The sequence below is a fragment of the Paenibacillus sp. GM1FR genome (assembly GCF_002803315.1).
In the GTDB taxonomy this organism is placed as follows: domain Bacteria; phylum Bacillota; class Bacilli; order Paenibacillales; family Paenibacillaceae; genus Paenibacillus; species Paenibacillus amylolyticus.
Genome location: NZ_MKZL01000059.1, coordinates 1 through 230,686, shown reverse-complemented (window position 1 = coordinate 230,686; position 230,686 = coordinate 1). Strand labels below are relative to the sequence as shown.

Below are 230,686 nucleotides of genomic sequence, written 5' to 3'. Positions count from 1 at the left end.
ATTGTGTCTAGTTTATTGTATTTGGTGAACAAAGGAAATTATTTTTTCTCGATTCCGATCAGAAAAGGAGAAGTTTCTCGCTGCAATTGGCGATAGATCACAACCTGTGCCTGTTCCACCGGAAGGGCAGAGGACCAGTCCAATACAGCTTCTGCTTCCTGTGCCCCTCCGTCATGACCGGGGTAGAGGACAACCGTAATGATGCCGCGAGGACGTAATAAAGCGAGTGCAGCCTCGAGTGCAGCGATCGTGCTGTCAGTCTCGGTGATGATGGAGGAATCTGCACTTTCTGAAGGCAGGTACCCCAGATTGAACATAACTGCACCAACCGTACCAAGCCATGACTCAGGAACTGCTTCTGCCATTCGATCATGGCTTAGTTGAAGCATGGAGATGGAGCCAAGCTTGGCTTCATCATTTTGTTTTCGAATCCGGGCCTGTGCCAGCGTGAGGGCTTCACTTTGAATATCGAATCCAATGACTTGACCACGCCTGCCTACTTGTTGTGCCAAAAATAGTGTGTCTGCTCCTGTACCCACCGTTGCATCTATCGCCAGATCACCTGGCTGCAGACGGGAAGCAATCCACTGATGCGCACAGCTGAGAACCGAAAGAAAGCCCATCTATGCTCGCCTCCAATACTTACCTTGCCATGAATCCCGCTCTCGCAGCTCACGATCAATGGAGTTTAACACTTCCCATTTGTTCATGGACCACATCGGTCCAATCAACAGATCACGTGGTGCGTCGCCTGTAAGACGGTGTACGATCATTTCCGGTGGAAGCATCTCCAGTGTATCTACGATCAGCTTGATATACTCGTCCTGATCCAGAAAACGTAAAAGACCAGCTTCGTATTGCTTCACCATTGGTGTTTTGCGCATCAGATGCAGCAGGTGAATCTTGATTCCCTGTACATCCATATTGGCAACTGCCCGTCCAGTGTCCAGCATCATCTCATGTGTCTCTTGAGGCAGACCATATATGATATGTGTGCACACACGTATATTCCGTTTACGCAGTTTCTCAACCGCTTCTTCATAACACTTCGTGTCGTGCGCGCGATTAATCAATGTTGATGTGGAATCATGGATCGTTTGAAGGCCCATCTCAACCCACAGATAGGTGCGTTCGTTCAGTTCAGCCAAATAATCAACAACGTCATCTGGCAAACAATCCGGGCGAGTGGCGATGGACAAGCCAACAACACCGGGTTGCTCAAGAATTTCTTCAAAATATTCGCGCAGCTCCTCAACCGGAGCATACGTATTCGTATAGGCTTGGAAGTAGCCAATATAATGGGCTTTAGGCCACTTGAGGTGCTGTTTATCTCGAATTGTATTGAACTGAGTGACCAGATCTTCACGTCTGCTGCCAGCAAAATCGCCTGATCCACGCGCACTGCAGAAGGTGCAACCACCTTTGGCAATGGAACCGTCGCGGTTGGGACAGGTGAATCCAGCATCCAGCATCACTTTGAAAACCTTATTGTTAAATTGATCGCGCATCTCATAATTCCAGGTATGGAATCGTTTATCTCCCCACAGGAGAGGGGACTGTAATGCAGGTGCATTCATCTTCAGGGTACTCCTTTGGCTGTCGAATTACCGTAATCATACGTGAACAAAAGAAGAAGCGCTATGCGATTTCCGTCATAGACGATGGATAGCGATTATAGGTGTCTTCATGAACTTTAGCATTTTGCATTATTCGATTTCAATCGCTCACGGGTACAAGATATGGACAGGAAAAAGCATCCTGATCCATATCTTGCTGATTGGAAGACGCTTATGGGATTTATGCAAAATGCTCACTTTATCATTGTATCAAAAAACTAAAAAAAAAGGGAATCGAAACGCAAAAATAGGCCGTAAAATCAAGGGTTTCCCCTTGCTATAGTTTACACCTTATGTTATATTTAAATCAGCGTCAGACACCATCTAATGGGTATTATTCATCATAGCATTGGAATCAACGTTGACGTCATGGACCATACTATACCGTGAGGTGATATGAATGAATTCCCAAGTTAAAAACAATGAATTGAATCATGTGTCTGTTGAATTGACGGCAGAAGAAGCACTGGCTTTAACAGGTGTTCGTTTTAATGGAAATCCGAAAGTGAAAGCGGCTGCAAGACAAAAAGTTCGCGATGCTTTCGAAAAGACATTTGATTTTTCACACCAAGATAAGGTAGACTATGAACTACTAAAGTAGTTGGACCCCAATTCCAAATAAATCGAAGAGGGAATCTTTGAAATTTGCCCAAAGTGGCAGATCCGAAGATTCCCTTTTCATTGCTCTTTACAATTTGCCAGTTCTTCGGCAAAATAAGTCTGAGACAAGTATGGGACAAACGGAGGAATAAAATGCGTTTACGTGGCAGAAAAGGGATAAGAGAAAATTTGGAGCAACAAGTTGATCTTGTTGTACTGGACCCGAAGCAACATAAAGGAAAATGGTCTGAACTGTATGGCAATGACCATCCGATCTTCGTGGAATTTGGTATGGGTAAAGGTCAATTTATCAGCCAAATGAGTTATAAATATCCGGAATTTAATTTCATCGGTATTGATATGTATGATGAACTGGTGCGTCGTGCCAGTGAGAAAGCTCGTAATGCGTGGAGTCAGGCTGATGTGGAGACACCTCCGAACCTGAAGCTTGCGCTGGCGAATATTGAACAGATCGAAGAAGTTTTTGAACCGGAAGAACTGGAACGCATTTATTTGAACTTCAGTGATCCTTGGCCAAAAGCAAAGCATGCACGTCGTCGTTTGACGCACCCGCGCTTCCTGAAGAAATACACGGAATTGCTTAATCCCAAAGGTCAGATTCATTTCAAAACCGATTCGGAGACGCTGTTTGATTTCTCACTCAACGCCATTGCCGACTTCGGCCTGCAAATGACCAATATTTCTTTGAATCTGCATCGTGATGGTTTGAATGAAGAACATGTGATGACGGAGTACGAGCAGAAATTCATGGGTAAAGGTATGAACATTCATCGGGTTGAAGTGATTGTGGGTGAAGAGGCCTTGCGTGAGTATCAGCAGACACGTCTGGACAAGTATAAAGTTCGTGAAGCTTCGGATGAGTCTGGCGAAGATCAGGAACAGGAATAAATCGAAATCTAACTTAAACTCATTAAAGAAGAGCGACACATGAGGTGAATGATTCATTCTCATAGGTCGCTCTTTTTTTGCATTAACAATCCATGTGCAATGCTCCATAAACTCAAGTCTGGTATGGTATGATTTCAAAAGTTCTCTGAATGAAATTCTTTGCGGCGATAATCGTTTGGTGTAACCCCGTTAAACTTTTTGAACATGCGATAGAAGTATGAACTGTTGGTGAATCCGGTTCTCTCGGCAATGTCGGCAACGGAGTTCTCCGTCTCCACCAGCAGATGCTGGGCCTTGGCTATTCGGGTCTCGTTAATCACGTCCGTGAGCCCTTTCAGGGTGAGCTGTTTGTAGAGCCTGCTTACATAGATGGGCGACATGCCCAACTCATCTGCGATAGAAGTTAGACATAGATTGGGGTCCGCATAGTCCCGCTCAATAATGCCATTGATTTTACGAATCAATTCTTCGTGCTTCAGCGTACGTTTCTCCTCGACTTTGGAACCAAGCTCATCAAACATCCGATAGAAGTGTTCATGTACTTCACTGATGTCTTCCGCGTCTTTGACAGGCAGCATTAGACCATCCGAGACTGAATCAAGCGTGAGTTGATTATTCTTCTTGAGGGTATTTCGTACATGGTTCAGTGTCATCGTCAGATGGGATAAAGCTAGCTGGAAGACGGTAAATGGATATGCGGCTGTCTCGCCGACGATGTCTGCATAGACTTGTTTTGCTTCTCGCGTCTTACCTGTCATTAGATGATCAACAAGCTGTCTTTCCTTACCTGCTGGGAATGCGTACTCCTTGGTGTGATAAGCCATGATGTCAGAGGTATAGATCAGACAGCCCGGTCCCATGAACAAACGATGCAGTGAGGCTTCGGCTGATCTGGTGTAGGATGCAATACTGTCTTCCAATGAATCTTCTTCCGTGCCGATCGTACAGGAGATGGAGCATTTCAAATGGGTCATTACAGCTGCCTGCATCATACGTAGCAGCTCTTCGATCCGGTTATGAGCAGGTTGCTCAAGTTCATGGCTTTCCGCTTTTTCATTGAAGATGAGTGTGATCAGATCACCGCCCATGTCCACAGCTTCCGCATTGTAGTGGAGATCGGCTGTCTCGGTGCAGATGTTCATCATCGCGTATTTTACAAGCTGGGTCTCATCACGATACGTTTCGCTGAATTCGGTAAAATGGTCAATACGCAGTAATACCAGTCTGGATGCACGCTGAACATCAATGGAGGAACCATAGAACTTCATCCGTTCTTCCAGCATACCTCCAGTTACTGTTTCGCGGCCCTGTAGGGCCCCTCGTAGAAAATCCTGCCGTAACAAATGAAGACTGCCACGTCGCTCTGCTTCCATCACACGTAAACGAACAAGCACCTTATCAATAGGGTGATATAGTTTTCGGGACACAAGGTAAGAGAGCAGCAAGCCTGCGAAGAGAAGTCCAACACAAAACAGAACGGTATGTGTGCGCATACTCCGTATATCTGAGGTAATCAGATCATAAGGTGTTATTCTTACATAACGCCAACCCAGGTCATCGGGAGCGGTATAGGTGATGAGCGACTTTTCTCCGTCGACTTTCTCGGTAAAGTAAGCTGATTGCCCCGTATCCTGGATAATTGGCTTCATAAAAGCTTCGCTGGAGAGATTTTTCATCAATGCACGGTCGCCAAAGTCAGATAAAAGGTCTCCATTCTCATTTACGATAAAGGTCTTGCCTGGTTGATCCACAGCATTCATATTGGGACTGAGCCAATCATCCTTGATATTAACGATGACAGCGTAGTTTAGTTTGGCATTGTCATTGATCGTGTCATAACAGAGATAGGTGTAGCTGTTAACCTCTGTCGCTTCAGTAGAACCGACCTGATATGTACGCGGGATGGGAACAAAAGGTTTATAGTCATGGAAGTTCTGGAGGATACTTTTAATCCCCTGATCGTCGATCTCCGAGATGGACTGCTGCCCATTGCGCACGTCGGAACTGATAAAGAATTCATTACTTTTGGAGTTATATACATAGATGGATTCGATAAAGGGAAGGGACATACGGTAGTTGTCTAGCTGCTCCATCGCGGATGTGATTTCATAGATATTTGGTTTGGAATAGAGCAGTAATGAAGAGATAGTGTAGTCCTGATAAATCTGATATGACAATGATTTTGCAGTCTCGGTCATTTTGGCCACTTCACGGCTGGTTTGAGTAAGACTGTTCATATCTGTACGATACACCTGACGAAGAGCAATTCGATTATAGTTGACGTACAAAATAGAAGAAGCCACAAGTAAGGTAGCGACGGTACTGATAATAATGCCGATCAGAATCCGTGTGAAGACCTTCTGACTGTCCTCTGAACGTTTACGCATTCTGTTTCCCCCTCAGACCTCCTATTTTGGGTGAACAACATAGAATTTCATATACATATGTGAGGCTTCATATATCGATGTACAGAAGAGCAAGAGTAACTTGAATTATATATTATGTATGCGTTTACATCAATGCTGGACAGGCCATTTTGCCTGTTTTCTCTACATAAAGTTCAACTTTCGCTGGATTGTTCACTAGGTGTAGCCTATGCACGATATCAACATTTGTGAACGGATGTGTGTGAATGTCTGTTCATTTCATGGTTCGTTCATTTTGTTCATAGTTCATTTCGCAGAATCGTTCATTTTCTGAAGGGAAGCTTCAGTATCCGTGAGTGAAGAGAGCATCTACAATAAAAAGAGAGCTCCACCACGCAGCACCGCAAGAAATTCGGGAGGGATCGAGCCATGCTCAAAGAATTGAACAAAAACAAAATCATGTTTCTGATGCTGTTGCCCACGCTGATCTTTTTTCTGATTAACTCGTATTTTCCGATGGTCGGCATCTATTATGCATTCACCCGGTATGATTTTGAAGGCGGATTATTTGGTAGTCCATTTGTCGGTCTGGAGAACTTTAAGTTCCTATGGCAATCCGGAATGTTGCTGAAGCTCACAACCAATACCGTGGGTTACAATCTCGCCTTCATTATATTAGGAAACGGTCTGGCGATCTTCTGTGCGATCATGCTTAGCGAGATCCGGGGCAGGTTATTCAAAAAAATCACGCAATCCGTCATGTTCTTGCCGTATTTCATCTCGTTTGTACTATTAAGTGTAATCGCTTACAACATGTTTAACTACGAGTCGGGTTTTGTGAACACGGTGCTCAAACGTTTTGAGGCCGGCCCGGTCGACATTTATAACACACCCTGGATCTGGGTGTTCCTGATCATCATCTTTTATCTGTGGAAAAATCTTGGATACAGCATGGTCATCTATCTGGCCGCCATAACGGGTATCAGTGACGAGTATTATGAGGCTGCCCGAATCGACGGGGCCAATATATTTCAGCGGATCTGGTACATTACAGTACCGATGCTGAAGCCAACCTTTGTCATCCTGCTGTTGTTCTCGCTTGGCAGCATTATGAAGGGGCAGTTTGACCTGTTCTATCAACTGATCGGCAACAACGGGGTGCTGTACAACGCTACAGATATTATTGATACGTATGTGTATCGTTCACTGAAAGTCACGTTTGATATCGGGATGGCAACGGCTGCTGGTCTGTATCAGTCCTTGTTTGGATTCATTTTGATCATGACCGTCAACTATATTATCCGCAAAGTAAATGAGGACTACGCCTTGTTCTAGAACGCCCGCAGGGCAGGAGGGAGAACAATCATGAACACGCCAATGAATACTCACACTCGTACGAATACCCGTCTCAGAGATTCGGAATTCACTTTCATGTTTCAACTGATTTCCTACAGCTTCATCATCATTTTATCAATCATGTGCTTGCTACCGTTCCTGCTGATTTTATCCGGTTCATTCAGCAGCAACGAGTCCATTGTGAGGGATGGTTATCACCTCTTTCCAACGGACTTTTCCCTGGAAGGTTACAAAATGGTGTTCAAATTCCCGACTCAGGTACTCAAGGCTTATGGGGTAACGGTCTTTACAACGGTGGTGGGGACTACGCTAGGGCTGTTCCTCATCACGATGGCTGGATTTGTGCTCCAGCGTAAGGATTTTAAATATCGGAACACGTTCTCGTTTTTTATCTACTTCACAACCCTGTTTGGTGGGGGACTTGTGCCTTGGTACATTATGCTGGCGAACTACTTCAATCTCACAGATACGTACACCGTACTTATTTTCCCGGGGTTGATGACGCCATTCCTCATTATCCTGATGAAAAACTTCATTCGCTCGGCAGTGCCGGATGAATTGATTGAGTCCGCCAAAATTGATGGAGCGAATGACTTCCGCATCTATTTCAGCATTGTGTTGAAACTGGCGATGCCTGGTATCGCCACCGTAGGTCTGTTCTTGGCACTCGGTTACTGGAATGACTGGTTTACCTCATCCCTCTTCATTAACAACCCGGATATGTACCAACTGCAATTTTATCTCTACAACACGATGAACACGATCACATTCATTGACCAGATGGCGATTGGCACAGGGATCACACTCAGTCAGGATGTGCCTACCGAATCAACCAAGATGGCAATGGCTATCGTTGTAACGGGACCGATTTTGTTCCTGTATCCGTTTGTACAACGTTATTTTGTCAAAGGACTCACCATTGGTGCAGTGAAAGGTTAGAACGTGAACACGCTGTGGGTGTCAGGCCATTGACATCATTTCTGGTCTGAAGCATGGCGAGTCTGCGCTAACATATAAAGGTTCACCACAAAAAGGGAGGATGCGTATGCGTAAAAAAACAATTCGGCACCTGTCTCTGGTACTTGCCCTGATGTTGTTCGCCGGGGTACTTGCCGCATGTAATAACGGTTCGGGGGGATCGACGCAAGGAAGCGAGCAGGGAGGAACATCCGGGAACAAAGGCGAGAAAGTCACACTTCAATTTTATATGCTTGGGGATGCTCCGAAAGATCTGCCTGTTATTGAATCCGAGATCAATAAGTTGGCGGAGGCTGATCTGAACGTCAATGTGAAATTCAACTACACCTCCTGGACCGACTGGGATCAAAAATATAAACTGCTGCTGTCTTCCGGACAGCCGATCGATCTGATCTTCACAGCAGATTGGACATTCTACCAGTCCTATGCCAAGAAGGGTGCGTTCCTGCCACTGGATGAAATGTTGCCTACAGCAGCGCCAGCGCTGAAAGCTCATGTACCTGATGACATGTGGAATGCTGTCAAAATCAATGACAAAATCTATACAGTTCCATCCACTTGGATTGAGTATGTAACCGAGGGAATTGCGTACCGTGAGGACTTGCGCGAGAAGTACAATCTTCCGAAACCGGAATCCTTGGAGACGCTCGAAGCGTATCTGGAGGGCATCAAAGCCAACGAACCCAATATGATTCCGATTGCGGATAGCAATGCCAACCATACCCATGGTATTCGTCAATTGACATCCAAGCTGGTTAATACAGCAGGTCAACTTCCATATGGACTGGATATTATGTATGATACACCAACAACTGTGACGTCCTACTGGGGATCGGCGCAACACCTGGAAGACCTGAAAACATACAAACGTTGGATGGACAAAGGATTTTTCCCGAAAAACGTACTGAATGTAAAGGATACTTCCAACTCATTGCTGCAAAATGGAAAAGCGGCTGTTGTTCTTTCCGGGGAGAACCCGAACAAATTTAATGCAGATGTCATCAAGGTGCAGTCTACTCATCCAGATTGGAAACTGGCTTATTTCCCGTACCCGAATGCGAAAGGGTTTGCACAACCGGTTCACCCGATCCACAATGGTTTTGCGATTCCGCGTAGCAGTAAAAACCCGGAAAAAGCATTGGCATTTTATGAGAAACTGGTGACAGACAAACGATATAACTGGTTGACTGAATACGGCGTTGAAGGCAAAAACTTCGAGGTAGATAATGGATACTACAAAATGGTAGGCGATGCACAAACAAACGGCTTCCCGCGTGAGGGCATGAATGGTTGGGCATGGCGTAACCCGGAATTCATGCTCTATGACAAAACCTTTGATGACGTGCTGACCATGTTTGAAGATCTCGACAAAATCAAAAAGCCGGATATTTATACCGGATTTGCTGAAGACTGGACACCGTACCAAGCCGAGAAGGCTGCATTGGAACAAGTGGAAAAACAATATCTGTATCCGCTTAATGTAGGTTTGGTGGCAGACGTAGAGGCTGGATTGAACACATTTATGGAGAAGGCTAAACAAGCAGGTTTGGAAAAAATTCAGGCAGAATACACCAAGCAGTGGCAGGAGTATTTGAAGTCAGCAGGCACTCAATAGTTTGTACTTTCCTTCATAAAGAAAAGGTGCCTTCAAATTCGAAGGCACCTTTTCAATGTGGTTGCAGGCTTGTTTGAAGCCGTTGGTTAGAGGCGTGATTGGACGAAGAATACAGGAAGCGACATCCTAATGGGATAAATTCATAAACGGGCCTCTTCTGCGGATGAAGGACGAACGTCCTCCAGCAGATCGATAATACTTTGAGCGCTCTGCATTGGATGAACCTTGGCGATTTCCGCCAGATGACGTTTGCGTTTACGTACAACATCCGGGTAGTGATGCAACAGCTTGTTCATCCATTTAACCACTACGTCGGGCGAAGTTATGGGTTCTCCCAAACCTCTTTCTGTAAAATAATGGACGTTTTCTTCTTCCTGACCAGGTATAGGGTTGTGGAACAACATGGGAATTCCTTTCGCCAAGCCTTCACTGCATGTCATTCCCCCAGGTTTGGTGATCAGAAGGTCGGATACTTCCATTAATTTGTCCACTTCGTTGGTGTACCCCATAATGTGAATATTTTCTTTGCGATACATCGGGTTCTGTTCCATGCTGATCCGTGTTTTATCATTGCGACCCAGACAAAAAATGATCTGAATATCTTCATGCCAGCGTGTCAGCAACGGATGGACCAGCTTGTCGCTGAGCATTCCCCAACCGCCGCCCATCACCAGTACAGTAGGCATGTTCTTGAGGTTAAATCTGCTTCGGATCTCTTCTCGCCCGGGATGCTCCCAAAAATTTGGATGCACCGGAATGCCCGTGACTCGAATGTTGTCTGCAGGTACGCCTCGTAGCATTAGTTTGGACTTAACCTCATCTGAAGAAACCAGATAAAGGTCTACTTCACGGTTAATCCACGTCCCATGTGCATCATAGTCGGTGATGACTGTGCATAGGGGAACCTGTACACCCAGACGTTTCAGTCTGGATATGACAGCACTTGGAATCGGATGTGTACAGACAATCGCATCGGGACGTAACTGGCGCACAACGCTGCGTGTGTGTGTATAGAACAGTTTATGCAACGCCAGTGTGGTCAGCCTGTTCAATGATTTTTTATATTGGTGTCTGTATACGTATCCGAAAAGTTTGGGTTGGTTGGTAACCGTTTTTTTGTATGCTGTTATAATCAGAGGTGCAACCTTTGGATTTAAGAAACTTCCCAGTTCAAGCACTTTTGTCTGCACGTCTGGCGAGAGCTTTCGCAAATTGCTGGACAGTGCATAGGCGGCTTGAGTATGACCCGTACCAAAGCCTTCAGATAATAGTAATACTCTTTTTTTCTCCACGCTTACTTCACCTGTTCCTGCTAGGTTTTTCTGAGTCTAACATATCGGCTTTAAGACCAGAATGCAACTGTTGCAAGTGCGACTAAAGTACCTATTGTGGCACCCGCCAGAACATCGGAAGGATAGTGTAACCCCAGATAAATTCGAGAGAATCCGACAATAAGGGCCACAGGCAACAATATTAGCAATAAGATCGGATCAGTGGTCATAAAGGGAACTGTGACCGAAAAAATGGCAGTTGTGTGCCCTGAAGGAAACGAGTGATCCGTCAGGGGATTACGGAACGTAATTGTATCCGGCAAGGCCAGATAAGGTCGAATGCGGGGATACAATTTTTTCGCGATGGCTACAGGGATGTGGCTGACCGCAAGGGCGATACATGCCTGGAGTCCTGTTGTGCTCCATGGAGCTGGAGCAAGCAGCCAGATTAACAACGATATTGCAATAGATGAAGTTGCTCCACCCAGATGGGTGAAATAATACAGCCAAAAATTCATAAAACGATTATGAAGTCGGCCGTTGATCCACATAAAAACATTTCGATCATAATCTTGAAACTTTAAGAATAAACGGCTCATATTGGCCTCCTGCCAGTCAGGCCGCCCGTAATGGCGGCATTATTTCCGGTGATTTTCTGCATCCGGTTTCGTCCTGATTAGTATATAACCGTTTTTCATGAACTTGAGGTTATTTCAGGTATATGTTTATCATATTTTTAAATGTTGTCCTTTTCAAGAAGAACCCATGTAAAGAACGTGAAATTCATGTTAAAGAGTGGATATATACCCATCTTAACTTTTTGACTTGGGTCAGCCAAAAAAGATACAATGATTCAACATGGCTGAAATGAGGTAAAAAAAATGTGAGTTCTGTTTCAAACTTTTTGAGGTCTGTTTGCGTTATTTGTTATAGAGCCTCTGACGAAGAATAACATGCTGATGAAAAAAGCAGGGACTTTAGAAATAAAAATCAAGTAAACGGCTGAAAATAAGATATAACAGGCATGAATGCGAGGTTGTGGTATCACGAAGTGTCTATTCAGCGTTTAAAGATCACATTTCTGCTTCAAAAAGTGAAATTGGGGTTTTGACAAATGACTGAAAAGGATACAGAATCGATAAAGCAGCCAACTGATAGCAACCAAGCTTTGAAACATTGCCTGATATATTCACGTAGTACACAAAAGAACAGGGTCATATTCTGCAGATCAAAAAAAAATAAATTGCAGAATCAGGAAGAGAAATGCTTGAGTAAACTGGGTTTTGAAAAAAAGGGGGTAACAGAGAACGATGTTGGACGCTATATTCGTCACGATGCAGGTCATTCTGGCACTGCTAGCCGTGTACCAATTCACGTTTTCGCTGTTCGGTCTGATTAAGAAAAAGAAAAAGAAACATTATCCGGCGACAAAATCATTCGCTGTACTCGTCGCAGCACACAATGAGGAACAAGTCATTGGTGCCTTGATGGAGAACTTGAAACAACTTGATTATCCGGAAGATCTGTACGATGTGTTTGTCATCTGTGACAACTGTACGGATGGAACGGCTCAAATTGTCAGAGAGCATGGATTAAACGCCTGTGTACGTACCAATGCCGATTTAAGAGGTAAAGGGTACGCCATCGAATGGATGCTTAAGTACCTGTGGAAATTGCCACGTCAGTATGACGCAGTTGTTATGTTTGACGCGGATAACCTGGTTGACCGTAACTTCTTGCTTGAGATGAATGATGACTTGAACAATGGTTCACGTGTTATCCAAGGATACATTGATACGAAAAATCCGGAGGATTCCTGGATTACTGCAGCTTACGGTGTTTCTTACTGGTACATCAACCGTCTGTGGCAGTTGTCTCGTCATAACTTGAATATGGCGAATTTCCTCGGAGGAACCGGAATGTGCTTTGAGACCAACCTGTTGAAGGAAATTGGTTGGGGTGCAACAAGTCTGGTTGAGGATCTGGAGTTTACGATGCGCAGTGTGCAACGTAATGTGTATCCTGTTTTCAACTATGACGCCAAAGTATTTGATGAGAAGCCATTAACATTCAAAGCTTCAGCGAGACAACGTCTGCGCTGGATGCAAGGTCACTTTACAGTTGCGCGTAGATACTTCTTCCCGCTGCTCTGGCAGTCCATTAAGGAAAGAAGCCTGGTGAAATTTGACCTTGCTATCTATGGAGCCAATGTCTATGTGGTGTTGCTTACGTTCCTGATGACGGCTGTGATGTGGGTAGACATGGCTATATTCAGTGGTCCGCACATTGCTAATATTTATGGATACTTCCCGTTATGGGTTGGGTTCGTGGCTATTGGTTTGAACATTCTGACGTTCCTGTTGTCCATGGCGCTGGAGAAGGTTACCTTTGCCAAAGTTTATCTATATCTGATTTTGTTCCCGATCTACCTGCTGTCTTGGTACCCGATTACGTTCTACGCTTTCTTTACGCAGAACAACAAACAGTGGAGCCACACTCAACATACACGTGTTGTACGGTTGGATGAGGTGCAAAGCAAACAAGGGTAAGGAACATGCATGCGATATTTTGTTGACATCTGATATCACAAATGTGTAATTCACGAAAAAAAGTTGTGAAGAATGTTGACAATGTATTTCATGGGTGATATAGTATTCAAGTGCCTTAAAGCGAATAGCAATGGAATCACAAGCAGAAGTCCGACTTCTCACCTGATCAACAAACATGTTGGCTGGTCAACGATCCCAATAATTTATGAAGTGTATACTCATGAAGAATTGTGTTGATTACAGGGATGTCGGTAGCTTGACCGGCATCCCTTTTATTTTTGTTTAACTGGATATTCAAAATGACCTGGAGGTGGACGATTATTAGTAAAGATCACATGATTAATGATGAGATTCGGGCGAAGGAAGTACGCCTTGTCGGAGCTGAAGGAGAACAAATTGGGATTACGCCCATTCGCGAAGCACTGCAAATGGCGATTGACCTGAATTTGGATCTGGTCAATGTGGCACCACAGGCTAAACCGCCGGTGTGTCGTATTATGGACTATGGCAAATTCCGCTATGAGCAACAAAAGAAAGATAAAGAAGCCCGTAAGAACCAGAAAATTGTTGATATTAAAGAAGTATGGTTCCGTTCCAATATTGAGGAGCACGATTATCAAACGAAGCTTCGTAATGTAGTTAAGTTTTTGAACGAAGGCGACAAAGTGAAATGTTCTGTTCGTTATCGCGGACGTGAAATTGCACATGCCGCGATTGGTCAACGGATTTTGGAGCGCGTTAAGGTAGAAGTTGCAGAACTTTGTACTGTTGAACGTCAACCGAAATTGGAAGGCCGCAGTATGATCATGATCTTGGCTCCTAAAGCCTGATAACATTGGAGGAGGAAACACAAAATGCCTAAAATGAAAACACACAGCAGTTTGAAAGGACGCTTCAAAATTACCGGTTCCGGTAAGGTCCTTCGTTACAAAGCTCACAAAAACCACTTGCTTTCCCACAAATCCAAACGTGCTAAGCGCGTTCTGAACGGTAACCCAGTTATGGCTGCCGGGGATGTTAGACGTTTGAAACAAGGCTTGGCTAACTTGAAAGGCTAATTCTAATTAGTACATTCCGTATGGGGGATCGGCTACGGCCGTACACATACCACGGATACATTTATATTTATTTGGGAGGTTCTTTAATATGGCAAGAGTAAAAGGCGGTTTTGTAGTACGTCGTCGTCATAAAAAGGTTTTGAAACTGGCAAGAGGTTATTTCGGTTCCAAACACCGTATTTTTAAAACAGCTAACGAGCAAGTAATGAAATCCCTGGTATACGCATACCGTGACCGTCGCAACACGAAACGTAACTTCCGCAGACTGTGGATCGTTCGTATCAATGCTGCAGCACGTATGAATGGTTTGTCTTACAACAAACTGATCCATGGTTTGAAACTTGCTGGAGTAGACATGAACCGCAAAATGTTGGCTGATCTGGCCGTTAACGACATCAATGCGTTCAACTCTTTGGCTACTGTAGCTAAAGGCAAAATCAACGCTTAAATTGTATGATACAAGCCGCCGTACCTATATGGCGGCTTTTTTACGGCTTGTAAGAAATTCGAAGAGGAATCTCTGGATGAGTAGAGCGAATAGGCTGCAGTCTGGAAGGGAACAATGAAACCAGATAACTGGTGAATAACGGTCCATGGGAATACATAAAATACGAACGGTGAAATAATACAAATAAAAACAGGTAAAACCCACTCATCACTAAAGTTCGCGATATGTTTTTGTTATATAACATCACATCGTTGTAACGTTAGTGTGTTAAAACGCTAAATTATTAAGCGTTTTCAATAAAAAAAGAACAAAAATATGTGATATTTGGTGATGAAACATCTGGATTTTAACACTGGTTGATTGTATAATCACCTCTAGTAGGCTAGTCCTAGATTTTTCTCTCCATGTCATATTGTTCGGTTTTTCGACAGATGATAGGATGCTTCAAGGGTGAGAATGCGCTTTTAATGTCGAAGAAACCATACATTCTGCATAAAAGTCATTCCTGCTATCTGTTAACCGTTCAATTGTAGGCTGGATTGGAATGAGGGATATATCATTAAGGGGGAAAAAGAGAAATGAAAAAGATGCTCAGCTTGTCTTTGGTAATGTTGCTGGCGGTATCGGTTATGCTCGCAGGTTGCGGTAGCAAACCGAAAGAAGAAACAAATGCCGGAGGAGATACAGGTGGCACATCTACTGAAGCGAAATCCGATCTCAAAATCGGTATGGTTACTGACGTAGGTGGAGTTAATGACAAATCCTTTAACCAATCCGCTTGGGAAGCTTTGCAAGCGACTGAAACAGAAACAGGTACTGCTGTTAAATACCTGCAAAGTAAATCCGATGAAGAGTACATTCCTAACCTGAACGAATTCGTTAAAGGCGGATATGATCTGACTTGGGGTATCGGTTTCCAATTGGCTGATGCAATCAAAACTGTAGCTGAGCAAAACCCTGATGCTAAACTCGCGATCATCGACAGTGTTGTTGATGCTCCTAACGTTAAATCCGTAACATTTGCTGAAGAAGAAGGATCTTATCTGGTTGGTGTTGTGGCTGGTCTGACAACTAAATCCAACAAAATTGGTTTTGTAGGCGGTATGGAAAGCCCACTGATCAAAAAGTTTGAAGTAGGATTCAGAGAAGGCGTTAAAGCAGTTAACCCTGATGCTCAATTCATTTCTAACTACACAGGTGCATTTGATAAACCTGACTTGGGTAAAGCAGCAGCAGCAACACTTTACAATGAAGGCGTAGATATTATCTTCCACGCTTCTGGCGCAACAGGTAATGGTGTGTTTAACGAAGCAAGTGCTCGTAAGAAGCAAGGTCAAGATGTATGGGTTATCGGTGTAGACAAAGACCAATCTCTTGAGTTTGGTGATGAGATCACTTTGACTTCCATGATCAAAAAAGTTGACGAAGCAGTTAAGCGCGTTAACAAAGAAGTAGTTGATGGTACATTCGCTGGCGGTTCCGAGAACCTGACTTTGAAAGAAAACGGCGTAGGTATTGCTGATACCTCTACTGCCAATGTATCTGCTGATACACTTGCTAAAGTAGAAGAGTACAAAGAAAAAATCATCAGCGGCGAAATCAAAGTTCCTACAGAGTAATTTTGATCTAAGTTGCAAATGAATAATCATTGGGGCCGGTCTTGACCGGCCTTATGATTGCAAGAACAGGAACATTTGATCAAGTCATCATAACAATTGTACAAGGTCACTGTGCACCAACGCTCCGGTAGGAGCTTTTCTTAAGATAATGGAATTGAGTTGTTCTTAATGAGCTGAACCATTCGATTATCGCAAGAAAAACTTCAGCTAAGCGCGGTCTGTCTTCTTTGAAAGTACGTCGATAGACGTTTTTTTTTACGTTTGCGGAACCACACTATATCAGTTATAAGGGTGATTACATGGGTGCAGCAACCCCCGTCGTTGAGTTAAAACAAATTACGAAGCGTTTCCCAGGCATTGTTGCCAACGACGCCATCAGCCTTCAGCTTCGTAAGGGCGAGATCCATGCGCTACTGGGCGAAAACGGCGCTGGTAAGTCAACGTTGATGAATATTGTATTTGGTCTCTATCAGCCAGATGAAGGTTCCATTGAAGTGAATGGCAAGCCTGTCATCATCGACAGCCCTAACCGAGCGATCGATCTTGGCATAGGCATGGTGCATCAGCATTTTAAACTTGTACAGCCGTTCACGGTAACAGAGAACATTATTTTGGGATCTGAACCAACGAAGGGTCTCAATATTAACTATAAAAAAGCAGCCGCTGAAGTTCAGCGTCTTTCCGAACAGTATGGACTGAAGGTGAATCCTCATGCCAAAATTCATGATATTTCTGTCGGAATGCAGCAACGTGTAGAGATTGTTAAAACGTTGTATCGCGGTGCAGACATTCTGATATTTGACGAGCCTACAGCCGTATTGACTCCTCAAGAGATCAAAGAACTGATGATTATCATGAAGAAGCTTGTAGCTGAAGGAAAGTCCATTATTTTGATCACGCACAAACTGAAAGAAATCATGGAAATCTCCGATACGGTAACGATTATCCGTCGGGGTAAAGTAATTGATTCGGTTAAAACATCGGAAACCAATCCGAATGAGCTGGCAGAGAAAATGGTGGGGCGGAATGTCACATTCAAAGTGGACAAAAAACCGGCTACACCTGGAGCCAATGTGCTCGAAGTCAGTAAATTAACGGCCAAGAATAAAGAAGGTATTTCGGTTCTGAACCAACTTAACCTGAACGTACGTGCAGGAGAGATTGTTGGAATCGCAGGCGTGGATGGTAACGGCCAAAGTGAACTGATTGAAGCTCTTACCGGACTTCGTAAAGTAGAGAGCGGTTCGATTCTTTTGGAAGGCAAGGAGCTGTCCAATCATTCTCCGCGCCATATCTCGGAGTCGGGTGTAGCCCACATTCCGGAAGATCGCCATAAACACGGACTTGTACTTGATTTTTCAGTGAGCGAAAATATCGTTCTGGAATCGTATTATAAAGCACCATACACCCGTAAAGGGTTCCTTAACTTCGATGCCATCAAACAGCAGGCGAAGCGGCTTGTTGAGGCATTTGACGTGCGTACACCAAGCATCGAGACCAAAGCTCGGTCCTTGTCCGGAGGAAACCAGCAAAAGGCCATTATCGCCCGTGAGGTAGATAAAAACCCTGAACTGCTTATCGCTGCGCAACCAACACGTGGTTTGGATGTAGGGGCTATTGAGTTCGTGCAAAAGCAACTGATTGCACAGCGCGACCAAGGGAAGGCTGTTCTGCTGATTTCATTTGAGCTTGATGAGATTATCAATGTATCTGACCGAATTGCAGTTATTTATGAAGGACAGATCGTTGGCGAGGTGCTGCCGGAAGAAACCAATGACAGGGAGCTCGGCTTGATGATGGCGGGCAGCACCCAAAAGAGAGGTACTGCGCATGAATAACGTATTGAAATGGTTTACCCGAGATTCATTTATTTTGCCTGTAGTAGCTATTATTATGGGTCTTATTCTCGGTGGAGTTGTCATGCTGATTGGTGGTTACAATCCAATTGAAGCCTATGGTGCATTGTTCACCAAGGTATTTGGCGACATGTACAACTTTGGTGAAGCAGTACGGGAAATGACGCCACTAATTATGACTGGACTAGCATTTGCATTTGCATCACGTGCAGGGTTGTTTAATATCGGGGGAGAAGGTCAATTTCTCGTTGGTATGACCGCTGCAACATTTGTTGGTGTTAAGTTTGCAGGTTTGCCGATCTACCTTCATGCGCCACTGGCTTTGATTGCCGGTGCATTGTTTGGTGGTCTGTGGGCCGCTATTGCTGGTTATCTGAAGGCGGCACGTGGGGTCAATGAAGTTATCAGTAGTATCATGTTGAACTGGATTGGTCTGTATCTGGCCAACCTTATCGTTCGCCAATTCTTGCTGTTGAAGGGCGAGAATCGTTCCGTGGATATCAGCGAATCGGCTTCGATTAGTTTGACATGGCTCTCTGAACTGATGGGCAATTCGCGTGTACACATGGGGACGTTGATTGCCATTGTGATGGCTGTGCTCTTTTATATCTATATGTGGAAAACAAAACAAGGTTATGAAATCCGCGCGGTAGGTTACAACCCTAATGCGGCTGAATATGCAGGTATGCATGTTAACCGGAATATCGTAAAAGCGATGTTTATCAGTGGTATGCTTGCCGGTCTTGGTGGTGCATTCCAGGTTCTTGGTGTGTTCCAATACCAAACCGTAATGTCGGGTTCACCGGGAACAGGCTTTGACGGAATTGCGGTTGCCCTGATTGGTTTGAATCATCCGTTTGGGGTGTTATTGGGGGCAGTGTTGTTTGGTACCCTCACGTACGGATCTGCAGGTATGAGTTTTGCTGCGGATGTTCCGCCTGAGATTATTCGGATTGTGATCGGTTCGATTATCTTCTTCATTGCGGCACAAGGCATCGTGCGCTGGATACTTAAACCGTTCTATTCGAAGCGTAAGAAAGAGAAGGTGTTGTAGATGGACTTGTTGACAATTGGGCAAATTATCAATACGACGCTTGTCTTTGCTACGGCATTGATTTTTGCATCACTCGGCGGAATTTTTTCGGAAAAATCAGGTGTAACCAACCTTGGACTTGAAGGTTTTATGGTCTTTGGTGCCTTTGCAGCTGGAATCGGGGCGCATTATGCTCAAGAATCGGGCATGGGCGGAACGACATCGGCCTGGATGGGAGTTTTGCTAGCGATTGTATTGGGCGTACTGGTATCTCTGATTCATGCCGTTGCGTCTATCACATTTAAGGCAGACCAGATTATCAGTGGTATCGTCATTAACTTTTTGGCAGCAGGAAGTACGTTGTACTTGGTTAAACTGTTGTTTGAAGGTTCTGGTGATTCACCGTTGGTTCAAGGCTTCAGCAAGTTTGATGTGCCATTGTTGAAAGACATTCCTTTGCTTGGAGAAGCCTTCTTTAAGAACGTATATCCAACAACATATTTGGCCATTCTGTTCGTATTCCTGACGTATTACATCATGTTCAAAACGCCATTTGGTCTGCGCCTTCGTTCTGTAGGTGAACATCCAAGTGCGGCTGATACGGTTGGTGTTAAAGTGCTTCGTTATCGCTATATTGGCGTTATGATCAGTGGTGCGCTTGCGGCTATTGGTGGAGCTGCGATTACGTTGACGACTACGGGTACATTCTCACACAATACGGTTTCCGGCCAAGGTTATATTGCCATTGCAGCTATGATTTTTGGTAAGTGGAATCCGATTGGTGCCTTTGGTGCGGCTGTCTTCTTTGGATTCTCACAAGCGATCCGAAACTATGTACAGTTGTTTGAATGGTCACAAAGTATTCCCCAGGAAATTATTTTCATGTTGCCTTATCTGCTTACCATCATCGTTCTCGTTGCAGCGGTTGGACGTTCTTCGGCTCCGTCTGCACTCGGTGAAGCATATGATCCGGGGAAAAGGTAACAACCTTTTCTATATCAGTTTAGCTATTCAGAGTTTTGATAAAGGGTCCGCCTTGTGCGGGCCTTTTTTGTTTTTTTGAGCGTCACCAAGCCACTTTTTCACGTTTAACTTGGTTCTCGTGCAGATACCCATATTTTCAGGTAGGGACAAAGAAACAGGCGAATTCAGTGATGGACGAATACACTGTTTTGAACGATCCGAGGAGGAGGGGAAAGTATGAAACAACAAGTTACGCGTGATGAAGCGATGAAATTAATAGGCAAAAATATTGTTGCAATCAAAAAAGACGGCACTCGGGTTACGGGAAAGCTGTTGAAAGTATCGGGCAACAAACTGGTACTCAAGCGTTTGAATGGCAAAAAAGTACGTACAAAAGCGATTCTGCCACTGGTATTGTTTGATCTGCTCGCTATTGCTACACTGCCTTATGCTTATGGAGGTGGTCCCGGCTTCGGTCCCGGATATGGACCTGGACCAAAACCAGGCCCTGGATATGGTCCAGGCTACGGACCGGGATATGGACCTGGAGGACCTGGTGGCGGATATGGACCTGGTCCTGGATTCGGCCCTTATGGTCCAGGTCCACGCCCACCAGGATTTTTCTAGGACATTCTATAATGTTTTTTCCAATTCGTAGCAGCGGCTTATCATGATATATCGAATCGCGCTGTATCCATTTTTTTGATAAAACTGAAGCCCTTTGGTATTGCCCTCATCCACCATCACTTTAGATCTTCGACAACCCCGAGATACCGCAAAGCTCTCTGCTTTGAGCAACAAAGTTTGCCCGTAACGTTTGCGTTGTTCTTTCGGACTAACGGCCATCATATCGACATAGAGCAATTCCCCATGCATGAGAAAATGGATGAATGCCACAGCAGCTTTATCTGGCTCCGGCGAGACAACAAAGGTCATGCCCCTGTTCATTCGCAGGGGTATTTCTTTGCGGATTTTATTAATTTCCTTTTCGCTCATATGGGATAAAGGAACAAGTTGAGTGTCAATCAGCTTCATGATGGCGCCATCATCCAGCTTGGATGTGCGTTGCCGAATCACCATGCGGAGCCTCCTTTCAGGACCAGTCGTGCTGCTCGTATATCCTATGCCCGAAGCAAGATAAAAGGTGACTGAATGAAGCGCTGGGATTAGGGCAACCTTATAGGCTGAAGAGGGAGGAAGGAAGGTTCTCTGAATTTTTATGCAAAACAGGTATTGACTTATCGGTTGGAGGAATCATATAATGTTCCTAACATTTAACGAGAATATTTCATCGGCTATGAAGAGGACGAAGTTTTAAGGGCTCTTTTGCTCAGAGAGTGGCTGGAATTGCTGAAACCACCACCATTATCCCTTATATACGAGCTCACCTCGGAGCTGTTTTCCTGAAAAGCACTGGATGTCACTCCTTTCGCGTATTAGGGAAAATCGTATGTCTGCGTTACAGACAACAGGTATGGGAAACGACTACGTTCGTTTGAGCTATTCGTTTTGTTGTACCTGGTAAGGTCCGTTATTGCGAAATTTCGGGCAAAGTTGGGTGGTACCACGGAAGCGATAACCTTTCGTCCCTCGCAAGCATGAACTGTTTGCAGGGGATGGAAGGTTTTTTTTGTAACTTTAAATGTCAGAATGGTGTAAATTCCGAGAGGAGGATGACTAATGGGAGCTCAAATTCCAGAAGTACGATCGACAGATGAATTACGTGAAAAATGGATGAAGCCGGAGGTCATTAGCGGTTCCGAAATTCTGCTGAGAAGCTTGTTGCTTGAAGGTGTGGATTGCGTATTTGGTTACCCGGGTGGCGCAGTGTTGTACATTTACGATGCAATGTATGGTTTCGAGGATTTCAAACACGTCTTAACCCGTCACGAACAAGGTGCAATTCATGCAGCTGACGGATATGCACGTGCAAGCGGCAAAGTTGGTGTTTGTATCGCTACCTCCGGGCCGGGAGCAACCAATCTGGTTACTGGAATAGCCACGGCATATATGGATTCTGTGCCGCTGGTTGTCATTACGGGAAATGTTAATTCCAGCCTGATCGGCTCGGATGCTTTCCAGGAAGCGGATATTACCGGGATTACAATGCCGATCACCAAACACAGCTATCTGGTAAAAGATGTTAAGGATTTGTCGAGTATCATTCATGAGGCATTCCATATTGCCAACACCGGCCGTAAAGGTCCTGTACTGATCGACATTCCGAAAGATGTCTCAGCCAACAAAACCTTGTTTGAACCGAGTACTGAACCTGTTACATTAAGAGGGTACAATCCACGGACAGTACCAAACAAACTGCAGGTTGACCGTTTGGCTCAGGCCATTCAGGAAGCAGAACGTCCAATGATTCTGGCCGGTGGCGGTGTGGTATACTCGGGAGGACATGAAGAACTGTTCGAGTTTGTTGAGAAGACAGGCATTCCGATTACGACAACCCTTCTGGGGCTTGGTGCATTCCCAAGTGGGCATGAACTATGGACAGGGATGCCAGGAATGCACGGAACATACACATCCAACCTGGCCATCCAACAGTCGGATCTGCTGATTAATATCGGCGCACGATTCGATGATCGGGTAACAGGTAAGTTGGACGGATTCGCTCCACATGCCAAAATCGTTCATATCGATATTGATCCGGCTGAGATTGGTAAAAACATTGCAACCGATATTCCAATCGTTGGTGATGTGAAGACCGTACTTGAAATAGCCAACAAAGAAGTTGGACGTGCAGAGCGTGCAGATGCATGGAGAGACCAGATCAAACAGTGGAAACAAGAGAAGCCATACAGCTATACGGATTCAGACGAAGTGCTGAAACCGCAGTGGGTTGTTGAAATGTTGAATGATACAACCAAAGGTGAAGCGATTGTGACTACGGATGTGGGACAACATCAGATGTGGGCGGCACAATATTACAAGTTTAATCAACCACGTTCATGGGTAACTTCGGGTGGTCTCGGAACGATGGGCTTTGGATTCCCTTCTGCAATTGGTGCTCAGATGGCCAATCCGGACAGACTCGTTATCTCCATTAACGGTGACGGCGGAATGCAGATGTGTTCCCAAGAACTCGCAATCTGTGCTATTAACAATATACCGGTAAAAATTGTGATCATTAACAATCAGGTACTTGGAATGGTTCGCCAATGGCAGGAACTCATCTATGAGAACCGTTACAGCCACATTGATCTGGCAGGAAGCCCGGATTTTGTAAAACTGGCTGAAGCATATGGCGTGAAAGGATTGCGTGCAACGAATAAAGAAGAAGCAGCGCGTGCTTGGCAGGAAGCTTTGGATACACCAGGACCAGTCGTTGTAGAATTCGTAGTACGCAAGGATGAAAATGTGTATCCAATGGTTCCGCAGGGAGCAACAATTGATCAAATGCTGATGGGGGATGCTGACGAATGATTAGACATACGATTTCAATATTGGTAAACGATCAGCCAGGCGTCCTTCAGCGTGTGTCAGGGTTGTTCGGTCGACGGGGATTTAACATTGAGAGTATTACCGTAGGTCAATCGGAAGAACCTGGACTCTCCCGGATGGTTATTGTCACCATTGGTGACGATAAAACGCTGGAGCAGATTGAGAAACAATTGTACAAAATCATCGATGTTATTAAAGTGGTTGATTTCAGCCTGAAACCGATGGTAGCCCGTGAACTTGCTTTGATTAAAGTGAAAGCAGAGCCTTCCGAGCGTCCTGAAATTCTGGGTGTGGTAGAAACATTCCGCGCATCCGTTGTAGATGTTGGTCCAGGCAGCCTGATTGTGCAGGTAGTCGGAGATACGGACAAAATTGATGCTATGATTGAATTGCTCAAGCCATATGGCATTCGCGAATTGTCCCGTACAGGCATAACTGCATTGGTACGCGGCAACGTATAAAGTTATAATGAATGAAAAGGGACGACGGTTAGCTAACATATACAGTTGATCTTATGTGAGTGTCAGTCCCTTAACAGTTGTAATTTAACATTTTAGTGATGTAACGCTTGAAAATATAGCTACATTCCCGCATTAATGGGCGGGTGTCTGAACGGATCGGATCAGACCAGAGATGCTTTTGACACTCCAAGCGAGGCGGTCCCTTGAGACACCCGCTCATTAATGAAGGGTTCTTTACAATACAAAGGAGGACTTATAAACATGCCAGTAACTACTTATTATGAACAGGATGCAGAGCTTAACGTATTGAAAGGAAAAACGATCGCGGTAATCGGTTATGGTAGCCAGGGCCACGCCCAAGCTCAAAACCTTCGTGATAGTGGATTGAACGTAGTCATCGGACTTCGTGAAGGTAAATCCTTCGACACTGCAAAAAATGACGGATTTGAAGTTCTGTCCCCGGCTGAAGCAACAAGCCGCGCAGATGTAGTTCAAATCTTGCTGCCAGACGAAACTCAAGCTTCTGTATACAAAAACGAAATCGAACCAAACCTGAAAGAAGGCGCTGCATTGCTCTTCTCACACGGTTTCAACGTTCATTTCGGTCAAATCGTTGCTCCAAAAAACAGCGATGTATTGCTGGTAGCTCCTAAGTCCCCTGGTCACATGGTACGTCGTACTTATGTGGAAGGTTTTGGTGTACCGGGCCTGATCGCGATTGAGCAAGATGCAACGGGTAAAGCTAAAGAAATCGGTTTGGCTTATGCTAAAGGTATCGGTTGTACACGCGCAGGGGTTATCGAAACTTCCTTCCGTGAAGAAACAGAAACAGATCTGTTCGGTGAGCAAGCTGTTCTGTGTGGTGGTGTGAGTGCATTGGTAAAAGCTGGGTTCGAAACGTTGACAGAAGCGGGTTACGCTCCTGAAATGGCATACTTCGAATGTCTGCACGAACTGAAGCTGATCGTTGACATGATGTATGAAGGCGGACTTTCAAGCATGCGTGATTCCATCAGTAACACAGCTGAGTACGGTGACTATGTAACTGGACCTCGCGTTGTAACTGAAGATACGAAGAAAGCAATGAAAGAAGTCCTGACGGATATCCAACAAGGTAAATTCGCACGCGACTTCATTCTGGAAAACCAATCCGGACGTGCATTCTTGACAGCAACTCGTCGTAACGAAGCTGAACACCCAATCGAAGTGGTTGGCGGACAATTGCGTGAGATGATGCACTGGATCAAGAAGTAAGCATTAACTTCTAGAGCATGCACTTTAAGGTAATCAAGTAAACTTAGAGCTTTAACTGGGAATAGCGGCCGTGCTTATGCGTGAGCCGCTATTGCTGGTTCAGAGAAACATATAATAACAAGTACAGGAGGTGCGAAGCGTGCGTAAAATCTATGTATTTGACACAACGCTGCGTGATGGAGAGCAATCCCCGGGAGTCAATCTGAACACTCGTGAAAAGGTGGAAATTGCCCATCAGCTCGAGCGGCTTGGCATTGACCGGATGGAAGCGGGTTTCCCGGCGGCATCTCCAGGTGACCTGGCAGCTGTCAATGCAGTAGCAAATGCGGTCAAAAATGTGACTGTAATTGGCTTGTCCCGTTCCAGAGAGCAAGACATTGATGCAGTTAAGGAAGCACTTAAAGGTGCACAGGACCCGTGCATTCACGTTTTCCTGGCAACTTCACCTATTCACCGCCAACATAAATTGCGTATGGACAAAGCGCAGGTACTGGATACAGCTCGTTCCGCGATTCGTTATGCAAAGAAAACATTCTCGAAGATTGAATTCTCCCTTGAGGATGCAGGTCGTACCGAGTATGATTTCCTCGTGGAAATGGTGAATATGGCTGTTGAAGAAGGTGCAGCTGTCGTGAATATTCCGGATACGGTTGGTTACCTGAGCCCATATGAATACGGAAACATTTTCAAACATCTCAAGGAGAATGTACACGGTATTGAAAAGGTACAGCTGAGTGCCCACTGCCATAATGACTTGGGTATGGCGACGGCCAATACACTTGCAGCCATTCTCAACGGAGCCGATCAGATCGAAGGTACGATTAATGGCATTGGTGAACGTGCCGGAAACACGGCGATCGAGGAAATTGCTATGGCGCTGGAGACACGTCAGGAATTTTTCCAAGCGAAAACATCGCTGCAGTTGTCTGAGATTGCACGGACCAGTCGTTTGGTTAGCCGTTTGACAGGTATGGTTGTGCCTGGAAACAAAGCTATTGTTGGGGCAAATGCCTTTGCACATGAATCCGGCATTCACCAGGATGGCATGTTGAAGGAAAAAACAACGTACGAGATTATGACTCCAGAGTCCATCGGTCTGAAGGAAAGTAAACTTGTACTGGGTAAACATTCTGGTCGTCATGCCTTCCGTGAACGGTTGATTGATCTGGGGTATGAGTTGGAAGAAGAAGCATTGAATCGGGCTTTCGCCCAGTTCAAAGATCTGGCTGACAAGAAAAAAGAAGTGACTGACGAAGATCTGCTTGCCGTAATTGAAGAGAAATTGCAGGATGCACCTGAGGTGTATAAACTGGAATCCATCTTCGTAACGTACGGAGATGAATCGGTACCAACGGCCAAAGTCCGCATTGCAACGCTTGACGGGGATACGCTTGAGAAGCAAGCAGAGGGTAACGGATCGGTAGATGCAATCTACAATGCGATTGACCAAGTGAGTGGGGAAGACGTAACGTTGTCTGACTATTCCATCAAATCGGTAACGCATGGTAAAGATGCATTGGGTGAAGTACATGTTGTGCTGACTCAGAATCAGGTTTCGGTACAAGGACGTGGCGTAAGCACAGATATATTGGGTGCAAGTGCACGCGCCTATGTAGACGGCCTGAATCAATTGATTGAGAAGCGCAAGACATACACGAACCGTGTAAACGTTAATCTGTAGGCTCTCAATGCAAGAAGCACGCACCCTTCATTGAACTGAACTTTAAGCTGAGATACATGTATGCTGCTAGAATGATCTATCTTTAATTTAATGGATATAGAAGATCGTTCGGCTTGTTTTGTTACGTTTAGTGAGGTACGTAAAGAGTCTGACTCTCCTGTGGAGGGTCAGACTCTTTTGCTTATTATTTATATGATTATGGCAGTAAAACACAGTACATTTTCTACGATTACCTATTACATTGACTTACGCTATCAAGCTATTACCACGCGTATGCATTAGGTGCATGTCCACCTGGACCTGGGAAAATCTCATCCAGACGTTTGAGCACGGCTTCATCCAAAGTCACGTCCAGACATTTGAGTGCGGTCTCAAACTGCTCCAGCGTACGCGGTCCGATAATCGGGGCGGTCACCGCCGGATTGGCTGCAACCCATGCCAAAGCCACCGTATCCTGTGGTTCACCGAGATCACGACACAGTGCGGCAAAGTCTTCAAGCTGAGTTTGCTGCTGCTCGATCCGTCCAGCGATGCCCCCGCTGCGTGTTCCTTCCAGCTTTTGCAGAGCGTTACGTCCCAGTAATCCACCATCCAGTGGACTCCATGGAATGACGCCGAGGCCCAGCTCTTTGGCAGCGGGCAGTACTTCCAACTCGGGCAAACGACAGTTGAGGCTATATTTATGTTGTTCGGAAACCAGGCCGAGGAAATGACGATTCTTGGCTTCACTTTGAGCGATTGCAATCTGCCATGCAGCAAAGTTACTCGATCCTACATAACCGATTTTACCCTGTTGAACGGCATTCTCGAACGAACCCCACAGCTCGTCCCACGATATGGCAGGGTCTACATGATGCATCTGGTATAGCTCGATATGATCGGTCTGTAAGCGGCGGAGGGAACCCTCCAGATGCCGTCTGATTTTGTAGGCGGAGAGGCCAGCTTCGTTGTTGGGGCCATCTGTATCATCATGCATGGAGCCATAGACTTTGGTGGCTAGAACTACTTTTTCACGTCTGCCCCCACCTTGGTTGAACCAGCGTCCGATAATTTCTTCGGTAAGGCCGGAATTTTCACCCCAACCGTAGATGTTAGCGGTATCAAAAAAGTTCACCCCTGCATCAAGTGCTGCGTCCATAATGCGGAAAGCTTCTTTTTCATCTGTAGCAGGCCCGAAATTCATGGTACCGAGACAGATTCGGCTGACCTTGAGGCCTGATTTACCCAAATACGAATATTGCATATTGCTTATCCCTCCTGCGTACCTGATTTGAATTCAGCTATATTTTAACCCAGCCGGGAGGTCAGAACAACTTGGAAAGGCCAATCTCTATTGGCTTATAGGTAGAATCTATTAAAGTCATAGATTGTATATCTTGGTCAAATGACCTTGGAATATGATACAAAGGAGAGAGTTAATATGAGACGTTACTTTATGAATAATTAATGAATGAAATATAAGGAGTGGACAACCCAATGGCAGACGTGAAAAAAATTGCAGTTATTGCAGGTGACGGAATTGGCCCTGAAGTCGTAGCTGAGGCTGAGAAAGTTCTTAAACGTACGGAGGAAGTATTCGGTTATCGTTTTGAGACAGAGCATGCGTTGTTTGGCGGAATCGCGATTGATGAGAAGGGTACACCTCTTCCTGAAGAAACACTGAGCGTATGTAAAAGTGCAGATGCAGTCCTGCTTGGAGCGGTTGGTGGTCCAAAATGGGATAACAACAGCAAAGAGCTTCGCCCGGAAACAGGCCTGCTGGGTATTCGCAAAGCACTTGGATTGTTCTCCAACCTGCGTCCGGCTGTCGTATTTGATTGCCTGAAGGATGCTTCAACTCTGAAGCCTGAAGTACTGGAAGGTACAGATCTGATGGTGGTACGTGAGTTGACAGGTGGGATCTACTTCGGTGAGAAGTTCAGACGTGAAAGTGCACAGGGCGAAGAGGCTGTGGATACATGTGCATATAATGTAACAGAAGTGGAGCGGATCGTTCGTCAGGCGTTCGAAATTGCGCAAGGACGTCGCAAAAAGCTGGCTTCTGTAGACAAAGCCAACGTATTGGAAACTTCCCGTCTCTGGCGTGAAGTCGTGAACCGGGTAGCACCGGATTATCCGGATGTTGAACTGGAGCATGTACTGGTAGACAACTGCGCGATGCAATTGCTGCGTCGTCCGTCCAGCTTCGATGTCATCGTAACGGAAAACATGTTCGGAGATATCTTGAGTGATGAAGCAGCGATGTTGACAGGTTCCATCGGTATGCTCGCATCTGCATCACTGGGAGAGGGCAGCTTCGGACTCTATGAGCCGGTACACGGTTCTGCACCGGATATCGCAGGTCAATGCCTCGCTAATCCGATTGCAACCATTCTCTCTTTGGCATTGATGTTCCGTACAACCTTTGGTTATACAGAAGGTGCGGATGCCATTGAAGCGGCTGTATCGGATGTATTGAACGCAGGACACCGCACGAGTGATATTGCTGTAGACAAGAGCACAGCGATCAGCACGACCGAAATGGGCGATTTGATCGTGGCGGCTATTCAGAAACAGGCGTAATTATATTACCAACTACAGGCAGCCCTTTGTTTCCAGTTATGGAATGTACAGAGGGCTGTTCCTTTATCATTTTTGCCACGAAAAATCCTTATTTATAATGATTATAAAAAAATAATGTTTATAATCTTGACTTTGGGAAGTCCGGATGATAACATTTTACTTGTACTTGTTATCAAGGTTCAAATCATTTTAATTACAGGAAAAGCGTACGCGTTTTTCTTGATGATGAGCAATCCGCAAGGATGCTTACATAATCCCAAAGGAGGAATTTTTAGTTATGGCAGAACGTTTGGTAGGTAGACCAGCACCGGATTTCGCAATGGAAACAGTATCGGGAGACGGACAAGACTTTGGTTCCGTTAAATTGTCCGATTATCGTGGCAAATGGCTTGTATTCTTCTTTTATCCTTTGGACTTCACATTTGTGTGCCCAACTGAAATTACAGCTTTGAGCGTTGCTTCCGAGCAATTCAAAGCTTTGGATACAGAAATCCTTGGCGTGAGCGTAGACTCCGTACACAGCCACAAAGCATGGATCAACACACCTGTAGACAGCAATGGTCTGGGTCAATTGAACTTCCCGCTGGCTTCCGATATCACGAAGCAAGTGGCTAAAGATTACGGCGTCCTGATCGAAGAAGAAGGCGTAGCATTGCGCGGTCTGTTCATCATCGATCCAGAAGGCGAATTGAAATATCAAGTGGTTAACCACAACGATGTAGGCCGTAGTGTTGAAGAAACACTTCGCGTACTGCAAGCACTGCAATCCGGCGGATTGTGTGCAATGAACTGGAAACCAGGCGACACTAACCTGTAAGCCAGATTAACTTGAACGGTTTTTGTTCAAGCCCTCATCCCGTTAGGGATTGAGGGCTTTTTGCACCCTTTTGGCGGAAGTTATCACGAAGTTAATCAAAAGTGTTTGAACAAGCAGCTAAGCGTGTTAATAATATATTAGAAGAAAGTCTTCTTTTTATCTGTTGAAAGAGGAATTGATGGCCTTCAAGGCGAATAGGGTATGGAAACCCGGTAAATATTCCGGTGCTCTGCATTTATAATCTGTACATGAATGTGATACACTGATGGAACTATTCCTTTTTGGAAGTGCTGTAAGTGTACGGGATGGCATTTTAACAAAAAAGTCCCGGCACGTAATAAGGAGGGTGAACAAAAATGAGTTACTGTTGTGGGGCAAGTATGGTTGGAACGAAGGGCACGCTGAAGCATTACCGCACCCAGGTTCATAATGTTCCCCTGCTGTTTTGCCCGGTGTGTCACCGGGTTGAGGTGCATTATAAAGTGGAAAACGAATACGAAATCCTGGCTGAATATGCGCATGGAGACGGTGCATCCGAGATCGACTTTCAAGATTATGTTACAGAAGATGAGGATGCCATTTTCGAAAACTGTGTAAACCGTGAGAGCGAGGATGCCATGGTCATTGTGCAGCGCCAGATTGATATGGCTCTGGATTTGCTCAGGCTCGCCAAGGAAACCAAAGACGAGAAGTGGGAAAGCGAACTTAAACGTCGATTAGCTGTGATGAGTCAGCGCAGACTGAAAATTCAGCATAATAAGACCGGACTATAGATGCTCTCGGATATATCACCAATTAAAGATATTAAAAACGAAGCTGATTTGCCTACTGGGTGAAACGGCTTCGTTTTTGTGCTGTGTTCTGGAACTAATTCGAGGTTTTTTTTAAAATAATTTCCATTCGACACTTTCTCCGATTGACTCTCTTCTATAAACTTGTCTATGATAAAAACAGACTTGCAAAGAGGCGGAGCAAAAAATGTTCGTGTTTGGGAATAGGAGAAGGTCAGAATGGAACAAACGTATATGATTTTCCGGATCGACTGTTGGTTACCGGGAATAGACCAGCTTGAGTTCCGGCCATGCCATCCATATTTTCGGCTCAGCCCCCCAACGAAAGGGCACCGGTAATGAAAAATAAAATCGGCCCTTCCTGTTTCTGTGATGATATGATGTCCGAATGGCAAGTTTATCATTTACGTGAAAAGGAGGAACCTGACATGATTAGTGAATTTCAGGATACAGTGCCTCAACCAACGGATGGTTTCCCGCCTGTGCATCTGGATAACAACAAGTACGAGAATGTACTGGAACATCTGGATAGCGGTATTATGTTGTTTGACAGTCACGGTGTATTGACGTTTATTAACGTTCAGATGGCAAAGTTGTTGGAACTTCCAAGAAGTCTGTTGAGCGGCTGCACCCTGATGCAAATGCTGCATCATCCGCAGATGAGCCGATTCAAGAAAAAGAAAATTTTACGTATCTATCGGGAAACTATTTTTCATCGTAAGCGCTATCATGAATTGATTGATGAATACGGAAGGCATTGGCTGGTTACTGTGACGTACGGTGATCAGATGGATGGCGACTTCTTGTTCAGCGTCAAAGATGTATCTGATTATAAACAAATTGAACAGACCGCTTATCAAAATGACAAACTTGCGATGCTGGGGCGAATTTCAGCATCTATTGCTCATGAAATTCGTAATCCGTTGACTGCAATCCGTGGGTTCATTCAACTGCTCAGGCCCCATTTGCTGCAGCTCGGCAAAGACGAGTACGCTCGAATCATACTGACGGAGATTGATCGGGCGAATGACATCATCTACGAATTTTTGAATTCTTCCAAACCGTCAGCTCCACAGAAGACCGTGATATCCGTCGACTCTTTGCTCAAAGAGGTGGTCTTGCTGACCGAAAGCGAAGGGTTGATGAAGGGATGCGAGATCGTACTGGATGAAGGGGATGCCCCGCTGAATGTGTCCATTGATATCAAACAGATTAAGCAGGTTATTTTGAATATGGTGAAAAACGCAATGGATGCCATTGAGGAAGTTGGCGAAGAACATACGGGTCTAATTCGAATATCTACCGCCACGGAAAACAAATTCGTGCAGATCTCCATCGCGGATAACGGTCATGGGATGGACCATAACACGCTTGTACGTCTGTTTGATCCATTCTTCACGACCAAGGAGAGCGGAACGGGGCTTGGACTTTCGGTGAGTTACCGAATCATCAAAAACCATGGAGGCACTATCTCTGTGGATAGCAAAAAGGGCGAAGGCACGCGGTTTATAATTATGTTACCCTTGGTATATTGAGAAAAGCGGGGAGTTAAGGAGTTGGCCATTTGCCAACTCCTTTGTTTTATGTTGCCAATAACGGTTATAGTTAGTAATGAATGCGAATACATAAGCTCCATAACGGAAGGATGAGATGCAGATGGAAATCCAAGGAATGGAACAAATGAATCAACAACTGATGGATCACGTGGGAAAAGTGATTGTGGGAAAAGAGCATACGATAGAGCTGGTAATGACAGCGATCATAGCGTCAGGACATGTGCTGCTGGAGGATGTACCGGGTACCGGAAAAACGATGCTTGCCAAATCGGTAGCCTCTTCATTGGACTGCACATTCCAACGGATACAGTTTACACCGGACTTGCTGCCCTCTGACTTAACAGGGATTCATTTTTTTAATCAAAAAGAAGGGGATTTTGAATTCCGACCCGGCCCCTTGTTTGCCAATCTTGTACTAGCCGATGAGATTAACCGTGCTACACCGCGTACACAATCAAGCTTGCTGGAGTGTATGGAAGAGCGCCAGATCAGTATCGACGGTTCAACGAGACAGCTGGAACGGCCATTCATCGTTATCGCCACCCAGAATCCTGTAGATAACCAGGGAACTTTTCCACTACCTGAAGCGCAGATGGATCGTTTTATGATGAAAATTCGCATGGGTTATCCAAGCAGTGAAGAGAGTGTAGAAATTTTGAGACGTACGGTAGCCAGTCGTTCTGTTGATGATCTCTCGGCAGTGATCAGTCGTGAAGAACTTTTGAAGGCGCAGGATACGTATAAAACAGTGCAAATCAACGAAGATCTGCTACGATATATCATTCAGTTAACCGAAGCGACAAGGCAACATCCAGAGCTCTCGCTTGGCGTAAGTCCACGAGGGGCTCAGGCATTACTCAAGGCAAGTCAGGCATGGGCTGCACTGCATGGCAGAGACTTTGTTTTGCCTGATGATATTAAAGTACTGGCGGAACCTGTGCTGGCGCACCGACTGGTATTCCGTAACCGGATCAGACAACAAGAGGGCTTGGCGGAGCGTATCATCCAGGAACTTCTGAATCAGACAGAAGTGCCTACGGAGAATCTCGCTACAAGCGGGCGTTAATCTTATGGCATTATTATGGCTTGTCCTTGTTGGAGGCATTGTCGTTGTTATACATGGTGTGTGGTTTGGACGACCTGCACTGCGAAAACTCAAGTACAGCAGACAATTCAGCAAGCTGCGTTGTTACGCTGGAGATGAACTTGAGATGGTGGAGACGATATCGAATGAGAAACGAGTCTCCGTACCGTGGCTCAGACTTGAATCGATGATGCCAGTGTCGTTTGTATTTCGTTCCGGCTCAGGTATGGATATTAGTCAAGGCGAAATCTATCAGAACCATAAGAGTATTTTTACGTTAAAACCGTTTACTCGTATTACGCGCAAGCATCCTTTTACATGTACTCAGCGTGGGATTTATCCATTAAATACAGCAACGATGACAGGTGGGGATCTCTTTGGTGTGTGGCGTTCCACCAAACCAATTCCTTTGCAAATGTCTATGATCGTGTACCCTTCATTAGTGAATGCAGAGGATCTTCCTGCAATTTATCAGGTATGGCAGGGAGAAGTGGAAGTATCACGATGGATCGTTGAAGATCCTTTCTTGATCCTGGGTGTTCGGCCTTATGGTGCAGGCGACCCCATGAATCGTATTCACTGGAAAGCGAGTGCACGTACAGGTGAATTACAAGTCTACAAACAGGGATGGACGGCTGATCCGCAATCCTGGATTGTAGTCAATATTCAGGAATCTGCAGATATGTGGAGTGTTGTTACTCGACCGGAAAAGATTGAACGGGCACTTCGTTACGCTGCCACGGCTGCAGTGGATGCCATCGGGAGAGGGTTGCCGGCAGGCTTCGCCCATAATGGTTATCATGTGGGTGGAGGCCGCGATACACTTCGGATTGAGCCGGATTATGGCACGCCCCATCTGGAACGGTTACTGGAAGCTATGGCCGAGACAGAGTTAAAATGTATGGTGCCCATGGAGCAATTCCTGAATGATGAAGTACGTCTGAATGAAGAAGCACAGCAAATCCGCAGCTATCTGCTGATTACATCCTATGTATCTGCCGCTATGGAGCACGAGATTGCACGTCTGCACGAACAAGGACATCGTGTAACGATTCTCCCGGTAGAGGACGTGAAGGGTAATACAAAGGCGGTGAGTGCATGAGGAACAGACCGGTAGCGACGACCACAGGACTCATAGCAATGCTTGCCGTCTTGATGGCTGGTATATACCTTTTTCCGATATTTACGCTTGCTTCATTCTACGCAATGGAACATTTGCCGTACACATTATTCATCTTGGTTGTTCTTGTAGGTTGGTTGGGACAGTTCATTCGGCATAAAATTCCAGGTTTTAGCGAGAAAAGCATACTCATTCGTGGACTAGCGGCACTAGTCATAGGATTTCTCTTCGCACTCGTTGTTGGGATGAGCCTTATTCTCCCGTTGCCGGATATCATCACATTGGTACTGTGTGGAGTCATCTCGGCTTATGCAGGTCTGACCTTCCAGCCAGTCTTTCATTCTGTGTTGTTATGGCGCTTGCAGATTATGGGTGTAATCAGTGCGATCGTGCTTATGATTGCTTCGAATTCGTTGGAATTCATGCAGCCGATACAAACCTATACCCTATGGATCTATATTGCGGGAGTGATCAGCTTTGCCTTTTGGCTGGTTGGACGATATATGCTGCAACTGGATCAGGCAATACTCAATGACGGCAAGAGAAGATTGGTATTAAGAGATTTTGCACGTGCGAATCATCAGCGGTTCATGTGGATGTTTATTGTTATCGTCGCGATTGGTGCTTTCCCAAGTCTGGCTGCCTGGCTGGGACCGCTACGTGATCGCTTGCTCGCATGGATCAGGGGATGGTTTGGTCCGATTTCCGGCGAGGAGCCACGATTACCAATGGACAACCCCAATCAGCAGTTAAATATACCGAATGACTGGAGAGAGCCGCCATCCGAGCCCTCAGTCTTCTGGAACATCCTCGGATGGGTAGTGATGTGTGCTGTAGCAGGAGTAATTCTGTGGCTGCTTCTGAGGTTGGGACAAAAAACGATAAACAGACTTATGGACCGATTCAAGGGGATGTTACAACCAGGTGAAAAGAAGGCAGAACCACGGACGGAGTATATCGATGTCAGTGAGACGCTTGATGCGCCAGCAAAAGTCCGAAAGAATTGGTTTCGCAAGAAAGAGGCGCCCCCTGCACAGGATGCCGAACGTGTTCGGTATTACTATCGGACTTGGATTGAAAGAGCAGCTCATCGAGGCGTGGAAATACAGCGGACACACACTCCGCTGGAGGCTGCACAGACCATTATTCAGAATGGTATGAAGGTAGAAGAAGATGAGCTGTCTGCGAGACTACCAGATACGTATAATGCCGTCCGTTATGGAGAGAAAGCTCCCGATCGTTCCGATATGGTTGAGATTGACCGAATCTGGAGATCTTATCGAAGTAAATAAGTCCGGAATCCCTTTACTTTTCTTGTCACGTTCAAGTATCATGAGAGGAATACACAAGTTGGTCAGAAAAGGAGCAGACATTAATGAAGACAAATCATTGCAAAATTGTAGATTGTACGATCCGTGATGGCGGATTGGTGAATAATTGGGACTTTAGCGTGGACTTTGTTCAACAGCTATATGCTGGATTGAATGAAGCTGGCGTTGATTATATGGAAATTGGATATAAGAACTCTCCAAAGTTGCTTAAAGGTGCCGAGGAAGCAGGACCATGGCGTTTCCTGAACGATGATTTCCTGCGTAAAGTTATTCCTCAAAAAGGCAATACCAAACTGTCTGCACTGGTTGACGTTGGACGTGTGGACGAAAATGATATCTTGCCTCGCAGTGAGAGCATGCTGGATCTGATCCGGGTTGCCTGCTACAGCAAAGATGTAGACAAGGCACTTGCACTGGTTCAAACATTCCATGATCGTGGATATGAAACTACACTTAATATTATGGCACTCTCCAATGTTATGGAGAATGAATTGCTGGAAGCATTTGAATTGATCAAAGAAAGCGCTGTGGATGTTGTTTACATTGTAGACTCCTACGGTAGCTTGGACCATAATGATGTGAAATATCTGGTAGAGAAGTTCAAGACTCACTTGCCTAACAAACGTCTTGGTGTTCACACACATAATAATATGCAACTTGCGTTTTCTAACACATTGGTTGCGGCAGAACTTGGCGTCGAACTGCTTGATGCTTCTGTGTATGGTATGGGCCGTGCTGCTGGAAACTGTCCAACCGAATTGCTCGTAGCTCATCTGAAAGGAACAAAATACAATCTGCGTCCAGTACTTGGTGTATTGGAACAGTTGATGGTTCCACTCAGAGAAAAAGAAGAATGGGGTTACATTCTGCCTTACATGATTACAGGCGCGTTGGACGAGCATCCACGTTCAGCGATGGCGATTCGCTCATCGGAAGACAAGGATAAGGTTGTTGATTTCTATGATAAATTAACAACACCAGAAGTGAATTTTGATAAGTAATATAGTCTGAAATACAGTTGTAAAATAGGAAAACATGGACTCTAACTGGAGATCCATGTTTTTTTAGTTCTTAATGCCTTGTTTTTCTATATATTTGTGAATAAATATTCCTAGGAGTAACTATTTTTTAGTTCACGTATACAAAATTAAATGTTATTATGTACCAGATAGCATGTGTATGCATGTGAATTGAACGTTGGTTAATATGTTTTTTGTCGAATCATGTAGTAAGTTGTTGAGTTTGGTTAATGTAATTCAGGATAGGTGATCCCGGGAAGGAAAACACGGCATGAAGGTTAATCTGCAAGATCAGAGAAAAATAATTTGGGTCGCTGTGGGCGGCTTATTATGTTTCCTCGCAAGTCAATGGTTTCGTTCTTCTTCAAGCTCTGATCTGATCATATCGGGTTACCCGGTTTTGACACTCTTGGGTGGATTTGCTGCGGTAGCGGCTTGTATCGGCATCTATAATCAAAGCTGGTTGTTTCGGACACAGAAGCTAACGCTTCGGAGGACATTATTGACAACACTCTTTTTATTGATTGGTCTGTTTGAACTGGTTCATATCGTTTCATTTGCAGAAGAGATTCCAAATGGAGCCATGATGGAATCGGAGTTCTCCTTAATGATGTCAACCATGGGATCTTTGGTATGTTCCGTAGGTTTACTGCTCGTGTATACCTTAAATGAGAAAGAGTTTGCATTACCACGCAAATTCTTACTGTTAAGTGGGACATTGGGTACCTTTGTTATTTTGTACATACTGGCTATTCAGGAATGGAGCATGTTGCCGAGTATGCTTGATGGGGAAGTGCTTGGTGGTATCTTCACTCGAGTTCATCTTATGGTTGGATTGCTCTATGGCATTATTGCAGTTCTTTTGTTTGTACAATGGAAAAAAACCAAAGATGGTGATTTACCAACCATTCTATGTGGCATTCTGTGTTTCTTTTTTGGTGAATGTTATTTTGTTTCAGCAACTGGGGTGAACGATCTCAATCTGTTATTAGGATTGCTGAGTAATTGTATGGCATATTTTTTCATTCAAAAAGGGCTGTATACGTCCGTAGTGGACACACCTTTCCTGCAACAGCAGGTCGCGGAAGCCAAGATGAACTATATTGCTCATCATGATGATGTAACGGGACTTCCAAACCGTCGTCGCCTTTCACAGCAGTTGAAAAAGATGATGGATGATGCCGTGGTACAGGAACAGCTTGTTGGTGTATTGGTCCTGAATATTAATCGGTTCAAAACCATTAATGATTCGCTTGGACAGCAAGCGGCTAACCGTGTTTTGCGTCAGGTAGGTCAACGACTGAAACAATTGTCCCTTCCAGGAGAAGAAGTCTTTGGATTGGGAAGAGATGAGTTTGCATTAACGATGACAGATTTCAGTTCAACCGATACAGCGTTGCGTCGGACAAGATCCATTTTGCAACTTTTTGAGAAGCCCGTCTTGGTTGATGGCAATGAGTATCATCTGACACTTGGAATTGGGATGGCTATTTTCCCACATGATGGGGAGTCACCACTGGAGATTATTCAAAATGCAGATACGGCTTTGCACAGTGCTAAGGAACAAGGAATGGAACTGAATCGTTTTGCCCATGCGATGCAGATGAAGGCACAGGAGCGTTTGCAGCTTGAGAATGATCTGCGCAAGGCGTTGGATCGAGGTCAGTTCTACCTGGTCTACCAGCCGCAGGTTAATCTGCAAAGTGGGCTAATCGTTGGCATGGAAGCTTTGGTGCGTTGGCAGCATCCGCAGCGAGGCTCGGTATCTCCGGCGGATTTTATTCCTCTGGCAGAAGAGAGTGGGCTCATTGTGCCACTTGGCGAATGGGTGCTTCGTGAAGCGTGTGCACAGAACAAACAGTGGCAGGAAGCCGGTTATCGTAAACTGTGTGTTTCGGTGAATCTGTCGATGAGACAATTCAGGCATTCCCATTTGTTGGACAATATCAATGGCATTCTCAAAGAGACGGGACTAGAGCCTGTATGGCTTGAACTGGAGATTACAGAGAGCATGACATTTGATAAAGACCGGTCATTCGAACAGTTGCGCAAAATCAAAGAAATTGGTGTGCATATCAGTATTGATGATTTTGGAACGGGATACAGCTCGTTGCACTATCTGAAGGATCTGCCGATTGATCGGCTTAAGATTGACCGTTCATTTGTGAATGAAGTCATGGAGGACAGCAATAACGCAGCGATCGTATCTACCATCACCTCAATGGCGCATCATTTACAACTGAAAGTCACAGCTGAGGGCGTGGAGAACGAAGATCAGATGGTCTTTCTTCGCAATCAACACTGTCACGAGGCTCAGGGTTATTTCTTCAGCAAACCGATTAAAGCCGCTGAATTTGAAAAGCAGTTTTTGAGAGATGTGGATAAGCCTACAGGATAGGGAACAGCGGGGGCGCGAGGGTGCTCCTGCTTTTTTTTGATGGATGCGTAATGAAAAAAATGGAAAATATGACTTGCATGCTATAGAGGATCATGGTATATTATTATTTGTAAAATCACTGTTAAATTCCTAAGGAACTTAACAATAAATCTTCAATCATGCGGGTGTAGTTCAATGGTAGAACTTTAGCCTTCCAAGCTAATAGCGTGGGTTCGATTCCCATCACCCGCTTAATGAAGCAGTACCGGAGCCCTTGCGATGCAGGGGCTTTTTCTATTGCGCTAAAGGAAATCCCGTGGTAACAGCGATCAGAAGATTGTTCTGTTTTCGGAGTGGCGAGTAAGTAAGTATTCTTTAGTTTAATGTATATACCCTTTGCTTTTTTACAATGATCTGGTACAATAACGGAGAAATTGATACTACACATGAATGAGAGGTAACCATACGTCCCATGAAGTAAAACACATGAATTGAACCCCAGTTAACTGCAGACGGTTTTATGACGCAGTCAGCCAGAGCGGCTGAGCAATGAGGGGATTCGTGTGTCCAAATTCAGCTATGGGAAAAGGTATGGAACAAGTAAGCCATTGAGGTTTACGTGTACCCTGTATTTTGGGTTTCTTTGTTCATGCCGTAGCTTACCTTAGATCTGTCTTTGAATGCTTGATCCAACCCTGAATTGCCAAACCGCCGGCTGATGCCAGCGGTTTTTTTTGTTCAGCAAAAAGGATGCAGGAAGGATGAGGCCTCATGATGACATTGGTACGCTTACATGAAGTATCAAAAGAGTGGAACGGTATTGAATTGTTTACAGGATTGAATTTGGAGATTAATGAGGGCGAACGACTCGCCATTTTGGGTCGCAACGGATGCGGCAAGACAACGTTGTTACGCATCATTTTGGGTGAGGAGCATGGTGGTGGACGGATTGAACGTCATAGCCCTCAGCAGGAATGGGGATTCATGCGCCAGCGCTCGGAGATTGAGACCGGGATGAATGTACTGGATGCGGTCCGTCGTGAGAGCGGTCAGATCTATGAAGTGAAACGGAACTTGGAAGAACTGGAACAACGGTTGAGCATGAGCACTGAAGCGGATGAAGAGCTGCTTGCAGCTTATACACAAGTGATGGGGCAATATGAACAGTTGAACGGTTATATGTGGGAGACTGAGGTAGAGAAAGTACTGACTCGCCTCGGATTATCCGCAGAGCATTGGAATAGACCCTATCATTCCTTGAGTGGTGGACAAAAAACAAAGGCTCGTTTGGCGGGGTTGCTTGTCAGCAAACCCAAATTCCTGATCCTGGATGAACCGACGAATCATCTGGATGAGGGAAGCATGCGCTGGCTGGAAGAGTGGTTATCCTCATATGAAGGTACGCTGTTATTTGTATCACATGATCGTACGTTTATTGATCAGGTAGCAACAGGAGTCATTGAGTTCAGTCCGGATGCCCTGACCAAATACAAGGGCGGATACTCCGACTACAAGATCCACAAAGAGCGTGAATTACGCGAACAGGAAACGATCTACCGCAGGCAGGAATTGGAACGTAAGGCGCTGGAAGAAACGATTCGAAATTATCAGGAATGGTTCCATAAAGCGCATAATTCGGCGACTGATGTGGAGGTGAAGATCACCCAGAGCTTCTACAAGGCCAAAGCCAACAAAAATATTTCACGTTACCATGCGAAACAAAAACAGCTGGAGCGTTTGGAGCGGGAACGGGTGGATAAACCGCGTGAAGCTGCAAAGTTGAACATGGAATTACAGATGAATCCACTGGCTGCACGCCAGCTGCTTGCGCTGGAAGAGGTGAGTTTTTCATATACGGGAGACAAACTATTGCTGCGCGATCTTCGGATTGCTGTGGAACGTGGAGATCGGCTTGCTGTACGAGGTCCTAATGGAACGGGCAAGACAACACTGCTGAAGTTGATGATTGGTGAACTGGAACCTTCGCAAGGCAAGGTCACACGGCATCCACAGCTGAAAATCGGTTACTTTTCACAGGAGCTGGAAGGGCTTCCCGAGAATCAGACGCTGCTGGACAGCTTGCTTACCCTTCCATCCATGACACAAAGTGCGGCACGTACCATTCTGGGATGTTTCCTATTTTCCAGGGATGATGTGTTCAAGCGCATTGGGGATTTGAGTATGGGGGAAAAGTGCAGAGTGGCATTTCTGAGACTGTATTTTGGCGGAGCGAATCTGCTGGTGCTGGACGAACCAACGAACTATCTGGACATCGATACCCAGGAAGTCATGGAAAATGTATTAAAACAGGCTTCAGGTGCTTTGGTGCTTGTATCCCATGACCGGATGCTGACAAAGACACTCGCGAATCGATTGTGCGATCTGGAGGCTGGGGGCACAGCAACCCTGTTTGAAGGAGGCGTGTCGGATTGGGAGCAGTCCAGCAAACTTCGGGAGCATGCGCTGGAGACTCGTGAATCCGATGACGAGCGGTTACGATTGGAGATGCGCCTATCGGAGTTGCTGTCTCCTGTGAGCACTGCTGGAAAAGACAGTCTGACACAGCCCGAGCATTCGAATGAACGAGCAGTCGAGGCAGCTGAGATTCGTGAAATCCAGCAGCGCCTGAAACAATTGAAAGATAAGGGTGCAAGCATAAATTAGAACATGGACGGCTTGCTATTTCGATCTATTTTGCATATAATTATGAACGATCATCGATGATTACATCGATATAGGTAAACTAAGCAAACGTGATGATGGAGATAAGTAAGCAGTGCCTCTGGACAGGGAGGAAGCGCCGTAGATTGAGAGCGTTTCTGTAGAACAAGGCTGCCGAAATTCACTCCGAAGCGGTTCCCTGAACCTGTTTGTGTGCAGACACAGAGGCAACAGTAGGGGCAAACGGTTAACGGTCGTTATTCCGTACAAAGTGAGACAGAACCGGTTGCAGGCCAGAAGGGCCACGCAGCAATGGATGTCTAACAAGGGTGGTACCACGGTCTTTTCGTCCCTTCAGGGGAGAGAAGGCCTTTTTTTGTTGCAAAAACACCACAAAAAGGGGGCAATTACACATGAAAGAACGTTTAGAGGCATTGAAGATCGAAGTGCTGGAGCAGTTGTCTGGTGTGAATGATCCGCAGACGCTCGGTGATCTGCGTGTAAAGTATTTGGGGAAAAAGGGTGCATTGACTGAGATCCTGCGCGGTATGGGTGCACTTAGTGCGGAGGAACGTCCAGTTATTGGTCAAGTAGCCAATGATGTTCGGGCTGCCATTGAGGAAGTCATCGACAGCAAGCAGGATCAGTTCCAGAAGGAAGAGACGGCGAAGCGTCTGCAATCCGAGAAAATTGATGTGACCCTTCCAGGACGTCGTGGACGTCAAGGCGGACTGCATCCACTGACCAAAGTGGTACAGGAGATTGAAGATATTTTCATTGGTATGGGATACCGTGTTGCGGAAGGTCCTGAAGTAGAAATGGATTATTACAACTTTGAAGCATTGAATCTGCCGAAGAATCACCCAGCGCGCGATATGCAGGATTCCTTCTATGTTACTGAAGACTTGTTGATGCGTACCCATACATCTCCGGTCCAAGTACGTACCATGCAGAGCATGAAGGGCGAAGTGCCTGTCAAAGTCATCTGCCCAGGTAAAGTTTACCGCCGTGATGACGACGATGCGACACACTCTTTCCAATTCAACCAGGTTGAAGGATTGGTCATTAGCGAAAACATTCGTATGAGCGATCTGAAAGGAACCCTGCTGCAATTCGTACGCGAAATGTTCGGTTCCCACACAGAAATTCGTCTGCGTCCAAGCTTCTTCCCGTTCACAGAGCCAAGTGCGGAAGTGGATGTAACCTGTGTACAATGTGGCGGCAGCGGCTGTCGCGTATGTAAGCAAACAGGCTGGCTTGAAATTTTGGGCGGCGGTATGGTTCACCCGAAAGTACTGGAAATGGGTGGTTATGATCCGGAGAAATACAGTGGTTTTGCATTCGGAATGGGCGTAGAACGTATCGCGATGCTGAAGTATGGTGTCGATGATATCCGTCACTTCTATAACAGTGATCTGACCTTCCTGAAGCAATTTGGACGGCTGTAACTTTAAGACAAGAAAGATTAACCATATAGAGCAAGCGAATGAACCGGGAACACCAATTTATAGATGAAGGAAGTGAACGTCCATGAGAGTATCGACAGATTGGCTGTCTGATTATATTTCCCTTGAAGGTGTGACGCCACAGGAATTGGCGGAGAAAATCACCCGTGCGGGTGTCGAAATTGATGTAGTGGAGAACCGCAACAAGGGCGTGAATAAAGTTGTTGTAGGTTATGTGAAGAGCAAGGAGAAACACCCCGATGCAGACAAACTGAATGTATGTGTCATCGATGCTGGTCAGGAAGAAGATCTGCAGATCGTGTGTGGTGCGAAAAATGTGGATGCAGGCCAAAAAGTAGTCGTAGCCCTGGTTGGAGCGAAGCTCCCTGGTGGATTGGATATCAAAAAGGCCAAACTGCGCGGTGTTGTCTCCCTTGGCATGATCTGTTCCGCCAAAGAACTGGGCATGAATGACAAATTGCTGCCGAAAGATCAGCAGGAAGGTATTCTCGTTCTACCAGAACAAACAGAGGTTGGCACGCCAATCAGCCAGGTTCTTGGTCTTGACGATCATGTGCTTGAACTGGACCTGACACCAAACCGTTCCGACTGTCTCAGCATGCGTGGTGCAGCTTATGAAGTGGGTGCCATTCTGGGTCGTGAAGTGAAGCTGCCAAGTCCCAAAGACCAACTGGTTGAAATTGGTGATGCAGCCGCGAATCATATCTCTGTAGAGATCAAGGCACAGGAGCAATGCATTCACTATGCAGCTCGTTATGTAACTGGCATTAAGCTGGGTGCTTCCCCGCTGTGGATGCAAAACCGTCTCATGGCGGCAGGTGTTCGCCCAATCAATAACATTGTTGATATTACGAACTATGTCATGCTCGAATACGGTCAACCGCTACATGCATTTGATGCGGATAAGCTGGAAAAGGGCCATATTGAAGTGCGGATGGCCAACGAAGGCGAAACGATTGTTACGCTGGATGGACAGGAGCGCAAGCTGGAGCCACACATGTTGCTCATCACAGACGGCGTGAAACCTGTAGCCATCGCTGGGGTTATGGGTGGCGAGAATTCCGAGGTATCGGAAGGCACGGTGAATCTGTTGCTGGAGTCCGCCAAGTTCGACGGCGGAACCGTTCGGAAAACGTCGCGCCAACTGGGGCTGCGTTCCGAAGCAAGCATGCGTTTTGAGAAGGAAGTAGACCCGGGTGCGGTGATTACGGCTTTGGATCGTGCGGCTGAACTGATTCAGCGTTATGCTGAAGGTGAAGTGCACCAGGGAATCGTTGAAGCTGGAGCAGAAGCTGCGGAGAAACGTGTAATTCAATTGTCGCTGGACAGACTGAATCGTTATCTGGGAACCGATCTGTCTTTGCTTGAGGTAAAAACGATCTTCGCTCGTTTGCACTTTGCATGTGGTGATGCTGATCAAGGATTGCTGGATGTGGAAGTGCCAACACGCAGAGGGGATATTACGCTCGATGTAGACTTGTTTGAAGAGATTGCACGCCTGTACGGATACGACAACATTCCAACCACATGGATTGAAGGACCGACGACTCCAGGGGCATATACACGCTCTCAAGCAATGCGCCGCACGATTCGTGGATTGCTCTCAGGCAGTGGCTGGCAGGAAATGATCAGTTACTCCTTTGTACACCCGGATAAAGCGACCCTGTTTCCGGCGTTGACACAAGGAAGTAAAGCCGTGAAACTCGCGATGCCTATGAGCGAGGACCGCAGTGTGCTTCGTACGAGTATTTTGCCGCAAATGCTGGATGCAGCGGTGTATAATATGAACCGTAAACAGGATTCACTGGCTGTATTTGAAGTGGGCAATGTGTTCTTCACTGAAGAAGATCAGTTGACCAAGCAACCACATGAGATTCCGGTACTGGGCTTGCTGCTCACCGGTAATCGTGCAAGCCAGCAGTGGAATGTTGGAGCGGAGAAAGTAGACTTCTTTGATCTGAAAGGTGCTCTTGAGCATCTGTTCGCCTATGTGGGGCTTGAACAACGCATTCGCTTGGTAGCAAACAGCCCTGAAGGATTCCATCCGGGACGTTCCGCATCGGTTTACCTGGAAGGTAAGGATGGCGGGGAAGGTACATTGATCGGTACATTGGGTCAATTGCACCCGGAACTGCAACAGCAGTATGATCTGAATGATGTGTACATCGCAGAGATTGCACTTGAATCGATCTATAATGAAGCAGACGCTGACATTCGTTATCGTGAGCTTCCGCGTTTCCCGGCCATGGAACGTGATATCGCGGTTGTTGTGAATGAGGATGTTGAAGCAGGAGATATGCTGCGCGCCATTCGTGAATCGGCGGGTGAATGGTTACAAAACGTACAGGTATTCGATGTGTTTACTGGCAGTAAACTGGGTGAAAACAAGAAAAGCGTGGCGATGGCACTGGTATACCGGAATCGTGAACGTACACTCACCGATGAGGAAGTTACTGAAGTTCATGCCCGTGTAGTGGCTCGTCTGGAAGAGCAATTCGGAGCGGAATTGCGTAAATAGGACAAAAGAAGATTTTTTGAACAAAGATTAGCAGGAATTGTTTGAAGTCACATCGAATCCTTAGCATTAGAGGATCGATGTGACTTTTTTGTGATTACAGCTTAGAATCAACATACAGACTTGAAGGAGGGCACAACTGTGACTACACCTGATCGTACACGCGTCACCGTAGAGATCTACGGGACTTCCTATAAACTGGTTGGCAGCAGTGCCGACTATATGAAACAAGTAGCTAACCTGGTAGATGAGCGTATGGGCGCAATCTCCAAGCAAAATTCCCGTCTGGATACTCCGCGTATTGCGGTACTGGCGGCTGTACATATGGCTGAACAGTCTCTTCAGACTCAGGAAATCCGTAATGAACTGAAGATGCTCACTGGAGAACGTACAGAACTGAGAAACGAATTGAATCGGTTGAACGCCATACAAAATGAACATCAACAAGAGTTGGAACGGCGTGACCATGCTCTTGCTGATTTGCAACAGCTGAAGATTGAAGCAGAGCAGGCGTTGCAAAAGTCCGAATCGGACAAAAATTCAGAGATAGCCAAGTTGAATAAGCTGCTGGAGCAAGAACGCGCTCAAGCAACGGAGCGAGTGCAGAAATTGCAGGCCCAAGCGACGGCACAACTGAAGGAAGCAGAAGCCAAGGGAACGAAACAGCTGAAGGAAATGGAAGAGAAAGCGGCTAACCAGCTTAAAAATGCACAGGCACAGGCTGCTTCCCAGCTCAAAGAAGCTCAGAACCGTTCTGCAGCCGAATTGCAGCAGGCGCAGGCCAAAGCTGCGGCGCAATATAAAGAGTTGCAGGACAAGACTGCAGTTCAATTAAAAGAAGCCGAAAGCCGTGCCGTTGCAGAACGTCAACAGATTGAAGCCAAGGCTGCGCAGCAGGTCCAGACAGCCAAGGAAGAAGCCGAGTCGGCCATTTTGTCAGAGTTGGAGCAGGCAGAGAGCAATCTGAAGAAAGCTCAGGAAGAGGCAGCGCTGCAATATAACGAACTTCAGCAACAGATGGAACTTCGTCTTCAACAGGCTGAAGAAAAAGCGCTGCAACAGACACAAGAGCTCACGGATCAGGCGAATCAGGAACGGGCTGACTTGCAGGAACAAGCGGAGCAGAAGCGCCTGACTGAGATAAATCAGTTGAATGCGGAGTTCAAGGCGTTATCCGAGCAGTTGGAACTCGAATGGATGGAGAAAGAAGCAGCCCTCGAGGAACAATTGCAGCAAGCCAAGGAAGCAGCAGCGTCCCAGGCGAAAGAAGCCGAAGCGGCGGCAGAGGCCTTGTTGCAAGAAGAACAGGGCAAGCTCAAGCAGCAACTTGAGGAACAACGTAAACAGGCGGAGGCTCGACTATTAGATGTCGAAGAGCAATTAGAAGAAGTGATGACCCAGCTCATCAGTGCACAGGACATGGTTGCAGAGCAAGAACAGCAGCTTCAGCATGAGCGTGGTCAATTGGAATCGTTACGTCATGAGCATGGGGTCCGTAAACAGGAGCAGGAAGTTCAGACTCGCCGAATTACGGAACTGGAACAACAACTGGAGCAGTTGAAAGAGGACCGTTCCCAGTTGCAGGAGCTTCTGCGTGAAACGGAACAGGCTGCCCAGCAATCCCGTGATCTACAGGAACAATGGAAGCAGAAGTATAATGAAACTGTGGATAGAGAAACCTCTCTCACAGCACAGCTACGCAAACTTCAGGAGCAACATGCACAGCTTGAACAGGAAGCCCAAAAGCTTCGTGAGGCTGAAGTGAAGTCGGAAGAGGAACAGCGCAGGTTGCATAAGGTACTTGAACAGGCTCATGCTGCGGTGCGTACATTGCAGAATGAGATCGGCACGCTTACGGAACGTGAGCAGTCCTTGAAGGACCTTGCTGAGCAGCGATTGGCTGAGATCGGAGACCTGGAGAATCAGATTCTTGAAGTTGCTGAACAAAATGAAACGTTGGAGTCTGGTGTGCAATCCCTTCATGATGAATTGTCCGTGGTGAAGGAAGAGTCTCGTTTCAACCATGAAGAGGCTGTGCAATACCAGAAGGATGCAGAGCTTTTGGAAGAGAAACGCAATCAGCTTGAAGTTGAGCTAAATGTTGTTCGGGAAGAGCTGAACCGACTTCAGGATAACTATAAACAAATCCGTAATGATTACAGTGATGCATTACAACGGGAAGAGAATTACAGTTCCAAGCTGGATGAATTGAGCAAGGAGAAACAAGAGATTGTGAGCGCACTTGAAGAAGCGAGACAGTCTTCAGCTAAACTTTCCGAGCGTTACTCGGAGCAAGAGAGCCGGCTAGCCCAGACTGAGGAAGAAGCGTTGGAGTGGCAGATCAAACACGAAGAACTGTCAGCCAAACAGGCCGAGTTGGCATCCCGTCTGGAGCAGTTGACAAGACGTGAAGAAGAACTTCGCTCAAGCGTTGAACAAGCAGAGCAGAACGATCAGGTATGGCAACGCCGTGCAGATGAATGGGCGGCTCAGGAACAATCCTGGCAGGAACGCTGGGCTGCACTTGAGAATGAACTGACGGTTTGGAAGAGAGAAAGTGCGGCAAGTAGTGAGTTGCTGGAGGGACTGGAGCAAGAACGACAGCAGCTGGACAAGTTACGTGCAGAAGCGACCCAAGAGAAAGAGATCATGGAAACTGAACTGCTTGAGATGGGGGAGCGTTACGAACTAGCGGCCAATCAATTACGTTTGTTACAGGTTGAACGTGAAATGGAGCAGGAGAAGGCAGAGCAGCTGAACACGGAATATCGTCAGTTGCATGATGAATATACGAAATTGCAGACGGAATATAACGAATGGATTGAATTGATTGAACAGGACCAGACATAGCGGAATGAATGCAGCAGAACTGGCTCGTGGGCAACGTACTCTGGTACAATTTGTTATACTAAAGAAGGAGCTCCCGTCGCTGCGGGGGCTCCTTGTCTTGAATACTATTCTTCAACGATAATTTTGGAGATCATGCTGCTGTGTCCTGAACCACAGAAGACAGAACAGGACATTTCAAACTCACCAACTTTGTCCGGGGTTATGACTTTGGAGCTATTTTTGATATCCAGTTGAAGATTCAGTTCAGGCACAAGCATACCGTGATTTCCGTTTTCATTTTCATAAACAATGTTGACCGGAACGCCTTTTTTAAGATGGTACTCAGGTTGATCGAACTCATAGTTACTCGCCTTGATGACCAATTCTTCGCTGGCTGTAACTCCAGCATCAGCATCGGATCCATTGCTGCCAGATTCTGCGGACTGTTTTGCCCCTCCACATGCAGTGAGGACCAGAATTAACATACAGGCAGCAAACCATGTTATGCCTTTCTTCATCATGTGCCTCCTTAAAGCGTGATATGGATAAAATTTGAATGATTGCTCCAGTCATCATACCGCAATATGTGGATGCCTGTACACGCTGCGTATGTCGTTTTTTTGAAAATTGTACGTGTACGGCAGAGCGTGTGTACTGCCCGAATGAAATAAACCCCTTCCGGCACTGGGCCTTCAGAGGTTTAGGAGAATTCATGGGGACGTTAAGGTGAAGTGGAGATTAACTTTTGGAGCTTCGTCCGGCATCAAAAGGGGTGGATACCGGGATGAAGAGATCGATAATCCCGATAACCAGCGCAGCGAGAATGGCACCGAGCAGGCTGACTTCAACATGATCTACAACATATTGACCAAGCCAAATCACCAGTGCACTAACGATAAATCCGACAATACCGCGACCAAAAGGGTTGACTCTTTTGCCGAAGATACCTTCAACGATCCAGCCGAGCAGGGCAATGACAAGAGCAAGCAACAGAGCGCTCCAGAAGCCACCAACGGCGAATCCGGGAACGATCCAGCTGACCACCATTAATACAATTGCAGCGATGATAAATCGCACGACATGTCCCAGGAAATTCATGGTGTTTACCTCCTTTTATTCGGATTGAACTGAGCAGGGCAACTCCAAGGGGATGGAGAGGTTGCACAATCCTGACACCTGTAGTTTGTGGTGTTATGTTTGAAGTTATGTGTGGAAGGATTCGTTAAATAGCGTAAGAAAGTTTCTTTCGTTATAATACAGATATAGTTTGGAAGGAGTTGTACACTTGGACACGAAAATTTTACACACACTGGAATATCGCAAAATTTTAAATACATTGCTGAGCTTTGCCCAGACGACCATGGGAAAAAAGAAAGCGGAGCAACTTGAACCAAGCAGTGAACTTGAAGAAGTGAAGCGGTTGCTGCAGCAAACCGATGAAGCCTTCACATTTGATCGCCTGAAAGGCTCACCGTCGTTTGGGGGAATTGTAGATATCACGGCTTCCATCAAACGTGCTGAAATTGGAGGCACACTTAACCCTCACGAACTTTTGGGAATATCCAATACAACCTTTGCAGCGCGGCGATTGAAACGTCAGATTGGTACTTTGCATGAAGATGAGCCCATCGAATCATTGTTCTATATCAGTGATCAACTGTCAGAGCAAAAAACGCTTGAGGATGCCATCAAAATCTGTATTGACGATAATGCAGAGGTTGCCGACAGTGCAAGCGTAACGTTGGCGCAGATTCGTCGTGAGCTGCGAGGCGGAGAAGCGCGGATTCGCGAAAAACTGGATTCCATGATTCGATCCTCTACCGTATCCAAGATGCTTCAGGATCAGCTCATCACCATCAGAGGAGACCGTTTTGTTATCCCGGTGAAAGCTGAATATCGTTCGTACTTTGGCGGGATTGTGCACGATCAATCCGGTTCGGGTGCTACATTGTTCATTGAGCCAGAATCCATTGTTGCAATGAACAACAAATTACGCGAGACCCGGATTCGGGAAGAACGCGAAATAGAAATTATTTTGCAGAAATTGACGGCACTTGTCAGTGAGCAGGGAGAGTGGCTGTTGTATGATGTCGACTTGCTGGGATCACTTGATTTTATCTTTGCCAAAGCACGTCTGGCTCGTGAACTGAAAGCAACATTGCCTCGCATGAATGACCGCGGGTTCCTGAAGCTCAAGAAAGGCCGTCATCCACTGATTCCGATTGAAAACGTGGTTCCAATCGACATAGAGCTGGGCAATGATTACACAACCATTATCGTGACAGGTCCGAATACGGGTGGTAAGACGGTAACGCTCAAAACGATCGGATTGCTGAGCCTGATGGCCATGTCCGGTTTATTTGTTCCGGCTGAGGATGGCAGTCAGTTATGTGTATTCGATGCGATCTATGCAGACATTGGGGACGAGCAGAGTATCGAGCAGAATCTGAGTACTTTCTCCAGTCATATGACCAACATCATTCGCATTCTGAAAAACATGACACCAAAAAGTTTGGTATTACTCGATGAACTTGGCGCAGGGACAGATCCGGCTGAAGGTTCCGCACTGGCGATCTCCATGCTGGAGCATATGCACCGGACGGGATGTCGCATGGTTGCAACCACTCACTACAGTGAACTGAAAGCATACGCATATGAGCGTAAAGGTGTCATTAATGCCAGCATGGAATTTGACATCAACACACTGAGTCCAACCTATCGCCTTCTGGTGGGTGTACCTGGACGAAGTAATGCATTTGCCATTGCAGAGCGACTGGGACTGCCGGGTTACATTCTCGACTACGCCCGTGGCGAAGTGAAGGAAGAGGATCAACGGATTGAGCACATGATTGCTTCTCTTGAAGAGAACCGTCTTACGGCCGAACAAGAGCGTGAGAAGGCAGAGAGCTTGCGCCAGGATATGGAGAAATTACGCAGTCGTCATCAGACCGAACTGGAGAAGCTGGAACAACAGCGTGATCGCCGGATTGAAAAAGCAGAAGAAGATGCACGCAGCATTGTGGACAAGGCTCGCGCGGAAGCGGAGAAGATTATAGCCGATCTTCGCCTGTTGGCTATGGAAGAAGGTGCTTCTGTGAAGGAGCACAAACTCATTGCTGCCCGCAAACAGCTGGACGAGGCTGAACCGGAGAAACGCAGGAAAACGGTCAAGAAGACGGCAACAGCGCCGAAGACTCGTGCTATCGGTCCTGGTGATGAAGTGCTTGTCTACAGTTTGAATCAAAAAGGCCATGTTGTAGAGATGGCGGGTAGCAAAGACGCTATGGTACAACTGGGGATTATGAAAATGAAAGTATCCCTGGATGACCTGGAACTGCAGCAATCGGCTCCCGCAGCCAAACCAAAGCAAAAACCGGTAACAGGTATGAAACGTACACGTGATGACAATGTGAAAAGTGAATTGGATCTGCGTGGTACCAACCTGGAAGAAGCCCTGATGGAGACAGACCGGTTCATTGATGAAGCTTTCCTTGCCAACCTGGGCCAAGTTTATATTATTCACGGTAAAGGTACAGGAATTTTACGTTCCGGTATTCAGGATTACCTGCGTAAGCATAAACATATTAAAAGCTACCGGCTGGGCAATTACGGAGAAGGCGGGAACGGTGTGACCGTCGCAGAATTGGAATAGCCGGTCCATGAATCAATGATATTCTGCGACCTTATACATGAAGGTCGCAGATGGGGAGAGGGGAACGGTGCGTGATAGAAAGCATTGACCAATTGCTGTCTCATCCCTTGGGGATGGTACTCGGTTTTTTCTCGGTAGCGATTATGGAGCTGCTTGTATTTCTGGCTTGCTTCGAACTGGTGACCAAGTATAAATGCTGGACGGAGATCAAGAAGGGCAATGTGGCTGTTGCGATGGCTACAGGAGGCAAGATCTTCGGGATCTGCAACGTATTGCGGTTCTGCATACAAGCGAAATCTTCGGTATATGAAGCCATGACGTGGTCATTTGTAGGGTTTATCCTTCTGCTCATTGCCTACTTTTTATTTGAATTCCTGACACCCGTGTTCTCCATTGATAAGGAGATCGAAGCGGATAACCGAGCTGTCGGGTTGATATCCATGATTATTTCCGTCTCGTTGTCGTTTGTTATTGGCGCGAGCATTATCTAGGGGGACCGGTCATGAAGATATTGATACGGATTCTGTTTGCGGCATCGATTGTATTCTTTGCCATCGGTATCATCTATGTAATGAATACATGATTATTTGAAAGAGAAAGGTTGATTCAATATGGAAACAACAGTATGTCCTTGGTGTCAGACGGAGATTGTATGGGATGAGGAGCTCGGTCCTGAAGAAGAGTGTCCTTATTGCCACAATGAGTTAAAAGGATACCGTACGCTCAACATTAACATCGATGATGAAGAGAACGATGAAGCTGAGGACGACATCTATGATGTAGACGATGTAACGAACGAGAAACAGACTACGGATCTTTCGGATCTGTGGGGGGATGAAGTCGAACTCAAATTGCCGGAGTTGCGAACGTTAACCAAATACGCGGATGAAGGTAATGATCTCATTCAGTATGAACAAGGTGTACAGAAGCAACTTGATCATCAGGAAGAAGTACCAGAGTGCCCGAATTGCCGGGAATTCATGATTCTCGCAGGTACACAAGCTACAACGCAGGATAACTTCACACCAGTTGCTAACGCAGCTTCAGGCGAAGGGTCACTATTGGCATCACCGTTTAAAGTATTGACCTATGTATGCTCGGGATGTTTCCAAGTCCAATACAGCCTGTCTGAGGAAGATCGTCTGCGTCTGATCAAGAACCTGAGTACGCAGGAATAAACATTTCGGAGATTCTAACCAATTTCATAGCAATCCTGAAGATTCATCATGTTTTCCTCTTGCTTGGGGCACGTTAACCCTAAGACCTACCTGTACATAGTTCACTTCAGGTGGATGAAGGAGGAGCAGATGAAGATTACTTTAGGCCGACAATCCATTCTGCTTTTGGGCGTGAATGGATTGTTTGCGTTAGCCGGAGCGCTGTCGGGAACCTTTTTGAATGTGTTTCTGTGGAAAAGCCGTCCGGATTATGCCATGTTGGGGTGGTTCACTCTCAGCCAGCAACTGGCCATTGGACTGACATTCTGGCTTGCTGGCAAATGGGTCAAGGAACACAATAAAATGAGTGCACTACGACTAGGTACTGCGCTGTCCGGCATATTTTATATGATAGTCCTCTGGGCTGGTTCCAAAGCTGTAGACTGGATATGGCCTCTGGGTATGCTACTAGGTTGTTCCTTGGGGCTATTCTGGATTGCATTTAATGTTGTGTATTTTGAAATAACGGATCGGGAAAACAGGGATCTATTCAACGGTTGGGTCGGGTTACTTGGTTCGATGACAGGAATTATAGGTCCATGGTTCTCCGGTCTGATTATTACTCGCATGACAGACAACACAGGATATCGGATCATCTTTACGGTATCACTCGTTATTTATGTCATAGCGGTAGTTTTTAGTTTTTTTCTGAAAAAAAGAAAGGTGAGCGGTACATACCGCTGGTCGGAACCTTGGATACAGCTATCCAAGCAGGATAGTCCCTGGAGGACCTTAGGCTTGGGATTATTCGCTCAGGGTGCACGTGAAGGTGTCTTTGCCTTCCTGATTGCACTGCTTGTATATTTGGCTACCGCACAGGAGTACAAATTGGGGCAGTTCTCACTCATCACTTCTGCTGTGGCACTAGTAAGTTATTGGGCAGCCGGGAAATGGTTTAAACCACAGTATAGATCAAAAGGCATGTTCATTGGAGCCCTCATTCTGCTTGTTGTGCTTCTTCCTCTTCTCTGGAAAGTGACCTATGGTACGCTGTTAATCATGGGAATTGGGAGTGCTGTTGCGATGCCGTTATATGTACTACCGATGATATCAGCGGGATTCGACATGATGGGCACAAGTGGCGAAAATGTGGAGAAAAGGGTTGAACTTGTCGTTTTGAGAGAGTTATGCCTGATGCTTGGCAGACTATGTGGGTTGGCCATATTTATTGTGACGGTCTTAAATGCTCCGTCTCTACGCATGTTGACCTGGCTTATTATTGTCCTTGGTGCTTCTCCGCTAATTGGATGGATCTTTATGCGCAAGTTATTGAACCGAACGGAAGGGCAAGAGCCCTCGGCTTAGCAGGCTTCCCAATATATAAGCAGGGTACAGCGACGGGAAAAGAGAACTTTCCGTGTGCTGTACCCTATTTGTAGTTGTATTGATTCAGTTGTTGGTTATACAGGAGATGGTTTACTTGTACGTGTGAGAGAGAACAGATCCATATCAGGGTTTGGTTTGCCAGTAATAGCATCCACAATTAAGGAAGCAGCAATCATGCTGTATACAGTCCCGTTACCTCCATATCCTTCTACAAAATATGAATGCGGATAATCGGGATGTGTACCGATCAGGGGGAGGCCATCATTCGTATTACCAAACACAGCACCCCAGGCATAATCGACTTCAAGATCATCTAAAGGGAAATAGGAACGGACCTCTTCCAGGAGTGTATCTCCCCGGTGTTTTGAACGTATTTCACGTTGATCCTCTCGAGGTGTTTCTTCATCCAAACCGCCTGCGATGATTCTTCCGTCCGGTGTTGTTCGCATATACAAATATGGGCGAGCTGTCTCCCAAATCATGCTGTGTTCAAACCATTCACTAAGATCAGACAACGGTTTGGTAGCAATCGCGTAGGTCGTTTTCAGATAGGCTCCGCGATCCTTTTTGATGTCCTGTGTCTCGTAACCGGCAGCAAATATGACTTTCTTGGCACGGATTTTACCGTTGGCAGTGTGGCAGACTACACCATCTTCATCGTAATCACAGTGTATCATCTCCGTCTGACCATAGATTCGAGCGCCACGCTTATTGGCGGATTCAAACAAGGCATGAACAAAACGATAGGGGTTCACTTCCGCATCTCCCATGGTGTACAGTGCAGCGGGTTTGCTGAAGGGGAAATGCTGGCTTATTTTGTCGGCATCCCACAGTTCAGCTTCAAAACCATAACGCTTCAAGGTCTGATATTCTTCCTCCAATAGGGCCACATCATCTTTACTGCTCGCAAAACAAAGACTTGTTCGTGGGATAAACCAAGGGTCTGTATCCAGGCTGTCTGCAATTTGAGCAAGTTGTTTCATGGCTTCACGACAAAGCTCATAAAAACGTACGCCTTTTGCTTCACCAAAAGTGTGGATACATGAGGTTAGTGTCTTGTCATTGGTGTATTGTAAAAGACCTGTATTGGCAGAACTGCTGCCGTTGGCAATGTCTCGCTTATCAATCACAACAGTGTTAACACCCTGTTCCGTGAGTAGTTTAGATGTCAATGCGCCCCCCATGCCCCCACCAATGATGAGGCAGTCACAAGAGATGTCTTCTTGCAGAGCAGAATAATTAAATGTTGAATTGAAAGTGGAGGGCCAGAAAGGTGTGCCATAGACCAGATCCATTAGAAACATCTCCTTTATAATTTAAATTTGTATATTTTTGTGTGACCGGGTTAACAATAATTGCGCATAAACTTTATGCCGAGGAGGCCATCGAAACATGCAGAATCATACTATGCAAGCGCTGAGTCCTAAGGAATTGAACTACATTGCGGACTCTATCACCAATGAAGAACTGCTGATTAAGCAGTGTGCAGCCACAGCTTCCATCACACATAATCCACAAATTCAACAAGCTCTGAATCACTATGTTCGCTCACATGAACAACATCTGAACACGCTTGTCAATGCATTGCAGCAACATCAGTCTCTTGCACCGGCGCAAGTCAGTAATTGAAGACAACTCTAACTGTATAGGAGGAAAACGCATGTATTCTCAATCTTTATCATCTAATGGCGCTTTTATGCAGGAGCAGGATCTGCTGAAGTCGATTCTTGCAGATTTAAGACGAACCTCGCGCGAATATACGACTGCGACAACGGAAGCTTCCTGCCCCATGACACGTCGAATGTTCACAGACCTGACGAACGATACCCTAAGATTACAAGGGGAACTGTTCAATCTGATGCAGCAAAACAACATGTATTCTGTCTCGTCCAAGGCACTTCGTCAGGACGTGGACAAGCAAATTCAGTCCGCCCACCAGACCCAACAAAAGTGTCAGCAATTCATTCAGGAAAAGAATACGCAGAACAGTTCATATAGCCAAGCTCCTAATGTGTCTCAGCATCAACCGAATTACGGTAACCCTTATTACATGTAACCTTTGCAAAAGAGGTTTGAAGCACCTAACGTTACAGGACCATACCACCGCTTGCCTGAATTCAGGGCAGGCGGTCTTTTGTCTATGCATCAACGTCAAATTCATGTAATATAAGTATTAATTCATTTTCAGGAACCTGGATGATGCTGGAGGGAAAACCATGAAAGATTTGAACGATCTGCAATTAAAAGTTCTGGATCTGCTGAAGGAAGACGCGAGAAGGACTCCCGCACTGCTGTCGACGCTGCTGGGGGAGTCGGAAGACAAGATCAAGAACGCCGTGGCACAGCTAGAACAAGACCACGTCATTGTAAAATACGCAACCGTCGTGAACTGGAGCAAAATAGATGATGAAAAAGTAACGGCCCTGATTGAGGTGCAGATCACGCCGGAGCGTGGTCGTGGTTTTGAAGGGATTGCTGAACGTATTTATCTCTATCCGCAAGTGAAGTCCGTATATCTCATGTCCGGTGCATACGATCTGCTCGTTGAAGTGGAAGGTGGCAACCTGCGTGAAGTCGCTAATTTTGTGTCGGAGAAACTGTCTCCGATAGACTCTGTACTTTCAACCAAAACGAATTTTATTCTTAAAAAATATAAGCAGGACGGGATTATCTTTGAAGACCATCAGGAAGACAACCGTCTCATGATCTCGCCGTAAAGGAAGATGTGTCATGATAGTGAATGAACAGACAACCGGGAACAACAAGAAAATGACATCTTATCTGGCACCCCTCGTGCAGCAGATACCTCCATCCGGAATTCGCAAATTTTTTGATCTGGTTGGAGACAACAAGGATATTATCACATTGGGTGTGGGTGAACCTGATTTTGTTACCCCTTGGCATATGCGTGAAGCTTGTGTATACTCGCTGGAAAGAGGTATGACCAGCTACACATCCAACGCAGGTATGCCGAAGTTGAGAGAAGCCATCAGTGAATATTTGGATACTCAGTTTGATACCAAATACGATCCCAAGGATGAGATTATTGTTACTGTGGGTGGCAGTGAAGCGATTGACTTGGCTTTGCGCGCATTAATCGTACCTGGCGACGAGATTCTCATTCCTGAACCTTCGTACGTGGCGTATTCACCAATCGCTTCAATCGGTGGCGGTATACCAGTTGGTGTTGATACCTATGCGAAAGATCAGTTCAAGTTAACGGCCGAAGCACTTGAAGCTGGTATCACACCGAAGTCGAAAGTGGTTATTCTGTGTTATCCGAGTAATCCCACTGGAGCCATCATGACGTATGAAGAGTGGCTGCCTATTGCTGAAGTGATTAAAAAGCATGATCTGATTGTGATCGCGGATGAAATTTACGCTGAATTGACGTATACGCAAAAACATGTTAGCTTTGCAGCTATCCCTGACATGAAGGAGCGGACCATTCTCGTAAGCGGATTTTCAAAGGCTTTTGCAATGACAGGTTGGCGGATTGGGTACATGTGTGGTCATCCTGAGCTTATTGCAGCCATGCTCAAAATCCATCAGTATACGGTAATGTGTGCGCCGGCCATGGGTCAGGTTGCTGCACTTGAGGCGTTGACAAATGGTTTGGGTGAGAAAGATCGGATGGTAGAATCGTATAATCAGCGTAGACGTTTAATTGTGCAGGGATTCAGGGATATTGGACTTGATTGTCATGAACCTCAGGGAGCATTCTATGCATTCCCGAGCATTCAAAAGACGGGTATGAGTTCCGACCTGTTTGCTGAGCGATTGTTAACGGAAAATAAAGTGGCTGCTGTTCCGGGTAATGTTTTTGGCCCTCAGGGTGAAGGCTTCTTGCGTTGTTCTTATGCTACTTCTGTAACCCAATTAAATGAAGCTTTGGAACGAATCGGAAACTTTGTTTACAAATTGCAAAAAGAGGGTTAATACTAAAGTAGAATCTTTTTACAAATGTGACATTTTTATTATTGAAAAAAATAACTTTCTTTTACAAAATAATGTGATATAATTTCAATTTGAAATAAGTTTTCATAAATTTGGAAACCATTTTTCCAAGGAGGGGTTAGCTTTGTTTTGTGTTGAATATGATTTACCGACGAATCGTGGGCACTATCTGGCAGAAGGCGATCATGGCGACCGATGGTCGGTGAAACCCGATAACGCATCTTTGCATGACATTTCCTTGGAAGATGAAATTCATATGCTTCGTCGCAAGATGGAACAGATCTTCCTCGAAGAGAAATCATTCACATCCGATATTGTAATTGAAATCAGCAGTTTGCTGGATTTAAAGATTAATGAATATATGAAGGCTAACCCGATTAAAGGAAAATAACGTTTATGCTGTAGTGAAACGTTTCATTAATCGAATTCGAAAGGGAGACCTGAGAGGGTCTTCTTTTTTTGTGTGTAAAGGCAGGGTGATCCCCCGATAAGGCAGGTTATTTTTTTGCGTGGAACAATTGTGATATATTGGACATAGGAGACTAAAGGGGGAACTGGAATGAAGAGATTTTGGGGGCTTACTGCAATCATTTCTATCGTTTTTCTGCTTGCTGGTTGTGGAGGTAAAGATGGTTTTTCCATTTTCATCATTGATAACCAAGGAAATCCATCTGTAATCTCAGAACAGTTACAGGCCAATCTGCAACAGAAACTGGGTGAGGAACCCAAGGTGGAAGTGATCACCAGTGCGATGTATGATGTTCAGAAAATTATGGTAGAATATGCGGCTGGAGGACATGATATCTTCATATTGCCTGAAACCGACATGAAACAATACGGAAGTAATGGCTCCAATGTTCCGCTGGATGATACTTTTGATCCCAAGAAGTTTGAACGGGGTGTATTTGAGGGTGGAGTATTGGTAGAGAAGGGTGAAGGAGATGGAGGTTCAGATCTCAAGCAAGAATCACATCTTTACGGCATTCCACTCGAAGATATGAAAATGTTTAAAGATGTAGAATATGCTGCGAGCAATTTGTTCGCTACCATTCCAGTGTCATCTTCTAATGTCGAAGAATCCAAAAAAGTGCTGAAGGCGCTGACAGAGTAAAGAAAATTCAGAATGGCTATGGAAGGAGGGAAGCGGATTGCTGATTACGGTCACAGGCGGCATAGGTAGTGGTAAAACCCGGTTTGCCCTCAAGTACGCAGCCGGGATTAGCCGGGAGGGTGTATATTTATCCACCGGTGATCATGATCCCGTTATTCCCGAATTGCCATCCGCTCATTATCGTGCCATTCATGCCGGGAACGGTCAGCATCTGACAGAGGTGATCACCCAGATTAATCGGGAATCCAATCTGTTTTTGGCGGATCAGCGAATTGTAATTGTAGACAGTCTGACCTCCTGGATGGCTGCCGGCTTCAGGGCAACAAAGGATCTGGATCATCAGCGTTCAGAGACACAGCTTTTGCTTGATGCATTATTGTCTTATCAGGGGAAGTTGCTTGTGATTACCAATGAAATGCATGGCACATTGCATCCTACCGAGGAAGAACGAATATTTACAGCGAGAATGGCTTCGGTTAATCGGATGCTGCAGATACATGCTGAAAAGATGTACATGCTGGTATCTGGTCTGGCTATCGATCTTAAGAGTCAGGGCATGCGAAATGAAGATGAACGATAGCGAGATGACATAAACGGGTGACATAAAGAAGCCTCCTTAACCACGAATTGGTGGCGAGGAGGCTTTATTTATTAAGCTATTCTTTTTATTTCTACTTTTTGCTACGTCTGATCCACCAGATGATACATCCGATGACAATAATGGCCAGAATGACGTACACTACAATGGAATAGACGTCCATAAAGTGCAAAATGCTCTCCCATGATGCGCCAAGCGCAGCACCAACGCAGACAAGAATGACATTCCAGATCAATGTACCAATGGTTGTAAAGAGAAGGAATAAACCAAATTTCATATTGGACATGCCTGCGGGAATGGAGATAAGACTACGAACGAGGGGAACCATTCGGCAGAATAACACGGTCCACATGCCATATTTGTCAAACCATGCGTCGACACGGTGAATATCCTCTTTTTTGATGCGCAGAACATGTCCCCAGCGTTCCACAATTTTCTCAAGGCGTTCGACGTCAATGAGTAAACCAATACCATACAGGATCACAGCACCAAAGACAGAACCAATAGTTGCGGCGATAATAACTCCTGGAAGAGTGAGACTGGTATAGGTGGTCATAAATCCGCCAAACGGCAAGATGATTTCGGATGGAATCGGGGGAAATACGTTCTCAAGAGCAATAATGAGTGCAATGCCTATGTAGCCGTATTGTTCCATGAAATCGGTTATCCAGTTTTGCATAATCGTCTCCTTTACTTTTGGTTTCCTTTGATTTGTCGTATACTCGGCAGAGCACACCAATTCTTATATACGTGTAAAGCGATAGACGGGTTTCTGAAAAAATGGCATTCCCGTATTCATTATTATATTACCAATTGGAGGGATAACGATGGGCATATATACACGAACAGGTGACGAAGGACAGACTTCGGTCATCGGTGGACGCGTCATCAAGGATGATGACCGAGTTGAGGCTTATGGTACGATTGATGAGTTGAACTGTTTTGTAGGCCAGGCGATCAGCCTTATTGACTCGGCTCAAGGGGAATTTGAAGATCTGCGTGAACACCTGCTGGAAGTTCAGCAGGAACTGTTTGATTGCGGGTCGGATCTGGCCTTTGTGAAGATTAGTGAGACCAAATATAAGGTGAGAGATGAAATGGTCACACGTCTGGAACAATGGATCGACCAGTATGATGCAGAGAATCCAAAAGTGGAACGATTCATTATTCCTGGTGGCAGTCAGCTGTCCTCTGCTCTTCATGTGTGCCGTACTGTATGTCGTCGCGCAGAGCGTCGCACAGTAACACTTGGACAACATACAGATATTAATCCGTCTGTACGACGGTATCTAAACCGACTGTCTGATTATTTCTTCGTGGTTGCACGGACGGCCAACGCGAGACAACAGGTGGCGGATATTGAATATGTGCGGAGCAAAAAAGTCTTCCGCCGCAAAGAATGAGCCAATATTATTCGCCGATTGTCTACACGGTGACCGAACAAGAAGATGGCTGGCTGCTGAAGACCGTGCTTCAGCGCCGGCTGCTGGTGTCGCGTAAGCTTTTGTCCAAAATTAAGCTGACGGAGCAAGGTGTCATGCTTAATGGAGAGCGCGTGTACATTAGCGTCAAGGTAGCTGCGGGTGATGTCGTTGAAGTTCGGATGGAGCAAGAGGAATCGGATGATATTTTGCCCGAGCCTATTCCATTTACCGTTCTGTATGAAGATGAGCACTTGCTTATTGTCAACAAGGATGCGGGCATCATCGTTCATCCGACACATGGACATTACACGGGTACTTTGGCAAATGGCGTTGTTCATTACTGGAAAACCAAGGGCGAGCACTTCCGGTTCAGACCGATTCATCGACTTGATCAGGAAACGTCAGGTGTGCTCGCAATAGCCAAGAACCCTTATGTGCATCAGCATGTCTCTGAACAGATGATCGCTGGAACAGTAGACAAGAAATATATTGCACTTGTGCACGGCAGCCCTGTCCCGGAACAAGGGGCAGTAGATGGCCCGATCGATCGCGATCCTGAAGAGCCACACCGCCGAATCGTAACACCTGATGGTTACGCTGCAAGAACGTTGTACACAACCTTAACACGTTGGTCAGGGGGCAGCGCCAGTGCGATAAGCCTCAAGCTGGAAAGTGGCAGAACCCATCAGATCAGGGTACATATGACGTCCATCGGCTGCCCGTTGATAGGTGATCGAATGTACAAGACACTACCTGTGCATGAGATCGATGAGCAGACCATGGCTGTTCGAGAAGAACGGGATACCTGGATCAAACGCCAGGCATTACACGCTTGTGAATTGACGTTTGAACATCCCATTCTAAAGGAACGCATAACGTTTCAAGCTCCTTTTCCCGCAGATATGGCCGCGCTAGAGAAGCGTTTGAATGATGAGGCAGCTCCAAGGGAGATGCTCTAGGAGAAAGTGCCAAAGCACTTCCCTAAAAAATAACGGCTTTGCCGTAGTTTTGTGCAAAGCCCGTCCTGCTTGTCAGTCAACGCTAGTTGGCTAACTTGTGTGAGGGATGCTTTATGCACCCGAACAACATGCCGTAGGCTAATCTTTATGGTTTAATGTATTGATGTTTACCCATTTCATGTTAAATATTTCAAGAATTCAAATCTCAAAAGCTTTTAAGGATATAAAAGCTGTAAGATTTTGACCCGAAAAATATAGCCGAATGTGTGTTTTTGATCTCATTCGCAAAAATCAGTAAAATTACATGGCGATGGTATCGATTTGGAGCGACTTTTGGATTTGCGAAGCAAACCAAGGGAAGCGAGAAGTCGAAACCGGAGCCACAGGAGGAACACATACAATGAGTAACTTAAAAGTATATCAATATGCCAAATGCGGCACATGCCGCAAAGCTGTAAAATGGCTTGAAGCTCAAGGACATGAGCTGGAGTTAATCCCTATTTTTGACTCACCGCCATCAGAATCTGAACTAACAGATCTGATCCAAAAGAGCGGACTGGAAGTGAAGAAGTTCTTTAATACGAGCGGGGAAGTATATAAAGAACAACAATTGAAGGACAAGCTTCCGGGCATGTCCGCTGATGAACAGATGCGTTTGTTGGCTTCCAGTGGTCGTCTGATCAAACGTCCGATCGTTACGGATGGAGAAAAGGTGACGGTTGGATTCAAGGAAGAAACGTATGAGCAGGAATGGAATAACGCATAAACGCGCTGAATATCAGCCTTGAATTGTTCAAAATTCAGGGCTTTTTTGGCTGATCGATGGTTGGCGGAACTATGCTATAATGATAGAATTAGTTCGATATTTTATTTGCTATAGAAATTGAACTAAACATTTACACGAAAATGGAGAGGACAGAAATAACCTGAAGAAGCGGAGCGTTCGCCTTTATCCCCGGATTTTCCCTTTTGGAAAAGGAAATCAAAAAAAATCTGGGGATAATAGCGATCAGAAGGTTGTTCTGTCATCGGAATGGTAAGTGTAAATATACTTTAGTTTAATTTCTATAGAATCAGGACAGGAGAGAACAAATTCAAGTGAATCAACGTAATGAACCTACTTTGTTGCTGGTAGACGGTATGGCGGTGTTGTTCCGTGCTTTTTATGCGACATCTGCAAGCGGATATATCAGACGTACAAAGGCAGGATTGCCTACCAACGCAGTCTACGGATTTATCCGTTATTTCTGGGATGCGGTTCAGACTTTTGGGCCAAGTCATGTCGTATGTTGTTGGGATATGGGCGGTAAGACGTTCCGCGGTGAAGAATATGCAGCCTACAAAGGCAACCGGGCCGAAGCTCCGGATGACCTGATTCCCCAATTTGCTCTGATTCGTGAAGTCATGGATAGCCTGGGTATTCCGAATATAGGTGCACAAGGATTCGAAGCCGACGATTGCATCGGGACGCTTGCGAAGTATTATACCGAAGAGACCGATATGAATGTTATGGTACTGACGGGTGACCACGACATGTTGCAACTGATCAATGACCGCACAAGTATCATTATTATGAAAAAAGGCCATGGCAACTACATGGTGTACAACCCTGAAACGCTCATGGCTGAGAAACAACTGACACCTCGTCAAGTGATTGACATGAAGGGTCTGATGGGAGATGCCAGCGACAATTATCCCGGAGTACGGGGAATTGGTGAGAAAACAGCGTTGAAGCTTGTGCAGGAATACGGCTCCATTGAAGGGATTCTGAGCAACATGGATAAACTGACCCCTTCGGTGCGTAACAAGATTGAGAATGATTTGGACATGCTTCATCTGTCCCGCAAACTGGCAGAGATTCATTGTGCTGTTCCGGTTGCCTGTGCGCTGGATATCTGTGAATTGCGTCTTGATCCGGATATGGTGATGGACAAGTTTGAACAACTTGAGATGAAGAGCCTTGGCTCTTGGATGGGAGTGGCAATAGGGTGAGCAACATGAATAACGTACGAACAGGAAAAAAGTGGTGGACAGGGGCTATGGCCCTCGTCCTGGCCTTGCCCGTAATTCTTTCGGGAGCAGTAAGTGCACCACAGACAGTGGATGCCAAAGCAGCAATTAACACCAAAGTACAGAAAGTAAAAGCAGCAGGACGTAATTTTACCGTACAGACCGTTTCGATTCCAAAGGGAGCACCGGTTACCGTGGGACTCGCGAAGAAGCAAGTTGGCCAGACGGCAACATTGCCATCGATTGTGAAAGCCTATGGTGCACAAGCAGCCATTAATGGAGCATTTTTTGAAGCATATAACGGAGCACCAGATCCATACGGTATGTTAATAGCAAATGGTAAGGTCATACATATTGGAAGATACGGAACATCCATCGGATTTAAGGAAGACGGCTCGGCGATCATGGATTCACTTCAGGTGAGTTTGACAGGTAAAGTAACGGATACAAAAGGTAAATCACGGAGTTGGTATGCAACCTTTATTAATCGAACACCTTCAGCGAACGCAAGCATTACGATGCTGTATACGCCTGAACGAGGTGCCACAGTCGGATTCAAAGGTGGCACTGCGGTTGTCATGGAGAAAGGTATCGTGACCAAAAAAGTGCCCAATACAAATGTAGCGATTCCTAAGAATGGCTCGGTACTGGTTTTCACAGGTAATCAGAAGTCTTCTTCGGACCGTTTCACCGTTGGTTCGACCGTAGAAATGAATTATAAGTATACGAACGCAGCAGGCAAAGAGATCCCTTGGCAAGATGTAGTGACTGCTGTTGGGGCAGGACCCCGTCTGGTAAAAGACGGTAAGGTAGCTGTCAATCCGACGAGCGAAGGTTTCAAGGATGCCAAGATTCTTAATGCTTCCGGAGCCAGAAGTGGTATTGCGATCATGGCGGACGGTTCTGTTATGCTGGCTACCGTTTCCGGAGCAACAATCAAGGAGTGGGCAGCGGTGATGCAGAAGCTTGGCGCCAAACAGGCCATGAATCTGGATGGCGGTGCTTCCTCGGGTATGTATGCCGGGGGCAAAATGCTGACTTCTCCAGGTCGGCTATTGAGTAATACACTCGTATTTGGCGGCTCTGTGCGTTAAAAGAAAGTGATTATGGGAGGTATGACGCAAATGACACTCACATCTGATCGAAAGCCAGGGGAGGGCAATACAGCTGTTCTGGCCATTAATGTAGGACTGCCGCGGCCGCTCCCTGGGCAGAAGCGTGAAGTGCTGAGCGGCATTGTGAAACATCCTGTATCCGACGCGGTTTTCCTGTCATTCACTGGAATGACAGGGGACGCGCAGGCGGATCTGGTGCATCATGGCGGCCCTGACAAAGCCGTTTGTGTATACGATTACAGTCGTTATCCGGTGCTCGAACAACTGATGGATCGCAAGCTGGATTGGGGAGCTTGTGGAGAAAATCTGACGGTTGAAGGCTGTGCCGAAGAAGACGTACGGATTGGTGATGTGTACGAGTTGGGCGAAGCCACAGTGCAGGTCAGTCAGCCCAGACAACCTTGCTTCAAGCTGGGTGCGAGGTATGACTATAAGGAGCTGCCTGTTTATTTTCAGGAGAGTGGATATACCGGCTTTTACTTTCGTGTACTGCAAGAAGGTGAGGTAGGGCCTTTATCGATATTTCGACGGATCAGCACCGATCCAGCCTCAATGACGGTTCTTGAAGCCAATCGAATCATGCATCAGGGGAAAGAAAATGTCGAAGGTATTCAGGCGTTGCTGGCCATTCCTGCGCTGTCAGACAGCTGGAGGCAAACGTTAATGAAACGATTGTCCAAGCTGGAGAACAAGTAGCGGGGTAATTATCGTGTCATCAAGTAAAGCAATTCGAATTCCTTTTTAAACTAACTTGGGAGTGTGACTAACATGACGATCTTAGGCGCAATTGAAGCAGGCGGAACCAAATTTGTATGTGGTATTGGCACAGAAAACGGAGAAGTTCTGGAACGCGTAAGTTTTCCAACAACAACACCGGAAGAGACCATGGCTCAAGTGATTTCATTTTTTGAAGGCAAAGGCATTGAAGCTCTGGGTGTAGGTTCATTCGGTCCGATTGATCCGATTGAAGGAAGCCCAACATATGGCTATATCACAACAACACCTAAACCACATTGGGGACAGTATAACGTGATTGGCAAGCTCAAGGAGCATTTTGATGTGCCGATGACATTTGATACGGATGTGAATGGTGCGGCACTTGGAGAAGCAACCTGGGGCGCTGCACAAGGTCTTGAGAGCTGTCTGTATATCACTGTGGGTACAGGTATTGGTGCAGGTGCTGTGGTTGGCGGTAAAATGGTCCATGGATTGTCACATCCAGAGATGGGACATATCATTGTACGCAGACATCCAGAGGATACATACGAGGGTTTCTGTCCGTATCATGGTGACTGCCTCGAAGGCCTTGCAGCAGGACCGGCCATTAACAAACGTTGGGAGCAACCGGCTTATGAACTGCCTGCAGATCATAAAGCTTGGGAGATCGAAGCACATTACCTGGCACACGCCCTGATGAACTATGTTCTGATTCTCTCTCCGCAGAAAATTGTCATGGGTGGCGGAGTAATGAAGCAGGAGCACCTGTTCCCGATGGTTCGTAGCAAACTGCAGGAGTTGCTGGCTGGATACGTTCAGCATCCGGCACTTCAATCCGACATTGACCAGTATGTTGTTTCACCAGGACTTGGTGACAATGCGGGGCTGTGTGGTTCACTGGCGCTTGCCAAGTTGGCATTGAATAAGTAGGTCATTAAGGGATTGACGAATTTTACCATTGTGGTATGATATGGGCAACAGCATAGTACGGTTAATGAGGAAGCACCTCTCTTGCATGGATTTTGCAGGAGGGGTGTTTTTTTTGTGCTGCCTATAGGTAGCATCTTTAACTCGTATAAGCTGAATATTCAAAGGGAGGGAACGAAAATGGAAGTCATTTTCATGAACAGAATGTCCAGAATGTCAGATCAGAATGCAGAGTATGCACAGTTATGGATTGGGGAAGAGGAAGATAGTTGGCAGCTGGGATGGAGTCGCTACGAGGAAGGAGAGCGTGAGGACAGCATCTGGTATGAAGGGACTTCTTGGGAGGAGCTGCTTCATATTTACCGTCATCAGCTTGCCATACAGATGAGTGAGGGGTACCGACCGCAGTTGCAGGGGTTATTTCATGAGAATGATGATCTGAAGTCACGCAGTTATGGTGGACAGCGGCTCCATTGTTACAGTGAGTTATACGGCAATGAGCAATTATATACGGATCTGTGCACATGGCGCAGGAAGAGAGCTGTGTCTGACCGGAAGGCACCGTATTTTATTGCAACGAATCGTCTGTTACGTTTGATCAGTGCCTTTGTTCCGCAATCGCTGGATGAACTGATGCAACTTCCGGGCGTAGGAGAGAGCAAAGCAACTGAGTATGGTACGGAATGGATGGAGATTACAACCGGACTGGAGCGTTCAACGACATTCCCGCTGGACTGGGTATACACGGCGCTGAAGGAAGAAGAGTATGAGAGTTGGTTATACAAGCAGAGAGAGCAGAAGTATAAGCAGGAACTTGATAAGTTCACTACACGTAAGCAGGTGCTTGAAGGCATGAAGGAAGGGTATACGTTAGAGGAGATTGTTAATCGATCCGGATTATCCCGACGCGAGTTGGTTGAGCTGTTAGAGGCACTGGATCACGAAGGTTATGACACCGATTGTCTTCTTGATGTTGAGCTGGCAGTGATGCCAGAGAACGAACAAGAGGCCGTATGGAGTGCGTATGAGGAGCTGGGAGATACGTTCCTGAAGCCAGTATTACATAAGGTGTATGGAGGAGAGAAACCTGATGGAGGAAGTCTGGAGCAGGTCTATGAAAGACTGCGCATGATTCGAATCCGCTTCCGTCGGCACGCAGAGACAGAGAAGAATGTTGGTTAATAATCAGAAATGAAAAAAGACGAGGCGTTTCTCCCGGAGGATCGCTTCGTCTTTGTTATTTCATACGAGTTCATACCCAGTCTTTCTTGCGGAAAATGAAGAACATGCTCAGGCCCAGGGTAACCATTAGGCCAATCACAACAAAATAGCTGTATTTCCAGTTAAGCTCGGGCATATTCGTAAAGTTCATGCCGTATATACCGGTAATGACCGTCAGCGGCATGAAGACCGTGGTAATGGCGGTAAATACACGCATGATTTCATTCGCCCGGTTCGCAATACTGGATTGGTAGGCTTCTCGCAAGTTGCCCATCAGGTCGCGATAAGTCTCAAAGGTTTCAGATATTTTTACAGCATTCTCATAGATGTCACTGAAATACTTTTGCAGTTGATCATCGATGAGACGCAGATCTTTTTTATTCAGGGTGTTAATAACCTCTTTCTGAGGTCCAAGCACTTTCTTCAGCCACAGAATCTCACTGCGCAGCCCGATGATTTCATTCAGATGTGACTTTTTGGTGTGCATCAGAATGTCTTCCTCAAGCTTCTCGATCCGTGCTTCAATTCGGTCACCTACGGTGAAATAATTATCAACAATCAAGTCAACCAGCAAATACAGCAGACGATCCGGTGTACTGATTTCCTGTTCCCACAGGATGGGTTTCAGTGTACGCAATTCGCTGACCTTGTGCTTGGTAACACTAATAATGAAATGTCTGCCGAGAAACAGGTTGACCGCACGTAGAAATATCTCTTCATCATCAAAACGGATGCTATTAATCACAATAAAATAATGGTTCTCATAAATTTCAATCTTCGGACGTTGTTCTTCGTCACTAAGACAGTCTTCCACAGCCAGATCATGCATCAGGAACAGCGGCTGAAGTACCGCCAAATCGTCTACGTCTGCATCAATCCAGTAAAATCCTTCCGCTGGTGGAGTCAGCGCCTGCTGAATATCGTCCACCGGAATAAATACACCGTTGTTTACCAACCGGATTTTCATCGTTAATCTACTCCTTCTGCACCCGCCAACTTGGCGGATATTATCATTATGGGCGCAAAAAGAACAAATCAGCCGGTCGGCAGCGGAGCCTGGAGATCAGGGCTGCGTTCACTATATAATCAAACGGAAGTCACGTCCCGCTGCCGGCATGCTGATGTCAATTCTCTATGCAGTTTGTCGGAATTCGGCTGCCAGTCAGGCCTCGGGTCGCCATCCATTTAATATGTCACCTCTCACATAAGGGTTTATAACACCTTGTTTAGTATACCGCTGGTACAAGGTGCTTTCAAGCGCAAAAATGTGTCTATTTCGCGCCCTGAGGCAGTGTATGACAACGGATGATGAACGGTTCCGATCTGGGAAGCAGACATCGAACTGCAACTTGACGTGAGGGCATTAATGTAATAAAGTAGACGGTGAACCATATTAAATTACAATCTAATACAGCGAAATCTTATCAAGAGTAGGTGGAGGGACTGGCCCGATGAAACCCGGCAACCGGCGGTATACCGCACGGTGCTAATTCTTGCAGCGACTAAGTGTCAGGTGGCACTGTTGTAACTGAGAGATGAGAGAGGCGCATATCTATTTTACATATGACCTTTCTCGAAATCCGAGGAAGGTCTTTGTCATATGCCCCGACTTCTCAGCAGTGATTTTCGCTAAGGAACTTGAGGTTGTTTGTAACGTTGGATGAAAGCGCAATTCAATGTTTTTACAAGCTCAAGGCAGTCTATAACTGTATTGATGTGAAGACATCAAGCCAGGGGTGGCTGCATCTATCTATGCACAAGGAGGAGTTAGACTTACTATGCCAATCAAAATACCCGATACTCTACCAGCAAAAGAAGTACTTGAAGGAGAGAATATCTTCGTCATGGATGAAACTTCTGCATATCAGCAGGATATTCGTCCACTCCGTATCGCTATATTAAACCTGATGCCCACAAAGGAAACGACCGAAACACAATTGCTTCGTCTGGTGGGAAACACGCCTATTCAGGTGGATGTCGTTCTTGTACATCCCAAATCCCATACGTCGAAGAATACGTCTCAGGAGTATTTGGATCTGTTCTATAAAACCTTTGATGAGATTGAGCACCGCCGTTTCGATGGAATGATCATTACGGGTGCCCCGGTGGAACAGATGGATTTCGAAGACGTGAACTATTGGAATGAAATCCAGGAGATCTTCGAATGGACCAAAACCAATGTGACTTCAACCCTCCACATATGTTGGGCTTCTCAGGCAGGTTTATACCATCATTTTGATGTACCCAAGGTTGCACTTGATGAAAAGTGTTTTGGCGTTTTCCCACATACCATCAATAAACCACATGTTCCATTGTTGCGTGGATTCGATGAAGTATTCAACGTTCCACATTCCCGTCATACGGAAGTGAGACGCGAAGATATTGAAAAGAATGAGAATTTAGAGATTTTGGCTGAATCCGAGGAAGCGGGGATCTTCCTGGTTGCTACCAAAGACGGCAAACAGATTTTTGCTACAGGACATGCCGAGTATGATCCTTTCTCATTAAAGTGGGAGTATGACCGGGATGCAGCGAAAGGGATGGATATTGCATTACCTAGACATTATTATCCGAATGACGACCCTTCCCGTGTGCCACCAGCTACTTGGCGCGCTCATGCCAACTTATTATTCTCTAACTGGCTCAATTACTATGTGTATCAAGAAACACCTTACGATATTGGCCCGCAAATCTAATCGAGATTACAGGAGGATGCAGCAATGGAAGACAACAAGTTGAAAATCGAAAGCCGCTTAGCACAAATTGGGTCCATCAATGAACCGGTAACAGGCGCCATTAACTTTCCGATCTATCAATCCACTGCGTTTCGCCACCCGAAGCTTGGACAAAGCACGGGGTTTGATTATATTCGTACGACTAATCCAACCCGTAAAGTATTGGAAGAAGCCGCCGCAGCGCTGGAGTCCGGTGATGCAGGATTTGCCTGTAGCTCGGGAATGGCCGCGCTGCAAACGATCTTCGCCATGTTTGGTCAAGGGGATCATCTGATTGTATCGCTGGATCTGTATGGTGGAACCTATCGTCTGCTGGAACGTATTCTGTCCCGTTTCGGCGTAACTGCAAGTTATGTGGACACGAATGACCTGGCAGCACTGGAGAAGGTTCGTCAACCGAATACCAAAGCTGTATTTATTGAGACACCAACCAACCCACTGATGATGATCACCGATGTGGAAGCCGTTGCTTCCTGGGCGAAAAGTTACAACCTGTTGACCATTGTTGACAACACGTTGTTGACTCCATTTTTCCAACGTCCGATTGAACTGGGTGCTGATATCATCATTCATAGCGCTACCAAATATCTGGGCGGACACAATGATGTGCTGGCCGGACTAATTATTACCAAAGGTGAGGTGTTATCTGCAGAGATGGCATTCCTGCATAATTCCATTGGAGCAGTATTATCTCCAAGTGACTCCTACCAGTTGATGAAAGGTATGAAAACGCTGGCTCTTCGCATGGAACGTCATGAGCACAATGCACTTACTATTGCCAAATACTTGCTTGAGCACCCAGCGGTGGTTGAAGTGTATCATCCAGGACTATCCGATCATCCAGGGTATGAGATACAGAATAAACAATCTACCGGTAACACTGGTATCTTCTCTTTCAAAGTGAAGGATGCACGTTATGTTGAACCATTACTTCGTCATATCAAACTCATTGCTTTTGCCGAAAGTCTCGGCGGAGTTGAATCACTCATGACTTATCCGGCAGTACAAACGCATGCGGATATTCCGCTTGAAATTCGTGAAGCCGTAGGTGTGGATGACCGTCTGCTCCGGTTCTCTGTAGGCATTGAACATGCGGATGATCTGATTGCAGATCTCGGCAATGCTCTGACAGCTGCACAACAGGAAGTGGAAGGAGGCGTGCACTCATGAGTGAGTCCAACAACAAGCCCAATTCCGAGTTGAAATTTGATACCAAATTGCTCCATTTTGGTGATGAGATTGACAAAACGACTGGAGCCTCCAGTGTACCGATCTACCAAGCATCAACATTCCATCATTTTGATATCTTCAATCCGCCTCAACATGATTACAGTCGTTCGGGTAATCCGACACGTCAGGCTTTGGAAGATTACATCACATTGCTGGAGGGCGGCGCACGAGGCTTTGCCTATTCTTCGGGGATGGCTGCGATCTCAAGCGTGTTCATGATGTTCTCCGCAGGGGACCACATGATTGTAACGGAAGACGTATATGGAGGTACGTATCGTTTGCTTACTTCCATATTAAGCCGTATGCAGATCGAGACAACCTTTGTAGACATGACCAATATAGATGAAGTGAAAGCGGCACTCAAGCCAAACACCAAGGCAGTTTATATGGAAACACCGTCCAACCCTACACTGCGAATTACGGATATCGCTGCCGTAACTGACTGGTCGAAGGAACATGACCTGATCACGATTCTGGATAACACCTTTATGACACCTTACTATCAGCGTCCAATTGAGCTTGGTGTGGACATCGTCGTACATAGTGCTACGAAGTTTCTCGGAGGTCACAGTGATGTACTTGCAGGGTTAGCTGTTGCTCGCACGGAATCACTTGGCGTACAACTGAAACAGCTGCAAAATGGACTTGGAACTGTACTCGGGGCACAAGAATCCTGGCTTTTGATGCGCGGGATGAAAACCTTGGGGGCTCGCATGGCTCATAGTGAACGGAGCACAGCCAAACTGGCGGCATGGCTTAATGAGCGCAGTGATATTACCGCTGTCTTTTATCCTGGACTGGAGGATCATCCGGGCCGTGAGGCACATGAGCGCCAGTCCACAGGATATGGAGCTGTCGTTTCTTTTGACGTCGGTTCAGGTGATCGTGCAAAAGCAGTTCTTAACCGGGTGAAGCTACCTATTGTTGCTGTAAGCTTGGGAGCTGTGGAGAGTATTCTGTCCTACCCAGCGATGATGTCTCATGCGGCAATGCCGGCTGAGGTTCGCCGTGACCGTGGCATTACAGATGGATTGCTGCGCTTCTCCGTAGGTCTGGAAGATATCGAAGATCTGATTGTAGATTTGGAGCAAGCACTTCAGGAATCCTAACAAAAAAGGATGCCCGAATACGCCGATGTGTATCACTTAAGTTCGAACTAATTCTTTTCCATATGTAAAAATTTTTACTTATTTTTAAAGCACCTGTACATAAGGTGCTTTTTTTCACATGTAACCTGTGTTACGATATGTGGAGTACAGAAATACGATGTTGCCACCAGAACTTGCTTCTCTTGAACAAGTTGGGACGGATCGTTATATAATTTCTCTTCATGAGGGAGGCTTTTTTACGATGAGTACGGTAGACCGTATCTTAGATAAAGCCCTTCGGGGCGAACGTTTGGACTTGGAAGACACGATTGAGCTATTTGAATCGAATGAAGTGGACAAAATCGGGGCAGCTGCTAATGTCATTATGAAACGCATGCACCCTGAACCATACAGAACATTTGTAATTGGGCGTAACGTCAACTACACAAACGTGTGTGATGTGTACTGCCGTTTTTGTGCTTTCTACCGCAGACCTGGTTCGGATGAAGGTTATGTGCTTCCGGACGAAGTTATTTTCCAGAAGATTCAGGAAACGGAAGATGTGAATGGTACCGAGATTTTGATGCAAGGTGGAACGAATCCAAACTTGCCTTTCAGCTATTATACAGACCTGTTGAAAGCCATCAAAGAGCGTTTCCCAAACATCACGATGCACTCTTTCTCCCCAGCGGAGATTATGAAAATGGTTGAAGTATCCGATGGCCTTACATTGGAAGAAGTTGTTCGTGCCATTCACGAAGCTGGACTGGATTCCTTGCCTGGCGGTGGCGCTGAAATTCTGGATGACCGCACACGTCGGAAAATTAGCCGCTTGAAAGGTTCATGGCGCGATTGGATGGACGTTATGCAAACTGCACACCGCATCGGTATGAACACCACGGCAACGATGGTTATCGGACTTGGTGAATCGATGGAAGAGCGTGCATTACACTTGCTCCGTGTACGTGAAGCTCAGGACGAATGTATTGCGAACAAGTATGACTCCGAAGGTTTCCTGGCGTTTATTCCTTGGACTTTCCAGCCGGATAATACAAACCTCAAGCTGGAGCGTCAGACTCCAGAAGAGTACTTGAAGACTGTAGCCATCAGCCGCCTGGTACTTGATAATATCAAGAACATTCAATCCTCTTGGGTAACGATGGGTCCTGAGATCGGTAAGAAGTCGCTTGAATTTGGCTGTAATGACTTCGGTAGCACGATGATTGAAGAGAACGTTGTATCTGCTGCTGGTGCAACTTACAAAGTTAACATTGAATCCATTCTCCGTTTGATTCGGGAGTCCGGTTATATCCCGGCACAACGTAACACCCGATACGAGATTGTGCGCATGTTCGACGAAGAAAATGCCGTACATGAAGATTTCGTAATGCAGAACTAATTCTAATTAATTCAATACTACTCTTTATAAACTTTGATCGTTAGATAAGTATTTATGAAGCCATGCCCGCTGACTACTCCGTTTGGAGAGACGGCGGGCTTTTTGATTTCTTTCTGCGGTTCGAGGTCATCAAACAGTACATGTTACGCAATTGCCGATATTTTATATTGAAATTGAACTGTTACAATGAAAGGGAACTTGTGTAGTCAGACACGCTGGAAGGGGTTAAACCGATGAAGAGAAGAATACTTGGCAAGACGGAACTGGACGTACCTGTATTGAGTTTTGGAGCATCCTCACTCGGTTCTGTATTTCGTAACATTGACCGGGACGAAGGGATTCGCACTGTACATGCGGCCGTAGATGCGGGGATGAATTACATAGACGTTTCGCCTTACTACGGGCTGACAAAAGCGGAGTCCGTGTTGGGTGAAGCCATCCGTAGCTTGCCGCGCAGTTCATATATGTTATCAACCAAAGCCGGACGGTATGGGGAAAAAGAGTTTGATTTTTCACGTCAGCGGATTCTGGATAGCGTGCAAGAGAGCCTGGATCGACTGCATACAGACTATATCGACATTCTGTTCCTGCATGATATTGAATTTGTGCCAGCAGAGATCATCGTAGAAGAAGCCTTTCCAACTTTGCTGCGTCTGAAAGAGCAGGGAGTTATACGACATGCGGGCATTTGTGGATTGCCCTTGCCGTTGTTCGAGAAGGTTCTGCCACAGATCGATGCGGATGCGATCATCTCGTATTGTCATTATTCATTGAATGATACCTCATTATTATCGTTATTGCCCCTGTTGGAAAAAAAAGAAATTGGCCTCGTCAATGCTTCGCCTCTTTCTATGGGCTTGTTGAGTACCCGAGGGGCTCCTGCCTGGCATCCGGCAGAAGATCGGGTGAAAGAGCTCTGCCTGAAGGCTGCCCGCTTCTGTGCAGAACAAGGTAGTGACATTGCCAAGCTGGCCGTGCAATTCTCCACATCGAATGAACGAATTCCGACAACACTGGTGAGCAGTGCCAGCCATCGCAATATCCTCAATAATGCAGCCTGGATAGAGGAACCGTTGGATCAGAGCCTGCTGGATGAAGTGCTGCGCATTCTGGCTCCATTGCATAACGAGACATGGTCAAGCGGACGACCTGAATATAATACGAAGCCAAGCAACACGTCAGCAGAAGCATCCAAGGGGGAGCAACGATGAGAGCCATTGTATGTGAAGAAATAGATCAATTGAAGCTCCAGGACCTGCCTCAACCAGAACGAGCAGAAGGAGAGGCGTTGGTTGCCATTCGGCGGATTGGGATCTGTGGAACGGATCTGCATGCGTACAAAGGCAATCAGCCATTTTTCACCTATCCTCGTATTCTGGGTCATGAACTGGCGGCTGTTATTGAAGAAATCGGTCCGAACGAGGCTGGGTTACAGCCTGGGGATCAGGTAAGTATTATTCCGTATCTGCACTGTGGTCACTGTATTGCATGTCGCAGTGGAAAAACCAATTGTTGTGCGTCCATGCAAGTCATGGGTGTGCACGTAGACGGAGGCATGAGAGAAAAAATCAACGTGCCTGTCTCACATCTGCTCTCAGCAGAGGGTTTGACACTGGATGAGACGGCAATGGTAGAACCATTAAGCATTGGAGCCCATGCCGTCAGAAGAGCAGGAATTAAACCTGGTGAGCATGTGGTTGTGATTGGAGCTGGACCCATTGGATTGGGTGTGATGGCATTTGCCAAACAGGCGGGGGCGCGTGTTATTGCCGTTGATCGTAATCTGGACAGGCTGGAGCTTAGCCGGACTTGGGCTGGAGCGGATGACCTAGTACAGGCCAATGAACATACCGTACAACAAGTAGCTGAAATTACGGGAGGCGACTATGCTACAGCTGTCTTCGATGCAACAGGTAACGTGAATTCCATGAATGGGGCCATTCAATATGTGGCGCATAGTGGTCAACTCATTTTTGTAGGACTGGTGAAAGCGGATATTACCTTTCATGACCCCGAATTTCACAAGCGGGAGATGAGCATCCTGGGCAGTCGAAACGCAACCTGTGAAGATTTTGAACAAGTCCTGTCGACCTTGCGTCAAAAGAAACTAAGTATGGATGGGTACATCACACACCGAGTGGAATTTAATGAGCTACCTACGGCAATAGACCAATGGCTTTTGCCAGATTCACATGTAGTCAAAGCCATCGTTGAACTATAATAACAATTAATTATAATAACAGAAAAAAACGCTCTCTGACCTTGGTGGACAATACTGTTCATCCATAGGGTAAGAGAGCGTTTTTTATTTTTCCGGATTCGTTACAATACCCGCATGTGGATCAATGTGACGCACAATGGACTTCAACCAGATCATCTCCAGCACATGTACCTCATAATAAAGTGCACCCGGGATTTGCCTGATCCATCCTTCCGCCATCGCGAGTTGTGTTGAGTCAGAAGTGGCTTCCAGAATTCCAGGTTCACGGCGTAGCCGTTTGCGTACAGCTTTTTCAACTTGAGAGCTTTGTGTGGTCAATATGCATACTTTGCGTTTGGAAGAGAAGCCCCTGAACGCAATGTACACCATTTCATAAGCAATAAGATAGGCGATTACGGAATACATCGCTTGGTCCCAGCCAAAGACAACACCAGCGGCTGTCAGTATCAACAAGTTAAGCAGCATGATTATTTTTTCGATAAGCATCCGTTTTCCGCTAAATACACGTTCAGGTGGGCGGGAAGACGGATCACCGATTTCCAGCGTATCCAGTGTCCCGCCATACCGTACGACGAGCCCAATTCCGAGTCCGAGGCATAATCCGCCAAACATGGCGGCAGCCAGCGGATGCTCTACAAGTGGCGGCATGGGATGAAGCACAATGGCACCGATCGAAAAGACAACCAGACCTAGAACAGTAACCAGTACAAATTTCTTCTGCACAATCTTGTAAGACAGAAATATAAACGGCACATTGAATAAAAATAGGAACAATCCAATCCTCATTTCGGTCCAGTGGGCGAAGAGTGAGGAAATGCCTGTAATGCCTCCAATAATAATCTTATTGGGGTGTAAGAACAATTCAAGTCCCACGGAGGCCAGAATTCCGCCCGCAATAACGAGAAACAGGTTTAACCAGCGGCGGGTAGACGATATCCTGGTCTTGGCGGTGTTTGGCACCGGATTAGCCGATATCAGAGGTGCTTTCATAGGTCATCCTCCTTAGTGCGGCTTTCGAGCCATTCTCCCTGGGTTAGTCACAGAAAGATCGGCGTAAGAGCCGCGAAGTACGTTAGTATGTCTGTTCTGTACAGACATAGGTGTTATCCTTCTTTCTGCAGCACCTTTGGTTCTTCTTTCTTTTTCCGAGGATCTTTGAACTTGAATATTTTATCCAATAAACGGAATACATGTTTGGACTCTTTGGTTAATAAAGGACCCAGAATGGCCAGAATTAGGACATACAGCGCGGCAAATGGTTGAATCATTGGCAACAGTCCCCCGGCTTTACCCATGTTGGCCAAGATGATGGAAAACTCACCCCGTGACACAATGGTTAATCCAATATTTGCCGATGCTTTGGGTGATAGTCCTGCACTGCGCCCGGCCAGCATACCCGCCAGGAAGTTACCGAACAATGTAATAACAACTGCAATCAAAGCTAACCATACGGCATCGCCACCCAAGGACAACGGATCAATGGACAATCCAAAGCTGAAGAAGAAGATTGCTCCGAAGAAGTCACGGAACGGTAGAATCAAGTGCTCAATCCGTTTTGCGTGTTCTGTTTCAGCAAGCACCAGACCAACCAGTAATGCACCAATCGCTTCGGCAACATGAATAGTTTCAGAGAAACCAGCTACCAGGAACAAGGCTCCAAATACAACTAGAGAGAATAGCTCATTCGATCGAATTTTAAGCAATTTGTTTAGTAGCGGTGTTGCTTTGCGTCCAAGGATAATCACGATAAGCATGAATCCGAGGGCAATAAGTGCAGACATGATGACGCCTCCGATGGAGGATGAATCACTAAGCACAAGTCCGGACAAGATCGAGATATATACAGCGAGGAATACATCTTCGAACATAATAATACCCAATATCATCTCTGTTTCCGGGTTGGCCGTTCGTTTCAAATCAACGAGTACCTTGGCCACAATGGCACTGGAAGAGATGGTAGTTATACCTGCGATAATAAGTGCTTCTGCAACTGGGAAACCGGACACAAAACCGAATATTAATCCCAGCGTAAAGTTAATGCCGATGTAGATCGAGCCGCCAACTGCAATAGAGCGACCCGATTTAATTAAACGACCTACCGAGAATTCAAGTCCAAGGTAGAAGAGAAGGAACAGGATACCGATCCGACCCATAAATTCAATAAAAGGCTGACTCTCAATAAAACGGAAGTCCAGATGCCAGATTTTCATGGCATGTGGCCCCACGGCCATCCCGATCAGAATATAAAATGGAACGACCGAAAATCTTAGTTTTGCCGATAAAAGGCCGGCTGCTGCAATAAGCACAAGGGCCAGACCTACTTCGAATATCAAATGATCCATCTATTTACCCCCTTCCAGTCAGGAGGAGGGATTTAAACAGTTTCTGCTGATTGCGTTCGCCAACGGCTACCACCGTGGATTCTGCACTGATAACTACCTCCGGACCTGGGCTGATATGTTTTTTGTGATTTTTCTCTACAACGGCGATAACCGTTGCCCCAGAGTTTTGACGTACGTCCAATTCACCGATGGATTTACCGATACTTCCGAAGGATGGTTCGATTTTGTACCACTCGATAATCAGGTCGTCAAACGTTACTTCAATATTTTCAAGCTGTTTTGGTTTGTAAGTTAATCCGCCAACAATAGCAGCAATCTGTCGTGCTTCGTAATCGTCAAGTGTGATCATCGAGATGCTTTGATCGGGATCATCATACTCGAAGTGGTACATTTCCCGGCGACCGTCATCGTGAATAATAATGACAATTTTATCACCGCTGCTTGTTTCAATCTGAAATTTTTTGCCGATTCCCGGCAAGTCTGTTTCGCGTACATCCATGGATTGTTGCCTCCTTATAATTAGGGGCTGGCCATAGAAGACAGGCTTATTTCCCGAAAATGATTAATCTGCTGCTCAAGGGAACATCAAAAGATGCGGGTAAACAGAGCCAGAAATTCCTGACACAGCCATATGATTTGAATTTGTCGGTTTGGGTACAACAAAAATAGGTACTGTCATAAATATAGGTTTATCTAACGTGTGCTAAAAGGGTTATAAGTTATGCACAAGCGCACCGTCTTTCATTACAGAGGTGTCTTCATGCAAAAGCAACCTGTAAATACGTCGTAACGGCTAGTGAAGAGCGTTTACGTATTTTGGTGCTATAGGGGTGAGGGATACATACATGCTGGTAAACTTAATAGGTAGCAGAAATAATCTGCGTTTAAACAAACAATACCACGGTTTAAAGGACAGACCCGTTGTAGGGATTCGCAGCATCAATAACAATGCGAGGACAAGAAAGACAGGCTTATTATGCGTAACCGCAATCAGCTTGGACATAACTTGTGGATATTTGCGAATGACAGGTTTCTGCTGGGATTCGGGTATTTGCAACAGCACTTCCTTGTTGGAAGTTGCTTCTACAGACACCCCAACGGCAGATTCGGACTGCATCGGAATAGGGAAGCACAAGGCTTGGAAAACGCACAAAATGATAATGATAGTGTAGTGGAGTATTCTAGGTTGTTGTCTCATTTTGGCTTCCCTCCTTTCCCGTGAAATATACTGTTATTAAAATAATAACACATTTTTGTCTTAACTCCAAACCTCTTTATAATATACTGAGAAATCATGACACGCTTTCCATCAATCCGCTTCGTATATCCCCATCGGCCTTGCCATATACTTTGAACAGGAAGGAAAGGAGTGATTCTTGTGGAACTGTTTGCTGTATGGACCGATGTATCGGGGCAAGAGGAAGCGGATCAATTTTATCGTTGTGTCAAGGAAAAAACCAAAGGTTTACATATAAGTAAAAGAGGATTTCGGCTCACCTTCAAACATAATGATGGAAGAGCAACCTGGGTGTGCAGAGGGAATGAGAATCACGAAGACTTCCAGCAATGGCTTCCCCGGATCAGTGATCTGCTCTCCCTTGGACTCGCCGACTTCATTATGGAGACACAAGAACGGAGCATGGTGGAGGATATGATCGCCAAGGCGTGTTCTGTCATGGATGAGCATGAGGTGGAAAAGGTCAATCGAATCTGCATGCCACTTCTATTAAATGGTGATCTGGATCAGCCCGGACTTCGAGAGCGCCGTCGTACTACGTTAGCCAGTGGACTACGGCAGGACCTGGAGGATGTTCACTTTTTTCACCTTGAAGGCATTATCAACTTCCGCATACGGCCATATAAGCAGGAGCTTCAGGAATTAGTGGAGTATGCGCTGGATGAGTTTTGGATGGATCGGCAGTATGAAGAGTTTATGGGGCTGTTAAAATATTTTGTGTTTTTTCAAGAAGCCAAAGTACCTCTGGTTCATCTTGTACACAAGGGAATGCATGAATTTCAGGTCCTGGATGCTGGACTTAATCTGTTACCCGTGCAAAAGGATGAACAGGTCGTTGTGGAAATGCCGGGTCTGGAACTGGAGATGGATATTGAAGATATGATTGTAAGTACACTCATCTCAATCTCTCCTGAGAAGGTCATGCTCCATACACGCACCCCGGATCTGCCAATCATCTCGACCATATGCCAGATCTTTGAAGACAAAGTGCAAATATGTCATCATTGCCCGGAATGCGAAGTGCTGCGCTCAGGATTGTTGACAGGTCTTGACGCAAGTGATCTCGGCAATTATAATAACTGTTGATCCATGAATTTTTCATGTGAACCATTGAACCAAAAGCGTTGACAGAGACAACAACCACACGCAAGATCGGTGCAGAGAGAGGAACCAAGGCTGAAATTTCCTCCGGATATCACGTATGGTTTACCCCTTTGTAGCTGCAATTTTGAAAGTGGAGTTAGAATATCGCCTTTATTGGGGATTATCCGCGAGTAAGGATCTGCCGGGTCATGCCCGTTATCGTCATGCCAATGAGGGCTGTATTTCCGAATATGGATGAATCAGCTGAATTAGGGTGGAACCACGAGTATATATCACTCGTCCCTTTGCCGGGACGGGTGTTTTTTGCGTTCCTTTGCAAAATGACTGGAATAGCAATAGATAATCAGTCCATAAATATCTGGACACGAAGGTTACATTAACAGGAGGAATGAGACAAATGGCAGTGAACATTAAATTACCGGATGGTTCGGTACGTGAGTACGCGGATGGCAGCAGCATTGAGGACGTAGCCGCTTCAATTAGTAGCGGATTGCGCAAAAATGCCGTAGCCGGGAAGCTGGATGGTATCGTGGTGGACTTGTCCACAACACTTCATGAGGGAGCATTGGTGGAGATCGTAACTCTGGATTCACCAGAAGGACTTGAAGTGATGCGTCATAGTACAGCTCACTTGATGGCTCAAGCAGTGAAACGTTTATATGGTAACAAAGAGGTACGACTCGGTATCGGCCCTGTCATTGAAGATGGTTTCTACTATGATATGGACCTCGAACATGCGCTCAATCCTGAAGATCTGCAAAAGATCGAGAAGGAAATGGAACGTATTGTGAATGAGAACTTGCCAATTGTACGTAAGGAAGTTAGCCGCGAGGACGCGATCAAAACGTTCGAAGAAGTGGGCGATCCTTACAAACTTGAGTTGATTCGTGATTTGCCAGCGGACAGCGTGATTACGATTTATGAGCAAGGTGAATTCTTCGACTTGTGTCGTGGCCCTCACGTACCATCAACTAGCAAAATCAAAGTGTTCAAACTGATGAATGTCGCGGGTGCTTACTGGCGTGGAGATAGCAAAAACAAAATGCTTCAACGTATCTATGGTACGGCTTTTGTGAAAAAAGCACAGCTGGACGAGCATTTGCACTTCCTCGAAGAAGCTAAAAAACGGGATCACCGTAAGTTGGGTAAAGAGCTGGAAATGTTCACATTCTCCCAACTGGTCGGTCAAGGCTTGCCAATCTGGTTGCCTAACGGTGCGAAGCTGCGCCGTACTCTGGAGCGTTATATTGTGGATCTGGAAGAAAGCCTGGGATACCAGCATGTATACACACCGGTTCTGGGTAACGTGGAATTGTACAAAACATCTGGACACTGGGAGCACTACCAGGAAGATATGTTCCCGAAAATGGTTATGGATAACGAGGAACTTGTTCTCCGTCCAATGAACTGTCCTCACCATATGATGGTGTACAAGTCCAGCATGCACAGCTACCGTGATCTGCCAATCCGTATTGCCGAGCTTGGTATGATGCACCGTTATGAAATGTCGGGGGCGTTAACAGGTCTGCATCGTGTACGTGCAATGACACTGAACGACTCACACATTTTTGCACGGCCGGATCAGATCAAAGAAGAGTTCGCTCGTGTTATCGAGTTGATTCAAACAGTCTATAAGGATTTCGGTATTAACGAATACCGTTTCCGTCTGTCCTATCGTGATCCGCAGGATACCGAGAAATACTTCCAGAACGACGAGATGTGGGAGATGTCCCAACGCATGCTGCGTGAAGTTGTGGAAGAACTTGACCTTCCTTTCTATGAAGCTGAAGGTGAAGCGGCGTTCTACGGTCCGAAATTGGATGTTCAGATCAAAACAGCCCTGGGCAAAGAAGAGACATTGTCTACGGTTCAACTGGACTTCCTGTTGCCTGAGCGCTTTGAACTTGAATATGTGGGAGATGACGGACAGAAACATCGTCCGGTCGTTATCCACCGCGGTGTAATTAGTACAATGGAACGTTTCACAGCATTCTTGCTGGAGAACTTTGCAGGAGCTTTCCCATTGTGGTTGTCTCCAGTTCAGGCAAAAGTGATTCCGGTATCCGGAAACTTCGACGATTATGCGCGTGAAGTGGAAGCGAAACTGAAACGTGCGGGAATCTCTGCTGAAGCTGATCTGCGGAATGAGAAGCTTGGATATAAAATCCGCGAGGCGCAGCTTGAGAAAATGCCTTATATGTTTGTTGTCGGTGAGAATGAGCGTAATGCAGAAGCAGTATCCGTGCGTAAGCGTGGAGAAGGCGATCTGGGCATGAAACCGGTCGATGAAATAATCGCTCAATTGAAAGAAGAAATTGCAACACGTTTGGTATAAATGAACAAATGATCTATCAGATAACCAGTGTATATTTGCACTGATCACTCTGCATAACGCCTGAATGACATGGGATTGACCTATGTTATTCAGGCGTTTTTTCGTAGTGTTTGCAGTAAAAAGTATAGATTAATTGCTTTTTGGAAAACCTTTGCAGTGAGGGGGAGGTTATACAATGAAAAAGCAATTCTCAATTCAAAAGGAACATATACGGGGTTTATTGGTTGGCTGTGTGATGTTCGCCGGGATGATGGTTAACCTGAATCAGGCGGATGCCTATACATTTGAAGAGGAAAGTGCAGTACTGCATGTGGAGAGTCACAACAGTAGCAGTGAAGGTCTGATTATTGAGACTTCGAGCAAGCCTATTCAGGAATTTCCGGAACAGGTTAGCCATCAATACAGCGATGAAGCCCAGCTGACGACCATGGTGTATATGGCTTTATTGTGGTCACCGCAACCGATGGTCATCCCAAGACCTGAGCTTCCAGAGAAACAAGTGGCAGATCCGTCTATGCCGGTACTTGCTCCGCGTTCAGAACAAATCCTGGGTACACAAAAGGTTACAGCAACGGGATATACAGCAGGAGTGGAGTCTACAGGAAAAGGACCCAAACACCCGCAATACGGAATTACGTATTCTGGTGTCAAAGTACGTCGTGATAAAGAAACAGTTTCCACGATTGCAGCTGATCCGAAGTTGTTCCCAATGGGTTCCATTCTGTATATTCCGGGCTATGGATACGGTATTGTTGCAGATACTGGTTCGGCGATCAAAGGTAATAAGATTGATCTGTATTTCCCGACAACCAAGCAAGTGTACAAAGAGTGGGGCAAAAAGGATGTGGAGGTACAGGTGATCAGGCAAGGCGCTGGGAAATGCACAGAAAAGATGCTCAGCGAGTTGGCCGATGCAATCGATGTGTACAAATCCGTACCGGATTCGTGGTTGGACAAGGCCATTTAATTTCACATGGTCACATGAATAACTGAAGTGCTCTCTCCACATAATACTGACTGGGGACGAACCCCGCGGTGCAGCAATGCATCGTAAATATGAAGAGAGAGGTGATTCGTTGTGGCTAAAAAATCACAAGGGTACCAAACGCCAAACGAGAAGTACAATGCAGAGTTTGGAGAAGAGAATGCAGCAGCAAAAGTGAAGCAATCCGCTCAAAACAAAGTACAAGATAATTTCCAAACACCTGATGAAAAATACAATGCCGAGTTCGGTGTAGAAAACACAGGCCAAACTGGCCAAGGTCAAGGCAAAGCATCAAAATACAAAAAATAATTGAAGATTCATTAATCAAATGATGATTCAGTACCCTGGAGCAGCAGCTCCAGGGTGTTTTACATATGCGAAGTTTTTTACATTAATATCCTCTGATCTCAGTCTCGAGACCGAGATGAATTCCACCTGCCGCCGCTGTTCTCATTGTCTTGTCTGAGTTACACTGGATACATAATACAGACAAAGGAGACATGAGCGATGAAACGATCGACGCGTGACCGCTGGTGGGTTGGCATACCTCTTATTGCTATTGGTGCGATGATCTTGTTCAGACAATTGGGATATGACATTGATGTAGGATATATTTTCAGAACATATTGGCCGTTATTTCTAATCTGGTGGGGGGTCAAAGGAATATCCGAGATTCGTCGCAACGGGGGTTACGCCTTTATTGGACCCGTAATTGTACTGGCGATCGGCGGTTACTTTCTTGCCCGTAACCTGGGATGGATTGATTACTCCATGGGGGAGTTCATTCGTTATCTGATCCCGGTAATGCTGATTGGCGGAGGATTGTTCGTACTGATCGGGCCACGACGTCGTGATCGGAAACATCATGACAAGATGCAGCCACCTCCAGCACCTGAGCAACCTTATAAACCGTTAGATCCGGAGGATCTGGAGATGCCGTCATCGTTTGACGAACAGTTCGAGAAAACATTTGGCAAACCAAAACAGGAACAGAAGAACGATGCACATGGCCCTCATTTCACAGGATCAACGGATTCATCATCACAAGGGCATCAATATAAGAAGAAACATCAATCCTATAACTCTAACGATACCGGATATGGAAAACATTATGATGATGGCTACGGAAATGGTTATGGGGATTATGGCAGTGGCAATACCATTAACAAATCGGCGTTCATCGGTGATCTGTACATGGGGCAGGAAGTGTTCTCGTTGAAACCAATGAACATCTCGGCTTTTATCGGAGATACTGTAATTGATTTGACGAAGGCACAGATTCCTTATGGGGAGACGAAGATTGTCATTTCTTCATTTATTGGGGATGTGAAAGTATTTGTTCCGGAAGATATGGATCTGGGTGTGACGGTGACGACAAATTCCTTCATTGGAGATATGTCACTGTTGAACCAGAAACGCGGCGGATTCCTGAGTAGTGCCCAGGCTGAAACTGCCCATTACCATGAAGCAAGCAAAAAAGTACGGATTATTGTAAGTGTGTTTATCGGAGACGTCAAAGTGAATAAGGTGGGTTAATGCATGATTCGAACAATTCTCAAGGCCAATAAATGGGAACTGATGATGTATTTTGCGCTAACTGGTCTGATTACGCTGGGCGGATTCTATCTATTGTATGGAGAGGTGTTGATGGGGGCTGGTCGTCAGCGGGCATGGACCTATGTTGCTGTTGTTGTGCTGGCCACCGTTATCACCGGATATATCGCTGCATTACGACTCCAACGCAAGATCGACCTGCTTGATCTCAACATGTTGAAAGTATCCAAGGGTAATCTGGCGGTGCGCATGCCTGAAGCGGATGACGCTTCGTTTGGTCGTGTCTATCAGGAGTTCAATGTCATGATGGATTCGATTGAGAAAAAGATGAGACTGCTTCAGCGCCTCGGTGAGCAGGAAGTCATTGAGAAGGAGCAAGCCTCGGAGCGGGCTGTGCTTGAAGAGCGCAAACGAATGGCAAGGGACCTCCATGACACGGTTAGCCAGCAGCTGTTTGCCATGCATATGTCGGCTTCGTCTTTACCGCGACTGCTGGAGATGAATCCGGAACATGGCGGTAAAGTACTGGACCAGTTAATACAGATGTCACATATTGCACAGCGTCAGATGCGAGGACTGATTGCCCAACTTCGACCGGTGGAGCTGGAAGGGCGTGACCTCACCGCAGCACTGGATAGTTGGTTTCCTGATTATTGCAGGCAGAATGGTCTTAAAGGTGTGAAAGAGCTGGAACTGGATGGCGGAATCTCGGATGCCATTGAGCACCAGCTGTTTCTTGTTATTCAGGAGGCAGTTGCCAATGTCGTGAAGCATGCAGAGGCTGGAGTGGTTAGTCTGTCCATACGGGAGAGTGAACATCAGATCAGCATGAGCATCAGCGATGATGGTCAGGGATTTTTACAGCAAGCGGAGCGTCCGGGTTCATACGGGTTATCTACCATGCGTGAACGGGCGGAGAAGCTTGGGGGGCAAGTTCAGATTATATCGAAACCGGGAGCGGGAACGACGGTACGGGTATTGATCCCGAAATTCCCGAACGTTCCTGAGTGAACCAGAGGGGGAGACGCAATGAGTGGTAAAGTAAACGTGATGATTGTGGATGACCATGATATGGTGCGCATGGGCTTGAAAACATATCTGATGCTGGAACCTACTTTTCATGTGATGGGAGAAGCGGGCCATGGGCAGGATGCGCTTGATCAGTTACGTAAGTTAAATGATAGTGAAATGCCGGACCTGATCCTGATGGATCTGATGATGCCTGTAATGAATGGCGCTGAAGCAACAAAAGCCATCATGACTGAATTTCCAGGGATGAAAATTGTGATGCTCACCAGTTTCCTGGAGGATGATCTGGTTGTGCAAGCGATTGAAGCGGGTGCGGTAAGTTATGTACTGAAGACAGTCTCTGCTGAAGAACTGATCTATGCTCTGCAAGGGGCCTATAGAGGCATGCCTGTTATGACAGGTGATGTGTCGCAGGCGTTAACCCGGGGAATCAGACAACGTACAGCGAGAGAGAGTGAATCGGGTCTGACTGAACGGGAGAAGGAAGTGCTGCTGCTTATTGCAGAGGGAAAGACCAACAAAGATATCGGAGAAGAATTACATATCAGTATCAAAACCGTCAAAACACATGTGAGCAACCTGCTGATGAAATGTGAGATGGACGATCGTACACAATTGGCCATCTATGCGCATCGTCAGGGTTGGGTGAAAACGAAAGGGTAAAATGCTGTCGTGACGGGGAAAAGAGTCTATTCTTACGTGCTTTTATCTCCTTTTTAATTGTTTTTAAGGTACGGTTAAGGTTTAAAGTACAAAATAAGGACAGTTAAAGAATATCTCTTGGGAATAAGAGATTGGGAGGTAGAGAGGCATGGATGAACGCAACTATAGATCGAACCGTCAAGACGAGGAAAACGAAACCAAACAAACGGAGAACCGCAATTCTTCCGGAACGGACGAATCCTCCTATTATTATTCTTATGGACCTTTTCAGTCCGTGAATCAGGAAGATACAGCAAATCACATGGGAAGCAATAATCAACGTGAAGAAGGAAATGTAGAGATTACAAAACCTGATCCGGTGAGACCCGTACCTACTTACTATAATAGTGAATCATCTGAACAAGCGAAAAGATCATCATCAGGCGGTGGAAACGGCTCAGGTAACGGTGGAGATCAAGGGAATGGCGGCAAAGGCAACTGGAACTATAATAACCGCAAGCCACGTTCTTCCGTAAGATCACTTCTATTTTCCTTTATTGCCGGGATGCTGGTCATCACCGTTCTCATGTACACAGCTGATAGAACAAACATGTTCACACCGGAGACGGCACTTACGAACACGGACAATCAAAGTTCAGGACAGGAAGCGTCTACAAACACAGGCGGAGGCAACAATGTCACAGCGTCGTTACTGCCAACAGGCAAAGAAGATGTGTCTTCCGTAGTAACAAGTACAAGTCCGGCTGTCGTCAAAATCGAAACACTCGCGAAGCAGTCCTCACGTACAGGATTGGGTCAGGGTGGATCAAATACAAGTGATCCGCTGTACCAATACTTCTTTGGTAATGGCGGCGGAACGGAAGGCAATCAAGGCCAAAGCCAGCAACCACAAAGCGGTAATCAGCTTGTACCTATGGGCATTGGTTCCGGGTTCATTTTTGACAAAGAAGGATATATCCTGACGAATCAACACGTTGTTCAGGGTGCAGATGTAATCCAGGTAACGCTGGAGAACAACAGCAAACCTTATGAAGCTAAATTGCTGGGAAGCAGCTTTGATCTGGATTTGGCTGTATTGAAAATTGAGAAAAACAGTGGTGACGATGCGTTCCCTGTAGCTCCACTGGGCGATTCCAACAGTACTCAAGTCGGTGAATGGCTTGTAGCTATTGGTAACCCTGAAGGATTTGAACACACCGTTACAGCAGGTGTACTGAGTGCCAAAGAACGTACGATCAGCATTCCAGATGAAGAAACAGGAAAAACACGTGAGTACAGCCATTTGCTGCAAACCGATGCTTCGATTAATCCGGGTAACTCCGGTGGTCCGTTGCTTAACCTGAATGGGGAAGTTATCGGAATGAACGTTGCAGTAAGCGCAGATGCACAGGGTATTGGTTTTGCAATCCCGTCGAGCGTCATCTCTGAAGCCGTTAAATATCTTAAAGAGAACAAAGAAGTTCCCAAAGAGCCAGTACCCTTTATCGGTGCGTCTCTGATGGCTCTCACGCCTGAAGTTGCTAAACAAATGGGAACAGACGTTACCGAAGGTTCAGTTGTAGCCAGCACGATCTTCCAATCACCGGCTTACCAAGCAGATCTTCGTGCATATGATATCATCACAGGTGCCAACGGTACGCCTTATGCGACAAGTCAAGACCTGATTGATTTCATCAAGAAACAGAAAATCGGCAGTGAAGTGACATTAAACGTGGTGCGTGACGGTAAGAAAATGGATCTGAAAATCAAAATCGGCAATAAAAATGATTTTGATACTTCACAAACAACAGATACACAACAGCAGCAACCATAAATATAAGGTGAGGATTAACACAACGGAAGGGTTTGAAGGCCCTTCCGTTTTTTTGCCCTGATGAAGCAGGGTTACAATGGACCAGGACGGATTGGAGACGCCTACTTGAAGATGCAGATTGTGCTTCTGCCTGTTACAATGGGATAAAACGTTAGGATAAAGGAGAAAGACCACCATGCGCTCAACTATTTTGATTGTGGATGATGACGAAAAAATTGTATCCATGCTCCGCCGGGGGCTGGCTTTTGAAGGATATGAGGTACAGACGGCTTCCAATGGAGCTGAAGGCCTCAGCAAACTGATGGACAAGGAGCCGGACATCGTTGTGCTGGATGTGATGATGCCGCAGATTGACGGATTTGAGGTATGTCGCAGATTGAGAGAAGCAGGCAGTAAAGTGCCTGTGCTGATGCTGACGGCCAAGGATGAAGTACAGAGCCGGGTGACCGGACTGGACACAGGAGCCGATGACTACCTTGTAAAACCTTTTGCGCTGGAAGAATTATTGGCACGTGTCCGTGCATTGCTGCGCCGCAAGTCAGATAGTGCGGGTACGCCGGACAACCGCTTAATGTATGAAGATATCATTTTGGACAATGACTCACGTGAAGTATTGCGAGATGGGCAGCGTCTGGAGCTGACTGCCAAAGAATTCGAACTGTTGAATCTGTTCATGCAAAATCCAAGACGGGTACTGTCCCGTGATCTGATTATGGATAAAATCTGGGGTTATGATTACAGCGGTGAGTCTAACGTGCTTGAAGTATACATTGCCATGCTCAGACAGAAGACTGAAGAATACGGTGGCAAACGTCTAATCCAGACCATCCGGGGAGCCGGCTACATCCTGAGAGGTGACTCTTGATATGTCCATCCGGTTAAGACTAACCGCATGGTATTCTGGCATTTTGGCGGCTGTTCTTATCTTTTGGGGCGTTGTAATCTATGCCTTTGTTTATTTTAACTCCTATCAGGAAGTCGAACAGCAATTGAAGGTGAAGAGTACCCGGATTACGGAACAGATTGGTGTTAATCCTCTTTCACAGTCGTTGGATCTGGACCCATTTACAGAGAGTCAGCTTCAGGAGGCACAAATTTATATTCAACTCTGGGATTATCAGAGTCGCTCAGGCAGAATCTCGGGTAATATGGAGAAACTGCAGATTCAGTTTCCGGTATTAAAAGCCAATGAGATACTTAAAGACCGAGGCATATCCAAGATCTATGTGGATGGTACACCGTTTCTGGTGAATCAGCTTCCCCTTTCTCTTCAGGGAACCAATGAAGTACGTGGGATTCTTCAGGTTGGTGCGAATGTAAGTTCACAGGAGCGCTTGCTGGAAGCGTTGCTTAATATTTTGGTTTTTGGCTGGCTGGTAGCGATGGCATTGGCTATTACCTCAGGTCTCGTCTTGGCTCGCAAGTCGATGCGTCCGCTCGTGACTGTAATTGATGCCGCCAATCAGATTCAATCTGGAGATGACTTAAGTGTACGTATTCAATATGCCGGGCCGAAGGATGAGATCGGGCGTCTGATTGAAACGGTGAATAATATGCTTGAACGTACAGAATTGTCATTCCGCGGTTTGGAGGAGACGAATGCTGCCCAGCGCCGCTTTGTATCCGATGCATCGCATGAACTGCGTACGCCGCTGACCACCATACGCGGGAACGTAGACTTCCTGAAGAAGCTGTGGGATCAGGAGGGGACCGACCGACCGAATCTGGATGAGGAGACCGTCAAACAAATGTCGCTGGAAGCCATTGAAGATATGGCGGACGAGGGAAAACGTATGAGCAGGCTGATCAGCGACATGTTATCGCTGGCGAGAGCGGATACGGGTCAGAAAATTGAACTGAATCCGATCCCGCTGCAGATACTCGTACAGGAAGTAGCACGCAGAGCACAATTTCTGGATCGTCAGGCAGACTGGCTTCCAGGAGATTTTTCCATCCTGAACGGCATTTATGTGAATGGTAGCAAGGACTATCTGCAACAGATGCTGTTTATTTTCATCGAAAATGCGTTTAAATACACACCTGAAGGCTCTGTGACGCTGGATGCCGTATTATACAAGGGCCAGGTGGGACTACGCATTAGCGACACCGGTATTGGGATGGATCGGGACGAAGTGCCGTTCATCTTTGATCGCTTCTATCGGGCAGATGAATCCCGCGGGGCTACACCGGGCATCGGTCTGGGACTTTCGATTGCGAAGTGGATTATTGAGGAACACCATGGATCGGTTGAGGTTGTGACCAGACGTGGAGAAGGAACCACCTTTATTATCTGGTTGCCGGTTGTCTTTGCTCCGCCTATCGAATAAAGGTATAATAGACAGGACTGCAATTACATCGGCAACGTTGCCGAGAAAGAAAGCGGGTGGCAACCAAGTGGAAGTACTACGAATTTCGCCGCGGGGATATTGTTACGGCGTTGTGGATGCGATGGTGCTCGCGCGTCAAGCGGCACGCAATCTGGATTTACCACGACCTATTTATATATTGGGTATGATTGTGCATAACCAACATGTGACGGATTCCTTTGAAGATGAAGGTATTATTACATTGGATGGTCCGAACCGGATGGATATTTTGAGCCAAGTGGAGAGTGGCACGATTATTTTCACAGCTCATGGTGTATCTCCTGAAGTGCGCAAGTTGGCACGGGACAAAGGATTGACAACAGTGGATGCAACATGCCCTGATGTCACCAAGACCCATGATCTCATTCGGGAGAAGACGGCAGAGGGTTATCAGATCATCTATATCGGCAAAAAGAATCACCCTGAACCAGAAGGTGCCGTTGGTGTTGCACCAGATCTCGTTCATCTGATCGAGAAGGAAGAAGAGATCGAAGAGCTGAACGTATCTCCAGGCAAAATCCTTATTACAAATCAGACAACGATGAGCCAGTGGGATATCAAACACATTATGAGCCGTCTGCTGGAGAAGTTTCCAGGCGCTGAGATTCATAATGAGATTTGCCTCGCAACTCAGGTTCGTCAGGAAGCTGTCGCGGAACAGGCAGGTCAATCGGACCTGGTTATCGTGGTGGGTGATCCTCGCAGCAATAACTCTAACCGTCTGGCACAAGTGTCGGAGGAGATTGCGGGTGTTACGGCCTACCGTGTATCTGATGTTTCCGAGATTCAGCAAGAATGGCTGAAAGGTGTAAATAAGGTGGCGGTTACTTCGGGTGCATCAACACCAACACCGATCACGAAAGAAGTCATCCTTTACCTGGAACAGTATGAACATGACAAGCCGGAGACGTGGGAGATCAAACGTACCGTGAACATGAGCAAACTGTTGCCTCCAGTTAGAGAAAAAACACGTACACCTTAGGAAATGTAAAAGTAAGTCTAAGTGTATGAGAATTAAAAATGAGATGTGAATGAGAAGAATCCTGTTAAGCAGATATCCGAATGTCGGAGCCTGTGGAGCAGGATTCTTTTTTTTGTATATGGATAAGGAATGTGTACCTTGACGCAATCAGATAACTATGGTATATTCACTTTAACGGATAAAAGCTTAAAAGCGAACAAGCGTTTAAGCGCGACAGAGTTTTTATATTTAATCAGACGCACGTTAAGAAATGATTGTGCTCTCATACAAGGAAGGATGGGAATTAATATGATCGTTATTGCAGGCAAAGCTACACCGGAGGAACAGATTCAGGATATCGTTGCAGTTATTGAAAAAGAAGGGCTTCAGGTGCATATCTCTCGCGGAGAGGATCGTACTATCATTGGTTTGATTGGTAAAGTTGAACCTAAAATGCAAGAGCATCTTCGCCAAATGAAAGGTGTCGAGAATGTCGTTAAAATCTCGAAGTCCTACAAGTTGGCAAGCCGCGACTTCCATCCGGAAGATACGGTGATCTCCATCAAAGGTGTAGATATCGGCGGAAAAGAACTTGTTGTCATGGGCGGACCATGTGCGGTTGAATCCGCTGCACAGATTGATGAGATTGCCGGGCTTGTGAAAGCTGCTGGTGGGCAAGTGTTACGTGGGGGAGCATTTAAGCCTCGTACGGGTCCTTACAGCTTCCAGGGAACGGGCGTAGAGGGATTGATCATGATGGCGGAAGCAGGGAAGAAACATGACCTGCTGACCATTACAGAAGTCATGACACCCGAGTATGTGGATATTTGCGCCGAGTACGCAGATATTCTGCAAGTAGGTACACGTAACATGCAGAACTTTGACCTGCTCCGCAAATTGGGTGAGTGTGGCAAGCCGGTATTGTTGAAACGTGGTTTCAGTGCGACATACGATGAATTGTTGAATGCGGCTGAATACATTCTTGCGGGTGGTAACCCAAATGTTATGCTGTGTGAACGTGGTATTCGTACGTTTGAATCCTACACACGGAATACGTTGGATCTGTCAGCGATCCCTGTTCTGCAGTCTCTGAGCCATTTGCCGGTTATTTCCGATCCGAGCCATGGTACTGGACGACGTGAACTGGTGGAACCGATGACAAAAGCTTCCGTTGCTGCAGGTGCCAATGGCCTGATCATTGAAATGCATACCGATCCGGATAACTCCATGACAGGAGATGGTGTGCAATCCTTGTTCCCTGACCAATTCGCCAACCTGTTGCAGGATCTGGAGAAATTGGCACCAATCGTGGGTAAATCATTCAGTACGGCCAAACAACCGGCAGAATTTTTCCCGGCACGTGTAGGCGTGTAATAAGAATTTCATAGTCAAGGTCTGGATCATCATCCGGGCATCTCCTTTGATCTCGTTCATTGCAACGGAATCAGATAGATGCTCGGTTTTTTGCATATTTTGCAGTTTTGAACGTATTTATTAATCAATAGTGATAAGAAACATTTATGATGTGAAGTTTTTCCCATGATTTAGGTTAAAACAGGGGTCGCTTTACCGCATTAAACCAGTTAAATGTATATAAAACTAGTTGTTATATGAATTTATGTTATTTATAAAGTGTGAGTATATCTAACATCCCTTCAAAAAATACCTTACATAAGTATTGACGATGTCATGTTTTAAAATTTATAATGACGACAGAAAAAAATTCGAATTTAGACATTTTCTTAGTGGGGTTGTTTAATGTTCGGAATATTTGGGAGGACGAATACATGTCGGTTGAAAACGTATTGAAATCAATTCAAGAGAACAACATCGAGTGGGTAGATTTTCGTTTTGTAGATTTAGCTGGTCGTGCACATCACATCTCGTTGCCAGCTTCGGCTGTTGATGCAGACACGTTCGTAAATGGAGTAGCTTTTGACGGTTCTTCTATCCAAGGTTTCCGCGGAATTGAAGAGTCCGATATGGTTATGATGCCAGACCCTGAAGCGACTTATGTCGATCCGTTCACTGCACACCCTACATTGAATGTTATGTGTGATATCTTCACTCCGGATGGCGAGCGTTATGAGCGTGACCCACGCAGCATCGCTGTTAAAGCAGAAGCTTTCCTGCAAGAAAGCGGCGTAGGTACAACAGCATTCTTCGCACCTGAATCCGAGTTCTTCATCTTCGACGATGTTCGTTATGAGAGCGGCACGAACAGCTCTTCCTACTTCGTAGATTCAGAAGAAGCTTCTTGGAATACCAACCGTCAGGAAGAAGGCGGAAACCTGGGCTTCAAAGTTCGTACTAAAGGCGGATATGTTCCAGTAGCACCAGTGGATACACAACAAGATATTCGTAGCGAAATGTGTCGCCTTTTGGAAGAAGCTGGCCTGTCAATTGAGCGTCATCACCATGAAGTGGCGACAGCGGGTCAAGCCGAAATCAATTTCCGTTTTGATACACTGAAGAAAACAGCAGATAACCTGCTTGCATACAAATACATCGTGCACAACACTGCACGTCAATATGGCAAAGTAGCAACATTCATGCCAAAACCATTGTTCGGTGATAATGGTAGCGGAATGCACGTTCACCAATCCATCTTTGATGGCGATTCCCCATTGTTCTATGACAAAGCGGGATATGCTAACCTGAGTGAAATGGCTCTGCACTACATCGGAGGTATTCTGTACCATGCTCCGGCACTGATTGCTTTGACTAACCCTAGTACAAACTCATTCAAACGTCTTGTACCTGGTTACGAAGCACCAGTTAACTTGGTTTACTCCAAAGGTAACCGTTCCGCAGCAGTTCGTATTCCGGTTGCAGCTGTGACACCAAAAGGTTGTCGTATCGAGTTCCGTACACCAGACTCCACAGCTAACCCATACTTGGCATTCTCCGCAATGTTGATGGCGGGTCTAGATGGAATCAAACGCAAAATTAACCCAACTGAGCTTGGATATGGTCCTCTCGATAAAAACATCTATGACCTGTCTGATGCAGATAAAGAAAACATCCGCAGTGTGCCAGCTTCCCTGGAAGAAGCACTTGATGCTCTGGCAGCTGACAACGAGTTCTTGACTGAAGGCGGCGTATTCACGAAAGACTTCCTTGATAACTACATCAACCTCAAACGTGATGAAGCGAAAGCAGTAGCGATCCGCATTCATCCGCACGAGTACAGCCTCTACTTCGACTGCTAATCGGTCGGGGTCGGAACAGTTCTTGTTCCAACTTAAAGCCTCCGGGACACGCTCTCGGAGGCTTTTCCTTGAATTAAACAATGTAGTGCTTTAACTTTGCAGGGTGATAAAGGAATTTGATGACCTGAATTCAACACTTCAGTGCATATTGCCCTTGAAGCAGATAGAGAATACTGATATCATAGCGATAATATTTACTTTGAGTGCATTTTGCACAAATCCATAGAGCGACTTTCAATAAGTAAGATATAGATCAAAATGATTCAATTTGTCTATACGTTGGTTGGATCAGGATGCTTCTTCCTGTCCAACTCTTATACCCGTGAGCGATTCTAATCGAATTGTGCAAAATGCTGTTTGTATGTCAGAGTTACGGATGGAAAGGGCGGGGGATTTTGTGACAAAAAGAGCGTATAACTTTAATGCAGGACCTGCGGCGTTACCACTTGAGGTACTTGAGCGTGCACAGGCGGAATTTGTAGATTTTCGTAATACAGGCATGTCGATTATGGAGATGTCTCACCGTGGAGCGGTGTATGAGTCTGTACATAATGAAGCTCAGGAGCGGTTGTTGTCGCTTCTAGGCAATCCAAAAGGATACAAGGTTCTCTTTCTGCAGGGCGGTGCAAGCACTCAGTTCGCGATGTTGCCAATGAACCTGCTCGGTGCAGGGCAGACTGCAAGTTACGTGATGACTGGCAGCTGGGCCAAGAAGGCTCTGTCTGAAGCGAAGTTGATCGGCGAGACACATGTTGCTGCATCTTCAGAAGCAGAGAAGTTCATGAAATTGCCGGATGTTTCGAATCTGAGTTTGCCAGAACGTACGGCTTATGTACATCTGACTTCCAACGAAACGATTGAAGGTACGCAATTCAAGTCGTTCCCGGATACCGGTTCAGTACCTCTGATTGCGGACATGTCGAGTGATATTTTCTGTAAACCATTTGATCTTAATCAGTTCGGCATGATCTACGCAGGTGCACAGAAGAACCTGGGTCCATCCGGAATTACGGTTGTAATTGCTCGTGAGGAACTGGTGAGCGAATCGCCTAAAACGATTCCAACCATGCTTCGTTACAGCACACATGTAGATAACAACTCCCTGTACAATACGCCACCTTCCTTCTCGGTCTATATGGTGAATGAAGTATTGAAATGGATTGAAGAACAGGGCGGACTGGCTGGTATTGAGCAAAAAAATACGAAAAAAGCGGAATTGCTCTATAACACAATTGATGCTTCCGGTGATTTCTACCGTGGTTGTGTTGAACAAGAAGATCGTTCCCTCATGAATGTAACCTTCCGTCTTGCTTCTGAAGAATTGGAGAAAAAGTTCATCAAGGCTTCGGAGGAAGAAGGATTTGTAGGTTTGAAAGGACATCGCAGTGTGGGTGGTCTCCGTGCCTCCATTTATAATGCTGCTCCTTATGAGAGTGTTAAGGCACTGACAGACTTCATGAGCCACTTCCAGAAGACAAATGGATAATTAAGTATAGGGAGCCTTCCACATTGACGTGTGGAGGGCTTTTCTTTAAGATTAGAGGGTTGTCGTCAACATGAAATGAAAAGGAGATTGAACACATATGGCTTTACACATCGTTCTGGTTGAACCAGAAATTCCGGCGAACACAGGCAATATTTCGCGTACTTGTGCGGCAACCGGTACCCATCTGCATCTCGTACGCCCACTTGGATTTCGAACAGATGATGCTACATTGAAACGTGCAGGGCTGGATTACTGGCATGCTGTCCATATTGAATACCACGACTCATTTGCTGAGGTTCAGGAAAAATATCCGGAAGGTCGTTTCTTCTATGCAACTACGAAGGCCAAGAACCGATATAGTGATTTTAATTTTCAGGATGGGGACTTCCTCGTTTTTGGTAAAGAGACTAAAGGCCTGCCACCTGAATTAATTGCTGCGAATCCCGATACATGCATGAAAATGCCAATGACTGGTGACGTTAGATCATTAAATCTGTCCAATTCGGCAGCAATTATTGTATATGAAGCGTTACGCCAGCTCAATTTCCCGGGGTTAGAAGGATAAAATTTGGTTATAAATGACGGCTAGAATTCGGAAAAAAAACATTTTTCAAAAAAAAGGACAAAAAATGTTTATTTCCAGCAGGATTCGACAAAATCTTGGCGAATCTATAAACATAGTACAAATGTACCTAGAAATTTAGAGTAAGATAGGAGAGGTGTGCCGTAGCTATGAAGCCAGCTGGAGTAGTTCGCAAAGTTGACCAATTAGGTAGGATCGTATTGCCTAAATCTTTGCGTAAAAGGTATCAAATGAATGAGGGAGATCCTGTAGAAATCTTAGTACAAGGGGACCATATTATCTTGGAGAGATATCGTCCAAAATGTATTTTCTGCGGATCCATCGAGGAAGTCAACGAGTTCAAAGAGCGTTACATATGCGCACAATGTTTAGATGAAATGACTCAGCTTCCACAACACGGATAAGAAATAACGTCATGGGGTCCATTGACCCCGTGGCGTTTTTTTTGTTTTATTCTCAATTGAATGGCATAATTGCAATTTGAAAAAAAGATAAAATACGTAGACTAATGCTGGGTGTAAAGGGGTAAAACCTCATTCCACACGGCATTCAGGATGCCTTGCATATTTTCTTCCTCACTATTAAGACATATGACAGCTTCCTTTGAGGGAATTACGATACACAACTGACCATAGGCCCCATCGGCGCGGTAAGCATCATGGGAACACATCCAGAACTGATACCCGTAACCTTTTCCCCAATCACCGTCTCCAGTCGTTTCGATCTGCTGGGACGTAGCCTGTCGAATCCAATCCGCAGGTACAAGCTGTCTGCCTTCCCAAAAGCCCTCCTGCAACAGTAACTGTCCAAATCGACTCAGTTCCTCATTGCTTATCCAAAGACCTGCACAGCCAAGCGTTACGCCGAGTGGAGAGGTTTCCCACTCTACATCATGGATGCCAAGCGGATCAAATAACCGTGGAGTCAGGTAATCTTTCACGGTTTGGCCGGTAGCAGCCTGTAGCATGGCTGAGATCATAAATGTATCCCCACTGCTATATGTAAATTGTTCTCCAGGTACCCGGTCCAGAGGCAGAGACATATAATATTTCGCCCAGTCCTTTTCGGTCAATGAAGCTCGTTCATCAGCCCAAAGAGGGGGAGAGTCATGACCCGAAGACATTCGGAGAAGATCACGCAGTTTCAATTCCTGCGGCGACGGGAGATTGCGCTGTGCAGTGGGGACATGATCATAAGAGAAATAATCACCAAGTGTCGCATCCAGATGTATCAGACCTTCTTCAAGCGCAAGACCAACGGCCATACACGTGAAGGATTTACTGATGGAATGTTGTACTCTGCGCTGATCCTTATCCCGGTCCCAATGGGCAAGCAGATGCCCTTTTTGTAATATGCGAATGGAAAAAACGTTCAATTGTTGCTCCGTAATCGTATGAATGAAACCTTTGAGTTGCTCAGACATATTAACCTCCCTAATATCAGGTGAAACCTGAGTAAAATCGGTTGGTGAAACGTTTCCGTAATTCGAATGCAAAATCAGAACCCATGTTAGTATAAACCTGGTTTGGTGTCAATTAAAGTTGTAATAGTACTTACTAAATTTTCATTTTTTCGTAATAATAGTGTCTTTGGACGCAAATTTAGACTTAAAAGAGCATTTTTTCGAGAAAAAAACGCGAAATTTGTAAAAAGGTTATTGACAGGATTTACTCATCGGGCTTATGATTTATTCGAAACGATTCGAAGAAATCGCTTCCACATTAAAAGTGTTGTAATGAAGTCCATGTGAATCAACGTTGGCTATGTTTTGAAACGATTCGAGAAAATCGTTTCGATAACCCATCGTAATACAAGGGAATCTACAACAGCCTGCAATCCAACGCCAGAGAAACGAATGAGTAAAGACAGCAGGCGATGATGAGAGGGGTTACATTTATGGCACATATAACGATCGAAACTGGATCGCCAACCTTATGCATGAATACCAGCATACATGTTGTGTCCAGTGACTCCGGAGAGACTTCAGGCGGTACACTATATCTGTTGCACGGGGCAGGCGATAATGCGAGTACCTGGCAACGGTTAACCACAATTGAGATGTATGCAGAGCAATATGGCTGTACGATCATTATGCCGGAAGCGAATCGAAGCTATTACACCGATATGGAATACGGCCTGAATTACTTCCACTACATCACTCAGGAGTTACCTGAAATATGCAAGCGTCTGCTCAATCTGAATCCTGATCCGGAGAAAACATACGTTGCAGGTTTATCCATGGGTGGATATGGTGCACTGAAATGTGGACTAACTTATCCAGAGCGATATCGCAAAGTAGTGTCTCTATCTGGCGTAACGGATATCCAGACACGGCTTCATGATCCCCATATGCCAGCGACAATGATCAAGGAAATGAAAGCGGTTTTTGGAGAACGTTTACAGGTGAAAGCCGATCAGGATATTTACGCACTGTCGGCCAAGCTGCTGGAACAGGGTGTTCCTTTACCGGATATCCTCAGTTGCTGTGGCGATAGTGACCCCTTTGTAGAGATGAATCGCGACTATGCGAGATACATGCAGGGGACTGCCTTTGATTTTCGGTATGTGGAGACGCCGGGGGCTCATGAATGGAAATTTTGGGAGCACCACCTGAGAACGATGTTTGATTTTCTGTACAACGACAAGACCATAGTAGAGTGAGGAGATGCAATGTGAAACCTGCAGCCGAAGGACCTAGCAAAAAGCTGAAGGGAAACGTGAAGGGCAATTCGCTCTGGACTGAAATCTGGAAGCACCGAATGACATACACCCTGCTTATTCCGGGGCTTGTCTGGCTAATTCTGTTTGCCTACATGCCGATGGGTGGCCTGTCTCTGGCATTCAAAGATTACAAGGCCAACCTGGGCATCTGGGGAAGTCCATGGAGCGGATTCGAGAACTTCAAATATGTTTTCCGTGATCCAACCTTTATCGACGCAGTATGGCGTACGCTGTACATCAATATTCTGAAACTGATTATTCAGTTCCCATTCCCGATCATTCTGGCGCTGTTGCTGAATGAATTGCGGATGCGCAGAGGGAAAAAATTATTCCAAACCGTTCTTACGTTCCCGCACTTCCTGTCCTGGATCATCGTATCCGGGGTAGTCATCAATGTGCTGGCATATGACGGACTGGTAAATAGCGCGCTCGGATTACTCGGATTGCCAACGATTAACTTCCTGGGGTCCGAATCCAACTTTGTACCAATGTTGCTGTTGACTGATATTTGGAAATCAAGTGGATGGGGCGCGATTATATTCCTGGCTGCCATTTCCGGTATTGATCAGGATCAGTATGAATCAGCACAGATTGACGGGGCTTCCCGTATGCAACAGATGTTCAAAATTACTTTACCGAACATCCTTCCAACCATCACAATCATGTTTATTCTCTCGGTTGGTGGATTGATGTCTTCCGGGTTTGACCAGATCTTCAACTTGGCAAATGCCGCTACCAAAAATGTATCGGAAGTACTCGATGTATATATCTATCGGATTACGTTCCAGTCATCTACCGATTTCTCATTCTCGACAGCGGTCAGCTTGTTCCGTTCCCTGGTGAATATGGCCTTGCTGCTTCTTGCTGACAGATTTGCCAAGTGGCTTGGCGGAGACGGTTTGTTCCGATAAGAGAGGAGGAAAAATGAGATGAGCAAGAAAGCTAACAAAAAACCGAGAATTGGTACAGAAAAAATGACACTTCTCGATTACATTATTTTCGCCGTATTACTAGTGCTTGCCCTGATGATCCTGATTCCATTCTGGAATGTCATCATGATCTCGTTTGCAACACAAAAAGAATATGCTGACAATCCATTTTTGATGTTCCCTAAAGAATGGACATTGGATTCCTACAAGGCATTGTTCGCTGACGGAACGATTCTGACGGGGTACAAAAATACAATTATATTGCTAGTTATCGGCTTGCCACTCAGCTTGTTCCTGACAACAAGCATGGCATATGGCCTTAGTCGCAACAAATTTCCGTTTAAGAAATTTCTCTTTTTCCTGGTACTGTTCACCATGATCTTTAATGGTGGTATCGTACCACTGTACCTGATCATGAAATCACTTCATCTTACAGGTACGCTGTGGTCCGTTATCCTGGCGGGAAGCTTCAGTGCGTTTAACATGATTCTAATGATGAACTACTTCTACACCTTGCCTGAATCGCTAATGGAATCGGCGAGACTGGATGGAGCAGGAGAGTGGAGAATTTTGTTCTCCGTTGTTCTTCCGCTGGCTACACCAATTATGGCTACAATCACGTTGTTCTACGGTGTGGCTTACTGGAACAGTTGGTATGATGCGATGATATTCCTTCGAAAAGCGGATCAGTTACCGCTCCAGAATGTACTCCGAAATATTATCGTGACATCTACGACGAATGCATCCAATGCATCCAGTGTGGATGCTGCCCAGGCAAGCAACTTCTCAATGGGTATGAAGATGGCGGCGGTATTTGTCACCATGGTACCAATTATGTGTTTCTTCCCAATGCTGCAAAAACACTTTGCCAAAGGGGTATTAACAGGGGCAATCAAGACCTGATATACGTATAGGATTTTGCAAAAAAATTCTACTAAAAACATGGGGGTAAAACATGAAAACGAACAAAAAATTGTCAGTAAGAGCTCTCTTTGCCATCACGCTTAGTGTAGTTATGCTGATGGTGACCGCTTGTTCCAGTCAAGGAGCTTCAGGTGGTAACGAAAAAGATGCAGAGGGAAATTACAAAGACAACCTGACCATCTCTGTAGCTAACCTGACAGAAATCAAAAACGGGAACCTGGATAATGACTTCCACAAGTTCTGGACAGACAAATTTAATTTAACATGGGACTACAACTATATCGATTGGGATTCATGGGGCGAGAAACTTCGTCTGTGGATCAACTCTGGCGACTTGCCGGATGTAGCGGTATGGAACTACGTACATGGCGATGCCATTAACAGCATTGAACAAGGTTTGTTCTACAAATTCCCGGATGACTGGAAAGAACGCTGGCCTAACGTGGCAGCAGCTTACAATTTGACGGGTCTTGGAGACAAGTTGGAAGAATTGACAGGTGGAACATATGTCCTGCCTAGACCAATCTATTTCGAAAACAAACCGGCTGACCCACTCACGAACCAAATTGGTGTCATTGCGCTACGTAAAGACTGGGCTGAAGCGGTTGGTTTTGAACTGAAAGATGCTTATACAACGACCGAATTGAACGAATATGCTGCACTAGTAAAAGAAAAAGATCCAGGCAAAGTGGGTAACAAACTTGTACCTCTGTCCTACAATGCGGCAGATGCCATGACAAACATGATTATGCCAAACAGTGTGCATGCCATGACTGACTCTCCGTTCTACAAAGGTGAAGATGGCCAATTCCACTGGGGACCAGCAGATCCTGAAACGCTGACAGGACTTAAATTGATGCAAAAAGCCTATAAAGATGGACTGCTCAATCCTGAGTTCTACACATGGAAAAACAATGAAGGTCAAAACAACTTCAAAGTAACAGGTACAGCTGCTGTAACAAGTCTGGGCGGACTGGCTTCGTACAGACAAGGTCTGGATTCCGATATGAAAAAAAATCTGGGTGTAGATAGTGATGAACTGGTACACACAGCAATCGTAGTAGGCGATGACGGTAAATACCGTAACATGGAACAAGCCAACTTCTGGTCTGCATTGATCTTCAATCCGGAGATTAGTGACGAGAAATTCGAACGGATCATGGATCTGATCGATTACTCCGCAACAAAAGAAGGACAGTTGCTCATCAACATGGGCTTTGAAGGAAAAGATTGGAAATATGATGAAAACAACGAACTCGTTAGCTTGTTGCCAGAAGGAACGGTATTGGAAGATAAATATCCAGCACGTTTCGAAGGTCTGTATCTGCTTGGTGACGACTTCAGTGTTGTAAACCCTGCAATCAAAAAAGATTACCGTGATAGAGCCGTGAAATTGTTCGAAGAAAAAGCAAAACTTGGTACAGAAGGCAAATCGCTTGCACCATACGATTGGGATGTCAACCTGTACGATTCCAAAGCTAAGAGTCAGGCTTCATTCGACTACCAGAATGAATATGCCAACTTGATCCTCAAAAACGGAGATCTAGAGGCAAACTGGAAAGAATGGGTAAACAGTAAAATGTCCCTGGTTCAACCTTATCTGGATGAGCTAAACGATAAATTCTAGTAATCATTCAGTAATTAATTTTGAACCCGGTGCGCGGTCTCTCCCCGAACGCAGCCGGGTTCTTTATTTCAACAACTTGTAGTGGAGGATACGATCAGATGAATAACGAGCAGTTGTTAGACCTGGTAAAACAGATGACGTTGGAGGAAAAAACAGCTCAGCTTCTTCAGTTGACTGCCAACTTTTATGAAGGAACAAATGTTGAAGGTCAGATCACAGGGCCGATGGAAGAGATGGGGATTACGGAGCAGTCCGTGGATGCCAGTGGGTCCATTCTGGGGTTGTCCGGTGCGCAGGCCATCATTGATGTACAGCAAGCTTATATGCAAAAAAGCCGTTTGGGCATTCCGCTTTTGTTCATGGCTGACGTAGTTCATGGATTCAAAACCATTTTCCCGATTCCACTGGCGATCGGTTGTTCATGGGACACAGAACTGGCTGAGAAAAGTGCTGAAATTGCAGCACGTGAATCAGCTGTATCCGGTTTGCATGTTACCTTTGCACCTATGGTGGATCTGGTTCGTGACCCGCGCTGGGGCCGTGTGATGGAAACGACAGGAGAAGATCCTTATCTGAACAGTTTGTTCGCGGCTGCGTTTGTACGTGGATATCAGGGCGACAGCTTGAAGGATGAGCCAGATCGTCTTGCAGCCTGTGTTAAACACTTTGCGGCTTATGGAGCGGCTGAGGGTGGTCGGGATTACAATACGGTGGACATGTCTGAGCGTAACCTGCGTGAGTACTATTTGCCAGCGTACAAAGCAGCGTTGGATGCGGGCGTGGAAATGGTCATGACTTCGTTCAATACGGTTGACGGTATTCCGGCAAGTGGCAATGAGAAGTTAATGCGCGGCATTTTGCGTGACGAGTGGGGCTTTGATGGTGTATTAATCTCGGATTGGGCTTCCATTCGCGAGATGATTGCGCATGGTGCTGCAGAAGATGATCGTGAAGCGGCATATCGTGCCATTCGCGCAGGAGTAGATATGGAGATGATGACACCTTGTTATGTACATCATTTGCCTGAACTGATTGAGAGTGGTGAAGTGGATGAGAAGCTCATTGATGAAGCCGTTCTGCGAATTCTGCAACTGAAAGAAAAGCTGGGATTGTTCGATAACCCACTTCGTGCAGCTGATCCTGAACGTGAACGTGAGATTGTATTCTCCAAAGAGCACCGTCAGGTATCGTATGAACTGGCAACGAAATCAGCTGTCCTGTTGAAGAATGATGAGAGCGTGCTTCCACTTCAACCTGACGCTAATGTTGCCCTTATTGGTCCTTTTGCACAGAGTCCTGATATTTTGGGCTGGTGGTCCTGCGAAGGAGTTAAGGAAGATGCAGTTAAGTTGGGAACAGCTCTGCAAGAACGCCTGACGGGTGGGAAAGTTCAATTTGCTCAAGGCAGTAATGTTCATACGATTACAGCTGAGCAGATTGCCGAAGCCCTGGAAGTGGCAAGCAAAGCAGATCTGATTGTCCTTGCTCTTGGTGAAGACTCCGAGATGAGTGGTGAAGGTGGCTCACGCACGGATATTCGTCTGCCAGCAGCCCAATTGGAATTGGTTAAACAGCTCAAAGCAGCGGGAAAACCGATTGCCAGCGTTATTTTCAACGGCCGTCCATTGGATCTGCATGGTGTAATCGATGAATCGGATGCGGTTCTTGAAGCCTGGTTCCCAGGCAGTGAAGGCGGAGCGGCGATCGCAGATGTTCTGACAGGTGTAGTGAATCCATCTGCACGTCTGACGATGTCTTTCCCGCAGTCCGTAGGTCAGATTCCGGTCTATTACAACCATTTCAATACAGGTCGTCCACTGAACCCGGAGAAGACGGAAGAACGTTATGTCTCCAAATACATTGACAGCCCGAATGAACCTTTGCTTCCGTTCGGTTATGGTCTCTCATACACTTCGTTCTCTTATGGTGATCTTGAAGTGTCAAGTAACGAGATGACTGCCGAAGAGTCCCTGAGCATTCAAGTACGTGTAACAAACACGGGTGAGCGCGCAGGCGTGGAGACCGTTCAGTTGTACGTTCGTGATGTAACGGGTGAAGTCGTTCGTCCTATGCGTGAGCTGAAAGGATATGTGAAGCTTGCACTGGCGCCAGGCGAGAGTGGTACAGCCACATTTACATTAAATGAAGAACAACTTCGATATCACCATTCCGACTTAAGCCACCGCAGTGATCGAGGTGAGTTCCATATTCTTGTGGGTGCAAACAGTCGGGATACTCAGAAGAAATCATTCAGACTTGTTTAATCCGGTGAATGGAAAGAGTAATGTGTCAGGCCTTTTGTTATGGAAGGCCTGATGAACATAACAGGGGAGCGAAGAATGTGGTCAGTATCAAGGATATCGCCAAACAGGCGGGAGTTTCCATCTCTACTGTGTCATATGCGCTGAATGGCAGCAACAAAGTGACCGATGAGACGAGTTCCAAAATTTTGGCCATTGCCAAAGAACTGAACTATGTTCCAAATGCCGCAGCAAGAACACTGAAGAAGAGGGAATCCAAAATTCTAGGTGTATTCTTGACCGATTTTAGAGGAGATGTGTATGGAGACTTGCTGAGTGGCATGAAAGCCGTATGTAATGCTCAAGGCTATGACCTGATCGTGTGCAGTGGTAAACAATCCCATCGCATGCTTCCAGAGAGAATGATTGATGGTGCGATCATTCTGGATCATACGTTTGCAAGTGAGGAACTAATGCAGTATGCCGATCGTGGGCACAAAATCGTTGTATTGGACCGTGAGATGGATCATCCCAACATTAATCAGGTTCTGCTGGATAATAAAGCCGGGGCGACACTTGCGATGGAACATCTGATTGAACAGGGACATAAGAAAATCTATGTGGTGACAGGACCGGAAGGTTCGTTTGACTCTGTGCAGCGGTTAAAGGCTGTGAGACAGGTTGCGGAACGTGAAGCCGATGTGGAATGGATTGAGATCACGGGAGATTTTGAGAAGAGTAGTGGAGAACAAGCCGCAGATCAGATTGTGCAGGTGTATGATGGACCCGCAGCGGTATTCTGCCTCAATGATGAGATGGCTATTGGCTTGTGTGATCGTCTGGCAGACAGTGCACTTGGCGTTGGTCAAGAGATTGATGTCATCGGATTCGACAATATTGAATTGAGCAAATACGTCCAGCCGAGATTGGCGAGCATTGATTATTCCAAGCGCAAGTGGGGATCACTCGCTGCTGAACAATTGATCAAAATTATTGCTGGAGAACCCGTTGATCATGAACGAATTTATGTGACATTAGTTGAGGGTGGGTCGGTGAGTGGGCCTATTCTGTCTGATTCTGTTATATCTATGCGGAATGACCGGGCGGTTAGCTATTGATCCCGAATACAGCAAGAGACAAGGCTTAGAAGAATCGAATCATTCTTTTAAGCCTTGTCTCTTGTTATTTCGAGGATGAAGCAATAGAAAAAGCCTCTCCGGAGAGAGGCTTGGCCTTTACAAGCCTTTTGTTTTGTCATTGTTGTAGGATGAAGTGAGAATGCCTGTAATGAAGAGAGTCAATACGATTGCAATAATCCAGAATGTCAGTGAAAATGACATGCCCTTCGCACCTCCTGCACAAGCTCATTTTCTTCTATTATAACCATTATAGGTAGAAAAGAAATGCTTCACCCTATTATTTGTAAAATAAAAAGTGTGTGGGCACCGGTCTGAGGCTGCCATCTGAAGGGTTATTTACAACCCGATTATTCAGAATAAGCGAGGATGATCCACCGCCATCCAGATTATAGGCGTCAATCACTCCAAGCTTGTACAACCGCCCTTGCAACTCTTCTAGGGTAGCACCGGAACTTCCGCCCTCATTATATCCGTCAACTACAATAATCAATAACTGATCATCTTTATAATTGCCAATGACTGTACGTGGTGCTCGTTTGGGTGATACTTTCCACTTGTCGGGAATTGGGGTTTTCCGCCCATTCTGTAGCAGCACCGGAACAAACGTAGCCCCGAATTGTGGTTGCAGGCGATCCAGTGAGTTTTTGTCGGAGAACTTGCCTCCAACCAGTTTGCCGGTATCGTTAAGTCCAACAAAAAACAGATCTTTGAAACTGGCCTGGAAACCGTTCACGTACTTCCCGTCCATGACGGTTGTGCTAAGTGGATAACGTTTGCCCCCACTGTCAGCAAATCCACCTGCGTTAATCCCGGCAATTGCGCCGTTACGCTTCACAGCCTGCATGGTCGTCTCAGAACGCCCAGGTTCACTGTCTAGAGCCATCTGCATGGCAGTAGGGTCTTTTAGCTTGATCTTCATGGCATAGCCCTTATAGCTACCAGGATTCATCCTGTACATTTCAATCGTTAGCCGGTCACTGTCTACCCGTTCAAATGGAACGCCAAGCTTGGATGAAATCCGGTTGTTGTAAATCTTTTCCGGACGATCCGCTTGGGTGGAAGCCTTCTGCACAAGTGTAGACATCGTACTTGTTGTTTTATTATAGAGCTGTGTCGTTCTTTTAATAGAAGAAGAAGTCTGGACAGCAGCATCTTTTGCCCCCGCAAGCTCTTGGCTAATTGCTTGGGTCCGGGGTGTAATCGTATCCTCTGACAGTTCGGTAGGCATCAAACCTCCGGGTTCAAGTGGAGGACGAAGCAGCAGCAGGCATAATATCAATCCAACAAAAGGAGCGAGTGCAAGCATAAAAAAACGATTAACCTGTTTGACGGGTGTAATCATTTGAGCAGGTCCATCTTTTTCTGGAGTGTCTCCAGTTGTTTTTTGACTTCGCTCAGCTGGGTATACAGTTTGTTGCTGTTATCCGTTTTGTCACTTGCATTATCCTTGGTGAAAGTCAGCAATTCATTGAAGGATTGAACCTGTCCCTGCAGGTCTTCTACTTCCTTTGATATCGTTGTTAGCTGATTTTCATAGTCGGTTTTTAGCGCTGCAATCTGCTGCTGATTATGGGCTTGAAGCTGGTTAATCATCTGTTGCTGGAGATGGTTACTATAATAGTAGGTTCCAACGACTCCTAGTGCAATGAGAACAATCCACATTACCAGAAACAGTTTGATTGAAGATCCAGCCTTGCCTTTGGCGCTCCGGGTGTGATGGATGTCAGAGGACGGGTCAGATGGTTTCATATCATCACTCCTGGTCATTTATAGGTACAAAAAAATTTCCAGTCCTCATTCTATCATGCCCCTATTGATTACGCAAAAATGAAATTCTTTACTTAATAGAGTAAAAAGAGATTGCATCGGAAGGAAGTCCTAGGATACAATTTCTTATAGATGCAATAAGTAGGAACTTTGGGCAGGTTTTTCGACTTTTTTAGATAGAAATGCAGGAAATTTATACTATATTTTGACCTTTCCGGGGATGGAAAGATGGACGTCATGGTGTTTTTATAACAAAATACAGTGAAAATAGAGCTTTTTTATCGGCTTCCTCCTGTATTTTTCTGTTTTTCGACATAATCCGACCTATGCTTCTTCTATACTCGGATTGTCGCATAGACGATGAAATCATCATGACAGAATTTAAAAGTTATTTGTCCAATACATAACAGGGGGAACAACAATGAAAAAAGTATGGCAGGTGGTCATCATAGATATCCACCCCACCAGCATGCTCGGTACAAAATTGATTTTGGAAGAGCAGCAAGATCTGACGGTACGTGGTATGACTTCGACCGGAACAGAAGGGCTCGATCTGGTGAATATTCACCAGCCTGATCTGATTCTAATGGATTATCGTCTTCCGGAAGGTCAGGCAGATCAATATATTGCCCAGATGAAGAATCTGTCAGCTCACAGTCACATCATTATTTTGACGGATGAAGACAATGTGAAGCTGTTTCGTCATCTGATGAGCCTTGGTGCAAGCGGCATGTTATCCAAACAGGCTTCCCCTAGCCAGCTGATTCATCTGATCTCTGGATTGCGTGAGGGCCATGTGTCCATTCCATTGTCGTGGTTAAACAGTGCGGAGTGGGCGCAACCTGTGGAGTCTCCGACAGAAGCACGTGTCATTGAATTAACAGAAACCGAAACTTTTATCATGGAAAGAATTGTTCAGGGTGTAACCTATGATAAAATAGCGAATGAGATCAACGTTAGCAGACGTTCCATTGATAATTACCTGCGTAAAATATACGTGAAGCTGGAAGTAAACAGTAGAGCACAGGCCATTGAACGTTATGCCTTGCATGCAAGACAAGTGAAGACGGGATCCTGACGAAACAGGTTTGTTCTTCCCCTGATCACAACAGTTCGGTATGCATCCGGTCATATTCGATGGCGAGCAGGAATAGGTTGTAGGGCTGCGGACTGCGAGTACAGTTTCGGAATAGGGATGAAAGGGGAACGGATCGATGAAATATTTCTTTGCTTCCCGTACCAACAGGCTTTTGTCATCACCACTGAGGGATATACGTGAGATGTCTGGCAGGGATTATTTCATTTCTCTGGCAGAAGAATTGCCTGCGGAGGAGTTGTTTCCTTTCAAATTGTTGGAAGAAGCAGCCGTGTCTGTCTTTAGTTCAGGCCCCTCCGCATTGCAATATGGAGAGCCAGCAGGCTACACACCCCTAAGAGAGTGGTTGAACAAAGACTGGAATGCACGCAAAGGCATACGAACGGTACCCGAGCAGATTCTGTTGACCACTGGTACCCAGCAGGCCATCGATCTGGTGATGCGCCTATTGCTTGAGCCAGGAGATTCTGTACTGGTTGAACATCCCACATCTCCAGGCTGTCTTGAGGTTCTGGAGATGCAAGGAGCCAAGATTGTGCCCGTAATGGGTGATCGGGACGGCATATTGCCAGACCTTTTGGAGCATCACATGCAGCAGGTTAGACCGAAGCTGCTTTTTGCTGCACCCAGTTTCTCGAATCCGACCGGTGCTTTGTGGAGTATGGAGCGGCGGGAGGCTGTCCTTGAGTTGTGTTCACGCTATGGTGTACTGCTTGTGGAAGATGATTCTTACGGTGAGCTCCATTTCGATGGCCTTGAGCCAACGGAATTCTATCGTAAATATCCTTCACTCTTTGCACTGGATACTGCCGATCAGGGTGGACATGTTCTCTACATTGGTTCATTTAGCAAAACGGTAGCGCCCGCTCTTCGAACCGGATGGGCCGCTGGACATCCGGCGCTGATTCAGGCAATGGCCTCGGTTAAACGAATTGCAGATGGTCAGTCCAGTCCGATGAATCAGCGGCTGTTATATCAATTGCTTGCCCATTCCCCTTTTCGTTGGAGTGATCACCTATCGATGTTGAATCGGGAGTATAAGACAAGACTCAAACTGATGCTTGAACTGTTGAAAAGACCTGGCTGGAAAGGGTGTCAGTACAACATCCCTGAGGGTGGAATGTATCTGTGGGTACAGTTGCCTGAAGGATTGGATAGTGGCGCTCTGCTTAAGGCGGCTTTGCCCAAAGGTGTATCTTTTCTTCCTGGATCACTATGCTCCACAGGTGTACAGGATCAACGTTACATCCGATTGAACTTTAGCCACCCAGGCCGGGATGAATTGCTGCTTGGCATGAACCTGATCACTGAAGCCATTTCCGAATTTACGGCTCGTAGCTAAGTCAGATCAAAAATAGATTTTGTAGCAAAAATTAAAATTGGTTCATGACCAAAGTGATTACGTTATTGCATCCACTAACATTTTTATATATAATATGAATTAATGAGTTGTTGGTTTCTTTATATAAGCTACAATGGTGGCCGGTTCAGGAAAAGCACTCATATATTTTATCTAACGGGGGAAAATTCAACATGTCTAATATTTTATTTGTTAAAGCAAACGACCGTCCTGCAGATCAAGCAGTCAGCGTCAAATTGTACGATGCATTCTTGAGCGCATATAAAGAGTCCCACCCAGGTGACACTGTTACTGAGTTGGATCTCTACAATACAGAATTCCCATTCTATGGTAACACTGCAATCACAGGTACTTACAAAGCAGCAAACGGTTTTGAACTGACAGCTGACGAGCAAAAAGCAGCTTCACTTGCAGCACAATTGCAAGATCAATTCCTGGCAGCTGACAAAGTTGTATTTGCATTCCCACTGTGGAACTTCACTGTTCCAGCTCCATTGGTAAACTACATTGCTTACCTGAGCCAAGCTGGTAAAACATTCAAATACACTGCTGAAGGTCCTGTAGGACTTGCTGGCGACAAAAAAGTAGCTTTGCTTAACGCACGTGGTGGCGTTTATTCCGAAGGCCCAATGGCAGCTGCTGAAATGTCCCTGAACTTCCTGAAAACAGTTCTCGGCTTGTGGGGCATTCAAAACCCTGAAGTGGTTATCGTTGAAGGACATAATGCTTCTGCTGATCGTGCTGAAGAAATCGTTACTGCAGGTCTGAAATTGGCTTCCGAAGTAGCAGTAAAATTCTAATAACAATCTTCTATATAGAACACATCAAAACACCTGTAGTCTCCAGTGGAGATTACAGGTGTTTTTTTGCCTTCTCATTTTTTTTCACATCCGTTACTTCAGATGATTCCATATCAGATATGGCCTGTATTTTTTAAGTACTGCTCCGCTGTTTCAGCGATGTGTGCAAGGTCGTCCTTATTTTCACCAGATACAGAATACGTTACATCGAGTTCATTAATGGTTCGTTCAATCATATCATTATCCTCAAGCATGTGTGCATGCTCGGTTAACGCCTGTACTCCCTTAATCGTCAGAATATACTTTCCACGGGAGAGGCGTTCAAACCAGCCATAATAATTTTTTTGCAGAATTGCTGCGGCAGAACCTACGCCTGTCTGTCTGGCAAGGTTGGCCGGAGAGGCTTCTCCGTTCGTCCGTAGAGCGGATGCGACACGCAAAGCCTTCTCACGATATGCTGTGACCAGCTGTCTTCGTGTGCTGCCTCCCGTATTGTAGTCTCCGCTGCGTTCGTCGAATTCCTTGAGCAATCGTTTCCGCCGAACACCGCTTTTACGGGCAACCTGATTGGGGCCAGTGAGGGGGATCAGGGCGGAGGGCTCGCACAATACATCAATCAGGGGAGCTTTGGTTTTGTAAAATGTGACAGTCAGCAGCCCCAGACCGAGCTGTCTGCATAGTGCGGTCAGTTCGCTCCAGCGTTGGTTTACGGCTCCGCGCTTACTGCGATTGCGCTCGACGGCCAGATACACGAACGGGCTAAGTTTCAAGCGCTGCATGCCCTGCAGCAACAGGGAGAGGTTAAATGTTTTTTTCATCTCCACAATGAGTGGTTCGTCCTGGTCTGATCTGACTCCGACGAGGTCACAATGTCTGACTTCCGCCTTGACGTCGAAGCCACGCTGCTCGAAAAAAGCCTTCACAGGCGAATATAATTCGGTTTCGTATTTCACTGCCATCGTCCGTGCTCCTTTCCAGAAGTGGCCTGTCTCTGACCATGTGTTGTCCGGTTTCCTGAATTTAGAACCCTCATTATATCATATTCGTTCTTTTTTTTCTGAAGGCACAAGATGTCTGATAGAACAGGGAAAAGCCAAAATTCGAAGCGCTTGATTGAAAAAAAAGAGGTCAACTTATCCGAATTGCCGCATAGGTATGTAATACACTTTTCACAACAAAACAAGACGTTTGGACAGAGGGTGGCGGGACAACACAGGACCGCAAGATTGGTATTCAAGCAGGAGCCGCAATTCTATTGATTTCTTCATACCATTCGGAATGGTTGACAATCACACTAAAGGAGCCATGGGAGGTACCAAGCATGAATATTTTTGAACGCGTTGCGGAACATCGGGCAGAGAGTGACCGTTTGACATGGAACGGAACATTTGAAGATTATATTGCACTGCTGAGAGAGGACCCGACTCCGGCAATGACGGCTCACGCCAGAGTGTATGAGATGATTGAATCGTTTGGGGTGGAAGAAGTAGGTGGGCATAAGCGGTACAAGTTTTTTGAACAGGAGATCTTTGGGCTGGACCGTTCGATTGAAAAGTTGGTTGAAGAATACTTTCACTCGGCTGCACGCCGTCTGGATGTACGGAAGCGGATCTTGCTCCTGATGGGTCCTGTAAGTGGAGGGAAATCGACGCTGGTGACGCTGCTGAAGCGGGGGCTTGAACAGTTCTCGCGGACAGAGAAAGGTGCCATATACGCCATTGATGGATGCCCGATGCATGAGGAACCGCTGCATTTGATTCCGCTGGAGCTTCGTCCTGAAGTGGAAAAGGAAATTGGAGTCCGTATTGAGGGTAACCTTTGCCCATCCTGCCAGATGAGACTCCGTACCGAATATGGTGGTGATATCAGCAAGGTACCGGTGGAACGGGTCATTGTTTCCGAAGATAATCGCGTGGGAATAGGAACGTTCAGTCCATCCGATCCGAAATCACAGGATATTGCCGATCTGACGGGGAGTATCGACTTCTCCACCATTACGGAGTTTGGTTCCGAATCCGATCCACGTGCCTATCGTTTTGATGGGGAGTTGAACAAGGCGAACCGTGGGTTAATGGAGTTCCAGGAGATGTTGAAATGTGATGAGAAATTCCTATGGAATCTCCTGTCGCTCACGCAGGAAGGAAATTTCAAAGCAGGACGTTTTGCCTTAATCAGTGCGGATGAAATGATTGTGGCGCATACGAATGAATCGGAGTATAAGTCTTTTATCTCCAACAAGAAGAATGAGGCACTGCAATCCCGGATGATTGTCATGCCGATTCCGTACAACTTGAAGGTATCCGAGGAAGAGAAAATCTATGCCAAGCTCATTCAGCAAAGTGACATGAAGCATGTTCATATTGCACCGCATGCACTGCGGACTGCAGCCATTTTTTCCATACTTACCCGCTTGAAGGAAACGAAGAAACAAGGCATGGATCTCGTTAAAAAAATGCGCATGTATGATGGTGAAGAAGTGGAAGGATACAAAGAAGCTGATCTGCGCGAGATGCAAAATGAGTATCTGGATGAAGGGATGTCCGGCATTGATCCACGGTATGTCATTAACCGGATCTCCAGTGCTTTGATTAAGCAAAATCTTCAGTGCATTAACGCGCTGGATATTCTGCGGGCGATCAAGGATGGTCTGGACCAACATGCCTCGATTACGAAGGAAGAGCGGGAGCGTTATCTGAATTTCATTGCTCTTGCACGCAAGGAGTATGATGAACTGGCCAAGAAGGAAGTGCAGAAAGCATTTGTTTACTCATTCGAGGAATCCGCAAGAACGTTATTCGAGAATTACCTCGATAACATTGAAGCATTTTGCAACTGGTCCAAGATGCGTGACCCGCTCACGGATGAAGAGATGGACCCGGATGAGCGTCTGATGCGATCCATAGAGGAACAGATCGGGATCTCCGAGAATGCAAAGAAAGCGTTCAGAGAAGAGATTCTGATCCGAATCTCGGCATACTCCCGCAAGGAGCGCAAGTTCGAATACAGCAGCCATGACCGTTTGCGTGAAGCGATTGAGAAAAAGTTGTTCACCGATCTGAAAGATATTGTCAAGATCACAACCTCAACCAAAACACCGGATGCAACACAATTGAAACGTATGAATGAAGTCATTAAACGTTTAATTGAGGAACATGGATACACCGCAGCCAGCGCGAATGAACTGTTACGTTATGTGGGTAGTCTGCTTAATCGCTAATCGGCAACGAACCATTCCGGATCAGGCTCCTGATGCCTGTTGTGAGGCTCCTTCACAGCAGGGTCAGGGCCTTTTTAATTACATGAAGGTCATATTAGTCTAAAAAGCTGACAAATAAGGTTAATTTTAAAGAGAATTAGTTCTAATGGTATATGTATATTTAGGTATTTTAGTCTATAATCAATACATATATTTACAATTTAAAGTAATTTAGTGTTTATTAAGGAGCTGACTGAACCAGATATGAGCAGTATTTCCGCAACAAGACAGAAGCAACTTGATTACATGGGATTAACCGCAGGGGATCTAAAACTGCTTGCCGATCATCGGCCTGTTTTTAAAAAAGTCGTTAATGAAGTGGTGGATCATTTCTACAATCATGTGGGGAATTATCCTGAATTGGTAGATCTGATCGCTCGATTCTCTACCATTGATCGTCTAAAAGAAACACAGAAGATGTACTGGTTATCAATGACGGATGGAATCGTGGACGACGCATATATTGAGCAACGGATTGCGATTGGACTTGTGCATTCACGGATTGGTCTGTCTGAAGATTATTATCTGGGTACCTATATGGTCTACCTGGATATTGCAACGAGCATATTCCAACAGGTTATCCCTGATTCCTGGCATCTTGTCATTCAAGCGCTCAGCAAAATGTTTAATCTGGATTCACAGCTTGTCCTTGAAGCCTATGAGAAGAAAGAAAAAGAAAAGTTACATCAGCTTGCCGATGACCAACAACATACATTACAGGCAATTACGCAGATTACCCAAGAGCTTACAGGCATGATTAGTGAATTAAATGAAAGTGCAATGGCGATATCAAGTGTAGCCAAAGAAACAGCGGCTTCTCAGGATCAGGCTCAGGTTATGCTTACCGAATTAACAGGAGAGATCCAGCAGATCGGAAAAATGGGTGAACTCATTCGCGAGATATCGGATCAGAGTCATCTTGTCGGCCTGAACGCAGCGATTGAAGCTGCTCATGCAGGAGAGTTTGGACGTGGCTTCGAAGTAGTCGCTAGTGAGGTGCGCAAGCTTGCAGCCAGTTCCCGGGATGCCCAGGGTAAAATTCAGTCTAATCTGGAGCAGATCATGAAGAAACTGAGCAGTGTGCAGCAGGAGTCGGATCATACTTCCAGAGGGGCACGTAGCCAAGCTTCACGCTCGGCTGAACTCGCTGTATTTGCAACAACAATGGAGAAACTGTCTCTGGATTTGAAGAAACTGGAACAGCAGGAATAGAGCTTAAAAGCATTAGGAACCTTCCATACCGTTTCAGGCTGTTTTAAGCTATAATGGGTAGACAAACCTGCCGATGTTATAGAAAATGCAGCCGGAGACAGGGGATTTGAAAGAGGTTGAGGTGATCAGATGGCTTCTATCCATGATGTAGCCAAGGAAGCGGGAGTATCTGTTGCAACCGTTTCCAAAGTGATAAACGATTATCCTGATGTAAGTGAAAAAACACGCAAAAAAGTCAATATAGCCATCGAATTATTGAAATATCAACCCAATGTGGTCGCACGTGGACTTGTCAAACGCCGTTCATGGACGGTGGGAGTACTGTTAACGGTTCCGTTTACGAACCCTTTTGTGTCCGAGTTGCTGGAAGGGATCAAGACAGCGCTGGAGAACAGTGGATATGACCTGGTCCGGTTGTCTACTCGATTCGATGATCCGGCGTACTCGTTCATCAAACATTGCCGCAGTCGTAATGTGGATGGCGTAGTAGTATTCGGGGAAGGCAGAGAAAACGCGAGTATTCAGGAACTGGTGGATGCAGAGATTCCAACGATGTTTGTTGATACGGACATGTTGGGCAAACGTGCCGGTTACATTACTACGGATAACGCGAACGGGATCTCGATGGGTGTCAAACATCTGCATGAGCTTGGGCACCGCAAAATTGCCTATATCTCAGGGACACTTGGACCTGCTGTAGCCAATCTGCGATTGGAAGGATATCGGGAAGGGCTGCGAGAATGCGGCATCCCGTATTCTACGGTATATCTGGAGATCTGCGATTATTCCTTCGACGGGGGAAGCAAGGCTGCCCGACGATTGCTGGCACTTCAGGATCAACCAACGGGAATTGTCTGTGCATCAGACATGTCTGCCTTTGGTGCGATTCATGAAATTGAAAAGCATGGACTGAGTGTACCAGAAGATATCTCGGTTGTCGGGTTCGATAACACGTATTATGCTGAGGTATTCAAACCGGGGTTGACCACGGTGAATCAGAATATCTATTCCATTGGCATTAAGTCCATTGAATATCTGATTGCCATGATCGAGAATCCATCTTATTCTCCTCCTGTGGTGACGGAACCTTCCAATCTGGTCATCCGTCAGACGACAGCACCTTTAAAAGCTTAAAAACGTAAATAGTAAAGATGTTTACACGAAGCACAGCTAATAAGCTGTGCTTTTTGTCGTTATATATCTCATTTGGAAACATATGGATTAGGGAGTGGTACAAGTCCTATAGTTTAACGGGTAAACAAAGTTTACTGGCAATCGTATAATGAAAGTGCTTACAATTTTCTGTCCATTTGCATCTATCCATCCTGTATAACGATCTTGTAAAGGGCTGGCACATGGCAGAGCAAAGGTTATTCTTCACAAACAACGAACCAAGGAGGAGATCGGATGCATTTGAGAAAATGGTGGAGCTTGTGCTTGTCGGCTGTATTGATCTTCAGTTTGTTCCCAAGTGTGGGAACAGGAGGGACACGTGCTTCGGCAGCGGACGTTAAGACTGGCGATGATGAAGTACTGTTCAAGGCTGATTTTGAAGATGGTGTGTTGGGACAATGGCGTCCACGTGCAAGTGAAAAGCTTGATATCGTAACGCAAGTAGGTCATGACAGTACACGCAGCCTGAGAACCTCTTCACGTACCGAAACGTTCCATGGACCCTTAGTTGAAGTGCTGGATCATGTACAGAAGGGCAGCACAGTTCATATTTCATTTTGGGCCATGTACGATGAAGGGCCGGACAGTCAGGTCCTTAACGGTGCACTCGAGAAAGAATACAATAAAGACGCTTCGAGTCTTGAATATGCTACCTTTGCCTCCGCTACCTTGAACAAAGGACAGTGGAAAAAAGTCGAGGCCGATGTGGTGATTCCCGAAGAAAATAGTGGCATCACCGGATTCCGCATGTATGTGGAGACACCATGGAAGACGTCAGCGGAAGTGACGCCGGCAGATACGATTTCATTTTACGTGGATGATGTTCTGATTACGGCTGCTCAGAAAATTGAAATTGAGAAGGATATTCCGAATCTGGTCGATATCGTGGGACAAAATTACGCAATGGGAGCTGCCATCAACCAGTCTGCACTAGACGCGGAAAACCAGCATTCCCAGTTGTTGACGAAACACTTTAATAGTATTACAGCGGACAATTTTATGAAAATGGATGCGATGCAGCCCAAGGAAGGAGAGTTTGTCTGGTCAGAGACAGATCGCCTGGTGAAGTTTGCCGAAGCAAATGACATGGAAATCAGAGGTCATACGCTGTTATGGCATAGTCAGGTGCCGAATTGGTTCTTTACAGATCCGAATGATGCATCGAAACCTGCCACGCGGGAACAGTTGCTTGCGCGGATGAAAACCCATATTCAAACCATCGTGACCCGGTACAAAGGAAAGGTTCATACATGGGATGTCGTCAATGAAGTCATCTCAGACGGAGGCGGCTTGCGGAATGAGGCCAGTAATTCCAAGTGGAGAGATATTATTGGGGATGTAGATGGCGACGGAGATGACAGTGATTACATTGAGCTGGCTTTCCGTTATGCACGTGAGGCTGACCCCGATGCTGTACTGGTGATTAATGACTATGGAATGGAGGGCAATGGAAACAAGGTGAATGATATGGTGAAGCTTGTAGAGAAGCTGCTTGCCAAAGGAACACCGATTGATGCAGTTGGATTCCAGATGCATGTATCCATGTACGGACCGGATGTAAAGCTCATTCGTGAGGCTTTTGAGAAAGTGATCGCTCTTGGTGTAAATGTACAGGTTACAGAGCTGGACGTTTCGATCTATTCGAGTAATTCTGAACTGGAGATGCCTGTCACAGATGAATTAATGCTGCAACAAGCTTACCGTTATCGTGAACTGTTCGACCTGTTCGACGAGTTGGGAAAACGCGGCGTAATGGACAGTGTTACAGTCTGGGGACTTGCGGATGATGGTACATGGCTTGACAATCATCCAGTCAAAGGACGCAAAGATGCACCATTGTTATTTGATCGTAAATTAAAAGCAAAACCGGCATTTTGGGCACTGGTGGACCCTACCACCCTTCCGATCTATCGTAATGAATGGACAGCATTGAAGGCCAGCCCTTCTTTCCCGAATCACAAAGGACAGGAAGATATTCTTTGGGGTGCTGTGAAAGGACTCGAAATTAATCATCTGGCAGATGGTACATCTGCGGTTACGGGTGAGGCTCGTATGATGTGGGATGCCAAAAAGGTGAATTTACGAGTGGAAGTGAAGGATACCACACGTCGCAAAGGGGATCAGGTGCAGGTTTTCCTCGCGGAAGAAGTCAAGGGGACAGGCGTTGCAACTTCTGAGGCTGATCTGTCTGCCAAGAAGAAAAATCCGCCGTCTGCAAATGGTCAATATACATTTAAACGGGATGGCGCTAAAGGCAAAGATAAAAATACTTACAACGTACAGGAGACAAAAACCGGGTATGTTGTATACGCATCACTGCCTATGTCAGCTGCTTTACTTACCGAAGGCCAGGTCTTGTCTCTGGATTTTCGGATTACGGATGAACATGCTGCTGGAAAGACAGCGACCATTGTTTGGAATGATATTTCCAATCAACAGCCCGACAAACCAGCCAACCGGGGCAAACTGAAGCTCGGTTCTGTCTTGAAACAAACCAAGGTCACTTATGGCAAACCTGTCATTGATGCAAAAAAGGATAACGTCTGGAAAAAGGCTGCATCTGTTAAAACGGATGTCTGGGTGGTCGGAAACTCCGGTGCAACGGCGACTGCACAGCTGTTATGGGATGAGAAATACCTGTACGTATTGGCAGATGTGAAAGATCCTTTGCGAAGCAAATTAAGTTCTAATGCACATGAGCAGGATTCAATCGAGATTTTTATCGACCCGAGCAAAGATCAGACAACATTCTATCAGGAGGATGACGCCCAGTACCGGGTCAATTTTGATAATGAGGCTTCTTTTGGTGGAAATGCACGGAAAGAAAGTTTCAAATCAGCTACCCGATTAACAAGCGGAGGTTATACAGTTGAAGTGGCAATCCCACTAGACAGCGTTCGTGCTGAAGGGCAAAGATGGATTGGGTTTGACCTTCAAGTTAATGATGATGGCGCTGGGGATGGCAAGCGAAGCAGTGTGTCCATCTGGAGTGATTCATCAGGTAATTCTTATCAAGATACTTCCGGCTTCGGCAGTCTGTTACTGACTCGTAAATAGAATATTTAGTTGTGAATTAGAATATGAGAATGTTAGTTATTCAACATTGTATATCTGGAAATAAGTGTTGATTTTAAAGGCTGGGACGTTTAGACTATATACATTCATATAAACGGGTTCCAATGTATGACAACGGCTTCAACTAAGTCTGTTGTCACGAGTCAAATGATGCGGAGGGAGTGCCTGTCATCCAGACAGCGCACTCGCTTCTTTTTTACATTTTTGCATACATACAAGGCATTTCCCGGTTGAAAGGACAGAGTGAGTGGAGCACCTACATGGCACGTACAACTTAGAACTTGTTATTTTATCCTATATTATTGCATCGTTAGCTTCATACGCTGCCCTTGACCTTGCAGGCCGTGTAAGTCAGGCTAACGGGATGGCGAGGAATGTATGGCTTACCTGCGGTGCAGTATCGATGGGGCTGGGAATCTGGTCCATGCATTTCGTAGGTATGCTAGCTTTTGTTCTGCCTACGCAAGTCTCCTATTCCACCGGTAAGGTTGTTTTATCTGTTCTACTTGCTATTGTCGCATCGGGGGTGGCCTTGAACATTGCGGGTAGACAATCGGGCAGGATAAGCAAGCTCATGATTGCTGGAGTACTGATGACGGCAGGGATCAGCTCGATGCATTATGTGGGAATGGCAGCGATGTCAATTCCGGTTACGTATGAACCAGGCAGAGTGGTGTTATCTATTCTGATTGCAGCGCTTGCTTCATTTGCGGCATTGTGGCTCATGTTTTTCTTCCGTTATCATCAATCAAGACATACCTGGGTTTACAAGATGGGCAGCGGTCTCATTATGGGTATTGGAATCTCTGGCATGCATTATACCGGGATGTCAGCAGCACATTTCCATCATTCACATGGCTCGATGGTAAGTTCAGGTATGCAGATTGAGCCAGGTATTCTCGCCTACTTGATCGCATCGGGCACATTTATTGCTTTGGGCTTGACGTTGTTTGGCATATTTATCAATCAGCGAATGTCACAGAAAGATCGACGGATTCATGAGAATGAGCAATGGTATCAGGCCCTGTATCATAACCATTCGGATGCTATTATTTCAGTGAACAAGGAAGGTATTGTTAAAGGGATTAATGCTGCTGTAACAACAATCACTGGATATCCTGAAAAAGAGGTCATGGATCGTTCCATTGATGAGATCGCTCAGCAAATCGATATAGAGTGGATAAGTGAATTTGATTCCATCGATTGGGATGATCATGGGCTGGAGCAGGCGCACTACATGGCCAAAATGAGAGATGTGCAGGGTGAACTTCTGGACCTTAGTATTGTTGTAGTTCCTGTTGTCATTGATGGCAGACATGTGGGAAGTCACATTTTGATCAAAGACGTAACGGAGGAGAAACAGGCTCAGGAGAAGATTCGTCACCAAGCTTTGCATGATCCGTTGACGGGGCTGCCCAATCGGCGCAAGTTGGATGATGTGCTGGCTTGTACGATTAACGATTCAGCAGAAAAAGGGAACTCTTTTGCCGTTATGGTGATGGATATAGATCGTTTCAAGATGATTAATGACTCGCTGGGACATTCCATTGGAGATGTATTTCTAAGAGAAGTGAGCAACCGGATCATGAAAGCCATAGAAGCTTCTGATCCCTTGGCTATGGAGAATGTCATGCTGGCCCGGATGGGCGGGGACGAGTTCACACTCGTTGTGACCCAGGGTCAAGCGACAGAAGTAAGAGTGGCAGAACTTGCAAAACAGATTGTTGAAGCCATTCAGTTACCTTATCGACTGAAGGAGAATGACTTTTACGTAACCGCCAGCATTGGAATTGCGATGTATCCGGATCATGGAGTGGGTGTGGATGCTTTGCTGAAACATGCGGACTCCGCCATGTATGAAGTGAAGAAAAACGGCAAAAATGGTTTCCAATTCTACACTGCCCAACTGGATTCGGAACTATATGAACGCATTGAGCTGGAGGGTTATCTTCGTAAAGCGTTGGAACGCGATGAGATGGTCCTGTACTATCAACCACAGATTCGTACCGAGGATAGCCGCATGATTGGTGTGGAGGCTCTTATACGTTGGAACCATCCACTCAAAGGTCTGCTCGCACCCAATGTGTTTATCCCGCTTGCAGAAGAGACAGGCATGATCTATGAGATTGGCAATTGGACGCTGCGTGAAGCATGCAGGCAGATGAAACTCTGGCATGCCAGTGGCGGACCACTCATTCCGGTATCGGTTAACTTGTCCAGCCAGCAGTTCCACCAATCCAACTTGGTAGAACAGGTCAAGAATGCACTCTTGGAGACAGGGCTGGATGCCCGATATCTGGAGTTGGAAATAACAGAGAGCATGATGATGGATGCAGCCGTATCCACGGCGATTCTTAATGAACTGACAGCACTGGGTGTCAAGATCAGCCTGGATGATTTCGGTACGGGATACAGTTCACTGAGTTATCTGAAGCATTTCCCGATTCACAAGCTTAAGATTGATCGTTCGTTTGTGACGGACATTACAGAGAGTCACAGCGATCAAGCCATTGTGGCGACCATTATATCGATGGCACAGAATCTCAAGATGGAAGTGATTGCGGAAGGCATTGAGACGAAAGGCCAACTGGATATTCTGATGCAGAATGACTGCCGGGAAATTCAAGGATATTATTTCAGTCGCCCACTGCCGGCAAGTGAAGTGGAGCATGATTTTTTTGTGCCGCTGCGATTGCAGGGTAATGGTACACCGCCGGCACCATCCTAATTTTATGTATGCCAAGCAGCAAGTCCCCGTGTATGTCGGGAACTTGCTGCTTTTTTTATTTCTTGTCGTTTCCTATAATGATAATTGAAAACCTTACATAAACTTGCGATGGTGTTTCTTGCCATCATACGTAAACCAGATCGGTTTATCCTCGACACGTGTCTCGACATGTACGGTACGTCCCCAGAGGCGATACAGATAGGGCAGAGTGCGTTCCATATATTTCAGATCCAACTCAATGCCTTCATATTGATGTTTGAGCACGAGTTCCCCTGTCCGCAGATAATCAGCATCTTGCACGACCAAGTAAGGGGAGCCCCCGTTGACACGTGAAAATACGAGCTGATCCCGTATGTTCTCCCAGGACTTGTCGGTGATTTTCCAGTCCGGGCCTTTTTTCTCAAATACGTAGAGGTCCAGATCCTCGGTTAATTGCTTGGTCATGTAATTGCGGATAAAGGAGGTATCGGAATCGAATTCACGCACCTCGAACATTTTGGCACGACCTTGCCCTGGTTTGCGGCCCCAACGTTCCTGTTCTTCACGGGTTGGGTTATCCCAGCGCCGTTCAATATCCTCAAAGATCTTCAGTCCCAAATAATATGGATTCAGACTTTGTTTGGATGGCTGCACCACGGAGGAGTTGAGTTTGGCAAATTCGATCGTATCCTCACTGTTCAGATCGAGCTCACGGATAATGCGTTGATGCCAGTAGGATGCCCAGCCTTCGTTCATGATTTTGGTTTCCATCTGTGGCCAGAAATATAACATCTCTTCACGCATCATACTCATGATATCCCGTTGCCAGTCGGTCAACACTTCCGAGAATTCCTGAATAAACCACATGACATCCTTCTCCGGTTCAGGCGGAAAATGATGAACCTGAATACCTTCAGCGGGTGCTTCTTCGGTCTGCACGTCATCAAGTGACCACAGATCATCATAGCGGCCTTCCGGCCGTGGTTTTTTCTCACCGCGCTGCTCCCGCATTTTCATCTCCATGTAGCGTTGTTTGTCCAAATGGCGGGGTTTAATCAGCTGTGGGTCCACATGTTCCTGAATTGCGATCACGGCATCGATAAATGCTTCAACCGCTTCCGTTCCGTATTCCATCTCATAATTGCTGATCCGATCCGCCGTAGCGGCCATGCTTTCGACCATATTACGGTTGGATTTAGAGAAGCGGGCATTGTTTTTGAAAAAATCGCAGTGTGCCAATACGTGGGCTACGATCAATTTGTTCTGAATCAGGGAATTTCCATCCAGCAAGAAGGCATAACAAGGGTTGGAGTTGATGACAAGCTCATAAATTTTGCTGAGTCCAAAATCGTATTGCATTTTCATCTTATGAAATGTTTTGCCAAAGCTCCAGTGGCTGAATCTGGTCGGCATGCCGTAGGCTCCAAATGTATAAATAATATCCGATGGGCAAATTTCGTACCGCATGGGGTAATAGTCCAGACCAAAACCATTGGCAATCTCCATAATCTCGGCAATAGCGTATTCTAGGTCGCGGATCTCATCTGTCATCTAACGCTGCCTCCTTCCCGTTTCTGGAAAAAGCTGCGCAAAGCTTTGTACACTTCGCCTTTTTCTTTGATCACATAATACATGAACTGATCCATCTTGATATGACGGTAAGCCGACATCAGTGTGCTGCTGCGGTTGTACTGATTCACTTCGCCGTATCCAAACATATTGCTACGCTTCATTAACTCACCGATCAGCTTCACACACCGTTCGTTATCCGAGGTCAGATTATCCCCGTCAGAGAAGTGGAAAGGGTAGATGTTGTAGCTGGAAGGTGGATACCTACTGTCAATAATATCGAGCGCCTTCATGTATACAGAGGAGCAGATGGTGCCTCCGCTCTCGCCACGGGTAAAGAACTCTTCTTCGGTTACTTCCTTGGCTTCCGTATGATGGGCGAGGAAAACAATCTCAACTTTCTCATACTGACGACGTAGAAAACGGGTCATCCAGAAGAAAAAGCTGCGCGCACAGTATTTCTCAAACGAACCCATGGACCCGGATGTATCCATCATGGCAATAATAACGGCATTGGATTGTGGAATGATTTTGTCTTCCCATGTCTTGTAGCGCAGGTCATCCGGACTGATGTGATGGATGCCTGGTGTACCGGTCGTTGCATTGCGACGCAGATTCTCCAGAATGGTACGTTTCTTGTCAATATTGGACTGCATGCCTTTTTTGCGAATATCGTTGAAAACTACCGTATGTGTCTCAATCAGGTCTTTGTCTTTCTGCTTCAGATCGGGTAATTCCAGCTCAGCGAAGAGCATATCTTCCAATTCCTCAATACTAACTTCGGCTTCCACAATATCATGACCAGGCTGATCGCCAGCTTTTTCACCTTTGCCGGGTTTCTGCGAAGCAGAGGGATCCCGACCGATGACGTCTCCGACCTGACTGTCACCGTCTCCTTGACCGACATGTTTTTGCTTCTGGTAGTTATACACAAAACGGTACTCATCCAGACTGCGGATTGGTACCTTGATGATTTGTTTTCCATCAGACATGATGATGTTTTCTTCCGTAATCAGATCAGGCAGATTCTGCTTGATGACATCTTTCACCTTTTGCTGATGGCGCTGTTGGTCCTGGTACCCTTTGCGGTGAAGCGACCAATCTTCCTTCGACACGACGAACGAGTAAGGCTGGTGTGAATTTGACATGTAGGCACCCCCCATTGATTACGCGGCACAGTTTGGCCTGTCGGTAATTAAGTATATTCACGGGCGAGGACGATATGTGATGAGAGTGGATATAAAATGATACAATTACGCAAGTTCACCTCAGAGGTAAGGTGAGTCGTAAGAACAGAACTGCACCATTTTTTACAGAAACAGTGAACAAGTGTGATATCCTTCCTATACAATAGGAGAAAGACATCGATCTGGCATCTAATAGAGGTTGTTTAAAAAGTCCACTTAGACTTGTTGAACTCGCACTAATATAGAGATGCATGTAAAGGAAGGATTTATGTGAATAAAAAGGCGATCAAGGCTTGGATTATGTATGATTGGGCCAACTCGGCTTATGCAACAACAGTACTGGCCGCAGTACTGCCTGTATTCTATGCTTCGGTGGCTGCAGCAACACTGGATACGGACACCGCCGCCTCCTACCTGGCCTATACACACTCCATTGGCATGTTGTGCGTAGCTCTGCTAACACCGTTGCTAGGCACGCTAGCTGATTTGTCAGGACGGAAGGGCGACTTCCTGCGTGTATTTGCAATTATAGGCGTCCTTGCCACATTGGGATTCAGCGCAATCGGTGAAGGGGACTGGTTCCTTGCTTCCGCGTTGCTGGTCATATCTACGATTGGTTTTGCAGGTGGTAATACCTTTTACGATGCAATGCTGCCAGATCTGGTACCTGTGGAACGAAGAGACATGATATCCTCCAAAGGTTATGCCTATGGTTATATTGGAGGAGGTTTGCTGCTTGCGGTGAACCTGCTGATGATTCAGCAACCGGGCTGGTTCGGGATGAGCAGTACACTGGCAGGCACAAGACTTGCTTTTATCTCCGTCTCGTTGTGGTGGTTGCTGTTCTCGATACCGATCTTCCGCCATGCTCCGAGACGGCCTGCATCACCGGAGCTGCCCGGAACGTGGACAGGGTATGCTGCGGTGGGCATACGCAGACTGCGGCAAACCTTTCGTCAGATGCGGCGTTTTCCCCAGTTAATCCGCATGTTGGTGGCTTTCTGGTTTTTTAATGACGGCATTAATACCATCATTCTAATGGCTACGATCTATGGGACAAGTATAGGCATAGGCACAGCCGACCTGATGCTCGCGCTACTGTTAACCCAGTTCATCGGGTTCCCGTGTACATTGTTACTGGGAGCATGGGCACAGCGTTGGGGAGCAAAGCAGGTATTAATCGTTAGCTTATCGGTCTACATATGTATTGTGATTCTCGGTTATTTCATGACACAAGCGATCCACTTCTACGTACTCGCCGGGTTGGTTGGTGTCGTGCAGGGTGTGAGTCAATCCACAGCGCGTTCCCTGTTTAGCAATCTGATGCCAGCAGGCAGAACAGGAGAGTATTTTGGTTTTGTGAATATTACAGGCAAATTCTCCTCGATCTTTGGTCCATTTGTGTTTGGATATGTTGGGCAGATCACGGGTTCCACACGTTGGGGTATTCTGTCGCTCATCTTCTTTTTCGTCGCGGGCATTGCTGTATTGTTAACCGTGAAGGTACAGAAGGGGTTGCAGGATGCTACACGGGCAGATCAGGAAGAAGAGCGAAATGGGAGCGTTGGAGCTACTGGGAAAAGTTCAGATGTAAGATTTACCTGATGGTTGTTCACCCGTTTTCATATTAAGTTTCTCAACGGATTACGTATGGCTTCAGGCCTTGTTCCTCACAGAACATGTCTGGAGCTTATTCGCGTTTGTGCAATCAGAACATAATTGATCCATGAATAAGTGCTTAAATGACAGACAGCAGAATACAGTGAAAGAGTATCAATTTATGAAAAGGTGAAAATAAAAGATTGACATGATACATTTTGTATCATAGAGTAAAACTATAAATACATATTGTATCCGAGAGTTGTCGAATGTAATCATGTGTTTTGCTTCATTCCCGGGTGAACTTCCGACGGAATATTGCAAAATGCTGACCTATAGCGTGCATATTACTCGTTTTTCCAAACACAAAGGTAGAGTCTGGTCTATCCCAGCTACACATTTATACTAATGAACAGAGGAGAGGCTGCCATTGATCGATGCTCAAGGTAACGGACTTGTTTTCTTACTATGTGTTCCCCGCAGTGGTAGTTCCTTATCCACCGTAATGCTGCAAAATCATAGTCGTATATTTGCCACCCAGGAAATGTGGTTTCTGATGAATCTTGTCGATTTACCCAAGGCTGATTCACGTGCTTACGGTGGCAGCTCCATCATGCGCCAGTTCTACAATGCCATGGTATCTGAGGATGTCTTTGAGAAGGCGTGCAGAAGTTTTGCTCTTGAAATCTACAATGGATTCCTGGAGGGGAGCGGAGCAGACTTCATCGTTGATAAATCTCCACGGTACTATTACATGCTGGAATGGCTGGATCGTCTGTTCCCTCAGTCCAAGCGCATTCATCTCCAGCGTAATCCTCTGGCCGTAGCTGCATCATTCAAAAAGGTAAACCGCCATACAGGAGAAGGATTCGACCTGATTCATAGTCTGCAGAGCCCCAAATTAAATATGAAATCCGTAGATCTCACACTTGGGATGCTCCGCTTGAATGATTATTTTGCCAAACCCCATTCCAATGCGTATGAATTGCAATATGAACGATTGGTTTCCAATCCTCAGGAAGAACTTGAGAAACTATGCGCATTTCTGGGAATTCGATATGAACAGGGAATGGAGCAGTATGGACAGTTTCTGGACAGTGCCAAGTCTGACATGTTCTACAGTATGGGCGTGGGTGATCCTTTCCTCTCTTCGCATCAAGAGGCACATCAGGGTTCTGTTAACAACTGGAAAAACATATTAGAACCACATGAAGTTGAACTGTATTGCCGTGTGATGGGGGCAGATCTGTTCCACCAGATGGGATACAGTGAACAGCTGGCAGAAGCCGAACAATGGACGGGTGTACATTATGATGCAAGTCCTGATCAGGAGGTCATTGATCGAATCACGCATCAGTTGACAGCAGCGACCGGTTGCCAGTGGCAACCGCAATACCGAATGCAGCCAGCAGATTCTGTCGTTCATGATCCGCTTGGGAATCTTAATGACCAAGTTGTCGAAGAACCGGAAAAGACAGACCCGACGCTAGCTGCACTGGTAACGATCAGACAGCTGCAAGCCGCATTACGGGCAGCAGATCATCGTCTGGAACGGGGTTACAGTGAGCGAGAACGCTTGAAGGTCCAGCTGGCTTCTGCTCAAAGCAAAATACAGCGTATCAAATCATGGGTACCATTTGGTCATCAGATCAGCGCCTGGGCTTCACAGCGCAAGATTCTACGGGGAGGCAAATCATGAGCGCCATAGCAGGAATTGTTCACAACGATGGTCAGCAGGCGCTATGGGAAGACAGCTGGCGTCTGTACGCAAGCCTGGGGCATGTCCCTGCGGATACAACAGGAGTGTGGAAAGGCAATGAGGCGTTCCTCAGCTGTCATGCCCAATGGATTACACCGGAATCGGTTAGCGAGAAGTTGCCTTTATATGATGAGGAAAGTGGTCTGACCATCACGGCAGATGCCATTCTGGATAACCGGGAACAACTGGCAGATCAATTACAAATATCTAGAGCTGAACTGGCTATGTTGGCGGATAGTGAATTGATCTTGCGTGCCTATCAGCGCTGGGGAGACGATGTAGCCGTCCGATTGCTGGGGGATTTTGTATTCGCGATATGGGATGAGCGGAATCGAAAACTGTATGCAGCGAGAGACATTACAGGCATGAGAGCTTTTTATTACCGACATGATGGTTCACGTTTTGCTTTCTGCACACTGATGAATCCGTTGCTCGGGCTTGAAGGGGTACATAAAGAACTTGATGAGACCTGGCTGTCCGAATTCCTTGCCATTCCTGACATGCATGATTCAGCAGATATCAATTCAACTGTATATCGGGGAATAAGCCAGCTGCCTTCTGCACATACACTTGTCTTCCGGGATGGGAGACTGGAGCTGAAGCAATATCATCGCTGGAATGAAGTGGAACCTCTAAGGCTTAAATCCGATGGCGAGTATGTAGAAGCGTTCCGGGAGGTCTTTGGGCAGGCGGTTGGATCACGATTGCGAACGCACAGACAGGTGGCTGCTGCATTAAGTGGCGGACTGGACTCGGGAGCCGTGGTTGGTTTTGCTTCCGGAACACTGAGAAGTCAGGGCAAACGGCTGCAGGCCTATAGTTATGTTCCCGTACCCGATTTCACAGATTATACGTCGAAAACGTTGCTCGCAGACGAACGGCCCTTCATACGTTCCACGATTAATCATGTCGGCAATATCACAGAGAACTACCTCGATTTTGAAGGCAGAAGTCCACTCAGTGAAGTAGATACCTGGCTCGACATTATGGAAATGCCCTATAAATACTTTGAAAATTCATTCTGGATTCGCGGATTCTATGAAAAAGCGAGCCAGCAAGATGCAGGCATCCTGCTCACAGGGGCACGTGGTAATTTCACCATCTCCTGGGGACCGGCTCTGGATTATTACGCCAGTCTACTGAAAAGTGGCCGCTGGTACCGCTGGTTCCGTGAGATGCAGCAGTATAGTGAACGAACGGGCATGCCTTTCTCACGTATAGCCAAGATCACCGGGAAAAAGGCATATCCGGATTGGTTCAAGGCTCAGTCCAAAGGAGCCAGCCAGGCCGCATCCGTACAATTGATCCATCCTGACTTTGCGCAGAGAACGGGTGTACTGGAAAGACTCAAATCCATTATTGTTCTGCAGGGCGGTGCCCAGGCTGATGCACTCAAAGTACGTGCCGAGAAATTTAATAACCTGGCCATCGCCAACAAAAACGGTGCTGTAGCTACGAAATGTTCTTTGCGTTACCGAGCTTGGGAACGTGATCCGACAAGTGATGCCAGAGTCATCCGGTTCTGTCTGTCCGTTCCGATTGAACAATATGTGAAACAAGGGACGGATCGTTCATTGATTCGCCGGGCTACTTCACCGGAGTTGCCTGACAAGGTCAGACTGAATCAGCGGGTACGGGGTGTGCAGCCTGCAGATTGGTTACATCGCATCATTCCGAATTGGGATGCTTTTACCGCCGAGTTACGTGCTTTGTGTTCTGACAGCAAGGTCGCTGGCATATTAAACACGGAGCGTATCAAGTCTGCCCTGGCCAATTTCCCGAGTCCAAGACCTGAACTTGCTTCGCATCCAGATCTGCGATTGATGATGCATAGTCTGATCGTCTATCGGTTCATTCGGAAATTCTGATATAGCCCGGTGAACTGTGGGCCCAGATTTTTCTTACATTTGACTCATGATAGGAGGTGAATACGATGCAAATGGAAAAAAAGGAATGGCAAGAACCAGCACTGGAAATATTGGAAGTCAACCAAACAATGGCGGGCACAGGTTACAAACATATCGACTGGGTTACGGTTCACGATGCGGATCTCTACGGAACTAGTTAGAAAGCTTTACCATATGCCATCATACTTAGAAGTGCGAAAAGGAGGTGAATACGATGCAAATGGAAAAAAAGGAATGGCAAGCACCAGCTCTTGAAGTGTTGGAAGTCAATCAAACAATGGCCGGTACTGGCTACAGACAAATTGACTGGATCACGGTTCACGATGCGGATCTGTACGATCCAACTTCCTAAGTTGTTTAGTTTTATGAAGTGTCATCATACTTAAAGGGCGGAAATGCAACAAATCCAGCTTTTCGCCTCCGCCCTTATATTGAGCAACATGAATATAAGGGCTTTTTTTACATTTTATTACGAAGGAGGCGTCGTTCATTGTTGCCTGTGCATTATGTGGCGTATGGTCTGCGCTGGTCGAGTCAAATTCGAATGCCTGAACTACAGATCGCACCCAAGGATGCAGAGACTGATTTTGATGTCGTGGATGTGCACATCGAGTCTTCAGATCTGACCCTATTGTGGGAGGGTTGGGATGTAGGCAACGACAACTTTGTGGCACGAGAGGGCAGTCTTTTTTTCAAAATCGAAGATACAGGTCTGTTTCTAATGGAACAAGGAAAGCGCATTGTTGTATCCCCTCAGCCAGGAGCGGATGAGAAGAAGGTCAGATTATTCATCCTGGGCACCTGTATGGCGGTCATTATGATGCAGCGTGGCATCCTTCCATTGCATGGCAGTGCAGTGGTTATTGATGGCTGGGCTTACGCATTTGTCGGACATTCGGGAGCAGGCAAATCGACACTGTCGGCCGCACTGGCATCACTCGGATATCCACTTCTCACCGATGATGTTGTTGCACTGACCTGGGATGCCGGAGGAAGAGCTATCGTATCACCTGGTTACCCGCAACAGAAGTTATGGCAGCCCAGTCTGGACGGCTTCGGCATGAAGGAACAGGATTATGCAACGGTTCACGCAGAGATTACAAAGTATGCGATACCTGTTCAGCACTATTTTCATGAGATGGCCGTACCACTAGGTGGAATATTCGAACTTGCTCCACAACCGGAGGAAAACCATACATCTGTTCAACTGGTTGAAGTGACGGGGCTGGAACGACTGCATCTGTTATGCTCGCATACGTTCCGTGGTGGACTCGTTGCAAGACAAGGGCTGGCACAATGGTTGTTTGAGACGGCTTCAAGACTTTCAGCAAGTGTGGAGATTGGCAGATTGGTCAGAACGGGTGCTGAGTTTACAGCATTTGAGATGGTGAATCGGATCACAGATCATATACGTAAAGGAGTGCATTCAGGACAATGACAGCAACTACGCCGATGAATGTGGAAGACCGGGTAACCCGGAAAGAAGGCAATCTGGTCAGTGATATGGGCAGTGAGAAAGTCATGATGAGCATTAGCTCTGGAAAATACTATAATCTCGGGAGTACCGGTGGACGAATCTGGGACCTGATCGCAGAAGAACGCACGCTGGGTGAAGTTGTTGAGGTACTTGCTGCGGAGTATGAAATTGAGCCAGATGTATGTCGTGAGCAGGTGGTGCAATTCCTGGAACATCTGTCCCGTGAAGGTTTAATCGACGTTACTCGCGGAGTGTAGAATCATGTTGCGAAAAATAAAGGCTTATCTATCACTCCCGCGGTCGATGCGTCGACTGGTATGGGAGGCCTATATCCTCCTTGGCTGGGCACGCATACAGAAGGCTATGCCATTTGCTAAAATCGCACAAGGGCTGGGTACGCCTATGGTAGAAACACCGATGACAGGACTCGAACGCAGCGAGGTCATCACTATACGGAATATTTCCAAAGCAATTTCGCTCGCCAGTAAATATACGTTATGGGAAAGCCGCTGCCTTGTAATGGCGATTGCCGGGATGAAGATGCTTGAGCGACGCAAGATAGAGAGTACGTTATATATGGGGACTGCGCGGAATAAGCAAGGACATATGATGGCTCATGCCTGGCTGCGAAGTGGTAAATTGATCGTGACCGGAGCTGATACTATGGACCAATATACGGTTGTCGGTGTGTTTGGCAAACGGTGTCCGGAGAAGGGATCTGGGGAGATTGTCTATGATACATGAAAGTGAACTCTATTCATCAGGGTTTCCGAAGGAGCTTAAGCTGATTTTGAGCATGATTAGAGGTGATCTGACGGCTCTATCCCCTGAAGAACTCAAGGCGGGTTTGCAAGGAACCGATTGGCAGCTTTTTCTGCGGCTTGTCTATCATCACCGCTTATACTCTGTCCTTTATGTGAAAATGAAAGAATTCAACTCTGCAATCATTCCTGCAGATGTTATGGAGAGTCTGAGACAACAATATACGGTCAATACGTTCCGCATGTTACATCTGACAGCTGAAATGGAGCAGGTGTGTGGAGCTTTTCGTGAACGTGGTATCCGCAATATTACACTAAAGGGACCAGCGCTCGCCCATGATCTCTATGGCGATGTATCGATGCGAACCTCCAAAGACCTGGATATCCTGATTCCGTTTGATGATGTGGAAGCGGCTGAAGGCATTCTGGCTACCCTCGGATATGTATCCAAGGAAGGGGAGCGGGCACCTACGGTGCGCAGCTGGAAATGGCGGGAACATCATATCTGTTACACCCATCCGGTCAAAAGGACTCAAGTGGAGATCCATTGGCGTCTGAACCCGGATTCGGGTAAAGAAACCGATTTTGAATTGCTGTGGAAACGCAGTCGGTTCAGTTCATACACACAGACACCTGTCCGTATGCTCGAACAAGAAGACCTATGGGCCTATCTCGTAACCCATGGTGCACGACACGGCTGGTTCAGACTGCGCTGGTTACTGGATATCGACCAGATGATCCGCAGCATGCCACTTGATGTGAAGAAATTAGAGAGACGTCTGAAAGCGGAGGGACGTTTATCCATTGGTTCACAGGCTCTTTATCTGGCCTCGGAGCTGCTGAATACGCCGCTGGATGTAGAGTACAGGTCCTTGATGTCCTTGAGTGACCGTACAGGCAAGCGATTAGCCAACGAAGGCGCAAAGTTCATGAACGACATGCTGGAAAGTCCGGCTGATATGAAGTCTTATCAATCGTATTTGTTTAAACTTCGAAGCACAAAACAGAAATGGTTTTTCTTTATTGAACGTTTATATCCAAGTACATGGGATGTGGATCAATTGCCGCTTCCGCGTTCTTTGTTTTTTCTGTACTTTCCGTTACGTCCGTTTCTCTGGTTCTGGCGGCGAATTAAAAGGTATACGGTGACGGAAAGGGGTAAAGTATGATCTCGGAATTAAGGTATTTCATGCGAAAGTTGCATCATGTCACGGGGCCCATCTTATATTGGAATCTGCTAGGGATGATCTGTATCAGTCTCATGGAAGGGATCGGTATCTACATGCTTGTTCCGATGCTGAGTCTGATTGGCATATTTGAGATGGGCTCCACAGGCTTAAACATTCCCTGGCTTGGCGACGTGTTGAATCGTTTTTCTGAAAATAGCCAATTGTTACTCGTATTGTTCACCTTTGTGTTGATTGTCTCCGGACAGGCCTGGATGCAGCGTCTCCAGACGATCCGTAATACTCGAATCCAACAGCAATTTGTACGAACGCTGCGCATGGAAACCTATGGTGCTATTATTATGGCGCAATGGTCATTTTTTCTCCAAAAACGAAAATCCGATTTTAACCATATATTAACGACTGAACTTGCACGTGTGAGCCAGGGAACGAGCATTATGCTGCAAATGGCAGCCTCTCTGATCTTTACGGGCATTCAGATCGGTCTTGCTTTCTGGTTATCCGCCAAGCTGACGGCACTTGTGCTGGTCTGTGGATTGGTATTATTTATCGTCTTACGAAAATTCGTCAAGCGCGCCAAGCAGATCGGGGACCAGACCTCTGAATTCTCGCAAAGTTATTATAACGGCATTACCGAGCATTTCAACGGCATTAAGGATATTAAGAGCAACATGCTTGAGCGCTCACACATGAACTGGTTTGAGCGCATGTGCAGACAGATAGAACGAAATGTCATTCAGTTTAGCCAATTGAACAGTGGAACACAGCTGATTCACCGGATGTCCGCGGCAATCATTATTGCGGCATTCATCTATCTTTCTCTCCGTGTAATGACGGTGCCTCCCGCAAGCCTGCTGCTCATCATCCTAATCTTTTCCCGCTTATGGCCAAGGTTTACGGCAATTCAGTCCAATCTGGAGTACATCAGCTCCATGCTGCCTGCATTTCGGGTAGTCAGAGAATTACAAGCGCAGACGGCGAAGAGTCGTGAGATTAGTGAAGAGATTGCTTCGGCAGGAGACGTTGGAACTGAAGGGATTCAACCTATGGAACTGAAGGAATCTATCACCTGTGAGGATGTCTGCTATCGCTATGAGGGAAGTGATACGTACTCATTGCGAAATGTGCAAGCTTCGATTCCAGCAAGGGGTATGACCGCAATTGTGGGGAAATCCGGAGCTGGCAAAAGCACGCTGATAGATCTGATTATGGGCCTTGTGAGGCCTGAAACTGGTCGTATTTTGATTGACGGTGTGCCTCTGTCAGAAGAACGATTATTGAGCTGGCGGAGTTCCATCGGATATGTCTCCCAGGACCCATTCCTGTTTCACACAAGTATTCGTGAGAATCTGCGTCTGGTTGATCCAAATGCAAGTGAAGAACAGATGTGGCAGGCTTTGCAATTTTCCTCCTCTGCGGCATTTGTACGGAAGCTGCCTCAGGGTCTGGATACGATCATTGGTGATCGGGGCATTCGTCTATCGGGGGGCGAACGTCAGCGATTGGTGCTTGCCCGGGCTATGCTGCGTAATCCTTCAGTCTTGGTACTGGATGAAGCAACAAGTGCGCTGGACAGTGAGAATGAACAGTACATTCATGAGGCGCTGGAACGGTTAAAAGGACATGTGACCATTATCGTGATTGCACACCGATTGTCCACGATTCGGACGGCAGATCGTGTAATTGTACTTGATGAAGGTCGGGTGATTCAAGAGGGCGGGTACCAGCAGTTATCTACTGATCCGGTAGGGACGTTCAGCAAACTTTTGAACATGCAAGCAGGTGTTGTGGGGCAGTAAGTCGGTTATGACATAACGTAAAGAGGCGCGCCACGATGGGCGCGCCTTTCATGTAAGTAGTTAGTATAATGAGCAAGGATTAATGAACGAGGGCTGTTTTCGTAGGAAGCGGCAGTTGAAGAGCACCAATCTGCTCCAAATGCTGTACGATCTCTTGCACAGCTTCCTCAATGGAACATTGCTCTGTATCGATGATAAATGAAGGAGATTTGGGTACATCATAGGGGGCGGAAATGCCTGTGAAATGCGGGATGTCACCATTGCGGGCTTTTTTGTATAGACCCTTGGGATCACGCCGCTCACATTCTTGGATTGAACAGCGCACATAGATTTCAATGAAATCATCTGGTTCAAATAACTGTCTAACCATCTCCCGATCCTGTTCATGAGGAGAGATAAAAGCCGAAAGTACAAACAACCCGGCATCTACCATTAACTTCGATACTTCACCAATTCGCCGCAGATTTTCTTGACGATCCCCTGCTGTAAAACCGAGATCACGGTTCAGTCCATGACGTACATTATCCCCGTCCAGAACATAACAGCGTACGCCTTGATCGTAGAGATACTGCTCCAGGGCAAATGCAAGGGATGACTTTCCTGCACCTGATAACCCGGTAAACCATATGGCACGACTACGGTGCCCATTATGCTTCTCCCGGTCTTGTCTGTTGATGCTGGATGATTGCCAGGTTATGTTGCGCTCTTCCTTCGACATGAGTATCCCGCCTTTTCCCTACCATGATATGTATAATATTTTAACATATTTACAAGATTATAGCACCTTACAGATTTCTTCAAAATAAGCGTGAATCGACAAAATATCGGGTATAGATGTAGTACATACATAAGCATTATGCATATATCCAAGGAGTATTTTGAATCAAATGATGCAAAATGCTCACATCGCAGGAGGAACAATGTCATGAACAAAAACATACAAAACATACAAGTTGGGTTCAAATGCCCGGATTGCCAGCAAGATATCCGAGCGGAATTTATAGATGAACAGGTCAGCACGGTTCGTTGTAAAGGTTGTGACAGAGCGTATACACTTTTGAAGCCAACCATCGGTGATGAGATTCTACTGGATTGGGAGCAGGAGGCTTTGTATCACAAGCTGAGGGCAGAGCGGTCCGAACTGGATAATCACAATATGTCTGCCTTGATTATCAAAGTTATCGAGTTGCTTACATGGCGTGATCGGGGAGATGGACAGACCCGTGCCATACAGACCGTGAGGGAATGGCTTGCTTCCAGTGGCAAACCTCAGACCTTACTTGAATTGTTCCATCAATCTCCGCCACAACCTGAAAATAAACGTTTCGATCGTTAATGATTTACATACATTAGCCGTTCCTGTGGCATATTACCTGAAGGTGTTCGTGTGTGCAAACGACTAACCGAATTTTTCAGGAACAGGAGCGGATAGAATGAAGCGAATGGTTCTATATATACTGTTGGGACTGTTATCCATCAGTATGGTACCGGCACAGACTGAAGCATCACCGGTTACCGGAGCGTATCACTTTGGCTTCAAAAAAAGTCAAAACGGTCAACTGCCCTCCATTGATCAGGAAGGCTTTAAATCAATCTTACAACATAACGATGCCATTTTCCTGGGGGATACAAAACAGAAGGAATTGTATCTCACGTTTGATAACGGGTATGAGAATGGATTTACACCTGCCATACTGGATGTTTTGCGTACCAAGAAGGTGCCAGCTGCTTTCTTTGTGACAGGTCATTATCTGAAAGATCAGCCTGAGTTGGTCAAACGTATGGCGGCTGAAGGTCATATTGTCGGTAATCATTCATGGAGTCATCCGGACATGACCCGCATCTCCAATGAAAAGCTTAGAGAGGAACTTGAGAGGGTCAAGACGGAGGTCAATCGGCTGACCGGTCAACAAGCGAGCTTTTTACGGCCACCGCGTGGAATTTTTAACAATCGTACGCTTGCAGAGAGTCATGCCCAAGGGTATGTGAATGTGTTCTGGTCTGTTGCTTATAAAGATTGGGATACTAATGTGCAGCGTGGCTCACAATATGCTCATCAACAGGTGTTGAAACAGCTCCATCCGGGCGCTGTCATTTTGCTTCATTCGGTATCCAAAGATAACACGGAAGCTCTGGGTTCCATTATTGATGAGGCCCGCAAGCAAGGATACGCATTCAAAAGTCTGGATGATCTGCGGACCAAAAGTTATTGATCCATTATCATAATGAGCAATGGACCAAGTGTAGGTCATTCAAAAGTTAGCAAAAATATTAAAGGGCATCCTGAGCGATTAAGCTCGGAATGCCCTTTTTAGTTATAACGGTATATGCCAGTCCAAGTATTGGATGTAACCACTACAGACCCAGTAGAAAGGATTGGATTGGGTAATACGATACGATGTAACATGTAATACTATAAAACAGTATTATAGATGATTCCAATCGTTTTCGGGCCGCAATGACTGCATACTACACAACCAGCAGTGGTTAGTTCAACTCGTGCACCCGTATGTTCCTGCAAAGACTTCTGCAAGTCAAGCGCATCCTCTTCAGCCATGGTGTGCACAACAATCAGCAGGTCTGGATCGATCTGATCTTTCTGGCTGAGCGTATTATTCAGCATTTGTTCCAGAGCTTTCTCCCGTTTGCCGCGCACTTTATAGGCAGGTGCCATCTTGCCATCTGTTACCCGGATGACAGGACGAATCTTCAACAGGCTTCCAATCAGGTTCTGCATGCCCGAACAGCGTCCGCCTTTATGCAGATACTCTAGTGTATCGATAACAAACTCCGTGCGTACATTTGATTTCATCGCCTCAATCAGGTGTGTAATCTGAGTCAGGTTTTGCCCTTTATCAGCAGCATGAACAGCTTTCATCACCATCAGTGCAATTCCTGATGAGAGATTCTGTGAGTCAATGACCGATATTCGACCTTCCGGGAACTCGGAACTCGCTAGTCGTGCATTTTGATAGGTAGAGGAAAGTTCAGAAGATAAGCTGATATATAAAATCTCATCCCCTTGATCTATGTAAGGTTGAAATGCCGTTATGAAATCAGCGGGGGAAGGTGCAGCCGTTTTAGGAAGACGCCCATCTTGGCTAACACGTTCATATAGCTGTTCAGGCTTAATCTCAGCACCGTCTTTCAGTGATTCTTCACCGAACACGACATATAAAGGGATGATACCGATATCGTGCTGCTGGATCCATTCTGGAGCCAGATCACTTGTGCTGTCCGCAAAAATTTTGATTCGTGACATGTCAATCTCCTTTGAAAACAATGATTTTGGCAAAAAATATAGATTATACTTATGTGTAAACCCATTCATTTTAATTATAAGGAAACATGACGCTGATGCAAAGCGTTACATCAGCGTCATGCCTACCAAAATAAGTGCAACGAATAACAGAATCATGATCCCATTTAATATGGTTCCGATAATGGCAAAAACTTTCTTTCGATTCTTGAGGACAAGACCAATAATTCCGACGATGCCTCCGGCCAGATTGAGAATCAGGCAGACCAGGATGGCTAATGAAGCCAGAACCACTGCTGGATGCAAGGCGATCTCTTCTGTCTGCAACGGGGTGAGAACTCCGATGGATTCGTTTACAGCCATGGTGGCAATAAAGAATATCAGAATATAACCCAAGATTGCAACCAACCCAATGACAAAGCTGGCGATCCCAGGTCCGGAATGTTTCAGTGGTACCATTGGTTGCCTCTCATGATCTGGCGGGTATGCTTCATACCCATTGTTATTGTATGGATCTGCACGGCCAGGATTCTGATCCGTGTTGTTATAACCTGAATTATAGGAATCGCGATTATCCATAATGTTGACTTGCCTCCCTTAATCATCGTACTGAGTGTTATTAACCTAATCGATGAGTAATGATTCTCCTTTTAGAGGTTGTTCAAAAAGTCCGCTTTTGATTACGAAAGATGCCTAACGGCATCATCATCATCGAATATGGGATTCACCCGAAATGTCCGTTGCTCACGTAGTTTTCCCTACGCTCCGCTACTCCATTTCTAGCTTCATCCCATCTTCTCGGTACTGAAAACCAATCTTTTTGAACTTGCACTTAAAATACAACGATTACATACCTGTTTACTTTTCCATAATTATCGATAAAAATCAAGGATATACGCCAGTTTTCTACGATATTTAGGGTGGGATAGGTTTAGTAAGTATAAACAGACATATGATCTTTGAAGCTCTGTCCCGGCTGGTAAAGGAGGAGTAGATTCGCTACAATAATAGGAGTGAATTGTAGTTGAATTAAGGGAGAGAACTTATATGCAACGAAGATGGATGATGCTTGGAGCTGTAATGACCATGCTGTCGGTGGCGATTGGTGCGTTTGGTGCTCATATGCTCAAGGATACGATTGGACCGGCGGCCATAGCTACATATGAGACAGGTGTGCAATATCACATGATTCATGCATTGGCTTTGCTCATTATTGGTTTGACGGCTGGTCAACTTGGAGCATCGACAAAACTGAAGTGGGCAGCGCGTCTGTTGTTTATCGGAATTATCGTGTTCTCGGGCAGTTTGTATGTGCTTAGTATTTCTGGCATCAAGATTCTGGGTGCCATCACACCGATTGGTGGGGTAGCCTTCATTGCCGGATGGTTGTTATTGGCATTAGATGTATGGCAGCGAGGTAAGGATCGCTCCTGATCGGTCCAAACAAATCTCGGAGGGTTAAATCCTACATGAACCATAGAACTAAAAAGCAACTTGCGTTAGAATGTCCCGTCATTCTAACGCAAGTTGCTTTTTGTTTTAATCCGATGAAGTTAGTTACAGAAACTCATCGATTTCATTGGTTCGGAACGTATACACCTGTTTTTCATCGACATGGTAGATGCTCACAATACTGGTATCACGATCAAAATTCAGAATACGGCAAGGAATGCTCTGATGTTTACCGTTCTTGTTATTGACAACAATACGGGTGAGTTTATTCTCTTTAATGAGCGTGTCAATCCACGCGTCAAACGAGTTTCCATCGGATACATTGGATGTTTGGGTGGCAGGCTTTTTCTCACTAACCGGTTTTTCTTGTTGATTCTGTGTTTTGACTGGAGCAGGTGAGACAGGTGTCTGAGCTGCAGTGGACGCCTTCTGTGCTGCGTTGGCTTTTTTGCGTTCGTTGTGAAGTGTGACGAAAGAGTCCTTCTTGGACTGGAGTGTCGCTTCAATAATTTTGCCTAGCTCTATGCCGGATTGAATCCGAAAGTCCGCAATTTGTTCTTCATTGTTTATGAACTCCAACAGGGACTGCAGTGCCAATGCATTTGAGCGGCTCTTAATAAGTATATCGACATTAAATAAAAAGCCGATGTCCTCTTGATTGGATAAGGTTTCTTTCATTCATCCCAGCCCCGTTAAAAAGTATGTCAGCTCAAAAAAACGCTTCAATTCACTATATCATTAAAAAGGAAATTATCATAGTGCTAGAGACGCAGAAATATGCCGAAACAATTGGGTGAATATTACAAATGAACCTTATTATTCACGACACTTAGAAGGTGTCTACAAGACAATCCAGAATGAGGGAAACAACATTCGTGACCTGTGGAACAGGAGGTGGATCGGGAAATTTGTTGACCGATGCAGTCCATTATTTTTGGAGAGCGCGTATTGGCATTTACGGAGCAACTACCGTACCTCATTTTGGAGTAGAGCCGCAAAGTGCTGGTACATGTAAATAATGAACCCGTATGAGACAACATTCATCTTATGCCCACTTTAATTGTTTGTACTCTGACGTTTAACAACCGTCTTCTCGTTATTATGTTACAATATGCTCATCACACATTAAGGAATGAAGACCATGCATCAAGAGGACAGTGTATTTGAACAGATTATGAAGCAGAAAAGATTGAAGCCTGTCAAGCCTGAAACTACAACAGTTCAAGTTAAACCAATACATAAAAAGAAACTAGCTCAGGAGCCATTAAGTGAATTGGATGTCCAGTTCAAAAAGTGGGTAGCTGAATCAATAGACCGCAGTGTACTTCATAGACGTGTACTGGGAATTAGAAGAGAGTTAACGGAGATAAGGAAATTAAAGAATGATGAGCATACGTTTTAAGGTAGGCCCAATTCAACTCACCTTGGGTGAGGGGTGCTTTTATTAGTGTTTATTCCCTGCGTTCTAATCCCTTCTATCGAATCCCATAGACCCGCTCCTTTTGGCATGGTATAATAATTCCATAATTTAGGAGAAGAGGTCTACATATGAAGAAGTTGGTTTTATCGTTTTTAGTTTTATTATTGTTTGTCGTTTCAACTACATATGCACCCGCACCAGCAACAGCAGCTACTAAGTATGATTTTAAAAATGTCAATTGGGGAATGACAGTCAATCAGGTTAAAAAGAAAGAGAAGTCGAAATTGTTAGATACAACCAAAATCAAGGATATCTCGCTACTGGAATACAAAACAACGGGATTCAGAGTAAACGCAAAACTAGTATACATATTTTACAAAAACAAATTAGTACGTGCAGTATACGAGATTTATCCTAATGATTCTAGTAAAACCACTATGGATAAGTACTATAAATACTTCAGCATAAAACGTGATCTCTTAGACGAATATGATGGTTCAATTAACTTCAAAGATGGTTTAACTCCAGGTGGGAAACGAGTACTTTATGATAGCGAGGACGTAGAAAAAGATTTAGTCACGGGTGCTATTGCTCTTGAATCTAATTGGGTAATTGACAAGAAAAAAACCAGTATCAGTTTAATGTTGGCTAGGGTTACTGATGCTGTAAGACTTAGAGTGATATACACAGATTATAATTTAAAGTATGACCTTGATGAACTTATAGATGCTCAAAAATATTAATGATTATTATGAGAGCTGCCTCATTTCTGAGGTGGCTTTTTATATTCCAATGAAAGTGTATACTATATCAAAGTCTGCGAGGAGAATTACCAACAATATATTTGAACTGTAAGTACCTACATTTTCTCAAACACGGCAGGTGTCCACACGACAATCCAGAATGAGGCATACAATTATCGTGACCTGTGGAAGAGGAGGTGGATCGGGAAATTATGGTGACGATGGAGCCTATTGTAGTTGGAGAACATGTATTAGTTGGGGTAGAAGTCAAGCTGCCCAAAACAACTTTGCTGACGATTAACACATCCAAAGGATATATCATGTGCGGAGCACTCGACGTGGGATTACTTAATGAGAAGCTCGGGGATCGCAAAATTATTGCAGCTCGGGCGGTTGGTGTGCGTACACTGGAGCAATTGTTGCATGCACCTATGGAGTCGGTGACAACAGAAGCCGAGGCCATGGGCATTACGGTTGGCATGACGGGTGTAGAGGCTTTGTTGAAAATGATCTAAGCACTAACAAAAGGGCTCCCTATGGGAAGCCCTTATTTAACGCCGTAATACAGAGCCTGGCACATCGTAACTTCCACCTCTATACACACGAACGCTTTCTATTAAATTAAGCTTCTTCCTTCGCGAACAAGGCAGCCAGATTTTCTTGGAAAGGTGCGCGAACAACACCTTTTTCCGTGATAATAGCTGTTACATATTCGTTAGGCGTTACGTCAAATGCTGGGTTGTATACTTTAACACCTTGCGGTGCTGTACGTTTACCAAATCCTTCGGTCACTTCTTCCGCAGCGCGTTCTTCAATCGGAATCAGGTCCCCGGATGGAGTGGACAAGTCGATAGTCGACAATGGGCTGGCTACATAGAACGGAATATTGTGAGCCTTGGCAAGCACGGCCACACTGTAGGTTCCGATTTTGTTAGCTACATCGCCATTGGCAGCAACACGATCTGTTCCGACGATAACGGCTTGAATCCAGCCTTTGGACATGACCATGCCTGCCATGTTATCACAGAGCAGCGTAACGTCAATGCCGGCTTGCTGTAACTCAAATGCAGTCAGGCGTGCACCCTGAAGTACAGGACGAGTTTCGTCTGCAAATACTTTCAGGTGAATGCCACGTTCCTGTGCGAGATACATTGGAGCAGTTGCCGTACCGTATTTCGCCGTGGCTAGTCCGCCTGCGTTGCAGTGAGTGAGTACACCCATACCATCTTCGAATAAAGGCAGTGCATTCTCGCCGATCATGCGGCATACTTCTTCGTCTTCTTTCTGAATCAACAGAGCTTCTACTTCAAGAGCATCATTGCCCTCATCCAGGCTCAGGCCGGATTCAACGATCTCATTTGCTTTTTGCATCATGCGATCGAGTGCCCAGAACAGGTTCACCGCTGTAGGACGGGAAGTAGCCAGATGAGCACATATGGATTTTACGTGGTCCAACCAACCTTGAACAGTTGTTCCGTCATATGATTTGGCACCCAATACAACACCAAACGCAGCAGCAATACCAATCGCCGGAGCACCGCGCACTTTCATGGAGTGGATGGATTCCCATACTTCCTCGGGTGTATACAATTTCAACATGAGGATCGTTTCGGGCAGCAGACGCTGGTCAAGCATTTCAAGCTTGTCCTTTTTCCAGATGAGAGAGGACAGAGGCTGATATTCAGGGGTTGTCATGGATGGTTCCTCCGTTCCTTATGTTAAACCTTAGTAGTAGTAACAGCTGTGGATACAATATCCAGTACTTCGCCGATGGTATTCAAGCAACGATTGTTCTTGATCAATGCTTTACCAATAGACAACGCTTTACGCTGAGCATGTTCACGTTCAGTTGCATTTGGAATCGTATCTATATCCGCCACGTGAGCGAGTCCCACGATACGACGAACCATTTTGGCACCTGCAAAGCCGATCGAATCTCTGAACAATTGTTGCACATACAGATCCTGATAGCCTGGCGTTTTTGCCATTGGATCAACGAGGTCATTAACCCAGAGGGCACGTAAACGAGATTCGAATTCAGTCCATACATCACGAACCATATTCAGCAAAAGCGTCTCACGTTCACGCAAAGCAGTCTCATCCTGAATCCATCCTGGCAGGGAGGCGTAATTCAAGAGCAGGTTCGCAAGGACTGCACCGACATCAAATCCCATGGGGCCGTAATATGCAAATTCGGGATCGATGACCTTGGTTGATTCAGGTGTAACAAAAATACTGCCTGTATGCAGATCTCCATGAAGCAATGCCTGCCCATGTGTTAGGAATTTTTCCCGCAGCAAGGCCACTTCAAGGTGAAGCTTTCCATCTGTACGAAGGGCTTCAGCCTCGTCCTCAATGGAAACATCATAATTATTTTTCTCAGCGATCCGGTAGGGTTCATCAAAGATCAGATCCTCCGTTATTTTGCATTGGTCCGGATTAATGAATCTGCCCTGTTGTTCCTTCTTCAATTGCTGATCCATGCCCAAGTCGGATGTGAAGAACAGCGTTCTTGCCAGGAATTCCCCGATATGCTGTGCAAAAAGAGGATAGGAAACACCTTCGATCAGGCCTTTGCGCATGATCACATGATCACTCAGATCTTCCATAACCGTTAACGCAAGGTCATCATCGTAATGATACACTTCGGGTACCATCCCTGGACACAGACGGTACTCTTCCTGAAGAATCTCACGTTCAATGCGGGCACGTACCAGAGAGAGCGGCCATGATTCTCCAACCACTTTCGCATAAGGAAGCGCCTGTTTGATAATGATACTTTTATCGGAGTTCTGATCCGTGATGTGGAATACCAAATTCAGATTGCCATCGCCGATCTCGTGACAATCCAGATTTGCATCTGCCGCAAATGGACCCGGTAATGTTTTGGCCAGTTCAATTGCATCCTGGGGGGTAAACGGGCGATATTGGGACAAAGGTGCCACCTCCATATATATGAAGAAACAGGAAAACCCACTTCTTTGCTTGGTATATGTCAGTATATCGGAAATAACGCGGTTTTTGAACTTTTTTTTGAGACAAGTCAAGTCGATCCTGATTCGAACTTCCGGTTCAAGGGTAAAAACAAATAGGCCGGACGGTTGAGAGAAACGCCGTTAACAAGCCTCTCCACTACATGTGGTGACACATTATTAACTCTCTGTTATGTATTGCGGGACAACCTGCTTATCATGGCATGACAGACTAATTTTAAATAAAGGATGGGATTAATATGGCTACAAAAAACAAAACAGATCAAGCAAAATCGGTGGAACAAGTACTTAATCGTCAGGTAGCTAACCTGAACGTATTGTATGTTAAAATCCATAACTATCACTGGTACGTTAAAGGACCTAACTTCTTCACGTTGCATGTGAAATTCGAAGAGTTCTACAACGAAGTTACAGTACAAATGGATGAAATCGCAGAGCGTATCCTTACGCTGAAAGGTAGCCCGGCGGCTACAATGAAAGAGTATTTGGAGCTTTCCTCTATCCAGGAAGCAGCAGGCGGAGAAGACGCAAAAACAATGGTGCAAAACCTTATCGAGGACTTCGCTACACTTTCGAATGAATATCAGGAAGGTATCGAAGTTGCAGATGCAGCTGAAGATCAACCAACATCCGATATGCTGACAGGCTTTAAGGCTGACCTGGAGAAACACATGTGGATGCTTCGCTCTTTCCTGGGTTAATATAGCCAAGATTTCGCCTAATACAAATGGTCTCTTACGTAAGCTTTCTGAGCCCGGATCATGTTGTCAGAAACGCCCTGAGCGTCTATACTGCTGACAAGAACGATAGGGGAGGGGACCGCTTATGTTAGAACCAAAGATACCGGCTTTAAAAGAATGGGCTTCTGCAATCAAAGCGCTGGAAACGGGTCGCCAGATTATGGTGATGCGCAAAGGTGGGATTGTAGAGGAAACCCAACATTTTGAGCTGAAAAGTCCGGCGTTTTACCTGTATCCGACTTATGAACATCAGCGTAAAGAACTGATTAAGTCCTCGGATCAATCCTATGTTGAAGAATCACTGGCCGAATGGGTGCCCGAAGCTTCGACAATCCGTATTACTGCATATGCCGAAGTAACGCAGGATCTGGAGATACGAGATCAGGAGATGCTGGATCGACTTCTTGACTTTCATATGTGGACAGCGGATTTTGCCGAAGACCGTTTGAAATGGAAACGGAAAGATCCGCTCCATGTATTGATTTTACGTGTGTACCTTTTGAAAGAACCGATGGAAATCCCCGTACTGCCTGAATATAATGGTTGCCGTTCATGGATTTCTATTCCGAATGGTCCGGTGCCGCGCGAAATGACGCCGGTGGTGGACGTTGCGGATTTTGACGAACAGGTACAGAAGATTAACGAGATGCTCAAATTGTAAATGGTAACGTTATTTAACGGAGGGACTTGTCCATAATATGGATGAGTCCTTTTTTTAGATTAGTGTACAGCAGATGACATAAAAGCTTGAATTGCTGTGATTTTTCTCACTGTGCATTTGTGCTTAAGATGTTTTCTGATTTGATTCAATTTGTCTTTTACTATAGAATCAGAAAGAATAAGGTTTCATGCAATGGACAAAGGTTCTTAGGAAATGACTTGATTATCATTGAGAATCAGTTTAGAATTATTCTAAAGTGTTCTTGCTTTAAGAATCGAGTACAGGAGAAATTCAGGGGAAGCCCTGTTCAGATATAATAGGCGCTTTTTCGTTTTCGACAACTAACATCAATTTAATCAATGGAGGGAAACAATACACATGGCTACGAATTTCGTCATTGAAGGTCTGAAAGCGACGATCGAAGGTAAGGAAATCCTGAAAGGCATCAACCTGGAAATGAAAGGTGGAGAAATCCACGCAATCATGGGACCAAACGGAACAGGTAAATCCACTCTGGCTTCTGCATTGATGGGTCACCCTAAATATGAAGTAACAGACGGTAAAATTACACTTGATGGTGAAGATGTATTGGATATGGCTGTAGATGAGCGCGCACGTGCAGGTCTCTTCCTGGCTATGCAATACCCAAGTGAAATTGCAGGTGTTACGAACTCCGACTTCTTGCGTAGTGCAATTAACGCACGTCGTGGCGAAGGTAACGAGATCTCTCTGATCAAGTTCATTCGTCAAATGGAAGGTAAAATGAAAGAACTTGACATGAACCCTGAGTTCGCTCACCGTTACCTGAATGAAGGTTTCTCCGGTGGTGAGAAAAAACGTAACGAGATTCTGCAAATGATGCTGCTTGATCCGAAAATCGTAGTACTTGATGAAATTGACTCCGGTCTGGACATCGATGCTTTGAAAATCGTGGCTGACGGTGTGAACGCTATGAAGAGCGAAGACCGTGGCTTCCTGATCATCACTCACTACCAACGTCTGTTGAACTACATTACGCCTGACTATGTTCACGTAATGATGCAAGGTCGTATCGTGAAATCCGGCGGACCTGAATTGGCTCACCGTCTGGAAGCGGAAGGGTATGACTGGGTAAAGGCAGAGCTGGGAATTACAGACGAAACTGTAGGCCAAGAAGCGTAAAGACAAAACGGAGGAGGATTAATTAATGACTACACAAACAATTCTTCCGGTTGAATCTGAAGCGCTTCGCGCCTTGTCGGAAAGCAACAATGAACCCGGCTGGTTGACCGAACAGCGGCTCGAAGCTTTAAAGCTTGCGAGCGGGCTTGCGCTTCCTAAACTGGAAAAACAAAAAATCGAACGCTGGAATGTCAGCGAGTACGGAACATATAAAACAAGTGAAGCTATTTCTTCTTTGACAGAAGTACCTGCTTCTATCAAAGATCTGGTTCAGGATCAAGCTGAGGGCAGTCTGGTTATCCAGCGCAATTCCGGTACGGTATACTCCAAGGTGTCTGCTGATTTGGCAGCAAAAGGAGTTATCTTCACGGATCTGGCTACAGCGGTTCGCGAACATGGCGATCTGGTAAAACAATATCTGAACACAGCAGTGAAAGCGGATGAGCATTCCCTCGCTGCATTACATGCGGCACTTTGGAATGGCGGGGTCTTCCTGTATGTTCCGAAAAATGTCGAAATCGAAGTACCACTGCAAGCAGTGTTGCTTACGGACGACGCATCTGCAACGTTTGCACCTCACGTGCTTGTAGTTGCAGAAGCAAACAGTTCAGTAACTTATGTTGATAACTATGTATCTGGCGAATTGTCCGCACCTGTTTTCCATAATGGAGTTGTGGAAGTATTCGCAAAATCCGGTGCTAAAGTACGTTTCGCATCGGTTCATCAACTGAGTGTGAATGTAACTGATGTTTCATTCCGTCGTGCAGTGTTGGAGAATGATGCTTCCATCGAGTGGATTGTAGGCGAAATGAACAATGGCGACACAGCGAGCAACACGATGACCGTGCTGAAAGGCAATGGATCAAGTTCTGATTCCAAAGTCATCGCTGTAGGTTCCGGTTCGCAGAAAATCAACTACACCACAGAAGCTCGTCACTTCGGTAAGAATACGCCAAGCCAGATGATTACACGTGCAGTTATGCGTGAAGAAGCTTCTGCAATCATCAACGGCATCACGAAGATTGAGAAAGGCGCTACCAAAGCTGATGGACAGCAGACAGAGAAAGTGTTGATGCTGAGCCCTAAAGCACGTGGAGACGCCAACCCAATTCTTCTTATTGACGAGGATGATGTAACAGCAGGTCACGCGGCTTCTGTTGGTCAAGTCAATGCCGAGCAGATTCATTACTTGATGTCGCGCGGAATTAACCGTACGGACGCCGAACGCCTGATCATCTATGGCTTCCTGGCTCCGGTGGTGGCGGATATTCCTCTGGAAGCACTGCGCACCCAATTGCAGTCCCTGATTGAGAAGAAGCTGGGACAATGAACCCGTCCATTCGCGAGCAGTTCCCGATCCTCCACCAGGAAATTAACGGACACCCGCTCGTATATTTAGATAGTGCTGCAACTTCACAGAAGCCTCATGCTGTGATCGAAGCAGTCAAACATTATTATGAGTATGAGAACTCCAACGTACACCGTGGTGTTCATACCCTTGGAAGCCGTGCAACGGACGCTTACGAAGGCGCACGGGAGAAGGTAGCCAAGTTTATCAATGCCCGCAGTACACAGGAGATTATCTTTACTCGCGGGACAACGACAGCCCTCAATCTGGTGGCTTCATCGTACGCCCGCGCCAATTGCAAAGAAGGCGATGAAATTGTTATCACGCAAATGGAGCACCATAGTAATCTGATTCCTTGGCAGCAGGTTGCCAAGGAGACAGGTGCAACATTGAAATACATTCCGCTTCAGCCTGACGGTCATATTGAATTGGCTGATGTTGAGAAGACGATTACGAACAATACTAAAATTGTAGCAATCGCTTATGTATCCAATGTTATGGGTCTGATCCATCCTGTGAAACAAATTGCTGAAATTGCACACCGCAATGGTGCTGTCATCGTTGTTGATGGCGCACAAAGCACACCTCACATGAAGGTGGACGTTCAGGATCTGGACTGTGATTTCTATGCATTATCCGGTCATAAAATGTGCGGACCAACCGGAATCGGTGCACTCTACGGCAAAAAGGCGCTGCTGGAGTCCATGGAACCCATTGAGTTCGGTGGTGAAATGATTGATGATGTGGGTCTGTACGAATCCAACTGGAAAGAGCTTCCCTGGAAGTTCGAAGGTGGAACCCCGATTATCGCAGGTGCGGTAGGGTTGGGAGCTGCCATTGATTTTCTGGAGCAGATTGGTATGGATGAGATCGCACATCATGAAAGTGTGCTGGCAGCTTATGCAACAGAACGACTGGCCGAGATCGATGGGTTAACCATCTATGGCCCAGCCAAGCGGCATGTGGGTGTTGTTACCTTTAATCTGGGGGATGTTCATCCGCATGATGTGGCAACCGTGCTGGATGCGAGTGGCGTAGCCATTCGTGCCGGACACCATTGCTGTCAACCGCTAATGCGCTGGCTTGAAGTTAGCTCAACAGCTCGTGCCAGCTTCTATCTATACAATAACGAACAAGATGTAGATCGGCTTGTCAGCGCCTTAATTCAGACAAAGGAGTATTTTGGCGATGCAACTTGATGATCTGTACAGACGTGTTATAATGGACCACTACAAAAACCCGCGTAACCGCGGAACATTTGATAATGACGCTGTCACGGTGAATTTGAACAATCCAACGTGCGGCGACCGGATTTCACTGCAAATTTTGCTGAAAGACGGAATCGTCCAGGAAGCCAAATATACGGGTGAAGGTTGCTCCATCAGCATGTCCTCTGCATCGATGATGACAGAGGCCGTCAAAGGCAAAACGATGGAACAAGCACTCGATATCGCTAACCGTTTTTCCTCACTGATGAAAGGTGAAGAAGTCGATTTCGACGATTATGAAGATCTCGAAGCCCTATCCGGTGTGAACAAGTTCCCTGCACGCATCAAATGTGCCACTCTGGCCTGGAATGCATTACGCAAAGGGATTGACGAAGAGAACAAAGTACAATAACGATAGGGAGGTAGAGCAAGATGGCTAAAAAAGCACCAGAAATGGAAGAGTACAAATATGGTTTTCGCGACGAGCACAAATCCATCTTTCAAACCGGTAAAGGTCTGACTGCAGAAGTGGTTACCGAAATTTCCAAGATTAAGAATGAACCGGAATGGATGTTGGAATTCCGTTTGAAATCCCTGAAACAATTCGAAAAGATGCCAATGCCAAAATGGGGCGGAGATCTAGACGGATTGGATTTCAATGAAATTCAGTATTATGTGCGTGCTTCGGAGAAACAAGGTAAAACATGGGAGGAAGTTCCTTCCGAAATCAAGGAAACCTTTGATAAATTGGGTATCCCTGAAGCAGAACAAAAGTTCCTTGCAGGTGTATCGGCTCAGTATGAGTCCGAGGTTGTATACCACAACATGCAAAAGGAATTGGAAGACCAAGGTGTAATCTTCATGGATACGGATACGGCTCTTAGAGAGCATCCGGAAATCCTGCGTGAATATTTTGCAACGGTTATTCCACCAGCAGATAACAAATTTGCTGCATTGAATAGTGCGGTATGGTCCGGAGGAAGCTTTATCTACGTGCCTAAGGGCGTTAAATGTGAAGTACCTCTGCAAGCCTACTTCCGGATTAACTCCGAGAATATGGGACAATTCGAGCGTACACTCATCATTGCGGACGAAGATAGCTTCGTTCACTATGTAGAGGGATGTACAGCTCCAATCTACAGCACGAACTCACTGCACAGTGCGGTTGTTGAGATCATCTGTAAGAAAAATGCTCGTGTTCGTTACACAACGATTCAAAACTGGGCACCAAATATCTACAACCTCGTTACAAAACGTGCGGTTGCAGAAGAAAATGCAACGATGGAATGGGTCGATGGTAACATCGGTTCCAAACTGACGATGAAATATCCAGCGGTTGTACTGAAAGGCCGTGGAGCTAAAGGTTCCGTACTCTCCATCGCTGTAGCTGGTAAAAACCAGCATCAGGATGCAGGTGCGAAAATGATCCACTTGGCTCCGGATACAACATCTACGATTGTATCCAAGTCCATCAGTAAACATGGTGGTAAAGTAACGTACCGTGGTTTGGCTTCCTTTGGACGTCAAGCTGAGGGCGCGAAATCCAACATCAAGTGTGACACACTCATTCTCGATAATGAGTCCACATCAGATACAATTCCTTACAATGAAATCATGAATGATAACATCATGCTGGAGCATGAAGCTACAGTATCCAAAGTGTCTGAGGATCAACTCTTCTACCTGATGAGCCGTGGTCTGACTGATGCAGAAGCAACACAGATGATTATCATGGGCTTCATTGAGCCATTCACGAAGGAATTGCCAATGGAATACGCCGTTGAGATGAATAGATTGATCAAATTCGAAATGGAGGGCTCCATTGGTTAATCCAATGCAGCGCCTTTCGAAGCCGTAAAGCTGAAGCTAGTTGCTGATGTTAAGCGGTAGATATCGTTTTATGTGATCGAATACCCTCTAGAGCAGACTTTTTAAAAAGTCTCTCCAGGGGGTATTTTTATTCAAAAAATCTGGGGATAACAGTGATCAGAAGGTTATTCTGTTATCGGAGTGGCAAGCGACTCTCCAATTACATAAAGGAGCACTCGGACGGGAACGCAGTTATCGTATTTGGGGATACCAATACACGGTACACCCGTGCTGCTGACAATATAGAGTTGCTCATGTCTGAGAATGGTTTAAGCGATCCGTGGATCGATTTGATTCGAGGTGGGAGTATTCCTGCTGATGGAGAAGCACTTATGGATGCAACCAATTTAAATGGACCTAACTATGAAATTGTCGACAAAATTTTGTATCGCGGAAGTAAAGCGTTGTCCCTTAATGCACAGAGCTATCGGTTAGAAAATCAAACGTTTGTTGACCCGAGTGGGAAGCAACTCTCCGATCATTATCCGATTACAGCGGAATTTGTATACAGCACATCTTCTCAGTACCAACTAAGTTCAACAATCGGAGGATCCGGAGGAACTGGGTTTAATGATCTGAATCAGATTCCCGATGCCAGACCTAGCTCAGTGGTGCTTAATTCAGGAAATCGTGTAGACGGCATTTCAACGCTGTACAGGGATGGAACGAACCTAGTACATGGTGGTCAATCCAACATTGCCACACTGAACTTGGCAGACGGAGAGTACTTAACCGAGGCAACAATTGGTCAGGGGACACGTAATGGAGATAAACGGATCTTTTACGTGGAGTTGACCACTAATCTTGGAAATAAAGTTGAAGGCGGACAAAAGACCTCGGATCAAATCAAACTTGAGGCACCAGCGGGGTGGTACATTGCCGGATTTTATGGAAGAGCAGGACAGGAATTGGATCAGCTAGGGGTCATATACAGACCTCTGAATTAGAAGTGAGCAGTGGTTAAAATGAAATAATAATATATAGATCTCATAGAGTGTTCATATTAGCACAGCGCCGCTTGGAATATACGTTGGAGAGAGACCATAAGGTTTCCCTAATGATATTCTGAGCGGTATTTTTGTGGAATAAAATAAGACCAATAGCACAAGCCATTTCATAGATTTAAGCATTTAATGATAGAAAAGGATGTGAGTGTATGAGCGTGAACCCTTTCGAGGGATATCGGATTACAAGTTCATTCGGCTATCGAATTCATCCTATTCATGGTGGACAGACATTTCACCGCGGAATTGATCTCGTGACAGAGCCTTGGAATGGCCCCGTCTATGCCTTTATGGAAGGCAGGGTACGTTTTGCTTCGGAAGGAGTTACAGGCTCCGGATTCGGCGGTTACGGGCTTACAGTTGCCCTTCAAGATCATCGTGGCTACTTGCATTGTTATGCTCACCTTTCGCGGATTGCCGTAACCGTTGGGCAGCGGGTGAAGCGAGGCCAGCTTATCGGTAATCAGGGAAGCACGGGTCAGAGTACCGGCCCGCATGTACATTATGAGATTCGTAAAACAAGTGCGCCATCGTACGGGTATACAGCCAGCGAAGATGGTGTGACAGAACCGGGTGCGTATCTACAGGCCGAATACGGAACTGCATCTCAGGAACAGGAGGCTCCGCCGATGACTACTGAGCAGAAGAAAATGTTTGAAGCCATGCAGAAAACGCTGGAGATTCAAGGGGGATGGATTCAGCAACAGGAGCAACTTTCCAATATGGATTGTCCCGCATGGGCGCAGCAAGCATTTGATTATTATCGACCGTTTATTATGAATGACAAAGGCAGTTATGAATTTTGGAGATTACTTGTTATCATGTACCGCAAGGAAAAAGGCATCCAGGTTCATTCGGAGTCCGACATATAGTTCCCTACAAAGAACAGGGAGTAACAAAAGGCTGATCCACTCAGGTAGATGCAGACAGACAACCATTTATCGAATGTTGCCTGTTCGCCCGGTTCATTCCAACGGAAACGTCATATGTTAGGGTATACCTGATGAAGAGGAGGCAATCACATGAGCGAAGTAGGATATGGCTGTGGTGGCAACGTAGGCGGAGTAGGCGGCGTTGGCGGATACAATATGTTCACAAACACTGGTGCAATCTTGGTACTGTTCATTCTGTTGGTTATCATCACAAAAGCATTCTGTGTGTAATTCCAACATGATCGAATCGGAATAGACAAAAGGGAAGCCGATTACGGCTTCCCTTTTGTCATATGCCAACCTATGAGTTGGTTATTTCAGTTACTATGGGGTTCTTCGTATACATGCTGTGTACAATGAACAGTTACTGTACATAAATCTCAACGATAGCAATATCTCTTTCTTTCGCTAAATCGATAAAGGCCGTAGAGGTCTGAACGAGTGGTCGGAAATAATCCGCAGGATTATTCATGACAATGAGTCCCGTCTGACCCGTGGTGAGCAGAACCCTTTTACCGATAAAATTAGGCAGCATGTGCTTGATCAGTTCCTGCGTTGCTTCAGCATTTAACTGACCAAAGCTGAGGCTGTACAGTTCACACAGAACAGAGATCAGTTCCTGTTTGGTCTGGTACACCCGATTGGTCGTCATGGCGCTGTAAACGTCTGCTACAGCAGTTATACGGGCATATGGGTGGATCTCGTCTCCTCGCAGTCCATGAGGATAACCACTTCCATCCTCGCGCTCATGATGTTGAAGTGCAACCATTGCCAGAATTTCATCCTGCGTGGATTCTTTAATGATATCGTACCCATAGAATGTGTGTTTCTTCATTTCGTCAAATTCTTCCGTGGTCAATTTACCAGGTTTATGTAAAATCTCAGAAGGAATCTTGGACTTGCCGATATCATGAAGATATCCTGCTTTGGCTACAGTTAGACATTCCTCGGGGTTGTAACCCATCCAGCCGGCGATATAAAAAGCGAGCATTCCGACTTGCAATGAATGGTTGTACGTATAATCGCTATCCCCGTCAAGCATAAGCAACAAGGAGACAACATCTTTTTGTTTTTCCAACTGTTCTGTTAGGGTAAACAAAATCTCATCGACCTGTGTCTCATCAATAAAACCCTTCTCCATCGCTTGTTGAAATAGAGATTCAGTACCTTTGATCGTATCGTTAAACAAATTAGTTAACAGACGGGTTTGATCGGAAGGTAAGGTTTGTGCATCAGAGTGTAGGTCGGATGGTGTGTGTTCTACATCTGCGTACTCGATTCCATGTTGCAACAGTTTGGATAGGTCATCTTCACTGAGGGTGGAACCTTTCATCAGCATGTGGAGACCCGAACTGTTGTATACATCATTTTGTAACAGGTCACCCGGTTTAAGATCAGTAACATGCACTCTCACGTATAAACCACCTTTTCTCGACTAATATCGACACATATAATTATAATAACAAGAAAAAAATGGGTTGACAACGACTTATTTACTATTAACCCACTCTGTCTAAAAAGGTGTAAAGGCTCATTGTTTAGTTCTCCATGGGGTTCCATGGTCCTAATTGATGCCCCTTCCATTCAGATCCATCTTCCCAAATTTCCTTTTTCCAGATCGGAACGGTCTGTTTCAGTCTCTCTATGGCGTAACGGCTTGCATCATAACAGTCGTTGCGATGAGGCGAGGAAACAGCAATGACTACACTAATCTCTGCCACATCTACTTTGCCGATTCGGTGACTGATTGCACATAACACACCAGGCCAGCGATCGGAGATTTCCACACCAATGGCTGCCATCTGAGAAAGAGCCATCGGCACATAGGCCTCGTATTCAAGATGAACGGTGCGCTGTTCACCGGTCATTTCACGAGTTGTACCTACAAAAGTAAGAGCTGCCCCGTGATTCGGGGTAATCACTAGCGCCGTTGTTGCTTCCACGGACAAAGTGGATTCTGTAATTAGAAATAAGCCATCTTCAGTCCGATGCTCTGGAACGGTAGAGCGAAGCTGTTCATCGGATATATCCGTACCATCGCCTCCAGAGACGGGAGGGATCAACGCAAGTTCATCTTCTGAGCTAAGTATAGTATCGGCAGGAGCGTACTGCTGGTTAACTGCCAAAAAGGATGTCCTTATCTGAGAAGCTGCCTCTGGGTAGGCCAGACTCAGTTTTTCTTTTAAATCGGCAGCGGTTGGAATATCTCCAATGTACTCAAACTCCAGAAGGGATGTATTTAAACGTTCTGCAATGCCTGCAAATAGTTGAATTGTCAATTTCATAGATATGACTCACCTCTTTTTGATCTCTAAACCCTATAAATATATCATAACGACGCGGAAAATGTTATGCTTATCCATTAGAAGAATGAACGTTTATTGAAGAGCAGGGGAGGCGGTGTGATGAGCACCAGGGAGAAGCAAAAGTTAACGATTCTGCACACCAACGACATTCATAGCCACTTCGGCTCCATGAGCACCATCGCCGCTATGATCAATGAGGAACGTGACCAAGGTGGCAACTTCCTTGTATTGGATATCGGCGATCATATGGACCGGATGGCCGTTGAAACAGAGGGAACACTGGGTACGGCTAATGTTGATGTTATTAACCTGACGGGCTACGATGCCATTACAATCGGTAACAACGAAGGACTAACCTTTACGCCAGCTCAGCTCTCACAGTCCTACGCTGGACTTCTGTGTCCTGTGGTATGCAGCAATGTTGTGGAGCAAGATACTGGACTTGCGCCAGTGTGGATGAAACCTTCTCTAATTGTGGAGAAAGGTCCATTTCGCGTTGGTCTGCTGGGGGCAACGGCCCCTTTTACCACGTTTTACGAATTGCTCGGGTGGGATGTTCTGGACCCTGTGGAGTCATTAAGAGCTCAAGTGGAAGCATTACGTGATGAAGTAGATGTGGTGGTTATTCTTTCTCATCTGGGGCTTTCGACAGATCGGAGACTGGCGGAGCAGATTACGGGAATTGATGTTATTCTCGGTGGACATACCCATCATGTTCTCGAAGAACCCTTAGTCATTGGTCAGACCGTGCTGGGTGCAGCTGGAAAATTTGGCCAATGGCTTGGGAAAGTGGTTCTGGAACGAACAAGTGTGGGAGAACCTCTCCAACTGGTAAGTAGCGGTTGTATGGCTGCCAAGAGTATATTACTGGATGATCAGGTCGCGCTGGCAATCGCTACGAATCGTACGGAGGCTGAAAGGACACTCAATCAGACGGCAGTGATAACGGATCGGGTGCTGCCCATCACGTACGACCGGGAATCCCCGTTTGCTACCTTGCTTGCACAAGCTGTTCGTCATTTCACGGGGGCACAGCTGTCTCTGGTGAATGCAGGTCAGCTTCTCGGAGATCTTCCACAAGGTAATATTACAAAAGGAATGTTGCATTCCCTATGTCCATCTCCTATAAATGCTTGTACAATATGCTTGAGTGGAAGTCATATTCGTGAAGCACTTGAGCAGTCCTTGTTGGACGAGTTTTCAGGTAAGCCCATTGTGGGATTTGGTTTTCGTGGTCATATTCTAGGCACGTTATGTATGGACGGAATGGAAGTTCAATACAACCCAGATGCGCCAGCCTATGAGAAGATCCAGACCATATCCATCAATGGGGAGCCTATGGACGAACAATGTGAGTATATCGTTGGGACACTGGACATGTTTACGTTCAATGTGGGGTATCCTCCTCTTGCTCATGGAACCCGTACGCTCTATCATCTTCCGGAATTCATACGCGATTTGCTGGAAACGGAAATAAAACGACCAGGGGCTCTGGACGACAGCCTGCGAGCCCGCTGGCATCAAAGCTAAATTTAAAGTGCTTGCCTTCTGCTGAAGCGGCGGCTAGTGGTAATTACATCTACGGAGCGGGAGAGGATAGGCTGTGCGTTTAGTACATATAAACTTATTGCAGCCTGGCATGAAGCTGGGGAAACGTATTTATAGTGAAGAAGGCCTTGTATTACTTAGTGAGGATGTAGAGCTAACCAGTCGATTGATTGGACGCCTTAAGGATCTCGGAGTCGGTTATGTGTATATTAAAGATGCTGCGACAGAGGACATCATTGTTCCTGAAATGTTGCAGGAAGAGACCCGAAGGAAGGCACTGGTAGAGATCAAGCAGCAATTTCAGAGCATGTCAGGACTGAAAACCAAAAATCGGATTCCTCATTTCGGTAAAGCGCTTAGTGGTGTGATGAATGCGATTCTGGAAGACATCGGCAGTCAGAAGGAAGCCATGATTATGCTGATGGACATGAACTCCAGTGATTTTGACCTGTATAATCATTCGCTGAATGTATGTGTGTATACACTGGTTCTTGGTGTCGCTTCGGGTTACACACGCCAGCAATTAATGGAGATTGGTCTGGGTGCCTTATTGCATGATATTGGCAAGACACAGATTGCACCAGAAATTCTGCATAAGCCTTCCAGATTAAGTGACGAGGAATTTAAAATCATTCAGCAGCACACTACATATGGACATCGTATTCTCAAAGACGAACCAGGTATACCGCTTCTATCTGCACATTGTGCATTGCAGCACCATGAGCGAATTGATGGCAGCGGATATCCCTTTGGGCTGAAGGATAAAGAGATTCATGAGTATGCCAAGTGGATTGCTCTTGCTGATTCGTATGATGCCATGACAACGAATCGAGTCTACAAGCAAGCCTTGCTGCCACATCAGGCCGTAGAGGTGCTGTATACGGGCTCAGGAACACTTTATGAACAACGAATGCTGGAGAGATTCAGGGATTGTGTAGCGATCTACCCCGTGGGTCTATCGGTCACGCTCAGTACGGGAGAGGTTGGGGTGGTCGCAGCGATTCATCCACGTGTTCCTCAACGTCCACTTATCCGGGTGCTCAAGGATGCCGACGGCCAGACCTTATCTTCGCCCTACGAAATTAACCTGTCTACAGCACTGTCTGTGATGATCACAGGTGTAGAGGGTCTGGAGGATACACCTTCATCTGCCCAAAGTGAACGGTTGGAAAGCTGAACAAGCTTAGAAATGATTAGCGCTCATGTCGTAATATCGGGGCCGTTTCGTGATTCGGCCCGGAGTTACCTGAGTGTTTTTTGTCATGTAATGGACAGGGTCTACGTATGCCGGAGCATTCAAAATTGTGCTATGATAAAAGATAACTCCAAAAAGAGAAACACAAGGTATGATGTAAATAAAACTTTTTAGGTTAATAAAAGGAATAAGGTGAAGAACAATGACCATGCTAAACTCAGGATCGGTACAACCGATGCCTTTATCTCCAACGAATGATCCGTGGGATCCGATTGGCTCTCTGCGTACATATGGACGCCATGTGTTGACCAGTGTAGAAATGACTGTGACACATCTGTGCAACATGCGGTGTGAGCACTGTGCCGTAGGAGATATGCTTACGATGCGTGAAGCGCCGGCTCTTCCATTACCGCTGATGCTGAAACGATTGGATGAAGTGGAGCATCTGCAGACGATTAGTCTGACGGGTGGCGAGCCAAGCTTTAGCCAGAAAACAGTGGATGAGATGATCATCCCGCTGCTCAAATATGCCAAGGAACGTGGAATCCGTTCCCAAATCAATTCCAACTTAACGCTGGATATCAGCCGATATGAGCAACTTTTGCCGTATCTGGACGTTATGCATATCTCATTCAACTACCTGAATGCTGACGATTTCCATCAAGTCGGATTTGCGAATAGTGGCAGACCTGTGAAACGTGAAGTCGCGGTGAAGATGTATGAGAAAATGATTGAAAATTCCCGCAAATTAAGTGAAGCAGGCATGTTTATCTCTGCCGAGTCCATGATTAACTTCCGTACACACGACAAGCTGGATGGTATTCATCAATTGATTCGTGAGATGGGCTGTGTTCGTCACGAAGTGCATCCAATGTATAATTCGAACTTTGCTTCGTCGTTGCCCGTGTTATCACTGGACCATATGAGATCAGCGATTCATCGTTTGCTTGATGCACGTGACAAAGATATGTGGATGCTCTTTGGTACTCTGCCATTCTTCGCGTGCAGTACAGCAGAGCAGGATCGGGAACTGATCAATCGACTATACAGCGAACCAAATGTGACAGTGCGTAATGATCCGGACGGACGCAACCGCGTTAACGTCAACATGTTTACGGGCAATGTATATGTGACGGATTTTGCGGACATCCCGGCGTTTGGCAACATTCGTGATCGTAAACTGGATGATGTGTTCCATGAATGGTCAGCTGAACATCCGTTGAATCAAACGGTAAACTGCCATTGTGATATCGCATCCTGTTGCGGACCAAACCTGCTGGTGGCAGATATGTATTACAAGGGTGTGGATTTCAAATCGAGAAAGGCAATCACACGTTGATATTCCAGGTGTATTCCTGAAATAGATAGAAAAGGGGAGTTTCAACTTGGATATTCATACCGAATTTCATCTTGGGCAGCTGGTATTTAATCTGGTCTGTGTCTTTTTGCTCGTATTTTTGAATGGCGTATTTGTCGCAGCGGAATTTTCGCTTGTGAAAGTAAGGCAGACACGCTTAACTCAATTGCAGAGTGAAGGAAATCGTATGGCTGGTTATGCACTGAAGGTGAATAGTAAACTGGATTCCTATCTATCGGCAACTCAGTTCGGGATTACGCTGACATCGCTTGGACTCGGGTGGCTGGGAGAACCGGCCATCTCCGAATTGCTCGTTGAGCCACTCATGTTTAAACTTGGTGTAGGAGATACAGGGCTTATTTCGACCGTGTCGGTCATTATCGGTTTTTGTATCATTACGTTTCTGCATATTGTGCTGGGTGAGCTTGCACCTAAATCGTTGGCAATTCAAAAAACAGACGGAGTGGCATTGTTTTTATCTGCGCCCTTGCTGTTGTTCTACAAAATCTTCTTCCCGTTCATCTGGGTACTGAATGTATCGGCCAATGCATTGCTGCGTCTGGCGGGTATCGAACCTGCCAGTGAAGGCGAAGCTCACTCGGAAGATGAACTTCGTATTCTGATGAAGCAGAGTGCCAAAAGTGGTGTCATCGATAAAGATGAGATCAAACTGATGGACAACATCTTTGATTTCTCCGATATGTTGGCACGTGAAGTGATGCTGCCTCGCACAGACATGGATTGTCTGTACACACATATGTCTTTGGAAGAGAACCTGGAGATCATTAATGCAACCAAACATTCCCGGTATCCCGTAGCAGTAGAAGACAAGGATGAGATCATTGGATTTATACACATCACCGATCTGTTGCTGGCTAAACCGGAGCAACAACATGATCTGGCTTCACTTGTCCGTCCAATCTTAAACGTTCCTGAATCGATGGAAATCAGCCATGTGCTGCGTCTCATGCAGAAGAAACATTCACAGATGACGCTGGTTGTGGATGAATATGGTGGCACAGCTGGATTGTTAACTGCGGAAGAAATTCTGGAAGAGATCGTTGGAGACTTGTATGACGAGTTTGAGGACGAGCGTCCGCATATGGAACGGAATGGAGATTCATTTTCCGTTGATGGTCGTTCGCTTATTGAAGAAGTTCATAAGTGGACCGGAGCCATCATTGAGGATGAAGAAGTGGATACAATCGGCGGATGGTTGTTTAAAGAGCTCGGGGGCAATCCATCCAAGGGGAAAACGCAGGAGCTGAATGGGTACGTTTTTGAAGTGGAAGAATCGACTCGCTTGCGAATTACCCGGGTTCGAGTGTACAAGAAATCTGTCCCTCAAGACATGAATTCGGAAGAAAATCCAGCAGAATAGTTCTCTTTGCAGGAGCAAGATGAGATGAACAAGAGCGAGTCATGACGCAGATTACGGAAATCTGCAAGGATAGAGACCTTCGGAAGTTACCTGAAAGGGGAACGAACCGAAGGTCTTTTTTTTATTTTAAATAAGAATTTGGAGAAATTCTGCACATAGTTGAAACGAATTTCGGATTAACTTCGGGGACAGCGTCATATGGATATAGAGACGGGAAGCGGGAAAGAACTCAGTGTTATTCAATATGCACCAACGATGTAATAAGGAGGCGTTGTTTTGTGAAAGATCCGCAGCTTCGTGCTTACGCCCCTTTTGTGGGGCCGTTTGATCCTTGTCCGCCAGTAGCAATTCGGACGTATCTGGTACCTCCGCAGTTATTTATTCCATTTCAGCCCATGGGCTGGCCGCAGTACAGCCCGGCGGAAGCGTTGAGATTGGGAACCTTATGGCCTGCATTATACAGCCCTTATACACCAGCCAGATCGAAGGGAAGGAAGGTGGAAGTGGATGGAACCTGAAGTGCCGAAACCCTGTGACGCTAAATACTACGAATTGCTTGAAGAACTTCAGGCGCTGGATTTCGTGTTAGTGGAACTGAATCTGTACCTGGACACCCATCCGGGAGACTTCCAAAGCATTGAGCAGTACAACAAGTTCAGCCAGGAGCGAATGAGGGTAGCCCATGAATTTCAGCAGTTGTATGGACCGTTGATGAACTTTGGTCATGCCTTCTCCAAATATCCGTGGGAATGGTCTCAGACGCCCTGGCCATGGCAAGTGTGACACATCAGCCTCAGGCTTCCTTGCATGACTTTAGGGACAGGAAGCCCGAGGGTTAGAAGAATGGCTGTATTTTGATAACGTAGAGGGAGGCGTCTTACATGTGGGTGTATGAGAAAAAACTGCAATATCCCGTGAGGGTTAGTAAATGTGATCCTCGTATGGCGAAATTGCTGATGGAACAATATGGCGGTGCCGATGGGGAGTTGGCCGCTGCCCTTCGATATCTGAATCAGCGTTATACGATTCCAGACAAGATTATCGGTCTGCTGACGGATATTGCTACAGAGGAATTTTCTCATCTGGAGATGATTGCCACCATGATCTACAAGTTGACCAAGGACGCGTCGGTGGATCAATTGGAAGAAGCGGGACTTGGGCCGAACTATGCTCAACGCGATTCTGCCTTGTTTTATACCAATTCCTCCGGTGTACCCTTTACAGCTGCCTACATTGCTGCAAAGGGTGATCCAATTGCGGATCTGTACGAGGACATTGCAGCAGAAGAGAAAGCCCGGGCTACATATCAATGGTTGATCGATCTGACCGATGACGTGGATCTGCAGGATAGTCTGAAGTTTCTAAGGGAACGCGAGATTGTGCATTCCTTGCGTTTCCGGGAGGCTGTAGAGATCCTGAAAGACGATCGGGAGACAAAGAAGATTTTCTGAATGTATTGGTATAAAGCAGAAGTCTGGCAGTCCGATAGGGCTGCTTTTTGCTTTGAGTTAACTGCTATGAGTTAATAAAGCCCGAAGCAGTGTACGTGGTGTATTGAGGGTTGCTTTCAAATAAAAAGACGATCCTTTTTGAATTTAAAATAAAAGGGATCGTCCTGGTTATTATTTTGGTGAATTATGGCCTAATATTCAACTACCATGGCAACATTTTGCCACCCGGCTCCAACGGTCCAGAACAGAACTTTGTCACCACGCTGAATCTGACCGGTTGTAACCGCTCGATGTAATGCGATGAATGGACTGCTGGTTGAGGTGTATCCGAACTCATCTCCGATATAGACGGCAATATCATCACCAATGCCGACGTTCGCGGATACAGCCCGAATGTTACTAATGGATAGCTGGGAGAAGCAGGCGGCTCTGATCTCGTCTGGTCCAATCTCGTTACGTATCAGCAAGGTACGAATGGACTCTGAAGCAGCATCCACACAGATGGAATCATCAAATGGGATGAATTTCACATGAAAGGCACCCGCATCTACACCCGTTTTGCCCAGCTTTGCCAAACCTTGTGCAGGAAAAAGAGAATTACCATACACGCAGGTATCCGTCTGATAGATTGAATCAATGAAACCGACAGCATGTTCATCCCGCTCTACAATAACCGCCGCTGCTGCATCACCGAAATTGGCGAAGTATACGGGATCATCGGGACTGGCGTGAGGAGCCACGTAATCAGAGCCGATGATTAATGCGCGGCGAATTCGAGGATTGCCCAGCATTTGCCGGCTAACTTGTTCGAAAGCAGCAGTCATACCCGCACAGTTGGCGTTGCTGTCAATACAGATCGTGTGAGAAGCTCCGTTAATCAGGCGATGGATCATCAGGGAATTCGTAGGAAAGATGTATTCTGGCGTTTGGCTTGCATAAGCAATCAGATCAATATCTGCACCGGTGAGTCCGGTTTTCTCCAGTAGGTTACTGGCTGCCTCATAGGCCATGCTTAGTGAATTTTCGTCATCGTTGTCAATTTTATAACGTGTATCACGACCAAGTGCCTGTAACAATCCACGAATATCTACACCTCTTGCATCAAAATGTTCAATATAAAAATCATTGTGCACCTTGGTTGCTGGATGATAGATATCGATATCTACAATACGAATTCCGGCCATCTTCATTCTCCTCTTGAGCGGAAGGGTGAATTCACAGCTTGTCCGCCTGGTTTATTAAGTGGTAACGGTAGATATGATTTCGAGATTGTCCAGACCGACTGATCGGCCGAGCCGGGACAATTGCATTTTTAGAATCGCGTTGTTCTCGAGGGTCAACACGACTTTTTTATATTCATCTTTTTTGAACAATTGAAGGCAGCCTTCCAGAAGAGGAACAATCTCCGGAGCAGTAACATTCAACTTTTTGCAATCGATGTTCAGGTCATACTCCTTGGTGTTAATAGAAGCGATCGTATCCTGATAGGCCGAGATGGAACGCAAACCGTCTTCTTGAGAGAAAGAACCCTCCAGTTCAATGTTTAACACCTTGTTTGGAACGTCAGTCTTCAGAATGAAATTTCCCATGCTTGATCTCTCTCCTTTAAATGAGTTAAGGCTATCCTGTTAGTGGATACACAGCCCATTGGGCCTCTGCCGAAAGCTTCTAAGATGCGAGCTGGTTCGAAGGATAATTTAACCATATTATAAAGGTAGGAATGTAAAAAGATCAATAAAAAAGTCGAATCATGTATAAAAATGTAGAAAAGTGAATTACTGTATTTCGTCCAAGGTGGCAAGCAAAATATTAAATGCACTTATAATGCGTGGAGCACCCACACATGGCGCCAGATGTAGCAATATTCCCTTGAGCTGATCTACAGTTACCCCGACACTCAGAGCCATCGTGTAATGTACGCCCAATTGTTCATACTGTCCTTGGGTGATCAACGAAGAGATGATAGCAACTTCCTTCCATTGATCCGTAATCGTGGTGCGCTGAAAGATATCCCCGTACGCCGTCCCCATGATAAATTCCGACAATTCGGGAAAATGTTCTTTGATGGGTGCGAGAGCTCTTGCGCCGTACTCACCAGATAGTTTCGCGAAACGGTCTAGTCCCTGAGCTACATGTTCACTCATGATATGCTCCTCCTAATTCAAATTTACGGTGCGGTGAGCTGTGGGTGGAATTTCATCTCGATCGGTCAGAAGCTCAATAACAGTTACCTGATTCAACGTCTGGGCTGTGTTCAACGCAGATGAGAATTCAGCAAGAGTCTCTGCTCGAAACGCAACCGCACCGAGAGATTCGGCGAATTTGGCAGCATCCATAGGAACTTCATATAATGTGCCATCAATTCTGCCTGTTGTTTTTTCCATTCCTTTGAGTGCCATGTCCAGTTGTTTGTTGTTAACGACAATGAAAATGACATTCAGATTGTTGCATACCGCGGTATTGATCTCCGTCCCCAGCATCATGAAACATCCATCCCCGGTGATACATACAACGGTCTCTTCAGGTGAGGCGGCCTTTGCACCTATCGCCATACCAATGGCGTTCCCCATGCAGGCAAAGTAAGCGTCAAACACAAAGCTGCCTGGTTTCTTGACTTTATATCGCTGAACCGCATGAAATCCATGGCTGCCATCATCAACAAACAGCTTATGATCATACGGAAGCAGATCGCTCATTCCATCTAGCACAGAAGCCAGAGACAGTTGGGGGAGATCTGGTAAAGGGACCGTGTAATCCATGGGTGCTGTGGTTCTCACAGGAGTAGGGAGGTCTTCTAATGTGCCCAGTAAATATTGCAGGTTGTCCTTCAAATCACCGGTGATATGTAAGGTTTGAGCGCTCAGAATCTTGCCTACAAATGTAGGATCAGCGTCAAATTGAATGAGGTGTGCCGGGTGATGTTCAGGCTTCAGATTGCAGAGGGTCATGTCACTTAGACGTGAACCGAGTACGATATAAAGGTCACTTTGGTTCAACATGTCGTCTGCATGTGGGAAACCTCCAACACCACAAGGTCCATGGTACAGGGGATGGTCCCACGCAATCGCTCCTTTTCCACCAGGAGTAGTAATGACGGGAATGTTGAACGATTCGGCCAATTGAAGCAATTCATCATGGGCTCTGGCGCGACTTACACCTTTACCAGCAATAATTAAAGGGCGATTGGATTGTTGAATGAGAGGAAAAATGCGATTCAGATTAGATACGCTAAGCAGAGGTTCCGGTTCGGGAATGACAATCCGGCATTGGGATAACAATTCGGTCTGTACGTCAAAAGGAATACAGAGGTGAACAGGGCCTTTATTAGGGCCGAGTGCAATGGAAAGGGCATGGTTCAGCAGTGTTCCGAAGTGATCTCCACGCTCAACCAGTTTGCTGAATAGCGTAGCAGGCCTGAACATTTCAGCCAGATCAGCCAGATAGGAAGAGGAATCCTGACACTGGGGTAGCCCCAGTTCCTGAATGGATTGATGACCCGTAATAAACAGTACAGGCAGATTGTTGGCCTTTGCATGGGCTGCTGCAGTAAGCAAATTGGTTCCGCCTGGACCGGATGTGGCAAAGGCAACGCCGAGTTTACCTGTCTGTAATGCATAACCGGATGCGGCAAAACCTGAGCTGGATTCATGACGGCCTGGAATGAACTCTAATCCGTAATCCACCATTTTCAGTACAGCAGGACAGATGGATTTACCAATAATACCAAAGACATGAGTAACGCCTAGATTACGCAGAGTTTCTGCCAAATAGTCCGCAACTGTTCTCATGCGGGACACCTCGCTTCATGAAATAGGTTATTAGAACCATACGCATATTCCATTTATTGAATGCAAGTTACAGTCTAAGGTTGTAAGAGGAAATATTCATTGTTATTAGGAAGAGTATCTTTTTTTGTGGTTTTTTGTCAACCTGTTTTTGTGAGTCTAAACTCCTGATTCTTAAGTTGGTAACGCTTTAAGTATTACTGGATAAAGTAAAAATAATTGGTTATATATCCCTGCAACGAATTACCCAATCACAACGAAGTTACAAATAATGTAAAAAAATGACTGTAAATGATGAATTTCAGACTCTAATAGCGACTTGAAAGCTAGAGATTTATCTTTTTTCGTATCAATGCATCACATTCGCAATTCTTTGCTTTCTGCTATACTGGAAAGGAATTGGGAGGGGATGGAATGACAGTCATCAAGATGGCTCTGATTGGGCTGGGTAAAATGGGATTACGTATGGTTCATCTAATCGAGAATACGAAGATGGACACGGAGATTGAGATTGTAGCGGTGTGTGATGCGAATGAGGAAGGTTTGGCGTCTTTTGCAGCTTCTCATCGGGGAGTTAGGACATATACGGATTACAAGCAATTGATGAATGAACATCAGATTGATCTGCTGTATATTGCAGTTCCGCCGAAATTTCATTATCCGGTTGTCATGGAAGCACTGGAGCGCAAAATTCATGTATTCTGTGAGAAACCGCTTGCCAATAGTGTAGAAGAAGCCAAAAAGATGCTGGATGCAGCAGAGCAGGCGGGCGTTGTTCATGCCATCCACTTCTCTATGCCGCATGAACCTTCCGTGCTGAAGTTGCAAGAGATGATTGAGCAGGGTACAGTGGGGACTATTCGCAAAATAGATCTCATTTTGCAATTCCCGCAGTGGCCACGATCATGGCAACAGAATGCATGGATTACGAGCCGGGAACAGGGTGGATTTATTCTTGAAGTGGGGATTCACTGGATTCATATGATTCAAAAGGTGTTTGGTGCAATCCGGGTAGTGAGCACTCAGGTTCAATATCCTGAGAATGGTGACTGTGAACTAGAAGTACAGGCTGCAATGGAACTGGAAGACGGGACTCGAATTCATCTAAATGGCATCTCTCAATTTGCGGGGGAAGAACGTGTATCCATGGTGGTGTACGGCACAGAAGGCACGATTGCCCTGGAAAATTGGGAAGATTTGAAGACGGGTCTGGTGGGGCAGCCACTTTCTCCAGTGGAAGTGCTTGAATCCGCCAGTGAATTGCCGGTTCTTAAACATGTCATTGCCCGTATACAGGGCAAACCAGCTAAGATATATGATTTTAACGATGGGTATCAGGCACAATTGATACTTGAAGCGCTACGGAACACGGAACAATTGAGATAAGAAAAGGAGTGCTTAGGTTTTTTCATATGAGGTGCCCGGTGCACCTTTTCCTGATTCAGCTCTCCTTAACACAAAGAAGCATCGCAGAGGCTCGGGTGAGTCTGTCTGCGATGCTTCTTTCCTTTGATATATGTTCATGATACAGCTATTTAGATACTCGATCAGTATGTTGATTCAGTTCAAGCCAGCTTGAATTGCTTAACCAGCTGATCAAGTGCATCAGACATTTCATTCAACTGCTTGGACGTGTCAGACATTTCCTGCAGAGAAGCAAGTTGTTCCTCCGTCATCGCAGATACTTCTTCCGTGGCTGATGCAGTATCTTCCACAACAGCCGATACTTCATTAATGGACTTCATTACAGCCTCACTACCGGAAGTTAACTCCTCGACAACAGCAGATACCTCCAGAACTTCACCGCTGAGGTTATGAATATGCTGAGTAATGGTTGAAAAAGCATTACCTGCATCCTCAATGGTCCGCAACCCTTCATTCACATGTAGAGTACTCTCATCAACCACCTGCACCGTACTTTGAACACCTGCTACCACGGTTTCCAATATACTTGTAATCTCTTTCGCTGATGTTGCACTTTGGTCTGCAAGATTACGGATTTCCGCGGCAACGACAGCGAAGCCACGTCCATTTTCCCCAGCGCGGGCAGCTTCAATTCCGGCGTTAAGTGCAAGCAGATTGGTTTGTCTTGCAATACCCGACATTGAATCTGCAATGTTGATCACTTGATCAGACATCTTCGAAATTTCATTAATGGCTTCCTGTACAGAGAGGAAGGATTGCTCAATGGAACTCATTTTACCTACAGCATTATCAATGCGCTGTTGCCCATCCACGGCAATGGATTCGGTACGAACTGCACGGCCTGCCACGTCACTTGCCGAGGAGGCGACACGATTAAGCCCGTTGAGGGATTGCTGCATCGCAGCTACCATGGTTTGTGTAAGAGCAACCTGTTCATCAGCGCCTTCAGCGACACGTTCCATGGCAGTGGCAACTTCTTTTCCTGCAAGATGGCTATCAGCAACTCCTTTATCCAATCGATCCGAAGCTGTGCTCAGAATCATGGCATTGCTCTGAACGTCCAGCATCATTTGCTGCAAACCAGTGAGCATTGTATTGGCTGCCTCCGCGAGTTCACGAGTTTCATCTTTCATTGGCGTAGCGATTCTCAGTGTCAGGTCACCATTGGAAGAACCGATGTCATTTAATGCCTGCTTTACGGTACGAATGTTTCTAACAATGGCACGTGACAGGACCAAAGCAGTGATGAACGAGATAATGGCCACAACGATAAGTGCCCCATACAGTTCCAAGTTCAGTAGTGTGTTTTTTTGCTTCAGTGCTTCTGTACGGTTATCGGTTAACGTATGCTCGTTGGTTCGAAACGTATCGAGAGCAGTCCGAATCTGGTCCATGTCTCTTTTACCTGGATCATCTGCGAAAAAATCTCGAATGGCTTGCGTATTATTTGCTTGGCGAAGGGCGACCATAGGTTCACCAGCGACCTGGACCCAGTTCTCCATATTAGTATGTATGTCTTCCAAAAGTGCAAGTTGAGCCGGATTATCCGAAATTAAAGCAGCAAGTTCATCTCTGAGTGTAATAAGTTGCTCTTTTCCTTGGGTGTAGGGATCGAGATAATTGTCCTGACCCGTGATGATGTAACCGCGTTGACCTGTTTCCATATCTACCATGTTTCTTTCGAGTTCATAGGTGAGGGCGTGTACCCTCATATCGTGATCGACCAGAAAATCCAGTTCCCGTTGGAGCTGACTTGTGCTGTTCTGAATCAGCAGGATGCAACCAGCCAGTACAGCCAGTACGAGTAAATATCCTAATCCGATCTTATAAAAAATCTTAAAGGTCTTTCGCTTTTTCATGTTTGTTATTCCTCTCTATGGGGTATATGTAGTTGTCGAAAAAACCGAAAATTTGATAATTGTAGGTCTTTAGATTAGGTGTCTAAAGCACTATTTTTTAGTATTATACGAAAAGATACTTCTTTTGTATATAGTTTGTTTAACTATAATATAACGTTTGGTTAATGCTGTATAAGGTTGGGGTTGATGATGTTTTACAATCGTTGGTTTACACGTTCAAACGTTATGTTTATCATGGGAAGGGAACGATTCCAATTACATATACAATATCCCAATCCGAAAGGAACATTGGACATGAATAAAGAGAAGGTATTGCTCAAACCGGAAGCGATGATTTTTGACATGGATGGTACGCTGTTCCAGACAGAGACCCTGTTGTTGCCAGCTTACCAGCAACTATTTGATACATTGCGTGCCGAAGGGCACTTTGAAGGAGAAACTCCACCCGAGGAACGGATGCTGGGAAGTTTGGGCATGTTGCTCGAAGATATATGGAAAGTGGTTATGCCTGAGGCGTCGGAAGCGGCACATCGTCGTGCAGACGAACTGTTGCTTCAACTGGAGATTGAGGGGCTTGATCAAGGAAGTTCTCAATTGTATCCTGGGGTGAAAGAAACACTGCAATCATTAAAACAACAAGGAGTGCGTCTTTTTGTCGCAAGTAACGGGCTGGAGGACTATGTGAAGGGTGTGGCGTTTGCACACGAGATTATGCCTTTCTTTGAAGGGGTATACAGTGCAGGCCAGTACAAGACTCCTTCCAAGATTAATCTGGTGCAGATCCTGCTTGAGAAACATCGTATTCAGGACGCATGGATGGTAGGGGATCGCTCTTCTGATGTGGAAGCGGGTAAAATGAACGGTCAGGCAGTCATCGGCTGTGCCTATGCCGGGTTTGGTCGTGATGAGGAGCTTGCAGGTTCAGATGTGCTCATCTCTGATTTTACAGAACTGCTACGTCTGTATGATGAAGCAGAGTAGCCTCTACGCTGTATACGTTTACTGAGATTTAAGATTACGAACCAACTGATATGAACCTGTAGACTCAACGGAAATTCGTTGAATACAGGTTTTTTTGTTTGGTCATGCAGTCACATTCTCCCCTGTAGAAAGTTGATTTCCCTATCCCGCTTTCCTCCATATTCCCTCTATACTTCATTCAAAAGCTATAGGGGGTCCGATTCTGGTGAAACCATCCAAAATACATGCCTATATGTTCATCTTTCCAAGTCTGTTTTTAACTGTTGTATTCGGGATCTATCCGCTGTTATGGGCGCTGCGTTACATGTTCTATGATTATCAAGGCATCGGGACACCTGTCTTCATCGGGCTTGATAATTTTGGGCGCATTTTGCGTGACGGCCAATTCTGGGATTCTGTAGGCAATACGGGTGTGTATGCCCTGGGCAAACTCGTCGTTACAATTCCACTATCGTTAACTCTGGCGATTATTCTGAATCGCAAATGGAGAGGGCGATCCCTCTTTAGGGCGATCTATTATCTTCCCACTATTTTTAGCGCTTCGGTCATGGCGATTGTATTTTTTATTATTTTCAACTCCTATAACGGAATATTGAACCAATTACTGCTTAAGTATCATGTGATCTCCGAACCGATCGGCTGGCTGGGAGCTGAGCATGCCATGCTGACGACCATTATCATTGCCATCTGGGGTGCTGTGGGGAACTATATGTTGTTGTTCATTGCCGGTCTCCAGAGCATTCCTGAAGAGCTTTATGAGGCGGCATCGCTGGATGGAGCGAGTGAGTTTCAGAAACTGCGGAATGTAACGATTCCTTTGCTTGGTCCTGTTCTGCAGATGATTATCATGCTGGCGATTACCACGGCGCTGAAAGGATACGAGAGTATTATGGTGCTGACCGAAGGGGGCCCGTATGGCAAAACAGAGGTGATGTATCTGTATTTGTTCAAACTGTTGTTTCCCGTGTCGGCTGACACACAATCACTCCAGCAGCTCGGTTATGGCAGTGCGGTCGGTTTTACAACGGCTCTCATCGTAGGGGCTGTGACGCTCATTTATTTCCGTATATCCAAAAAGCTCAATGATGTCTATTAAACTGAAAACAGACTTTTTGAACACGTATAAAATTAATCAGGAGGAAACGATGATGACTCAAAACGTACTTGCGCCCTCAGGGTCTCCCCAACTCATTCGCTGGACCAAACGAACGGTACTTTGGCTGTTTTTGATCGCAATCGCTCTGCTGTCGCTGTTCCCCATCATACTTGTATTGCTCGGTTCCTTCAAAACAAACCAGGAATTGACTGGAGGAGCTACCATCTGGCCGAAGATTTGGCAGTTCTCCAACTATGCTCAGGCTTGGAAAAGCGCCAATTTTTCGGGTTTTACGATGAACAGCGTGTTTGTTAGCATCAGTACAACAGTTGGCACACTGCTGGTAGCTTCGATGTCTGCCTACGCTGTGGATCGAGTGAATTTCAAAGGGAAAAAGGGGTACACCCTGCTCATGGCATCCACTCTGTTTATTTCCATAGGCGCGGTTGTGCTGCGTCCGCAATTTGACCTCATGGTCAAGCTGGGGCTGAATACCACGTTGTGGGGCGTTATTATTATACTGATCAGCGCACACGCTGCCACATACTTTATTCTGATTGGTTTCTTCAAGAGCATCCCGCGCGAACTGGATGAAGCGGCGATGATTGATGGTTGTAATTTTTTCACCACATACTGGCGAATTATTCTTCCGCTCCTGCGCCCCGGACTCGCCGTTGCAGGTCTGGGTGTATTCCAGAGTTCATGGAATGAATATATTCTTCCTTTTGTGTTCACCATGAGCAATCCGGACTTGCAGACTTTGCCTGTTGGGCTGGCTAATCTGCGATATGGCATCGGAGCTGCAGCTGAGGTCCAACTGATGATGGCCGGAGCCTGTCTGTCCATTTTTCCGCTGCTCATCGTTTATATTTTTGCTAACAAATCATTCATGCAGGTGACCTTGGGAGCTGTGAAAGGATAGGCGTGAGCACAATCATGGAAACGGTTTTACGGGTTATTCCACTGTGATATACTCATTTTAATTCACAGCGGACGGGCCAAGCCGTGTTCAAGGAGCGAGCGCCGATGATATTCGACTTTTATAAAATGTCCCTGAAAAAAAGAATACAGCTGCTGTACATTTTTCTCGTTGTTTTATGCATCAGTGTGACCGGGATATGCTCTTATCTCTTTGCTGCACGAAGCATTGAGCAGAATGCACTTGAATTGAAACAAAGCATTCTGAACAAATCAGTGCAGGTTATGGATGAACATCTAAGGCACATTGTTGTATCCTCTTTTTCTTTTATGCTCAATGAAACGTTCACCCAGGTCATGAAGGACGTGGGAAAAAATAACACATCTCATTATTATCAGAATCTCTCGCTGCTGCAAACATCGTTTGCTCAATTGAAGCTCGTAGAGCCACTGATTGATACCGCATATCTGACAACACCCATCGGTGATTTTTTCTCGACCAAAGATTTTCCGAATCACAATAACTCATTCAACAAGGAATACGGACGCTACGTGAAGCTGCAAGGCTGGAATACGATGTGGTTTGGTTCACATCAGAGTCAGTTATTCCAATCCCAAGGAAATGTGTTATCTCTGTTGCTCAAACCTATTGTGATCGATAATCATACCTATTCGAATGTATATATGGTCGTCAATATGAAGGAAGAGGCGATGCGAGACATTCTGACGCAGGATCTCATGAATAACCAGATTCAACTGTTTTTGCTGCACAAAAACGGAAATGAAGTCATTCGGCCCAGGTCCCGAAATTATGATTTCATTATGGAGCCTGACTTTACCCAACAGTTTAGCCGTGGCGATGCTGGGGATTTTACCTACAGGAATGATCAGGGGGAGGACATGCTTGTTAACTATTCGGCATTGTCGATGAACGAGGATTGGGTCATGGTAAGTGTACAGTCCAAGGCTGACTTGTTGTCCCCCCTCCAAAAGATACGCTGGCTGATCATCCTGATCATGTTGTTTTGCATCTTGCTCGCACTCGGGTTGTCCAGCCTGGTGGCCTCCGCTCTGCTGAAGCCACTGAACAAACTGCGACGCCTGATGGTTGAGGTGGAGTCCAATGATCTGGATGTACGGTTTCGCAGCAAGTATGACGATGAAGTTAGCGCTGTAGGGCATCGTTTCAATCGAATGTTGGACCAGATTCAGATTCTGTTTGAAGAAGTACGGACAACGGAGCAAGACAAACGGCGGTTTGAAGTCAAGGCGCTTCAGGCGCAGGTTGATCCTCATTTCCTCTACAATACGCTTAATACGATGTTCTGGAAAAGTGAGAGCGGAGAGAAGAAGGATGTAAGTGAGATGATCGTCTCTTTATCCTTATTATTCCGTCTGGGACTGAATGATGGGAAAGACATCACCAGTGTGGAGCAGGAGATCAAACATGTCGAACAATACATGCAGCTTCAGCAAAAATGTTACGAGGATCTGTTCGTTTATCGGATTGAGGTGGGGGACCCCTCTTGTTACGCTGTTGATATTTTAAAAATATTGCTTCAGCCCTTGGTCGAGAATTCCATCCTGCATGGATTCAATGACAAAGAAGATTTGGGCGTTATAATCATTCGCATTGATCGTCAGGGTGACACACTACGGCTGGAGGTGGCTGACAATGGATGTGGGATGGATGTAGCCAGCATCTATGCTGAGGATGCTCCTGACGGGGGACGCAAAGGTTATGCCTTATCCAATCTCCATGGCAGATTAAGCCTGCACTATGGGGATGTGGCCTCGATTGTATTTCATAGCAGTACAGATGTGGGAACAACGGTTGTTATCACGATTCCGATCACCTGAGGAGGGGCAGTATGGGCCAATTGACGATGTGTGTTATGGATGATATCCAGGCGGTTGTAAAGGGCATATCTTCAACTATTCCGTGGGAAGATCATCAGGTTCGGATTGTAGGCACGGCGAGCAATGGAGAGCGCGGTTGGTCCTTGTTGCTGGAGCAGCAACCCGACATCGTGATTAGTGATATCAGGATGCCCAAGCTGAGCGGGCTGGAGCTAATGAAGCGGGCATTGGATGCCGGACTGCGAGCCAAATTTATTTTCATCAGTGGTTATTCGGATTTCCAATATGCACAGGAGGCCATCAAGCTGGGTGCATCCGATTATTTGCTCAAACCGTTTACCCCTGAAGAAATACTCGGTGCGGTGTTGAAGGTAAGACAGGTGATTAAGGAAGAGCAGGCACAGTGCAAACAGTTGGAACAGTTGGAGCAGAAGGTGGAGAGTAGCAGCCAGTACGAGCGTCACAGCTATCTCCTGGGCTTGTTGCGTCATGAAATCGGGGGTTTCCTGAATGAAAGTCGCTGGAACGAGCTGCATATTGATCTCGATTCCTCCAATCTTCTCGTCATGGTTATCGAGGTGGATGGTTATACGCGATATGGATACACGATGCATCTGGATGCCGAAATCGTTCCTTTTGCGGTCCAAAATATTGTGGGAGAAACCATAAACCGTTATACCAAGGGCGTTGTTTTACGGGAAAACCGATACCGGCTTGCAGCCATATTGAACACACCAAGCCACATAGATGTCTCCGAGCTACTGGAGCAATGCCGCCACAATGTGGAGCGATTTAGCAAAAAAACAGTCTCGATTGGTGTGGGTACGATTGCCCGCAGACCACAGGAAATCTGGACGTCCTACGCACATGCAGATCAGGCGATATCCTATCGCTTTTACAGTGAAGGAAATTGCATCCTCCAGTATGCTGAACTGGAGAATCAGGCCTGTGTGGCTCCGGTGTATCCTTTGGAGAAGGAGAAAGAGCTTTTTTACGCACTCAAATGTGGTAACGAGAGCACCTGTCACCGCATAATTGATGAAATTCTCGAAGAATGGCAGGTTTCCGAAGGTTTTCCCGAGTCGCTCACGATGATTCGTTTGCTGTCTGGACTGGCTTTTGCCATCTACCGTGCCTTTTGTGATGAGATTACAGCAGAGGAACGCTTGCGTCTGGAGGCCGACCTGACAGTGCTTGAGGCGATGCGCTCCTTGACGTTTGAGGGCTGGAGGGGATATATCAAACATTTTAGCAGTATGGGTTGCGAGATTATGGACAAAAAACGACTCACCGATGTCAAACAGGCGATTAGCAAAGCGAAGGAATATATCAGTCTTAATCTTGCAGAAAATCTGACGCTGCATGCCTGTGCCCAATCCGTACATTTAAGTCCGAGTTACTTTGCCAATGCCTTCAAAAAGGAAACGGGCATAACGCCGATTCAATATATAACTAAGATGAGGATGGAAAAAGCAAAAGAGTTGCTGGTTGCAGGTGTACAGGTGCAAGAGATCTGCCAGAGGCTGGGTTATGAGGACAGGCCTTATTTCAGCGGTTTGTTCAAGAAATATTGCGGCATGACGCCAACATGCTTCCGGCAAATGTATGAGAATTGAAACCGATACGGATCGTCATTTTTCCCACCATGCAAAGTCAGAATGTCCCTCACCTCCATGAAAGCGTAGCGATTATCATTACGTTAACGGATAACCAAACGGGTTGTCCAGACAAGCATAAGGGGGCATATCAATGGTTAAAAAGTGGATGGTGACTACGCTAAGTGCATTGCTGGCGCTAAGCTTGGCAGGTTGTTCTGCTGACAGTGGTACTTCGGCAAATAGCGAATCGGGGACCAGCGGGGAGAGTGCCGGAGGGAAAACCAAAATCATATATTGGACACCGGACCGCCATGATGCTGATTTTATGAAATCCAAGATCGATGAGTTCAACCAGACGAACAAGGACAACATTGAAGTGGAGATGACCGTGATGGGGGACAACTATCCACAGGCGGTCGATATTGCTTTTGCCAGCAAGCAGGCACCCGATGTGCTGCAAGTTAATGATTTTCAGACGTATTATCAGAAGGGGTATCTCGCCCCGATCGATGGATACATGAGTGATGAGATGAAGGCCGTGTTTAAAGACAGCTTGATTGAAAATAAAAACACGATTGATGGAAAAATATATTCCCTCCCCAATACAGGGCAGGTCTGGCGGCTTGTGTATAACAAAGATATTTTCAAAAAGGCAGGGATCGAGAGTCCGCCAAAAACGTTGGCTGAGATGGTAGCGGATGCCAAAAAAATTACCGAAGTTGGTAAAAGTGAAGGCATCTATGGCTTTGCCAGCCCATTCAAGAGCAGCAGCGGCTTCTGGAGAGCAGCCAATACGATTGCAGGTGCAAGCAATAATGTTGGTATTGATGGTTACAACTACAAGACAGGTCAATTTGATTTTGGGATGTACAAGGATATCGCAATGGCGCTTCGTCAGATGAATCAGGATGGCAGCATGCTGCCAGGAGTTGAAAGTCTGGACATCGATCCACTCAGAGCCCAGTTTGCTCAAGGCAAAATCGGAATGTACATTAACCACTCCGGTGAACCAGGTGTATATAAAGATCAGTTTCCTACAAAAGAAAATTGGGCAGCGGCTCCTGTGCCTACTAATGATGGAACGATCAAGGGCGCTTCGCAAGTCATCGGGGGCTCCTACATCGGCATCAATGCAGATTCTGCCAACAAGGAAGCGGCATGGAAGTTTATGGAGTATGTGTACAGCACAGATCTTCAGAGTGAGTATTATGAAAAGGGATACGGAATCTCACTGATTCCTGCTGTACTAAGCTCTGACAAAAAACCAAGCATTCCGGGCATTGAAGGTTTCCTGCCCAAACGTTATGATGCCATTTTCCCGGCAAATCCAAGTGTGATGACCGAGAGTTCACTGGAAGGCACCAAATGGAGTGAGGCTTTTTCAATCTTTGTATTCACGGGTGGTGATCTCGATGCTGTGATCAAGGATCTGGATACAAGGTACAATGCAGCTCTGGAGAAAACCAAAGCGGCAGGGCTGACCAACATAACTGCTGATCCTTCGTTTGATTCTTCCAAGCTTCAGGGTAAATTGTCCACAGAAGACTAATAAACGTTCATAGCGGCCGTAGTTTAACGACTTCGGTCGCTTATTCACAAGGAAAGGGGAAAAGCAAAATGATTATTAATCATGCGTCTACTGATGCACATATCGTGAACGAAACGAGTTCCCGCAAGATCTTGGGTATGGGCGGTACATTAATGATGGTGGAGGTTACCTTTGCTAAAGGTGGTATTGGAGAAGTTCACTCCCATGATGCGCACGAGCAGGTCAGCTATATCGTCAAAGGCAGCTTTGAGGTTCAGGTCGGTGAAGAAACTCGCATCTTAAAAGCAGGGGACAGCTTTTATGCCGGTTTTAACGTCCCGCATGGGGTTAAGGCACTGGAGGACTCCGTCATTCTGGATGTGTTTACCCCGTTCCGTCAGGATTTTCTTGAGGCGTCCCAATGAGCGATTTTTACCTTTCGGCAACGGACCTGCAACGGGCTGCCCAATATTATGAAAAACATTTTCCGGAAGAAGCCCGAAATTCCATCACGATTGCCAATCGTGCCATCCTGAATGAATTTATCGTTCCTTATACCAACGATCTGAATCGTTGGGTTCGAATGGGGACACCTGTGGACTGGCTTCACAACCCGACCAATGATCTGGAGTTCACATGGGGCATCAATCGACACTGGCATATGCTCGATCTGGGCAAGGCGTATCTGATGAAGGGCAATCCGCTATATGTAACAGCATTTATTGACCACTTTCGTAGCTGGAGACAGCAAAACCCGGTTCCTGTAAATCTGGTTTACGATGAGGCCGTGTTCTTTCAAAAACCCGGTCCGTGGCGTCTGCTGGAGACGGGACTACGTGTGCAATCCTGGATATCGGCATATAAATATATGGAAGCGAGTCCACTGCTGGACGAAGGTTTTCAGGCTGAGTTTCGACAAGGTCTGTACGAGCACGCCGAGTTTTTGACCCGTTACCTCGGCAGCACGGAAATCAATCATGCCATTATGCATATGCAAGGGTTGTTCATGATCGCTACGTTCTACCACCAGCACCCGCGAAGTCCACACTGGCGTCAAGTCGCGATGGAACGTCTTGAGTTGTGTTTGCTGCATCAGTTGGGTGAAGAGGGAATACAGGTTGAACTGACAACACATTACCACAATGCCAGCATCGAAATGTTTGGCACCCCTTATCGGTTGGGCGAGATATCAGGACATCCTTTCTCGGCATGGTATGCCCGCTGTCTACGCCAAATGGCCGCATTTACTGAGGCGCTGATCCGACCAGATCATCAGTCTACCGGTATTGGTGATTCGGATTGGGTTGGCGATGGACGACAACGACTGACCCTGCTTGGAGCGATCCTGGACGATGATGATTTGATGGCTCGCGGAACGGATAGCTCGGAGTGTCTCTGGTTGCTGGGTGTGGAGAAATATGAGCGATGCCTCAGACTACAGGCTTCTTCTTCTCCGGTTTTGTCTAGTCGAGCTTTTCCGCAGACAGGATATTATGTCATGAGGGACAAGTATCAATATCTTTTTTTTGATGCGGCTGCCATGGGCGGAGCACACGGACATGCGGATGCGCTGAATGTGGAGTGGATGTGGAAGAACCAGCTTTTCTTCACGGACACCGGACGATACACGTATGAAGAAGGGGAATGGCGGCGGTATTTCAAAAGTACGCGGGCGCACAATACCGTCACGGTGGATGGTCTGAATCAGACACCCTATCTCTCCACACAGCAATGGGGTGAACCGGAGGCTCAGGCCACAACGCTACGTTGGGAGAGCAATGACAGATATCACTTCATTGATGCTTCACAGGATGGATATACGCATTTGCCAGATCCAGTTACACATCGTCGGTGGATGCTGGCAGGGGTGGAGATCCCTTTACTACTCATTGTGGATTGGCTGGAGGCAGAAGCAGAGCATACTCTGGAGCAACGTTTTCATCTGCATCCGCAAGCGGATATTGCGTTGAGGATTAATGAAGCTGGAGAAATGACGGCGGATATGAGCTATGAGGCATCTTCCATAACGCTGACGATGCAGTGGGTTACGGCAGGCATCGGGAAGGGAACCTTCGAGTTGACGGAGCAGCCCGGCTGGGTATCTGAGGTGTATGGTTCCAAGTCGGAAACATCGGTCATCCAGGGCAAGACTGATTTCTCGGGTAAAGTGGGGATTCTGACGTTGTGCCTGCCCGCGGATCATATTGATCAGGTTACACGTGTTACCACATGCGAACTAGAACCTGACCTGATGAGATTGGCATTATCTTATGTGCAAGGTGAGGAAAAAGGGTATATTGTGATTGACAACGACACACTGCAATGGACGAAAGAGAAGAAATAAAAAACAGTAAAGCAGGAGCAGATGCTCGCACTTGGCGAACATACACTCCTGCTTTTTCTAATCCACTCACTTGGCTTTCCTTTTTCTTTTTACTCTGGGTGATTTTTGCGTAACGGGCTTGGGACTGGCTGGCTTTCTGGCCGTTCCGGGAGGTCTGTTGCGATATACCCATAAGGCATACTCCAGCGGCTGAGTGATGGCTTTATAATAGATATCCCGCTCCCCGATGCGAGCGAATACTTCACGTGCAGGTTTGGGGTTAACTTCAAGCAGGTAGATACGCCCGCTTCTGTCGATCGCCAAATCCAGTGCCAACTCACATAGGTCCCCATACGTATCTTCCAGAAACGAAGCAACATCAATGCCGAATTTCTCTGCAGTTGTGTTAATTTCTGCCCGGAGGTCGTCATCTTCGATCCATTGCTTCATGAGTCGGTCCATCGCTATTGCCTGACCGCCGCCATGCAGATTGGAGGTTACGCTTTTTTCTGCACCCATGCGTCCAGCACATCCAGTAAGCTCCCATTGTCCTTCACCGTTCTTCTGAACGAGCATGCGATAATCATGCACACGTCCATTCGGAAGCTGAAGTTGAATGCCCTTTTGTACAAGATACTTGTCTTTCATGTTCCAGTGCTGGAGCAACGCGCCAAGTCGTGATAAATGAACTTTACGTGGAGTGATGATACGACGCTTCTGATCCCGCCCTTGAACAAGCACTGTATTAGCCTCGCTACTGCTGCGTTCAATGCGCAGAATACCACGTCCGCCTGTTCCATTAATGGGTTTGAGATAGACCAGAGAAGAAACTTTGAGCATCCGGTTTACATCGGACATATCCTGAAATAGAGCGGTTTCCGGCAGGTGTTCACGAAAGTTGGCTTTTTGCAAAAGGGTCTGGTGGATGGTCCATTTATTGCGCAGTGGCCTGTTCAGAAAGAGCAGATGCCCATATTTCTCACGAAAAGCAAGCAATTGCTGGAACCTTCGGTTACGCTGAATCCGGCAGCGATCAAAGATCAGGTCCGGGAATGATCGCCACTCCCTGGACCAGCCTTTTCCTTCATGAAAAACCATGGCTTCAATTTGTTTGCCGCCGGGGTGTACGTCGGCTGGTGTGAATACATAGATATCGAGTCCCCGCTTGCGCCCTTCAAGAATCATTCTGCGATAAACGCTTCGTTCTTCAAGAGCGCGATGTTCATTTAAGTACAACGTCATAATGCCCAGAACAGGTGAGGACACAAACAATCACCTTCTTTTTGCAGTATTCCTGTCTATCATCGTTTGGACTGACGGGCAAGATAAGCGCTGTAGTGAAATATACGTTCCAATGATCGCCGTCTGATCTGTGGTTCATCAAACTTCATGGGCTTTGCATTGGCTTCGAAGAACCAGAGTTCCCCCAGGTCATCAATGCCCAGATCCATGGACATTTCTCCGAGCGTGTAACCTGATCCCCGTTCTACCTGTCTTGCGATCATTAATGAAGTGGATTTCACACGTTTCATCAGGGTTGTTGACATTTCTTCGCCAAACAGCTCGGTCAGCAGCTTCTCAGGGTCTTCTACGCTCCCGCCGCGCGGCACATGAGTTGTAATGCTGCGGGAGCCAGCAAGTCTCGCTCCTACACCGGTTACGCTCCATTGGCCCTTGGTGTTCTTTTGTACAAGAACACGCAAATCGAAGGGGCGTTTACGAGAGGATGCCAGTTCAATGCCTTGTTGCATGATATAGGGCGTATGTCCGGTTTCTTTGCGAATTCGTGCCCATAACTTGGCAAGTGTAGATGCTTTATAGGTCGTGCTTCTACGTGTGGTTTGTATTTTGAGACGATAGGGAAGCCGTTCTTTTTCCTGAAATTTAAGCATCATGATTCCTTTGCCAGCTTTGCCGCTCTCGGGCTTAAGGTACAGATAGGGATACGCCCGTAGAACGGCACCCAGAGAAGAAGCACTTCTCATCCGCCGAGTATAAGGGATCAGTTGCTGAGTCGATTTGGATTTCCTGAGCCATTCGAACAGATCCCATTTGTTGAAAAAGAATGGGTTATACAGTTCGATTCCTGATTGCATGCATTCGTCAATTTTACGCTGCACGGAAGGTTTTCCTTCGTCTTCCCGGTTGGGAATACGATTGTACAGAACATGGGGAAGGGGGAAAGGTTGTGAAACCCACTTTCCACTCCCCTTGTTGTACGTATATCCTTTCACGGTGGGACCACTCACGTTCAGATCTCGTACAGTTACAATGTACACCACGTATCCCATGCTCTCGCCTGTCTGTAAGATATCTTGAAAATTTTGATGATTTCCCCTGAACATACGCTGTTTATCATGCATGGTCAAAACAGCAATGACAGGTTTGAAATCATCATGAAGGGTCATCAAATCTCTTCCTTCTTCCGGAACTTGCTCAAATACAGGCAGTGTTCCAAGATGTGCTCCACCGACGATTTGCCCTCCACCCGGAGTGAAGGGTGACGGAAAATGGAGCGCCCGGGTTTGGCGTTCGCTTCGAACATCCATACATGTTCCTCCTGATCAATGCCCAGATCAAAGCCAATCTCACCAATCAGATGCTGGTGCTGGGTTTCAATCGCCTGGGCCAGTGTAATAGCGACGGATTTGGCATGCTGAAGAACTTCTCCCGCACGATCGCCGAAGTTGCGACTGAGCGCCTGCTCAGGAGTCATTAGGGAGCCGCCATTTTTGATGTGTGTTGTGACGCTGCCACGTCCTGCCTTTTTGGCTCCAATTCCGACAACAACCCATTGATTGTTACCATTTTTGTGCATGTGAAAACGGAAATCAATTGGACATTCATCAATCTCAATTAGGCGTATTCCCTGCTGAACTACATATCCGCGTAACTGTTTACCATGTCTTCCCTGAAGCATGCGCATCAGACTATTGAAGGACCCAAAACGCAGGAGTGCATTACCGCCTTTTTTGCGATAACGTGCGAAATATCCACGTTTGGGCGAATAAGTCAGGCGGTAGATCCCGTTCCCCAGACTTCCTGCAGTAGGCTTATAGTAGACGAACTGATGGCGTTCCAACATTTCCTTCATCTGTTCAACAGAAGGATTGGTAATCGATTCAGGGATATACCGTCCTGCTGCCGGCTCGTTCTCCAGCAACGTATAGATATCCGATTTGTTGAAGAAGCTCCAGTTGAAGAACGGAATTTTTCGGCGAACAAATCGTTCCCGCAGCTGGTTGATGGCTGGTGAAAAGTCTGAACGACGGCTTGGTAACCGGTTGTAGACAACATCGGGCAGAGGTACCGTTCTGCGGGTAAAGCTTCCGTTATCATTCAGGAAAAAACCCGATACCGTCTCGTTCTGCCAATTGATATCCCGAGGAGTAAATGCGTAAATGTAGGATTTACGGCTGCCTTCACGGAGTAACTGTTTGATGAAACCAGTACGGGAACCGAATGGATTCGTGCTCGTCGCAGGCCCATCAGAGAGTACGCCGATCAGTGGACCTAACTGGACCTCATCATTTTGCAAATTCCGGAGATAAATACTGCCCCGTTTGGGAACGTTCATCATATTACGGATACCTGAAGCGAGATACAGATGTTTACCTGCTTTTTTAATTGGTTTGATCGTTGCAGGTACCCGGTCACGCCCGAAGCGAAGGTGCACCGTTTTTTTGCCGGACAGGTTGAGGCTCTTCATTAAAGCGTTGGATACATAAACCACTTTATCCGGTTGCTTGGTGAAATGCAGATTGCAAAAGGTCAAACTCATGATTTATCCTCCTATCCTGAAAAGATCCTTGGGCTCCATGGCAAGCGGGCGCTGCGGGCCTCAGCCGCCGTGAATCGGGATGGGTTTCAGGCCAGCTTTGCTGGATGTATTCGGCAATTTCATTGGACGAACGACGTCCGTGAGAACATGTTGTTGCAACAGATAACGGGCATAGGCAAGCGGCCGGGTATAAGTCAGGGTATGCATGCGTCGGTCGCCCGCTTCTGCAAATGAGGTGCGGCCTGGTTTGGAGTTGACTTCAATTAGCCAGAGTTGGCCCTCTGCATCTGCTCCGAAATCAAGCCCCAATTCGGCTAACCTGCCGAAACGGCTTTCCAGCAGGGTGGGGATAAGAGTAGCAGTCTGCCGGATGCTCTTCAGCAGAGTTTCCGTGCGGATCGTTCCATATCGCTGGAGCAGATATGCGTGGGCAGGATATGCTTTACCCCCACCGTGAAGATTGGACGTGAGTGAACCTTCGGGTCCTTCCCGTACCATACATCCGGTAAGCGTCCAGCGACCTTGCCCATTCTTTTGCATTAGAGCCCGTATGTCGAATGCTCTTCCATGATGGCTAAGCTCCAGATATGGCTGCACGATCATCTTACGTTCAGCCTGATGTAATGCTAGCCAGGAAGATACAGCCTGGGTATGGTTGAATGTAAGAAAAAAGGGTTCATTGTCCTCGTTACGCCCCTCCACGATCCATGTTGATGGAGTCGTTCCCCGAGACAGGCGAAAGGTATTTTTGCCATGAGTCCCGGATACCGGTTTGAAGAACAGTCCTTTGGGCCAACGGTCCAGCCATGTTTCCCAAGGAATATGCGATCCGATCCGGGTTGTGGGAGCAAGTTGTGACCTCAATTCAGGATTTCGGGACAACACACGATGTACCTCCCATTTTCCTGGAAGGGAAGCAGACCAATAACGGTGTTGATCTGTGCCGTTGGTTGGTATCCATTCCTTAAGCTGTTGTCTGGCGTACCTGGAGATAGGGCGAAGACAACGATCCATAATGAGATCGACTGCAGGAACAGGTACCGAATTCCACTTCCCTTGATGATAGACATATCCCCATTGAAGAGGGAGATGGACTGCATCATTTGATATCGGGATCACAATAATCTGAAGGGCGTATTTCATGCTCCCCAAACTGAGACGACGGCAGAAAAGTTCATCCGTAAAGGGAGGTGAGCCTTCGGTTGCACGTACCAGAATGGCCAGTGTCTTGGTCTGAGATGTTGGAAACATTACGCTGCACCTCTCCTCTATCAGATTTGTTTCCCATAGGGAATAACTTTTCAAAAACCCGCCAGGTACGTAGAATATTCGAGCATGGCTTTGACGGAAGGGCGGATCTTGCTCTCACTCAGTGGTGTATTATCATTCTTGGATGGTTTGGAGTTGACTTCGAGCAGCCATACGCGCCCAGTGGTGTCCAAGGCCAGATCAATACCAAGTTCACCAAAATGAGCAGGGATGGCACTCTCGATCCCTTTGGCGATATCCAATGCTGCGGTGTGCAATCCTGCATACGCGGAAGCTTTGGCTGATCCAGTCAACTGTGTTTTGGCAACAGCATCCTTGACGGTGCTGAGACTTCCACCCCGTGCCAGATTGGATACGTAGTGACTCCCGCCCGCAATCCGGGCGACGATGGAGGTTACACTCCATTTACCTGTACGGTTTTTTTGCACGAGCGCACGGAAATCCACGGGTCTGCCACTGTTGTCAATGAGAGTCAGCCCTTGTTGGATCTGATAACGCGTTGTTTTCATTTTCCCAGACATACTGGCATACAGTTTATCCAGAGAAGTATACGTTTGTTTCCGGGTACCCCCGACGCCAGTCGCCAGAGTCAGGAAGCTTCCGTCAATCTGACGTGAGACCCGGATGATCCCTTTGCCCAAAGAACCGCGGACGGGCTTCAGAAATACAACCGGATGTCGGTTGCACATCGTCTTGAGCATGGCAGACGTCTTGAGCAAATGAGACTCGGGAAGAACTCGTTTAAGCGTTGAAATGGACTTGAGTGCGTCAAACACTTCGTTTTTGTCCAGAAACTTTTCATTGAAGGTTTGCGTGCCGTAGAGCGATTTTACTTCTTTCATAAAATGCTGTACGCTAGGTTTGTTCTCAAGCTTGCGGGACGTTAGCCGGTTATTGACGACGTCTGCTACAGGCAGAACAGTCTTTTTCCAGCCGTCATCATACACCCAGCCTTTCATATAACCCGTTACCGCTCCAATATCCTCCGGTGTGAAAAAGGATACATAGGCGCCTTGCTTACGGCAGGCGTTCACCAGTTCTTGACAGAACATCGTGATGGAGCCAAAGGGCCGATCTGGCTGATCGGGATAATCCTGGCTAACCAGTACACTGATGTAGGGTCCAAGGCGAAGCGTACGGCTGGCTGAACGATAGGATACCCTCAGGACCGAACGTGGAACGAGACCGGTCTTGCTGGCAACTGTCTGATTGATGCGCAGCCCGTCATACTTTGGTACCGGAATAACAGTGACTTCGCGGCGGAAAGAGCCAAATTGCAGCTGAAGCGGCCTTCCTGAAGGGATTTTAAGCGCCTTAAGTACCCCTTCGCCCAGCATGATGACGTCGTCCTGCAGGATGCCCGAGCCGGTAACCTGAATCGTTACTTTTTTAGTGGACATCACGGATCTCCTTCCGGGCGGCAACTTGATGTCTGATCTCGAAGTTGAACGGCATCTGAACATGGCATGTGCTTCATCATATGAGGACATATAACCCTTGGTGATTGACCCATATGGATTAAATGCATTTGATTTCGAGGCAGGTTATGGATGGCCTGTTTCAGAGCGCCCTTGTTTGACAGGAGAGAAAAGCGTGTATTAACACGGATGAACAAACCAATCTGAGGAGGAATAATAGTGAACATTTATGACAAAGCCAATGATTTGGCCAAAGCACTGAGAGAAAGCAGCGAGGTGGAAGAGATTACTTCCGCGATGAAGCTGATTGAAGCTGATCCGGATGCAAAAGCAATGTTGGATAACTTCCGTGATCAACAAATGGAATTGCAACAACGTATGATGAGCGGGGATATGCCAGCTCCGGATGAGATGGAGAAAATGGAGAAGCTGTTTGAAGTACTGAGTTTGAATCTGAACATCCGTCGTTTGTTTGATGCGGAGCGTCGCCTCAGTGTCATCATTGAAGACGTGAATAAAATTATTGCTGATAGCCTGGGTCATCTGTACGGTGGCGCTGAAGCGTAAAAAGGTAGTTCAAAAAGGTTGTCTTGTTTTTTTACCTGAACCTTTCATATTAGCTCCTTATCGTTCATAGACTAGACATATAGAGTCGATCAAGAACGAAGGAGCTGTGAATGGTGAAGAGGTTGAAAAAAGCAAAACATGTGATCTATCTGCTTATTGCGTTGTCGATGCTGGTCATTGCACTGCCGCGGATTTCCTTTGCTGGAGGAATGGACTGGGTTAATATTTTTGGCATCGTATGGGTGCTGTTCTCCTTATTAATCGTTGGTGCACATCTGCATTTTATTCTCGGTGTGGATGAAGAGAAGAAGCGTGCACTGGAAGCCGTTCGCCGGGCGAAGCTGCGGCAGTGGGAGATGAAACTGCTGGACAAGCAGGAGCGGAGCGAGTCTGTATAAGGTACAGTATGAGATCCAACATGGAAGACCGGAATCCCTTGGTACAAAGGGGCCCCGGTCTTTTTTGGTACATACAGAATTAGAGGTTAATGGGATGATTAAATTCAGATGGCGAACTTGCCTGTGAGAATGGGTAGGGGTGGGGTTATTTTCCTAAAGCCGTGTTATAATAGATACAGTATAGTACAGATGCATCTTCGGGGGTGGTACAGATGGACGGACAAGAAGAGAACGTAACGAAGCATGAACAGTTACTTCAACATATTGAACAACTGAAGGTTGGCAGTAAAATATCGGTACGTGGGCTTGCGCGGGAGTTGGGTGTAAGTGAAGGGACAGCGTATCGTGCGGTGAAAGAGGCGGAGAACTTCGGGCTGGTCGTGACCAAGGAACGAATTGGAACGGTGCGGATCGAGAAGAGACCTCGGGGCATGTCGGAACAGTTGACCTTTGCTGATGTTGTGACCATTGTGGAAGGCCATGTGCTGGGGGGTAACGAAGGTCTCGCCAAACCGCTGCACAAGTATGTGATTGGCGCGATGAAGGAACAGGCAATGGCCCGTTATATTGACGCTGGGAGTCTGCTGATTGTGGGTAACCGTGAAGATGCTCACTCGCTTGCCCTCGAACAGGGAGCGGGCGTGTTGATTACGGGTGGTTTTGGGACAAGTCGTGAAGTAAGAATTATGGCTGACGAGCTTGGGCTACCAATTATTTCATCCAGACATGATACATTCACGGTGGCTTCAATGATTAACCGTGCGATCTTCGACCGGCTGATTAAGAAAAAAATTATGCTTGTTGAGGATATCATTGGTCAGAAACCTCGCTTGCAGGTATTGAAGGTGACCAGTTCAGCCGCAGATTTTCATATGTTGGTTTCAGAGACGGGTGAACATCGCTTCCCGGTGGTGGATGAATGGAACCGGGTCATCGGGATTGTGAGTCTGAAGGATGTCAGTGAGCTGAAAGAAGATCAAAGTATTGAGAAATGTGTGATACGCCGCCCGATTACGGCCTCATTGCAGACATCTCTTGCTTCTGCTGCCCAGATTATGACCTGGGAAGGTATCGATTTTCTGCCAATCGTGGATCGGAATCGCAAACTGATTGCGTCCGTCACACGCAAGGAAGTACTTCAGGCCATGCGGGATGCACAGAAGCAGCCACAACTGGGAGAGACGTTTGATCATCTGATCTGGAACGGGTTTGCCGAGGAGCGCGGTGAACAGAACGAATTGTTATTTCACGGATTCATCATTCCTCAGATGGCAACGGATCTGGGTACGATCTCCGAAGGTGTTCTGTTGAATGTGATGACACAGGCTGGCCGGCGGGCAGCGTGGGATGTTACAGGGAACGACCATGTGGTCGATAATGTAACGACGTATTTTGTTCGACCGGTACAGATTGAGGATCAGATCCTGGTTCGCCCGTTAATTCTGGAAACCAGTCGTCGAACGTGCAAAATGGACATTGTGGTTACCCGTGAAGGCAGTGTGGTATGCAAAGCGGTAATGACATTGCAGTCGATTGACCATGCCTAGCAGGGTACGTTGCCTCGGGCATATACAAAGAGAGTACTCCCTGATCAAGAAGCTCTGCCGGGTGGCGCTGTCGCGCGGTTCTGGCTTCGCTTAACGAAGGGGAAGTACTCTCTTTTTGCAGACACAATGATATAGCTTCAACGAATCATGCAGATTGTCCGGAGGTTTTACCTGATCCATTACTGGACCGTTGTTGAAGCCGCGCATAATAACTGCGGTTACGTATTCCGGCAAATACATTATACGCACCCATAATCAGAAATAGCGCTTCCACAATCACAGATAAAGTGGAGCCTGTGAAGACAAACATCAAAATCAGTGCAAGCACGACAAGCATGCCGCCCATCCAGATATTTGTCCACGAACGGTACAGACCGGCGCTGGTAGCATCCGAACTTCTGTGTGAACGAATACTGTTTAACGCTGCAAAAACCACGGCAACAGCAAAGATCGCGATTAGTGCATATTTGAGTACATCAATGAACACAAAGACGCAGCTCCTTTTCTGGAAAGCATTTACTGCCCTTATTGTACCATGCAGAGATGCAGACAAGGGCAGTTTTTTGCTGTTACGCAGGAACGTGCATGCGAATCTGTACCCAAACTTGCAGTACCCCTTCCATAACCAGCATCGTTTTGACCTGAACGGTGTATTCCTTTTCCCTGACTGAGTACACTTTCTGATTCAGCATGATTCGCGTCATTTTGCTATACTCATCGATGTTGAATACATCTCTGCCCCGAAGCACCTCAAGTTCGTCTCCGAGCTTCTGTAACATCACTTTCAGAGAAGCCTCGTCTGGCCCCTTATCCGATTCTTCTGCACGGACCTTGATTTCCTTGATAACGGTTTGGCGTTTACTGTATTTTTTCAGCGTTTTGATATCCTCCTCATTCTGATGCAGCTGAAGCTGCAGCTCCTGATTGTTCAGCCACAACGCATTGTAACTCAGGTGAAATACGCCGTTGTAGACGACACATCCAGCGATCATTCCCAGAACAAACACAGCGGTCATTCGCATCAGCGGGCGGTAACGAGAAAATGGCGGAACTCTCATGAACGCTGTTCCTGTCTCATATTAGCTCCGGCCTCCGCCGCACACCCATTTCACTAGCTCGGTTCCCATATGCGCGCCCATAAAAGCAGAGATCAGATACAGGATTTGTTTGACCGCCGGAGACAGGTTACCATCCAGAAAATTGCTCTCGATGACACGCATGGGATCTATTGTGCCGCCGACAGCGGCTGCGAGTGCCCATATCTTTATTTTTCCAGAAATATCGAGCATCGTCTGTGTCGGAGGCTGAAGAGAGATCACTGCTCCAATACCTCCGATCATCGCGCCGCCCAGCACGATTCCAAACGCAATAAAGAAATCAAGAATGGCTTTGGACAAAAATGTGCTCACTGGCAACACCCCTTTCAGACCTAGCAGCACACCTCCTGTCTTCGGTCTGTCACAGGGGGAGCGGCTTGTACTTCTATTGTATGGGCGTGCCCCCGAACGTTATGATAAAATAGAATAATAAAGTCTCCTTTTAAGAGGTTGTCACGAATTTTAATAGGAGATTCCATTTTTTTATTTATTTAATTCATATATATATGAGATAGATAGGGTAGCAGACGGATCAGAAGATCGATGCTGCGACTATCTGCGGCGAAAGGAAGAAAAAAACATGAGTTCTTTTGTGCATTTGCACGTTCACAGCGAATACAGTTTGCTGGACGGCGCTGCGCGTATTCCGGATCTCGTGAATAAGGCTGCAGATCTCGGAATGACGACACTTGCGCTGACCGACCATGGCGTGATGTATGGTGCAATTCCTTTTTATAAAGCCTGCGTTGAACGAGGTATCAAGCCGATTATAGGGTGCGAGGCATACATGACAGCAGGGTCCCGCAAAGAGCGGGGAAGCCGCAAGGATCAACCGATTCATCATTTGATTTTGTTAGCCAAAAATATGACGGGTTACCGTAATCTGATGAAATTGTGCTCGATTGGACATCTCGAAGGTTTTCATTACAAACCCCGTGTAGATATGGAAAGTCTGGCTGCACATCACGAGGGCATTATCTGTCTAAGTGCGTGTCTTGGTGGTGAAGTACCACAACACTTGCTGCATGGACGAGAAGAAGAGGCTAGACGTGCGGCGTTACGCTACAAAAATATCTTTGGTGACGACTTCTATCTTGAACTTCAGGATCACGGGCTGTCGGAGCAAAAAAGGGTAAATCCGCAGTTGATCAAACTGGCTGCCGAGCTGGAGATTCCACTTGTAGCCACCAATGATGCGCATTATCTGTCCGAAGAGGACGCGGAGCTTCAGGATGTGCTGATCTGTATCGGAACGGGCAAGACCGTGGATGATGAGAATCGGCTCCGAATTGGAACCAATCAGCTCTATCTGAAAAGTGAAGAAGAGATGGCTCGTTTGTTTCCTCATGTACCGGAAGCTCTGGCAAACACCGTCCGCATTGCGGATTCCTGTGAGTTGAAGCTGGAATTCGGCAAATCGATTTTGCCGGAATACAGACCGCTTCCTGATGGCCTCAGCCCTTCGGTGTATCTGCGTCAGCTGTGCGAAGAAGGAATGAAGGAGCGTTATGCGCAGTCCACACGTTGGACAGATGCAGAGCTTCGATCCGAACTCGAACAACGATTGGCGTATGAGCTGGGTATAATCGACAGCATGGGATTCTCGGATTATTTCCTGATTGTTTGGGATTTTATCGCCTATGCGCATAAACAAGGCATTGTTACTGGACCGGGCCGGGGCTCCTCGGCAGGTAGTCTGGTAGCATACACTTTGCATATTACCGATGTCGATCCGATGAAATACAACCTGCTCTTCGAACGATTCCTGAATCCCGAGCGGATCTCCATGCCGGATATTGATATTGACTTCAGCGATGAGCGGCGGGATGAGGTCATTGATTATGTCGCGCATAAATATGGCAAAGCCCATGTCGCCCAGATCATTACGTTTGGATCGATGGCTGCCCGTGCAGCCGTACGTGATGTTGGACGGGCCCTGAATGTGCCTTATGGTGAAGTGGACAAGGCTGCAAAGCTGATTCCGGCGCAACTTGGCATTAACATTGAGCGAGCCATGGAAGCTACACCTGAACTGAAGGCGCTGTATGAAACCAAGCCTAAGACACGTGAGTTGCTGGATATGGCGATGAAGGTCGAAGGTATGCCACGCCATGCTTCGACACATGCAGCGGGAGTGGTTATCTCCCGTGACCCGCTGACCGATGCGGTGCCACTTCAGGAGGGCAGTGAAGGGACAGCGTTAACCCAGTATTCCATGGAAAACCTGGAGTCTATTGGGCTGCTTAAGATGGACTTTCTTGGTCTGCGTACCCTCTCAATCATTGAGCGGTGTGTACGCTGGATTGGGGAACATGGAGAAATTCCGGATTTCCGCCTTATCCCCGATGATGATCCGTTAACGTACGAGATGCTTGGGCGAGGAGACACGATGGGCATATTCCAACTGGAATCTGCCGGGGTACGCCGTGTGCTGAAAGAGATGAAGCCAAGTAGTTTTGAAGATGTAATCTCTGTACTTGCCTTGTACCGTCCGGGTCCGATGGAGTTCATATCCAAATACATTCAGGGCAAGCATGGACAGATTGAAGTGGATTACCCCCATGTGGATCTGGAGCCTATCCTGAAAGATACGTACGGGATCATCGTGTATCAGGAACAGATCATGCAGATAGCCTCCCGGATGGCGGGTTTCTCGCTGGGTGAGGCAGATTTGCTCCGCAGAGCGGTCTCCAAGAAGAAACGGGAAGTGCTGGATCTGGAGCGTGGACACTTTGTACAAGGCAGTCTGAAACAAGGGTATAGCGAAGAAGAGGCAGACCTGGTCTATGATATGATCGTCAAGTTTGCCAACTATGGCTTCCCGCGTGCTCATGCCGCGGCATATGGTGTGCTTGCGTTCCAGACGGCTTATCTGAAGGCGCATTATCCGGTTCATTTTATGGCATCCATGTTAACAGCCGTAATGGGCAGTCATCGGAAAGTGGCAGAGTACGTAGTGGAATGTCGGCGTATGGACATGGAGGTGCTTCCGCCGGATGTGAATGAGAGCGGTATTCTGTTTACACCTGTATTTGTGCCGTCCGGCAGCGCAGGAGCCGGGGATCAGAGCAATGCATCGCAGCAGACTGCGGGAGCAGATCCAGAGAGTGACGCCGGAAGCCCTGCCGAAGAACATGCCACGAATGGTAACGGGAGTTCCTTGAGGGAAGATCGCGTTCATGAGCATGATGGGCATTCGGGACAAGCCGAATATGGTGAAGCACCTCTGCCGGATGATCCCGGTCCTGGACCGGAAGAGGACGGTGGTGGATATGAGTGGCAGGCAGCGACAACCATGCCTGAGGCATCCGACAACCGGAAGGAAACGGGATTGGTGACGGCTGCTTCAATGGAAAATGGTAATGACGAGGGACAAGAGGCGTCTTCTTCGCGCGCGGAGCAAGGGGAACTGTCCTCTGTGAAGAAAAACGATGCAGTGTCTAATGCAAATGCGGATGAAGATAAGGAAAAATTAACGGGTGCAATACGATTTGGTCTGGCCGCTGTGAAAAATGTCGGTACCCAGGCAATGGAAAGTATTATGATCGTAAGGCAGGAGAGACCGTTCGACAGTTTGCTCGATTTTTGTCGTCGTGTGGATTTGCGTGTATGCAACAAACGTGTGATTGAATCGCTGATCCAGGCCGGAGCTTTTGATACATTACCTGGGCACCGGGCCCAATTGCTGGCGATGCTGGATGAGACTGTTGAAGCAGCGTTGAAATGGCGCAAGGAACGTGAGGATCTGCAGATTCAATTGTTCGACTTTGTTGAAACGCCAAACTGGGAGATTGAATATCCGGAAATTCCTCCTTATTCCTCAGGGCAACAACTGGAGCTAGAGCGTGAGTTGTTAGGTTTGTATCTCTCCGGTCATCCGCTGGATGACTATGAAGATGTGCTGGAATCGAGTGGGGCTGACCGGATCATGGAGCTGACCGAGGCAGCCGACGACACGATGAGCGTCGCCGCGGGTATGGTTGTGTCTGTGAAGTCGATTACGACGAAACAGGGCAAGGCTATGGCGTTCATGGAGCTGGAAGACCAGATTGAACGCTGTGAAGTGGTTCTCTTTCCCGAGGTATGGCGGCGTAGCCAGCAACATGTCGGGAAAGGTGAACTGCTCGTCGTGCGTGCCAAAGTGCAGCAGCAGGACGAAGGGTTTAAGCTGCTGGCTGAGGAAGTGGTGCCGTTGTCACCGGCGGCACTGGAGCAGCAGCTGCGCAGCCGTGACCGGCGCGTCAAGCCCGGCAGCGGCAGCTCTTCGCGCCCGGCGCAGGCGGCTTCGCCGCGGCGACCAGCGGGCGCAGGAGCCGAAGCGCAGCGCAGCAGCGCAGGCGGGGATGTTTCCGCTGTGCGCAGCAGCGGGAGCCAAGGCTCGGCAGCGACGCGCAGCGATGGGGCGGGTACGGGCGCAGCCACGGCGGCGGCTTCCCCGCCTGGCGGTGCCGCTGAGGCGGCAGGCAGCCCGGCGCAGAGCCGCGAACCGCGGGCCGTGGAGCAGCGGGTGTTCGTGAAGATTGCCCCGCATGCGGAGAAGCCTGAGCTTCTGGCACGTCTGAAGCAGCTGCTTCAGGAGCATCCCGGACCTGTGGCGACAGTGCTCTTCTATGAGCAGCAGCAGAAACTGCTTGCGCTGAGTGATGCCTACCGGATTAAGCCATCACCAACCTTGTTCTCCGAGATGGAGAAAATGCTGGGTGAAGGCACGGTCAAAATTAAATAAGAGGCTGTCCTGTAAGTGATAGCACTTATCCATAGTATAAAACCTGTTTGGCTCAATGCTGAACAGGTTTTTTTTTGATTATTTTAGTGCGAGCGCGGTTCCCTGACGACAGGGTTTAAACAAACAAATTGCAGACTTGTTATAGGCCAGCTACAGACCAGAGCGGAATGTACAATCCTGCAACATGTCCAGGGTGTGACTGGTCTCAACCATCCGCACATTTTATGAACATTTTAACAGGTTGCTGCATACACTTGAGAACACCGAAGGACCTCGCGGTCCTCGGGGGATTGATGCGGGAGGTCGAGATATGTCATATGAAATCGTAGAAGCCATGCTGGCCCGGCGGGGTGTACGGATTGATGCAATCGCAGCAATTGTATACCGTCTGCAAAAAGGGTACCACCCCGAACTGACCTTGGACGACTGTGTAACCAGCGTGAAATCCGTTCTGCAGAAACGAGAGGTGCAATATACGCTCTATACGGGTATTGCTCTCGACGAACTTGCGGAGAAAAAACTCTTGCCCCAACCATTACAGGCTATTATGGAAGCGGATGAATCCCTGTATGGAGTGGACGAGACTCTGGCCCTCGGCATTACTCATGTGTATGGTATGATTGGTTTAACCAGCTTTGGTTACCTGGATAAAGAAAAAATAGGTGTAATTCATGATTTGAACGAACACACAACAGCCATTCATGTCTTTTTGGATGATCTGGTCGCAGGGGTGGCCGCTGCCGCTTCTGCCCGGATTGCACACAAAAATATTAAAGCCAAAAAATACCCCTCAGACCTTTAACCCCCTGTATTTCCATGCTTGTCTGTTATGGTCAATCTAATGGCTCATATGAAGGTCTTCAAGGGCGGCTGACGCTGCCCTGATAAGCTTGCGGCTGCTTATGGAAGAGGTATGAACAAGAAGATTTCGTCAACCATATGAGTTATTCGTGGGGGACTAATGTCCCTCATGATCCCAAATTCTCCCCAAAGGTCCCGAACCCTTTCTTGCAGAAAAAAAGTGAGGTATGTTATCATTAGTCCAATATACGGGCTCTGAACATTAGCTTAGGGGGCGGACAAGGCATGTGGACGGTGATTTACATTGCACCGACAGCAAAGGTTGCGGACAAGATCAAGACCAAGCTTTCGGAAGAAGGTTTTCTGGTACAGACCCGTCCCATCAGTTTATCCAAGCAGCAATTTGAGATTCGCGTCCCTTCTGGGGAATTGGAAGAGGTCCAGGAAGTGCTGAATTCCATTCTGCATTCCTGATTTGTTCGACATCAACGTGCCTTGGCAGATGAAGAAGTACCATCGGTACATAAGGGACTAATCGCGTAAGCGGAGAGAGGAATCGACTTGCATGTATTGTATGCTGCTGTCCTTCCTTCTTTTTTTGTTAGGACAAGGACCGACCTGGTTGCTCCCGGAGACCCTACCAAGATAGATTCAAACATCGGCGCAACAATCTTTCGGTTTTTGCAGGTAACATCAATCGTGCTGACAGAAGCCGGTGATCCTTGCCCTGTACCGGCGGATTTTTTTGTTGTGAATGCTGGACAAGGCCCATGGCAGCGTGTGGGTCGTAAGCGGTTTACCGTAACACGCGGATGAAGCTGCCACAAGCAGCGCTCTGCAGGTTGCGGCCATCAAATCAACGGCTGGAGAGGTGTAGTTGTGTTCAAAGATATATTCCAGAAGAAACGGAAGTACGCTACCATACCTTCCGAGCGTGCACTTCCCGGCGAAGGCCAGGAAGTCCTAGAACGCCCAAAACGTGAAATACCTGAAGGGCTTATGAACAAGTGCAGCAAATGCGGCACGATTCAATATAGCAAGGAATTGGAGAAAAATCTGAAAGTATGTCCTGCCTGCGGTTATCATATGCGTCTTAACGCTATGGAGCGCATTGCTATGGTACTTGATGATCAAGGATTTGTTGAGTTTGACGCTGATATGATATCGGTTGATCCACTTGGCTTTCCTGGATATAGCAACAAATTGGAACAACAGCGTCTGAAATCGGGCCTGAAGGAAGCGGTAATTACAGGGGAAGGAACCATTGATGGCCTGCCTGTAGTTGTGGCTGTCATGAGCTTTGATTTCTTCACAGGCAGCATGGGTTCTGTTGTAGGGGAGAAAATTACCCGTGCCATTGAGCATGCCACAGAGAAACGGTTGCCATTGATTATTTTCTCAACATCAGGTGGTGCGCGGATGCAAGAGAGTATTCTGAGCCTCATGCAAATGGCCAAAACAAGCGCAGCGTTATCCCGTTTGGATGAACAGGGCGGGCTGTACATTTCGGTCATTACGGACCCAACGACAGGTGGAGTCTCGGCAAGTTTTGCGAGCCTGGGCGATATTAACATTGCCGAACCTGGCGCTGTATTTGGTTTTGCCGGCAGAATCGTTATCGAACAGACGATCCGTCAGAAGTTACCTGATGATTTCCAGACGGCTGAATTTAATATGCAACATGGTCAGTTGGACATGGTTGTGCACCGGAAAGAGCTTCGGGCCACTCTTGGCAAGCTTCTGGATATGCATAGTGAAAAAGGAGGGGTCTAAATGGCGGGTGAGTTGCCATATGAAGCGCCTCTGGTTGAGATGCGCAAAAAGATTGATGAACTCGTACAGTTTGGACAGGAAAAAGGGATCGACTTCACGGACGAGATTGCCCGCCTGGAAGAACGTTACCATAGACTTGAAGAAGAGATCTACACTGGCATAACAGCAGCTCAGAAGATGCATCTGGCCCGTCATCAGCAACGCCCAACGGCGCTGGACCTGATCCAACTGATATTTACGGACTTCATTGAGCTGCACGGTGATCGCATGTTCGGAGACGATCTTGCGGTTGTTGGCGGACTTGCCAAGTTGAATGGAAAGACAGTAACGGTAATCGGACAACAGCGGGGGAAAGACACGAAGGATAATATCGCCCGCTTTTTCGGCAGCGCTCATCCAGAAGGTTTCCGAAAAGGACTGCGTCTGATGAAACAAGCGAACAAATTTGGCCGTCCTATTATTACGTTTATTGATACTAAAGGGGCGTATCCGGGTAATACTGCAGAAGAGAGAGGTCAATCGGAAGCGATTGCTCGCAACCTGATGGAAATGGCGAAGCTATCGGTTCCTGTTATTGTTGTGGTCATCGGCGAAGGTGGAAGCGGCGGTGCCCTCGCTATGGCTGTGGGTAATCGTGTGTTGATGCTGGAACATGCGATCTATTCTGCAATCTCTCCGAACGGCGCTGCTTCGATTCTCTGGAAGGATGCATCCAAGGCAGATCAGGCGGCTGAAGCAATGAAAATAACAGCCAAAGACCTGTTGGAGATGGAAGTCATTGAAGAGATTGTCCCTGAGCCACGCGGCGGTGCTCATCGGGATTATGAAGCGTCTGCTGCTTTCATCAGTGAAGCTTTGGTCCGTCATCTCGACGATATGAAGGGTTGGAGCGGGGATCAACTGAAACAGGATCGTTATGAGAAATTCCGTAAAATTGGATCGGTCACGTTTGAACCTCAAGCATCCATTGAAGCCCCTCAAGAGCTTGTAAAAGTCGATGTTGCGAGTAATTTGTCGGGAAATGCTGAATAATGTGACGAATTTCCTATACAAATGAGCAAAAGTATAGTAAATTTAATAGTTGGAAAAAGAAAAATAGATAAAGAGTAATACCTTTAAAATCGGAGGAAACCCAAAATGCGTAAAACGAAAATTGTATGTACCATTGGTCCATCCAGTGAATCTCTGGAGAACACCAAAAAATTGATTATGGCCGGTATGAATGTGGCCCGTCTGAACTTCTCCCACGGTGATTTCGATGAGCACGGCGGACGGATCATTGCGATTCGCCAAGCATGCGAAGAGTTGAACAAAACAGTAGCGATCCTGCTGGACACCAAAGGACCGGAAATTCGGACAGGTAAACTCGAAGTTGAACCGATCGAATTGGTTCAAGACGAGTACATCACTTTGACAACAGAAGAAATTCTGGGCACCAAAGAACGTCTTTCCATTACGTATACAGATCTTCCGAATGATGTTGAACCGGGATCTACAATTCTGATCGACGACGGTCTGATCGGACTGACTGTGGTGGAAGTGCAAGGCACCGAGATCAAATGCCGTATCGTTAACGGCGGATCGATCAAAAGCAAAAAAGGTGTTAACGTTCCGGGCGTTGCCATTTCTCTACCGGGTATCACCGAAAAAGACGCTAACGATATCGTATTTGGTATCGAACAAGGTGTCGATTTCATTGCGGCTTCTTTTGTACGTAAAGCAAGTGATGTACTTGAGATTCGTGAATTGCTTGAAAAACACAATGCTGGACATATCCAAATCATCTCCAAAATCGAAAACCAACAAGGTGTCGATAACCTCGACGAAATCCTTGAAGTGTCTGACGGCCTGATGGTTGCTCGTGGAGACCTGGGTGTTGAGATTCCTGCGGAAGAAGTACCATTGGTACAAAAACGCATGATCCAAAAATGTAACGTTGCAGGTAAACCGGTTATCACAGCTACACAAATGCTGGATTCCATGCAGCGTAACCCGCGTCCAACACGTGCGGAAGCAAGTGACGTGGCGAATGCGATCTTCGACGGTACGGACGCAATCATGTTGTCCGGTGAGACAGCTGCGGGTAAATACCCAGTTGAATCTGTTCTGACCATGTCCCGTATTGCTGAAAAAGCAGAATCTGCTCTGCCATACCAAGAGTTGTACCTGAAACAACGTGTTGCTCAACAAACAACAGTTACAGAAGCAATCAGCCAATCGGTTGCTCTTCAAGCTCAAGATTTGAACGCAAAAGCGATCATTACTTCGACTGAATCAGGACATACTGCACGCATGATTTCCAAGTATCGTCCAGAATCTCCAATCATCGCTGTGACAACGGAAGACAGAACTTCCCGTCGTTTGGCTCTGGCTTGGGGTGTAACTCCTGTCAAAGGAAGACTGGTTGATTCCACGGATGCTTTGTTCGAAAATGCAATTGAAGGCGGCGTAAAATCCGGACTTGTTAAAGAAGGAGACCTGGTTGTGATCACAGCAGGTGTACCTTTGGGTCGTTCCGGTTCTACCAACCTGATTAAAGTAAGCCAAATTCCAAACAACGCTTAATAGCGTCTTGGATGGAGAAGCAACAGGAAAGAAGCAATGGGGCTTTATTGTCCCGTTGCTTTTTTTCCATCTTATTGACACTTTACAACGAGGTAACACGTATGAATGATAGAACGAAGGAGGCCGATAACGTGCGAGAACAGAGCAATGGTAACTGGTATGCGGCACGTCTTCGTGTACGCTATCAAGAAAGTGACCAGATGGGCGTGGTCTACCACGCGAACTATTTGAATTGGTTTGAAATCGGTCGAACTGAGATGATTCGCCAAATGGGGTATACATATCGTAAAATGGAGGAACAGGGGTTACTGCTTCCCGTAACCGGACTGGATGTGAAGTATCACAAGCCTGCCCGATATGATGATGAGATTATCATTTTCACCCGTATTGCTGCATTTAGTGGTCTGCGACTGAATTATGAGTATGACGTAAGACGCATGTCTGAAGAACCTGATGAGCATATGGCGATTGGAGAACGGGTATGGTCAACTGATGAATCACTCCCCGGTGAACGGCTAGTTACAGGTTCTACACAGCATGTATGGGTGAATGGGGACTGGAAGCCAGTTCGGCTGGATAAGGCAGCCTCTGAGTTATACAGCGCGCTTGAAAAGGTGTGGCTTTCGGGAAAGGGGTAATACGTCAATGCGAAAATGGATGTGGGCTTTACTCTTAATCATTCCGGTGATTGAATTATTTGGTTTTGTTCTGATGAGTGACTGGATCGGAGCCGGAAAGACATTGCTTCTCATGATTCTCACGTCCTTGATTGGTATAGCAATGTTGCAGTTTGAAGGGCGAAAGGTACTTGTGGACGCCAAATCCGAGATGGAGCGTGGCAAGGTACCTGGAAGAAAAATGGTCGATGGTCTTTTTATTTTTGTCGGTGGTTTCTTGCTTTTGATTCCAGGCTTTGTAACGGATCTGATCGGGTTCACACTGGTATTTCCATTAACACGTCCGGTGTACCGTCTGTTCTTCCTGGGGTGGCTGGAGAAAAAAATGAAAAGTGGCAAAATTACGTTTTATCGTCGTCCGAAATGAAACACCAGTTGTTATGCAAAATGGCTCCGCTCAGCAGATGATTTCTGTTGAACGAAGCCTTTTTCTATTTTCCTGGGTGCTCATAAGATGATGCCTCATCGGACACGACCGTTGATGATATACGTTCTGAGGTCGCGTAATACGTTAGCCCGATTGAACGCATCCAGAATCACGAGACTGACAGGGCCAATAATCAAGCCCAGAACACCGAACAACTTCAAACCCACAAACATGCCAACCAGCGTGGCGAGTGGGTCGAGCCCTACACTGCTTGCAAGTACCTTCGGTTCAATAATCTGACGGGCGATCAATAAGATCAAATAGATAATACTAATCCCAATGCCCAGATACAGATCCCCATTCATAAAGAGGTACGCTGCCCAAGGCACCATGATAAGGCCAACACCCAGATAAGGAAGCAGATCGACCAAACCAATCATCAGAGCGATGGTGAAGGCTGAATTGACTTGCAATATAAGCAGTCCAATCATGACGAATAGTGCTGTAATCGAGATCATGATCAATTGTGCTCTTGCGTATCCGAACAGTGCCTTCTTAAGGTCGGTCCAGATGTCGGATATCGGCTTGCGAATGGAAGAGGGTACCCATCCGGATACGGTGATGTTGTGCCTGGTCCAGCTTTTGCTAATGAAGAATGTAGACAACAGAACAACGATTAATACCGCACCCATGTTCGGCAGGGAAGTCAGCAGACTCAGAATCATGTTGAAGAATCCGGTGACCAGATCTGTCACGGCTGTACCCACCGTTTCAGTTGTTTTACTAATATTGCTGTTGATGGTTTCCTGGTAGTTGGGATTTTCCTTGTAAAATTCATTGATCTGCGCAGTCAAACTCTGAATGGTGTCATTCTGGGTCCAGCGCACAAACGTGTCCTTGATCTCATCAACATGAAGATCAAAGCTTGTCGTAAGTGAAATGACTTCTTTTACCATGCGGGTAATCGCCGCAGACAGCACCACCGCAATGGCTCCAAAATAAAGGATCAATGAAAGAGTCACAGCCAGCCAGCGCGGGAATCGTGCTCGATGCTGAAGCAGTTTCACTAAAGGATTCATGGCATAGGCGATAATCCAAGCAATCGCAAAAGGGTACAAAAGCGGGAACAACAAGTATATGGCAACGGCGATCAGAACGGCCGCAATGATAACCCATAAGCCACGGAGCAGGCGTTTCATTATTATTCTATCCAAGCATCAACTCTCCTTATTTCAATTAAGCCGACCTATGTATGATCCATGAAGCAGTATTAAAAATAGATGGCTATCTTAATTAATATAGAGCATTTACAAGGTTTTGAAACGCCGGGATGTTACCAGATCTTGTTCAAAAGTGGATTTTTGAACAAGATCTACGGGGATTCTTTCTTTTGCCTAGAGTATGCCTTAGTATTACAGAATATAGCAATAGAAAGTTCTTCATACGACAGGATTGGTTAAAAAACATTAAATGTCAACCTTGTTTTTGTAAAGGCTTTCAAAACTTCTTTATCGGTCCGATAAAGAAGTTTGATGTGCGAATGAACTCTCATCGTGTTCACATAAACGACAAAATCCAGTATGATGTTATAAGTAAATACCGATTGACAGATAGGAAAACCGTAGTTTGAAATATTTGTTAATTTTAAAATGAAAATGTTTACAAAAAGAGAATAGGTGCATTTTGGCACTTATATGACACTCTGGAATGGTTCCTGATTTCGCTTATTAAAGGAGAGATGTAATATGACAGCTACCAAAGGTCTGGAAGGCATCGTTGCGACAACCTCTTCGATCAGTTCTATTGTAGACGGTGTGCTCACATACCGTGGTTACGATATCGACGATTTGGCTGAACATGCCAGCTTTGAAGAAGTTGCCTATTTGTTGTGGTTTGGTAAATTGCCAACAACGGATGAACTGAAATCCCTTCGTAAAAGCCTGAGCGATTACGCGCCGATTCCGAGCGAGTTGATTGCACAAATCCAATTGTATCCGAAAAACGTCAGTACCATGGCAGCACTTCGTTCCGCTGTCTCTGCACTTGCACTGTACGACGAGCAAGCGGATGAGATGACAACGGAAGCGAATGAGAACAAAGCGGTTAAGTTGCAAGCACAGTTGCCAACGATTGTGGCAGCCATCGCCCGTATCCGTCAGGGCAAAGAACCTGTGGCACCAAAAGAAGGCGCTTCCATCGCAGAGAACTTTTTATATATGATGACTGGTGAAGAACCATCCGAGACCGCAGTGAAAGCATTGGATCAAGCCCTTGTCCTGCATGCGGATCATGAGTTAAACGCTTCGACATTTGCAGCCCGTGTAACGGTTGCTACGCTGTCGGATATCTATTCCGGTGTAACTTCCGCCATTGGCGCACTGAAGGGACCACTGCATGGCGGTGCTAATGAAGCCGTTATGAAAATGTTGAATGAGATCGGTACGCCTGATCGTCTTGAAGCGGCAATTCAGGAAAAACTGAATAATCGTGAAAAAATCATGGGCTTTGGACATCGGGTGTACAAAAACGGTGATCCACGCGCCAAACATCTACAGAAGATGTCCAAGGAACTTGGCGAGATGAACAATGATACGCGTTTGTATGATATGTCTGTGAAGATCGAGGAACTGGTAACAGGACAAAAAGGACTGAAGCCTAATGTAGACTTCTATTCTGCTTCTGTATATACCCAACTGGAGATCGAACAGGAATTGTTCACTCCGATCTTTGCCATCAGCCGGGTGTCTGGATGGACTGCGCATATTTTGGAACAGCTTGCGGACAATCGCATCATTCGTCCACGTGCGGAGTACACTGGTCCTACAGAACAGAAATACGTTTCTATTGAACTTCGCTAATAGCCGCAAAAACAGTATAATAATATGGACGAGGTGAAGGGTTGGAAAGCAGAGGCTTTACTGGCTTAAGCTCTCAGGACCCTTCTCTCAACAAGACTAGTGGTATGATGAATACTGCATATACGAAACTTAGGAGGAATTTTAACTATGAAATTAGAAAAATTTGCTCACCCAACTGAAGGCGAAAAAATCCAAATTGATAACGGTACACTTCAAGTACCTAGTAATCCAATCATTCCATTTATCGAAGGTGACGGTACAGGCCGTGATATCTGGAAAGCTTCCAAGCGTGTATTGGATGCAGCTGTTGAAAAAGCTTATGATGGCAACAAAAAAATCGCATGGTATGAAGTGTTTGCTGGACAAAAAGCATTCGATACATACGGTGAGTGGTTGCCGAATGATACACTGGAAGCCATTCGTGAGTATATCGTAGCGATCAAAGGACCATTGACTACGCCAATCGGTGGTGGTATTCGTTCCCTGAACGTAGCCCTGCGTCAAGAGCTTGACCTGTACACATGCTTGCGTCCTGTTCGTTATTTCGACGGTGTACCTTCTCCGGTTAAACGTCCTGAGTTGGTAGACATGGTCATTTTCCGTGAGAACACGGAAGATATCTATGCAGGAATCGAGTATGCTGAAGGTTCTGAAGAAGTGAAAAAAGTGATCCAGTTCCTGCAACAGGAGATGGGTGCTAACAAAATCCGTTTCCCTGAGACTTCCGGTATTGGTATCAAACCAGTTTCTTCCGAAGGTTCGAAACGTCTGGTACGTGCAGCAGTGCAGTACGCAATTGACCATAACCGTAAGACGGTTACACTGGTACACAAAGGTAATATCATGAAATTCACAGAAGGTGCCTTCAAAAACTGGGGATATGAAGTGGCTGAAGAAGAGTTCGCTGACAAAGTATTCACATGGGCACAATACGACATCATCAAAGAAAACGAAGGTACAGATGCAGCGAATGCAGCACAAAAAGCTGCTGAAGATGCTGGTAAAATCATCGTAAAAGATGCGATTGCCGATATCGCTCTGCAACAAGTATTGACTCGTCCAGGCGAATTTGATGTTATCGCAACATTGAACCTGAACGGTGACTATCTGTCCGATGCACTTGCAGCGCAAGTTGGCGGAATTGGTATCGCTCCTGGAGCGAACATCAACTACGTAACAGGACATGCTATCTTCGAAGCAACTCACGGTACTGCACCTAAATACGCGGACAAAGATGTCGTGAACCCTGGTTCCGTTATTCTGTCCGGAGTAATGTTGCTTGAGCACTTGGGATGGCAAGAAGCAGCTAACCTGATCTACAAAGGTATGGAAACATCCATTAACAATAAAACAGTAACGTATGACTTTGCACGTCTGATGGACGGCGCTACTGAAGTGAAATGTTCTGAATTCGCGGATCAAATCATTAAAAACCTGTAAGGGGAGATGTGAATCTTGACTATTCAGCGCAAAAAAATCACAGTAGTCGGCGCCGGTTTTACCGGTGCTACGACCGCATTAATGCTTGCCCAAAAAGAACTCGGGGATGTTGTGCTGGTTGATATTCCTCAACTGGAGAACCCGACGAAGGGGAAAGCACTCGATATGATGGAAGCAAGTCCTGTTCAAGGATTTGACAGTCATATCGTCGGTACTTCCAACTACGAAGATACTGCAGGTTCTGAGATTGTAATCATCACCGCTGGTATCGCCCGTAAACCGGGTATGAGCCGCGACGATCTGGTCAATACGAATGCGGGTATCGTGAAGTCCGTTTGTGAAAATGTGAAAAAATATTGCCCTGATTCCATCGTCATTATTCTAAGCAACCCGGTGGATGCGATGACTTATGCAGCTTATCAGACCCTTGGTTTTCCTAAAAACCGTGTTATCGGTCAGTCAGGTGTTCTGGATACAGCACGTTATTGTACCTTCATTGCGCAAGAGTTGAACGTATCTGTTGAAGATGTTCGTGGATTCGTTCTTGGCGGCCACGGAGACGACATGGTGCCACTCGTTCGTTATTCGAGTGTAGGTGGTATTCCGATCGATACGTTGATTCCGGCAGACCGCATTGAGTCCATTGTTCAACGCACACGTGTTGGCGGAGGCGAGATTGTGAATTTGCTGGGTAACGGCAGTGCCTATTATGCACCAGCAGCTTCGCTTGTTCAGATGACCGAAGCCATTTTGAAGGACAAGAAACGTATCATTCCAGTGATCGCTTATCTTGAAGGTGAATATGGCTATAATGATCTGTTCCTCGGTGTACCAACCATTTTGGGTGGTAATGGCATTGAGAAAATATTCGAACTAGACCTGACAGCGGAAGAAAAAGCAGGATTGGACAAATCTGCTGATTCGGTTCGCAACGTCATTTCGGTAGTAAACCTGTAAGTTTGAAAACTTTTTGAACAGAAGCTAAAAGAAAACCTCCGGTAAACCCGGAGGTTTTCTTTTCTTTGGATAAGTTCCCCAGTATAATGGAATGTGATGTATAGCACACCGAAAATGTTGAGGAGGATGAAAATTTTGACAATGATTATGTATTTGCTCCATATTGTTGGAGCACTGGCGATGGGATTCTATTTGATTCTGCCATTTGTGGTCGGTAAAATCCGTACCCTGAATGCTGCAGCACAAGAGGGAGCCTTTGCATCACTTCGTTCTTTGAACAAAGTCGCGCAGTATGGACTTGTAATCCAACTTCTTACTGGTGGTTACCTGATGACCAAAGGTGAGTATTCTCATGTCTGGATGGCTGTCGTTGTTGTTCTGCTCTTGGCTATTGCGGCTATTGGAGGAATTATGGGTAAACCGCTGCGACTCGCTGCAGAAGGTGTGAAAAACAAACGTGATGTGGGTCCTGAGCAAAGCAAGATCCGTATGTTCAGTACACTTCTGGCTGTATTCTTGCTAATCATGGTGTACCTGATGGTGAATAATCAGGTGATCTAAAGTGCGTTGTGGACGGTTAACCCACCTTACGAAGATGTATTGTTAGTCGTTGGTTAAGCGTTTGCAGACGTAATTAGGACAAGCCGTATGAGATGTAAGATGGTGTTTCGTTGAAACAAACAAAAAATAGACAGCCTCATTGGCTGTCTATTTTTTGTTATTACCAAGATGAAATTAACAGTCCTCGGTTTATTTGAACTGGAACTAGAGGGATCACTACCAGGCATAACATCATGCATTACCATCTGACATGGTCTACATTGGTTAGGTTGTACTCACAGTATACGCACGCACTGCATTTCGACCATTACGTTTGGATTCGTACAAGGCAGTATCAGCATCGCGTAACAAGGACTCCAGCGAATCTGCCCCTCCATTGTACTGGGCAATACCAAAGCTTGAGGTGAGCGTAATAGGCACTCCCTTAACATCCAGGGGGTCATTCAATAAGGCAACTCTCAGTTGTTCGGCAAGTTTCTCGGCTTCTTGAAGCGAGGTATTCGGAAGAGCGATGACAAACTCTTCGCCTCCATATCGGGCAAACAACATCTCAGGGCTTAAATATCGATTACAGACAGAGACTACATGAATGATGGCCTGATCACCAACATCATGCCCGTACGTATCGTTGATACGTTTAAAGTAATCAATATCAAATAAAATAAATGAAACAGGTTGCGGATTAAGCTGAGCTTCACTCAAAATCTCCCGTCCTCTATGCAAAAATTGAGTGCGATTATAGATTTTGGTCAGACCATCGAAATAAGCCAGTTGTTTCAACTGTTCTTGCAAGAAGCGTTGTTCCGTTATATCGATTAACATAATTAGACTGCCCACAGTCTGTGCATCCTTGTTATACACGTAAGATGTCCTGACCTGATAACAGACGGTCTCTCCGTTTAACTGCCAGTACAGATCGGTTTGCAATCCTTCTCTTCCGTATTCAACGGGAAACGTCTTTCCAGCAAGATTAAGCCAGATTTCATCCAAGGGTTGGCCAATCATGGTTGTATTAAGCTCTGGCAACATGTCACGCAGAGATCTGTTGTAATCGACCAGTCGATTGAAACTATCCAGTACAATAACACCTTCACGCATACTCTCGAAAATACTGTCTTTGGCGATGGGTACGATGGTCAGTAGACGTGAGGATAGAATCGCCCAGATATACATGGCAGATGTGATACACATGAGTACGGGTACGGGGTCCATCCCGCCGGGGGTCAAACCAAGCAAATACAGAAAAGCTGCGACCATAGGAATAATCTGTGAAGTAATGAGAGTAAGTAATTGACGACGATACATCTTCTTGGTGTGTCTCCATTGTCCGATCAAAATGAGGCAGGCACATAACAGACAGGAGAAGGTGAATGCACCATGTACAACATACCATTGGCCCACTGCGATATCCATCAGAGGAACGGGACTATCTTCTCTCAGCCATACTTTTTTATAAAATAGATGATGAAAGTCATTGGTTGCAACCATACCTAGTGTAATGGAAGGGATTACAAACAGCGAGGCAGTTACCTTTTTGGATAACGTTTTTCCAGTGTACTTTATCATCAACATGAGGCCAAGAGATGCGGAGAAGGGCATGCCTATATACTCCACGGTGGTCCAAAACATCATCTGCTCCAGCGTGTTGCTGGCTAGCTCAATCGCATAACCAAAAGTATATATGGAGAGTGCTGCTGTGTAGAGAATGAATATTTTGGAACTGGGAATCTCGGATCTTCTGAAATAGGTATATAAACACAAAAAGACATTCAGCACGGCTGAAGTAGCGACGAGTGTTATATATGAATTAATATGCGATTCCATTGTCAGGTCTCCATGTTAGGTTAGAATGATTAAACCAATAAAGATGAGAGTTAAAGCACATCAGTATACTGTACATTGTACATCAGCCCAAGCAGCATAGGAATACACTTTGTATCATGAAACAGTCTAATTTCGAATAAATTTCGAATTTTGGCCAAACAGGCATTAAAGCAAATTGGTTGTTTGATATCCAAAGAGAGTGGTAAATAACGATTAGAGACAGCACGCTGAGGCTTAAGTTGCTGTTCATCGCAGAAGAATAATCTGAACTGTTCATGCCATCCTACAGAATGAGACTTTTTCAGAGAACGAAAGACAAGGAAGTATACAGTTAGGGTCCATGTCTTCTGTAATCCAAACATGTTCACATTTTGAGAGGAGAATGTTAGATGTCAACCAACACACAACAAAATCAAAAAACAATGCCAGCACAGCATCAGGATCAACGCCCCGGTATTGAATCGGAGATGCATCCCAGACCGGAATTTGAGAAGCCTGAATACAAGGCAGCAGGTAAACTGACGGGTAAGGTGGCCCTTATTACAGGGGGTGACAGCGGAATTGGACGTGCTGTTGCTGTTACGTATGCCAAGGAAGGCGCGGATGTCGCCATTGTATACCTGAGCGAGCATGAAGATGCCAAGGAAACGAAACGTCAGGTCGAACAAGAAGGACGCAAGTGCATCTTGATTGCAGGTGACATTGGTGATGATGCCTTTGCGAAGAAGTCGGTTCAGCAGACAGTAGATGAACTGGGCAAACTGGACATTGTCGTGAATAACGCAGCAGAACAGCATCCACAGCAGAATCTGGAGGATATTACGCCAGAACAGCTGGAGCGTACATTCCGTACCAATATCTTTGGCATGTTCTATGTGACACAGGCAGCCCTGCCACATCTGAAGAAGGGCAGCACGATTATTAATACAACCTCTATCACAGCCTATCGCGGAAGCCCAACCCTGCTTGACTATTCATCTACCAAAGGGGCAATCACTTCGTTCACTCGTTCATTATCGATGAATGTGATTGAGAAGGGAATTCGTGTCAATGCCGTTGCACCAGGGCCGATCTGGACACCACTCATTCCATCCACATTTGATGAGAAAAAAGTAAGTGAGTTCGGCGCAACGCAGCCAATGAAGCGGCCAGGACAACCGGATGAACTGGCTCCCGCTTACGTATACCTTGCTTCGGATGACTCTTCGTATGTGAGCGGACAGGTGATGCATGTAAATGGCGGCGAAGTGGTGAACGGATAATACGTTAAGGACGTTTAGATTCAGGATAAGATTGATTATATAGAGAGGCGTATCGCTTTCAGCATGGCTGAGCGGTGCGTCTTTTTTATATCAGGTGAATATGTATGTCAAAGATGCGGTTAGCACCTGTTTACACAAGTCGGCATCTCTGTTGATACAACTATGATATTTTATTATTAGCCTTGTCTGACTGGAAACTCTCTAATCTGTGATATGATAGATCGAGCAATTATACTCGGAGGGACAAGTCATATGAAAATGAGCAAACAGAATGCAGCACATTATATATGGGGTGCACAGTGCGACGGTTGGCATCTCGTTCAAAATGAAACACTGAGCATTATTCATGAACGAATGCCCGCAGGAACGGCTGAAATACGACATTATCATTCGGTAAGCCGTCAGTTTTTTTTCATCCTTAGCGGTGAAGCGTGTATGGAACTTAATGGAGAGACGTTTGTGCTGGAAACCCATGAAGGAATAGAGATTGTACCCGGAATGCCGCATCAGATGATGAATCGGAGCGACGAAGAAGTGGAGTTTCTTGTAATTTCCAATCCGGGTACCCGTGGGGACCGAATTGAACTGGATTCAATGTAGAGCAATTCATTAGATATTAATCTGATCATAAAGGAAGAGATAGATGAGACCGTTCCGAATTCGCCTTGCCATCATTATGATGGTGCTGATCGGCGTATCCGTCATTGTGGCTGGATATACGATGGGCAGAGTGTTTAAGACTACGCATATAGCCGCATTGGAGCAAACCATGGTGCGCGAGATTAATTTGCTCAAAGCAACTTTTCCATTCCATGATGCAAGTGATCCAACCTCGGAAGCCACACGAAAGTATTATTCAGATCGGGCGCTGGAACTGGACCGTCTGACGGATTCCCGGGTAACCTTCATCAATAAAGACGGCATGGTCATTGGAGATTCCGAGAGTGATCCGGCATCCATGGATAATCACTTGAACCGTGAGGAGATTAAGGGTGCCGTCGGAGATGGATACGGGCAATCCATACGTTACAGTGAGACACTGGGACAAGACATGCTGTATGTAGCACTACCTGTGAATTCGGATCAAAGTGACATGATTGAAATACCTAGCGGCAAATTTGATGGTTACATTCGTCTATCCATGAGTCTACAGGCTGTGGATCAAGGACTTCAGCGTGGTTGGATGATTATGTTTGCTGCACTTGGATTATTGTTCTTAATTGTCGCGTTTGTCAGTTATCGGGTTGCACGCGGATTAACCTCCCCGATTGAGCATATTACAAAAGTGGCCCATCGGATCACCAAGCTGGAATACGATGCCAGAGTTGATGTAACGCGAAGAGATGAGATCGGACAGCTGGGGCTTGCGATAAACGGAATGGCAGACAGCTTGCAGTCCCAGCTGAAAACGATCCGTGACAATGAAGCGTTGTTACAGAGTGTCCTCGCGAACATGACCGGAGGTATTGTCATGATCGACGCAGGGCAATCCATTGCACTGGTCAATCGGGAAGCGGAGCGTATGCTTGGTATTCAGGCAGGAAAGGTTACGGGTAAACCTTATACTGAATTGAAAAGACACTACGAATTAACACGTACCATCGAAGAGAGTGTTGCACTAAAAGAACGGATGCATGAAGAAGTGAGTGTGTTCAATCCGGAGGAAAAACTGATCCGTATTGATGGAGTACCGATGTCCGAAGATGATGGTGGATATCGAGGCATGTTGTTCCTGTTGCAGGACGTGACGGCAATCCGCCGATTGGAGTCAATGCGCAGTGAGTTTGTTGCAAATGTCTCTCATGAGCTCAAGACACCAGTCGCTGCGGTCAAAGGGTTTGCCGAAACGTTGCTCAGCGGCGGGGTACAGGATAAGGAGACAGAGCGATCATTCCTGAAAATCATCTATGATGAAGGAGATCGACTTAACCGATTAATAGGGGATATTCTGGAGTTATCCAAAATTGAATCGAAACGCGCACCGCTGCAATGCTCACCTGTGCATGTACACTCTTTCTTCGAAATGGTGCTGGGCACCTTGTCCAAGGTGGCGGAGAAAAAGCAAATTCGTCTGGAAATGCATGTTCCGGAGGAACTGTACATTGAAGCGGATGAGGACAAGATGAAGCAGATTTTCATCAATCTGTTATCCAACGGCATCAACTATACCCCCGATGGTGGACGAGTGAAGTTACAGGTGACGATGGATAATGATGATGAAGTTGTCTTTGCGGTGTCAGATACAGGAATTGGCATACCGAAAAAAGATTTGCCGCGAATCTTCGAACGGTTCTATCGTGTTGATAAAGGCAGATCCCGTAATTCAGGGGGCACAGGCCTTGGACTATCCATCGTTAAACATCTGGTGGAACTGCATCATGGCAAATTGTCTGTAGAGAGTGAACTGGGCATGGGGACAACGTTCCGTGTGATCCTTCCATTCATTCAGGAAGAAGAGATGTAGGCGTCTAGTATCAAAATGTAAAAAGTGTGTATTGTTTTACACCGCGTTAACAAATTAGTGCTATGATAGAAAAAGTGTTGTGGCAACAGACAACCTATGAAGAGAGAAGGGGTATCATGGCACAGCGTTTACTAGTTATTGAAGATGAACCTACATTATCAAGATTACTCACGTATAACCTGACACAGGAAGGTTATGACGTTACGGCAGAGGATCACGGATCTGCAGGATATGATCGGGCCTTGTCCCAGGAATTTGATCTCATTTTGCTGGATTTGATGCTTCCGGGCATGAATGGTCTGGACATTCTGAGCAAGTTAAGAATACAGGGTGTTAGTACACCGGTTATCATTCTGACGGCCAAGAACGGTGAAGCCGAGGTTGTACAGGGACTGAAATCAGGTGCCGATGATTATATTACCAAACCGTTTGGTGTATCTGAGTTATTAGCCCGAGTGGATGCGGTATTAAGACGTTATTCCAATGGTGAAGATTTACCGCAGCTTGAGGACAAGGATGGCTCACGAATTATTCTGGGAGAGCTGGAGATTTATCCTCTGAAATATGAAGTGACACTGGGTGGACAATCCATCAGTCTGCGTCCGAAAGAGTTCGAAGTACTTCTATATTTGGCCAAAAAGCCGGGTGTGGTACTGACAAGGGATGATCTGATGAACGCTGTGTGGGGCTTCGATTATATCGGAGGTCAACGAACCGTGGACGTTCACGTCAGTTCATTACGTAAAAAGCTGGAGCTGGACCCGGAATCGGTTCACATTGATTCCATTCGTGGTGTAGGTTATAAATTGGTTGTCAAAAGAAAAACTCCCCATCATTCAAGTTAGCAATGATCGGGGAGTTTTATTTTACGTTCATTTAACATAAAGGAAGATTTTTCTTTACGTAGAGGGAGTAGCATGGACTTATCTGAGTGATACTTTGTACCTACATAACCCACCTCAAGACGGAGGTATTACGTAAAGGAGATTGCGCATTTATGCCCATGTTGCTCGAAGTGAAACCTGACCAGCCTCATGTTGTTTTACATAATGAAGAATTAACGACACCCATAATGGAGCAAACTGAAGTAGCACTAGTTGCTGAAGAATCTGTGATCCATTTGCATGACTATTATCGTCAGGTACCTGTCGCCGGAGTCCATACCACCTGTGGAGAAGCTGCCACGATGATGAATCAGGATCAGGAACACCCATGTATCGTATTGTGTGATGAGCAGATGAAACCTACTGGATTGTTAATGCGAGAGACGTTATATCGGATGTTAAATGGCCGTTTTGCCGCAGATCTATTCTACCGTAAGCCGGTCATACAAGTAGTGAATACATCTCCGGTTATTGCAGATATTCATATGGAAGCCGCAACGATTATTGATATCGCACTTGGACGGAATGAACAGCATTTCTACGATTGTCTGTTGGTTACGGACCAAGGCAGACTGCTTGGTGTGTTGACGATGCGGGACGTAATGTCGCTATCTCGCAGATTGCAACAGGCTGTTACGGAAGAGCGCATACGTACAGTAACCGAGAGCAGACAGGAGATATCCAGAATCAACAATGCGGTCACCAAGCTGGTGAATGCAGCGAATCAGACTGTACATGAGGCCCGTGAGATCATGGCATTGTCCAAGCAGGGCGAAGAGAGTTTGAAACACGTTGATGCTTCCTATAACCGGGTACATCAGCATATGGAGAGTCAAGGACAACATGCGGATCACATGCTGAATTCGATCAAAACAGGCTCAGGCATGGCACATTCTATTCGATCCCTGGCAGATCAGAGTGGTCTCCTCGCCCTGAATGCTTCCATCGAAGCAGCTCATGCCGGTGAATATGGACGAGGTTTTCAGATTGTTGCAGGCGAGATTCGAGCGCTCGCAAAACAGACCCGTGAGGTTGCGGGGAACATGTCTTCATTGTTAGAGAATATTGGTGGATTGACCCTTCAGACTGTTGAACTGGTTAAGGCAAGCGGAGCGGAGATTGACGACAGTTCGGTGCATGTCACCGCAGGGGGAGCAACGTTCCGACAACTGAACAGTGCGGTGAGAGATTTGTCTCGTATAGCAGAGGAGATCGCCATGGAAGGCGGGAAAGCTGGAGAAGTTGCAGAGCACATTCGTACGAAGCTGGATGAGATGGTTTCGAATAGTGAGTAAACTATAAAGTAGTCAATAAAGCAGGCATCAGCAATCAGATTGATCCATCAAGCAGATCATGAAGGTTAAGGATGTCTTTTTTACATTCCGTTAACATGAAAGTGATACTGTTTTTACAATGAAAGGGTAGGATATTAAAGATGGCCGAGCAGCGATGAAAGATTATCAGTATCGGTCTCAACGTAAAGGGAGTTTCCGTGTCCCTGCAGCGAAGGAGAAGTGAACATCCATGAAGGACCTCATTCACATTGAAAATCTTAATTTATATTATGATACGCATCACGCGCTTAAAAATATATCGATGGATCTGCCGGAAAAAACCGTTACTGCGTTCATCGGGCCGTCAGGTTGTGGTAAATCGACATTGCTTCGCACGTTAAACCGGATGAATGACATGATTCCGGGTGTTCGTGTGGAAGGACAGGTTATGCTGAATGGCTCTGACATTTACAGTAATGAGATTGAAGTGGAGACACTACGCAAACGAGTTGGCATGGTGTTCCAACAACCGAATCCTTTTCCAAAATCCATATACGATAACGTGGCTTATGGACCGCGCTTGCACGGGGTAACCCAAAAGGCTGAACTGGATCAGTTGGTGGAACAAAGTCTTGTCCATGCTGCCCTATGGGATGAAGTAAAGGATGTATTGAAAAAGTCGGCACTTAGTTTGTCCGGCGGACAACAACAGCGTCTCTGTATTGCACGGGCGCTGGCTGTACAGCCTGACGTTCTGCTGATGGATGAAGCAACGTCTGCACTCGACCCGATCTCCACATTGAAGATTGAGGAGCTAGTGAAAGAATTGCATCACAAGTACACGATCGTTATGGTTACCCACAATATGCACCAGGCGGCACGGGTATCTGGACGCACGGTATTTTTCCTGAATGGTGAAGTGGTGGAGGCAGCTGATACGGAGACGTTATTCTCCACACCGCAAGATTCCCGGACCGAGGATTATATATCTGGAAGGTTCGGTTAAGCGAGCTGAATTGGAATGATCCCGGCATACCCGGAGATGATGGATAAGGAGGACATGAAATCTATGATTCGCAGAAAAGAATTTGATCAGGAGCTTGAAGAGCTGCGTACCTTGCTCAAACAAATGGGTGAACATGTAGGAGCAGCATTGGATGGTGCTATTGAGAGTTTACAAACGATGAACGCGGAGAAAGCTCAGGTCATCATCAAGAATGATGCGAATCTGAATGCCCTTGAAGACAAAATTATGGAACTTGGCTCCAAACTGATCATCACACAACAGCCGGTGGCAAAGGATCTCAGACGTATTATCGTGGCATTCAAAATCTCCAGTGATCTGGAGCGTATGGGAGATCTTGCGCTCGACGTGGCGAAGGTGACACTCCGTATGGATGGACAGAAGCTAATTAAACCTTTGGTGGATATCCCGCAAATGGCAGAAATCGTGAAATCCATGATTGATGAATCCATCGAATCTTTCCTGAAAGAAAACACAGACCTGGCCTACAAAATGGCTCAGACAGACGATCAGGTCGATCAACTGTACAGCCACATGATCAGTGATCTCTACACGTTAATGTCAGAGCATCCTAATCAGGCTTCACAGGCTATGCTGCTGATGATGGTTGGACGTTACATTGAACGGATTGGCGATCATGCAACCAACATTGGTGAGAGCACGGTATACCTGGTGACAGGTAAACGCCCGGATCTGAATCAATAGGAAGAGCATTACTTTGGAATTGGGGAATCAGTACTGATTAAGTAATGCAATCATATGAATGGAAAAGGACTTTCTCTCAGGTAGGCTGTGTACAGCTGTCTGTGGAGAAGGTTCTTTTTTGTGATTAAATGTGAAGTGAAAGAGGCTATTCTTTTTGATGTGACAGGTGGGTATGGTATCATGAGAGTAGATGTAATTTGAAGAGGTTGACCATATAATACGCGAGGTGCTGGAATGGACAAGTTTATTCTCATAGATGGAAATAGCATTATTTACAGGGCGTTTTTTGCAATGCCGCCTCTGACCAACTCGAAAGGTCTGCATACCAATGCGGTATATGGCTTCACTACGATGCTGCTGAGATTGCTTGAAGAGCATAAGCCTACACATGTCATGGTTGCATTTGATGCAGGCAAAATCACGTTCCGCCACGAAGGGTATCAGGAATACAAGGGTGGACGGGAGAAAACACCACCAGAGTTGTCAGAGCAATTCCCTTTGCTCAAAGAACTGCTGAAAGGACTTGGCATTGCTCAGTTTGAGCTCGCTGGATTTGAAGCGGATGACATCATCGGAACGTTAACCAAACGCGCAGATGAAGCGGGTAGACAGGTGCTCGTTGTATCGGGTGACAAAGATATGCTGCAGCTTGCTTCCGAACATGTACATATCGGGCTGACGCGTAAAGGGGTAACCGATATTGAGCTGTATGATCCTGCTCAGATTAAGGAGCGTTATGGTCTGACGCCGCTGCAAATTATTGATCTCAAGGGTCTGATGGGCGATGCGTCCGATAACATTCCAGGGATTCCCGGGGTTGGAGAGAAAACAGCGTTGAAGCTGCTGCACCAGTTCGGATCGGTAGAAGATGTGCTGAACGGCACTAGTGAGCTGAAAGGCAAGATGAAAGAAAAGATCGAGGCCCATGCCGAAGATGCCCGGATGAGCAAACAACTCGCGACGATTCACCGGGAAGTTCCGCTGGAGCAGACGTGGGAGGATATGCAATTCGCTGGATTAAAAGAAGAAAATGCGGGCCCTGCATTGGCCAAGCTGGAATTCAAATCCTTGCTCGAACGCCTGTCGTTCAGTGGCAGCATCGGTTCTGAACAGGAAGCGGTCCCTGCTGCCGAAGTTGAATCCTCCATTGCAACAGAGGACAACATCAGTGAGCTGTTCAGTTCCCTCGATTCCATTGATGTGCTCCACGTGGAGACACATGGGGATAACCCGCACCAAGCGAAACTGATTGGACTAGCTGTAGGTTCCGCTGGAATGTATACGTTCATATCTCCCGAATTGCTTCATTCCGAGGCTGCTGCTCCAGTGCGGGCATGGCTTGGTGATTCAGAGCAGCCGAAGCGCGGTTATGATCTTCATCGTGTGGACCTGGCCCTGCATGCGCATGACATTGAATTCGCTGGTGCGTCATTTGATGTACAACTGGCAGCGTATTTGCTTGATCCAACGGAATCCAACCAGACGATTAGTGGACTCACGACCAAGTATGGTCTGCCGTCACTTGTGGAGGATGACACGGTTATGGGCAAAGGGGCCAAGTACAAGGTACCGGAAGTAGAAATACTGGGGGATTTCCTATGTCGGAAGGCTGCTGCAGTAGCAGCCATTATTCCACTTCAGGAGCAGGTGTTGGAAACCGATGAGATGAATTCACTGTTCCATGAACTGGAGATGCCTTTGTCACGCATATTGGCGGACATGGAGAAACAGGGTATCAAGGCCAATACAGCCGATCTACAGGCTTTGGGCAGTGAGTTTGAAGAACAGATCAGCAGGTTGATGGCTGAGATTTACAAGCTGTCAGGAACGGAATTTAATCTGAATTCACCAAAGCAACTGGGTGAGATTTTATTTGATAGACTGGGCTTGCCAGTGGTGAAGAAAACAAAAACGGGTTATTCCACAGATGCGGAAGTATTGGAGAAATTGGCTCCTTATAATGATGTGGTCAAGCATATTCTGCAATATCGTCAGCTTGCCAAGCTGCAATCCACTTATGTGGAAGGATTGCTCAAAGAGATATCCAATCGGGATGGCAAGGTGCATACGTATTATCGTCAGACCATTGCTGCAACGGGACGACTTAGCAGTCAATTCCCGAACTTGCAGAACATTCCGATTCGGATGGAAGAAGGTCGCAAAATCCGGAAGGTATTTGTTCCTTCCGAGCCAGGATGGTCCATTTTGGCAGCAGACTATTCCCAGATTGAACTGCGAGTACTGGCCCACATTTCGGACGATGAGCGCTTGAAGGAAGCGTTTGTCAACGATATGGATATTCATACAAAGACAGCTTCGGATGTATTCGGTGTGAAGCCTGAGGATGTGGATGGGGATATGCGTCGTTCCGCGAAGGCAGTTAACTTTGGTATCGTGTATGGCATAAGTGATTATGGCTTATCACAGAACCTGCACATTACACGTAAAGAGGCCGCGCAGTTTATAGATCAGTATTTTGAAGTATTCCAGGGTGTGCGCCGATATATGGATGATATTGTGAAGGAAGCTCGCCAGGATGGTTACGTCAAAACGCTGTTGGAACGTCGTCGCTACCTGCCAGAGATTAATGCCAGCAACTTCAATCTGCGTTCCTTCGCAGAGCGTACGGCGATGAATACACCGATTCAGGGAACAGCGGCAGATATCATCAAGCTGGCCATGGTACAGATGGATGAAGCGTTGCGGGAACGCAAGTTGAAGAGCCGTATGTTGCTTCAGGTGCACGATGAACTTGTATTCGAAGTGCCTGCGGATGAATTGGAACTGATGAAAGAGTTAGTACCTTCTGTTATGGAAAAAGCTTTGGAACTGTCGGTTCCGCTGAAAGCCGAAGTCAGCTTTGGTGATAACTGGTACGAAGCGAAATAAATCAAGTGCTGCGCGGTTTTTCCGGTATTTTACAATAGGCCCTTCCATGTTTGAGATATAAGAAAAGGGTCCCGCTGAGCGCTATCTTCCGTTATAATATAGGGGAGGTGAGAACATCATGCCGGAATTACCGGAAGTCGAAACAGTCAGAAGAACATTGAATCAACTTATTGTGGGCAAAACGATTGATCATGTTACCGTTAGCTTGCCGCGGATTATTCAGCGGCCGGACGACATAGATGCATTTGCAATGGAACTCGCGGGACATACCGTCATTGGCGTGGAGCGCCGCGGCAAGTTTTTGCGTATTTTGCTGGACGGGCTGGTGCTTGTCTCCCATCTGCGGATGGAAGGAAGGTACGGTGTGTACGAGCAGCATGAAGATGTGGAGAAACATACACATGTGATCTTCCATTTTAATGATGGTACGGAATTACGTTATAAGGATGTGCGTCAATTTGGTACGATGCATCTGTTCAATGCAGGTGAGGAACTGGTGTCCAAACCTCTGCTGAAGCTGGGACTGGAGCCGCTTGATCCAGCCTTTACGGTAACTGCATTCCGCGAGGCGGTTGGCAAGCGTACAACCAAAATCAAGGCTGTACTTTTAAATCAGGCATATGTGGTTGGTATCGGGAATATTTATGTGGACGAGGCTCTATTTCGCGCAGGTATCCATCCCGAGACCATCGCCAAGACACTGACCGAAGCTCAGTTAACGGTGCTTCATGAAGCGATTGTGGCTACGCTGCAAGATGCAGTGAATGCAGGTGGATCATCCATCAAGTCCTATGTGAATGGACAGGGTGAGATGGGGATGTTCCAGCATCAACTGAAAATCTATGGACGCAAATCAGAACCTTGTACAACTTGTGGTACGTTAATTGAAAAAACGGTGGTTGGTGGCCGTGGCACGCATTTTTGTCCGAACTGTCAGCTGCTGTAACATGAACTGAATGAACGAAATGATGAAATCATAGCACCCTTGGATTCCTCCCTCCATATACTGATATGGCAGAAATAAGCGGGCGTATACCCATACTGGCATCTTCAGTTGGCACGAGTACCGCACAGAGGAGGAGTCCGGGGTGCTGCATCATTTTATTTCATTGCTGGCGCTTGCTTTGGCGCTTAGTTTAGATGGTTTTGGAGTCGGGATTACATATGGGTTACGGAGGACTAAGATTCCCCTGTTATCTATCGCTGTTATTTCGATCTGTTCAGGATTGGTTATTGCCTTGTCGATGCAAGTAGGTGTGTTGTTGTCCCATGTGGTGTCACCGGATATCGCTTCGATCGTGGGAGCCGTCATATTGATAGGTATTGGTGCATGGTCACTGTTGCAACTAATTCGAAAGCAAGGCAAAGAACAGCTGGAAACAGACACTGGAATGGGTGAGGCAGCAGAAGCAAAGGTAACTGGAGTGGGAGAAGCACAAGAGAGACTGTCGGATTCAAAGGGCAGGAATCAGGTGCTTGCACTGGATCTGGAGCAGTCGGCTTCAAATGGATCACTGGAACGAATGGTATTTACACTGGAGCTGCGCAAGCTGGGCGTTGTCATTCAGATCCTTCGCAGTCCCTCCAAGGCGGATATGGATAACTCGGGGAGTATATCTGCTCAAGAAGCGATGTGGCTGGGTATTGCCCTGTCTCTGGATGCGTTTGGAGCAGGTTTGGGAGCGGCACTTCTGGGATTCCCTACACTATGGACAGCACTCATTATTGCACTGTTTAGTGGGGCTTTTCTGTCACTCGGCATGAAGGTTGGCCTACGATTCTCAGCTCTGCGCTGGATGCGAAGACTGTCTGTATTGCCAGCGCTATTGTTAATGATTATGGGAATAATGAAGTTGTTATGAGGTGAAACGATGAATATAGGCTTAACCGGCGGGATCGCGACAGGCAAAAGCAGTGTTTCCGCCTATCTCGCCAGTAAGGGAGCGTTGCTCATCGATGCAGACGTTATTGCCCGGGAAGTTATGATGCCCGGGCATCCCGTGTTGGCCGCCGCTGTTAAGCGGTTTGGACAAGCCATACTGAACGAAGATGGAACACTGGATCGGAAAAAGCTTGGAAGTATTGTTTTCGAACAACCAGAGGAACGAAAGGCATTGGAGGCTATCACACATCCGGCGATCCGAAGAGAGATGCGCGAACGGGCTGCTGCATACGCGTTGCAACATCCGGATAAACTTGTGGTATCTGATATTCCTTTGCTCTACGAATCAGGTCTGGAGGACGGTTTCGAGGAAGTCATGGTTGTATATGTTCCGAGATCGGTGCAACGAGATCGCTTGATGAGTCGGGATGGAATGACTGCAGCACAGGCCGAGGCTCGAATGGATGTACAGATGGATATTGAGCGCAAAAAACAGCTGGCAGACATTGTCATCGATAACAGCGGCTTATGGCCTGCGACGGAGCAGCAAATTGACTCATATCTACAGCGTAAGGGTTTGTTATGAGAATATTGCGTAAGAAACGTTTACTGCTGTTGATGTTTGTGTCCTTTGTACTGGTGTTATTTCTGAATACAAACTGGATGGCATGGTTCTATCCCATACATTATAAGGAAGAGATCCGTGCCCAATCTCAGAGTTATGAGGTTGATCCGTTTCTGATTGCTTCCATTATCAAGGTGGAGACCAATTTTAAGACAAGCAAGGAATCCAAACGAGGTGCCATTGGGCTCATGCAACTGATGCCGGACACGGCGAATTGGATACTGGAACAAGCCAAAATTCCCGACACTTCGCTGGAGGAATTGAAGCACGAGCCTGAACGAAATATTCAATTAGGTACATGGTATCTGCGGAATCTGTCTGATCAATTCGATGGCAATGAAGCAGTTATGATCGCTGCATATAATGCGGGACCAGGCAAAGTAAACAGTTGGCTTAGAGATGGTGTATGGGATGGCTCGTTCGATACAGTGAAAGATATTCCGTTTGGTGAGACGCGTCACTATGTACAAAGAGTCATTTACTATTATAATCAGTATGTAAAGATCTATAATACGTTCTAAGTATATAAGTAGAAGCACAGAGCAGGCCGGTTATTCACCGGCCGCTCCATGCTCCTCTGTGTAGCGTATTACGATGCAGATATTATTGGTATTGACCTGCCAATTGCTGTTCTGCAATTGTTACCAGACGCTTCGTGATGTATCCACCGATCGAACCGTTCTCGTAAGAAGTCATGTTACCTTGGTATCCGTCTTGTGGGATGCTGATTCCGAGTTCTTGAGCAACTTCATATTTCATTTGCTCGAGTGCTGCGGAAGCTTTAGTTACCACCAAGTTGTTGGAGTTACCATTGCTTTGTGCCATTGCTGTTCACCTCCTCGCGGGTTGGTAAAAGTATTATGTGTCGGCAATGCGTTTTTCATTACAAAATCAGTACAGGGAATATGTGGTAAAAAGTAAAACGTGGGAAGTGATCTGTTTTGAAGTGTCCTTATTGCGGTTATATGGGTACCAAAGTGCTTGATTCGCGTCCGGCCAACGAAGCAAAATCCATTCGTCGTCGCCGTGAGTGTGAGCAGTGTGCCCGAAGATTTACAACGTTTGAGATGATTGAGGAGACTCCACTGATTGTCATTAAGAAAGATGGCAGTCGTGAAGAGTTCAGCCGGGACAAAATTCTCCGCGGGCTTATTCGTGCCTGTGAGAAACGTCCAGTCTCCGTAGAGACCCTGGAGATGATGGTATCTGAGGTGGAGAAATCTCTGCGTAATACAGCCGATGCTGAAGTGGAGAGTCGCCAGATTGGTGAGCTATTGATGGAACAGTTGTTTCCAGTCGATGAAGTGGCTTATGTCCGTTTTGCGTCGGTATACCGCCAGTTCAAAGATATCAATATGTTCATGAAAGAACTGAAATCCCTGTTGTCCAAAGACGATCTGGAGGATTAGTGAAGTTGGTAAAGGGAGAAGAGCAGTCTGGAGTTCCAGTCCGTGTGTACCAGAGAAATCGGTTGTTCTTCTCCAATCACTTTGGATCTTGAAAAAGTGATTGACAGCGAAAGCTGGATTTTATATGATATAGAAGTCGCCTGTGGAACGTAGCAGTGCTGGACAAGTTATCTATTTTATATCTTGGGGCCTTAGCTCAGCTGGGAGCACACCATGCAGCGTAAACCAACCAGTGAAAATAAGGTTTTGAAGTAAGGATTATTGATTTGGGGAATTAGCTCAGCTGGGAGAGCGCATCGCTGGCAGCGATGAGGTCAGGGGTTCGAGCCCCCTATTCTCCATAAGAGTTTGGCGAGAAAACGGCAGAGATGCCGTTTTTTTCTTTATCATTGTGGAGTAAAATTAAAGTATTAGTGCTTGCGTAAGGTAAAGAGAACTAGATTATGATGAGGCTCCTGCCACTGGTGGGGGTCTTTTGCTGTCGTAAATGGAAAAATATTCTCGTTTTTGCAATAGGAATAGGATACAATAACTATATGATTATAGCGAAACAAGAAAAATTTGAGCCAGAGGTGATTCTCTTTGAAGTTAGTGAAGGTAATAATTAAGAACTTTCGTTCTTATAAGAATGAAGTGCAAATCCCTTTTGATAACTTTACAGCTCTAATTGGAAAAAATGATGTAGGAAAATCAACTGTTCTTGAAGCACTTGAGATTTTTTTTAACAACAGTTTGGTTAAAATAGAGCAGTCGGATGCATGTGTATTTAATGAAGACAAGAAAGTTGTTATTGGTTGTGTATTCGCTGAACTTCCAGATCAAGTAGTTCTTGATACGGATTCCCTGACAAGTTTTAAAGGCGAATACTTATTGAACTCGCAGGGAGAACTAGAAATTCGTAAAGAATATGATTGTAATTTGAAGACACCTAGAGAAGTTGTGTACTCTTATTCGAGCCATCCAAGCATAGATGGGGCTAATGATCTAATTAAATTAAAAAATGCCGATTTAAAGAAACGTGCACGTGAACTAAGTATTGATTTGACTGGTGTTGATCAGAGATCTAACCCTCAATTAAGAAACATTATTAGGAACAGCTTTCAAGACCTCCAAATAGAAGATGGATTGATCTCTCTAAATGATGACAACGCTAAAGCTGTATGGGGAAGTATTTTAAAAAAACTACCGCAATATGCACTTTTTCAGGCTGATAGACCAAGTAAAGATGATGATTCTGAGGTTCAAGATCCAATGAAGTACGCCATAAATGAGGCAATAAAGAGTGTGGAGGATGAACTCGCAAGTATAAAGGAAACGGTTCGGAATCAAGTAATCAGTGTTGCTCATAGAACGTTGGACAAGCTAAAGGAAATGGATGCTGATCTTGCTAATGAATTGGAACCCCACTTTAAGACAGAACCCAATTGGAATGGGCTATTTAAACTTTCGCTCACCAGTGATAATCAAATTCCAATAAATAAGCGGGGTAGTGGAGTTCGTAGGCTTATTTTACTCAACTTCTTCCGCGCTGAAGTCGAACGTAGGCAATTAGAAGCAGGGTCGACTAGTGTAATTTATGCAATTGAGGAACCTGAAACTGCACAGCATCCTAACAACCAGAAAATGTTGGTAGAGGCGCTGACACAACTCTCAAATACAGATAACTGTCAAGTTATTACTACTACCCATGTGCCGGGGTTGGCTGGTCTACTCAATGTGGACAATCTACGTTATATCGAAGCACAACCTGATAGAAGTAGGAGGGTTAGACATAGTGAGCCTGATGTATATAAAAGAATTGCAGAACAACTGGGGGTATTACCTGATAGTCGTGTGAAAGTATTTATTTGTGTAGAAGGCCCTCATGATGTTCGTTTCTTAAACCATATTAGTAGAATGCTGAATAGGCAAAATCCAATTTTCCCAGACATTGAATCTGATCCTCGAATTGCTATTTTTCATTTGGGAGGAAGCACATTAAAGGATTGGGTTAGTTCAAATTATTTGGGAGGGCTTGGGATTCCAGAGATACATATTTATGATCGTGACGAAGGAGCGACCCCGAAATATCAAGCTCAATATGAAGAAGTAAATCGACGTAAGAATGGTTCTAAAGCATTTATAACCGAAGGAAGAGAAATGGAAAACTACCTTCATCATGATGCCATAAGACAGGAATATAAATTTGAGATTTCATTTTCTTCAACGGATGATGTACCGGAATTAGTGGCAAAAACAATGCATGAAAGTTCATCGGAAAAGCCATGGAATGAGCTGACTGAGGAAAAACAAAAAAAGAAGATTTCAAAAGCGAAGTCCAGATTAAATAATGAAGTAGCTACTATCATGACGTATGAACAGTTATGTCACATGGATTCTAATCGGAATGTGGAGAGTTGGCTACAAGCAGTAAAGGTTCATCTCGAACTTCAAGAGTATCAAATGTTAGCAGCTGCAGGTACTGCTGATAAAGCTGAGGAGAACCACTAGAGGCTCAATAGAAAAATTATTGATTGTTTGCGGTATACTACTAAAATGAGGTGTTTGATTTGAATAATTTAAATGATGTCCGGGAGCATTTAAAGGATTTTGAGACTATCTGGAAATGTAGGATTGTCTCTGGAAGCATTAATTTAGATATTAACCAGATACCAGTCAATGAAATAAATTTTAAGAAATTTCCTGGAACAAGTTTTATTTCAGCGATATCAATTACAAGTAAATCGGGTTCTCCAGAGTTTAATTTCTATGCTAAAGACATCAGCGTAGATGAAATTGAATCTGATGGAGATCTAATAACAATTCACTTAAAGCCAGAAGGAAAAATAATATTAATGTGTACTAAGCCTTCAATTTAATGTGTTTTTGTTTTCAATAGTGAGTTCTTTATTATTTTTTAGAAATGTAAGTTTTCAGATTTAAGGATCAACTTTAAAATATGTAAATTAAGGGTGTGTAAATGACCATCCGTGGTAGAGCGCATCGCTGGCAGCGATGAGGTCAGGGGTTCTATTTCCTTAGGCTCAATAAGAGTGTGACAAAAAAACGGCAGATATGCCGTTTTTTTGTTGGAATCAATTGTTTCTGATGTCACAGAAGGAAAATTTGTTTCTGTTTCTCTGTGGCTAATAACGAATGTAGGTAATTGACGCACAATGTTCTAGTGGAGTACCTATCATAGC

Annotated in this window: 205 protein-coding genes, 2 tRNA genes and 1 riboswitch; of the genes, 161 read left to right on the top strand and 46 right to left on the bottom strand. The window is 46.1% G+C overall.

Features of this window, described 5'->3' with window-relative positions; all coding sequences use genetic code 11:
* Positions 1-38: 38 nt before the first annotated feature.
* Positions 39-623 carry a tRNA 5-(aminomethyl)-2-thiouridylate-methyltransferase MnmM gene (gene mnmM, locus PAEAM_RS27095; protein ID WP_036610195.1) on the bottom strand — a complete coding sequence of 195 codons (585 nt, stop codon included), beginning with the start codon at positions 621-623 and terminating at the stop codon, positions 39-41.
* Complete coding sequence (gene mnmL / locus PAEAM_RS27090; protein ID WP_036669734.1) at positions 624-1,577, bottom strand: tRNA modification radical SAM protein MnmL/YtqA; 954 nt, start codon at positions 1,575-1,577, stop codon at positions 624-626. It abuts the gene before it with no gap.
* Positions 1,578-2,016: 439 nt separating this feature from the next.
* On the opposite strand from mnmL, the gene PAEAM_RS27085 reads away from it, so the two are divergent.
* Both PAEAM_RS27085 and trmB read left to right on the top strand, forming a co-directional pair.
* The gene (locus PAEAM_RS27085; RefSeq protein ID WP_036610190.1) at positions 2,017-2,217 is read left to right on the top strand and encodes a hypothetical protein; all 201 of its coding nucleotides are present in this window, start codon (positions 2,017-2,019) and stop codon (positions 2,215-2,217) included.
* 152 nt (positions 2,218-2,369) lie between these two features.
* On the top strand, positions 2,370-3,125 hold the full coding sequence (gene trmB / locus PAEAM_RS27080; RefSeq protein WP_100529527.1) for a tRNA (guanosine(46)-N7)-methyltransferase TrmB: 756 nt from the start codon (positions 2,370-2,372) through the stop codon (positions 3,123-3,125).
* Between the two features lie 134 nt (positions 3,126-3,259).
* Here the strand turns inward: trmB and PAEAM_RS27075 are convergent, their stop codons facing one another.
* A complete protein-coding gene (locus tag PAEAM_RS27075) occupies positions 3,260-5,512 on the bottom strand; it encodes an AraC family transcriptional regulator (protein ID WP_100529526.1) in 2,253 nt (750 codons plus the stop codon).
* Between the two features lie 408 nt (positions 5,513-5,920).
* Here PAEAM_RS27075 and PAEAM_RS27070 point away from each other — a divergent pair, with 408 nt between their 5' ends.
* From PAEAM_RS27070 to PAEAM_RS27060, 3 genes are all read left to right on the top strand, one after another.
* The gene (locus PAEAM_RS27070) at positions 5,921-6,826 is read left to right on the top strand and encodes an ABC transporter permease (RefSeq protein WP_017689672.1); all 906 of its coding nucleotides are present in this window, start codon (positions 5,921-5,923) and stop codon (positions 6,824-6,826) included.
* A 96-nt stretch (positions 6,827-6,922) separates the two neighbouring features.
* A complete protein-coding gene (locus PAEAM_RS27065) occupies positions 6,923-7,786 on the top strand; it encodes a carbohydrate ABC transporter permease (protein ID WP_370511436.1) in 864 nt (287 codons plus the stop codon).
* Between the two features lie 100 nt (positions 7,787-7,886).
* Positions 7,887-9,440, top strand: a complete 1,554-nt coding sequence (locus PAEAM_RS27060) for an ABC transporter substrate-binding protein (RefSeq protein WP_100529525.1) — start codon at positions 7,887-7,889, stop codon at positions 9,438-9,440.
* Positions 9,441-9,580: 140 nt separating this feature from the next.
* On the opposite strand, the gene PAEAM_RS27055 is transcribed toward PAEAM_RS27060, so the two are convergent.
* Both PAEAM_RS27055 and PAEAM_RS27050 read right to left on the bottom strand, forming a co-directional pair.
* Positions 9,581-10,732, bottom strand: a complete 1,152-nt coding sequence (locus tag PAEAM_RS27055) for an MGDG synthase family glycosyltransferase (RefSeq protein ID WP_100529524.1) — start codon at positions 10,730-10,732, stop codon at positions 9,581-9,583.
* Positions 10,733-10,782: 50 nt separating this feature from the next.
* Positions 10,783-11,310 (bottom strand): phosphatase PAP2 family protein, encoded by a 528-nt coding sequence (locus tag PAEAM_RS27050; protein WP_017689668.1) that lies wholly within the window; start codon positions 11,308-11,310, stop codon positions 10,783-10,785.
* A gap of 711 nt (positions 11,311-12,021) precedes the next feature.
* Between PAEAM_RS27050 and PAEAM_RS27045 the strand changes: the two genes are divergently transcribed.
* The 9 genes from PAEAM_RS27045 to PAEAM_RS32005 all read left to right on the top strand — a co-directional run bounded on the left by PAEAM_RS27045 (position 12,022) and on the right by PAEAM_RS32005 (position 20,864).
* Positions 12,022-13,260, top strand: coding sequence for a glycosyltransferase family 2 protein (locus tag PAEAM_RS27045; protein ID WP_036610177.1), 1,239 nt, complete (start codon positions 12,022-12,024; stop codon positions 13,258-13,260).
* A gap of 335 nt (positions 13,261-13,595) precedes the next feature.
* Positions 13,596-14,090: a translation initiation factor IF-3 gene (gene infC, locus PAEAM_RS27040; protein ID WP_017689666.1), complete on the top strand. Its 495-nt coding sequence runs from the start codon at positions 13,596-13,598 to the stop codon at positions 14,088-14,090.
* A gap of 24 nt (positions 14,091-14,114) precedes the next feature.
* Complete coding sequence (rpmI, locus tag PAEAM_RS27035) at positions 14,115-14,318, top strand: 50S ribosomal protein L35 (RefSeq protein ID WP_017689665.1); 204 nt, start codon at positions 14,115-14,117, stop codon at positions 14,316-14,318.
* Between the two features lie 88 nt (positions 14,319-14,406).
* Positions 14,407-14,766, top strand: a complete 360-nt coding sequence (gene rplT / locus PAEAM_RS27030) for a 50S ribosomal protein L20 (RefSeq protein WP_017689664.1) — start codon at positions 14,407-14,409, stop codon at positions 14,764-14,766.
* A 578-nt stretch (positions 14,767-15,344) separates the two neighbouring features.
* Positions 15,345-16,385 carry a BMP family lipoprotein gene (locus PAEAM_RS27025; RefSeq protein ID WP_076252456.1) on the top strand — a complete coding sequence of 347 codons (1,041 nt, stop codon included), beginning with the start codon at positions 15,345-15,347 and terminating at the stop codon, positions 16,383-16,385.
* A 299-nt stretch (positions 16,386-16,684) separates the two neighbouring features.
* On the top strand, positions 16,685-18,223 hold the full coding sequence (locus PAEAM_RS27020) for an ABC transporter ATP-binding protein (protein WP_036610171.1): 1,539 nt from the start codon (positions 16,685-16,687) through the stop codon (positions 18,221-18,223).
* Positions 18,216-19,295, top strand: coding sequence for an ABC transporter permease (locus tag PAEAM_RS27015; RefSeq protein WP_036669750.1), 1,080 nt, complete (start codon positions 18,216-18,218; stop codon positions 19,293-19,295). Before PAEAM_RS27020 ends, PAEAM_RS27015 begins: the two co-directional genes overlap by 8 nt.
* Positions 19,296-20,258 (top strand): ABC transporter permease, encoded by a 963-nt coding sequence (locus PAEAM_RS27010; RefSeq protein ID WP_047842245.1) that lies wholly within the window; start codon positions 19,296-19,298, stop codon positions 20,256-20,258.
* Between the two features lie 216 nt (positions 20,259-20,474).
* Positions 20,475-20,864, top strand: a complete 390-nt coding sequence (locus tag PAEAM_RS32005) for a hypothetical protein (protein ID WP_047842246.1) — start codon at positions 20,475-20,477, stop codon at positions 20,862-20,864.
* Between the two features lie 6 nt (positions 20,865-20,870).
* On the opposite strand, the gene PAEAM_RS27000 is transcribed toward PAEAM_RS32005, so the two are convergent.
* Positions 20,871-21,314 (bottom strand): GNAT family N-acetyltransferase, encoded by a 444-nt coding sequence (locus tag PAEAM_RS27000; RefSeq protein ID WP_036611020.1) that lies wholly within the window; start codon positions 21,312-21,314, stop codon positions 20,871-20,873.
* Positions 21,315-21,917: 603 nt separating this feature from the next.
* On the opposite strand from PAEAM_RS27000, the gene ilvB reads away from it, so the two are divergent.
* From ilvB to PAEAM_RS26980, 4 genes are all read left to right on the top strand, one after another.
* Positions 21,918-23,669 (top strand): biosynthetic-type acetolactate synthase large subunit, encoded by a 1,752-nt coding sequence (gene ilvB, locus PAEAM_RS26995; RefSeq protein ID WP_036610160.1) that lies wholly within the window; start codon positions 21,918-21,920, stop codon positions 23,667-23,669.
* A complete protein-coding gene (gene ilvN / locus PAEAM_RS26990; protein ID WP_024628317.1) occupies positions 23,666-24,148 on the top strand; it encodes an acetolactate synthase small subunit in 483 nt (160 codons plus the stop codon). The genes ilvB and ilvN overlap by 4 nt, the downstream gene beginning before the upstream one ends.
* A gap of 261 nt (positions 24,149-24,409) precedes the next feature.
* Positions 24,410-25,402, top strand: coding sequence for a ketol-acid reductoisomerase (ilvC, locus tag PAEAM_RS26985; RefSeq protein WP_036669754.1), 993 nt, complete (start codon positions 24,410-24,412; stop codon positions 25,400-25,402).
* Positions 25,403-25,541: 139 nt separating this feature from the next.
* Positions 25,542-27,083, top strand: a complete 1,542-nt coding sequence (locus PAEAM_RS26980) for a 2-isopropylmalate synthase (RefSeq protein WP_017689653.1) — start codon at positions 25,542-25,544, stop codon at positions 27,081-27,083.
* Between the two features lie 262 nt (positions 27,084-27,345).
* Here PAEAM_RS26980 and PAEAM_RS26975 read toward each other — a convergent pair whose 3' ends face one another.
* Positions 27,346-28,326, bottom strand: coding sequence for an aldo/keto reductase (locus PAEAM_RS26975; protein ID WP_036610151.1), 981 nt, complete (start codon positions 28,324-28,326; stop codon positions 27,346-27,348).
* Between the two features lie 233 nt (positions 28,327-28,559).
* On the opposite strand from PAEAM_RS26975, the gene leuB reads away from it, so the two are divergent.
* From leuB to PAEAM_RS26905, 14 genes are all read left to right on the top strand, one after another.
* The gene (leuB, locus tag PAEAM_RS26970) at positions 28,560-29,645 is read left to right on the top strand and encodes a 3-isopropylmalate dehydrogenase (protein ID WP_100529522.1); all 1,086 of its coding nucleotides are present in this window, start codon (positions 28,560-28,562) and stop codon (positions 29,643-29,645) included.
* Positions 29,646-29,922: 277 nt separating this feature from the next.
* A complete protein-coding gene (locus PAEAM_RS26965; protein WP_036610146.1) occupies positions 29,923-30,462 on the top strand; it encodes a peroxiredoxin in 540 nt (179 codons plus the stop codon).
* 356 nt (positions 30,463-30,818) lie between these two features.
* Positions 30,819-31,235, top strand: a complete 417-nt coding sequence (locus tag PAEAM_RS26960) for a hypothetical protein (protein WP_017689649.1) — start codon at positions 30,819-30,821, stop codon at positions 31,233-31,235.
* Positions 31,236-31,681: 446 nt separating this feature from the next.
* Entirely contained in the window at positions 31,682-32,788 is a 1,107-nt protein-coding gene (locus PAEAM_RS26955) for a PAS domain-containing sensor histidine kinase (RefSeq protein ID WP_100529521.1), read from the top strand.
* 121 nt (positions 32,789-32,909) lie between these two features.
* Positions 32,910-33,875, top strand: coding sequence for an AAA family ATPase (locus tag PAEAM_RS26950; RefSeq protein WP_047842249.1), 966 nt, complete (start codon positions 32,910-32,912; stop codon positions 33,873-33,875).
* A 4-nt stretch (positions 33,876-33,879) separates the two neighbouring features.
* Positions 33,880-34,995 carry a DUF58 domain-containing protein gene (locus PAEAM_RS26945; RefSeq protein WP_047842250.1) on the top strand — a complete coding sequence of 372 codons (1,116 nt, stop codon included), beginning with the start codon at positions 33,880-33,882 and terminating at the stop codon, positions 34,993-34,995.
* Complete coding sequence (locus PAEAM_RS26940; protein WP_100529520.1) at positions 34,992-36,305, top strand: DUF4129 domain-containing protein; 1,314 nt, start codon at positions 34,992-34,994, stop codon at positions 36,303-36,305. The genes PAEAM_RS26945 and PAEAM_RS26940 overlap by 4 nt, the downstream gene beginning before the upstream one ends.
* 83 nt (positions 36,306-36,388) lie before the next feature.
* Entirely contained in the window at positions 36,389-37,345 is a 957-nt protein-coding gene (locus tag PAEAM_RS26935) for an aldolase catalytic domain-containing protein (RefSeq protein WP_047842252.1), read from the top strand.
* Positions 37,346-37,634: 289 nt separating this feature from the next.
* Positions 37,635-39,761 carry a bifunctional diguanylate cyclase/phosphodiesterase gene (locus PAEAM_RS26930; RefSeq protein WP_076318305.1) on the top strand — a complete coding sequence of 709 codons (2,127 nt, stop codon included), beginning with the start codon at positions 37,635-37,637 and terminating at the stop codon, positions 39,759-39,761.
* Positions 39,762-39,921: 160 nt separating this feature from the next.
* A tRNA-Gly gene (locus PAEAM_RS26925) sits at positions 39,922-39,992 on the top strand.
* A gap of 519 nt (positions 39,993-40,511) precedes the next feature.
* Positions 40,512-42,404 (top strand): ribosomal protection-like ABC-F family protein, encoded by a 1,893-nt coding sequence (gene abc-f, locus PAEAM_RS26920; protein WP_100529519.1) that lies wholly within the window; start codon positions 40,512-40,514, stop codon positions 42,402-42,404.
* Positions 42,405-42,814: 410 nt separating this feature from the next.
* Positions 42,815-43,849 (top strand): phenylalanine--tRNA ligase subunit alpha, encoded by a 1,035-nt coding sequence (gene pheS, locus PAEAM_RS26915; RefSeq protein ID WP_100529518.1) that lies wholly within the window; start codon positions 42,815-42,817, stop codon positions 43,847-43,849.
* Between the two features lie 82 nt (positions 43,850-43,931).
* Positions 43,932-46,385 (top strand): phenylalanine--tRNA ligase subunit beta, encoded by a 2,454-nt coding sequence (gene pheT, locus PAEAM_RS26910; RefSeq protein WP_100529517.1) that lies wholly within the window; start codon positions 43,932-43,934, stop codon positions 46,383-46,385.
* A 138-nt stretch (positions 46,386-46,523) separates the two neighbouring features.
* A complete protein-coding gene (locus tag PAEAM_RS26905) occupies positions 46,524-49,232 on the top strand; it encodes a cell division protein ZapA (RefSeq protein WP_100529516.1) in 2,709 nt (902 codons plus the stop codon).
* 104 nt (positions 49,233-49,336) lie between these two features.
* Here PAEAM_RS26905 and PAEAM_RS26900 read toward each other — a convergent pair whose 3' ends face one another.
* Together PAEAM_RS26900 and PAEAM_RS26895 are read right to left on the bottom strand one after the other, a co-directional pair.
* Entirely contained in the window at positions 49,337-49,729 is a 393-nt protein-coding gene (locus PAEAM_RS26900; RefSeq protein ID WP_100529515.1) for a cupredoxin domain-containing protein, read from the bottom strand.
* Between the two features lie 220 nt (positions 49,730-49,949).
* The gene (locus PAEAM_RS26895) at positions 49,950-50,309 is read right to left on the bottom strand and encodes a phage holin family protein (RefSeq protein ID WP_017689637.1); all 360 of its coding nucleotides are present in this window, start codon (positions 50,307-50,309) and stop codon (positions 49,950-49,952) included.
* Between the two features lie 187 nt (positions 50,310-50,496).
* On the opposite strand from PAEAM_RS26895, the gene PAEAM_RS26890 reads away from it, so the two are divergent.
* The 4 genes from PAEAM_RS26890 (at position 50,497) to PAEAM_RS26875 (ending at position 55,385) form a co-directional block, all read left to right on the top strand.
* The gene (locus tag PAEAM_RS26890; protein WP_100529514.1) at positions 50,497-52,863 is read left to right on the top strand and encodes an endonuclease MutS2; all 2,367 of its coding nucleotides are present in this window, start codon (positions 50,497-50,499) and stop codon (positions 52,861-52,863) included.
* A 71-nt stretch (positions 52,864-52,934) separates the two neighbouring features.
* Positions 52,935-53,354: a DUF350 domain-containing protein gene (locus PAEAM_RS26885; RefSeq protein ID WP_223868827.1), complete on the top strand. Its 420-nt coding sequence runs from the start codon at positions 52,935-52,937 to the stop codon at positions 53,352-53,354.
* A gap of 120 nt (positions 53,355-53,474) precedes the next feature.
* Positions 53,475-54,041 (top strand): hypothetical protein, encoded by a 567-nt coding sequence (locus tag PAEAM_RS26880; RefSeq protein ID WP_076327048.1) that lies wholly within the window; start codon positions 53,475-53,477, stop codon positions 54,039-54,041.
* A gap of 129 nt (positions 54,042-54,170) precedes the next feature.
* The gene (locus PAEAM_RS26875) at positions 54,171-55,385 is read left to right on the top strand and encodes an MFS transporter (RefSeq protein ID WP_100529512.1); all 1,215 of its coding nucleotides are present in this window, start codon (positions 54,171-54,173) and stop codon (positions 55,383-55,385) included.
* Between the two features lie 95 nt (positions 55,386-55,480).
* Here PAEAM_RS26875 and PAEAM_RS26870 read toward each other — a convergent pair whose 3' ends face one another.
* Positions 55,481-56,701 carry an NAD(P)/FAD-dependent oxidoreductase gene (locus PAEAM_RS26870; protein WP_100529511.1) on the bottom strand — a complete coding sequence of 407 codons (1,221 nt, stop codon included), beginning with the start codon at positions 56,699-56,701 and terminating at the stop codon, positions 55,481-55,483.
* A 97-nt stretch (positions 56,702-56,798) separates the two neighbouring features.
* Here PAEAM_RS26870 and PAEAM_RS26865 point away from each other — a divergent pair, with 97 nt between their 5' ends.
* From PAEAM_RS26865 to PAEAM_RS26835, 7 genes are all read left to right on the top strand, one after another.
* Positions 56,799-57,035: a hypothetical protein gene (locus PAEAM_RS26865; RefSeq protein WP_036610100.1), complete on the top strand. Its 237-nt coding sequence runs from the start codon at positions 56,799-56,801 to the stop codon at positions 57,033-57,035.
* Between the two features lie 31 nt (positions 57,036-57,066).
* The gene (locus tag PAEAM_RS26860) at positions 57,067-57,462 is read left to right on the top strand and encodes a spore coat protein (protein WP_017689630.1); all 396 of its coding nucleotides are present in this window, start codon (positions 57,067-57,069) and stop codon (positions 57,460-57,462) included.
* Positions 57,463-57,622: 160 nt separating this feature from the next.
* Complete coding sequence (locus tag PAEAM_RS26855) at positions 57,623-58,123, top strand: Lrp/AsnC family transcriptional regulator (RefSeq protein ID WP_024628343.1); 501 nt, start codon at positions 57,623-57,625, stop codon at positions 58,121-58,123.
* A 13-nt stretch (positions 58,124-58,136) separates the two neighbouring features.
* Positions 58,137-59,345: an aminotransferase class I/II-fold pyridoxal phosphate-dependent enzyme gene (locus PAEAM_RS26850; RefSeq protein WP_047842264.1), complete on the top strand. Its 1,209-nt coding sequence runs from the start codon at positions 58,137-58,139 to the stop codon at positions 59,343-59,345.
* 187 nt (positions 59,346-59,532) lie between these two features.
* Positions 59,533-59,754, top strand: a complete 222-nt coding sequence (locus PAEAM_RS26845; protein ID WP_176872852.1) for an aspartyl-phosphate phosphatase Spo0E family protein — start codon at positions 59,533-59,535, stop codon at positions 59,752-59,754.
* 168 nt (positions 59,755-59,922) lie between these two features.
* Positions 59,923-60,474 carry a type 2 periplasmic-binding domain-containing protein gene (locus PAEAM_RS26840; RefSeq protein WP_076252431.1) on the top strand — a complete coding sequence of 184 codons (552 nt, stop codon included), beginning with the start codon at positions 59,923-59,925 and terminating at the stop codon, positions 60,472-60,474.
* Positions 60,475-60,511: 37 nt separating this feature from the next.
* Positions 60,512-61,054 (top strand): bifunctional adenosylcobinamide kinase/adenosylcobinamide-phosphate guanylyltransferase, encoded by a 543-nt coding sequence (locus PAEAM_RS26835; RefSeq protein WP_100529510.1) that lies wholly within the window; start codon positions 60,512-60,514, stop codon positions 61,052-61,054.
* 91 nt (positions 61,055-61,145) lie between these two features.
* Here the strand turns inward: PAEAM_RS26835 and PAEAM_RS26830 are convergent, their stop codons facing one another.
* The gene (locus PAEAM_RS26830) at positions 61,146-61,751 is read right to left on the bottom strand and encodes a DedA family protein (RefSeq protein ID WP_100529509.1); all 606 of its coding nucleotides are present in this window, start codon (positions 61,749-61,751) and stop codon (positions 61,146-61,148) included.
* 148 nt (positions 61,752-61,899) lie between these two features.
* On the opposite strand from PAEAM_RS26830, the gene PAEAM_RS26825 reads away from it, so the two are divergent.
* The 8 genes from PAEAM_RS26825 to PAEAM_RS26790 all read left to right on the top strand — a co-directional run bounded on the left by PAEAM_RS26825 (position 61,900) and on the right by PAEAM_RS26790 (position 69,406).
* On the top strand, positions 61,900-62,475 hold the full coding sequence (locus PAEAM_RS26825; protein WP_036610088.1) for a cob(I)yrinic acid a,c-diamide adenosyltransferase: 576 nt from the start codon (positions 61,900-61,902) through the stop codon (positions 62,473-62,475).
* Entirely contained in the window at positions 62,472-63,455 is a 984-nt protein-coding gene (locus tag PAEAM_RS26820) for an RluA family pseudouridine synthase (protein ID WP_100529508.1), read from the top strand. The genes PAEAM_RS26825 and PAEAM_RS26820 overlap by 4 nt, the downstream gene beginning before the upstream one ends.
* 400 nt (positions 63,456-63,855) lie before the next feature.
* Positions 63,856-64,221 carry an arsenate reductase family protein gene (locus PAEAM_RS26815; RefSeq protein WP_100529507.1) on the top strand — a complete coding sequence of 122 codons (366 nt, stop codon included), beginning with the start codon at positions 63,856-63,858 and terminating at the stop codon, positions 64,219-64,221.
* A 332-nt stretch (positions 64,222-64,553) separates the two neighbouring features.
* Positions 64,554-65,447, top strand: coding sequence for a 5'-3' exonuclease (locus PAEAM_RS26810; protein WP_017689620.1), 894 nt, complete (start codon positions 64,554-64,556; stop codon positions 65,445-65,447).
* Positions 65,448-65,452: 5 nt separating this feature from the next.
* Positions 65,453-66,559, top strand: coding sequence for a phosphodiester glycosidase family protein (locus PAEAM_RS26805; protein WP_347707919.1), 1,107 nt, complete (start codon positions 65,453-65,455; stop codon positions 66,557-66,559).
* A gap of 30 nt (positions 66,560-66,589) precedes the next feature.
* Entirely contained in the window at positions 66,590-67,276 is a 687-nt protein-coding gene (locus tag PAEAM_RS26800) for an MOSC domain-containing protein (protein WP_100529505.1), read from the top strand.
* A gap of 72 nt (positions 67,277-67,348) precedes the next feature.
* A complete protein-coding gene (locus PAEAM_RS26795) occupies positions 67,349-68,227 on the top strand; it encodes an ROK family protein (RefSeq protein ID WP_047842269.1) in 879 nt (292 codons plus the stop codon).
* Between the two features lie 177 nt (positions 68,228-68,404).
* Entirely contained in the window at positions 68,405-69,406 is a 1,002-nt protein-coding gene (locus tag PAEAM_RS26790) for an HRDC domain-containing protein (protein ID WP_100529504.1), read from the top strand.
* Positions 69,407-69,476: 70 nt separating this feature from the next.
* Here the strand turns inward: PAEAM_RS26790 and corA are convergent, their stop codons facing one another.
* Entirely contained in the window at positions 69,477-70,412 is a 936-nt protein-coding gene (gene corA, locus PAEAM_RS26785; RefSeq protein ID WP_047842270.1) for a magnesium/cobalt transporter CorA, read from the bottom strand.
* A gap of 451 nt (positions 70,413-70,863) precedes the next feature.
* Positions 70,864-70,987: riboswitch (SAM riboswitch) on the top strand.
* Positions 70,988-71,223: 236 nt separating this feature from the next.
* Between corA and metA the strand changes: the two genes are divergently transcribed.
* The 6 genes from metA (at position 71,224) to PAEAM_RS26755 (ending at position 78,118) form a co-directional block, all read left to right on the top strand.
* Positions 71,224-72,141: a homoserine O-acetyltransferase MetA gene (gene metA, locus PAEAM_RS26780; RefSeq protein ID WP_100529503.1), complete on the top strand. Its 918-nt coding sequence runs from the start codon at positions 71,224-71,226 to the stop codon at positions 72,139-72,141.
* A 24-nt stretch (positions 72,142-72,165) separates the two neighbouring features.
* A complete protein-coding gene (locus PAEAM_RS26775; protein ID WP_100529502.1) occupies positions 72,166-73,350 on the top strand; it encodes a PLP-dependent transferase in 1,185 nt (394 codons plus the stop codon).
* Positions 73,347-74,519, top strand: a complete 1,173-nt coding sequence (locus PAEAM_RS26770) for a trans-sulfuration enzyme family protein (protein ID WP_036669808.1) — start codon at positions 73,347-73,349, stop codon at positions 74,517-74,519. Before PAEAM_RS26775 ends, PAEAM_RS26770 begins: the two co-directional genes overlap by 4 nt.
* Positions 74,520-74,760: 241 nt before the next feature.
* Positions 74,761-75,897: a cyclic dehypoxanthinyl futalosine synthase gene (mqnC, locus tag PAEAM_RS26765; RefSeq protein WP_047844209.1), complete on the top strand. Its 1,137-nt coding sequence runs from the start codon at positions 74,761-74,763 to the stop codon at positions 75,895-75,897.
* Between the two features lie 233 nt (positions 75,898-76,130).
* Positions 76,131-77,108, top strand: a complete 978-nt coding sequence (locus PAEAM_RS26760) for an aldo/keto reductase (protein WP_100529501.1) — start codon at positions 76,131-76,133, stop codon at positions 77,106-77,108.
* Positions 77,105-78,118 carry a zinc-binding alcohol dehydrogenase family protein gene (locus PAEAM_RS26755; protein ID WP_100529500.1) on the top strand — a complete coding sequence of 338 codons (1,014 nt, stop codon included), beginning with the start codon at positions 77,105-77,107 and terminating at the stop codon, positions 78,116-78,118. Before PAEAM_RS26760 ends, PAEAM_RS26755 begins: the two co-directional genes overlap by 4 nt.
* A gap of 84 nt (positions 78,119-78,202) precedes the next feature.
* Here the strand turns inward: PAEAM_RS26755 and PAEAM_RS26750 are convergent, their stop codons facing one another.
* The 4 genes from PAEAM_RS26750 to PAEAM_RS26735 form a co-directional block, all read right to left on the bottom strand.
* A complete protein-coding gene (locus tag PAEAM_RS26750) occupies positions 78,203-79,108 on the bottom strand; it encodes a YitT family protein (protein ID WP_051447155.1) in 906 nt (301 codons plus the stop codon).
* 113 nt (positions 79,109-79,221) lie between these two features.
* Entirely contained in the window at positions 79,222-80,460 is a 1,239-nt protein-coding gene (locus tag PAEAM_RS26745; protein WP_036610060.1) for a cation:proton antiporter, read from the bottom strand.
* 4 nt (positions 80,461-80,464) lie between these two features.
* Positions 80,465-80,959, bottom strand: coding sequence for a cation:proton antiporter regulatory subunit (locus PAEAM_RS26740; RefSeq protein ID WP_036610059.1), 495 nt, complete (start codon positions 80,957-80,959; stop codon positions 80,465-80,467).
* Positions 80,960-81,253: 294 nt separating this feature from the next.
* A complete protein-coding gene (locus tag PAEAM_RS26735) occupies positions 81,254-81,658 on the bottom strand; it encodes a hypothetical protein (protein WP_051447154.1) in 405 nt (134 codons plus the stop codon).
* A gap of 180 nt (positions 81,659-81,838) precedes the next feature.
* Here PAEAM_RS26735 and PAEAM_RS26730 point away from each other — a divergent pair, with 180 nt between their 5' ends.
* From PAEAM_RS26730 to PAEAM_RS26655, 16 genes are all read left to right on the top strand, one after another.
* A complete protein-coding gene (locus PAEAM_RS26730) occupies positions 81,839-82,783 on the top strand; it encodes a putative sporulation protein YtxC (RefSeq protein ID WP_124113713.1) in 945 nt (314 codons plus the stop codon).
* 415 nt (positions 82,784-83,198) lie between these two features.
* A complete protein-coding gene (gene thrS / locus PAEAM_RS26725; protein WP_036610058.1) occupies positions 83,199-85,136 on the top strand; it encodes a threonine--tRNA ligase in 1,938 nt (645 codons plus the stop codon).
* A 427-nt stretch (positions 85,137-85,563) separates the two neighbouring features.
* Positions 85,564-86,103, top strand: a complete 540-nt coding sequence (locus tag PAEAM_RS26720; protein WP_081595013.1) for a 3D domain-containing protein — start codon at positions 85,564-85,566, stop codon at positions 86,101-86,103.
* Between the two features lie 111 nt (positions 86,104-86,214).
* A complete protein-coding gene (locus tag PAEAM_RS26715) occupies positions 86,215-86,430 on the top strand; it encodes a hypothetical protein (RefSeq protein WP_036610057.1) in 216 nt (71 codons plus the stop codon).
* A 198-nt stretch (positions 86,431-86,628) separates the two neighbouring features.
* Positions 86,629-87,657, top strand: a complete 1,029-nt coding sequence (liaF, locus tag PAEAM_RS26710; protein ID WP_100529499.1) for a cell wall-active antibiotics response protein LiaF — start codon at positions 86,629-86,631, stop codon at positions 87,655-87,657.
* Positions 87,658-87,660: 3 nt separating this feature from the next.
* A complete protein-coding gene (locus PAEAM_RS26705; protein WP_036669825.1) occupies positions 87,661-88,686 on the top strand; it encodes a HAMP domain-containing sensor histidine kinase in 1,026 nt (341 codons plus the stop codon).
* Positions 88,687-88,704: 18 nt separating this feature from the next.
* Positions 88,705-89,367 carry a response regulator gene (locus PAEAM_RS26700; RefSeq protein ID WP_017689597.1) on the top strand — a complete coding sequence of 221 codons (663 nt, stop codon included), beginning with the start codon at positions 88,705-88,707 and terminating at the stop codon, positions 89,365-89,367.
* A 148-nt stretch (positions 89,368-89,515) separates the two neighbouring features.
* The gene (locus PAEAM_RS26695) at positions 89,516-91,180 is read left to right on the top strand and encodes a S1C family serine protease (RefSeq protein ID WP_100529498.1); all 1,665 of its coding nucleotides are present in this window, start codon (positions 89,516-89,518) and stop codon (positions 91,178-91,180) included.
* A gap of 175 nt (positions 91,181-91,355) precedes the next feature.
* Positions 91,356-92,045, top strand: coding sequence for a response regulator transcription factor (locus tag PAEAM_RS26690; protein WP_036610048.1), 690 nt, complete (start codon positions 91,356-91,358; stop codon positions 92,043-92,045).
* A 1-nt stretch (position 92,046) separates the two neighbouring features.
* The gene (locus PAEAM_RS26685; RefSeq protein WP_100529497.1) at positions 92,047-93,507 is read left to right on the top strand and encodes a sensor histidine kinase; all 1,461 of its coding nucleotides are present in this window, start codon (positions 92,047-92,049) and stop codon (positions 93,505-93,507) included.
* Between the two features lie 67 nt (positions 93,508-93,574).
* Complete coding sequence (locus tag PAEAM_RS26680; RefSeq protein ID WP_036669829.1) at positions 93,575-94,528, top strand: 4-hydroxy-3-methylbut-2-enyl diphosphate reductase; 954 nt, start codon at positions 93,575-93,577, stop codon at positions 94,526-94,528.
* A 288-nt stretch (positions 94,529-94,816) separates the two neighbouring features.
* Positions 94,817-95,881 (top strand): 3-deoxy-7-phosphoheptulonate synthase, encoded by a 1,065-nt coding sequence (gene aroF / locus PAEAM_RS26675; RefSeq protein ID WP_036610039.1) that lies wholly within the window; start codon positions 94,817-94,819, stop codon positions 95,879-95,881.
* A gap of 413 nt (positions 95,882-96,294) precedes the next feature.
* Positions 96,295-97,719 (top strand): type I glutamate--ammonia ligase, encoded by a 1,425-nt coding sequence (gene glnA, locus PAEAM_RS26670; protein WP_036669830.1) that lies wholly within the window; start codon positions 96,295-96,297, stop codon positions 97,717-97,719.
* 397 nt (positions 97,720-98,116) lie between these two features.
* Positions 98,117-99,205: a 3-phosphoserine/phosphohydroxythreonine transaminase gene (gene serC, locus PAEAM_RS26665; protein WP_074094319.1), complete on the top strand. Its 1,089-nt coding sequence runs from the start codon at positions 98,117-98,119 to the stop codon at positions 99,203-99,205.
* A gap of 97 nt (positions 99,206-99,302) precedes the next feature.
* Positions 99,303-99,770, top strand: coding sequence for a tRNA (uridine(34)/cytosine(34)/5-carboxymethylaminomethyluridine(34)-2'-O)-methyltransferase TrmL (gene trmL / locus PAEAM_RS26660; RefSeq protein ID WP_017689589.1), 468 nt, complete (start codon positions 99,303-99,305; stop codon positions 99,768-99,770).
* 167 nt (positions 99,771-99,937) lie between these two features.
* Positions 99,938-100,192 carry an AbrB/MazE/SpoVT family DNA-binding domain-containing protein gene (locus PAEAM_RS26655; RefSeq protein ID WP_036610032.1) on the top strand — a complete coding sequence of 85 codons (255 nt, stop codon included), beginning with the start codon at positions 99,938-99,940 and terminating at the stop codon, positions 100,190-100,192.
* A gap of 101 nt (positions 100,193-100,293) precedes the next feature.
* Here the strand turns inward: PAEAM_RS26655 and PAEAM_RS26650 are convergent, their stop codons facing one another.
* Positions 100,294-101,211: a serine hydrolase domain-containing protein gene (locus PAEAM_RS26650; protein WP_100529496.1), complete on the bottom strand. Its 918-nt coding sequence runs from the start codon at positions 101,209-101,211 to the stop codon at positions 100,294-100,296.
* A gap of 473 nt (positions 101,212-101,684) precedes the next feature.
* On the opposite strand from PAEAM_RS26650, the gene PAEAM_RS26645 reads away from it, so the two are divergent.
* The 6 genes from PAEAM_RS26645 to PAEAM_RS26620 all read left to right on the top strand — a co-directional run bounded on the left by PAEAM_RS26645 (position 101,685) and on the right by PAEAM_RS26620 (position 109,347).
* Positions 101,685-102,449 (top strand): alpha/beta hydrolase, encoded by a 765-nt coding sequence (locus PAEAM_RS26645; protein ID WP_100529495.1) that lies wholly within the window; start codon positions 101,685-101,687, stop codon positions 102,447-102,449.
* A gap of 11 nt (positions 102,450-102,460) precedes the next feature.
* Entirely contained in the window at positions 102,461-103,420 is a 960-nt protein-coding gene (locus PAEAM_RS26640; protein WP_017689585.1) for an ABC transporter permease, read from the top strand.
* Between the two features lie 18 nt (positions 103,421-103,438).
* A complete protein-coding gene (locus PAEAM_RS26635; RefSeq protein ID WP_036610027.1) occupies positions 103,439-104,341 on the top strand; it encodes a carbohydrate ABC transporter permease in 903 nt (300 codons plus the stop codon).
* Between the two features lie 52 nt (positions 104,342-104,393).
* Positions 104,394-105,989: a type 2 periplasmic-binding domain-containing protein gene (locus PAEAM_RS26630; protein WP_074094322.1), complete on the top strand. Its 1,596-nt coding sequence runs from the start codon at positions 104,394-104,396 to the stop codon at positions 105,987-105,989.
* 98 nt (positions 105,990-106,087) lie between these two features.
* The gene (gene bglX, locus PAEAM_RS26625; RefSeq protein WP_100529494.1) at positions 106,088-108,253 is read left to right on the top strand and encodes a beta-glucosidase BglX; all 2,166 of its coding nucleotides are present in this window, start codon (positions 106,088-106,090) and stop codon (positions 108,251-108,253) included.
* A gap of 77 nt (positions 108,254-108,330) precedes the next feature.
* On the top strand, positions 108,331-109,347 hold the full coding sequence (locus tag PAEAM_RS26620) for a LacI family DNA-binding transcriptional regulator (RefSeq protein ID WP_100529493.1): 1,017 nt from the start codon (positions 108,331-108,333) through the stop codon (positions 109,345-109,347).
* Positions 109,348-109,645: 298 nt separating this feature from the next.
* Here PAEAM_RS26620 and PAEAM_RS26615 read toward each other — a convergent pair whose 3' ends face one another.
* The gene (locus PAEAM_RS26615; protein ID WP_100529492.1) at positions 109,646-110,710 is read right to left on the bottom strand and encodes a phosphodiester glycosidase family protein; all 1,065 of its coding nucleotides are present in this window, start codon (positions 110,708-110,710) and stop codon (positions 109,646-109,648) included.
* Complete coding sequence (locus PAEAM_RS26610) at positions 110,707-111,117, bottom strand: uroporphyrinogen-III C-methyltransferase (protein WP_051447152.1); 411 nt, start codon at positions 111,115-111,117, stop codon at positions 110,707-110,709. The genes PAEAM_RS26615 and PAEAM_RS26610 overlap by 4 nt, the downstream gene beginning before the upstream one ends.
* Before the next feature lie 439 nt (positions 111,118-111,556).
* Between PAEAM_RS26610 and PAEAM_RS26605 the strand changes: the two genes are divergently transcribed.
* The 3 genes from PAEAM_RS26605 (at position 111,557) to PAEAM_RS26595 (ending at position 114,391) form a co-directional block, all read left to right on the top strand.
* Positions 111,557-112,213, top strand: a complete 657-nt coding sequence (locus PAEAM_RS26605) for a response regulator transcription factor (RefSeq protein WP_100529491.1) — start codon at positions 111,557-111,559, stop codon at positions 112,211-112,213.
* A 136-nt stretch (positions 112,214-112,349) separates the two neighbouring features.
* Complete coding sequence (locus tag PAEAM_RS26600) at positions 112,350-113,573, top strand: aminotransferase-like domain-containing protein (protein ID WP_100529490.1); 1,224 nt, start codon at positions 112,350-112,352, stop codon at positions 113,571-113,573.
* 191 nt (positions 113,574-113,764) lie between these two features.
* Positions 113,765-114,391, top strand: coding sequence for an FMN-dependent NADH-azoreductase (locus PAEAM_RS26595; RefSeq protein ID WP_036610012.1), 627 nt, complete (start codon positions 113,765-113,767; stop codon positions 114,389-114,391).
* A gap of 113 nt (positions 114,392-114,504) precedes the next feature.
* Here the strand turns inward: PAEAM_RS26595 and PAEAM_RS26590 are convergent, their stop codons facing one another.
* Positions 114,505-115,350, bottom strand: coding sequence for a DUF2161 domain-containing phosphodiesterase (locus tag PAEAM_RS26590; RefSeq protein WP_100529489.1), 846 nt, complete (start codon positions 115,348-115,350; stop codon positions 114,505-114,507).
* Between the two features lie 362 nt (positions 115,351-115,712).
* Between PAEAM_RS26590 and PAEAM_RS26585 the strand changes: the two genes are divergently transcribed.
* From PAEAM_RS26585 to PAEAM_RS26565, 5 genes are all read left to right on the top strand, one after another.
* Entirely contained in the window at positions 115,713-117,608 is a 1,896-nt protein-coding gene (locus PAEAM_RS26585; protein WP_036669848.1) for a PrkA family serine protein kinase, read from the top strand.
* 243 nt (positions 117,609-117,851) lie between these two features.
* Positions 117,852-118,859: a globin-coupled sensor protein gene (locus tag PAEAM_RS26580; protein ID WP_076318323.1), complete on the top strand. Its 1,008-nt coding sequence runs from the start codon at positions 117,852-117,854 to the stop codon at positions 118,857-118,859.
* Between the two features lie 129 nt (positions 118,860-118,988).
* A complete protein-coding gene (locus PAEAM_RS26575) occupies positions 118,989-119,993 on the top strand; it encodes a LacI family DNA-binding transcriptional regulator (RefSeq protein ID WP_017689571.1) in 1,005 nt (334 codons plus the stop codon).
* A gap of 273 nt (positions 119,994-120,266) precedes the next feature.
* Positions 120,267-123,089, top strand: coding sequence for an endo-1,4-beta-xylanase (locus PAEAM_RS26570; RefSeq protein WP_100529488.1), 2,823 nt, complete (start codon positions 120,267-120,269; stop codon positions 123,087-123,089).
* A 265-nt stretch (positions 123,090-123,354) separates the two neighbouring features.
* Positions 123,355-125,835: an EAL domain-containing protein gene (locus PAEAM_RS26565; protein ID WP_100529487.1), complete on the top strand. Its 2,481-nt coding sequence runs from the start codon at positions 123,355-123,357 to the stop codon at positions 125,833-125,835.
* Positions 125,836-125,928: 93 nt separating this feature from the next.
* On the opposite strand, the gene PAEAM_RS26560 is transcribed toward PAEAM_RS26565, so the two are convergent.
* Complete coding sequence (locus PAEAM_RS26560) at positions 125,929-127,365, bottom strand: SpoVR family protein (protein ID WP_076252399.1); 1,437 nt, start codon at positions 127,363-127,365, stop codon at positions 125,929-125,931.
* Positions 127,362-128,531 carry a sporulation protein YhbH gene (gene yhbH / locus PAEAM_RS26555; protein ID WP_036609998.1) on the bottom strand — a complete coding sequence of 390 codons (1,170 nt, stop codon included), beginning with the start codon at positions 128,529-128,531 and terminating at the stop codon, positions 127,362-127,364. The genes PAEAM_RS26560 and yhbH overlap by 4 nt, the downstream gene beginning before the upstream one ends.
* Before the next feature lie 309 nt (positions 128,532-128,840).
* Here yhbH and PAEAM_RS26550 point away from each other — a divergent pair, with 309 nt between their 5' ends.
* From PAEAM_RS26550 to PAEAM_RS26515, 10 genes are all read left to right on the top strand, one after another.
* Positions 128,841-130,175 (top strand): MFS transporter, encoded by a 1,335-nt coding sequence (locus tag PAEAM_RS26550; protein WP_100529486.1) that lies wholly within the window; start codon positions 128,841-128,843, stop codon positions 130,173-130,175.
* Positions 130,176-130,599: 424 nt separating this feature from the next.
* Positions 130,600-131,868 carry a sulfotransferase family protein gene (locus PAEAM_RS26545; protein WP_100529485.1) on the top strand — a complete coding sequence of 423 codons (1,269 nt, stop codon included), beginning with the start codon at positions 130,600-130,602 and terminating at the stop codon, positions 131,866-131,868.
* On the top strand, positions 131,865-133,796 hold the full coding sequence (locus PAEAM_RS26540) for an asparagine synthase-related protein (protein ID WP_036609989.1): 1,932 nt from the start codon (positions 131,865-131,867) through the stop codon (positions 133,794-133,796). Before PAEAM_RS26545 ends, PAEAM_RS26540 begins: the two co-directional genes overlap by 4 nt.
* A gap of 65 nt (positions 133,797-133,861) precedes the next feature.
* Positions 133,862-133,996 (top strand): paeninodin family lasso peptide, encoded by a 135-nt coding sequence (locus tag PAEAM_RS31565; protein WP_179088635.1) that lies wholly within the window; start codon positions 133,862-133,864, stop codon positions 133,994-133,996.
* Positions 133,997-134,049: 53 nt separating this feature from the next.
* Positions 134,050-134,187 (top strand): paeninodin family lasso peptide, encoded by a 138-nt coding sequence (locus tag PAEAM_RS31560; RefSeq protein ID WP_174806426.1) that lies wholly within the window; start codon positions 134,050-134,052, stop codon positions 134,185-134,187.
* Between the two features lie 138 nt (positions 134,188-134,325).
* Entirely contained in the window at positions 134,326-135,273 is a 948-nt protein-coding gene (locus PAEAM_RS26535; RefSeq protein ID WP_100529484.1) for a phosphoenolpyruvate carboxykinase (ATP), read from the top strand.
* Positions 135,270-135,569, top strand: a complete 300-nt coding sequence (locus PAEAM_RS26530) for a lasso peptide biosynthesis PqqD family chaperone (protein ID WP_017689560.1) — start codon at positions 135,270-135,272, stop codon at positions 135,567-135,569. The genes PAEAM_RS26535 and PAEAM_RS26530 overlap by 4 nt, the downstream gene beginning before the upstream one ends.
* Before the next feature lie 4 nt (positions 135,570-135,573).
* On the top strand, positions 135,574-136,056 hold the full coding sequence (locus PAEAM_RS26525) for a lasso peptide biosynthesis B2 protein (protein ID WP_100529483.1): 483 nt from the start codon (positions 135,574-135,576) through the stop codon (positions 136,054-136,056).
* A 52-nt stretch (positions 136,057-136,108) separates the two neighbouring features.
* Positions 136,109-137,242, top strand: a complete 1,134-nt coding sequence (locus PAEAM_RS26520) for a nucleotidyltransferase domain-containing protein (protein ID WP_243391493.1) — start codon at positions 136,109-136,111, stop codon at positions 137,240-137,242.
* Positions 137,243-137,262: 20 nt separating this feature from the next.
* Complete coding sequence (locus tag PAEAM_RS26515; protein ID WP_243391471.1) at positions 137,263-139,059, top strand: ABC transporter ATP-binding protein; 1,797 nt, start codon at positions 137,263-137,265, stop codon at positions 139,057-139,059.
* Positions 139,060-139,138: 79 nt separating this feature from the next.
* Here the strand turns inward: PAEAM_RS26515 and cysC are convergent, their stop codons facing one another.
* Positions 139,139-139,777, bottom strand: a complete 639-nt coding sequence (cysC, locus tag PAEAM_RS26510) for an adenylyl-sulfate kinase (protein WP_100529480.1) — start codon at positions 139,775-139,777, stop codon at positions 139,139-139,141.
* A 207-nt stretch (positions 139,778-139,984) separates the two neighbouring features.
* Between cysC and PAEAM_RS26505 the strand changes: the two genes are divergently transcribed.
* Positions 139,985-140,395, top strand: coding sequence for a hypothetical protein (locus tag PAEAM_RS26505; protein WP_036609973.1), 411 nt, complete (start codon positions 139,985-139,987; stop codon positions 140,393-140,395).
* Positions 140,396-140,492: 97 nt separating this feature from the next.
* The gene (gene pdaA, locus PAEAM_RS26500) at positions 140,493-141,272 is read left to right on the top strand and encodes a delta-lactam-biosynthetic de-N-acetylase (protein WP_100529479.1); all 780 of its coding nucleotides are present in this window, start codon (positions 140,493-140,495) and stop codon (positions 141,270-141,272) included.
* Between the two features lie 200 nt (positions 141,273-141,472).
* On the opposite strand, the gene PAEAM_RS26495 is transcribed toward pdaA, so the two are convergent.
* Together PAEAM_RS26495 and PAEAM_RS26490 are read right to left on the bottom strand one after the other, a co-directional pair.
* The gene (locus PAEAM_RS26495; RefSeq protein ID WP_100529478.1) at positions 141,473-142,321 is read right to left on the bottom strand and encodes a DegV family protein; all 849 of its coding nucleotides are present in this window, start codon (positions 142,319-142,321) and stop codon (positions 141,473-141,475) included.
* Positions 142,322-142,426: 105 nt separating this feature from the next.
* Positions 142,427-142,897: a hypothetical protein gene (locus PAEAM_RS26490; RefSeq protein ID WP_100529477.1), complete on the bottom strand. Its 471-nt coding sequence runs from the start codon at positions 142,895-142,897 to the stop codon at positions 142,427-142,429.
* Positions 142,898-143,365: 468 nt separating this feature from the next.
* Here PAEAM_RS26490 and PAEAM_RS26485 point away from each other — a divergent pair, with 468 nt between their 5' ends.
* A complete protein-coding gene (locus PAEAM_RS26485; protein WP_017689551.1) occupies positions 143,366-143,752 on the top strand; it encodes a DUF423 domain-containing protein in 387 nt (128 codons plus the stop codon).
* A gap of 123 nt (positions 143,753-143,875) precedes the next feature.
* Here the strand turns inward: PAEAM_RS26485 and PAEAM_RS26480 are convergent, their stop codons facing one another.
* Positions 143,876-144,448 (bottom strand): hypothetical protein, encoded by a 573-nt coding sequence (locus PAEAM_RS26480; RefSeq protein WP_100529476.1) that lies wholly within the window; start codon positions 144,446-144,448, stop codon positions 143,876-143,878.
* Positions 144,449-144,944: 496 nt separating this feature from the next.
* Here PAEAM_RS26480 and PAEAM_RS26475 point away from each other — a divergent pair, with 496 nt between their 5' ends.
* From PAEAM_RS26475 to PAEAM_RS26465, 3 genes are all read left to right on the top strand, one after another.
* Positions 144,945-145,172, top strand: coding sequence for a hypothetical protein (locus PAEAM_RS26475; protein ID WP_165790061.1), 228 nt, complete (start codon positions 144,945-144,947; stop codon positions 145,170-145,172).
* A 146-nt stretch (positions 145,173-145,318) separates the two neighbouring features.
* A complete protein-coding gene (locus tag PAEAM_RS26470; RefSeq protein ID WP_100529474.1) occupies positions 145,319-145,933 on the top strand; it encodes a hypothetical protein in 615 nt (204 codons plus the stop codon).
* A 212-nt stretch (positions 145,934-146,145) separates the two neighbouring features.
* Positions 146,146-146,448, top strand: a complete 303-nt coding sequence (locus tag PAEAM_RS26465; protein ID WP_017689545.1) for a YunC family protein — start codon at positions 146,146-146,148, stop codon at positions 146,446-146,448.
* Positions 146,449-146,554: 106 nt separating this feature from the next.
* Here PAEAM_RS26465 and mtnA read toward each other — a convergent pair whose 3' ends face one another.
* Positions 146,555-147,628 (bottom strand): S-methyl-5-thioribose-1-phosphate isomerase, encoded by a 1,074-nt coding sequence (gene mtnA, locus PAEAM_RS26460; protein WP_100529473.1) that lies wholly within the window; start codon positions 147,626-147,628, stop codon positions 146,555-146,557.
* A gap of 23 nt (positions 147,629-147,651) precedes the next feature.
* A complete protein-coding gene (gene mtnK, locus PAEAM_RS26455; RefSeq protein ID WP_207765605.1) occupies positions 147,652-148,869 on the bottom strand; it encodes an S-methyl-5-thioribose kinase in 1,218 nt (405 codons plus the stop codon).
* A 296-nt stretch (positions 148,870-149,165) separates the two neighbouring features.
* Here mtnK and PAEAM_RS26450 point away from each other — a divergent pair, with 296 nt between their 5' ends.
* From PAEAM_RS26450 to PAEAM_RS32000, 10 genes are all read left to right on the top strand, one after another.
* Positions 149,166-149,627 carry a Dps family protein gene (locus PAEAM_RS26450; protein WP_017689542.1) on the top strand — a complete coding sequence of 154 codons (462 nt, stop codon included), beginning with the start codon at positions 149,166-149,168 and terminating at the stop codon, positions 149,625-149,627.
* A gap of 124 nt (positions 149,628-149,751) precedes the next feature.
* A complete protein-coding gene (locus tag PAEAM_RS26445; protein WP_100529471.1) occupies positions 149,752-150,327 on the top strand; it encodes a DUF1802 family protein in 576 nt (191 codons plus the stop codon).
* 378 nt (positions 150,328-150,705) lie between these two features.
* Positions 150,706-151,488: a Fe-S cluster assembly ATPase SufC gene (sufC, locus tag PAEAM_RS26440; RefSeq protein ID WP_036609931.1), complete on the top strand. Its 783-nt coding sequence runs from the start codon at positions 150,706-150,708 to the stop codon at positions 151,486-151,488.
* Positions 151,489-151,513: 25 nt separating this feature from the next.
* Positions 151,514-152,818: a Fe-S cluster assembly protein SufD gene (gene sufD / locus PAEAM_RS26435; RefSeq protein WP_036609929.1), complete on the top strand. Its 1,305-nt coding sequence runs from the start codon at positions 151,514-151,516 to the stop codon at positions 152,816-152,818.
* Complete coding sequence (locus PAEAM_RS26430) at positions 152,815-154,035, top strand: cysteine desulfurase (protein WP_047842300.1); 1,221 nt, start codon at positions 152,815-152,817, stop codon at positions 154,033-154,035. Before sufD ends, PAEAM_RS26430 begins: the two co-directional genes overlap by 4 nt.
* The gene (gene sufU, locus PAEAM_RS26425) at positions 154,025-154,456 is read left to right on the top strand and encodes a Fe-S cluster assembly sulfur transfer protein SufU (protein ID WP_017689537.1); all 432 of its coding nucleotides are present in this window, start codon (positions 154,025-154,027) and stop codon (positions 154,454-154,456) included. Before PAEAM_RS26430 ends, sufU begins: the two co-directional genes overlap by 11 nt.
* A gap of 20 nt (positions 154,457-154,476) precedes the next feature.
* Positions 154,477-155,874: a Fe-S cluster assembly protein SufB gene (gene sufB, locus PAEAM_RS26420; RefSeq protein WP_036669904.1), complete on the top strand. Its 1,398-nt coding sequence runs from the start codon at positions 154,477-154,479 to the stop codon at positions 155,872-155,874.
* Positions 155,875-156,026: 152 nt separating this feature from the next.
* A complete protein-coding gene (locus PAEAM_RS26415; RefSeq protein WP_243391470.1) occupies positions 156,027-156,860 on the top strand; it encodes a jacalin-like lectin in 834 nt (277 codons plus the stop codon).
* A gap of 209 nt (positions 156,861-157,069) precedes the next feature.
* Positions 157,070-157,789, top strand: a complete 720-nt coding sequence (locus tag PAEAM_RS26410) for a M23 family metallopeptidase (protein WP_100529470.1) — start codon at positions 157,070-157,072, stop codon at positions 157,787-157,789.
* A 150-nt stretch (positions 157,790-157,939) separates the two neighbouring features.
* The gene (locus PAEAM_RS32000) at positions 157,940-158,080 is read left to right on the top strand and encodes a hypothetical protein (protein ID WP_017689533.1); all 141 of its coding nucleotides are present in this window, start codon (positions 157,940-157,942) and stop codon (positions 158,078-158,080) included.
* A gap of 133 nt (positions 158,081-158,213) precedes the next feature.
* Here the strand turns inward: PAEAM_RS32000 and PAEAM_RS26405 are convergent, their stop codons facing one another.
* The gene (locus PAEAM_RS26405; protein ID WP_036609925.1) at positions 158,214-159,263 is read right to left on the bottom strand and encodes an HD-GYP domain-containing protein; all 1,050 of its coding nucleotides are present in this window, start codon (positions 159,261-159,263) and stop codon (positions 158,214-158,216) included.
* A 124-nt stretch (positions 159,264-159,387) separates the two neighbouring features.
* Complete coding sequence (locus PAEAM_RS26400) at positions 159,388-160,134, bottom strand: molybdenum cofactor biosynthesis protein (protein WP_036609923.1); 747 nt, start codon at positions 160,132-160,134, stop codon at positions 159,388-159,390.
* A 120-nt stretch (positions 160,135-160,254) separates the two neighbouring features.
* Here PAEAM_RS26400 and PAEAM_RS26395 point away from each other — a divergent pair, with 120 nt between their 5' ends.
* The 7 genes from PAEAM_RS26395 (at position 160,255) to PAEAM_RS26365 (ending at position 167,087) form a co-directional block, all read left to right on the top strand.
* Positions 160,255-161,685, top strand: a complete 1,431-nt coding sequence (locus PAEAM_RS26395) for a bifunctional metallophosphatase/5'-nucleotidase (protein ID WP_100529469.1) — start codon at positions 160,255-160,257, stop codon at positions 161,683-161,685.
* Between the two features lie 73 nt (positions 161,686-161,758).
* Positions 161,759-162,880, top strand: a complete 1,122-nt coding sequence (locus PAEAM_RS26390) for an HD-GYP domain-containing protein (RefSeq protein WP_036609917.1) — start codon at positions 161,759-161,761, stop codon at positions 162,878-162,880.
* A 220-nt stretch (positions 162,881-163,100) separates the two neighbouring features.
* A complete protein-coding gene (yfkAB, locus tag PAEAM_RS26385) occupies positions 163,101-164,237 on the top strand; it encodes a radical SAM/CxCxxxxC motif protein YfkAB (protein WP_100529468.1) in 1,137 nt (378 codons plus the stop codon).
* Positions 164,238-164,283: 46 nt separating this feature from the next.
* The gene (locus PAEAM_RS26380) at positions 164,284-165,636 is read left to right on the top strand and encodes a hemolysin family protein (protein WP_100529467.1); all 1,353 of its coding nucleotides are present in this window, start codon (positions 164,284-164,286) and stop codon (positions 165,634-165,636) included.
* Positions 165,637-165,914: 278 nt separating this feature from the next.
* Positions 165,915-166,154: a spore coat associated protein CotJA gene (locus PAEAM_RS26375; RefSeq protein WP_036609912.1), complete on the top strand. Its 240-nt coding sequence runs from the start codon at positions 165,915-165,917 to the stop codon at positions 166,152-166,154.
* Entirely contained in the window at positions 166,144-166,419 is a 276-nt protein-coding gene (locus PAEAM_RS26370; RefSeq protein ID WP_036609910.1) for a spore coat protein CotJB, read from the top strand. The genes PAEAM_RS26375 and PAEAM_RS26370 overlap by 11 nt, the downstream gene beginning before the upstream one ends.
* A 98-nt stretch (positions 166,420-166,517) precedes the next feature.
* Complete coding sequence (locus PAEAM_RS26365; RefSeq protein ID WP_036669914.1) at positions 166,518-167,087, top strand: manganese catalase family protein; 570 nt, start codon at positions 166,518-166,520, stop codon at positions 167,085-167,087.
* 191 nt (positions 167,088-167,278) lie between these two features.
* On the opposite strand, the gene PAEAM_RS26360 is transcribed toward PAEAM_RS26365, so the two are convergent.
* From PAEAM_RS26360 to PAEAM_RS26345, 4 genes are all read right to left on the bottom strand, one after another.
* Entirely contained in the window at positions 167,279-168,271 is a 993-nt protein-coding gene (locus tag PAEAM_RS26360; protein ID WP_076252338.1) for a 3-oxoacyl-[acyl-carrier-protein] synthase III C-terminal domain-containing protein, read from the bottom strand.
* 54 nt (positions 168,272-168,325) lie between these two features.
* Positions 168,326-168,676, bottom strand: coding sequence for a hypothetical protein (locus PAEAM_RS26355; protein ID WP_036609902.1), 351 nt, complete (start codon positions 168,674-168,676; stop codon positions 168,326-168,328).
* A gap of 186 nt (positions 168,677-168,862) precedes the next feature.
* On the bottom strand, positions 168,863-169,231 hold the full coding sequence (locus PAEAM_RS26350) for a carboxymuconolactone decarboxylase family protein (protein ID WP_017689521.1): 369 nt from the start codon (positions 169,229-169,231) through the stop codon (positions 168,863-168,865).
* Between the two features lie 12 nt (positions 169,232-169,243).
* Positions 169,244-170,875 carry a thiamine pyrophosphate-binding protein gene (locus tag PAEAM_RS26345; protein ID WP_100529466.1) on the bottom strand — a complete coding sequence of 544 codons (1,632 nt, stop codon included), beginning with the start codon at positions 170,873-170,875 and terminating at the stop codon, positions 169,244-169,246.
* 411 nt (positions 170,876-171,286) lie between these two features.
* Between PAEAM_RS26345 and PAEAM_RS26340 the strand changes: the two genes are divergently transcribed.
* Positions 171,287-172,258, top strand: coding sequence for a Gfo/Idh/MocA family protein (locus PAEAM_RS26340; protein WP_100529465.1), 972 nt, complete (start codon positions 171,287-171,289; stop codon positions 172,256-172,258).
* Between the two features lie 179 nt (positions 172,259-172,437).
* Here the strand turns inward: PAEAM_RS26340 and PAEAM_RS26335 are convergent, their stop codons facing one another.
* Positions 172,438-174,156 carry a methyl-accepting chemotaxis protein gene (locus PAEAM_RS26335; protein WP_100529464.1) on the bottom strand — a complete coding sequence of 573 codons (1,719 nt, stop codon included), beginning with the start codon at positions 174,154-174,156 and terminating at the stop codon, positions 172,438-172,440.
* A gap of 294 nt (positions 174,157-174,450) precedes the next feature.
* Between PAEAM_RS26335 and PAEAM_RS26330 the strand changes: the two genes are divergently transcribed.
* From PAEAM_RS26330 to PAEAM_RS26295, 8 genes are all read left to right on the top strand, one after another.
* A complete protein-coding gene (locus tag PAEAM_RS26330) occupies positions 174,451-175,137 on the top strand; it encodes an HAD family hydrolase (protein ID WP_076252725.1) in 687 nt (228 codons plus the stop codon).
* A gap of 205 nt (positions 175,138-175,342) precedes the next feature.
* On the top strand, positions 175,343-176,233 hold the full coding sequence (locus PAEAM_RS26325; protein ID WP_017689516.1) for a carbohydrate ABC transporter permease: 891 nt from the start codon (positions 175,343-175,345) through the stop codon (positions 176,231-176,233).
* Positions 176,234-176,285: 52 nt separating this feature from the next.
* The gene (locus tag PAEAM_RS26320; protein WP_100529463.1) at positions 176,286-177,155 is read left to right on the top strand and encodes a carbohydrate ABC transporter permease; all 870 of its coding nucleotides are present in this window, start codon (positions 176,286-176,288) and stop codon (positions 177,153-177,155) included.
* Positions 177,156-177,259: 104 nt separating this feature from the next.
* A complete protein-coding gene (locus PAEAM_RS26315; RefSeq protein WP_100529462.1) occupies positions 177,260-179,011 on the top strand; it encodes a sensor histidine kinase in 1,752 nt (583 codons plus the stop codon).
* 11 nt (positions 179,012-179,022) lie between these two features.
* Positions 179,023-180,627, top strand: a complete 1,605-nt coding sequence (locus PAEAM_RS26310; protein ID WP_100529461.1) for a helix-turn-helix domain-containing protein — start codon at positions 179,023-179,025, stop codon at positions 180,625-180,627.
* 133 nt (positions 180,628-180,760) lie between these two features.
* Positions 180,761-182,158: an ABC transporter substrate-binding protein gene (locus PAEAM_RS26305; protein ID WP_100529460.1), complete on the top strand. Its 1,398-nt coding sequence runs from the start codon at positions 180,761-180,763 to the stop codon at positions 182,156-182,158.
* A 68-nt stretch (positions 182,159-182,226) separates the two neighbouring features.
* Positions 182,227-182,562 carry a cupin domain-containing protein gene (locus PAEAM_RS26300; protein ID WP_017689511.1) on the top strand — a complete coding sequence of 112 codons (336 nt, stop codon included), beginning with the start codon at positions 182,227-182,229 and terminating at the stop codon, positions 182,560-182,562.
* Positions 182,559-184,481: an alginate lyase family protein gene (locus PAEAM_RS26295; RefSeq protein WP_100529459.1), complete on the top strand. Its 1,923-nt coding sequence runs from the start codon at positions 182,559-182,561 to the stop codon at positions 184,479-184,481. Before PAEAM_RS26300 ends, PAEAM_RS26295 begins: the two co-directional genes overlap by 4 nt.
* A 66-nt stretch (positions 184,482-184,547) precedes the next feature.
* On the opposite strand, the gene PAEAM_RS26290 is transcribed toward PAEAM_RS26295, so the two are convergent.
* From PAEAM_RS26290 to PAEAM_RS26270, 5 genes are read right to left on the bottom strand one after another with little or no spacing between them, the layout of a single operon-like run.
* Positions 184,548-185,726, bottom strand: coding sequence for a YheC/YheD family endospore coat-associated protein (locus tag PAEAM_RS26290; RefSeq protein WP_100529458.1), 1,179 nt, complete (start codon positions 185,724-185,726; stop codon positions 184,548-184,550).
* A gap of 35 nt (positions 185,727-185,761) precedes the next feature.
* Positions 185,762-186,868 carry a YheC/YheD family endospore coat-associated protein gene (locus PAEAM_RS26285; RefSeq protein ID WP_036669946.1) on the bottom strand — a complete coding sequence of 369 codons (1,107 nt, stop codon included), beginning with the start codon at positions 186,866-186,868 and terminating at the stop codon, positions 185,762-185,764.
* Complete coding sequence (locus PAEAM_RS26280) at positions 186,868-188,241, bottom strand: YheC/YheD family endospore coat-associated protein (protein ID WP_036609869.1); 1,374 nt, start codon at positions 188,239-188,241, stop codon at positions 186,868-186,870. The genes PAEAM_RS26285 and PAEAM_RS26280 overlap by 1 nt, the downstream gene beginning before the upstream one ends.
* Before the next feature lie 60 nt (positions 188,242-188,301).
* Positions 188,302-189,492, bottom strand: a complete 1,191-nt coding sequence (locus PAEAM_RS26275; protein WP_051449676.1) for a YheC/YheD family endospore coat-associated protein — start codon at positions 189,490-189,492, stop codon at positions 188,302-188,304.
* 50 nt (positions 189,493-189,542) lie between these two features.
* A complete protein-coding gene (locus tag PAEAM_RS26270; protein ID WP_100529457.1) occupies positions 189,543-190,910 on the bottom strand; it encodes a YheC/YheD family endospore coat-associated protein in 1,368 nt (455 codons plus the stop codon).
* Between the two features lie 237 nt (positions 190,911-191,147).
* On the opposite strand from PAEAM_RS26270, the gene PAEAM_RS26265 reads away from it, so the two are divergent.
* The 3 genes from PAEAM_RS26265 (at position 191,148) to PAEAM_RS26255 (ending at position 193,440) form a co-directional block, all read left to right on the top strand.
* Positions 191,148-191,495 carry a YlbF/YmcA family competence regulator gene (locus tag PAEAM_RS26265; RefSeq protein ID WP_036609862.1) on the top strand — a complete coding sequence of 116 codons (348 nt, stop codon included), beginning with the start codon at positions 191,148-191,150 and terminating at the stop codon, positions 191,493-191,495.
* Between the two features lie 113 nt (positions 191,496-191,608).
* Positions 191,609-191,893, top strand: coding sequence for a hypothetical protein (locus PAEAM_RS26260; RefSeq protein ID WP_085981456.1), 285 nt, complete (start codon positions 191,609-191,611; stop codon positions 191,891-191,893).
* Positions 191,894-192,105: 212 nt separating this feature from the next.
* The gene (locus tag PAEAM_RS26255) at positions 192,106-193,440 is read left to right on the top strand and encodes a DRTGG domain-containing protein (RefSeq protein ID WP_036609860.1); all 1,335 of its coding nucleotides are present in this window, start codon (positions 192,106-192,108) and stop codon (positions 193,438-193,440) included.
* Between the two features lie 145 nt (positions 193,441-193,585).
* Here the strand turns inward: PAEAM_RS26255 and PAEAM_RS26250 are convergent, their stop codons facing one another.
* The 3 genes from PAEAM_RS26250 to PAEAM_RS26240 form a co-directional block, all read right to left on the bottom strand.
* Positions 193,586-193,927: a YtpI family protein gene (locus PAEAM_RS26250; RefSeq protein ID WP_100529456.1), complete on the bottom strand. Its 342-nt coding sequence runs from the start codon at positions 193,925-193,927 to the stop codon at positions 193,586-193,588.
* 82 nt (positions 193,928-194,009) lie between these two features.
* Positions 194,010-194,498 (bottom strand): sporulation membrane protein YtrI, encoded by a 489-nt coding sequence (locus tag PAEAM_RS26245; protein ID WP_036609856.1) that lies wholly within the window; start codon positions 194,496-194,498, stop codon positions 194,010-194,012.
* 21 nt (positions 194,499-194,519) lie between these two features.
* On the bottom strand, positions 194,520-194,849 hold the full coding sequence (locus PAEAM_RS26240; RefSeq protein WP_026081169.1) for a YtrH family sporulation protein: 330 nt from the start codon (positions 194,847-194,849) through the stop codon (positions 194,520-194,522).
* Positions 194,850-195,117: 268 nt separating this feature from the next.
* Between PAEAM_RS26240 and PAEAM_RS32420 the strand changes: the two genes are divergently transcribed.
* The 9 genes from PAEAM_RS32420 (at position 195,118) to PAEAM_RS26190 (ending at position 205,446) form a co-directional block, all read left to right on the top strand.
* Positions 195,118-199,263: a DNA polymerase III subunit alpha gene (locus PAEAM_RS32420; protein WP_243391469.1), complete on the top strand. Its 4,146-nt coding sequence runs from the start codon at positions 195,118-195,120 to the stop codon at positions 199,261-199,263.
* A 310-nt stretch (positions 199,264-199,573) separates the two neighbouring features.
* Complete coding sequence (locus PAEAM_RS26225; protein WP_036609851.1) at positions 199,574-200,065, top strand: phosphatidylglycerophosphatase A family protein; 492 nt, start codon at positions 199,574-199,576, stop codon at positions 200,063-200,065.
* 284 nt (positions 200,066-200,349) lie between these two features.
* A complete protein-coding gene (locus tag PAEAM_RS26220) occupies positions 200,350-200,538 on the top strand; it encodes a hypothetical protein (RefSeq protein ID WP_017689496.1) in 189 nt (62 codons plus the stop codon).
* 87 nt (positions 200,539-200,625) lie between these two features.
* The gene (locus PAEAM_RS26215; RefSeq protein ID WP_036609848.1) at positions 200,626-200,880 is read left to right on the top strand and encodes a hypothetical protein; all 255 of its coding nucleotides are present in this window, start codon (positions 200,626-200,628) and stop codon (positions 200,878-200,880) included.
* Between the two features lie 63 nt (positions 200,881-200,943).
* Positions 200,944-201,837: an acetyl-CoA carboxylase, carboxyltransferase subunit beta gene (accD, locus tag PAEAM_RS26210; RefSeq protein ID WP_036609844.1), complete on the top strand. Its 894-nt coding sequence runs from the start codon at positions 200,944-200,946 to the stop codon at positions 201,835-201,837.
* The gene (locus PAEAM_RS26205; RefSeq protein WP_036609840.1) at positions 201,838-202,869 is read left to right on the top strand and encodes an acetyl-CoA carboxylase carboxyltransferase subunit alpha; all 1,032 of its coding nucleotides are present in this window, start codon (positions 201,838-201,840) and stop codon (positions 202,867-202,869) included.
* A gap of 105 nt (positions 202,870-202,974) precedes the next feature.
* Entirely contained in the window at positions 202,975-204,402 is a 1,428-nt protein-coding gene (gene pyk, locus PAEAM_RS26200) for a pyruvate kinase (protein ID WP_017689492.1), read from the top strand.
* Positions 204,403-204,503: 101 nt separating this feature from the next.
* Positions 204,504-205,040, top strand: a complete 537-nt coding sequence (locus PAEAM_RS26195; RefSeq protein WP_047842320.1) for an acyl-CoA thioesterase — start codon at positions 204,504-204,506, stop codon at positions 205,038-205,040.
* Between the two features lie 7 nt (positions 205,041-205,047).
* Positions 205,048-205,446: an FxsA family protein gene (locus tag PAEAM_RS26190; RefSeq protein ID WP_036669966.1), complete on the top strand. Its 399-nt coding sequence runs from the start codon at positions 205,048-205,050 to the stop codon at positions 205,444-205,446.
* A gap of 95 nt (positions 205,447-205,541) precedes the next feature.
* Here the strand turns inward: PAEAM_RS26190 and ytvI are convergent, their stop codons facing one another.
* A complete protein-coding gene (gene ytvI, locus PAEAM_RS26185) occupies positions 205,542-206,660 on the bottom strand; it encodes a sporulation integral membrane protein YtvI (protein WP_036609832.1) in 1,119 nt (372 codons plus the stop codon).
* Between the two features lie 531 nt (positions 206,661-207,191).
* Between ytvI and citZ the strand changes: the two genes are divergently transcribed.
* The 4 genes from citZ to PAEAM_RS26165 all read left to right on the top strand — a co-directional run bounded on the left by citZ (position 207,192) and on the right by PAEAM_RS26165 (position 211,262).
* Positions 207,192-208,304 (top strand): citrate synthase, encoded by a 1,113-nt coding sequence (citZ, locus tag PAEAM_RS26180; RefSeq protein WP_017689488.1) that lies wholly within the window; start codon positions 207,192-207,194, stop codon positions 208,302-208,304.
* Between the two features lie 147 nt (positions 208,305-208,451).
* Positions 208,452-209,744 carry an NADP-dependent isocitrate dehydrogenase gene (gene icd / locus PAEAM_RS26175; RefSeq protein ID WP_036609828.1) on the top strand — a complete coding sequence of 431 codons (1,293 nt, stop codon included), beginning with the start codon at positions 208,452-208,454 and terminating at the stop codon, positions 209,742-209,744.
* 15 nt (positions 209,745-209,759) lie between these two features.
* Positions 209,760-210,701 (top strand): malate dehydrogenase, encoded by a 942-nt coding sequence (gene mdh, locus PAEAM_RS26170; protein WP_036609827.1) that lies wholly within the window; start codon positions 209,760-209,762, stop codon positions 210,699-210,701.
* Positions 210,702-210,836: 135 nt separating this feature from the next.
* The gene (locus tag PAEAM_RS26165) at positions 210,837-211,262 is read left to right on the top strand and encodes a hypothetical protein (RefSeq protein ID WP_017689485.1); all 426 of its coding nucleotides are present in this window, start codon (positions 210,837-210,839) and stop codon (positions 211,260-211,262) included.
* Positions 211,263-211,526: 264 nt separating this feature from the next.
* Here PAEAM_RS26165 and PAEAM_RS26160 read toward each other — a convergent pair whose 3' ends face one another.
* Positions 211,527-213,086, bottom strand: a complete 1,560-nt coding sequence (locus tag PAEAM_RS26160; RefSeq protein WP_100529455.1) for a histidine kinase N-terminal 7TM domain-containing diguanylate cyclase — start codon at positions 213,084-213,086, stop codon at positions 211,527-211,529.
* Between the two features lie 389 nt (positions 213,087-213,475).
* On the opposite strand from PAEAM_RS26160, the gene PAEAM_RS26155 reads away from it, so the two are divergent.
* The 12 genes from PAEAM_RS26155 (at position 213,476) to PAEAM_RS26100 (ending at position 226,616) form a co-directional block, all read left to right on the top strand.
* On the top strand, positions 213,476-214,348 hold the full coding sequence (locus PAEAM_RS26155; protein WP_047842322.1) for an SDR family oxidoreductase: 873 nt from the start codon (positions 213,476-213,478) through the stop codon (positions 214,346-214,348).
* 252 nt (positions 214,349-214,600) lie between these two features.
* Positions 214,601-214,948: a cupin domain-containing protein gene (locus PAEAM_RS26150; RefSeq protein WP_100529454.1), complete on the top strand. Its 348-nt coding sequence runs from the start codon at positions 214,601-214,603 to the stop codon at positions 214,946-214,948.
* A 43-nt stretch (positions 214,949-214,991) separates the two neighbouring features.
* Entirely contained in the window at positions 214,992-216,812 is a 1,821-nt protein-coding gene (pnpS, locus tag PAEAM_RS26145) for a two-component system histidine kinase PnpS (RefSeq protein WP_036609824.1), read from the top strand.
* 116 nt (positions 216,813-216,928) lie between these two features.
* A complete protein-coding gene (locus tag PAEAM_RS26140) occupies positions 216,929-217,657 on the top strand; it encodes a response regulator transcription factor (protein WP_036609823.1) in 729 nt (242 codons plus the stop codon).
* Between the two features lie 152 nt (positions 217,658-217,809).
* A complete protein-coding gene (locus PAEAM_RS26135) occupies positions 217,810-218,991 on the top strand; it encodes a methyl-accepting chemotaxis protein (RefSeq protein WP_100529453.1) in 1,182 nt (393 codons plus the stop codon).
* Between the two features lie 229 nt (positions 218,992-219,220).
* The gene (gene pstB / locus PAEAM_RS26130) at positions 219,221-219,976 is read left to right on the top strand and encodes a phosphate ABC transporter ATP-binding protein PstB (protein ID WP_036609821.1); all 756 of its coding nucleotides are present in this window, start codon (positions 219,221-219,223) and stop codon (positions 219,974-219,976) included.
* A 63-nt stretch (positions 219,977-220,039) separates the two neighbouring features.
* Complete coding sequence (gene phoU / locus PAEAM_RS26125; protein ID WP_036609819.1) at positions 220,040-220,699, top strand: phosphate signaling complex protein PhoU; 660 nt, start codon at positions 220,040-220,042, stop codon at positions 220,697-220,699.
* A 234-nt stretch (positions 220,700-220,933) separates the two neighbouring features.
* Positions 220,934-223,588, top strand: a complete 2,655-nt coding sequence (polA, locus tag PAEAM_RS26120; RefSeq protein WP_100529452.1) for a DNA polymerase I — start codon at positions 220,934-220,936, stop codon at positions 223,586-223,588.
* Between the two features lie 118 nt (positions 223,589-223,706).
* Positions 223,707-224,534 (top strand): DNA-formamidopyrimidine glycosylase, encoded by an 828-nt coding sequence (gene mutM, locus PAEAM_RS26115; protein ID WP_036669994.1) that lies wholly within the window; start codon positions 223,707-223,709, stop codon positions 224,532-224,534.
* Between the two features lie 142 nt (positions 224,535-224,676).
* The gene (locus PAEAM_RS26110; RefSeq protein WP_036670002.1) at positions 224,677-225,450 is read left to right on the top strand and encodes a manganese efflux pump; all 774 of its coding nucleotides are present in this window, start codon (positions 224,677-224,679) and stop codon (positions 225,448-225,450) included.
* A 9-nt stretch (positions 225,451-225,459) separates the two neighbouring features.
* Complete coding sequence (gene coaE, locus PAEAM_RS26105; RefSeq protein ID WP_100529451.1) at positions 225,460-226,056, top strand: dephospho-CoA kinase; 597 nt, start codon at positions 225,460-225,462, stop codon at positions 226,054-226,056.
* Positions 226,053-226,616 carry a lytic transglycosylase domain-containing protein gene (locus PAEAM_RS26100; RefSeq protein WP_100529450.1) on the top strand — a complete coding sequence of 188 codons (564 nt, stop codon included), beginning with the start codon at positions 226,053-226,055 and terminating at the stop codon, positions 226,614-226,616. The genes coaE and PAEAM_RS26100 overlap by 4 nt, the downstream gene beginning before the upstream one ends.
* 82 nt (positions 226,617-226,698) lie before the next feature.
* Here PAEAM_RS26100 and PAEAM_RS26095 read toward each other — a convergent pair whose 3' ends face one another.
* Entirely contained in the window at positions 226,699-226,920 is a 222-nt protein-coding gene (locus PAEAM_RS26095) for an alpha/beta-type small acid-soluble spore protein (RefSeq protein ID WP_017689472.1), read from the bottom strand.
* A gap of 116 nt (positions 226,921-227,036) precedes the next feature.
* Between PAEAM_RS26095 and nrdR the strand changes: the two genes are divergently transcribed.
* The 4 genes from nrdR to PAEAM_RS26075 all read left to right on the top strand — a co-directional run bounded on the left by nrdR (position 227,037) and on the right by PAEAM_RS26075 (position 230,362).
* Positions 227,037-227,504: a transcriptional regulator NrdR gene (nrdR, locus tag PAEAM_RS26090; protein ID WP_036609807.1), complete on the top strand. Its 468-nt coding sequence runs from the start codon at positions 227,037-227,039 to the stop codon at positions 227,502-227,504.
* Positions 227,505-227,772: 268 nt separating this feature from the next.
* Positions 227,773-227,845, top strand: a tRNA-Ala gene (locus PAEAM_RS26085).
* 250 nt (positions 227,846-228,095) lie between these two features.
* Positions 228,096-229,994 carry an ATP-binding protein gene (locus PAEAM_RS26080; protein ID WP_243391492.1) on the top strand — a complete coding sequence of 633 codons (1,899 nt, stop codon included), beginning with the start codon at positions 228,096-228,098 and terminating at the stop codon, positions 229,992-229,994.
* A 59-nt stretch (positions 229,995-230,053) separates the two neighbouring features.
* Positions 230,054-230,362: a hypothetical protein gene (locus PAEAM_RS26075; RefSeq protein ID WP_100529448.1), complete on the top strand. Its 309-nt coding sequence runs from the start codon at positions 230,054-230,056 to the stop codon at positions 230,360-230,362.
* Positions 230,363-230,686 lie beyond the last annotated feature (324 nt).

What these genes read in the sequence shown, in the direction of transcription:
- mnmM (WP_036610195.1), bottom strand. Translation starts at nt 623, where the DNA reads ATGGGCTTTCTTTCGGTTCTCAGCTGTGCGCATCAGTGGATTGCTTCC.
- mnmL (WP_036669734.1), bottom strand. Translation starts at nt 1,577, where the DNA reads ATGAATGCACCTGCATTACAGTCCCCTCTCCTGTGGGGAGATAAACGA.
- PAEAM_RS27085 (WP_036610190.1), top strand. Translation starts at nt 2,017, where the DNA reads ATGAATTCCCAAGTTAAAAACAATGAATTGAATCATGTGTCTGTTGAA.
- trmB (WP_100529527.1), top strand. Translation starts at nt 2,370, where the DNA reads ATGCGTTTACGTGGCAGAAAAGGGATAAGAGAAAATTTGGAGCAACAA.
- PAEAM_RS27075 (WP_100529526.1), bottom strand. Translation starts at nt 5,512, where the DNA reads ATGCGTAAACGTTCAGAGGACAGTCAGAAGGTCTTCACACGGATTCTG.
- PAEAM_RS27070 (WP_017689672.1), top strand. Translation starts at nt 5,921, where the DNA reads ATGCTCAAAGAATTGAACAAAAACAAAATCATGTTTCTGATGCTGTTG.
- PAEAM_RS27065 (WP_370511436.1), top strand. Translation starts at nt 6,923, where the DNA reads ATGTTTCAACTGATTTCCTACAGCTTCATCATCATTTTATCAATCATG.
- PAEAM_RS27060 (WP_100529525.1), top strand. Translation starts at nt 7,887, where the DNA reads ATGCGTATGCGTAAAAAAACAATTCGGCACCTGTCTCTGGTACTTGCC.
- PAEAM_RS27050 (WP_017689668.1), bottom strand. Translation starts at nt 11,310, where the DNA reads ATGAGCCGTTTATTCTTAAAGTTTCAAGATTATGATCGAAATGTTTTT.
- PAEAM_RS27045 (WP_036610177.1), top strand. Translation starts at nt 12,022, where the DNA reads ATGTTGGACGCTATATTCGTCACGATGCAGGTCATTCTGGCACTGCTA.
- infC (WP_017689666.1), top strand. Translation starts at nt 13,596, where the DNA reads ATGATTAATGATGAGATTCGGGCGAAGGAAGTACGCCTTGTCGGAGCT.
- rpmI (WP_017689665.1), top strand. Translation starts at nt 14,115, where the DNA reads ATGCCTAAAATGAAAACACACAGCAGTTTGAAAGGACGCTTCAAAATT.
- rplT (WP_017689664.1), top strand. Translation starts at nt 14,407, where the DNA reads ATGGCAAGAGTAAAAGGCGGTTTTGTAGTACGTCGTCGTCATAAAAAG.
- PAEAM_RS27025 (WP_076252456.1), top strand. Translation starts at nt 15,345, where the DNA reads ATGAAAAAGATGCTCAGCTTGTCTTTGGTAATGTTGCTGGCGGTATCG.
- PAEAM_RS27020 (WP_036610171.1), top strand. Translation starts at nt 16,685, where the DNA reads ATGGGTGCAGCAACCCCCGTCGTTGAGTTAAAACAAATTACGAAGCGT.
- PAEAM_RS27015 (WP_036669750.1), top strand. Translation starts at nt 18,216, where the DNA reads ATGAATAACGTATTGAAATGGTTTACCCGAGATTCATTTATTTTGCCT.
- PAEAM_RS27010 (WP_047842245.1), top strand. Translation starts at nt 19,296, where the DNA reads ATGGACTTGTTGACAATTGGGCAAATTATCAATACGACGCTTGTCTTT.
- PAEAM_RS32005 (WP_047842246.1), top strand. Translation starts at nt 20,475, where the DNA reads ATGAAACAACAAGTTACGCGTGATGAAGCGATGAAATTAATAGGCAAA.
- ilvB (WP_036610160.1), top strand. Translation starts at nt 21,918, where the DNA reads ATGGGAGCTCAAATTCCAGAAGTACGATCGACAGATGAATTACGTGAA.
- ilvN (WP_024628317.1), top strand. Translation starts at nt 23,666, where the DNA reads ATGATTAGACATACGATTTCAATATTGGTAAACGATCAGCCAGGCGTC.
- ilvC (WP_036669754.1), top strand. Translation starts at nt 24,410, where the DNA reads ATGCCAGTAACTACTTATTATGAACAGGATGCAGAGCTTAACGTATTG.
- PAEAM_RS26975 (WP_036610151.1), bottom strand. Translation starts at nt 28,326, where the DNA reads ATGCAATATTCGTATTTGGGTAAATCAGGCCTCAAGGTCAGCCGAATC.
- leuB (WP_100529522.1), top strand. Translation starts at nt 28,560, where the DNA reads ATGGCAGACGTGAAAAAAATTGCAGTTATTGCAGGTGACGGAATTGGC.
- PAEAM_RS26965 (WP_036610146.1), top strand. Translation starts at nt 29,923, where the DNA reads ATGGCAGAACGTTTGGTAGGTAGACCAGCACCGGATTTCGCAATGGAA.
- PAEAM_RS26960 (WP_017689649.1), top strand. Translation starts at nt 30,819, where the DNA reads ATGAGTTACTGTTGTGGGGCAAGTATGGTTGGAACGAAGGGCACGCTG.
- PAEAM_RS26955 (WP_100529521.1), top strand. Translation starts at nt 31,682, where the DNA reads ATGATTAGTGAATTTCAGGATACAGTGCCTCAACCAACGGATGGTTTC.
- PAEAM_RS26950 (WP_047842249.1), top strand. Translation starts at nt 32,910, where the DNA reads ATGGAAATCCAAGGAATGGAACAAATGAATCAACAACTGATGGATCAC.
- PAEAM_RS26945 (WP_047842250.1), top strand. Translation starts at nt 33,880, where the DNA reads ATGGCATTATTATGGCTTGTCCTTGTTGGAGGCATTGTCGTTGTTATA.
- PAEAM_RS26940 (WP_100529520.1), top strand. Translation starts at nt 34,992, where the DNA reads ATGAGGAACAGACCGGTAGCGACGACCACAGGACTCATAGCAATGCTT.
- PAEAM_RS26935 (WP_047842252.1), top strand. Translation starts at nt 36,389, where the DNA reads ATGAAGACAAATCATTGCAAAATTGTAGATTGTACGATCCGTGATGGC.
- PAEAM_RS26930 (WP_076318305.1), top strand. Translation starts at nt 37,635, where the DNA reads ATGAAGGTTAATCTGCAAGATCAGAGAAAAATAATTTGGGTCGCTGTG.
- abc-f (WP_100529519.1), top strand. Translation starts at nt 40,512, where the DNA reads ATGATGACATTGGTACGCTTACATGAAGTATCAAAAGAGTGGAACGGT.
- pheS (WP_100529518.1), top strand. Translation starts at nt 42,815, where the DNA reads ATGAAAGAACGTTTAGAGGCATTGAAGATCGAAGTGCTGGAGCAGTTG.
- pheT (WP_100529517.1), top strand. Translation starts at nt 43,932, where the DNA reads ATGAGAGTATCGACAGATTGGCTGTCTGATTATATTTCCCTTGAAGGT.
- PAEAM_RS26900 (WP_100529515.1), bottom strand. Translation starts at nt 49,729, where the DNA reads ATGAAGAAAGGCATAACATGGTTTGCTGCCTGTATGTTAATTCTGGTC.
- PAEAM_RS26895 (WP_017689637.1), bottom strand. Translation starts at nt 50,309, where the DNA reads ATGAATTTCCTGGGACATGTCGTGCGATTTATCATCGCTGCAATTGTA.
- PAEAM_RS26880 (WP_076327048.1), top strand. Translation starts at nt 53,475, where the DNA reads ATGGAAACAACAGTATGTCCTTGGTGTCAGACGGAGATTGTATGGGAT.
- PAEAM_RS26875 (WP_100529512.1), top strand. Translation starts at nt 54,171, where the DNA reads ATGAAGATTACTTTAGGCCGACAATCCATTCTGCTTTTGGGCGTGAAT.
- PAEAM_RS26870 (WP_100529511.1), bottom strand. Translation starts at nt 56,701, where the DNA reads ATGGATCTGGTCTATGGCACACCTTTCTGGCCCTCCACTTTCAATTCA.
- PAEAM_RS26865 (WP_036610100.1), top strand. Translation starts at nt 56,799, where the DNA reads ATGCAGAATCATACTATGCAAGCGCTGAGTCCTAAGGAATTGAACTAC.
- PAEAM_RS26860 (WP_017689630.1), top strand. Translation starts at nt 57,067, where the DNA reads ATGTATTCTCAATCTTTATCATCTAATGGCGCTTTTATGCAGGAGCAG.
- PAEAM_RS26855 (WP_024628343.1), top strand. Translation starts at nt 57,623, where the DNA reads ATGAAAGATTTGAACGATCTGCAATTAAAAGTTCTGGATCTGCTGAAG.
- PAEAM_RS26850 (WP_047842264.1), top strand. Translation starts at nt 58,137, where the DNA reads ATGATAGTGAATGAACAGACAACCGGGAACAACAAGAAAATGACATCT.
- PAEAM_RS26840 (WP_076252431.1), top strand. Translation starts at nt 59,923, where the DNA reads ATGAAGAGATTTTGGGGGCTTACTGCAATCATTTCTATCGTTTTTCTG.
- PAEAM_RS26830 (WP_100529509.1), bottom strand. Translation starts at nt 61,751, where the DNA reads ATGCAAAACTGGATAACCGATTTCATGGAACAATACGGCTACATAGGC.
- PAEAM_RS26825 (WP_036610088.1), top strand. Translation starts at nt 61,900, where the DNA reads ATGGGCATATATACACGAACAGGTGACGAAGGACAGACTTCGGTCATC.
- PAEAM_RS26820 (WP_100529508.1), top strand. Translation starts at nt 62,472, where the DNA reads ATGAGCCAATATTATTCGCCGATTGTCTACACGGTGACCGAACAAGAA.
- PAEAM_RS26815 (WP_100529507.1), top strand. Translation starts at nt 63,856, where the DNA reads ATGAGTAACTTAAAAGTATATCAATATGCCAAATGCGGCACATGCCGC.
- PAEAM_RS26805 (WP_347707919.1), top strand. Translation starts at nt 65,453, where the DNA reads ATGAATAACGTACGAACAGGAAAAAAGTGGTGGACAGGGGCTATGGCC.
- PAEAM_RS26800 (WP_100529505.1), top strand. Translation starts at nt 66,590, where the DNA reads ATGACACTCACATCTGATCGAAAGCCAGGGGAGGGCAATACAGCTGTT.
- PAEAM_RS26795 (WP_047842269.1), top strand. Translation starts at nt 67,349, where the DNA reads ATGACGATCTTAGGCGCAATTGAAGCAGGCGGAACCAAATTTGTATGT.
- PAEAM_RS26790 (WP_100529504.1), top strand. Translation starts at nt 68,405, where the DNA reads ATGGAAGTCATTTTCATGAACAGAATGTCCAGAATGTCAGATCAGAAT.
- corA (WP_047842270.1), bottom strand. Translation starts at nt 70,412, where the DNA reads ATGAAAATCCGGTTGGTAAACAACGGTGTATTTATTCCGGTGGACGAT.
- metA (WP_100529503.1), top strand. Translation starts at nt 71,224, where the DNA reads ATGCCAATCAAAATACCCGATACTCTACCAGCAAAAGAAGTACTTGAA.
- PAEAM_RS26775 (WP_100529502.1), top strand. Translation starts at nt 72,166, where the DNA reads ATGGAAGACAACAAGTTGAAAATCGAAAGCCGCTTAGCACAAATTGGG.
- PAEAM_RS26770 (WP_036669808.1), top strand. Translation starts at nt 73,347, where the DNA reads ATGAGTGAGTCCAACAACAAGCCCAATTCCGAGTTGAAATTTGATACC.
- mqnC (WP_047844209.1), top strand. Translation starts at nt 74,761, where the DNA reads ATGAGTACGGTAGACCGTATCTTAGATAAAGCCCTTCGGGGCGAACGT.
- PAEAM_RS26760 (WP_100529501.1), top strand. Translation starts at nt 76,131, where the DNA reads ATGAAGAGAAGAATACTTGGCAAGACGGAACTGGACGTACCTGTATTG.
- PAEAM_RS26755 (WP_100529500.1), top strand. Translation starts at nt 77,105, where the DNA reads ATGAGAGCCATTGTATGTGAAGAAATAGATCAATTGAAGCTCCAGGAC.
- PAEAM_RS26750 (WP_051447155.1), bottom strand. Translation starts at nt 79,108, where the DNA reads ATGAAAGCACCTCTGATATCGGCTAATCCGGTGCCAAACACCGCCAAG.
- PAEAM_RS26745 (WP_036610060.1), bottom strand. Translation starts at nt 80,460, where the DNA reads ATGGATCATTTGATATTCGAAGTAGGTCTGGCCCTTGTGCTTATTGCA.
- PAEAM_RS26740 (WP_036610059.1), bottom strand. Translation starts at nt 80,959, where the DNA reads ATGGATGTACGCGAAACAGACTTGCCGGGAATCGGCAAAAAATTTCAG.
- PAEAM_RS26735 (WP_051447154.1), bottom strand. Translation starts at nt 81,658, where the DNA reads ATGAGACAACAACCTAGAATACTCCACTACACTATCATTATCATTTTG.
- thrS (WP_036610058.1), top strand. Translation starts at nt 83,199, where the DNA reads ATGGCAGTGAACATTAAATTACCGGATGGTTCGGTACGTGAGTACGCG.
- PAEAM_RS26720 (WP_081595013.1), top strand. Translation starts at nt 85,564, where the DNA reads ATGGTGTATATGGCTTTATTGTGGTCACCGCAACCGATGGTCATCCCA.
- liaF (WP_100529499.1), top strand. Translation starts at nt 86,629, where the DNA reads ATGAAACGATCGACGCGTGACCGCTGGTGGGTTGGCATACCTCTTATT.
- PAEAM_RS26705 (WP_036669825.1), top strand. Translation starts at nt 87,661, where the DNA reads ATGATTCGAACAATTCTCAAGGCCAATAAATGGGAACTGATGATGTAT.
- PAEAM_RS26700 (WP_017689597.1), top strand. Translation starts at nt 88,705, where the DNA reads ATGAGTGGTAAAGTAAACGTGATGATTGTGGATGACCATGATATGGTG.
- PAEAM_RS26695 (WP_100529498.1), top strand. Translation starts at nt 89,516, where the DNA reads ATGGATGAACGCAACTATAGATCGAACCGTCAAGACGAGGAAAACGAA.
- PAEAM_RS26690 (WP_036610048.1), top strand. Translation starts at nt 91,356, where the DNA reads ATGCGCTCAACTATTTTGATTGTGGATGATGACGAAAAAATTGTATCC.
- PAEAM_RS26685 (WP_100529497.1), top strand. Translation starts at nt 92,047, where the DNA reads ATGTCCATCCGGTTAAGACTAACCGCATGGTATTCTGGCATTTTGGCG.
- aroF (WP_036610039.1), top strand. Translation starts at nt 94,817, where the DNA reads ATGATCGTTATTGCAGGCAAAGCTACACCGGAGGAACAGATTCAGGAT.
- glnA (WP_036669830.1), top strand. Translation starts at nt 96,295, where the DNA reads ATGTCGGTTGAAAACGTATTGAAATCAATTCAAGAGAACAACATCGAG.
- trmL (WP_017689589.1), top strand. Translation starts at nt 99,303, where the DNA reads ATGGCTTTACACATCGTTCTGGTTGAACCAGAAATTCCGGCGAACACA.
- PAEAM_RS26655 (WP_036610032.1), top strand. Translation starts at nt 99,938, where the DNA reads ATGAAGCCAGCTGGAGTAGTTCGCAAAGTTGACCAATTAGGTAGGATC.
- PAEAM_RS26650 (WP_100529496.1), bottom strand. Translation starts at nt 101,211, where the DNA reads ATGTCTGAGCAACTCAAAGGTTTCATTCATACGATTACGGAGCAACAA.
- PAEAM_RS26645 (WP_100529495.1), top strand. Translation starts at nt 101,685, where the DNA reads ATGGCACATATAACGATCGAAACTGGATCGCCAACCTTATGCATGAAT.
- PAEAM_RS26635 (WP_036610027.1), top strand. Translation starts at nt 103,439, where the DNA reads ATGAGCAAGAAAGCTAACAAAAAACCGAGAATTGGTACAGAAAAAATG.
- PAEAM_RS26630 (WP_074094322.1), top strand. Translation starts at nt 104,394, where the DNA reads ATGAAAACGAACAAAAAATTGTCAGTAAGAGCTCTCTTTGCCATCACG.
- bglX (WP_100529494.1), top strand. Translation starts at nt 106,088, where the DNA reads ATGAATAACGAGCAGTTGTTAGACCTGGTAAAACAGATGACGTTGGAG.
- PAEAM_RS26615 (WP_100529492.1), bottom strand. Translation starts at nt 110,710, where the DNA reads ATGATTACACCCGTCAAACAGGTTAATCGTTTTTTTATGCTTGCACTC.
- PAEAM_RS26610 (WP_051447152.1), bottom strand. Translation starts at nt 111,117, where the DNA reads ATGAAACCATCTGACCCGTCCTCTGACATCCATCACACCCGGAGCGCC.
- PAEAM_RS26605 (WP_100529491.1), top strand. Translation starts at nt 111,557, where the DNA reads ATGAAAAAAGTATGGCAGGTGGTCATCATAGATATCCACCCCACCAGC.
- PAEAM_RS26600 (WP_100529490.1), top strand. Translation starts at nt 112,350, where the DNA reads ATGAAATATTTCTTTGCTTCCCGTACCAACAGGCTTTTGTCATCACCA.
- PAEAM_RS26595 (WP_036610012.1), top strand. Translation starts at nt 113,765, where the DNA reads ATGTCTAATATTTTATTTGTTAAAGCAAACGACCGTCCTGCAGATCAA.
- PAEAM_RS26590 (WP_100529489.1), bottom strand. Translation starts at nt 115,350, where the DNA reads ATGGCAGTGAAATACGAAACCGAATTATATTCGCCTGTGAAGGCTTTT.
- PAEAM_RS26585 (WP_036669848.1), top strand. Translation starts at nt 115,713, where the DNA reads ATGAATATTTTTGAACGCGTTGCGGAACATCGGGCAGAGAGTGACCGT.
- PAEAM_RS26580 (WP_076318323.1), top strand. Translation starts at nt 117,852, where the DNA reads ATGAGCAGTATTTCCGCAACAAGACAGAAGCAACTTGATTACATGGGA.
- PAEAM_RS26575 (WP_017689571.1), top strand. Translation starts at nt 118,989, where the DNA reads ATGGCTTCTATCCATGATGTAGCCAAGGAAGCGGGAGTATCTGTTGCA.
- PAEAM_RS26570 (WP_100529488.1), top strand. Translation starts at nt 120,267, where the DNA reads ATGCATTTGAGAAAATGGTGGAGCTTGTGCTTGTCGGCTGTATTGATC.
- PAEAM_RS26560 (WP_076252399.1), bottom strand. Translation starts at nt 127,365, where the DNA reads ATGACAGATGAGATCCGCGACCTAGAATACGCTATTGCCGAGATTATG.
- yhbH (WP_036609998.1), bottom strand. Translation starts at nt 128,531, where the DNA reads ATGTCAAATTCACACCAGCCTTACTCGTTCGTCGTGTCGAAGGAAGAT.
- PAEAM_RS26540 (WP_036609989.1), top strand. Translation starts at nt 131,865, where the DNA reads ATGAGCGCCATAGCAGGAATTGTTCACAACGATGGTCAGCAGGCGCTA.
- PAEAM_RS31565 (WP_179088635.1), top strand. Translation starts at nt 133,862, where the DNA reads ATGCAAATGGAAAAAAAGGAATGGCAAGAACCAGCACTGGAAATATTG.
- PAEAM_RS31560 (WP_174806426.1), top strand. Translation starts at nt 134,050, where the DNA reads ATGCAAATGGAAAAAAAGGAATGGCAAGCACCAGCTCTTGAAGTGTTG.
- PAEAM_RS26530 (WP_017689560.1), top strand. Translation starts at nt 135,270, where the DNA reads ATGACAGCAACTACGCCGATGAATGTGGAAGACCGGGTAACCCGGAAA.
- PAEAM_RS26525 (WP_100529483.1), top strand. Translation starts at nt 135,574, where the DNA reads ATGTTGCGAAAAATAAAGGCTTATCTATCACTCCCGCGGTCGATGCGT.
- PAEAM_RS26520 (WP_243391493.1), top strand. Translation starts at nt 136,109, where the DNA reads ATGATTAGAGGTGATCTGACGGCTCTATCCCCTGAAGAACTCAAGGCG.
- PAEAM_RS26515 (WP_243391471.1), top strand. Translation starts at nt 137,263, where the DNA reads ATGCGAAAGTTGCATCATGTCACGGGGCCCATCTTATATTGGAATCTG.
- cysC (WP_100529480.1), bottom strand. Translation starts at nt 139,777, where the DNA reads ATGTCGAAGGAAGAGCGCAACATAACCTGGCAATCATCCAGCATCAAC.
- PAEAM_RS26505 (WP_036609973.1), top strand. Translation starts at nt 139,985, where the DNA reads ATGAACAAAAACATACAAAACATACAAGTTGGGTTCAAATGCCCGGAT.
- pdaA (WP_100529479.1), top strand. Translation starts at nt 140,493, where the DNA reads ATGAAGCGAATGGTTCTATATATACTGTTGGGACTGTTATCCATCAGT.
- PAEAM_RS26495 (WP_100529478.1), bottom strand. Translation starts at nt 142,321, where the DNA reads ATGTCACGAATCAAAATTTTTGCGGACAGCACAAGTGATCTGGCTCCA.
- PAEAM_RS26490 (WP_100529477.1), bottom strand. Translation starts at nt 142,897, where the DNA reads ATGGATAATCGCGATTCCTATAATTCAGGTTATAACAACACGGATCAG.
- PAEAM_RS26485 (WP_017689551.1), top strand. Translation starts at nt 143,366, where the DNA reads ATGCAACGAAGATGGATGATGCTTGGAGCTGTAATGACCATGCTGTCG.
- PAEAM_RS26480 (WP_100529476.1), bottom strand. Translation starts at nt 144,448, where the DNA reads ATGAAAGAAACCTTATCCAATCAAGAGGACATCGGCTTTTTATTTAAT.
- PAEAM_RS26475 (WP_165790061.1), top strand. Translation starts at nt 144,945, where the DNA reads ATGAAGCAGAAAAGATTGAAGCCTGTCAAGCCTGAAACTACAACAGTT.
- PAEAM_RS26470 (WP_100529474.1), top strand. Translation starts at nt 145,319, where the DNA reads ATGAAGAAGTTGGTTTTATCGTTTTTAGTTTTATTATTGTTTGTCGTT.
- PAEAM_RS26465 (WP_017689545.1), top strand. Translation starts at nt 146,146, where the DNA reads ATGGTGACGATGGAGCCTATTGTAGTTGGAGAACATGTATTAGTTGGG.
- mtnA (WP_100529473.1), bottom strand. Translation starts at nt 147,628, where the DNA reads ATGACAACCCCTGAATATCAGCCTCTGTCCTCTCTCATCTGGAAAAAG.
- PAEAM_RS26450 (WP_017689542.1), top strand. Translation starts at nt 149,166, where the DNA reads ATGGCTACAAAAAACAAAACAGATCAAGCAAAATCGGTGGAACAAGTA.
- PAEAM_RS26445 (WP_100529471.1), top strand. Translation starts at nt 149,752, where the DNA reads ATGTTAGAACCAAAGATACCGGCTTTAAAAGAATGGGCTTCTGCAATC.
- sufC (WP_036609931.1), top strand. Translation starts at nt 150,706, where the DNA reads ATGGCTACGAATTTCGTCATTGAAGGTCTGAAAGCGACGATCGAAGGT.
- sufD (WP_036609929.1), top strand. Translation starts at nt 151,514, where the DNA reads ATGACTACACAAACAATTCTTCCGGTTGAATCTGAAGCGCTTCGCGCC.
- PAEAM_RS26430 (WP_047842300.1), top strand. Translation starts at nt 152,815, where the DNA reads ATGAACCCGTCCATTCGCGAGCAGTTCCCGATCCTCCACCAGGAAATT.
- sufU (WP_017689537.1), top strand. Translation starts at nt 154,025, where the DNA reads ATGCAACTTGATGATCTGTACAGACGTGTTATAATGGACCACTACAAA.
- sufB (WP_036669904.1), top strand. Translation starts at nt 154,477, where the DNA reads ATGGCTAAAAAAGCACCAGAAATGGAAGAGTACAAATATGGTTTTCGC.
- PAEAM_RS26410 (WP_100529470.1), top strand. Translation starts at nt 157,070, where the DNA reads ATGAGCGTGAACCCTTTCGAGGGATATCGGATTACAAGTTCATTCGGC.
- PAEAM_RS32000 (WP_017689533.1), top strand. Translation starts at nt 157,940, where the DNA reads ATGAGCGAAGTAGGATATGGCTGTGGTGGCAACGTAGGCGGAGTAGGC.
- PAEAM_RS26400 (WP_036609923.1), bottom strand. Translation starts at nt 160,134, where the DNA reads ATGAAATTGACAATTCAACTATTTGCAGGCATTGCAGAACGTTTAAAT.
- PAEAM_RS26395 (WP_100529469.1), top strand. Translation starts at nt 160,255, where the DNA reads ATGAGCACCAGGGAGAAGCAAAAGTTAACGATTCTGCACACCAACGAC.
- yfkAB (WP_100529468.1), top strand. Translation starts at nt 163,101, where the DNA reads ATGACCATGCTAAACTCAGGATCGGTACAACCGATGCCTTTATCTCCA.
- PAEAM_RS26370 (WP_036609910.1), top strand. Translation starts at nt 166,144, where the DNA reads ATGGAACCTGAAGTGCCGAAACCCTGTGACGCTAAATACTACGAATTG.
- PAEAM_RS26365 (WP_036669914.1), top strand. Translation starts at nt 166,518, where the DNA reads ATGTGGGTGTATGAGAAAAAACTGCAATATCCCGTGAGGGTTAGTAAA.
- PAEAM_RS26360 (WP_076252338.1), bottom strand. Translation starts at nt 168,271, where the DNA reads ATGGCCGGAATTCGTATTGTAGATATCGATATCTATCATCCAGCAACC.
- PAEAM_RS26355 (WP_036609902.1), bottom strand. Translation starts at nt 168,676, where the DNA reads ATGGGAAATTTCATTCTGAAGACTGACGTTCCAAACAAGGTGTTAAAC.
- PAEAM_RS26350 (WP_017689521.1), bottom strand. Translation starts at nt 169,231, where the DNA reads ATGAGTGAACATGTAGCTCAGGGACTAGACCGTTTCGCGAAACTATCT.
- PAEAM_RS26345 (WP_100529466.1), bottom strand. Translation starts at nt 170,875, where the DNA reads ATGAGAACAGTTGCGGACTATTTGGCAGAAACTCTGCGTAATCTAGGC.
- PAEAM_RS26340 (WP_100529465.1), top strand. Translation starts at nt 171,287, where the DNA reads ATGACAGTCATCAAGATGGCTCTGATTGGGCTGGGTAAAATGGGATTA.
- PAEAM_RS26335 (WP_100529464.1), bottom strand. Translation starts at nt 174,156, where the DNA reads ATGAAAAAGCGAAAGACCTTTAAGATTTTTTATAAGATCGGATTAGGA.
- PAEAM_RS26330 (WP_076252725.1), top strand. Translation starts at nt 174,451, where the DNA reads ATGAATAAAGAGAAGGTATTGCTCAAACCGGAAGCGATGATTTTTGAC.
- PAEAM_RS26320 (WP_100529463.1), top strand. Translation starts at nt 176,286, where the DNA reads ATGACTCAAAACGTACTTGCGCCCTCAGGGTCTCCCCAACTCATTCGC.
- PAEAM_RS26315 (WP_100529462.1), top strand. Translation starts at nt 177,260, where the DNA reads ATGATATTCGACTTTTATAAAATGTCCCTGAAAAAAAGAATACAGCTG.
- PAEAM_RS26310 (WP_100529461.1), top strand. Translation starts at nt 179,023, where the DNA reads ATGGGCCAATTGACGATGTGTGTTATGGATGATATCCAGGCGGTTGTA.
- PAEAM_RS26305 (WP_100529460.1), top strand. Translation starts at nt 180,761, where the DNA reads ATGGTTAAAAAGTGGATGGTGACTACGCTAAGTGCATTGCTGGCGCTA.
- PAEAM_RS26300 (WP_017689511.1), top strand. Translation starts at nt 182,227, where the DNA reads ATGATTATTAATCATGCGTCTACTGATGCACATATCGTGAACGAAACG.
- PAEAM_RS26295 (WP_100529459.1), top strand. Translation starts at nt 182,559, where the DNA reads ATGAGCGATTTTTACCTTTCGGCAACGGACCTGCAACGGGCTGCCCAA.
- PAEAM_RS26285 (WP_036669946.1), bottom strand. Translation starts at nt 186,868, where the DNA reads ATGACCCTTCATGATGATTTCAAACCTGTCATTGCTGTTTTGACCATG.
- PAEAM_RS26280 (WP_036609869.1), bottom strand. Translation starts at nt 188,241, where the DNA reads ATGAGTTTGACCTTTTGCAATCTGCATTTCACCAAGCAACCGGATAAA.
- PAEAM_RS26275 (WP_051449676.1), bottom strand. Translation starts at nt 189,492, where the DNA reads ATGTTTCCAACATCTCAGACCAAGACACTGGCCATTCTGGTACGTGCA.
- PAEAM_RS26270 (WP_100529457.1), bottom strand. Translation starts at nt 190,910, where the DNA reads ATGTCCACTAAAAAAGTAACGATTCAGGTTACCGGCTCGGGCATCCTG.
- PAEAM_RS26255 (WP_036609860.1), top strand. Translation starts at nt 192,106, where the DNA reads ATGGACGGACAAGAAGAGAACGTAACGAAGCATGAACAGTTACTTCAA.
- PAEAM_RS26245 (WP_036609856.1), bottom strand. Translation starts at nt 194,498, where the DNA reads ATGAGAGTTCCGCCATTTTCTCGTTACCGCCCGCTGATGCGAATGACC.
- PAEAM_RS32420 (WP_243391469.1), top strand. Translation starts at nt 195,118, where the DNA reads ATGAGTTCTTTTGTGCATTTGCACGTTCACAGCGAATACAGTTTGCTG.
- PAEAM_RS26225 (WP_036609851.1), top strand. Translation starts at nt 199,574, where the DNA reads ATGTCATATGAAATCGTAGAAGCCATGCTGGCCCGGCGGGGTGTACGG.
- PAEAM_RS26220 (WP_017689496.1), top strand. Translation starts at nt 200,350, where the DNA reads ATGTGGACGGTGATTTACATTGCACCGACAGCAAAGGTTGCGGACAAG.
- PAEAM_RS26205 (WP_036609840.1), top strand. Translation starts at nt 201,838, where the DNA reads ATGGCGGGTGAGTTGCCATATGAAGCGCCTCTGGTTGAGATGCGCAAA.
- pyk (WP_017689492.1), top strand. Translation starts at nt 202,975, where the DNA reads ATGCGTAAAACGAAAATTGTATGTACCATTGGTCCATCCAGTGAATCT.
- PAEAM_RS26195 (WP_047842320.1), top strand. Translation starts at nt 204,504, where the DNA reads ATGAATGATAGAACGAAGGAGGCCGATAACGTGCGAGAACAGAGCAAT.
- PAEAM_RS26190 (WP_036669966.1), top strand. Translation starts at nt 205,048, where the DNA reads ATGCGAAAATGGATGTGGGCTTTACTCTTAATCATTCCGGTGATTGAA.
- citZ (WP_017689488.1), top strand. Translation starts at nt 207,192, where the DNA reads ATGACAGCTACCAAAGGTCTGGAAGGCATCGTTGCGACAACCTCTTCG.
- icd (WP_036609828.1), top strand. Translation starts at nt 208,452, where the DNA reads ATGAAATTAGAAAAATTTGCTCACCCAACTGAAGGCGAAAAAATCCAA.
- PAEAM_RS26160 (WP_100529455.1), bottom strand. Translation starts at nt 213,086, where the DNA reads ATGGAATCGCATATTAATTCATATATAACACTCGTCGCTACTTCAGCC.
- PAEAM_RS26155 (WP_047842322.1), top strand. Translation starts at nt 213,476, where the DNA reads ATGTCAACCAACACACAACAAAATCAAAAAACAATGCCAGCACAGCAT.
- PAEAM_RS26150 (WP_100529454.1), top strand. Translation starts at nt 214,601, where the DNA reads ATGAAAATGAGCAAACAGAATGCAGCACATTATATATGGGGTGCACAG.
- pnpS (WP_036609824.1), top strand. Translation starts at nt 214,992, where the DNA reads ATGAGACCGTTCCGAATTCGCCTTGCCATCATTATGATGGTGCTGATC.
- PAEAM_RS26140 (WP_036609823.1), top strand. Translation starts at nt 216,929, where the DNA reads ATGGCACAGCGTTTACTAGTTATTGAAGATGAACCTACATTATCAAGA.
- PAEAM_RS26135 (WP_100529453.1), top strand. Translation starts at nt 217,810, where the DNA reads ATGCCCATGTTGCTCGAAGTGAAACCTGACCAGCCTCATGTTGTTTTA.
- pstB (WP_036609821.1), top strand. Translation starts at nt 219,221, where the DNA reads ATGAAGGACCTCATTCACATTGAAAATCTTAATTTATATTATGATACG.
- phoU (WP_036609819.1), top strand. Translation starts at nt 220,040, where the DNA reads ATGATTCGCAGAAAAGAATTTGATCAGGAGCTTGAAGAGCTGCGTACC.
- polA (WP_100529452.1), top strand. Translation starts at nt 220,934, where the DNA reads ATGGACAAGTTTATTCTCATAGATGGAAATAGCATTATTTACAGGGCG.
- mutM (WP_036669994.1), top strand. Translation starts at nt 223,707, where the DNA reads ATGCCGGAATTACCGGAAGTCGAAACAGTCAGAAGAACATTGAATCAA.
- coaE (WP_100529451.1), top strand. Translation starts at nt 225,460, where the DNA reads ATGAATATAGGCTTAACCGGCGGGATCGCGACAGGCAAAAGCAGTGTT.
- PAEAM_RS26100 (WP_100529450.1), top strand. Translation starts at nt 226,053, where the DNA reads ATGAGAATATTGCGTAAGAAACGTTTACTGCTGTTGATGTTTGTGTCC.
- PAEAM_RS26095 (WP_017689472.1), bottom strand. Translation starts at nt 226,920, where the DNA reads ATGGCACAAAGCAATGGTAACTCCAACAACTTGGTGGTAACTAAAGCT.